A 228646-nucleotide genomic window follows, 5' to 3' on the forward strand; every position below is an offset into this window, starting at 1 on the left:
CCACTCACCGCAACCTCCGCCGATCGAAGTACACCGCCCGCATCGCCAGCAACCCATGCACCTGCCCCAGCACCCCTGCCAACACCCGCCGCGGATCGGTCTCCTCCTCATCCGTGACCCCGGCCTCCCGCGCCACGATTGCCGCGTCCCGACACCCCGTCCACAACTCCGGCGCCAACTGCGCCCACACCCAGACGTCGTACAGAGCACTGGACACCTGCGCCACCGGCTGATTCAGTACCCCGACGGTCTGCATCCCCGGCTCGCTCGGGTCCGGCCCCAACCCGTGCAGCAGCGGAAATAGCTGATGCTCCCGAGCGAACTCGACAGCTGCTTCGGTGGCCGGATCGACCGCCACCAGCTGGCCCTCACCGACGAACCTCTCGACCGTCGCATGCACATCGGAGGCCGCGAGCCCGAGCTTCTCCGCGATCGCGACCAGACCGCTTCGCGTGGGCCGGTCGTCGACGTCCGTCCCGTGCGCCAGCAACCAGACCGCGTACTCGCGGTCCGCCAACTCCGCGACCTCGACACCGACCCGAACCTGCTGCCGGTGCTCGGAACCACCGCCCGAGTACAGCACGCCCACGTCATGCCCTACCGGGATCAGCAGGTCTCCAACGGTCCCCACGAGTACTCCTTCAGCTAGCCGTCGACCCGAGGCTAGAGCGCTGCGCGCCGTCGTACCGGCGACGGCAGGAAGCTGTCGTGAACCACAAGCCTCGAGACCGCGCACGGATCCTGGCAGCAGACATCCCTGGAAGCGAGGAAGGTCGATGAACATCACAGGTCTGCTGCGGGTCACGATCGCCGCACCGCAGCGGCGACTGGACCTGGCCTTGCCGGAACAGGCCTCGGTCGCCGAGGTGTTGCCCGGCGTTCTGACCAAGGCAGGTGAGCATCTCGCCGACGAGGGCGTCCCGGTCGGTGGGTGGGTGCTGCGTCGCGCCGACGGCGCCGAGCTCACGCTCGGCCGGAGCCTCGGGTCGCACCGGATCCGGGACGGCGAGATCCTGCACCTGGTTCCGCGACGCCTCGACTGGCCGGAGCTGGAGTACGACGACCTGGTGGATGCGGTGGCCGCAGGCGCCGGCAAGCTCGGTGCTCGCTGGTCAGCCCGCCATACCAGGATCGCCGGCCTGACCGGTGCCGCACTCGCGCTCTTCGGGGTGATGGTCACTGTCCTCAGGCAGGGCGCTCCGTGGCCGGAGACCGCGACCTGGTTGCTGCTGAGCGCGGTACTGCTCACCGCGAGCGGCGTCACCCTGGCGCGCGTCGTCGGAGACGCGGGCGCTGGAGCCTTCCTCGGCGGTTCGGCGCTCCCGTTCGCCGCGCTCGGCGGCGCCCTGGTCTTCGCCGGAGAGTCGGGCCGGCCTGCGATCGGAGCGCCCCACGTCCTGGCCGCCGGCACGGCGCTCATGCTCGTCGGCATCGCCTGTTATCTGGGGATCGTCGACAGCGCGACGCTGTTCGCCGGTGCGACCGCTGCCGGACTACTCGGACTCGTCGCCGGCTGGGTCGGGACATCGGATTCGCTCGACGGTCCGGATGTCGCGGCCGTCGTCGGCTCGGCGGCGTTCGCGTTCTCCCCGTTGTTCGGTCAGCTCGCGCTCCGGATCGGGCGCCTGCCGATGCCGATCCTGCCGCGAACCACCGCGGACCTGGTCCGCGACGACCCGCAGCCACCCCGCCGGCAGGTGTACGGCGCCGTGGTGCGGGCGGACGGCCTGCTGACCGGAATGCTCGCCGGCATGTCCGTGGTGCTCTCGAGCTGCATGGTCCTGCTGACCACGGACCGGAGCACGTCCGGAACCATCCTGACATCGCTGCTCACCGCCGGATGTTTGCTGCGGGCAAGGATCTACCCGGTGGTGAAGCAGCGTCTCCTCCTTCTGGTGCCGGGGATGACGGGGCTTGGCTGCCTCGTCGTCGGCCCGCTCAGCTCGGCCTCGTCCGACCCCGTCCCCCTGGTGCTCCCGTTGATGGCCGTGCTGGCCGCGGCCACGATCTTCTTCGGCCTGCGCTACAGCACCCGGCTGCCGAGCCCGTACCTGAGCCGGTACGCCGAGATCCTCGAGGTACTGGTCGTCCTGGCCCTCGTCCCGCTCGCGTGCGCGGTGCTCGGTCTGTACGCCGTGGTCCGGGGCTGGGGAGGCTGACGTGGCGACCAAGAAGGACCAGCTTCAGTCCCACCAGTTCTCGATCCAGCGGATGGTGTCGGCGCTGGTCACCCGGGAGACCGATCCGGAGCAGCCGCCGTTCAGGCGAGTCACTGCCGCTGCCTTCGGAAGTGTAGCGATTATGGTGCTGGCGTTGACCGGCGTCTGGGTCTACGGCCTGGTGGTCCCGGGCGGCAACAAGGCCTGGAGCAAGGGCGACAAGGTGATCGTCGAGAAGGAGACCGGCACCCGCTTCGTCTACGTCGACGGCCACCTGCACCCCGTCACCAACTACGTCTCCGCCTTGCTTGCCCTGGGCAAGAAAGGTGACACCCAGCGGGTGTCGCAGCGTTCGTTGGCCGGAGTGCCGCGCGGACCGCGGATCGGCATCGAGGACGCACCGGACGCGTTGCCGCCGGCGAGCGAGCTGTTGAGTAGCGGCTGGACCCTGTGCTCACAGCCCGCCCTGGACCAGACCGGCGCACGGACCAGCGAGTCCGTCCTGATGATCGGCCGGCAGCCACTCGGGGGCACGGCGATGGCGGACGACGCCATGCTGGTCGAGGTGATCGAGACCGGCGACCAGTACCTGATCAGCAAGGGGTACCGCCATCGCATCACCAAGTCCGACACCGTCACGGTCGGTCTGGCCCTCTCGTCCGAGCCGTGGGCGCGGGTCGGTGCGGCGTTCGTCGCGGCGCTCCCCGACGGCGAGCCGATCGCACCGCTCAAACTGGCCGGGATCGGCCATCGGTCGACCGCCGTACCCGACCGGCCGAACACCTTGGTCGGCCAGCTCTTCGTGGTCCGCACCTCGGGCGGCGGCACCCAGCACTACCTCGCGACGAAGAGCGCGCTGCTGCCGATCTCGGAACTGCAGTTCGACATCCAGCGCGCCTACCGTCCGATGAAGGCGGCGTACGGCGGGAAGGCGCCGACCGCGATGGAGCTCAGCCTGCTGTCCGTCGGCCAGGCCGCTCCGCCGCTGCCCACGGACGAGGGCCGCGCGCCGCGGAGCCGGCCGGAGTTCGTGGCGCCCCGGAACGGCCTCGGCACGGTCTGCGCGACGTTCACCCCGGGCGACCAGTTGCCCGCGATCGCGATCGACCCGGGCATGCCGGCGCGGGACGCGATGACCGAGACGACCAGGCGCGGCACAGCGGGTACGGCGCTGGCCGACCGCATCGTGATCACGCCGGGTACCGCCGCCGTCGTCGAGGCGCGCCAGTCCGGCCAGGCGGAGTCCGGCACGATCTCGGTCGTCACCGACATGGGCCGGGCGTACCCGCTGGCTGAGCCCGAGGTGCTGAAGGCGCTGGGATACGACGGCGTACAGCCGGTCCCGATCCCGGCTTCCCTGATCGCCCGCATCCCGCAAGGGCCAGGCCTCGACCCCAGGACCGCTCGGCAACCGGTCAACTGATCCCGGACACAGTAGAGGCCCGGCTCGGAGAATCCGAGCCGGGCCTCTACCGGTTTCAGTTCGCGTAGCGCCGAGTGGAGCTGCCCGGAGCCGTCGCCTCTCGCTCCTCGACCTTCCACAGGTCCTCGTCGAGCAACTGCAGAGTGTCGGCCGGCGCCGTCTCCTGTCGCCGGCGAGTGCTCACCGGTACGGCGGGGAACGCGCCCGGCAGATCCTTGCCGGTCTTGCCCCGCAGCCCGGCCGGAACACCGGGTGTCTCGTCGTTCTGCCGGTCCCGCTTGCGGGCGATCGGACGGATCGTGCCGGCAGCACCGGACTTACCGGCCCGGCCGCCACCACCGGCGCCGGCCGTCCCGGCGCCGGGCGGCATCATCGGCGGCACACCGCCGCCACCCACTCCCGACGGTGTCGGGGAACCGGCGATGCCGGTGCCGGACAGTGACGCCGGGGCCTTTCCTCCGCTCAGCGGGGGTTGCTGCGACAACTGCTCGCCGGCCCGCGGGATCTGCTTGTCGCCCACACCCGGCAGGTTGCTCGCGATGTCACCAGCCTTGGGGATGTCGGCTTTGATCCCGCCAGGAGCACTCGGGATCCTGCCACCGCCCCCACCACCACCGCCCCCACCGCCACCACCACCAGCGCCCGGGCCGCGCGAGCTGCCCGCGATCGGAAGGCCGCCGATCGGCAGCGGCGTGAGCGGCAGACCGCCCGGTGGTGCGGTCGGGATGTTCGGCGGCTGCAGCGACGGTGTGGCGATGGGCGGCATCGGCGGCGCCTGCGGGATCGTCGGCATCCCGGCGAGTCCCGGACCCGTCGGCTCCGCACCCGGCATCTCACCGCCCTGTTGCCCTTGCTGACCCTGCTGGTCCTGACCGCCCTGCTGACCTTGCTGGTCCTGTCCGCCTTGCGGACCTTGCTGGTCCTGACCGCCCTGCGGACCTTGGTCGCCACCCTGTGGACCACCTTGATCGCCGCCCGGGCCGCCGGGGCTCTGCGGCAGCTGACTGCTCGGTCCGCCCCCCGGCGCGCTGCCCGGAACCGTGTTGCCGGCACCCGGGCCGTCCCACTTCATCCCCTGCGCGGCGCTGACGAGCTGTGGCCCCAGCTTCTCGTACTCGGCGGCCAGCGTGGAGAGCTGCCCACCGGCCTGGACCACGACCGGCCGCCACTCGTCACAGAACGCCTTCTCCATGGCTGCGCTCGGGCCTGCCGCCCTTCCGTTCTTCGCCGCGCCCACGGTGCTCATGAGGGAGTTCCTGAACTCCTCGACCGCGGCGTCCAACTCCTGCTTGGCCTTCGCCGTCGCGTCGGCCGTCGTCCGGATGAAGGCGCCCAGACCGTCCAGCGTGGCCGGGATCGAACCACCGCCCTGGCTGGGACCGCCGGCGTTGCCGCTTCCGGAGATCGTCGCGGAGGCGTTCGCCAGCGACCTGCTCGACGCGTCGGCGGCCTGGCTGTACAACGACGAGTCCGCCGGACTCTTCCAGCTGTGCAACAGCTTCTCGTTGGCCTGCGGGAAATGCTGGACCGCGCCGTCGATCGTCTTACCGGCCTGCGTCCACATCCGGGACGCGGCCTGCAGCGGGCCGATCAGTGCCGTGTCGGCCTGAGCCTTGGTGTCGATCTCGGTCATCGCCGCCTGCAGGGCAGCGATGGTCTGCGCCATGAAGGCAGCGGCCGCGTAGTCCGTCGCCATCAGCGACCTCCGTTCGGGTAGACCGAGTTCTGGTAGTCGACCGCGCGTCTCCAGTCGAACGCCGGATCGGTCTGCACCGGCCCGTCGCCCGGCTTGAGCAGGGCGCTCAAGCGCTGGTTGTTGAGGTGGACGAGTCCCTTGTGCTCCTCCCCGAGCCGGAGGATCGCGCTCTGGTATCCCTGGAGACCGTCGCTGGTCTTCGTCATGAACTGCGCCAGCAGGTCACGGGCCTGCCGCTCCTGCTGCATGAACATGCCGCTCTCGATCGTTCCGCCCTTGGCCGCCGGCGACGCGGACTCCTGTCCGGTCACTCCCATGCCGGTACTGAAGTCCGAGGCGACCTGTCCCATCTGGTTGTAGGCGTCGTCGAAGGCCGCGGCGTTCGTGACCCAGATGTTGCCTGGCATCCGTCCTCCTTTTGCGTGCGTTGGTGAATCTGGTCAGACGGCCGGTCGGTCGTCCGTCGGGGGGTGGGTGAGTTGGATCAGTTGATTCGTGCCCTGCCGGCTGACCAGCCGGCCACGGCCGGGTGGCATCGGCTGCGCGCGGAGGCCGCCGAGCAGCGGGCCTTCCTCACGGCTGCCGGACATCAACAGCCCCGGCGAGCCCACGTCCCGGATCCTGGCCAGCACCGGCTCGAACAGGCCGCGCATCGCGCCACCGGTCCGCCGCGCTACGAAGACGCGCAGGCCGAGATCGGACGCCTGCGGGATGAACGGCAACAGCGGCATCAGCGGATGGCTCTCCGATGACGCGACCAGGTCGTAGTCGTCGATCAGCACGAACACATCAGGCCCCTGCCACCAGGACCGGTCCCGCAGTTGCTGTGGAGTCACGTCGGGACCTGGGAGCCGCTCCTGCAGGATGTTCGCCAGCCCGGCGATCAGCTCGGCCGTCGCCTGGTGGTTGGTGCCGTAGCCGAGCAGGTGCTCGCTCTCGACTCCACCGATCAGGCTGCGCCGGTGGTCGATCACCAAGATCCGCGCCTCGTCCGGCGTGTGCGTCTCCCGGATCCGGGCCGCGAGGGTCCGCAGGAAGCCCGACTTCCCCGAACCGGTGTCGCCGAGCAGGATGAACGTCGGGTTGGCGAGCGGATCCAGGAGCACCGGTTCCAGCGTGCTCTCCGCGACCCCGACGGCCAGGCCGTGCTCGCGCGAGCTGGCGCCGTCGACGGTCTCGTACGCGACGTCGCCGGGTAGCAGCCGCACCTTCGGCGCGCCCTCACCCGGCCAGGCGTCCTTGACGGTCGCGACCAGCTCGGCCAGTCCGGCCGACACGCGGTCCTGGCTGTCGCGTAGTCGCGGCGCGGCGATCAGGAAGTGGTGCTTGCTGGTGGTCATGCCGCGACCGGGGGCGTGCTCGGGCACGAGGACCGCGGTCCGCCGGTCGATCAGCGAGTCGATCGGATCACCCAGCCGTAACTCGAGCTTGGTACCGCACAGGTCACGGATGTTGTTCCGCAGGTCGAACCAGCGCGCCACGCTGACGACCAGGTGCACGCCGTACGCGAGGCCGCGGGTGGCGATGTCGCCGAGCGCCTGCTCCAGGTCCTCGAAGTCGTTGCGGATCGTCTGCCATCCGTCGACCACCAAGAACACGTCGCCGTACGGCGAATCGCCGCCCGCGCCGCGCCGGCGGAGGTCGCGATAGGTCTGCATGCTGTCGATGCCGGCCGCGGCGAAGCTCTTCTCCCGCTCGGCGATGATTCCGAGCAGTTCGATGACGGTACGGCGGACCGCGTTGACGTCCTGCCGTCCGGCGACACCGCCGACATGCGGCAGATCGCGCAGCGCCGACAGCACACCCCCGCCGAAGTCCAGACAGTAGAACTGCACTTCCTCAGGGGTGTGGGTGAGTGCCAGACCGGCCAGGATACTGACCAGCGCGGTGCTCTTGCCGCTCTGCGGAGCACCTGCGATTGCGACATGACCGGCGCCCGCGGACAGGTCGAGCAGGAGCGGATCGCGGCGCTGGTCGAGCGGGCGGTCGACGACGCCGCCGATCGTGCACAGGCTGCCGGGCAGGACGGCTTGTCCCTGCCGGGAGTCGGCACCCGGATTCGACAACAACTCGCCGAGCGCTGGCGGCTCGTCCAGCGGCGGGAGCCAGATCTGGTGTGCCGGGCTGCCCTTCCCCTCGAAGCGGTCGACCAGGATGTCGAGCAGGGACTCGCCGACGCTTTCGTCGAAGGCGCCGTCCGGATCGGCCTGTTCCTCGTCCACTTCCTCGGTCATCGGCGGAGCGACATACCCGCTGGAGTAGTCGAGGAGCTCGACCGAGTCGTCCGGCGCGATCGGCAGCCCGTTCGCGGACGGCCGGCGGTGTACGCCGGACACGTACGCGGAGCGGAACCGGTCCATCGGGTCGGTTCCGACCCGGAGGAAGCCGTGACCAGGTGCCCTGGGCAACTGGAACGCGTCGTTGACGCCGAGCACGGTCCTGCTGTCGAGGTCGGAGAAGGTCCGCAGCCCGATCCGGTACGACAAGTGGGCCTCCAGCCCGCGCAGCCGGCCTTCCTCCAGCCGCTGGCTGGCCAGCAGCAGGTGGACGCCGAGGGACCGTCCGACCCGGCCGATCTGGACGAACATGTCGATGAAGTCGGGCCGGTGGGTGAGCAGCTCGCTGAACTCGTCACAGATCACCAGCAGCGACGGCACCTCGTCGAGCGGAGCCCCTGCGGCCCGGGCCTTCTCGTAGTCGCGCAACGAGGAGAAGTTGCCCGCGGCCCGGAGAAGCTCCTGGCGGCGCAGCAGTTCACCGTTGATGGCATCCGTCATCCGATCGACCAGGTGGAGCTCCTCGGCCAGGTTGGTGATCACCGCGCTGGTGTGCGGCAGCTTGTCCAGCCGGGTGAAGGTAGCGCCGCCCTTGAAGTCGACCAGGGCGAAGTTCAGCGACCGCGGTGGATGGGTAATGGCCAACGCGAGGACGAGGGTGCGGAGCAGCTCGCTCTTGCCGGAACCGGTCGCGCCGATGAGCAGGCCGTGTGGGCCCATTCCCTCCTGAGCGGACTCCTTCAGATCCAGCTCGATCGGTTGCCCGTCGGCCCGCAGCCCGAACCTGACCCGCAGCCGGTCGCGGCTGGGCCGCGGCAGCCAGGTGTCCTCGGGGTCGAAGTCGAACGGGTCGCCCAGGTCGAGCAGTTCCGCCAGGCCGAGGTCGGCGCTGAGCGGCTGGTCCCCCTGTGCGCCGGCGGTCAGCCGCAGTGGGGCGAGCTGGCGCGCCAGCCCTTCGAGCGTGACGACGTCCAGGCCGTCGGCCCGGCCGAGCCGCTCGTCGCCGTCCATGGTCTCGGCCGAGAGGTGGCCTTCGGCATCGACATCGAGGCTGATCGCGGTCGAGTCGATCGCCCGCGGCGGTGGCATGGTGAGATCGAGGACGGTCACGCCCTCGAGCCCCGGACCGGCGAGCAGATGATCGGAACCGTCGAGCTCGCCGCCGTCGAGCACGACCACCAGGTGGGGGCCGGCCACGCGGCCGGCCAGATCCGGGTCGAACCGCGGCCGATTGGTCAGCACGTCGTCGAGCATGGCCTCGATCGCGGTCACCGACGGCGCGATCAGCCGGAGCGGGCCGAGTGCGTCGGAGCGTTCCGGATGCAGGGCGTGTGGCAGCCACTTCGCCCAGTCCCAGTCCGCCCGGTTCCCGGCCGCCGTACAGATCGCGACGCGCAGGTTGTCGGGTGCGTGCAGGGTGGCCAGCTGGGCGAGCATCGCGCGGACCAGAGACATCGAGTTGTCCCGGTCACCCGGCAGGTAGATCCGGCCGAAGCCGGTCAGTGCGATGGCGAGCGGCAGCCCGGGCACCGCGGCGTACGTCGAGACGAAGCGGCGCAACGCCAACGCGGACAGCGGTTCCAGGCGCTCGAGTGGCTGGGTGTCCGGCGGGACGATCGTGGTCGCCGGGTGCTGCGGGCCGACGCCGACCCGGGTGACGCCGAAGTCGGGGTCGTCCTGACGGCGCTCCCACAGGCGGTAGCTGCCGGCGAGCGCCCAGAGGGACTCGGGCTCGGGATGCAGGTAGGCCAGCGCGTTGCGTTGCTGGTCGATCGAACGGCCGAGCCGGAGGCGCTGCTGGGCCAGGTGCCGCAGGTACGTCCGACGCGCCTGCCCCATCTCGGCCCTGCCGGCGCCGCCCCGGCTGAGCACCGAGACCAGGATCATGCCGATCATGGCCAGACCGAAGAGACCGAAGATCACGTAGCGCAGGCTGCTGACGATGCTGCCCGAGAACATCAGCATCATCGCGCCCATCATCGCCACCATCGGCAGCACCATCAGCATCTGGGCCCACTGCCGGCCACCGGGTTCCGGCACCTCCGGTGGTGCCTCCAGCAGCAGCTCGCCGCCGGGCAGCTCCGGAGCGGGTCGCCGCATCGGCCGCCGGACCATCATCGTCGCCATCGTCGACCACCTTCCTCGGGCCTGTCCGCTGCGATCTTCACGCGCGCCGAGCGCTCCTGGAGCCCGGTGGCAGGAAGGTGTCGCCGGGCCCGGCCGGCGGGCGGTGCTTCCTACCGTGTGGCTGGACACGTCCACACAGGAAGGAGACAGTGATGTCCGGGATGTTCATCCAGGGTCTCACCGACCCGATGGCACACCACGCCAACCAGATCTCGATGTACTCCGACGGGGTCGGCGAGAAGATCGGCCGGTCCGAGGCGAACACCGCGGATCTGTCGACCGCGTCGTTCCGCGGCGAGGCGTCGGTCACGAACCAGCAGGGCCACGAGAACTGGCGACAGGCGGCAGTGCTGAAGGGTCAGCACCAGGCGGCGATGCAGGCCGACGGTACGGCGCAGATCAGCAACCACTACGGACAGCTGAGCACGAACAACGTCCACTCGCTGACCTCCGTCAGCATGCCGACGGCCTGATCGGCACTCACCTCACCGAAAGGATCGCAGCGATGGCTGAAATCTTCCAGCAGTTCGGCGGCATGATGGATGCCGCACACAACTACAAGGGCATCGGTCAGACGTACATCACCGATGCCGCCGATCACCAGAGTCTCGCCGGCGCGATGCAGCCCCAGGGCGCCTGGTGCAGCTCGGACTTCGACGAGTACTTCATGAACGTCCAGAAGATGGTCAACGAGGCCCACGCGCACGGGACCGACCTGACCAACCGCGGCACCGTCGTCGACCAGTGCGCGGCCGACGGGCAGGCGACGCTCGCCACCACCACCAGCATCGCGTCCAGCCTGCGCGTCTGACCGCCGCGGGAGCACCGAGAGCCCCAGCCGCTCCGGCTGGGGCTCTTCCTGCGGTTGGTGCCGCTATTCGTGGTCCGCGGCAACGACTCGACGAGAGCCGGTGAACAGGAACTCCGGCGGGAGGTCGCGTTCCGCCGGCCGCGGGCGGGCGATCGCCGTACGGCCGGCGGCCCACCGGCGGCGGTGCCCGGCGATGATCAGCCAGCCGACCAGGATGACCGTTGTCATCCCGGCCGCTGCCAGCATCGCCGCGGTGCGAGCTTCAAGGCCGCGAGCGTCCCACCAGGCTGCGGTGGCCAGCTGCTGCTCGTCGGGTGGAGGCACAACCATCGCGGGCAGGTCCTGGGCCGCCGCGGCCAGCCCTTCGGTCACCGCGCGGTAGGGGTCGACGATGCCCGCGCCGTACTCGAGGCTGCTGCGTCCACCCCGTGCAGGAGTGGCGGTGGCGATCATCCGTTGCGCGACCTCGGCGGCCGTCAGCTTGGGCCAGGCGGCTCGGACGAGTGCGGCCGTACCGGCGACGAAGGGAGCGGCGAAGCTGGTTCCGTCCTGGTAGGCGTGGCCGGCAACCCGCGTCGTGGTGAGAACTGAGGCGCCGGGGGCGACGAGGTCGACGTACGAACCGATCTGGGAGGCCTGCACCCGCGCGCCGGTGTTGTCGATCGCCCCGACGCCGATCACGCCAGGGTACGACGCCGGGTAGGATGGGCGCCGTTCGCCGGCGGTCCCCTGCCGGTTGCCGGCCGCCGCGACCACGACAACGTCCTTTCTCACGGCGTACGCGACCGCTTGCCGGACCGGGGTCTGGTCCTGGTCGCCGGCCACCGACAGGTTGATCACCCGCGCGCCTGCGTCGACGGCGTACCGGATGCCCTTGGCCAGGAGGTTCGGGTCGATCAGCTCGGTGTTCCCGGTGTTGTCGGTCTCGCGTTCGCTGATCCGCACCGGCAGGATGCGAGCTCCGGGAGCGACCCCCTGGAAGCCGACGCCCGGCTTCGCATCCGCGCCGACGATGCCTGCGACACCGGTGCCGTGTGAGGCGCAGTCGTAGTTGCCGGGCAGCGTGCCGACCAGGTAGAAGTCGCGGCCGCGCAGCACCTTGCCGACGCGGCGCAGTTGCGGATGGTCGGCGTCGACGCCGGAGTCGACGACCGCGACCGTGACCCCGCTGCCGGTACTGAACGGCCAGGCGCGTTGCGGCATCAACAGTTGCTGGGCCCACGGCAGGCGGCGCTCGACCGGATGGGCCGGCTCGGCGTTCCGGCAGGCTCCCTTCGGTGGCGCCGCCACCGCGGGCTGCATCGCTGCCGGCCCGAGCAGGACGGTGGCGGCCACCAGGACGGCGGCGAAACTTCGCGTCTTCACGCCACGAGAGTCGGGCAGCTTGCCGTCACGTGACGAGGCGTGGCCGGAAGAGGTCAAGGCGGTCCGGGGAGGTTTTCGGCGCCCGAGACTGTCGTCGTCCCACCGAGCGAGGAGGCGTAATGAATCTCCGGGCAGGCAGCGACACCGGTGACCAGGCCCAGGTCGGGCGGCTCGCGGAGCTCGAGCGGGAGACGCACCGGATCCGTGACTCGGTCGCCGGTACGACGGGCTCCGCCGAATCCCCGGACGGTCTGGTCGAGGCGACCGTCGGGGTGTACGGCGAACTCGTCGAGCTGATCCTCGATCCGCGGGTCTTCCGCACCCCGGACGCCGATGCGCTGGCCGAGCAGATCCGTTCCGTCGTCAACGAGGCGCGGGCGGCGGCGCAGGACGGCGTACGGCGTGATCTGGCCAAATACCTGGCTGCCGACGCGGACGGACCGGCGGGTCTGGCGTTCCAGCCGTTCACCCGGTTGTTAGGAGGCGGGCGATGAGCGCCGGTTCCGGGCCGATCGACTTCGGTGGCACCGGTCACATCAACATGTTCCCGGCCGAGACCGACGAGGTCATGAGTCGGCTCTCCGTGGCCGGCAAGCCGATCGCGGACGCGTGGGCGAAGGCGAAGCCGGCGCTGGACGCGGACGAACAGGTGGTGGGTACCGGGCTCGACGACCTGAGCGCGGGCTTCCGCCGGCGGTACAACACCATGCGGCCGCCGCTGGAGAGGACCGCCTCCGAGGCCGGCGCGAACTTCCACGCGATGGGGGCCAACGGCCACAAGATCGTCAAGCAGTATGTGGATCTCGACCAGCAGCAGGCCGAGAGGTTGCGCAGGCTCCAGTGATTCCGGAGCCGAGCTGTGTGTTGTGGGAATGGTTGCAGAAGTTCTCCGACACCTACATCTGGCCGCGGGTCGACGAGGACGCCGCGATGCGGATGGGCGACAACTGGAACAATGTCAAGCTCGGCATGGTGGCTTCGACCGACCTGGCGAACGCGGCCAACGCACAGCTCCCCGCGGTCTGGAAGGACGCCACCGGCGGCATCTTTCACGGCAACATCCACGACGCCCTGAACGACGACGGGTACGGCTCCACCGTCGAGTCGTTCAACCAGATGGCACAGATGTGCTGGGACCTGGGCCGGACGGTCGGACAGGTCAAGAACCAGATCTACTCCGAGCTGATCGTGAACGCGATCTTCTTCGCCGCGACCTTCGCGATGCCGCCGGGCATCGGCGACTTCTTCCGCTGGCGGTTGGTGGCGAACCTGGCGACCAAGTTCTCCACCCTGATCCGTGGTGCGGCCGGCCTGCTCGAGCAGGCCGCTCCGCTGACGCTGCCGAGATCCATCGGCAGGCTCGCTGCCGAGGCTGCCTGGGAAGGACTCGAGGAGGTCGGCACCGACCTGATCGCCCAGAACCTCGACCGGCAGCGCGGTTTCCGGCCCGAGGGCATCGACTGGAAACAGGTCGGGGTCAGCGGGGGCGCCGGCATCCTCGGGATGCCGGTAAGCCGCGGCCTGAACCCCGTCGGCCGGCTCGGATCGGCGCCGGCGGGGCGGATCGCGGACGCCTTCCGGCTGGGCGACCGGGGCAAGACCGTCCTGCAGCAGACCGGTAGCGCGTTCGTGGTCAACGGGGTGTCGTCGCCGATCACCAGCACCGCGGCACAGTCAATTGCTGACGGCAACTTCTGGGAGACGCTGGCGAACCCGGGCGCCTACGCCCATGCGATCGTCACCGGCGGCCTGACCGCCGGTGTCCTCGGCTCCTCCCGGATCGCCGCTGTGCACGCCGGTGACTATCTGGGTCAGCAGTGGTCCAGCACTGTTCGCGAGATCCGCGGGATGCCGCCGTACATCCCACCCGCCGGTCCCGACGGACCGCCCGCCTCTCCCGCCACCAACCCGGCCGCCCCTACTCCAGCCACCCAGAATCCGGCTGGCCAGAGTCCGGCTGGCCCAAATCCAGTCGGTTCGAATCCGGCTGGTTCGAATCCGGCTGGTTCGAATCCGGCGACGACTCCCGCCGGCTCGAGTTCCCCGGCGACGAACCCGGCGGCCTCGAACCAGGGCGGCCCCGGCTCGGACTCCGGCAGCTCGACCGGCTCCGGCCGGCCCGGGACAGGGTCTGGCGGCCTGTCCGGCTCGCAGGCCTCCGGTACGTCGTCGGATACGTCGGCATCCCACCCGGCAAGCCAACGCACAGCATCCGCCGACGACGCAACCGAGCACCAGCGCCAACCGGGCCACCCGAGCGACGACGCCTCCCAGGACGAGCAGCAAGACACGGCAGCGGACTCCCCAGGCCGAAGCACGGATCCGTCGGACCCCTCCACGCAGTCCGACCCGGATGCGATCACGTCAACCGACCCGACCGCCCCTACGCCGACCGATCCGACGGCCTCGACAGACTCGACCGAGGTGACGAACCCCTCCGGCCCCACCGAGCCAGGCACCGCCGAGCACCAGATCGAACAGGAACAGACGACCGGCTCCGGAGCGCACCCGACGACCGCCGATCTCACACCCGGCAGCACCACCGTCGGCGCAGCCGCCCAGCCAGCGGCCGGCGCAGCTGCCCAGCCAACAGCCGGCCAGCCGGCCGCCGTTGAGTCAGCCGCCGGCCGGCCGACGGCCGCTCCACCCGACGCGGCAGCTCGCCCCACGACTCAGGCCCCGGCCAACGCCAAGCCCGCCAAGCGGGCAGAAGCGGAAGCCGCAACCGACGAAACCGAGGTGGACGCGAACCGGGCGAAGTTGCTGGCCCGCGGTGCGGAATTCGCCAAGCTCGAGACGACCGACTTCGTTCCGGTCGTCGACGGCTTCCATGGCCCGGACTCGATCGTTCCCCCCGGAGCCATTCCCAACAGCAGGCCCGCAGGTCCCAACGGTCCGCTCGTAGGTGCCGCCGTACAAGTAGCACCGACGGCACTCCCGCAGGCGGCCAACGCGGCCGCCCCACCGCCGAACCGCCAGGACGCAGGCTCGTCCGGCCCTGCCCACACCCTGTCGTCGCGGGCCTCCGAACCCACGACGCCCGAGTCCCGAACCGGACCGATCGACAACGACCCACCTGTCCCGACCGGCCCGCCAGGGGCACCTGATCCGACCGGTGAGCCGGAGCCGGAGCCGCAGGTGGTCGTGAGCGCGGCCGCGATCGCCGCGGCCGGTGGTTCGGTGCACTTGGCTGCGCAGCAGGAACTGGTGGCGCGGATGAACGACCGCGGTCCCGACGGTGAGCTCACCGAGGCGGCGGAGCGGCTCCGGTCGGAGTTCTACCGCACGGGCGCGGGGAAGAAGCGGGCAACCGGTGTGCTGGCTCGCCGGCCGCTCGACGCCGAGACCCCGGCGACCGGGCGGACCTTCGTCGCTGAGGTGGGGTCGGCACGGGTCAGCGTTCCACTGCCCTGGGTCAGCCAGGACAAGTCCGCGGTTCTGACCCTCGTCGCCGTCCACGAGGGCGAGAAGGTCAGGACGACGAAGGTCGGGTTCGACGATCCCGTCCTCCACATGACCGACGCGACGATGATTCACCTGCAGCAGGTCGTGAACGCCTGGAGCCGCTCCTTCGGCAAGCCCGAGGTCCCGATGCCCACGGCGGAGCACGGTGCGGAACAGGCCGGATCGGTGCCGGAGGCGGGCCGTGGCCACGTCGGTGAGGAGTTCGCCCGGCCGTTCGACCGCTGGCTGGCCGCGCGTCATCCCGGCGACCGGATCTTCCGGGTCTCTCTGCAGTTGGACGGCGCGGGCAGCTTCGACCAGGTCTATGTTCGGCTCGATGCCGACGGAGCTGTCACCGGGTTCGCGATCGTCGAGGCGAAGAACCCGAACGCCGACCTGAACACGCGCCTCGGAGTCGACGGCGAGACCCGTTACGCCCAAGGACATCGCGAGTACGTCAGGTCCATCCTCCAGGCGATGACGGTCCTCGACCGGAACGAGCGAGTCGCCGTCCTCGACGCGATGGACCCGGTCGAGGTCACGCTGTCCGCGGACGAGTACGCCGATGCCCAGGCGACGTACCACGCCGCGCAGCGGGCTCGGGCGGTGGACACTGCCCAGGTGCGGTACGCCGAGGCGGCCGCGGAGGCGGTCAGACAGGAACGCACGAGGCAGGCGCGCTCCGCGATCAAGGCCGCGACGGAGGCGGCGCGAGCGGCCGGCGCCGACAGGTTGGCGGCGAGGCGGGCCGGCGAGCAGGCGCTGGACCGGCAGTTCCCGACGTGGAAGACAGAGCGTGCGGCCGCGTTTCAGGCCGCGTTCGCCGACTTCGCGGCCGGTGAGCCGGCGCGGGTTGCCGCTGCCGAGGCCGCCGCACTCAAGGCCCAGGCCGACGCGGCGGCCGCTGCGGCCGGAGCGGACCCGTCCGACGCCGGCGCGGCCGAGGCCGCGATCAATGCCCGGGCCGAGGCCGAAGCGGCGGAGGAGCGGGCGCGGAGTGTCGCCGCGGACGTCGCCTTCGCGGCCGACCCCGAGGCGGCGTACCAGGCCGAGTACGAGGCGGCCTACCGCGCTGCCCGTCAGCGGTACGTGGCCGGTGGAGGACTGCCGCCCTGGATGGTGCCGGCCCGTCCGCTCACCAACCCCGAGATCAGCTCGAGCTTCGACCTCGCCGAGGCGATGGGCCGATTCCTCGACGACGGCACGCTCGAGTACTTCACGGTTCGGGCCGAGGTTGACGGCTCGACCGGGCTGGACCGGCCGAAGGGCATCGAGATCACGGAGTACTCGATGGGCGTCGACCCGGGCGGCAACGAATCCGGTCCGTCGACGCTCCCGCCGCCGCCTCCCGACCCCTCCGACCCACCGCCGCCACCGGCCGGCCCACCGGAGCACGGAGCGGCTCAGGGCGAACAGACTGGTACGGCGGAGGTCGCCACGACCACGCGGTCGTTCGCCGGGAACGAGGTCACGCGACCGCCGGGTGAACTCACGGTCGGGCAGTCGGTGGTCGTGGAGTTGCGATCGGTCCTCCCCGAACTGGATCCGGCAGTCGCCCAGCAGGTGGCGGAGGCGGCGGCACGCGAGGGGAAACCCTTGCGGGACGGGCGACTCGTCGGCGGGAGGTTCTTCGGGGACGCCGCTCTCGGGGCACTCGGCGTCCCGGTGGACGCGGCAGCGTTCGCCGTCCTCGAGAACCGGCTGGCGGAGCTCGTCCGCACGGGCCACCAGGCGACCCTGACCATCACCCGTGTCGCCCGGCCTGGGAGCGATTCCTCGCCGTACCGCTTCACCGTCGAGGTCCGCGCCGGACAACAGATCCTCGCGATCCACACCAGCCCGCATCTCGCTGAGCTCGCCGGCCGGCTGAACGGCGGGGAGCAGAGCCCGCCAGGGCGGCAGGCCTGGTTCCTGCCGGGATGGTTGTTGGTCAACCTCGAGCTTCCGCAGGTCATCCACCGCCCGGATGTCCTGGCGGCCGCGGGCATTCACGAGGTCGACGGCGGCCACGGTGAGTACCGGGTGACCAATCGCCACGGGACGTACCGGCTGTTCGTCCGGGTCCGGCCGTTGCCCGTCGAGATCACCCACGAGACCGTCTCCGTGCCGGGCGCGTCGCCGGTCGCCTGGGTGACGGTGTCCGATCAGGTGGCGACGACCGAACTGCCACGGATGATGGCCAGAATCCTCGCCCAGACGGCGGCCGCCACACTGGACCCGTCGCCCGCGCAGCTGGCCGAAGCCGCCGACAAGCCGGTGTTCACACCGGGCAGCGATCCCTGGGCCGACCCTCGGCTGGAGGACACCGACCACGGCGACGTTGCCGAGGTCAACCAACTCGCCGCCGAGTACCGGGATGCGGAGCTGGCGAGATCCTGGATCCGGCGGCGCGCCGCCGGCCGGGCGATGGCCGACCTGTTCGTCCGGATGGGCCTGACCAAGGAGCAACCGGACGCGGACCTGAGGCGGACCCTGGCGCCGGGAACCGTGCGCGACCTCGCGAGCCGGATCGAGCACCGGCGCTCGCTGACGGACAACCGGTTGACGAGACGCGCCTACCTCGTCCGCGCCGTGTGGACGTCGACCTGGTCGTCGGTGCTGGTCGGCGCCGCCGCGTGGACCGTGACGGGCGATCCGTTGCTGGCCCTCGGGATGTCGCTGCCGACCGCCGCGTTCGGCCTGGCCGGTGCACCGATGGAGCACTGGCTGGACGGGCACAAGAGTGCGCACAAGAAGCCCGCGTACGGCGCCGATCAGGCGCGGAGAGAGCAGACGTACCCCGGCCTGCGTGGTGCCGTCGACGGGCGGCGGCCGGTTCGCGAGCCGATCGGCAAGGTTCCCAGGACGACCGGTCGGCCACGGTACGCGGTTCGCTACGGCGTACCGCTGGCTGCAGCGACGCTGACGGCGGCCTCGCTGTGGGTGGCCGGCGTGCCTGCCTTCTCGACCCTGTGGGTGCTGGGCGCGACCGCGACCGTGCGAACAATCACCGAACGGTGGATCGACGCGAAGAAGCGTGACCAGCGCCGGGCCCGGGTCGACAGCAACGTCCTGACCGAGCTGTCGAATCCCGGCTCCGCACAGAACCAGCTGATCCGGGTTCTTCGGGAGCAGCAGGAGCGGCTGGACACGTTGCGTTCGACGCTCGGCCTGCCGGCCGCCACCACAGGCCGGATCACCACTCCGCGCACACCGGCCAGACACGAGATCCGGTCACCGGGCACGCCGCCGTACCGGGTCCATCTCGGCCAGCAGGTCTTCGACAACGATGCCGCGGCGTCCGCGCGCTCCCTGAATCCGCGGCTCGCCCCGAACGACTTCGATCCGACCGAGGTGGCCAGGCAACTGAGCGCGATGACGGAGGCCATCATCGCTCCGTTCGGCCCGGCGGCCGGTGGCGCCCTGCTGGGTTCGCTCGGCGACAAGCTCTTCATGAGCGTGGAGGAGCGCCTCCACGACCTGCAGAAGAACTGGGACTACGCGCACCGCGAGGCGATCCGTGGGCAGGCGCTGATCGACGCCATGGCACAACCTCTGGACCTGCTGCACGAGACGCTTCAGGACCTTGCTCGCCTGGCCGGTGCCGACCGGCCCGCTCCTGACCTGACCGACCGGACAGCCGATCGGCGGACTCTGCTGACGCCGCCCGAAGCGGCGCAGAGTTCCCGGCCGTACCGCGGGGTGTCCGTCTGGCTCTACGAGTTCCAGGTGTTCCTGGCCGCGGCGGGTACGGCGGGATCGGTGCTCGCGCTCGATGCGGTCCTCGGCCTCAATCCGCTGACGGTGTGGACGACCGTGGCGGCCGCGTTCGGTGCGTTCAGTACGTCGCCGGTGGCCCGGATGCTGTTCCGCCGGGCAGAGCTGGAGCGAAAGGACGCGAACGCCCGGGCGCTGAACAAGCAGGGCGTGGATCGGCCCCAGCTGACCGAACAGGTTGCGATCGGCAAATATCTCGTCGCGCAGTTGCTGGACCAGATCGATCAGATCCGGCAAGACCTGCGAACGGCCGGCGAGTCGCAGGTCGTGGTGTCACCGGCTGACGCCGACTACACCGACCGGGTGCGCGCCGCCGTCGAGCTCGCTCACCGGGACGAGGTCGTGGCCGGACCCGACGCGACCGTCGACGACCTCGAGGTGCGGCGACGCCGGCTGGCGGCCTTGACGTCGATCGACCGGATCGCAGCCGACGTGGACCGAGCTGACGCGACAGATCCGCGCGGCCCCGGGGCGGCGCGGCAGCGGGAACGACTCGCGGACGCGGTCAGCCGCTACGAGTCGGTCGCCGCCGTGGACGGTGCGACCAAGCCGTTTCCGGAGCTGGCGTCGGTATCCCCGGCTCGTGGCCGGCGCGTCACCGGGGGGCCGACCGACCAGATCCGGGCCGGAGCGGCGCGCGCACTCGGCCGGATGCTCGGTGAGCCGGGCGACAAGCCCTTGCTGGTCGAGCGGCTGGCGGCACTGGAAGCGATCGTCGCCGCCGCGGAGGCGCTGGACGTGCACGCGGAGTACGGAAGCACCCAGGTGGGGACCGAGGACTCGTACGCGTTCCTCTTCGAGCAGCTGACCACGCGGATCACGAAGTACAACGATCTGCTGGATCAGGCGAACATCATCGGCGGCTTCCCGCTGCCGGCGATCAGTCCGTCCGCACCACCGGCTGCCGTCGTGCACGCACCCGAGATTCGCCGTACCGGATTCGTCGCCGACGGGCGCACCGGCGTCGTGCTGACCGAGGCGGAGGCCCTTGCCGCAGTACGCGAGAGCAGGGTCGCCGACTTCGGCGGACTCGTCTCCGCGGACCCGGTGACAGTCACGGTCGCCGAAGGCCGTCACGGCGAGACCGAGCTCGTCATCGTGACCACCCCCACTGGCCGTCACCATTTCCGGGTGCAGATCGGAAGCATCCAGGAAGGCAGGATGGCTGCCACGCAGCTGCGGGCCGGAACGACGCGAGAGCCACACCTCGTCACCTTCCCGCCCGGAATCGCCGCCGATCAGCTCACCCGCGTCTGGGTGCACGAGATCAGTCACACGCTGCAAGAGCTCAACAGCCGGCGGGGCGGTCCGCTCCAACGGCTCCGACCCCGGCTCACCGGACCCGGCCACGATGCCTGCGTGGATGCCCAGCTCAACGAGTTCCGCTACCTCCTCCGTCAGCTGTCCCTCGCCGAGGCGCACGGCGAGCGCACCAGGCGGGACAGGCTGCGCGAAGACCTCGAAGGCCTGGCTGACGCGATCCGCCTGCGGGGCCGGACGCCGCCGGCACTGCCCTGGCACGCGCCGCCGACCGGCACGTCCGGATCGGATCCGAGGACGGCGATCACCACCCAGGTGCAAATGTTGACCGAGGCAACGGATCGGCTCCAGGCTCTGATTGATGCCAGGAACGCGAAGGCCGTCGAGGCCGATGTGGCGGGGCGGGAGGCTGAGGAGAAGGCTGCCAATTCCCGAGACGCCAGGGACGACGCCAGGCATGCGCGACGACTCGCGGCTCTGGCAGAGGTCAGGAAGCAGGCCGACCTGGCGGCCTGGAATCGTCAGCTCATTGCCGGCTACCAGCGGGCCTTGGCCGAGGCGGCAACCGCTCGGGACGGCTACACGCAACTGCTTGCCGACGTGGATTCGAGCACACCGGACCACGTGGCGGCCGAACTGAGCCGGCTTGCCGCCGGCGTCGCGGCGTACGAGCAATCCCTGAAGGCGCTGGCGCCGGCCGGTGTGCTGGCGGGCATGAAGCCGACCGGCAGCTTGCCGCATCTGGCCGCCTTGGCCGAGCGGATCAACGCCGCACTGGAGGAGCACGGCATCGACGAGCGCTTCAGCACCCGACGTCTGCAGCAGCGTCTGAACGCGGAGTTCGCAGGCCTCGGCACCTCCGAAGGTCTCGTCGTGCGCGTCGGTCGCCAGAAGACCGCGGACCTGCGGATCAGGCTGTCGGTCGAGGCGCTGACCGAGGTCGTCGACCCGCCGGCCAAGCACTCCGAGACCATCGACGGTCTCTTCCCGCAACCGGCTCGGCGGCTCGGCACCATGTCCACCGGACGTCTCGGTACGGCGTTCACGCTGCCGGCCAACGCCCTGCTCAGACAGGTCGCTGACGTCACCGGACACGGCTGGTTGGCCGATGTCACGGTCAAGCGAGCGTGGAACGTCGGCCGGAGCCGCGCGCTCACAGCGAATGCGGCCGAGTTCGCGAACTACGGCGCGGTCGAGGACATGCGTGGCGAGGGAGTCCTGTTCAGTGGGAAGGCCTCCTGGCAGATCGATGTCCGCACCGACCGGGCCACCGGCTGGAGCGAGGCGGACAAGATTGTGAGCGGCAACCAGCAGGACTCCGGCGAGCTCCATGCCTGGGTGTCGCATGCCTATACGGTCGGGGCCTCCGGCGAGCGGGTACAGCGGCCTGATCTGCGGACCGGCCGGTTGCCGGACCACGTGCTGACCTCGATCGATGGGCTGGAGAAGCTCACCGACGACGTGATCGCGACGAACGGGGAGAGGCTCGACCGGTTGGGCCGGGATCGCCGGCTGGTCGAGGATCAGATTCACGCCGTGCTGACCAAGGACCTGCCGGGCCGGCTCGCCGAGTCCACCGGCCACGCGATCGTGCGGCCGCTGATGGCCGGCGGACAGCCGATCGGCCATCTGGAAGTGGCGACCGAGATCCAGTACGAGGCGGTCGAGCTGGTCGGCACCTCGACCACCACCCACTGGCAGGAGTCCGTCCGTATCGGTTTCAGCAACGCAGCGGTGGTGCAGAACTTCGGCGCCGGCAGGGCGGAGTCGACCACACTCGGCTACGGCGGAGACCAGTTGACGGACCTCGACGACTCCGGAACGGACGCCGGTCCGTCCGTGTCCGCCGGCCGGTCCTTGTCGCGGGCCGAGTCGCTTTCGGGCGGCGGGACGGCGATCCATGTCGGCGTCCACCGGTTCACCGGGCCGACGCAGGGCTACCGAATGGTGCTGCAGCACACCGTGAAGGTGGTCCTCGACGGCGCGGCAGTACAGACCACCTCTGGCGAGAGCGAAATCCTTGCGCGTGTACGGGTGAACGACGCATACCGTCACGGCCTGCCGGTGCCCAGGTCGGAGGTGCTTGACGCCGGCAAAGCGGTCGTACGCGGCGACGTTCAGCCCACTGCCGCGGTGCCGGGGCGACGGCTGGCGCTGCCAGGCTGGTCGGTCGACGGGAACGGCCGCCTCCGAGCCGCCGGACCTTGGAACATCCAGGGCGTCACCGGCCGGGAGCAGGCACTGCGGGAGACCATCGCCCGGTTGGCTGAGCAGGGCTTCGTGCCGCCGCTGGACTCGAACGGCAACCCCGACCTGACCGAGCTGTCACCGGATCCGGTCGAGCGGCTCGGCCAGCTGCTCAATCTCGAAGAGCTGCGGGCGCAGTTCTCGGCGGAGCGGCTCGAGGCCGGCTACGACATCGCAGCACGCGGTGGGATCGTGGTCACCCTCACTCGCCCGCGGACGGGCCGGCAGACCGAGACAATCAGTCTCCGAATCGGTGTGGACCAGGGCAAGCCCGTCCCGGTCGGCGTGACGGACGACGAGGTCGTGGTGCTACTGAACATCGGCTCGGAAACGGCCGGGAGAGCCGGCGTCCGGTCCAAGGCGAAGCCATGGCGGGTCGATCCGTTCGCTCTGCGGTCCGGCGCTGTTCCGGACGACCAAGAGAGCATCGGGCTGTCGTACGGACGTCAGGCTCTCGGCCGTTCGCTGGCCTGGTTCACCGGCGGCACGATCAACGGAGTAACTCTCGTCGAGAGCACGTCCCCGGTCGCCGTCTTCACCGTCCCGATAACGCTCACCGTCACCGCGCTCACCCCGAGCGGACCGGAGTTGGTCCACGAAGGTACAGAGTCCGCCCGCCTGCTGATCGACTCCGACTTCCTGGAGTACGCCGATCCGACGGTGACCGTCCAGTTGTCGTCGGCACCGGGAACGGAACCGCTGCCGGATCAGGTGCTCGACCGGGCGACCCTGCTCGCACTCGGGGAGACAGACTTCGACGCCGCCGTACCTTCGGCGATCATGGCGGAGCCGACCGCCTGGCAGCAGCTGTCCGCGTTCCTCAACCCACGCAATCTGCTCGCCCATCCGGAGTGGGCGCGAGCGACGTACCGAACCACCCTGCTGGTGTCTGGCCCGGGTGGGATCGCGCGGAAGGTTCCGCTGGCCTTGACCGGGCGCATCCGGGATGCCGTGCTGGTCTCGGTCACCGAAGGCGTCGTGGGTGACATCAACTTCGCTCTCGGCAATCACGGGACGGCGTCCGGTCGATCGGCCGGCGGCAGCGTGGAGGGGTACGCCGGTGCGAAAGAGGACTCGGTCGGCGGCCGCGTCAAGGCGAGTCTGGGCAGGAACGCGGCCGACAGCCACCTCGGCCAGACCATCTGGGGTGTCGAGCGCCTGACCATCGAGACCGGCCGGCAGTACGTCTTCACGGCCACTGCCGAGCTCGACCTCGCCGTCGGCAACGACGGCCCGGCGAGGAGCGAGTCGGCCGCGGTGTTCCAGGTCCCTGAACGCGATGCCCTGGGGTTCTACGCGACGAACGAGCTCAGGCTGCCCTTGTACCAGGTCGCCGACGCGGTCGAGCGCCTGCTGCACGGAGATTTGTCGCTCGATCGCCGGACCGCGGCGGGCGTGATCAGGCGGTACCGTGCCGACGCGGCGGCCGCGGCCGCCGCCGGGGTCCCGATCCCGAGCCTCGCGTCCGCGCACACCGCGCAAGACCTGGTCGCGTGGTTGCCACCAGGCCCTGCCCGGATGCAGACCTCCGCGGAGGAACGGCTGGAGGCCGCCCTCGTGTCGACGGAGTCCGTGCGGAACATCGATCTCCCGGCCCACTACCAGGAGCACCTGGGCTCGAGCCTGGTGGAGAGCGTCGACCTCACCTCCGCCCGGATCGAGGACGAGGCCGGTGGCAACTCGCACCGCGGAGAAGGCATCCGCGTGCTCTCCGAAGTTCATGACGTCCTGCGGCGGCAACTCGGAACCGACCCCGAGCAGGATCCGGTGCTCGCCGCGAGCCTGTTCGCGGATCTGGCCGGCAAGCGATGGTGGGGCCGGCTCGAGGACATGCTCGGGCCGACCGGGTTCGTCCGCAGCTATCCGGTCGGGCGGCCGGGGGACCTCACCGCCCGGCAGGTGTCGGTACGGATCCATGCCGAATTCACCGGCCTGCCGGACGATCTGGGGGAGGTCAAGGATCTCGTCAGCATCATCCAGCGCTACCTCTACGAGGAACGCAGCCGTACTGTCGGCCGCGGCCGGTCCAGCGGTCTGGGTCTCGACGGGACGCCCGGCGCGGGCAGTCCGGCGGACGGCAACCCGGACACCGGATTCGACCCCGGACGGTCCGGCTCGGTCGGTACGGATCGCGCCGAGGGTACGTCGACCACCGAGGCCGAGCAGCTCACCCGGCTGGAACGCATGGCCACCTTCGACGGCCTCACCCGGATCGCCCGGAACCTCCGCCTGACGGTTCACGTCGGTGTCGACTCCGCGGCGCCGACTCGCGGCCTCGTGGCCCGTGGACTCGCTCCGGAAGGCAGCGTGGTCGAAGCACCCGCACGGATCATCGAAGGCACGCTGGTGCAGCTGATCCCGACAGACGTGATCCGCTCGGCCGCGGCACCCTCAGGTACGGCAAGTCAACCGGCAGCCACCGGTCAGGCCGCCGTTCCGGAAGCCGCCGTACCGGAAGCCGGGCCGGCTCTGGAGCTGCCGGCGACGTACACCGTGGAAGGGACCGGGCAGGGGCGGTTCCGGCGGCCGGACCTCCTGAGCGTCGTCGAGGCGGAGCTCGCCAGGAACGAGTTCCTCGGCCCGGTCGGCGTCCGGATGCACCACGCCACGTTGCAGAACAGGCTGTCGGCGTCAGCACGCAACGCGACCTTCAGCCGGATGGCCTCGGACGGCGGCTTCCGCCTCGACCCGCTCCAGGTCGCCGGCCACCGGCAACAGAACGTGCACGTCGGGGTGACGGCACGGGTGTCCGTGCTCGAGGTGGTCGCCGGACCGTTCGAGGGCGAACTCGGCGACATCAACCGCAGTCAGCACACGGTCTCGACCGGCACGACATCCGGACGACTGCTGCCGGTCGTCGGCTCCGAGACACTCACGGCTGCCGACGATATCGGCGGCACTGTCGACGTCGGCGAGCAACTGACCGACACGACGACGGACGTCCGAGGTTCGCGTCGCGAGCGAACCCGATCCGAGAAGGGCAGCTTGGTGACCGTGCGGGTGCGTGTCGACTACGACCTGGACCTCACCCGGACTCGGATCCGGCAGGACGGCAGCGAGCGTGTCGTCAAGCACCACGTCGTACCGGGCGCGACCACCGGCGAGGCCTTCCTGACCATGCACGAGCACGAATACCTGGTCCTGCTCGCGCAGGAACGTGGGATCGTACGGTCGCCGCAGATCCCTGGTACCCGCTACGTCGCCGACGGGCGGGAACCTGACCGGACTCCGTTCACCCGTGAGCAGGCCCTGGAACAGGCCCTGTACACCACGACGCTCGACTACGGCGGACTCCTCACCGAAGCGCCCGCGCTGTCCGCCGATGGTCGGCACCTCGTCGTCACCCAAGGCGACGTCGAGCAGCACTTCCGGGTCGAGATCGGGGATGCCGACCGTGGGATGGCCTTCACCGAGCTGCACGCGGGCACCGAGGCGGACCCGCACGTTGTCACGTTCGCCGCCGGGATGGCGAGCCACCAGCTGGCCAGGGTGTGGGTGCACGAGATCAGCCACACCCTGCAGGAGCTGGCCGCCGAAGGCGTAGCCGGACTCCGGCAGCTCACCGGCGCCTTGACCACGAACGGCGAGAACGCTTGCGTGGATGCCCAGTACAACGAGTTCCGCTTCCTCGTCCGGCTCTGGTACGAAGCGGTCGCCAGCGGCTGGGGATCGGTGCACGATGTCAAGCGCGACGCCGAGGGGCTCGCCCGAGCGATGGAGGGGCGGGGATACCCGCCGCCGGCGATCCCCTGGCTGACAGGTGAAGAGATCGATGCGCTCTACGACGTCCGAGCGGATCAGGTGACGGCGCGAGATCCCCTGCCACCTGACGGGCGTCGTCCGCGAGCCTTCCTGCTCTACGGGCCACCCGGTGCGGATCTGCGGACCACGCGGGAGCGGCTGTTCGCCGCCTCGAGGCCGGAGGACCTGGCGTCGTACCGGAGCGAGGACGACTTCGCGGCACACCCGCGGTTCGAAGCGATCATGCGCGAGTGGGGCGTCAACGCCACCGCGCTGATCGCCCAGGCCCTCCCGCCTGACCTGGCGTCCACCTGCCTGGAGCAGGTCATCGAGGGAGATCCCGGGTACGACGTCGTCGTCAGCGATCCGGTCGGTCTCCTGCCGGAGACGCTGGCCCGGCTGAGGATCCTCGAAGACCACGACTGCCGCGTCAGTGTCGTCTGCGTCGTGACCAACGGCGCGGACAGCTTGCTCGCCACGGCTGATGAATACCAGCACGCGCGGGACACCGGCGAGCGTGGCGGCCTCTGGTTCGGGACCGAGTTGCACGACCTCGTGGCAGCCGAACTGCCGAACACGCTGCTCGCGCTGCAGGCCGGCGAGTACCCGGTGGACGACCTCTACCTCGTGACCTCCGACGGTCACGTGCTGTACGAGAACCATCAGGACGGCGACGGCCACTGGGAGCACGACGCTGCGGTGTCCGAGGCGTATGTCGCCGAGCGCGATCGGCCGCCGACGCCGCTGGAGCGGGCGCGGGCCGAGGCGATCGCGGAATGGCTCCTTCACGGCCGGGAGGGCCTGGCACCGCTGGAGCGTGAAGTGGAGGAGACTGTGGCGACCGCGGTCGGTCGGGAGCGCAACCGCCCGGAGCCACAACCCCGCGGCGGCCAGTTCGGCGACGAGGACGACGAGGAAGACCTCGAAAACCGACTGCACGGCAACGGTGATCCCCGAGACCGGGACTACCGGAACGAACGGCGTCACCGACCGGATGACGACGACTTGGCATTCTCTGACGAATGAAAGGGGCGATAATGTTGCCGGTAGCAAGGACTCGGGACGAGGCGCGGCTGTACCTGGATCTCACCCCGTGTGCGTGTGGGTTCGTCGCGGTGGACTGGCGGCATGCGACGAGACTGGTCGACGGCGAGCTGGCCAGCTGCTACGACACGACCTGCCCCGGCTGCGATGCCGTCCGTGAGTATTCGTTCGGCTTGCCACCGAGGGAGAGCGGGGGCGACTACCCCAACTTCGGTGGTGCCGAGCCGTCGCAACTGCTCGACGCCGGGCGCTGGCTTGCGCTGGCCGACCAGCTCGCGAGCCGGCTCCCACCCGACGACCCCGCGACGAGGGCCGAGGCCTTGTCCGTCGCAGCCGCGGCGGTTGCCGAGGTGATCAAGTTCGTTCCGCCCGGTGAGGAAGTCGTGCCGGTGGAGGCGTTCTGGAGTGCGGAAGGGCGGCGGGTGTACGACGCGGAGCCGGGGCGGTTTCGGCGGGGGCGGTTGGAGGTTGTGCTCGAGACCTACCGGGCGGCGGCGGCCAGGTAGTGGGCTCGGGTGAGGAAGGCGAGTTGGGCGTCCTTGACGGTGCCGTCGGGGAGGGTGATCTTGACCTCGGGGCCGGGGGTGAAGCCCTGGCGGTGGAAGCGGTCGATGGCGCGGTCGTTGCGGACGTCGGGGTCGACGACGACGCGGGGGTGGCCGAGGTGGGCGAAGACGAACCCGCCGAGGACGGCGAGCAGGTTGCCGGTGAAGTTCGGGCGGGCTTCGCCGGGGGCGATCAGGAAGTGCAGGCCGAGGTCGCCGGCCTGGACGTCGTACGCCGCTCCGACCGGATCGGCCTGCGGGTCGTAGGTCTGCAGCAGCGCCATAGGTACGTCGTCCAGGTACACCAGGTACACGTGGTGCGTCGGCACCGAGTCGAGGAAGCGGTAGATGCCGGCGATCTCGTCCCGGGACAGGTGGCCCATGCCCCAGAACTGGGCCCGCTCGGCCGCCACCCAGGTGTGGATCAGGTCCAGGTCGCGGTCCGGGTGGGCCTCGACGATCCGCACCGCGCCGAACCCGTCGATCACCTGCTCGAACGACGTCTCGACTCGGTGGAGCTCGCCGAGGACCGGGGCGAGCCGGCCGCGGAGCCAGAGCGGAAGCTGGTCATGGTGATGCGGATCGCCGAGGACGCCGGACGCACCGAGCGGAACGGACCAGCCGCTGGCCGCACGATCGGCCAGGTCGAACGCGTACCGCGCCGCCGACCCGCGGATGCACACGTCGGTGAGGCCGGGCAGGCTCGACGTCGACATCACGCAGTGGTGGTCGCCGGACAGCCCGAGGTCGATCGGCTCCTCGCCGGGCGCGAACACCGGGAATCGCAGCTCGTGCAGCGGTGACAGTTGGTGGGTCTCACCCCACGGCGGCCGCGGCTTGCGCGCGGCGACTTCCTCGAGCGCCTCGCGTGCCAGCCAACTCAGGTTGACCTCGGGGAGGAGGTCGGTGGCGAGCAGATTCTCCAGCGCATACGACACGTGCGTCAGCGTGTCGACCCAGGGCAGGAACAGCTCGGGACACCCGGCATCGCCTTCCAGTACGCCGAAGTGGTCGACCAGCCGGGACACCAAGGCCTTCCGTACGGCGGCGAACGACGACGCGGTCGTGCTCGCGGCGTCCATGTGCCGGTCCCAGCCGAGCAGTTCGGTGCGCAGGGCAAGGGCTTCCGGCGAGAGCTCGACCAGGCCTTCGAGCAGGCCAAGGACGCTCCCGGCCGAACCCAGGAAGGTGTCCGTGTGGATCGACGGCATGTCCTCGACCGACCAGTCCGACCGCTCGGCCAGGAGCTCGCGGATCCGGCGGGAGCGGTGCGGTGCGGCGAACTCGACCCCGAGCGGCGCGGCCAGCTCCCGGGCGTTCGCCATGACCGCCGGACCGTCGACAGTTGCCCGAGGCATTGACTCGTGCCAGCCCTGCCACTGGTGACCCGGCTCCCATGCGGGTACGACGCGCAGCCGGTTGACGTGGTCGCGGGTCGGCACCAGGCCGGCGGTCCGGTGCAGCAGGCCACCGGACGTGTCGGCGGCGAGGACCACGTTGACCGGCTCCACCCAGTCCTCCAGGGCGGAGTCGAGGTCGGCGACGGTGGTTGCCTGGAGCAACCGAGGCATCACCTCGAAGCCGAGCCGTCCGGTCACGCGGGGCGGGTAGCGGAGGCTGACGGTCTGCTCGGCATTGTCGATGATCACCGGACCGCGCTCGGTCTCGATCACCTCGATCTCGATCGGGTCCGCGCCGGCCACCTCGACGACCTCGGTGTGCCGGGTCGCTGGTTTCCAGCCGTCCGGACCGAGTGCCTCGACCGTCGACCCGGTCCGCCGGAGTTGTTCGGCGTACAGGTCCTGATAGTCGGACATCGCGTTGGTGATCGCCCAGGCGACCGTTCCGGTGTGGCCGAAGTGCGCGATTCCCGGGACGCCCGGCACGGCGAGGCCGAGGACGTCGTACTCGGGGCAGGTCAGCTGGATCTGCTGGTAGACGCCCGGGCTCTCGATGTACCGGTGCGGGTCGCCGGCGATGATCGCCTGGCCCGTCGCCGTGTGCGAGCCGGGGATCAGCCAGCCGTTGCTGCCCGCGGTGTGCGGTCCTTCGGACGAGAACAGGTCGATCGCCTCGTCGCCGAGGTGCCGGGCGACGTGGGTCCGCCACAGCTTGGTCGGGAAGCCGGCGAACAGGATGTGGATCGACAGCCAGACTCCGAGCGGTGCCCACGGCTCCCACTCCTGCGGCGTCAGCCCGGTCTGCGCGAACTCGGGCGCGCGGAGGGCGCCGATCGGCATCGCGTGGTTGACGCCGGCGACGTAGGCCTCGATCCACTCGCGGGTGTCGTCGTCGAGCGACTCGAAGCACCGCCGAGCGGTGTCCGCGAGCCGGGCCTGCCGGGCGAACATGTCCCACGGCACGGCCTCCGGGCCGAGGAACTCGGCGCACGTGCCAAGGAACCGGCGGCGGTGGAGCTCCACCTGCCAGGCACGGTCCTGGGCGGCGTTCCGGCCCTGCAGGTAGGCCAGCGCCAACGGGTCTCCGGCATTCAGGTGCGGTACGCCGTACGCGTCCCGGAAGACCCGAGCGTTCACTGCAGTCCTCGCTTCAGTTAGGTTAGGCTGAGCTAACTTACAAGGCAACAAAGTGTGGCCGCAACGGCCATTCTCTGGTCTCGACGCCGGTGGAGGAAACGTGAGGCATGGCTGGGAAGGCGTGGTGCTCAAGCTGCTCCGCGGGAAGGACTTCACCTTCACCGTGACGGGTGCCGAACAGGTCACCGAGCGCTATCGCCGGGTCCACTTCACCGACGGCGGGCTGCTCGCGGCCACGGGCGTTCACCCGACGATGTGGGTGCGGCTGTGGTTCGACAACGCGGGCAAGCCGCACCAGCGGGCGTACACGCTGGTCGACCCGGACCCCGGGGCGGGCACCTTCAGCCTCGAGTTCGCGCTGCACGACGGGTGCGCGAGCGACTGGTCCGGCAAGGCGCAGCCCGGCGACACCATCGAGGCGACCGTGCAGGGGACCGGCTTCGAGGTGCCGGACCCGCTGCCCGAGCGGATGCTGGTGATCGGCGATCCGGCCTCGCTGCCGGCGATCAACTCGCTGCTCGCGGTCGCGCCCAAGGTGCCGGCGACGATCTGGTTCGAGACCACTCATGCGACCGACCGCGACCTGCCGTTCCGGATCGAGGACCATCACGACCTGCGGACCGTGCCCCGCCCGGAGCTGGTCGAGGGCGTGCAGGCGGAGCTGCCGAAACTCATCGACGACCCGGCCGCCGCGTACGTCTGGATCGCCTGCGACACCGTGACGACCCGGACGCTCACGGCGTACGTGCAGAAGGACCTCGCCGTACCGAAGGACCGGGTGAAGGCGCTGGGATACTGGCGGCCGTGATCGAGACCCTGGACGTCACCGACCGCACGCTCGCCGAACGACTGCTGCAGATCCAGCATCGCGCGTACGCCGTCGAGGCCGAGCTGATCGGGTTCGACGGCATCCCGCCGCTCCAGGAGGATCTCGACGCCCTGATGGCCTCGACCGAGCACTGGCTCGGCCGGTACGACGGCAGCGCGCTGGTCGGCGCGGTCGCGTACGGGTTGCCCGACGACGACACCGTCGACATCACCCGGTTGATCGTCGATCCCGCGCACGCCCGCCGTGGCCACGGACGGGCGCTGCTGGACCACCTCGACCAGCTCGAGCCGCGACGGACGAGCCTGGTGTCCACCGGAACGGCGAACACCCCGGCGGTCACTCTCTACACGTCCCGTGGCTACCACGAGGTCACGCGCATCGAGATCGCGCCGGGGGTCACCGTCACGCAGTTCAGCCGGCTCAGACTAGGAGCATCAGGCTGAGCGCTGTGGTGCTACAAGGAATCTTGCGACCTCGTCCGGTACGCGGAAGCCATCGACCCAACCGAATCCGCGGGTCATCTCGTCATAGACAGGACTTAGTGCGTCAGAGGCGTCCTCTGGGAGCTCTCCTGAATCACGAAGAGCTTGAACTACTCGGTTGACGGGGCGTGTGAAGCCTTTCAGTTGGCGATCAGGCTCGTACTCACCGAGCCGGTAGACCTCGTCACGATCGATGTATCCGCCTTGCTGTGCAGCGGCTCGGATGGTCGCCTCTTGTACCGGGGCGGTCCCCACCAGGCGATGCATCATCGTCTCAACTGCGTGCGCGGTCCATCCGGTGCCCTGAGCATCAGAGGTCGAGGAAGCGCGCTCGGGCAGGGTGGTACGCTCGACGTTCTTCACGGCCTCCGGCTCGACCGCGACGGAGAGTGCGTCGGCCAGGCCGAGCAATTGCTCGGGGCGCAGCATATAGAGCTGAGTTCCGCATCTGTCGGCAAGCTCCCGACACAGTTCGATGCGCGGTCCCCGTGGACTATTGCTCTCGTAGCGCCACCAGTCGCGTTTCACGTCGCCTGTCACGAACACAACCGCCAGTTGCCGTCTCTCCGCCTCGCTAAGGAGTTGCTCCCAGACGAGGTAGTCGCCGGTGGCATCCTCTGGCGTTCGCCCCGTCTTCTTGGCATCCGCGAATCCGGGAGGCTCCCCGGCTTCGACTCTGCGCTTGCCTTCTTTGATAGCGGCATTGCGCTTCTCGGTGGTCATCGGAGCCCCGATGCGTCCGCGCAATGCCGGCTCAAGTAGAGCGACCACCGGGTCGTAGTGCGTACTTCGTGCTCGGTTTACGTCATCTTCGTCAATCAGACCGTCCAGCAAACCCTGCGCGGACTCGAATGCTTCCGTCAGTCGCGCCTCGACAGGTGCGGCGGTCTCGGCGCTCAGCGCAGCCTTGTTAACCCATGCGCGTATCAATTCGCAAGCCTGGTCGCGATGCCTGCGGAGATCCTCGGAACTCTGTCGGACCTCACTGATCGGACTCGTCAGTGCACGCTCGCGATTGCGCCAGAACTCTTCGACGACCTGGTGCGGGATCCAAAGCCGGTCGCCAATCGCGGTCATCACCTCGGCGATTGACTGGCGTGTTTCATCTCTATATCTGTACAGATTGAGTAAAACGTTCGTGTCGAAGACGACTAGTGCATTCTTAAGAGCTTCCCGTAGCTCTTGATCTTGCCTGCTGAGGTACCCTTCGAACCCATCAAAAATCGTTCCACCAACCGCAACTTCTGTGTAATTCCGCCCCATTCGCTGCAGCCTACTCACGTCGTCGCTCGGGGTCTACAGTTCAAGCGCGTCCTACTTCCCGCTGCTGTCGCAGTCCATCCCGGGCCACTAGCTGCCTCGGATTCTCCGGGAGTCCACGCAAGCGGGCCTGTGGGGCCAGGCTCCCACAGGCCCGCCTTCATCAGCCGGTCAGGCTGACTGCGGCCCAGCTGACCGCCGGGAGGGAGACGGTCAGCCGGCCGTCGACCAGTTTGGCGTCGGCTGCCTGCGGGGTGACGCGGTCGGGGTGGTCGGCGGAGTTCGTCGCCAGCCCGTCCGCGTCGTGGATGCTCAAGGCCTCGGCAATGGTGTGCACGCCGGCACGGCCGACGTCCACGGTCACCTCGATCGGCCCCTCGGTCGAGCGGTTGACCAGGAACACGGCCAGCGTGCCGTCGTCGTACGTCGCCACCGCGTCGACCGCGGTGATGTCGCCGTACTTGGCGGTGCTGACGGTCGGCGAGTCGGTCTCCACCCGCAGCACCTGACCGGCCGCGAGCCGGGAGGTGATCGCGAACGGGTGGAACGTCGGCTGCCGCCAGGCCGGGCCGCCGCGTTCCGTCATGATCGGCGCGATTACGTTCGCCAGCTGGGCCAGGCAGGCGACGCCGACCCGGTCGCTGTGGCGGAGCAGCGAGATCAGCAGGTTGCCGACGACAACGGCGTCGGTGACGTTGTACTCGTCCTCGATCCGCCGCGGCGCGACCGCCCAGCCGTCGCTGTCCTCGTCGGTCCGGCGCGACCGCTCGCCGTACCAGACGTTCCACTCGTCGAACGAGATGTCGATCTTCTTCGAGCTCTTCCGCTCGGCGCCCACCGCGTCCGCGGTCGCGGTGACGGCGTCGATGAAGCGATCCATGTTGACCGCCGACCCCAGGAACGAGGCGGTGTCGCCGTCGTCGTTCCCGTAGTACGCATGGCAGGAGATGTAGTCGACGAAGTCGTACGTCTCCCGTAGGACGGTCTGCTCCCAGCTCCCGAAGGTCGGCATCCGGGACGACGACGAGCCGCACGCGACCAGCTCCAGGCCGGGCTCGATCATCCGCATCGCCCGCGCGGTCTCGGCCGCCACCCGGCCGTACTCCGCGGCCGTCTTGTGACCGATCTGCCAGGGCCCGTCCAGCTCGTTGCCCAGGCACCACAGTGTGATCCCGTACGGCGACGCGCCGTGCTGCTCGCGGAGGTCGGACAACGCCGTACCGCCGGGGTGGTTCGCGTACTCCTGCAGGTCGAGCGCCTCCTGGACCCCGCGGGTGCCGAGGTTGATCGCCATCATCGGCTCGACCCCGGCCTTGGCGCACCAGCGGGCGAACTCGTCCAGGCCGAACTCGTTCGTCTCGACGCTGTGCCAGGCCAGGTCGAGCCGGCGCGGACGCTCCGGCCGCGGACCGACGCCGTCCTCCCAGCGGTAGCCGGAGACGAAGTTGCCGCCGGGGTAGCGGACCACCGACACGCCGAGCTCGCGGGTCAGCTCGAGGACGTCCTTGCGGAAGCCGTCCTCGTCGGCGGTCGCGTGACCCGGCTCGTAGATACCGGTGTAGACACACCGACCCATGTGTTCGACGAACGTGCCGAAGGTCCGGCGGTTCACCGGCGCGACCGTGAACGCGGGGTCGAGGGTGATGGTGGCAGAAGGCACCAGGTTGCTCCTGTCGTGGTGGTTGGTGATCTATCCCTTGATGCCCGCGTCGCCGACACCCCGGACCATGTGCCGCTGGAACAGGGCGAAGACGACGAGCAACGGGAGTCCGCCCAGCACGGCCGAGGCCATGATCTGGGCGTAGCGCAGGCCGTACGAGCCCTGCACGTTGGCCAGGCCGACCGGGATCGTCATCATCGACGGGTCGGTGGTCACGATGAACGGCCAGAGGAAGTTGTTCCAGGCGCCGATGAAGGTGAAGATGCCGACCGCGACCAGGATCGGCCGGGACATCGGCACCATCACGCTCCAGACGATCCGCCACCGGGTCGCGCCGTCCACCCGGGCGGCGTCCTCGTAGTCGCGGGAGATGCCGTCGAAGAACTTCTTCAGCACGAACACCATCACCGGCGCGACCACCTGCGGCAGCACGATGCCCCAGTAGGTGTCGACCAGGCCGAGCCCGGTCATCTCCTGGAACAACGGCACGATCAGTACCTGCGGCGGCACCAGGATGCCCGCGATCATCAGCGCGAAAAGGGCCCGCCGGCCGGGGAACTCGGTTCGGGAGAAGCCGTACGCCGCCAGCACCGAGACCAGCAGGGTCACCGCGGTCACCAGCACCGCGACGATCGTGCTGTTGAAGAACCAGCGCAGCAGGTCACCCTGCTCGATCACGCCCTGGTAGGCCGCCGTGGTCGGTGCCTCTGGCAACCAAGTGATCGGTGTCCGGGTGGTCTCCGGTTCCGGTTTCAGTGACGTGTCCAGGGCCCACAGCAACGGCACCAGCCAGATCACGGCCAGGATCACCGCGCCGACGACGCTCGCCACCTTGGGGAAGGTCCAACGCGGTTCCACCGGTCCGGAATTCCGGGTTGTCGCAGGCAACGTCACGGCGGCCATCAGCGCACCTCCTTGCGGCCGGAGAACAGTTTGAACTGCAGCACCGAGACGATCACGATGATCACGAAGAACAGGTACGAGATCGCCGACGCGTAGCCGATCCGGTAGTTGGTGAAGCCGTTCTGGTAGATGTACTGCACGATCGGCCGGGTCGCGTAGTTCGGCCCGCCGTCGGTCATCAGGTAGATCTGGTCGAAGATCATCAGCGAGGCCACCAGTTGCAGGACGACGATCAGGCCGGTGGTGCGGCTGAGCAACGGCAGCGTGATCCGGAACAGCTTCTGCCGTCCGTTCGCGCCGTCGATCGCGGCCGCCTCGTAGATCTGGGCCGGGATCCCCTGCAGGGCGGCGAGGTAGAGCAGGAAGTTGAATCCGACCGTCCACCAGACGGTCGTGATCACCACCGCCAGCATCGCCCGGTTCTCGCTGTTCAGCCAGTCGATCTCGGCGAAACCGCCGGCCGTCAGCAGACCGTTCACCAGGCCGAAGCCGGGCTGGTAGATCCAGACCCAGATCAGTGACACGACGGTCGCGGGCAGCACGAACGGAGCGAAGTACGAGAATCGCAACAGCCAGCCCAGCAGGCCCTGGCGGTTCGCCAGCAGGGCCATCACGAGCGCGATGACCACCAGCGGCGGGGTGCTCATCACGGTGAAGACGAAGGTGTTCTTCAGCGACGACCAGACGGCCGGGTCGCCGAACATCTCCCGCCAGTTCTGCAAGCCGAGGAACTCACCCCTGACCCCGGCGAGACTGGTGTTGAAGAAGCTGTTCCAGAGGCCGGAGAAGGTCGGCCAGAGGAGGAAGAAGGCGAACAGCAGCAGGAACGGCGCGACGAAGAACAGCCCTGCCCAGCGTTCCTTCCACGGCTGCCCGGTCTCGGATCGCGCCGACCGCGTCGGCATACCGGATGCTTCCCGGGTTGGTGTCTGCACGGCCATGAGTGACCTCCTGTCAGACCGGGGACGGGGTGTCGAGCAGCGTCTGGGTGGCTGCCTTGAACTGCGCGAGCGCGGCCTTCGGCGTCGCCTGGCCGGAGAAGACGCCGCTGAAGGCGGCGCCGGCTTCCTCCTGCAGCTGCGCGCCGGATCCGCTGAACCACGCGTTCGGGTCGAGCAGCACGTCCGGCGCGACACCGCGGTACTCCGCCTGCGGCTTCAGGCTCAGGTACTCCTGGCTCTGTGCCACCGGCTGGTACGACGGAATGTGCCCACCGGCCGCCCAGGCCGCACTGTGCTTCAGCATCCAGGCGATGTACTCGACCGTCGCCTTGGTGTCGTCCTGGCTCCGGTTCGACTGGTGCGGCAACACGAAGGTGTGCGCGTCACCGGCGAACTTCGGTACGTCGTACACGACCGGGAACGGCGCCATGCTGAACGGCAGCTTCGCGGTCTGGTACGTCGTCACCTCCCACTCCCCGTTGAAACTCAGGCCGGCGTCGCCACTGGTGAACTGGGCGACCAGCGCCGGATAGTTGGCCGACCGCGGGACCAGGCCGTCGGCGGCGAGTTTCGCCATCAGCTCGAGGGCCTCCAGCGCCTTCGCGTCGTCGAGGACCAGCTCGGTGCCGTCCTCGTTGAAGAACTCGCCCTCGAGTTGGCCGTACAACGTCCACCACATCCGCCACGGGTTCGTGGTCTCGATCGAGGCGCCGTACTTGCCGGTCGTCTCCTTGACCGCGCGGATCATCTCGACGAACGCGTCCACACCCTTGACCGGCTTGATCTTCCCGTCAGGCCCGAGCAGTCCGGCCTTCGTGCAGATCTCGGTGTTGTAGTAGAGGACGAACGGGTGCTGGTCCAGCGGGACGGCGTACAACTGGCCGTCCACCACGCAGCGCTCCCAGGTGGCGGGCAGGAAGTCCTGCTCGCGGATGCCGGCGGCGTTCAGCATGTCGACCGGGATCGGGTCGAGCATCGTGCTCGGGCTGAACCCTTTGAGCCGGGACAGGTGCAGGGTCGCGATCTCGGGCGCCCGGCCGCCGGCCGCGGACATCGCCAGCTTGGTGTAGAACGGCGGTCCCCAGGCCAGCGTGTGCGCCTCGAACCGGACGTCGGGGTGCTCGGCCATGTACTGCTCGTGGATCTGCAGCAGCCGGGCGCCGTCACCGCCGCCGAACAGGTTCCACTGACGGATCCTGGGCGAGGCGCCGAGAGTGCCGCAGCCGCTCAGCGCGAACGCACCGCCGAGCAGGCCGGCGAGCACCGTCCGGCGGGCGAGGGGAGGGGGTTGATCGAGCATCCGCAGGACCTCCCGGACAGATTTACATCGGTGTACTACATCGGTGTAGAGGATGATGCCCGGACGGTTCGGGACCGTCAACCCTTCGGGGATGGTGGCTTTGCGTGACCGTCAGCCGACGGTGGACTCACGCACATGCAGCTCGTACGGCGCGACGATCTCCTGGTGCTCGGACTCGTCGCCGGCCATCCGGCGGACCAGCAGCTCGACCGCGGTGCGGGCGATGTGGATCCGGTTCGGGTCGACCGTGGTCAGGGTCGGGCTGCTGTAGCTGGCCTCGTCGATGTTGTCGAAGCCGGCGACCGCGACGTCGTCCGGGATCCGGATGCCGCGCGCGGTCAGGGCGCGGACCGCGCCGAGTGCCAGCGTGTCGTTCAGCGCGAACACGGCGTCGAACTCCAGCCCGGTGGCGAGCAGCTCCTCGAGTGAGTCCGCGCCGCTCGAGCGATGCCATTGGCCGCCTGACACGGCCAGCTTCTCCGGCACGGGTACGCCGTACTCCGCCAGCGTCTCGGCGTACGCGGCGTACCGGATGGCGGCGGTGCCGACCAGCTCGCCGGGGCGGATGCCGATGACCGCGATCCGGCGGCGGCCCTCATCGAGCAGGTGCCGGACGACGGCCTTGGTGCCCTCGACGTTGTCGATGATCACGTGGTCGACCGGGCCGTGGAAGATCCGCTCGCCGAGCAGCACCATCGGCGTCGGCGTCCGGAGCTGGTCGACGTCCTCGGGGCCGAGACCGAGCGGGCTGTAAAGGAGGCCGTCGACCAGGTGGCCGCGGGGCCGGGCCAGGGCGGTCAGCTCGCGGTCGCGGTCGGCGTTCGTGGTTTCGATCATCACGGTCAGGCCGTGCTCACCGGCCGCCGCGATCGCCGCGTCCGCGAGCTCGGCGAAGTACGGGTTGCTCAGCTCGGGGACGGCCAGCGCGATGATGCCGGTGCGGCCGGACTTGAGGTTCCTGGCGGAGATGTTCATCTGGTAGCCGAGGGCATCGATCGAGGCCAGCACCTTGGTGCGGGTCTCCTCGCGGATGTACGGGTAGCCGTTCATCACGTTCGACACCGTCTTCGGCGACACCCCGGCATGCCGGGCCACGTCCCGCATGGTCACTGCCACGGCATCACCCCCGACACACCGGATCTGGTCTCCCACACCGTAGTCCACCCGGCCGACACGCCCGGGCTGGCGCGAACGTATGCGTGAGTCATATGACTGAATCATGTCTGAGTCGAACCTGTGGGCCGCCTGGACGCTCCGCAGTCACGATGCGCTCACGGCAGCGGTGAGCGCGGCGGCGCCGCCGGGCCTCGCGTTGCGCGACCTCGCGGCGCTGACCCTGATCGCCAGCCACGCCGGCTGCTCGGCCGACTGGCTGTGGAGCCGGATCGGGCTCACCCAGTCCGGCACCGTCCGCCTGATCGACCGGCTGGAGAGACTCGGGTACGTCGACCGCGTACGCCGCGGCCGCGTCCTCGAGCTCAGCCTGACCGCCTCCGGCCAGGAGCTGTTGGCGACGTGGAACGCTGCCCGCGACCAGGCCGGCCGTGACGTGCTCGATGCGTTGACGCCGGAGGAGCGGCGACGGTTCAACGACCTACTGGCCACCGCGCTGCGGCGAACCTCCCGCGAGCGTTCCGAGGCCGACACAACCTGCCGCCTCTGCAACTGGCCCATCTGCACCAACTGCCCAGTCGACAAGTCAGTCACCCAGCCAACCGACGCCCCGGACGGGTCGGCTGGTGGGGTGGGTGGTGGGGGGCCGTGATGGGGCGGCCGCTGGTGGGGTTGGCGGCGGCGTGGACGTTGGCGTCGACGGCTGACAGCTTCCTGCTGTTCGTGCTGTTCTGGATCGCCGAGCCGCAGGGGTGGTCCGGCGCGCAGACGGCCTTGCTGATCGTCGCGATCCGGCTGCCGACAGTCCTCGGCGGCATCGTCGGTGGTCGCGCCGTGGACCGCTTCGGCCCCGTGCAGATGTTGCTGCTCGACGTCGCCGTACGTGCGGTCCTGATGGCCGTACTCGTCGTCGCCGGCTGGTCGCAACAGTTCTCGCTGGGGATCGTGCTCACGCTGTGTGCGGTGGCAGGGGCGACCACGCCACTCAGCTACGCGGCCGCGCGGACCCTGGTGCCTCGGCTGGTGGACGACGAGTTGCTGCCTCGCGCAAACGCATTGCTGGGCTTGGGTGATCAGCTGCCGATGCTCCTGGGCGCCGCGTTGGCCGGTCCTGCGCTGGCGCTTCTCGGACCGGGGCGCGCGTTCCTCGTGCCGCTGGTGATGTTGGCCGGCGTTGCCGCGATCGCCGTACGGCTGCCGCGTCGTACCGGCGTAGCTCGGCGGGCTGAGGCGCGGACCGGATGGGCGTCGGGACGCGTGGTCGGGTTGATCGGGTTGTCGGTGGCGTACTACTTCACGTATGGGCCGTTCGACACCGTGTTGCCCTACTTCACCCGAGAGCAGTTGGGAAGCGGGGTCGGTGGTTACACCTTGCTGTGGGTGCTGTTCGGAGCGGCCGCACTGGCCACGCTGCCCCTGGCATCGCGGCTCGCGGAGCGGCGCCCCGGTTTGGTCAACGCGCTCGGCGCGATGGTGTGGGGACTGGTCACGCTGCCGATCGTGCTGACCGACGACCTGCCGGCGGCCGCGGCGATCTTCCTGGTCTCCGGAGCGGTTTGGGGACCGTACTCCGCGATCGAGGCGACCGCTCTGCAACGGTGGGCCGACCCGGCGAGTCACGGCGCGATGTTCGGCACGCAGCGTGCGCTGCTGTCGATCGCGTTCCCTCTCGGTGCCGCGGCCGGTGCCGTCGCCGTCGACCACGTGACCCCCGCAGCGATCCTGGCCGTGTCGGCCCTGAGTTGCACCGTCGCCGGAGCGGTGGCAGTGATCCCGTTCCGTTGCGGCTAGGCGCCGTACGGCGGGCGGTTGAGCGGCATCAGCCTGATGCCGACCTGCAGCGCCTTGCTCAGGATCGCCGACTCCGGGCGGCCCAGGCGCATGCTGATCACTGAGGGTGGCAGGTTGTCGGCAGCCAGTTCCTTCAGTTGGTTCAGTTCCTTCGCTGTCCAGGGTTCCGCGGCGTTGCGGATGGACTGCGGCAATCCCATCGTCCTCACTTCTTTCGTTGCAGATCGGTTCCCCGGTGCCCGATCTGCAACGATTGAAAAGTCAGGCCGGCCGGCGCCTGCGCAGGGCCGGGTCGGTGAGCGAAGGCGGGCGCCACGCGCCGTCCGGCGGGTAGAGGTCCGTGCCCGGCGGGACGATCTCGTCGATCCGGTCGAGGGTGGCGTCGTCCAGAGTGAGGTCGGCGCTCTTCAGCAACCCGTCGAGCTGCTCCATCGTGCGCGGCCCGCTGATCACCGACGTCACGCCCGGGTGCGTGGTGACGAACGCGAGCGCGAGCTCAGGCAGCGTGCAACCGATACTCTCGGCGACCTCGATCAGCTGCTCGACCGCGTCGAACTTCGCCGCGTTCCCCGGAATCGACGGGTCGAACCGGAATGGCGTCAGCGCCGCGCGACCCGTCGTCAGGTCCACCGGCTGATCCTTGCGCACCTTGCCCGACAGGAATCCGGACGCGAGCGGGCTCCAGGTGAGCACCCCCATCCCCAGGCGCTGGGTGGTCGGCAGCAACGAGCGTTCGATCCCCCGGCTGATCAGCGAGTACGGCGGTTGCTCGGTCCGGAACTTCCCGTAACCACGCCGTTCCGCGACGTGGTACGCGTGCACGAGGTCCTCGGCCGGAAACGTCGACGACCCGAACGCGCGGATCTTCCCCTGGCTGACCAGGTCGGTCAGCACCCACAGGGTCTCCTCGATGTCCGTGCTGTAGTCGGGCCGGTGGATCTGGTACAGGTCGATCCAGTCGGTGCCGAGCCGGCGCAGGCTGTTCTCCACCTCCTGGACGATCCACCGTCGCGAGTTGCCGCTGCGGTTGCGGGTGCCGTCCTCGAGCGGGAAGTGCACCTTCGTGGCGAGGACCACGTCGTCGCGGCGGCCCTTTAGCGCCTTGCCGACGATCTCCTCGGACTCGCCGCGGGAGTACATGTCCGCGGTGTCGACGAAGTTGACGCCCTGGTCCAGCGCGGCGTCGACGATGCGGATGCAGTCGTCGTGGTCGGGGTTGCCGACCGCGCCGAACATCATCGCCCCGAGGCAGTGCGCGCTGACCTCGATCCCGGTCCCACCCAGCGTGCGGTAACGCATCTACGAGCTCCTCAATCTCTGCTGCCCGGAACGCTAGAAGCTAGAGCGCTGTCTAGGTCAAGCCCGCCACTTTGGGCACCTACTGAGCACCGCAGCGGCGATCGCGTGGGTGACCGGTGCACAAAGTCGGCGTTGGACGTGTGCATAGGCTGGGGATCGTGGAGTTCGCAGAGCTGTGGGATCCGGAGCCGGGCTGGCTGAACACGGCGTCGTACGGGCTGCCGCCGAGGCCGGCCTGGGAGGCGTTGCAGGCCGTGCTGTCCGACTGGCGAGTGGGCGCGACCAGTTGGGAGCCGTGGGACGAGTCGACGACCCGCAGCCGGGAGTCGTTCGCGCGGCTGATCGGTGTGGACGCGGCCCACGTGTTCGTCGGCAGCACCGTGTCCGCGGCACTCGCTCCGGTCGCCGCCGCGTTGCCGGACGGCGCGACGGTGCTGACCGACGACGTCGAGTTCACCTCGAACGTCTTCCCGTGGAAGGTGCACGAGGACCGTGGCGTCGAGGTGGTCGCCGTACCGGGGGACTCGGTGGTCGCGGCGATCCGGCCGGGGATCGACGTGGTCGCGGTGAGCGCGGTCCAGTCGTCGACCGGCGCCGTCCTCGACCTCGCCGCAGTCGTTGCCGCAAGCAAGGAAGTCGGCGCGCTCGTGGTGATCGACGCAAGTCAGGCCGTCGGCTGGCTGCCGCTGACCGTGGACGGGATCGACGTCCTCGTCGCCCACACCTACAAGTGGCTGATGTCACCGCGGGGCGCGACGCTCGGCTACCTCTCGCCGCGACTGCAGGAGCTCTGCCGCCCGTCGGCCGCCGGGTGGTACGCCGCTGCCGACGTCCACAGCTCGTACTACGGGACGCGGATGGAGCTCGCGGACGGTGCCCGGCGGTTCGACCAGTCGCCGGCCTGGTTCTGCTACGTCGGCGCCGCACCGGCGCTCGAGCTGGTCGAGCAGATCGGCGTCGAGACGATCAACCGCCACAACGTCGGGCTCGCGAACGAGTTCCGCGCCGGCCTCGGCATGCCGCCGTCCGACTCGGCGATCGTCAGCACCACGCTCGCCGGCGCCCAGGAGGCCTTCGCGGCTGCGGGCATCCGGGCCGCCGTCCGGGACGGGAAGCTGCGGGCGTCGTTCCACATCTACTCGACGCGGGTCGACGTACATCAAGCCCTCTCCGCCCTGAAACCGCTGCTGTAAGACCTGGAACCCGGTCTGGAAGACCTAGAGGCTGGTCTAGGGTGCCGCCTATGAGCACGGGACTGAGCATCGGGCAGGTGGCGGAGCGGACCGGGCTGAGCGTGCACGCCCTCCGGTTCTACGAGCGTGAGGGCCTGCTCGCGGATCCGGTCCGGCGGGAGTCGAACGGCCGCCGCGTGTACACCGAGGACGACATCGACTGGCTCGACCTGTGCATCAAGTTCCGCTCGTCCGGGATGCCGCTCGAGACCATCCGCAAGTACACCGATCTCGTCCGCCAGGGCCCCGGCAACGAACAAGCCCGCCTCGCCCTCCTCCGCAGCCACCAGGACCACGTCACCGCCCAGATCCAGCAACTCACCGACTGCCTGAACGTCATCACCCACAAAGTCACCACCTACCAACAACACCTCGCCACCGGCGAGCCCACGTGCACCTGGGAAACCCCCTAGGTGACGGTGATCCGGTCCGGGTGGGCGTAGACGTTCATGGTGCCGTTGCGGATGAAGCCGGTGAGGGTGAGGCCGGACTCCTGGGCCAGGTCGACGGCGAGGGAGGACGGGGCGGAGACCGCGCCGAGGATGGGGATGCCGGCCATCACTGCTTTCTGGGCGAGCTCGAAGGACGTGCGGCCGGACACGATCAGGATGCACGAGCGGGCCGGGACGTGACCGGCGAGGACCGCCCAGCCGATGACCTTGTCGACGGCGTTGTGGCGGCCGACGTCCTCGCGGACGACGAGCAACTCGCCGGTGGAGGTGAAGAGCCCGGCCGCGTGCAGACCGCCGGTGCGGTCGAATACCTGCTGTCGCTTCCGGAGCGCATCGGGCAGACCGGCGAGTACGTCGAAGCGCACTCGCACCGGGTCGTCGGCCGGCGAGTAGCGCGTCCTCAGCCGGACGGCGTCCAGCGACGCCTTCCCGCACACACCGCAGGAGGATGTCGTGTAGAAGTTCCGCTCGACCCCGGTGACCGGCGGCGGCACCCCCGGCGCCAGGCCGACGTCGAGGACGTTGTACGTGTTCCGCCCCTCGTCGTCGCGCGAGTCGCAATACCGGGCGTCGCGGATGTCGTCGACGCTGCCGATCACGCCCTCGGTGTGCAGGAAACCGTGGGCCAGCTCGACGTCGTGCCCTGGCGTCCGCATGGTGACCGCGAGCGGCTTGCCGTCCACGCGCAGCTCGAGTGGTTCCTCGACCGCGATCGAGTCCGGCCGGGAACGGTCGCCGGCCGGACCGAGCCGCAGTACCGGACGACGTGCGATCAGACGCCCCATGGTCGCGCTCCCGGGTCGAGTGGCAGCAGCCGCGCGGCGATGGCAGCCGCCGGACCCGGGTCGACCACGGCGAGCGCGTCCGCGGCCGCAACCCCACGCAACATCGCCGATCCGCCATGCCCGAGCGGTACCGCGCCTTGTGCGGTGACCCGCACATGGACGAGCCGAGTACTGCGTGGATGGCACGGCAGCCCACCCGGAACCGGCGCAACCGTCAACGCAGGAAGGGAAAGACCACGCATCCGCCGGATCACGGCCACGCCCAACGTCAGGAACGCGGCCAGCGCGGCGAACGGGTTGCCGGGCAGCCCGACGACCAGCCGCCCGTCGGCGAAACGTGCCAAGGCCTGTGGATGCCCGGGCCGGCACGCGACCCCGTCGATGATCAGCTGGGCCCCGATCGCGGACAACGCCGGCCGCAGGTGATCAGCCGGGCCCGACGCCGACGAGCCCGACACGAGAATGAGCTCCCCGTCCGCCGCCAGCAGCGCGTCGACCAACGCCGTACGGTCGTCGGGGAGATGCGTGACGGGCAACGCGACCGCACCGGCGCGGGTGATCAGGCCGGGCAGCATCGGCCCGATGGCATCCCGTACCCGTCCCGGGCCGGACGGGCCGCGGTGCACCAACTCGTCCCCGGTGACGATCGCGGCCACCCGCGGCTGGGGTACGACGGTGAGCCGGTTGAGGCCGACGGACGCCGCGACCCCGAGCACCGGCGGATCCACGAGCACGCCGGCAGGCAGCAACTGCTCGCCGGCCGCGCACTCCTCGCCGGCTCGTCTGATGTGCCGACCCGGCTCACCCGGACCGTGCAACAGCTGTCCGGTGAGCCGAGCGTCCTCGTCCCGCACCACCGAGGTCGCCCCGGCGGGCACCGCCGCCCCGGTCGTGATGCTGCACGCCTCGCCTTCGGCCAACTCCGGGGGAGTGCGTGACGTCGCAGCCACGTGACCCACCAGCCGCCACGGTCCGGGGCCGCGCACGGCGTACCCGTCCATCGCGGACCGATCCACCGGCGGCACCGCGACCGGGGAGACCAGCGGGGACGCGAGGACGGTGTGCTCGGCCTGGGCCAGCGGCCGGGAGACCGGTTTGCCCGCTACGGCGGTCGCGTACGCCAACTCCCGGGCAGTGTCCCAGGAACCGAAGGACAGGAGGTGCCCGGTTGGGTGGGCCGTTTGCCCAGGCGGCCGAGCGGGAAAGTAGTCGCCGCCGGCCGATACCTCCTGTCCTTCGGTACCCCGACTCACTTCGCGGCCACCTGCAGCTGCTGGGCGGCCAGCGCCGCGACCGGGTCGAGGTCCTCGGCGCCGGCCTCGACGTGGGCGATCAGGGCCTTCTTCATCCGCGGGTCCCAGGCCGCCTTCATGTGGTTCGCGATCGCGGTGGCCGCGTCCGCCGGCGGGCGGTGGGCGAACTGGACCGCGATCTCGTTCGCCAGTCGCACGTACGGCGGGAGCGTGCCGCTCATCGTGTACCTACCGCTTCGCGCTCGGACGTGGTCGCCGTCGGCTGGGTCAGCAGGTCGACCTGGACAGCGGTGACCTTGTACTCCGGGCAGTTCGTCGCCCAGTCGGAGTTGTCGGTGGTGACCACGTTCGCCCCGCTGACGGGATGGTGGAACGTGGTGTAGCAGACGCCGACCGGCATCCGGTCGGACAGCTTCGCACGCAACGTGGTCCGGCCGACCCGGCTCGACAGCGCGACCGTGTCGCCGTCCTCGATCCCGCGGACCTCGGCGTCGTGCGGGTGCAGCTCGAGGATGTCCTCGGGGTGCCAGGCGACGTTCGCCGTCCGCCGGGTCTGCGCGCCGACGTTGTACTGCGACAGGATCCGGCCGGTGGTCAGGATCAGCGGGAACTTCCGCGTCGACCGCTCGCTCGTCGGCACGTACACGGTCTCCATGAACCGGCCCTTGCCCCGGGTGAACTCGTCCTCGTGCATGATCGGCGTCCCGTCCGGGTGCTCGAGGTTGCACGGCCACTGGATCGAGCCCTGCTTGTCCAGCTTGTCGAACGAGACACCCATGAACGTCGGCGTGGTCAGCGCGATCTCGTCCATGATCTGCGCGGCCGAGTCGTAGTGCATCGGGTAGCCCATCTGCTGGGCGATCTCGCAGACGATCTCCCACTCCTGCTTGCGGGTCTTCGGCGCCATCACCGGCCGGACCCGGTTGATCCGGCGCTCGGCATTCGTGAACGTGCCGTCCTTCTCCAGGAACGACGTACCGGGCAGCAGTACGTGCGCGAACTTCGCGGTCTCGTTGACGAACAGGTCCTGGACGACGAGCAGGTCGAGGGCTCCGAGTGCGGCGAACACGTGCTGGGTGTTCGGGTCGGACTGGGCGATGTCCTCGCCCTGCACGAACAGGGCCTTGAAGGTGCCGTCGATCGCTGCGTCGAACATGTTCGGGATCCGCAGGCCGGGCTCGTTCAGCAGCGGCGTACCCCAGAGCTGCTCGTAGACCTCGCGGACGCCGTCGTCGGAGACGTGCCGGTAGCCGGGCAGCTCGTGCGGGAACGAACCCATGTCGCAGGAGCCCTGCACGTTGTTCTGACCGCGCAGCGGGTTCACGCCGACGCCGCGCCGGCCGATGTTGCCGGTGGCCATCGCGAGGTTCGCCATGCCCATCACCATGGTCGAGCCCTGGCTGTGCTCGGTGACGCCGAGGCCGTAGTAGATCGCCGCGTTGCCGCCGGTCGCGTACAGCCGGGCCGCCGCGCGGATCTCTTCCGCCGGTACGCCGGTGATCTCGGCGACCGCCTCCGGGCTGTGCTCCGGCCGGGCGATGAACGACGCCCAGGTCTCGAAGTCCTCACACCGACTGTCCACGAAAGGACGATCGACCAGGTCTTCGGTGACCACGACGTGCGCGAACGCGTTGATGATCGCAACGTTCGTGCCCGGTGCCAGTTGCAGGTGGTGCGCGGCCTCGATGTGCGGCGAGCGGACCAGGTCGATCCGGCGCGGGTCGGCGACGATCAGCTTCGCTCCCTGGCGCAGCCGCTTCTTCATCCGGGACGCGAACACCGGGTGCCCGTCGGTCGGGTTGGCGCCGATGACCAGGATCACGTCGGCCTCCTCGACCGACTTGAAGTCCTGCGTGCCGGCGGACTCGCCGAAGGTCTGCTTCAGGCCGTACCCGGTCGGCGAGTGGCAGACCCGGGCGCAGGTGTCGACGTTGTTGTTGCCGAACACCGCGCGGACCATCTTCTGTACGGCGTACACCTCTTCGTTCGTGGTCCGCGAGGACGTGATCGCGCCGATCGAGCCCTGGCCGTGCTCGGCCTGGATCTCCCGCAGCCGGCGGGCGGTGAAGCCGATCGCCTCATCCCACGCCACCGTCCGCCACTCGTCCGCGATGCTGTCGCGCACCATCGGCTCGAGCACGCGGTCCGGGTGGCTGGCGTACCCGAAGGCGAACCGGCCCTTCACACACGAGTGGCCCTCGTTCGCGCCGCCGTTCTTGTACGGCACCATCCGGACCAGCTCGTCACCGCGCAGCTCGGCCTTGAACGAGCAGCCGACCCCGCAGTACGCGCAGGTGGTGAGGACCGACCGCGTCGGCATGCCGAGCTCGACCACCGACTTCTCCTGCAGGGTCGCGGTCGGGCACGCCTGCACGCACGCGCCGCACGAGACGCAGTCGGACTCGAAGAACGACACCCCGGCACCCGCGGCCACCTTGGAGTCGAAGCCGCGGCCCTCGATCGTGAGCGCGAGCGTTCCCTGTACTTCGTCACAGGCCCGGACGCAGCGCGAACACGCGATGCACTTCGAGGCGTCGAAGTCGAAGTACGGATTGGAGGAGTCGGTCGGCAGGTCCAGGTGGTTCGCTCCGGCCTCGACGCCGGAGCCGTAGCGCACCTCGCGGAGACCGGTCACACCGGCCATGTCCTGCAGCTCGCAGTCGCCGTTGGCCGAGCAGGTCAGGCAGTCGAGCGGATGGTCGGAGATGTACAGCTCCATCACGCCGCGGCGGAGTTTGCCGAGGCGCTCGTTCTGGGTGCGGACCACCATGCCGTCCGCGACCGGCGTCGTACACGAGGCCGGCGTACCGCGGACGCCGTCGATCTCGACGATGCACAACCGGCAGGAACCGAAGGCCTCGAGACTGTCGGTCGCGCACAGCTTGGGGATGTCCAGGCCGGCCTCCTTGGCCGCGCGCATCACCGACGTCCCCAGTGGCACGGCGACGGTCACTCCGTCGACGGTCAGATTGATCGTGGCTGCACCGTCGCGGGCAGGAGTGCCATAGTCGGGTTCCTTGAGCAGCGTCATGCCTGGAAGTCCTCTCCGAAGTGGCGGACGGCGCTACGGACGGGCATGGGGGTCAACCCGCCCATCGCGCAGAGCGACCCGTCGGTCATCAACTCGCACAGGTCGTCGAGCAGCACGAGGTTCTTCTGCCGGTCGTCACCAGCCACGATACGGTCGATCGTCTCCACACCGCGGACCGCGCCGACCCGGCACGGCGTGCACTTGCCACACGACTCGGCCGCGCAGAACTCGAACGCGAACCGGGCCATCGCGGCCATGTCCACCGACTCGTCGAACACCACGATCCCGCCGTGCCCGACCATCGCCCCCGCGGCCGCGAACGTCTCGTAGTCCATCTGCAGGTCGAACTGCTCGACCGGCAGGTACGCACCGAGCGGGCCACCTACCTGGACGGCGCGGACCGGGCGGCCGGACGACGTACCGCCGCCGAAGTCGTTCACCAGCTCGCCGAGAGTGATGCCGAACGCGGTCTCCACGATCCCGCCGCGGGCGACGTTGCCGCCGAGCTGGAACACGCTGGTGCCGAGCGACCGGCCGACGCCGTACGCCGCGTAGACCTCGGCGCCGTGCGCGAGAATGGTCGGGACCGTGGCCAGCGACAGCACGTTGTTGACCACGGTCGGCCGGCCGAAAAGCCCTTCAAGCGCAGGGATCGGCGGCTTCGCGCGAACCGTCCCGCGCTTGCCCTCGAGGCTCTCCAGCATCGAGGTCTCCTCGCCGCAGATGTACGCGCCGGCACCGACCCGCACGTGCAGGTCGAAGCTGAGCCCCGAGCCGAGGATGTTCTCGCCCAGCCAGTTCTCGGCGCGGGCGAGCTCGATGGCGGCCTTCAGCGTCGCGACCGCGTCCGGGTACTCCGACCGCAGGTAGACGTAGCCCTCGGTCGCACCGACCGCGTACGCCGCGATCGTCATCCCCTCGATCAGCGTGAACGGATCGCCCTCGATCAGCATCCGGTCCGCGAACGTGCCCGAGTCGCCCTCGTCGGCGTTGCAGCAGACGAACTTGAGCTCCGACTGCGCGCCGAGCACGGTCCGCCACTTGATCCCGGTCGGGAACCCGGCACCCCCACGGCCCCGCAGCCCGGAATCGACGACCGTCTCGACCACCTCGGCCGGCGTCATCGACAGTGCTTGCCGCAGGCCCTTCATCCCGTCATGGGCCGTGTAGTCCTCGGCCGACAGCGGATCGATCACACCGACCCGGGCGAACGTGAGCCGCTGCTGCCGCTTCATCCACGGCAGCTCCTCGACGAGACCGAGGTACGCGCCGCTGCCTCGCCCTCCGCCGATGCCTCGCCCTTCGCCGAGGTCTTGCCCTTGGCTGACTTCGCGGCCTTGGCCGCCTTCGCCGCGGAGCATGCCGGCCGCGATCAGCCCGTCGACGTCCTCCGGAGCGACCGGCCCGTAGCCGACCCGGCCTTCGGGGGTCTCGACCTCGACCATCGGCTCCAGCCAGAGCATGCCGCGCGAGCCGGTCCGGACGACCTCCACGCCGGCCGTCGCGGTGATCCGCTCGGCGACCTCGTCGGCGCCGACCGACCGCGCCGCGGCGTCCCTCGGGACGTAGACCTTCGTCATCGAGCCTCCCCGAGGATCGCGTCGAGGCGGGCCGGCGTGACCCGTCCGTGCAGCTTGGCGCCGACCTGCACCGCCGGGCCGAGGGCGCAGTTGCCGAAGCAGAACACCTCGTCCAGCGTCAGCCGGCCGTCCGCGGTGCTCTCACCGAACCCGCAGCCGGTACTGCGTTTCGCGTGCTCGGCCAACGCGACCGCGCCGACCGACCGGCACGCCTCCGCCTGGCAGATCGCCACGGTGGTACGTCCGGCCGGCGTACGGCGGAAGTCCTTGTAGAACGTGACGACGCCGTGGACCTCGGCCACGGCGATGTTCAGTACGTCGGCGATCACCGGGATGTCGCCCTGGTCGACGTACTCGAGCTCCTCCTGGATCGCGTGCAGGATCGGGATCAGCGCGCCCCGGAGCCCACGTAGTTCGGTGGCTATCTCACGCACCCGCTGGGCACGCCCGGGGACCGGGACGGGGGCGGCGGCCACGACCTCGCTCGTCATGTATACAACATTCCGTCGCCAAGGCCGCAGGGTCAAAGCAATGCTGCCTATGAGGTGATAGACGGCTTCTATCAACCGGATCGCCGTCGTGCGGGGGTTCGCCGGCGACCGCAGGCTGAGCTGCTGCTCCATCGTGCCGGTGGGCCGCAGGCCGGGCTGCCGCACGGCCGTGACAGGAGGTCGCGGCCCGAGCTACGGCAAGGCCGTGACGGCAGGCCGCAGGCCGAGCCACTGCTCGGCGCCCCAGGCCTCGAACCGCTCCACCTCGGCGAACCCCAGCTTCGCCGCGAGCCGCATCGAGCCGGCGTTGGCGGACTGAGTGGTGAGCACCACCGGCTCACCCGGCAGGACACCGTCGAGCCAGTCGAGCGCGGCCGTACACGCCTCGGCGGCGTACCCGAATCCCCAAGCCCGCGGCAGGAACAGATAGCCGAGATCGGCCTTCCCACTGGCCGCGGGGCGACTGTGTCCGGTCGCCCGCCGGAGCAGGATCTGACCGATCATCGACCCGTCGAGCTCCACGACGAAGTTCCCCGGCCACCGCCGGGGCGTCTCCGGCAGATCGCGCTCGAGCTCGTCACGCGGGCGGGGGCCGCCGAGGTAGGCGTTCACCTCTGGCGAGGTGTGCAGTTCGATGAAGGCCACACGGTCCCGCGCCTCGGGCTCCCGCAGCACGAGCCGCTCGGTCCTGATCGGCGCAGGCGGCCAAACTACAGCTCCCAGATCCTCCATTCGCGCACGCTAACGCACGCTCGAGTCAGGTCGGGCGGGGCTCAAGGCCCCGCAGGGCGGTGTCAACGAGGTGGTCGACGTACTCGTCGGTGAGTGGGCCGGTGCGTTGCAGCCAGCGGTTGAGGACGGGTCCGAAGATCAGGTCCACCGCGACGTCCAGGTCCACGTCCTCGCCCAGTTGGCCGGCGGTCTGGGCCGAACGGAGACGGTCCTTCTTCAGCTCGCGCATCGGTCCGTCGAGGCGCTGCACGTAGTCGGCGGCGAGCGCAGGGTCGTGGACGATCTCGGTGTGCAGGGCGCGCATCGGCTGGTCGTACCGCGGATCCTCGAGCTCGATGACCGTGGCCTTGAGGACGAACTTGAGGTCGGCCGCGAGGTCACCGCTGTCCGGTAGCGGGTGAAGCTCGCCGTCCTCGCCGCCCGAGAGCCCCAGGAACGCGTCGAACATCAACGCGCCCTTCGACGGCCACCACCGGTAGATCGTCTGCTTCCCGACGCCGGCGGCGGTCGCGATGCGCTCGATGGCGACCTTCTGGTAGCCGACCTCGGCGACCAGATCCAGGGCGGCACCGAGGATCGCCTGCCGGGACGTCTCGCTGCGGCGGGTGGCGTTGGGCATGCGACTACCCTAGCACCTGATGAGACGAGACGGTCCGTCTTGACAACTGTTGTGAGCCCTGTAGTGTTTCGCTCATCAACGAGACGCAACGGTCCGTCTCGTGGTGACGAGAGGATCCGAAATGGAAACCACAGGCAAGCCGACGGCCGACGCGTCGGACGTGACGGGTGTCGAGAGCGGGCGGAGTGCGGCTGGGATGGCGCGGGTTGCGGGTGAGCGGGTCTGGTTCGTCACCGGGGCGAGTCGGGGGCTCGGGCGGGCGTTCACCGAGGCGGCGCTGGGGGTCGGCGATCGGGTCGTCGGTGTCGCGCGAGACGTCACGCCGCTGAAGGACCTCGCCGATCGGCACGAGGGCCGCTTGCTGGCCTTGCCGCTCGACGTGACCGATCGCTATGCCGTCTTCGACGTCGTCGACGAGGCCGTCCGGCAGTTCGGCCGCCTCGACATCGTCGTGAACAACGCCGGCGCGCTGTACGCCGGGATGGTCGAGGAGTTCACCGAAGCACAAGCCCGCGCCCAGTTCGACCTGAACTTCTTCGGCGCACTGTGGGTCAGCCAGGCCGTGATGCCGCACCTGCGAAGCCAGGGCAGCGGGCACCTCGTGCAGATCTCCAGCATCGGTGCGCTCGGTGGCTTCCCCAGCACCGGTCTCTACAGCGCCAGCAAGTTCGCCCTCGAAGGCATGAGCGAAGCCCTCGCAGCCGAGGCGGCCTCGTTCGGCGTCAAGCTCACCATCGTCCAACCCGGCGGCTACTGGACGGACCTGTACGCGAACACCACGGCGACCACGCCGAACCAGGTCTACGACCCGCTCCGCGCCGAGCTCGAGAAGCAATGGGCCGAAGGCTCGATCGACAGCGAACCGCGCTTGGCTGCCGAAGCCCTGCTGAAGCTCGTCGCGAGCGACGACCCGCCGCTCCGCCTCCTGCTCGGCAGCATGATCTACGACCTGGCCTTCGAGCTCTCCCGCCAACGCATGACCACCTGGTCAGCCTGGGAAGACGTCAGCCGAGCCGCCGAGAAGGCCGTCCCGGCGCCAGGAAGCTAGTGCCCAGAGTCAGAAGCTCGGCGGGGGGTTTCGGCGCCCACGACACTAGGCCCGGCTCGACACTGGTCCGTAGAGGGCGTGGTCCCGGTCCTCCACGAAGGCCCAGTAGCGGTCGCCGTAGGACCAATGCCACCACTCGGTCGGGTAGTTCACCAGGCCGGCGGCGGTGAGTACGTCGGCGAGCAGCGCGCGGTTCGTCCGGGCGTCCCGGCTGATGGTGGCCGCGTCGAAGAAACACGCGCCGTTGCTCTGCTCGGGGGTCGCGTCGATCGGCGTGCCGAGGTCGAGCGGGCCGTGCGCGCCGATCAGCGTCAGGTCGACGGCGGCCCCGGCGACATGCGGTGCGACGTCGACCGGGGCGACGAACCGGCTCGTGAGTGCGTCGAGGTCGTGGCCGGCGCTGCCCGGATGCAGTCGCTCAAGCTCGGCGCGGTAGTTCGCGTAGATGTCCTGCTGGATCTCGAGCGGGCGCAGGCCTTCCACAACGTGCAGACGTACGCCGGACGGCAGGAAGGCGTCGGCCGTGGCGAGCCGATCCGCGACGCCTTCACGGACGAACTGCTGATCCCGCGTCGAGATGCCGCGGGTGAAGAGGTCGACCAGCGGCTCACCGTTCTCGACCGCCGGGATCCGGCTGATCCGGTCGTCGCTCAGCAGCACGGTCATCCGCGCGCCACCGCGGTCCGGAGCAGGGTGTCGACCACCTCGGCGTAGCTCATCCCGGCCGCCGCCCACATCCGCGGAAACTGCGACGCCGGCGTGAATCCAGGAAAGGTGTTGATCTCATTGACCACCGGCACCCCGTCGGCCGGGACGAAGAAGTCGACCCGGGCCAAGCCTTCGCAGCCGAGCACCTCGAAGACCTCGATCGCGGTCCGCCGCAGTCGCTCGGCCAGCTCCGGCTCCAACGGCGCGGGTACGACGAACCGGGTGGCACTGCTGTCGTACTTCGCGGCCGCGGTGAAGAACGGCTCGCCCGGATCGCTGTGGATCTCCAACGCCGGCGCGGCCTCGACCCGCCCGTCCGGGAACTCCAGCACGGCCAGGTCGATCTCTCGGCCGACCATCTCCCGCTCCACCAGCACATGCGGATCGAGCACAGCGGCGTCGGCGATCGCGTGCGACAACGTCGGCAGGTCGGTCGCCCGGGCCACACCGAAGCTGGATCCGCCGTTGCCGGGTTTGACGAAGACCGGGAAGTCCAGGCCGGCCGCCTTGAGTTTCTGCATCACGGCCTCGGTGTCTGCGAGGTCCGGACCGGCCAACGTGATCCCGGGAGTAATGGCGATCCCGTGGGCTCTCAGCACCGACTTGGTGAGGTGCTTGTCGAGTCCGACCGCGCTGGCCGCCACGCCGCTGCCGACGTACGGGACCTTCAGTTGCTGGAGGAATCCTTGCAGCGTGCCGTCCTCACCGCCTTCACCGTGCAGAGCCGGGACGGTGACGTCGCAGGCCTGGAGGATCTCGATCGCCTCGTGCTGGCCGTCCACCCAGTTGCCTTCAGCATCGATCACCAACGGGATCGGCGTGTGGCCGAGCAGGCTGACCGCTTTGACGATGCCACGTCCGCTCGCCAGCGACACCTGGTGCTCCGGGCTCGCGCCGCCCATGACGACTGCCACCTTCATCGGGCCGTCTCCTCGTAGCGGCGAGGCACTCGGGCGCCGATGCCGCAGTAGATCTCGTGCGGGATGGTGCCGGCCCAGTCGGCCCAGTCCTTGCAGGTGGGTTCACCGCGGGAGCCGTCGCCGAAGACGGTGACCGGCTCGCCCGGTTCGACGGGCAGGTCGCCGGCGTCCACGACGAACTGGTCCATCGCGATCCGGCCGATCACCGGCATCCGGACTCCCCGGCACAGCACGCTCGCCTTGCCGGCTACGACCCGTGGGATGCCGTCGGCGTACCCGAGGGGGACCAGGGCAACGGTCGTGTCGTGGGACGCGACGAAGTCGTGTCCGTACGAAACGCCTTCGCCTGCGCGGATCCGGCGTACCTGGGCCAGCTTGGTCACCAGCCGCATCGCAGGTCGGAGCCCGATGCCCAGCTCGTCGATCCCGTACAGCCCGGCCCCGACTCGGACCAGGTTGCAATCGGACGCGTCCAGCGTGATCGCCCCGGCGGAGTTCGCCAGATGTACGACGGTGGGTTGCAGGCCGGCGCGTCGAGCGAGAGCCACACCGGTGCGGAGCAGGCGCAACTGTTTGCGACTCTGGAGCGCGTCCGGGGTGTCGCCGTGGGAGAGGTGGGACCAGATACCGCGGACCGTGAGCGCGCCGAGGGCTTCGTAGTGCGCGGCGGCGCGCGTGAGTTCGACCCAGTGGTCGGGTGCGCTGCCGGATCGGTGCAGGCCGGTGTCGAGTTTTAGGTGCACGTGGTGGATCGACGGGTTGGACACCACGCGCTGCAGTTCTGCAATCGTCGAGACGCTCACGTCCACGTCGAGACCGCCGAGCAGCATGAGTTCGGCGGCGTCGTACAGCCAGGTGAGGATCGGCACGGTCAGCCCGGCCGCCCGGAGTTGCAGGGCTTCCTCGGCCCGCGCGACGCCGAGCCAGGTCGCGCCGGCCTCGATGGCCGCGCGGGCCACGGGTACGGCGCCGTGCCCGAAGGCGTCCGCCTTGACCACAGCGAGAATCCCCTGTGGGACAAGGCGACGGAAGGTGCGGACGTTGTTGCGAACCGCCGAGAGGTCAACAACCGCCTCCGCCAGCCCAGCGAACGACCCGCCCCCGAGCGATCCGCGCGTCGACTCGCCGGCGAGGGAGCCACCGGGAAGGGAGCTGTCGGGGACGGAGCTGCCGGGGTTTGCCGTGCTGGTGAGGGTGTTGCTGGGGTTTGGCTTGCCGGTGGTCGGGGCGGCCGCCGGGTGTGGGCGGGACGGGTTTTGGACCGGATGCATGTCCGGTATTGTTGTTTCCGGCAATGATCAGCTTCATCGGTTCGAAGACCGATGTTTCCGGACCACTGCTACGACCCTGGTATGACCGGGCTCCTCCGGATGAATGAAATCGGCCGCTCCGGCGAACTTTCCCCGGCATACTGGACGCGTGGAAGCCACCGATCACCTGAAGGCGTCGCTGGTGGCGGCGATCGCGCTGGCCAACACCTTCGGTTCTCCGTGGCGCCAGGGCCGGGCCGCTCAGGAGCCGACCGTCACCGCCGTACAGGACGTCCTCAGGCTGACCACGAACCAGGCGGTCGAGGTGGACCTCGCGGCGTACGCACCCGGCGCCAAGCAGTTGTACGACGCCCTGGGCCGCCTGCCGGCCGGTGACGTCGACCCGGCGGTCGAGGTGGTGAACGAGTTGCTCAGGAGCACGAAGGCGGCGCCGCAACTGACGCGGCACGAGGATGCGCCCTGGCACCTGCACTTCGGTGATCCAGCCGAGGTGACCGGGTGGATCGCGGAGTTCGCCACCGCGACCGCGATGCTGCTCGGCAGTCAGGACGTCCATCGCCTCCGCCGGTGCGAGGCCACGCGGTGTGAGGACCTGTTCCTCGACGCGACCCGTAACCGGACCCAGCGCTTCTGCTCAACGGCCTGCCAGAACCGCACCAAGGTCGCCGCCCACCGCGCCCGCAGCGCCTGACCCCTTCGCCGTCACCATGGTTGCCTCCCGCAACCAGCCGAGCCGGCGGTACAGCTGCTCGCCGTCGGCTGTTGCCATCAGCAACCCGGTCGAAGCACCCCGCTCGACCGCCCGCCGGCTCAACACCCCCATCACCACGCTCCCCAGCCCACGGCGCCGATACGCCGGCTCGGTCTGAATGTCATGCATCACCGCAACATCGCCCGTCACCGCCACCATCCCTCGCGCAGCAACCCCACCATGCGCACCCACCACCCGCACCACTTCCAGCGCTCCGCGAGACTCCACCACCACCTCGCCACCAGCCACCACCCCGCGCACCACGACTTCACGATCCGACGCCAAGACTCCCGCGCGCCCCATCGCTCCTCGAGGCTCCACGAGTGCGTCTCCGCCCGCCGCCACGCCGCGCGCCACGACTTCGCGATCCGGCGCCAGGACTCCCGCGCGCCCCATCGCTTCCCGAGGCTCCATGCGCGCGTCTCCGCCCGCCGCCACGCCGCGCACGACTTCGCGATCCGACGCCGGGACTCCCGCGTGCCCCAGGGCTCCCTGAGGCTCCACCAGCACGTCCCCGCCCGCCGCCGTCCCGTGCGCGGGCTCCAGCGGTCCCCGCGATTCCAGTGCAACCTCGTCTGAAGGAGATGGCTGAGGATGGGTGCGTAGGTCGATCGACATCAGAGACTTGTGCTCCGCGAACGGCTCCAGTCCGGCGTCCGCCAGTCGGTGCGCGACATCGTCGCCGTGCTGCGTGGTCACGGTCAGCCAGGTGTCTCGGACCGTCGTGGCTGCCAGTCGGTCCACGACCGCCGGATCGTCAGTCAACGCGAACAGTTCGCGTTCACGTCCCGGCAATCCCAGTACGACGGCCAGCGCACCGTCGTACTCGACGGGCGGAGCCAGCCCCCGGCACAGTCGCCAGCCCTCGACCCAGCGCCTCAACAGCTCGTCCATGCCGTTGAGTGTAACTGCTTAGTACGGGATTAGTCAGTTACTGTTACCGAGGACGAAGGTCTGGATCGCGACCACCGCTGCGCCGCGGGCCCACTCGGTGAAGTCGGCGGGCTGCAGGACCATCGGCAGTTCGGCGCCGGAGGGATGGCGGTCGGCGTGCAGGCCGGCGAGCAGTTCGTCGTGGGCGACCTCGGCCAGGCGTACGCCCTCGCCGCCGAGGACGACCAGCTCGGGCATGGTGAAGTTCGCGGCCGCGGCGATCAGTCGGCCGAGGGCGCGGCCGGCCCGGCTGACGACCTGCGTCGCCGCGGCGTCGCCCTTGGCAGCCAGGTCGAGGCACTCCTCGTAGTCGATCGGGCGGCCGAGAGCGTTGCCGACCTGCTCGGTGATGGCGCCGACGGTCAGCAGGCTCATCGCACATCCGTGGTGACCGCGGTCGCACCGCGGCCCGTCCGTCACCAGGGGATGGTGGCCGATCAGACCGATACTCGTGTCCGGGCTGTCGACGGTCCGGTTATGGACGACCAGCCCGTACCCGATCCCGACTCCGATCGTCAGCAGGACGAAGCGTTCGGAGCCACGGCCGGCGCCGAACCAGTGCGTCGCCTCGGTCAACGCGTCGAGGTCGTTCGCGACGACGACCGGTACGTCGGTGCCGGTCGCGAGCAGGTCGCCGAGCGGCACGTCGACCCAGTCCAGGTACGGACCCCAACGGACCTCGGACGTGGCCGAGACCCGGCCGCCCACGGTCACGCCGAGACCGCTGATCGGTCGCTGCCCCGGTGTCTGTGCGGCGAGGTCGTCGGCGAGCTCCAGGACCAGCGCGGCAACCGCCGATGGAGTGTGGTCGGTCAGTGGTCGCTCGATGCTCGCGATCGTCTCGGCCCGCAAGGTCGTGAGTACGCCGATCGCGGAGTCTCCGGTGAGCTTGACGCCGACGAAATGATGGGCGGCCGGATCAAGGTCAAGCGGCTGCGACGGTCGACCGACCCGCGCATCTGTCGATCGGTCTGCTTGGCCCAGGTCGGCGGTTTGGCCGACGCCCGCGCCGGTTTGCCTGGTGCTCCGCGCATTCGTCGGCCGGCCCGGATGGCTTGGGGCGGCGGTTTGGCCGGCGGGGGTCTCGACGAGGAGGCCGGACTCGACCATCGGCTTGGTCAGCCGGGTCAGACTGCCCGGCGACAACCCCACCCGGCGGGACAGTTCGGCGCGCGACAACGGCCCGTCCAGCAGAATCTCCAGCGCCACCTGCCGAGACGGACCCGTCAACGGCCGCCACTCACCCACCCGCTCAGGGTAATCGGTACACCGACAGCACCCCCTCGGGATGCCGGTGAGCCGAACGGCCCGGCGATGGAGGTGGTGGTGGGTGGGGGAGGTTGGACGCCGGGACGTGACCCGGTCCGCGGTTCTGGCCGCACAAGCCCCGGCGTCGAGCTCAACCCCACGGTCCGCAGGTGACCACCAGTGGATGGAGGTGCGGACCAATAGCGGGCGAAGTACCCAATTCCTCTTGAAGTATGCACCCGTTTCACCGGGAAGGCGGCCGCCGTTTTCCTATATTTTCAGAACGTTTCAACGACTCCGGCCCGACGAGACCGCGGAAGACCAGCGTGAGCCACCGGGCCCGCGCCTCCGGCGGTTGGTCGATGGGCGCGGACGAGATCAGCAGGTAGAAGTCGTCGACGGTGACGTCCGGGTGCAGGTCGCCGTCCTTCTGCGCGGCCGCGATGAGTGGCTCGACCGCGGCCCGTGCCCGGCTCTCGGCAGCTTCGTCGACGGTGGCGGCGCCGAGCGCGCGGGCGGCGGCCTTGACCGCGTGGTCGACGGCGGACGTCTCCAGGACGCGCTCGACGAACGAGGTGATCTCGTCGATCGCGGTGGCGCCGGCCGCGAGCCGCGCGTTCGCCGCCTCGGCGTCGTCGGCGACATGGCCCAGGTACTCGGCGATGACCGCGGTGACCAGGTCGGTCTTGTTCGGAAAGTGCCGGTAGAGCGTGCCGACGGCCACGCCCGCCGCGGCGGCGATCTCGTCCATCCCGGCCTCGGGACCGGACCGGGTGATCTGCTCGCGGGCGGCGTCGAGGATCTTCTGCCGGTTGCGAACCGCGTCGGCGCGGGGACTCACAGGCGACTCCTTGCAATATCGTGAACCATGGTTCATGATCATCGTGAACCGGAGTTCATCTTACCTTGAGGGACGGCCATGACAGCCAAGATCATCCTCGTCACCGGCGCTTCGTCCGGGATCGGCGAGGCGACCGCCCGCAAGCTGCACACGCTCGGGCACACCGTGTACGGCGCCGCCCGCCGGGTCGACCGGATGGCCGCGCTGGCCGCCGACGGCATCCGGCCGATCGCCATGGACGTCACCGACGAGGACTCGACGAGGGCCGGAGTCGACCGGATCCTGGCCGAGTCCGGGCGGATCGACGTACTCGTGAACAACGCCGGCTACGGGTCGTACGGCGCGCTCGAGGACGTGCCGTTGTCCGAGGCGCGGTACCAGTTCGAGGTGAACGTGTTCGGCGCGGCGCGGTTGATCCAGCTCGTGCTGCCGGGGATGCGGGCGCAGGGCAGCGGCACGATCGTGAATCTCAGCTCGATGGGTGGGCGGATCCACACCCCGCTCGGCGGCTGGTACCACGGCACCAAGTTCGCCCTCGAGGCGCTCAGCGACTGCCTGCGGCTGGAGGTCGCGCGGTTCGGCGTCGACGTGGTCCTGATCGAGCCGGGCGGCATCCACACCGAATGGGGCGGGATCGCGGCCGACAACCTGCGGAAGGTCTCCGCCTCCGGTCCGTACGCCGGCCAGGCCGAGGCGATGGCCGACGCGATGGACTCGGAGCGCGCCGACCGCCGCAGCTCCCCGCCGACCGTGGTCGCCGACGCGATCGCCCGCGCCGTGACCGCCCGGCGGCCGCGGACCCGCTACCTGGTCGGCTTCGCCGCCAAACCGCTGGTCGCCGCCCGCCGCATCCTGCCCGACCGCGCCTTCGACCGGCTGATCAAACAGGCCAGCGGCGTCCGCGACTAGGGCACGTCCCCGGCCGACGTCCGTGCGGGAGCCCGCAGGCGCCGATCAGGTGCCGGCCGACCTCAGTGCGGGAGCCCGCGAGTGTCGATCAGGTGCCGGCCGACGTCCGTGCGAGAGCCGCACGCGTCGAACGGGTGCGGCCAGCCAGCGATCAGGTGCCGGCTGACGTGTCGACCTGAGGGCGAGCTCAGTGGGGGAGTTTGCGGGTGTCGATCAGTTGCTGGGCGACGTCGCGGAGCTTGGTGTTCGTGTCCTGCGAGTAGCGCTTGAGAATGGCGAAGGCGCGGTCGCCGTCGACGTCGAACCGCTCCATCAGGATCCCCATCGCCTGGCCGACCAGCTTGCGGGCGTCGACGGCCTGGGCCATCGTCTCCTCGTGCCGGGCGGAGGCGACCGCGACCGAGGCGTGCCGGGCCAGGATGTGGGCGATGGCCTCGTCGTCGTCACCGAAGGCGTCCGGGATCGGGCTGTACAGACCGAGTACGCCGACGGTCGAGCGGGACCCGTCGCCGGTGGCCAGCGGGACGTCGAGGACGCTGCGGACGCCGAGGGCCGCGACCTTCTCGGCCCACTCCGGCCAGCGGTCGTCGATGAGGGTGTCGCGGATCAGCACGGTCGACCGCTCCCGCAGCGCGGCGACGAGCGGGCCGTTCTGGCTGTTGAGCTGTAAGGAGTACACGTCGTCGACCACTGGGTCGGTGGTGGCGGCGATCTCGGGCTGGGAGCCACGGGTGTACAGCGCGACGCCGGCGTAGCTGCAGTTGAGCGCCTGCAGGGCGAACTGGACGACCGCGTCGATCGTCTCCTCCACCCCCGGTGCGTCATGCATCTCGATCGCCAGCCGGGCGAAGGCGTCGGCTGACGTCGCGGCGAGGTCGTGCTCGGTCAAGGGGACTCCAGTCGTGCTCGAGCCATCGGGCACCCCGTGGCTGGAGTGGTCCTCAGGAGACATCATGCAGCCCCTGCCCCCCAAACTGTTAGCCGGACCGCCCGGCGAATTTTCTGGGTCGTTGAACCCAGAACGATACAGTGAAGTTATGACCGACTTCCCGGCGCTGCTGAGCGGCCGGACCAGCTGGCGGCGGGAGATCGCGGCACCGGTGCGTGCCTTCCTGCGCACCGAGGCGGGCAGCTCCGGCGTGCTCGCCGCGGCGATCCTGGTCGCGCTGGTCTGGGCCAATCTCGCTCCCGGGACGTACGACGAGTTCTGGCACACCGAGCTGTCGATCGGGCTCGGCGGCGACGAGCTCTCGCTGGACCTGCGGGAGTGGATCAACAGCGGCCTGATGACACTGTTCTTCCTGGTGGTCGGGCTCGAGGCGCGGCGCGAGTTCGACCTTGGTGACCTGCGCGACCGAAGCCGGTTCGTGCTGCCCCTGGTGGCCGGAGTCGCCGCGATGATCGTGCCGGTCCTCATCTACCTGGCGTTCAACGCCGGTGGCGAGGGCGCCCACGGCTGGGGTGTGGCGATGTCGACCGACACCGCGCTCGCGCTCGGCCTGCTCGCGCTGGTCGGCCGCGGCGTACCGGACCGGGTCCGGGTCTTCCTGCTCACGGTCTTCGTCGTCGACGACGCGATCGCGCTGCTGGTCATCGCCGTCGTCTACAGCGAGGACATCGCCTTCATGCCGCTGATGGTGGCGCTGGCCGCCTTCGCCGCGGTGCTCGTGCTGGCGTTCCTGCGGGTCCGCAAGGCGTGGATGTACGTCGTCCTGGGCGTCGTCACCTGGGCGGCCCTGCTGACCAGCGGCGTCGATCCCGTGGTTGCGGGCCTCGCGATCGGGCTGACGGCGTCGGCGTACTCGCCGGGGCGGGAGGAGCTCGAGCAGGCGACCGGGCTGTTCCGGCTGTTCCGCGAGCAGCCGACGCCCGAGCTGGCCCGCTCCGCGACAGTCGGGCTGACCGCGACGATCTCGCCGAACGAGCGGCTGCAGTACCTCTACCACCCGTGGGTGAGCTTCCTGATCGTCCCGCTCTTCGGGCTGGCGAACGCCGGCATCCCGGTCCACCCGGACTTCCTCGGTGAGGCGTACACCTCGCCGATCACGCTCGGCATCCTGGTCGGGTACGTGGTCGGCAAGCCGCTCGCGGTCACGGTGGTGTCCTGGCTGCTGGCGCGGTTCTCGCACGGACGCTACCGGCCGCTCGTCGGCTGGGCGGCGGTCGTCGGCAGCGGCACGATCGCCGGCATGGGGTTCACCGTCTCCTTGCTGATAGCAACGATCGCGTTCGAGGGGCCGGCGCTCACGGAGGCCAAGCTCGGGCTGCTGTCGGCGGTGGTGGTGGCGTCGGTGCTGACCTGGCTGGTGTTCCGCGCGGCCAAACTGCTGTCGCCGCCGAAGAAGGCGATGGCGCTGCTCGGCGACGCGGAGCAACTGGTCGACCTGGCCGAGCCGGTGGATCCCGAGCGGGACCACATCCGCGGCCCGGAGACGGCCTCGGTGACGCTGGTCGAGTACGGCGACTTCGAGTGCCCGTACTGCGGCCGCGCGGAGACCGTCGTCCGGGACCTGCTGCAGGACGACGACCTGCGGTACGTGTGGCGACACCTGCCGCTGACCGACGTGCACCCGCGGGCGCAGATCGCGGCCGAGGTGTCGGAGGCGGCCGCCGCCCAGGGCGCGTTCTGGGAGATGCACGACCTGCTGCTCGCGAACCAGGAGAACCTGCAGCCCAAGGACCTCCTCCGGTACGCCGAGGAGCTCGGGCTGGACCTGGATCGCCTGCACGACGACGTGAAGCGGCACGTGGCCGCGGCCCGGGTCGCGCAGGACGTCGAGTCGGCCGACCTGAGCGGGGTCTCCGGGACGCCGACGTTCTTCGTGAACGGCGAGCGGCACTACGGCGCGTACGACGTCGACACGCTCAAGACCGCCATCAAGGTGGCCCGGGCCCGCGCGAAGCTGGTGAAAAGCTGACTGGATCTTGATGCACCAGGGCATTCCTGCCACTGTTGCCCGTCCTGGTGATGCCGGACGCTGGTGACTCCGCTGATCGAGAAGGAGCCCCGGATGTCCGTTGACCTGCAAACGTCGGCTGTTCTGCAGACCCCCGCCGCCGGGCGGGACGCCGCCGTCGCGCACTTCGCCGGCCGGTTGTCGTTCGAGGCCGACGTGTCCGACGTGGCCGCGGACATCGGTGCCGGTGTGGTCGGCTGGGTGCTGGTCGACAGCCGCAGCCAGGAGAGCTGGGACCAGGGTCACGTACCCGGGGCGATCCACCTGCCGACCCGGGAGATCGCGGCCCGCGCGGCGACCGTCGTACCTGCGGGCACGACGGTCGTGACGTACTGCTGGGGGCCGGGGTGCAACGGCGCGACCAAGGCCGCACTCGAGTTCGCCAAGCTCGGCTACCCGGTGAAGGAGATGATCGGCGGCTTCGAGTACTGGTACCGCGAGGGCCTGCCGGTGGAGACCGCCGACGGCGTCGAGCGCCGCGCGGCCGACCCGCTGACCGCTCCCCGCGGCGTCGCCTGCGCGTGCTGACGTCAGGCTGTTTCGAGCGCCCGGTCGGCCGGGCGGATGTTCTGGTTCAGGTGGAAGACGTTCTCGGGGTCGTACTTCGTCTTCAGCTCGGTCAGCCGGGTCAGCTTGCCGGGTGAGAACGCCCGGCTGATCGAGTCGCCGTTGAGGACGTTCAGGTAGGCGCCGCTCGCGTACGGCGCCAGCGTGGCGGCGTAGTCGCGGAGCTCGGCGATCCGGGTCGCGTCCTCGGCCGGGTCCTCCCAGCGGACGGCGGTGACGAACTCGAACAGGGTGTCCCGGTGGCTGAAGGCCGCGTCGTCGTCGGGTACGTCGGCGATCGCACCGCCGTACGCCTGCAGGCTCGCGGACACGCCGGGCGTGCGCAGCAGCGCCTGGATCGCGTCGTCGGGGAGGGCCTTGAAGTAGTGGCCCTTCCAGTAGCGGCGGTAGCGGTGGCCCTGCACGTTGTCGTCGCGGCTCTGCAGGGTCAGGTACGGCATCTCCTCGACGTACTCGCCGATCGGACCGAGCGCCCGGAAGGCGTCCAGCAGTTCGTCGCCGCCTTCACCGACCCACACGTAGCCGAGGGTGACCGCGTCGGCCGTGATGCTCGCGGTGAACGTCGCCTCTCGCGGCGCGGTGGCGTTGAGCTCGCGCCAGGCCCGCACAGCGTCGAAGCCGGCCTCCGGCGGATAGGTGAACTCGGCGACCAGCGCCCGCGTGCCGACGTGGTGCAGCCGGAACTCGAACGACGTGACAATCCCGAAGTTCCCGCCGCCGCCGCGCAGGCCCCAGTACAGCTCGGGGTTCTCGTCCGCGCTCGCCCGGACGACGTCGCCGTCGGCGGTCACCAGTTCGTATGACACGACGTTGTCGCAGGCCAGCCCGAACTGCCGGGCCAGCCAGCCCATCCCACCGCCGAGCGTCAGACCGCCGACCCCGGTGTGCGAGACGTTGCCCGCGGTCGTCGCCAGGCCGTAGCGCTGCGCGGCCTTGTCCAGCTCTCCCAGCAACGCACCACCCTGGACGTACGCTCGCTGCCGCTCCGGCACCACCTTGACCGCGTTCATCGGGGTGAGGTCGATCATCAGGCCGCCGTCGGGGACGGCGTGGCCGGCGATGCTGTGGCCGCCGCAGCGGACGCCGATCTCCAGACCGGCCTCCCGGGCGAAGCGGACCGCGGCGACGACGTCGGCGGTGTCGCGGCAGCGCGCGATCGCGGCCGGGTGCCGGTCGACCATCGCGTTCCACACCGACCGGGCCTCGTCGTAGCCGGCGTCCCCGGCCTGCAGCAGCTTGTTCATCGTCGCGCTCCTCGTCGTTCGGGCTCTCCATCACCCTGACAGCGCAGCGGCCCTCCGATAAGGTCCAGTTGCGTGAGCCGAATCAGGACCAGTTCCGGGGCCGGCGAGCTGCTGGTGGAGCTCCGCCGGGACGCCGGCGTGCCGCTGCACCAGCAGCTGGAGAAGGCGATCCGGGACCGGATCCGGCAGGGCCTGATGCGCGCCGACACCGTGATGCCGTCGACCCGCGCGCTCGCGCAGGACCTCGGCCTCTCCCGCGGGGTGGTCGTCGAGGCCTACCAGCAACTCGTCGCCGAGGGATATCTGGTCAGCCGGGGTGGCGGCTACACCCAGGTCGCGGACATCGCCGTGGTCGAAGCCTCCGCGACCGCACCCCGCACCGCATCCCCGCCGCGAATCGACTTCAAGTACAGCAAGCCGGACGTCACGCAGTTTCCGCGTGCGGCCTGGCTGCGGTCCCTGCGCAAGGTGCTGAACGAGATGCCGCACCTGAGCCTGGCCTACCTCGACGGCCGCGGGACGCTCGAGCTCCGGCACGCGCTGGCGGACTACCTCAACCGGGTCCGCGGTACGGCGGCGCGGCCGGAGAACATGCTGATCTGCAACGGCTTCGCCCAAGGATCGCGGTTGCTGCTGCAGGTCCTGGCCAAGCACGGCTACCGGCGGCTCGCGGTCGAGGACCCGTCGGACAACGAGTTGCGGGACGTCGCCACCACGGCCGGGCTCGAGGTGGTCGGCGTACCCGTGCTGGAGACCGGGATCGACGTCGACGTCCTCGAGCAGTCCGGGGCGGACGTCGTCCTGGTCACGGCCGCGCACCAGTTCCCGACCGGCGCGGTGGCGTCGGCCGAGACGCGGGCGGCGCTGGTGGCCTGGGCGGTACGGCGGGACGCGCTGGTGATCGAGGACGACTACGACGCGGAGTACCGGTACGACCGGGAGCCGATCGGCGCGATGCAGGGTCTGGCGCCCGACCGGGTCGCGTACGCCGGGACCGCGAGCAAGACCCTGGCTCCGGGGCTGCGGCTCGGCTGGCTGATCCTGCCGCCCCGGCTGGTCGGACCCATGTCCGACGCGAAGCTGGTGGACGACCGCGGGTCGCCGGTGCTGGAGCAGTTGGCGTTCGCGGACTTCGTCGCGCGCGGCGAGTTCGACCGGCACCTGCGCCGGATGCGGCCGCACTACCGGCTGCTCCGGGACACGCTGGTCGACCGGATGGCGGCCCGGCTGCCGGAGCTGGTGCCGGTCGGGGTGTCGGCCGGGTTGCACGTGCTGACGTGGCTGCCGCCGGGGATGTCCGAGAGTGCGGTGAGCGCGGCGGCGCTGGAGCGAGGTCTCGGGGTCTACGGGTTGGCGCCGTACTGGATGGACGAGGGCCGGCCGGGGCTGGTGTTCGGGTACGGCAGCCTGACGGTCAAGGCGGTTGCTGAGGGCATCGATCTGCTCGCGGACACGGTGGCCGGTCTGGGTAGGTAGCGCCCAGACCGGCTAGGTCTGTGGTCATAGCATGGTCAGAGCGTGAGCTTCTCCAGGTGGTCCAGGACGACGAACTCCGCGCCGGTCTTCTCGACCGAGGTGCGCAGCGGGGTCAGGTCGGTCCAGGGCACGCCGGGCTTGTCCAGCGGGAGGTCGAAGTCGTCCCAGTGGGTCGCGACGACCTTCCGCACCGGCTTGATCGTCCGCAGCAGCCGGTCGGTGATGCCGGGCTCGCCACCCGGGGCGGCGAGGACGACGTCCACCTGCAGGTCGCGCAGGGCGTTCGGGTCGAAATTCGCCGTACTTAGGCTGAGGATCCGGACGCCGCCGATGGTGATCACGTACGCGAGCGTGCCGCCCTCGAGCAGGTCCTCGATCACCCGCGGCCGCGGCGGTACGCCGTCCAGCCGGTAGCCCGGGTACGCGTAGGTGTGGTGGCGTCCGCCGCACGAGTGCAGGGACGGGAAGACCTCGACGGTGAACCCCTCGAACGGGAGGTACTCGCCGCCGCGGACGGGGGACAGGAGCTCGGCCGGGGTCCGCATCGCCGTCAGCATGTTGACGTGCGACTCGGTGCCGAGAACGGTCGCCTGCGTCTTCTTCGCGACGTACGGGACGTCGGCGATGTGGTCGTAGTGCCCGTGGTGCACGAGGATCGCGTCGGCCGTGGAGATGTAGCGGTCGACGACCTCCGGCTTGATCACCAGTTTCGTCTTCGGGTCCGCGCCCTCGGGGGCGAACGTGCCGGTCTTGAACCGGGTGATCCACGGATCGGTCAGCACGATGTGCTTCCCGGAGCGGATCTGCCACGCGTGCGTGCCGAGCCAGGTCAGCTCGACGGTCTGTCGTTCCTGGGCCGCCGTCGCCGTCGCCGTCGCCGGCTCCGCGGTCGCTGCCTCGCCGCGGGTCGCCACGCCGACGACTCCGGCGGCACCGGCCGCGGCCGCCCCCGTGATGATTCCTCTGCGACTCACCTTCACGCCGTCTCCTCTCGTCGTACCGGAGACCACAGTCAAGGCGAGCCGGACGTGGCGTGTCGAATATGCTCTCGGGCATGAAGCGATTGCCGGGACATATCGCCGCAGGTCAGCAGGGTCCATGCTGACCGAACGTCACCTGCAGATCTTCATCGCGCTGGCCGAGGAGCAGCACTTCGGGGACGCCGCGCGGGCGGTCGGCATCACCCAGCCGCCGCTGTCGCAGGGGCTGCGGCGGCTGGAGGCGCTCGTCGGCGCGAAGCTGTTCGAGCGCGGACAGGGCCGGGTGGAGCTGACCCCGGCCGGGGCGGCGCTGCTGCCGTACGCGCGGCGGGCGCTGACCTCGATCGAGGAGTTGCACCAGGCCGCCGTCGCCCGTGATCCGGAGGGCCCGGAGATCAGGCTCGGGCTGGCGCCGGAGGTCCCGCCGTCGGCCGGTGCCGCGGTGGCGGCGGCGTGCGGGGCGGCGATCCCGGGGAGCCGGGTGACGGTGGTGTCCGCGCCGACGAGTTCGCTGGTCGGTCAGGTGTCCGCGGGCCGGCTGACGCTGGCCGTCGTACTGCATCCCGCCGTGCTGGACGGGCTCGAGGCCGGGCCGGTGACGTTGCTGCCGACGTGCGCGCTGGTGCCGACGGCCGTCGTGCCGGACGACGGCGATGAGGTGAAGCTGCGGCAGTTGAGTGGCCTGCCGGTCGCGGTCCGGCCGCGGGCGGAGGCGCCGGCGGCCCGCGATCTGTTCCTGGACACGCTGGCGTTGCACCGGCCGGACGGCGGGACCGTCGTGGTCACCGACGAGCGGGCCGGGCTGGCGATGGCCGCGGCGGGCCAGGCGCTGGTGGTGACGGCGGATCCGTCGTTGACCGCGCCGGGCGTCGGCCGGCATCGCCTGGTCGACGATCCGTTGCCGGTGCGGTTGCGGTTGGTGTGGTCCCGGACGCGTACGCCGTTCCTGCGGCCGGCCGACGTGATGGCGGACCTGACGAACGCGCTGGTGGTGCCGTGAACGCGCGGATCAAGGCCGTCTTCGACGACGCCGGCGTCCGCGGTTGGCTGCACGCGGTCGCGCTGGAGTCGCCGGCGGACACGGTCGAGGTGGACGCGGACGGCGTCGTACCGATGGCGTCGGTGTACAAGCTGCCGTTGCTGGCCGGGTTCTGCCGGCTGGTGGATCTGGGGGAGCTCGATCCGGTGGCGCGACTGACGTTGGATCCGGCGGAGCGGACCGCCGGGCCGACCGGGCTCTCGGTGCTGGCGGATCCGGTGACGATGTCACTGCGGGACCTGGCGGTGTCGATGATGACGGTGTCGGACAACGCCTCGGCCGACGCGTTGCTGGAGTTGGTCGGGCTGCGCCGGTTGGCGGAGCTGCTCGAGTCGTTCGGCCTGCGACGGACCTGGGTACGGCGGGGGACCGCGGCGAACCTGCGTGACCTGCAGCGGCGGACGGGTCTGGACGACCCGAACGCGGCGCTCGCCGTGCTCGCCGACAACGACCGCACCGATCCGGCCGGTGTCTACGAGGCGGCCAACGGGTCGGCGAGCAGCCCGCGCGACATGACGTTCCTGCTGCGACGGTTGTGGGCGGGCGAGTTGCTGTCGGCCGAGCAGACGGACTTCGTGAAGACGACGATGCACCGGCAGATCTTCCAGCACCGGATGGCGTCCGGCTTCCCGCACGACGGCGTACGCGTCGCCGGGAAGACCGGCACCTTCGGAGCCCTGCGGCACGAGGTCGGGGTGGTCACGCTGCCGGGCGGGGCGGCGTTCGCGGTCGCCGTGTACACGTTGGCTGCTCGCGGTGACCTCCGCCAGCCGCGGGTCGACGCGGCGATCGGCGAAGCCGCCCGGGTGGCGGTGGATCTGTTGCGTTAGACGACGGCGTACGCCTCGATCTCGAGGAGGGCCTCGGGTTTGAACAGGGCGACGACCTGGACCGCGGTGCTCGCGGGTGGGTTGGCGGTGTCGACGTACTCGTCCCGCGCGGTCCGGATCGCCGGCAGGTGGGCGATGTCGGTGACGTAGAAGTTCAGCTTCACCACGTCGGCGAAGGTCGCACCGGCCGCTCGCAGGCAGCTGTCCAGGTTCGCGAACACCTGCCGCGCCTGCGCGTCGGGGTCGCCCACGCCGACAAAGTTGCCGTCGGCATCCAACGCGACCTGGCCGGCGATCGCCACCCACTGCCCCGGCCCGGTCACCACGTGGCTGTACCCGTTCCCCGCCGCGACGCCTTCGGGTGTGGGGTGAGAGAGCTTGCTCAAGAGTTCCTCCCGGCTGGTTGTGCGGCCATTCTTACTCCGCCGACAGCACTTCGGCGAAGAAGTTTCCGACCGCGTCCTGCATCTCGCGGTCGAAGCGGTGCGGGCCGGGGAGGACGAGGGACCGGTAGGAGCCCGGGCCGTGGCGGAAGCGTTCGGTGAGCTCGCGGTCGGCGGCACGCATGCCGTCGGGCAGGAAGAGGTGGTCGTCCTCGGCGTAGACGACGAGCTGATGGTGCCGGGCGCGACCGGCGGTCAGCGACGGAGGGTCGAGGTCGCGCAGCGGCCCGGGCGTGGTGAACAGCCAGGAATGAGCGTCGAGGTACGCCGGGACGAGTGACGCCCTGGTTGTCATCATGCAGACGATCGCCGAGGCGCGGATGCCGGGATCCAGGGCGGTCAGGTGGGCCGCGCGTCCACCACCGCCCGAGAACCCGAACACGCCGATCCGCCCCGCGTCGACGCCGTCGAGCTCGCGTAACACGCTCAGCGCGACGAGGTCGTCGTACGCGACCATGCCGGCGAACGACGTACCGAGGAGGCCTGCGGCCTTCGCGATCGTGTGCTCGTGATGGGCGGCGGCTGCGTCGTACCACTCGTCGGGATCGGGTGAGTGGCCCGCCGCTTGCCAGGCCCTCTCGTACGTCGTCATCACCTCGCGCAACCGGTGCGGCAACGGATCCAGGTCGAACCGGCGGGAGGCCCAGGCGAACGCGTCGTGGCACAGGACCACGAAGCCCGCGCGGGCCAGCGTGTTGGCGACGGCGCGGTCCTCGTAGTACTCGCGCCGGAGCTTGACCGCGCCGGCGCTCGGCTGGGGAGTCTCGACCATCCGCTCGGCGCCGACCGACTTCACGCCGCCATGGCTGTGCAGCCCGAGCAACGCCGGACTCGGGCTGCGGCTGTCGTGCGGACGCAGAAGCCAGGCGCGGGTCGCCGGGCCGAACCCGGTGCTCCACTCGAGCACCTGCCCGTGGACATCGTCCGATTGCCAACTGTCAACAATCCGCACCAAAGGCGGCGCGGGCGGTCCGGGTACGCCGAGGAGTCGGGCGGTCCGCGCGGTCAGCTCGTCCCCGGTCAGCGGAGCCGCGTCCCGGAGGAAGCCGGGCCAGTCGTCGTACCCGCCGAGCGTGGTCGGTCTCACGCCTGCCGAGCTGGGACCTGTCCGCTGAGCGTCGCCGGCACCTGTCGTCATGGCCGCAAGACAAGCACAGGCCGGGCGTGGACAGCAGTGCTCGGACTACGATGCGGAAGGCGGTTTCCCGATGGGAGTTGGATGGGCAGGACACCGAAGGGCTCGATCACGATCGCCGACGTCGCGCGGGCGGCGGCGGTGTCGCGGGCAACCGTGTCCCGGGTGATGAACGGGGCCGCCACGGTCGCGCCGGAGATCGCCGAACGCGTCCGGGCCGCCGCCGACCGGCTGAACTACCGGCCCAGCGACCTCGCCCGCAACTTGTCCCTCGGCCGGACGAACATGGTCGCGCTGGTGGTCCCGGATCTCGGCAACCCGCTGTTCCAGCAGATCATGCGCGGGATCACGAACGCCTCGGCCGCGGCCGGCTACCAGGTCCTGGTCGCCGAGACCGACGAGGACCCGCTGGCCGAGGCGGAGATCGCGGTGGAGGCCCGGCGCCGGTGCGACGCGCTCATCATGGTCTCGCCCCGGCTGGCCGAGAAGAGCCTGCTCGACCTGCTGCCGGAGGTGAAGCCGGTCGTCCTGGTCAACCGCCAGGGACCGCCCGACGTGCCCTCCGTCGGCGTCGACTTCGGCCGGGCCGTACGGATCGTCGTCGACCACCTGGTCGGGCACGGCCACCGGCGGCTCGCGTATCTGGCCGGCCCGGTCGGCAGCGCGTCGAACACGGACCGCCTGCGCTCGCTCGCGAAGGCCGAGCGACAGATCGCCGGGCTCGAGATCGTCCGCCTGGAGTGCGGTTCGTCGATCGAGGACGGGTACGCCGCGGTCGAGCGCGTCCTCGAGTCGCGGGTCACGGCAGTGGTCGCGTTCAACGATCTGGTCGCGTTCGGGCTGCTGGCCCGGCTCAACGAGGTCGGCGTCGCCGTACCGGCCGATCTGTCCGTGGCAGGGATGGACGACATCGGGTTGTCGCGGTTCGCCGTACCGTCGCTGACGACCGTGCGGGTGCCGCAGCAGGGGCTGGGAGAGCTGGCCTGGCGGGTGTTGTACTCGCAGATCGCGGGGTCCGAGGGTGCGCTGGACGACGTACCGGATCTGCGGTTCGCGTTGCGGGCGAGCACCGGGCCGGTGCCGCAGACGACCCGGTTGCCGGGTGGCGACGTACAGGGACGGCTAGGACCGGTCCGGTGGCAGCAGCAGGGCGACATCTTCGTACTGCGGTCGGAGGCCGCACTGCTCGCGCACTACGAGTTCGGTCAGCGGATGCCGCAGGTGCATTCGCCGCGTCCGTACCTGCATCCCGTGCGCACGCTCAACGGGACTCCACTGACCGAGGTGAGCCCGGTCGACCACCGCCACCACTACGGCGTCTCGCTCGCCGTCGCCGGGGTCAACGGGACCTCGCACTGGGGTGGCCGTACCTTCCTCCCGGACCGCGGTCCGACCCTGCTGGCGAACCACGGCCAGCAACGCAGCCGCAGCGTCACCGTCGACGCCGACCCCGGCAACACGCTCACCGACGACCTGACCTGGTACGACGAACAAGGCCGACCGCAACTGGTCGAACGCCGGCGCCTCAGCGGCTCACTGGCCGAAGGTGGTTGGCGCCTCGACTGGAACAGCGTACTCATCGCCTCCTACGGCCCGATCCACATCGACAGCCCGGCCACGGCGGGCCGACCCGGCGTGGGGTACGGCGGCATCTTCTGGCGACTCCCGTCCGCCGACAGCACCGTCGTCCTGAGCCAGGACGGCGAAGGAGTCGACGCCGCCTACGGCTCCCTCAGCCCCTGGCTGGCCTTCGTCCAGCACCACGCCGACACCGCCACCACCCTGCTCCTCGTCCAACCCGGCACCGTCCACCCCTGGTTCCTCCGCGCCACCCGCTACACCGGCGCCGGCCCCGCCCTGGCCTGGCAATCCCCGCTAACCCTCCACCCCGACCAGAAACTGTCCCTTTCCCTAACCGCCCTCCTCCTGGACCGCCCCCTCACCCCCACCGAACCCCCAACCCTGGCCGCCAGACTTCTGCAGTCCTAGCCTGTGCGTAGGGGGCCGGGATGGAGCACAACGGGGTCATCGCAGTGCTGGGGGCAACAGGACGTCAGGGCGGAGCGGTTGCCCGGCACCTGCTCGCTGACGGCTGGCGCGTGCGCGCCCTCACCCGGAAGCCGACGTCAGCGGCCAGCAACGCGCTCCGCGCGGCCGGTGCCGACGTCGCGCAGTGCGACATGGCGGACGCCGACTCGTTGCGCCGGGTGTTCGAGGGCGCGTACGGCGTGTACAGCGTGCAGAACTCCCTGACCGCCGGACACGAGGGCGAGATCCGACAGGGCAAGAACGTGGCCGACGCGGCGCGGGCGAGCGACGTACGGCACGTCGTCTACGGCTCGGCCGGCCCGGGCCTGCGCGGCACCGGGGTCGACTCGTGGGAGGCGAAGCTGATCATCGCCGACTACCTGCGGTCGTTGGACGTTCCGCTGACCGTGCTCCGGCCGATGGCCTTCATGGAACTCATGACCGACAAGGACTTCTACCCGCCGGTCTCGACCTGGCGGCTGATGCCCAAGCTGGCCGGTGAGCACACGCTGATCCCGTGGCTGGCCGTCGACGACCTCGGCGCGATCGCAGCCCGGGCCTTCGCCGAGCCTGCCGTGTACGTCGGCGCGGAGGTCCCGCTGGCGGCGGAGTTCCGGTCGATCGACGAGCTGCGCCGGGCCTGGTCCGCGGTCAAGGGACGGTCGCCGCGCGGCTTCCCGATGCCCGTCTGGCTGTTCGAGCGGTTCGTCGGCAAGGACCTCACCACGATGTGGCGCTGGCTGGCGGTCAACCCGGTGTCCGCGGATCCGGCCGCGACGGCGAAGGTCCTCGGCCGGGTCACCACGGCCGAGGAGTTCCTTGCCTGACTCAGAACGACGGCAGGCCGGTGATGGGGGAGGAGGGGAGGGCTGAGTGGTAGCGGCGGGGGACTCGGCCGGCTTGGCGGGCGGCTCGGCCGGCGGTGACCGCGTCGCGCATGGCGGCGGCCATCAGGGCGGGCTTCTCGGCCCGGGTGACCGGGGTGGCGAGCATGACGGCGGCGCAGCCGAGCTCCATCGCCAGCGCGGCGTCGCTCGCCGTACCGATGCCGGCGTCGACGATGACCGGGACGTTCGCGGCCTCGACGATCAGGGCGAGGTTGTGCGGGTTGCGGATGCCGAGCGCGGACCCGATCGGCGCCGCCAATGGCATCACCGCGGCGCACCCGGCCTGCTCGAGCCGGCGGGCCAGGATCGGGTCGTCGTTGGTGTACGGCAGCACGGTGAAGCCGTCCGCGACCAGCGCGTCCACGGCGTCCAGCAGCTCGACCGGATCCGGCATCAGTAGGTGGTCGTCGGCGACCACCTCGACCTTGATCAGGTCGGTCTCCAGCGCCTCCCGGGCCAGCTTCGCGGTCAGCACCGCCTCGGCCGCGGTGTGGCAACCGGCCGTGTTCGGCAGCACGTCGATCCCGTGCTTCTTCAGTACGTCGAGGATCGAGCCCTCGTGGCCGGTGCCGAGCCGGCGCATCGCGACCGTGGTGAGTTGGGTGCCGGAGGCAACCAACGCCTCCTCCATCACCTCGAGGTTCGCGGCGCCGCCCGTCCCCATGATGAGCCGGGAGGAGTACGTCCGGCCACCGAGCTCCAGTGGGTCGTCCATGTCGTCAGCCTCCCTGCACCGCGGAGACGATCTCGACCCGGTCGCCGTCCGTGAGCAGTGTGCCGGCCCACTCGGCCCGGGTGAGCACGGTCTGGTTGACCGCGACCGCGATACCGGTCTCGCGGTCGGAGTACTCGCGGACGAGCTCGGCCACCGACCGGTCCGGCGGGACACTCGTCGCGGTGCCGTTGACCCAGACGTCGTACATGCGCTTCCTCCCTACGCCGGAATTACCCGAGTCAGGTTCAGCGGTCGGCGACGCCGTCGTCAGTCGCCCTCTCAGCCCACTTGGCGTGAGCTCCCGCGGCTCATTCGACCTTAACCGATGGGATCAACCCCCGCGAGCGCGGTCCACGGACCGGCGGATCACCGAACCCCTGCCGGGGCGCCTGCCGAGGTGTCCGGCAGGGGTTCGGTGGGTACGTGCGCCTACTTGCCGAGCGCTTCCAGGATGGTCGCGGTGACCGCGGCCGGCTCGGAGACGCTGAGGGCGTGGGAGGCGCCGGCGATCTCCTTGCTGCCCTTCGCGCCGGCCCGCTCGGCCAGCCACCGGTGCAGCGCGACCGGGATGTTGCGGTCGGCGTCGCTGAACACGAACCAGGACGGCAGCAGCTTCCACGCCGCCGTCTCGGCCGCCAGCCCCTCGGTCAGCGCGGCCTCGGTGACCGGACGCTGGGTGACGGCCATCAGGGCGGCCTCGCCGGCCGGGACGTCGGCGCAGAACTGCTGCTGGAAGACGTCCTGGCGGATCGCGAGCTCGTTGCCGCCCGCGACCGGGTAGACGTTGAGCGTGTCGCCGAGCGTGCTGCCGGGGAACTTGCCCGAGAGCGCGAAGGCGGTCTCGCCGTGGTCCGGGGCGAAGGCGTCGACGTACACCAGGCCGACCACGTTCTCGTTGTCCGCCGCGGCCTCGGTGATCACCATGCCGCCGTACGAGTGACCGACCAGCAGCACGGGCCGGCCGATCCCCGCGACGACGTCCCGGACGTACGCCGCGTCGCCGGACAGGCTGCGCAGCGGGTTGGCGACGGCGACGACGTCGACCGAGCGCTCGAGCAGTCGCTGGACCACGCCGTTCCAGCTGCTCGCATCGGCGAACGCGCCGTGCACGAGGACGACGACAGGACCTTGGTCGTTCATTCGGAAACTCCTTAGGAAATGCGGATTGTCGCCTACACAGACCTGACAGCCCGTGCGTTTGTGACCGGCGGACCTGTCACAGGGCGCGATGCTGGTCTGTCTTAGCTGGCGAGTGGACGGCAGCGACGACGGGAGATTCGCCATGGGAACCAGGTCGACGGCGTGGCAGACAGCACTCACCGTGTTGCAGGAGGTGACGCCGCCCGAGGTCCCGGAGGGTGCGCACGCGATGACGGTGGTGGTCGAGTACCCGCCGGGTGACCCGGGTGCGCCTCCGCACCGGCACTCCGGGCCGGCGTTCGGCTACGTGCTGGAAGGCGAGATGGTCTTCGAGCTGGAGGGTGAGCCCGAACGGGTGATCAAGGCCGGTGAGGTCTTCTGGGAGCCCGGCGGCGACGTCATCCACTACCAGGACGGCAACAACCGCGACGACCAGCCGGTGCGTTTCACGGTGACCATGCTGTGTGCGCCGGACCAGGAGATGTTCGTCCTGGTGCCCGAGGAGGAACTTGCCCAGCGCAAGGATCGTCGCGCGCCGCGGTCCTGATCGACCGCCGGAGACGATGATGACGGCGGCGGCGATGGTCGCCGAGTTCGACGACGTGGCCGGGTGGACGGCGGACGCCGTACGGGACCTCGGTGACCGGTACGCGATCCCGGCGGCGTGCCGGGGCAGTGCCAGCCCGATCGCGCTCGCCTGGCTGGCCGAGGCGTGTGAACTGTCCCGGGGGATGCGGTTGCTCGACGTCGGTGCCGGCGTCGGCGGACCTGCCGCGTGGGCGGCCGAGCGGTTCGGTGTCAGGCCCGTCCTGCTGGAGCCGATGCCCGCCGCGTGCCGGGCCGCGTCGACGTTGTTCGGCCTGCCCGTCGTCCTCGCCGACGGCCGTTGGATTCCCTTGCGTACGGCGTCGGTCGATGCCGCGTGGTGTCTCGGCGTACTGTGCACGGTCGAGGAGAAGGCGTCGCTGCTGCGGGAGATCCACCGGGTCCTCGTTCCCGGCGGCGCGCTCGGCCTGATCGTGGTCGTTGCGCGTGGCAAACGTCTGCGCCGGCTCCCGGACGGCAACCACTTCCCGGCGCAGGCGGAGCTCGACGCGCTCCTCGGTGACGCGGGATTCGAGGTGGTGGAGCAGATCGACCGGCCCGCCGAGGTGCCGCGGTCGTGGACCCGGCGAGCGCAGGAGGTCGCCGCGATCGTCGAGGCCCGGCACAGCGCGAGCCAGGCGTACGCCCTCGCCGCCCGGCAGACCAGCAGGCTGGCCGACCTGCTCGACGACGGAGAGCTCTCGATGCAACTGATCCATGCCACCAACCTGGGGAGCACCGCATGAAGTGGACGATGGAGAGTCTCCGTGAGCACCTGCAGTGGGCGGTCGAGTTGGAGCACGCGACGCTGCCGCCGTACCTCTGCGCGCTCTACTCGCTTGACCCGGAGCGGAATCCGGAGGCTGTCCAGGTCGTCAGCAGCGTGTTCTCCGAGGAGATGCTGCACCTCGCGCTCGTGGCCAACATCCTGAACGCCGTCGGTGGCAGTCCGCGCGTGGACGCGCCTGAGCTGTTGCCGCCGCATCCGCGCCGGATGCCGCACGGAGCACTGGAGCTCTCGCTCGGTCCGTTCGGTCCGGAAGCGCTGGAGATGTTCCTCGCGATCGAGCGCCCGGCGCCCCCGAGCGCGCCGCCGGAGGACGACAACTACGAGACCATCGGACAGTTCTACGACGCGGTCGAGCACGGGCTGCGGTCGCTGTGCGCCTCGCTGGGGGAGGACGCGGTCTTCACCGGCGATCCGGCCCGGCAGGTGAGCGACGCCCACTTCCGGCACAGCGGCGGCCGGCTGATCGTGGTCGACAGCCTCGCGACCGCGCTCGAAGCGCTGGAGGAGATCGTCGAGCAGGGCGAGGGTACGGCGCGCGGCGAGGTCTGGGACGGGGATGCGGACATGTTCCACCCGGAGCGGGACGAGGTCGGTCACTTCTACCGCTTCCAGGAGCTCAAGCTCGGCCGCCGGTACCAGCGCGGTGACACCCCCACCTCCGGGCCGTCCGGCGAGGCGATCGGCTTCGACGTGGACGGCGTACTCCCGATGCGGCCGAACCCGCGGCTGACCGATCATCCCGAGGGCCATCCGATCCGGGTCGCACAGGAGGAGGTCAATCAGACGTACAGCCTGGTGCTGCACCTGCTCGAGCAGACCTTCAACGGCAGCCCGCGGATGCTGTCCGTTGCCATCGGCACCATGTTTGTGCTCAAGGAGCAGGCGTCGACTCTGATGCGGATGCCTGACGGCGACGGCTTCACGGCCGGGCCGACCTTCGACTACGTCCCGCCGGCGGCCCGGCCGTGGGCGATCGGTCCGTCCGAGCGGGTCGCCGTACTGCCGAACGGTCCGTACGTCGTCTACGGCGGCGTGCCCCTGCGACGCAAGCGCAAAATCGTCTCCGCGGACAACGACGCGCTGACCTGGCAGACCGGGCCGGCGCTCGAGACCGAGGCGACGTACGCGCTCTGCCGGTGTGGCCGGTCGGGTTCGAAGCCGTTCTGCGACGGGACGCACGGGGTGATCGGCTTCGACGGCAAGGAGGCCACACCGATGCCGCCGTACCGCGAGCTCCAGCACGTGCACGACGGGATCGGCATCTCCGCGCAGCGCGTCGGCGAGCTGTGCATCCACGCGGCGTTCTGCATCGGGCGGACGCGGCCGATCGCGAAGATGCTCGCCGACACCGGGGACAGCGACGTACGCTCCGAGGTCATGGGACGGATCGATCATTGCCCCTCGGGGTCGTACAGCTACGCGTTGAGCCGGGGCGGGGCGACGATCGAGCCGGATCTGCCGCGGGCGATCGCGGTCCTCGAGGAGGAGGACGGTCTGGCGAGTGCGCTGTGGATCACCGGCGGACTGCCGGTGCACCGGTCCGACGGGCAGGCGCAGGAGACCCGCAACCGGGTGACGCTCTGCCGCTGCGGTCACTCGTCGAACAAGCCGTTGTGCGACGGCACCCACCGCGAGATCGCGTTCCGCGAAGCATGACGTCGATGGATCTGGAGCAGGCCGCGGCCGTCTTCGGCGAGGTACGGCCGCGGCTGTTCGGCATCGCGTACCGGATGCTCGGCAGCGCGTCCGAGGCCGAGGACCTGGTCCAGGACGTGTGGCTGAAGTGGCAGACCGCGGACCGCGGGTCGGTGACGAACCCGGCGGCGTACCTGGCGACCGCGGTCACCCGGCTGGCGATCAACACGATGCAGTCGGCCCGGGTACGGCGGGAGACGTACGTCGGCCCGTGGCTGCCGGAGCCGGTCGACACGAGTGCCGATCCGACCTTGGGTGCCGAACGCAACGAGGCGCTGGAGTTCGCCGTACTGCTCATCCTGGAACGGCTGTCGCCGACCGAGCGGGCGGCGTACATCCTGCGGGAGGCGTTCGACTACCCGTACTGGCAGATCGCCGAGATCATCGGGTCCACCGAGACCGCGACCCGGCAGCTGGTCAGCCGGGCGCGCAAGCGGATCCAGGCCGAGCGGCACAATCCGGTCACCGGCCAGGAACAGCGGGAGCTGCTCAGTGCGTTCGTCACCGCGGCCCGTTCGGGTGACCTGGCCGCGCTCGAGCAGTTGCTCGCCGAGGACGCGATCAGCTACTCCGACGGCGGTGGCGTGGTCCGTGCGTCCCGGTTCCCGGTGGTGGGGATGGAGCGGGTGGCGAAGTACCACAAGGCCTTCGCGGACCGTTTCTGGGTGGACGCCGACGTCGAGCTGGCGACGGCGAACGGCCAGGCGATCGCGATCCTGCGCCGGGACGGCGTTCCGTTCGCCCTGCTCGGCGTGACCGCGTCGGCGGCCGGCATCGAACAGGTGCTGTGGCAGATGAACCCGGCGAAGCTCGCCGCCTTCGAAAACCCCGGGAATTGAGGCCGGCATGGAAGTCACCGCATCACTCGCCGAACTGCTCGAGGAGCGCGAACACCTACTCGAGATCGCGCAGTGGAGGTTCGGGTCGCGGGCGACCGCAGAGCAGGTCGTCCAGGAGACGTATCGCCGCTGGTACGCCCTCGCCCCGGCCGAACGCGACGTGGTCGAGCCACGCTCCTGGCTGACCCACCTCGCCAGCACGATCAACCCCGACGGCTTCGAGCCGGTGGACCCTTTGGTGCACCGCTTCGCGCTGGCCTGTACGACGGGCGACGTACCCGGAGTGCGTGCGACGCTGGCCTCCGACGCCACGCTCGTCACCGACACCGGCGGCCACCTGAGAACGACCCCGCATCCGGTGCGTGGCGCCGACGAGGTCGCCAGTTACGCAGCCAGATTGTTGACCCGCCACCCTGGCTGCCACCTGACCACCGAACCGGTCAACGGCCATCCCGGGCTGATCCTGCGCCAGACGACCCAGGCGATCGCCGTCATCAGCCTGACCACGACGCCGACCGAGATCGAGACCGTCTACATCGTGCTCAACCCGTCGAAGCTCACGCCCTGGCACCGGACGTAGCCGGCACCGGGAGCTGGAACACCGACCAGCGGTCCACGGGCTCGAAGCCGAGGGCCGCGTTGACCGCGCGCATGTGCGTGTTGTCCTCGGAGTTCCACGCCTCGACGACCTGCAGCGCCGGCTCCTGTGCCTTCGCGTACGCGTGGTTGGCCGACTTCACGGCCAGCCCCAGACGCCGGCCTCGGTGCGCCGGCTCGACGATCGTGATCCGCTGGCGCGCATGCGTGTCGTCGTCCGTCTCGAACGCCAGTTTGGTCCGCGCGACGATATGCCCGGTCGCGACGTGCCGGGCCGCGGTCGAGTACGAGCGGTGCCCGCGAGCGTGCTCCGATTTCTCTTGGCGGCGTACGCGTTCGGCGTCGTACACCTGCTGCTCGACGGTGAGATCGCCGCTGGGTGCGTCGACCATGAGCCGGCTCTGGAGTGCAGCGACATCGTCGACGATCTCCTCCGGCGCGAAGTCCCGCCACTGCACGAGCTCGTATCCGTCGGCGAGGCTCGCTGTTGCTCGTCCGCTGAGTTTGCAGATGGACCTGATGCTGGTCGCCCCGGGCTGATGCCCGCGCTTCGTCAGATACCGAAACCCGGCGGCATCCCTCTCCACCTGCACCTCGATCAGCGTCCGGTCGTGCCGCTGCGCAATCGCATCGACCTCGTTGAGCAACCTGGACCCGATCCCACGACACCTGAACTCGGGGTGCACCACCAGATCCAGAAACAGAACGGCGCGGTTCTCCGCCTGCGGCAACTGACAATCCGCAGCCCCCACCACCCGCTCGCCCTCCCAGACCAACGCCACCTCCCGCTCCACCCCCGGCAAGGCACCCCCAAACCCCCGCCGCCTAGCCACCGGAAACCCCGGCTGATCCGCCCCGCCTACCGCCACCACCAGCTCGTACCACCGCTGCAACGCCCCAGCGTCACCTGGATCAAGCCGCACAATCACCATCCCCGCATCGTCCTGGCGCCGTCGCCAACCGGCAAACGAATTCGTCCGCGGCGTACGCCGAGGTGTTTCCGCTCACGCTTACGCCGCGACGGTGGTGATCGCCGGTACGCTCGGACTGCGTGGTAGGTGTGGTGGACAAGAACAGAGTGGTCAACCTGCAAGGTCGTCAGCGCGAACGTGTGGAGCTCGACGAGCTGGTGAGGACGCTGCGAGCCGGCCAGAGCGGGAAGCTGGTCATTCGGGGTGAGGCCGGAATCGGCAAGACCGCCCTGCTCGACTATCTGCAGGATCACTCGCCGCGCTGTCGGGTACTGCGAGCTGCCGGAGTCGAGTCCGAGACGGAGCTGGCGTTCGGCGGCCTTCACCAGCTGTGCGGGCAACTGCGCGACCATTTGCCGCTTCCGCCGTACGGTCCTGTTCGGGCGGCCCTGGGCATGGGTGACGGAAGCCCGCCGGACCGTTTCTCGGTGGGACTCTCCGTGCTCAACCTGCTGGCGGAGGTAGCGGAGGACGCACCGCTGATCTGCCTCGTCGACGACGTTCAATGGCTGGACCTGGAGTCCGTCCAGACCCTGTCGTTCGTGGCTCGTCGCCTGCAGGCCGAGCGCGTGGCGCTGGTGTTCGCGGTCCGCGAGCCTGCGGACAGGGACGAGCTGATCAGGCTGCCCGAGCTCGTCGTACGCGGTCTGAGCTTCGGGGACGCCCGCGCCTTGCTGGACAAGTCACTGACCGGACGCATCGACCAGAACGTCCGCGACCGGTTCGTCGCCGAGACCCGAGGCAATCCGCGCGCTCTGACAGAGCTTCCGCGTCAGCTGTCTGCCCAGCTGGCGGGCGGCTTCGTCGTACCGGACCCGCGACCGCTTGTCACCCAGCTCGAGGACAGCTACCTACGGCGGCTCGACCTGCTCCCATCGCAGACCCGCCAGCTCTTGCTCGTGGCGTCGGCCGAGCCTGTCGGTGACAGCGCCCTGCTGTGGCGAGCCGCCGAACTGCTCGGCATCAAGGCCGACGCGGCGGCTCCGGCCGAGTCGGTCGGCCTGATCGAGATCGGCACCCGGGTGCGATTTCGCCACCCGCTGGTCCGCGCGGCCGTCTACCAGGCTGCTTCACCGGAGGACCGGCGCAGCGCCCATCAGGCGGTAGCGGACGCGATCGACGCGCACCGCGATTCCGATCGCCGCGCCTGGCATCGCGGCCAGGCGGCGGTCGGGCTCGATGCGTCGACCGCCGACGAGTTGGAGAGCATGGCGGGGCGGGCTCACACGCGCGGTGGAGCAGCGGCCGTCGCGGCGTTCCTGGAGCGGGCCGCGGAGCTGACTCCGGATCCTGGCCGGCGCGCCGAACGCGTGCTGTCCGCCGCCACCGCCAAGTTCAACGCCGGCCTTCCGGAGGCGGCGTACGACCTGCTCACCGCGGCGGAGATCGGCCCCATGGACGCCCTCGAGCGCGCCCGGCTCGCTCGGCTGCGGGCGCAGATCGTGTTCGCCCGCCATCGCAGTGAGGCCGCCCCCTTGCTCCTCGACGCGGCCGATCGCCTCGAAGCACTCGGCGATCCTGCCGCGCGTGAGACGTACCTCGAAGCGCTCGGGGCGACGATCTTCGCCGGCCGGCTCGGCAAGCCAAACGGGCTGCGCGAAGCCGCCGAAGCGGCCCGCTCGGCGCGGCCGGCGCCCCAGCCGCCGGGCCCGTTGGATCGCCTCCTCGACGCGATGGCGACTCGGTTCACCGACGGCTACGTGGCGGCCGTCCCCGCCCTGCGGGAAGCCGTGCGAGGCCTGCGGTGTGAGGCGGTCGTCGACGACGATCGCCTCTTGCGGTGGCTGTGGCTGTCCGCCCCGGTCGGCCCCGGCCCGCTGGCGGCCGATCTGTGGGACGACGACGAATGGCACCGGCTCGCCACCAACGCGGTCGGCCTGGCGCGCGAGGTCGGCTCCCTGTCGGTCCTCCCGGTTGCCCTGGGCTACCGCGTCGGGCTTCACCTCCTCGGCGGAGACTTCGGCTCGGCGGCGGCACTCGTCGACGAAGCCGACGCGATCGCCGAGGCGACCGGCAACGCGCCGACGCGGTACGCGCGGCTCCTGCTCGCCGCCTGGCGTGGCGAGGAGACCGCTCTGACGTTGATCGAGGCGGGCGCCGCGGACGCGGCCCTGCGGGGAGCGGGCAGGGCTGTCGGCCTGGCCGGCTACGCGGCCGCCGTACTCCATAACGGCCTCGGCAACTACCGCGAGGCCATCGATGCCGCGCGCCGGGCCTGCGAGCATGACGATCTGGGCCTCTATGGCTGGTCGCTGGCCGAGCTGGTCGAGGCTGCCGTCCGCGGCGACTCTCCTGAGCTGGCGGCGGAGGCCTTGGCAAAACTCGAGGAACGCACGCTTGCCGCAGGCACCGACTGGGCGTTGGGTGTGCTGGCCCGGTCACGAGCGCTGTTGTCCGAAGGACCGCCCGCGGAAGCTCTGTACCAGGAGGCGATCGAACGCCTCGGACGTACCAGGATCGCGGTCGAGCTGACCCGGACGCACCTGCTGTACGGCGAATGGCTGCGCCGCGAGCATCGGCGGCAAGACGCCCGTGAGCAGCTCCACCTCGCCCACGACCGCGCCGGCCGGATCGGGGCCGAGGCCTTCGCCGAGCGCGCCCGCCGCGAACTCGCCGCCACCGGCGAGACCATCCGTCCGCGCGCCGGGCGCTCCGTCGACCTGCTGACTGCTCAAGAAGCGCAGATCGCCAGGCTGGCGGCCGACGGGCTGACCAACGCGCAGATCGCGTCCCAACTGTTCCTCAGTCCGCACACCGTCGAATGGCACCTGCGCAAGGTGTTCAGCAAGCTCGGCGTGACCTCCCGTCGCCACCTCGGAAAGCCCCTGGCCGAGGCCACCGCTACCCGCCGAGCCTGACTCCTGCGTGGTGGAGCTGTCACAGACGGCATGGTCGTGCTGTCTGAGGGTTGGACAGTCTCTCTGCTGTGGAGGAACATGAATGCTGAGCACCTGCCCCCGGGCGTCGAAGTGATCACGACCCTGCCGGACGCGGCAGCCCGGATCCCCGCCGGAGCCGAGGCCCGGACCATCCGGGTCACCCTGCCGCCCGGAGATCCCGGCGCGCCGCCGCACCGGCACCCCGGACCCCTCTTCGGCTACGTCACGCAGGGCGAGATCCTCTTCGAGTTGGAGGGTCAGCCGCCCAGGGTGCTCAAGGCCGGCGACGCCCTCTTCGAACCCGGCGGCGACGTGATCCACATTCAGGGCGCGAACAACCTTCCTGACGCGCAGTCGCAGCTCGTCGTGACCATGTTCGCCCCTCCAGGCACCCCGGTCCTCACCGTGGTCAGCGCCGAGGAACTGGCCCAACGGCAGCACCTCCGGGTCGCCCGGTAGAGGTAGGCGTGGCCCGAGCGGTCTCGCGGACAAGACGCCGTACGTGCGGCACCGCTCGGCTCCACTCGGTTCGCTGTGTTCCCGGCGGCGCGGTGCCTGTCATCGCGCCGCCGGACCGACCGCTCTGGTCAGGCCGCGTCTCGGCGTCGCGACCGCTGCGGTGCCCCAGGCAACGATCGGCGCGTCAGGACCTTTGCGGCGTCAAGTTGTCGCAGCAGATGTGCCTGCACGGTACGTCGGGCGTCTTCGACCTGTTGTCTCGTGCGCGGCCAGGAGGCACGGTCGACGGCGAGCGGCTCGCCGAACACGACGTCGACTTCAGTCCCGGAAGGCGGAAGAGTACTTCGCCCGCTGCCGGGTTCACGCGTTCCGAAGAACGCGACCGGCACGATCGGGGCGCCGGTGACCAGGGCGAAGTACGCCGCTCCTGGGCGAACCGTCAGCAGTTCGCCGTCCCCGCGAACACCTTCCGGGAAGATGCCGACCGCATGTCCCTGACTGAGCACGCGCAGACCCGCCTTGACCGCCGCGGGGTCGTACTGGAAGCGATCCACAGAGATCTGGCCGGCCGCCCGCAGCAGTGCGCCCAGCGGTCCCACGAACATCTCGACCTTCGTCAGCACGTGCACCGGTCGTGGCGCGAACGCGGTCAGAATCGGCCCGTCGAGAAGACTGAGATGGTTGCCCGCAAAGATCACCGGCCCTTCGAGCGGTAAGCCTTCAGGCCCGTGAAGCGTGACGGAGTAACGCAACTTGATGAAGGCCCTCAACCACCCGCGCCCATGATCCAACAACCAGATAGGCGGATGCGGAACGTCCCGCACGAATCGATGCGGCTCGCTGGTGAGCCTCACCGGCGGACGCCCTGCTCGTCGCTCAGCCATGTCATCTCCTTAAGTACGTCTAGTGAAGACCGTCCGACCAGCCGCCGCGTGACAACCGCTTCGCCCCCGATACTTAGGAAATGGAGTCATTGCCTGAGCTCGACCGCGCGCAGTTGCATGCGATCGACGTGCTCCGAGCGGGCGGGGCAGTCGTCGCGACCACCCCCAGTCCCATGACGTACGGCGTGGTGGCGCGCGATCCCCGCGCGGTAAATCTCCTGATGGGCCGTCCCGCCGACCAGCCGGTCGGAATCTCGGTCCACTCGGAGGCCGCCCACGACCAGCTGTTCCGGTACCTCGCCCTCGGGACCGACACCCTCGCCGCGATCGACTACGCCCTCGCCGAGCGAATCGCCGTACTGGCGCCGATCCGGTCGGATCCGTCGATGCCCGAGTGGCTCACGCCGGCCATTGAGGACTCACGCCGGCCATTGAGGACGGCTGGGTGCTGTTCTTCGACGGATCCTGGGGCGCGCTGGCGCTGCTGTGGGAGAGCTTCCCCTTCCTGTACGGAAGCAGCGCAGCTCCGGCGGCCTCCGCCGAGGAGGCCCGCGGGCTGTTTCCGGCCGGCACCGTGATCATCGACGCCGACCACCTTCGTACACCGGCCGCCGCCTACGCGCCCGGCACGACGATCCGCGTCGAGCCGGACGGCCGACTGGGCGTGCATCGATCGGGTTTCCAGGATCAGGCCGACGTACTTCTGGATCGACTGCGCGAGTTCAGGTCCGCGATTGCGGTTCTGGACGGATCGACCAGCACGCCGCTGGGTACGGCGTACCTATCCACCGCGGTCACTGAGGACGGCGAACCCACGCAGCTGCTGCCGGAGACGCGGATCTGGCTCGAGTTCGCGCGGGTGCCCAACAAGAACGAGGACGGGCCACGGGTGTACGACGTACTGCGAGCGAACGTCGGCTGCAACAGACTCGGCGCAGCCGTGGCAGCCGGCGAACTGCTGACCGACGGGCGCATCCGGATCGATGGGCTCGGCGGCACCCAGATCGGCTGTCAGCCGCCGCTTCGGGGCCAGGAGGAATGGTTCAAGACGTTCCTGACAAGCCAACCCTCCTGGCGGCTGAACGGTGACGAGCTGACCCTGACCTCAGGCAGTACGACGATCACGCTGCTGGACCGGTCAATCGCCGAACCCGACTTCCCGCTCGACGGCACCAGGTGGAAGGTCGTCGCCACCATCACCAACGCCGACCTGCGCCAGCGCGACCATCAACCCATGCAAGCGTGGCTCAGCGTCGACGGGCATCGCCTGACCGGCTGGACCGGCTGCAACGAACTCTCCGGCACCGTCACCCGCAACAACACCGAACTGACCTTCACCAACGTCGCCATCACCGACCACCCCTGCCCACCCGAAACCGCCGCCCTGCAAACCGCAGTCCTGACCACCCTCGGCCCCGCAGTCACCTACACCATCGACCACAACCACCTAACCCTCCAGAACCCCACCGGCACCGGCCTCGACCTCAAGGCAATTTAGAGCGGCTATCGTCGCCGCCGTCGTCGCAACGAGGCCTAAGCAACTTCACGCTCCCGACGAGACGGCGCGTCCCGGCCACCGCGGTCGTTCATCGACCCTGCGGATCTTCTGGGCTGACGCAACTCCAGTTGAAGAACAGTTCTCCGCGCCTCTGCATCGCACCTGACATGATCAGTCCGTGCCGCTGCCCTACGTCTACAAGGTGACGAAGTACGACCCGACCGACTGGAACGAGGAAGGTCGTTACGTCGGTCTCGAGGTCGAAACGAGCGATCACGGGCCGAGGGAGGCCGCGTACCTCGCGGCGGTTGTGGCTTTCGCCGAGGAGAGTGGGGTTGCCGAGGTCAGCGTCCGGGAGCCCGCAGTCGCCGGCCTGGTGAACTTCGGGCTCGAGACGTCCGTCGACGGGCATGGACTGGCCGGGCTGTTCGCTCCAGATCTGAGCGACTACTACGACGGGGCCGTTGTACCGATCAGCGTCGCCGTCGAACTCGTCCGCGCGATGTTGCGGGACAACGGGGCGTGGTGTCGGCTCGAGGTCGAGGGGCGGTTCCTGATACACGTCGGCTTCGACCAGTACATGTACATCGGAAGTCACCTCCCATGCGAGCGCGCAGTCACTACAGCAGCCAGCCTGGGGCTGTTCCCAGTCCGGCTGGAACGCTCGCCGTACGAGGACAACGACGAGACACCCGGTCCTCCGGCCGACGCCGCGTTCTGGGCGAACGTCGCCGACCTCGCGACCCGACACGGCACGATCCTGCTCCGGGAATCCGCGGTTCGGAATTCGTCTCGCTGGCATCGGCTCACGCCAGGAACGGTCGACAATGTCCAGCTCGCGCCACGCGCCATGCTGAGCGTCTGGCCCGACCTCTCGACCGACGTGGCTGCCGTCCAGGCGAAAGCCAACGGCCTTTGTGAGTACGTCTGGGAGAACCGGGCCGGGGCCATCCAGAGTGCGACGCTCGTCGACCCGAAGCCCCAGGACTTTCCCAACGACGCGGTGTCGGCAACCGTCATCTCCCTCATCGAGGACGAGTACAACCCGCTGCTCGAGGCAGTCCTGCCCGATCCCGACGGCGTACTAAGAGCCCGCTGGTCAGCCAGCTGAGGAACGCACTCTGCCTCAAGCTCGACGACGAAGCTCAGCAATGACCTCTTTCTCACGTGTGGTCATGTCGCCATCCACGGTGGCCACGCGCTCGGCGGCCTCAAGTAGCTCAGTCAGATCACCGTCCTCGGCGTTCAGACGGTTCCACACGTCGCTGGATTCGATGTCCACAACGTTTGCGAGCTGCTCATCCACCACTTGATGCTCATCGCGGACGACCCGCACCAGGTGCTTCATCAGCAGCGTCTCGTCGTCGCTGATCTGCTTGTCCGCTGTAATCACGAGCCAAGCGACCCACAGCATCAGCCGCGGGTATCGGCTCGACGTACTCAGCTTCTCAGCCACCTCGATCACCCGCGCCTCGTTGCGGAAGACAGCTCGCGCGTGCCGACCCGCGACCAACGTCGTGTAGCGGTTCAGCACGGCAGAGAGGGGGATACCGACCAGGGGGATGCCGACCTTGATGACGTTGCGTTGCAACAGGTACTTCCCGACGACGGGGAGCGCCTTGGCCGCGGTGAGCACGTTCTTGGAGTAGAACTGCTTGATCAGCGGACGAACCACGAATGGGACCGACTTGGTAACGCCCTCCCGCGCCAGTTCCCCTCCCTTGATCGTGAGTGCTACCCGAATGAGCTTCCACAGGTCGTCCGGATCGTTTAGGTCGAGCGGGATCCGATAGAGCACGGCGATGTCATAGGCCAAGCGCAGCTGAAGCTGGGTGATGTAGGCGAGGTCTACCATGAGCGTCACCGCGGCGGCAGGCACAGTCAGGGGTGACGCGCTGCCACCGCTGCCGATAGTGGCAGCGACAGCCGCCGAGTACGCCCCGGCGGACAGCCCACCTTCGAGCGCGGCGTACCGCGCTGCCATCGCGATCCGCTGTTCGACGATGCCGTCCGCCGGAACGCCCTCGTACTTCTCCTGAAAGTACTTCCAGTCGACTTTGTTCGTGTACGAGTTCAACGCATGCGCGACGAGCTTCGAGAACCAGTCGCCCGACTTGACGTCGCTCGGGTTCAGCCCCTTGACGAACTCCCGCAACTCGGCCCTATCCCGCTCAACAGCCGCCCGGTCACCATCGTCGCCAGAGTCAATCGAAGCTTCGGTCATGGTGAAACTCCCCCGGAAGGTCCAACAGGTACCAACCCGGGTTCGGTTGAACCCGGTAGCGTCTCAATACAGTGAAGCGTCAATCAACACGAGTCGACGCATGTCGAGCAGAGCCGCCATGCTAGGCCCACCCTTGCAACTTCCGCCACCACACCCGTCCAACGCGGCCGGGAGCTCCGCCCAAGCGCCCAGTGCCGCGCCCCCAACGGGCTCGTGCCCCGGGGATTTGTAGCCCTCGTGGGACTCGAACCCGCAACCCGCGGACTCTGGCTGGCATGCACTCGTTCTTTGTCATCGACTAGCGAATCTACCTTTGACCTGCGGATTCACTCAGCGGGGCTTCGCATCGGTGACCATGCACAGCCATCGCCTTCCGGTGATTCTGCTGAGTAAGGACGGACAGCTGGCGGCTGAAGACCTCACTGGTTGGTCCGCAGGCAGATTGGGCCAGGTTGCGTAGTCAGCGCCAACACAGCCTCACGTGGAGCCGTCCTCCGGTCCGCCGTCGGACACCGTCCTGCCCCACCAACTGCGGCGCTCGGCAGCCGCGGTGGTCACGTGACAATCATGGCGCAGCTCGCTGAGAGCCCTCTGGCAGCAAACCTCGTCTGCGTCCGATTGCAGAGCAAACGCAGGTAACAACGGCGACGCAGCCGCTCGCGAACATGACGATAAGTTGAATTTCGGAGTGATGAAGCGAAGTGGCTGATGGTGTGCTAGGCGTGGGCCGTCCGCACTAGTAGGTGGCCCATGCTCCGCGGGTTATCGCCGCGCGGCCACAGTCTCGGCCCGTAGTGCCGCGAGTGCCACGACCTTCGAATGCAGGTGCCGTAGCTCGGAGATCGTTGGCGAGAGCTCATACGCGTGGTGGTGGCAGGCCCGACTCAGGGCATTCCACGCGTATTCCGCCGACCGGTTGAACCCCGTCCGATCAAGCGCATGCAGTACCGCGAGCCTCGATCGCATCCGGACCGGGAAGGGCATCGCGGCGACGAGGAGTTCGCAGTAGGCGTCGATCTCGGCCTCGAGCGCCTGCCTGAGGAGGAAGGCCGCGATCCTGATTCGTCGTGGTGTCACCGCCTCCTCGCCGTCCAGGATTGCCCGGGCGTACTCCATTTCGCCGGTCACTTCCGCTGCCCCAAGATGTCGTCGACCGTCCGGCGAAGATCGTCAAGTGCACCGTCGGCCAGGCCGGTCAACCCTTCGTGCACACCTCTGCGGCAGATCCCCAGGGTCCGGCTGCGATGAGCGGCCCGCTGCCAGCTGCCCAGGCTGAATGACTTGCCGCCGAGCATGGCGAGCGCAACTTTGTTGCTCGTCGTCGACGCCGACTCCCACGTGGCCTCGACCTTGTCTCTAGGCGTGCCCTTGCCGAGTTGGCTGGCGAAGTGGACCTCATGTGCGGCGGCTTCGACCGCCAGCCTGACGTACCCCGGGACCGCCTTGGCGAGCACCGTGGGAGGCACGTTCTCGTCTGCCAGCAGTTCCTCGACGTCCTTGATGTAACGCCGCGCTGGCGACTGACACGCGACAACCTGAACCTTGGAGCCGGCGCCCCGCCCGACCTGGACGATCCTGGCGTCCGGCGCGGTACGGCGTACCGACTCGGTCAGTCGGTCATCGTGCGAGAACACGATCACCTGGCGACTCCTGGCGTACTCGACCAGGACCTCGGTGAGCCCATCGACCTTTTCCGGATCCATCGCCTGCACCGGGTCGTCCAGCACGACGAACCGAAGGGGACTCGCCGGCATCGTCGCGCGCGGCAAGAACAACGCCATGGCGATGGCGTTGAGTTCTCCTTGGCTCATCACCGGCAACCCTTCAGTCGGCTCACCGTCGATAAGGGCCGCAAGGTTCACCGTGCCGCGGGTTCGCTGACCCGAGAGCGTGATCGCGTCGAGGTCGATGTTGCTTTCCTTACGGAGGTGACCCCAGATCCACTTGGCCTTCTCAGCGAGCGGCTCAAGCCGCTGGTTCCGCAGCTTCTCGGCGTTCGCCTTCAGCCAAGTGTGCGATGCCTTGGCGTCCCGCCAGTCGTGATCGCTCGCCTCGGCGGCGCGCCGAAGCTTGACCCACTCCAACACGTCCCCGGCAACTTCCCGCCAGCTGTCGTCCCGTTCGCTCAGCTTGGCCGTGGCTTCCTCCTGGAGCCGCGTGACGACGTCGACGACTGTTGCGAAGTTCGTCGCGAGGTGTCGAGCCAGCTCGGCGTCTGACTGTGGCGCGTCCCGCCAGGCTTTCAGTGCGGCCCGAGCCTCTCCGAGCGTTGTGAGCTCCAGCTCGTCGTCGGGCGCAGGCAGTTCCGGTACGTCGATCAGACGACGAGCGGCTGCCCGTCGTACAGCGAGCTCATCGCGAGCGGAGCGAAGGGCAACGACAGACGCGCGGTCCGCGGCTACCTCAGCCTGAGCCAACCGGTGCCACTCGTCGTCCAGCAGGTTGCCGCTGCAGACCGGGCAGGTCTGATCGCCGTGCTGGCTGTGGAACTGCAAAGCCAGTTCGATCAGCTGGCTACGGGCGTCCGTGCGGGTAGAGGCGTCGCTTGCGAGTTCCGCCAACTGCTGCACGGCCTTGAGGAGTCCGTCAGATGCAGACTCGACGGCCTGCCGGTCCGGTGCCGTCAGCTCGCTGAGAGTACGAAGTTGCTCGCCGATCCCATCAATTGCGGCGGAGCTGAGCGCAGTGCTCGTCACCAGATTCAGGTTCGGCTTCTGCTTGCCAAGCTGGACGAGGACGGTCCGGGCCCGGTCGTCGTCGACGTTCACCAGCCTGCTCTTGAGCGCACTCTTGGCTGCGCTGGCGTCGTCGGCTGTGATCTTCAGGCGCTTGATCTGAGTGTTGAGCCGGTTGATGCCGTCTGCGATCTGATCGAGCCCCAGGATGCTCTCCAGAGACCGGTACAGATCGGTCTGTGTGCCTTCGAGACGCTGACTGAGTTCTTCGTACGAGAGGATCGGACGGTACAACTCCAGGGCCTGCTGCCAACCGAGTACGCCGACGCCGGGAGTGCGGGGTTGGCCGTGCCGCTGGGTCCAGGTCTGTGCGTCGTCGAGACCGGCGCCGTCGGCCCATTCGACACCGATCTCGGTGCGACCGTACCCCTCCTCGGCGAGGGCAATCCGGACACGCGCACTCTGTGTCTGGTGCAAGTTGCGCCAGGAGTTCGTCCAGAACGGCTTCTTCCCCTTCCAGCGATAGCTCTCACCGGTCAGTGCGAACTCGAGAGCCTCGGAGAAGCTCGACTTTCCGGAACCATTGCGCCCGGCGACGACGGTCAGGCCCGGGCCGGGGTGCAGGTCAAGGCGGGCTTCCGTACCGATCCCGCGGAAGCCTGACACGGTGATGGACATCAGGAACGCCCCAACCGGTCCAGTCTCCGGAGCGGTCGTCTGTGCCGGCTCGTCCGTGATGCTCGACTCGCCAGTGGCGTGGAACTCATCCGCGAGAGTCTCCTCGCTCTCCAGCGCCGCCAGGACCACCATCTCCTGGCGCGCGGTCAGCGCGGGATCCTGATCGGCCAGCGCAACCACCGTCTCGACGACCGATCCGTCCTGGCGCGGAGCCGGCAGCTCGTCGGTCAGCTCGTCCCTCATCCCATCCCCCCTCGTCTCCGTGAACAAGATCAGGACAGCAGGGTCTGTGAACTATGTCAACAGAGATCTGTCTCGATCCTGTGTACACGAACGGTTCGATCGGCTAGGGTCATCGTCGGAAGCAGGACCAAGGAGGTGGCGATGGATCGGCCGGACATTCAAGGCGCTGAGGGCGCCGCAGGCACTGTGTCCTCGATCGGCATTGCGCGTCTGGCAGGCGTCGGCCGGGCCGCGGTCAGCAACTGGCGTCGGCGGTATGCCGACTTCCCGGAGCCCGTCGGGGGAACGCCGACCAGCCCGTCGTTCGATCTCGCGGCGGTCGAGCATTGGCTGACGGCGCAGGGCAAGTTGCCGGAGGTGAGCGCTCCCGATCGCGCGTGGCGGGAGATCGCAGCCGCCTCCGGTGGGCAAGACCTGGGTGAGGCGCTGTGGCTGGCCGGTCTGATGCTGTTCCATCGATCAGTCACCGGCGAGGCGTCGAAGGCCGTTCCCTCGCCCAATTCGCTCGCTGCGTCTGTCGGCAGGGCGAGCCGTAGTGCCGAAGAACTATTCCGTGAGCAGCTGCCAGACACCTGGTTGCCTCGGCACCTGGTCGCGCTCTCCGCCGCTGCCGGAGTGGCCGGTGATCCCGCCCAGATCTTCGAGCGCTTCTACGGCTTGTATCTCAGGGCCAGGGGCGCGACGTCTGACTATGTGACGCCATTACGCGTTGCGCGGCTGATGCTGTCCTTGACCGACGCCGCGACCAGCACTTCGAGGTCGGACCGCCCGGTTGCCGACGTGATGGACCTCGCCTGTGGGACTGGATCGCTGCTGGTGGAGGCGGCTCGTGGCGGTCGCGACGTACGGATCCTCGGTCAGGACCTCGACCCGACCGCAGCCTGCATTTCCCAGGTCAGACTCATGCTCACCTCAGCGGGACCGTCCGCCGTCATTCGGGTCGGGGATTCGTTAAGGGCGGACGCATTCCCGGGCGAGCGTGTCGATCTCGTAGTCTCCAATCCGCCGTTCGGTCTACACGACTGGGCCGATGATCAGCTGGCCTTCGACCCACGCTGGGAGTACGGCGGTCTTCCGCCACGTACCGAACCCGAATTGGCGTGGGTCCAGGACGCGCTGGCGCACCTGCGCCCCGGTGGTCAGGCAGTTCTGCTGATGCCGCCGGTGGCCGCGTGGCGGTCAGCCGGTCGACGGATTCGGGGCGAGTTGCTGCGTCGTGGCGTTGTACGAGCTGTAGTTGCCTTGCCGGTGGGACTTCTTCCAACGACATCTGTCGGCCTGCACCTGTGGGTACTGCGACGCCCGACCGACGAGAAGGTCGCCGATCGAGTGCTGATGGTCGATGCGTCACGGACCGAGCAGGTGACAGCGGAGGCAGTGATCGAGCTTGCGGTGCCAGCTTGGCGGTCCTTCGAGTCTGATCCGGCGTCGGTAGCTGAGCAGACCGGACTGGTCAAGCTCGTGCCGGTGATCGACTTGCTGGACGAGGAGGTCGACCTCACGCCTTCTCGACACCTAGCGATGCCTGAGGGCGAAGTACGTGATCCAACAGAGCTGCTGGCCTCGGGTGAACAGGTTCTCAAGAGTCTGCGCGAAGTCACGCAGAGCCTGCCGGCCCTTGTGCCTGCGGATCAGCCCAAACTGCCGGAGGTCCGTGGCCTGTCATTGGACGAGATCGTGCGCACCGGCGCGATTGAGATCTTCCGCGGGTACTCCCGAGTCAGCGTTGATGCCGAAGGTGCATCCGAGCCCGGTGTCACAGGCGGAGACGTTGTCCGTGGTACTGGAGCGAGTGGCCGAGCGCCGCGGACCGCAGTACGCATCGAGGCCGGCGACGTCCTCGTGCCTACAGTCGGGTCGTCCGTCCTCGCGCGGGTGGCGACGCCGAAGCAGGTCGGTGAACGGCTTGGCCAGAATGTCGGTCTCGTCCGAGCTGACCCGGTGCACGTCGACCCGTGGTTCCTCGCTGGAATGCTGACCGCGCCGACCAACCGCCGGGAGGCGACGCGCCAGTCGTCAGGCACGCGCGACACCGTCCGGGTGAACCTCAAGCGGCTGCAGGTGCCGCTGCTCCCGATAGCCGAGCAACGGCGGTACGGCGAAGCCTTCAGGCGACTGGTCGAGTTCGACGCGATGGTCGACGAGGCGGCCGCGGAGACCCACCGATTGGTGCAGGACCTGACCACGGCGCTGACCCGCGGAAGCCTTGTGCCAGAGAGCAGTGCATGAGATGACATTGTGTAGTCGCTGGCGGCGCTGTAGTAACAGTGCGAAGCGTGCGGGCGATCGAGTCGATGAGACGAAAGACCGGGGAGAGGGAATCCGTTGAGCGACACGCCGAAGAATCTGGCGAACTTCATCTGGCAGGTCGCAGACCTGCTGCGGGGGGACTACAAGCGTGCGGACTACGGCAAGGTCATCCTTCCGTTCACCGTCCTCCGCCGCCTCGAATGCGTCCTGGAGCCGACGCGCGAGGCCGTGCTGAAAGAGGCTCAAAAGTGGGCGGATCGTAATGTCGATCTGGCTAGGTTCCTGACGCGGCAGTCTGGTCAGAGCTTCTACAACCTCACAAGGCTGTCCCTGGGAAAGGTCGCGAACGCACCCGACGATGCTGTCGCTAACCTGAACGCCTATGTGAACGGCTTCTCCCCGAACGCACAGGCGGTCTTCGAGAAGTTCAGGTTCGCTGAGCAGGTTGCCTATCTGTCTGATGCCGGCCTTCTCCACCTGGTTGTGGCGCGCTTCGCGGACGTCGATCTGCACCCGAACCGCGTGTCGAACCACGAGATGGGCTACGCCTTCGAGGAACTGATCCGAAAGTTCGCTGAAGCCTCGAACGAGACCGCTGGTGAGCACTTCACGCCCCGCGAGGTCATCAAGCTGATGGCCGGCCTCCTCATCGCTCCTGACCTCGCTGACCTGCAGGTACCCGGCACGAGCCGCCGGGTTTACGACCCGGCATGCGGGACCGGCGGCATGCTGACGGCGGCCGAGGAGTTCATCCTCTCGCATAACACGCAGGGGCAGGTCTTCTCCTTCGGGCAGGAGCTGAACCCGGAATCCTGGGCGATCTGCCGGTCCGACCTGATGATCAAGAACCAGGACCCGGACAACATCAAGCTCGGCAACTCGTTCACCAACGACCAACTGCAGCACGAGAAGTTCGACTACATGCTCTCCAACCCGCCCTTCGGCGTGGAGTGGAAGAAGGCACAAGCCGAGATCGTCGACGAGGCCAACGAACTCGGCATGCGCGGTCGCTTCGGCGCCGGCCTTCCGCGTATCAACGACGGTTCCTTGCTCTTCCTGCAACACATGATCTCGAAGATGCGCCCCGTCGGCGAAGGCGGCAGCCGCCTCGCCATTGTCTTCAACGGCTCACCGCTCTTCACCGGCGCCGCGGAGTCCGGCGAGTCGAAGATCCGCCAGTGGATCCTCGAGAACGACTGGCTCGAGGCGATCGTCGCGCTGCCGGACCAACTCTTCTACAACACTGGCATCTCGACCTACTTCTGGCTCATCACCAACCGCAAGGCGCCCGCCCACCGCGGCAAGGTCGTGCTCCTGGACGCTCGCGAGTACTGGGCGAAGATGCGGAAGTCGCTCGGCGACAAGCGCAAGTACATCACCGACGAGCAGATCGAGGAGATCCACCGCCTGTACGCCGACGCGCTCTCTGTAGCGGAGAACCCAGAACACGAACTCCACGGCAAGGTCAAGGTCTTTCGCAACGAGGACTTCGGCTACCGCCGCATCACCGTCGAGCGCCCCCTAAAACTCCGCTTCGAGGTCACCGACGACGCACTCACCGACCTGGAGTTGACACTCAAGTCCGGTAAGACCACCTCGAAGTACGAGGACCGCGACGCGCTGCTCGCCGCACTCAAGACGCTGGTAGGCAAGGAGCCGTCCTTCAAGAAGACCGAGTTCGCCTCCTCGCTCCGATCTGCCTTATCCGACCTGAACAAACTGCCGGCCCCCGTCGATAAGGCCGTATGGAACGCAGTGTCAGTCCGCGACCCAGATGGCCAGGTCCAACTCAAGAAGGCCGAACCCGAACCAGACCCAGAACTCCGCGACTCCGAGAACGTGCCGCTGGATGAGGACATCAACGCCTACCTCGAACGCGAAGTCCTCCCACATGTCCCCGACGCCTGGATCGACCACACCAAAACCAAGATCGGCTACGAAATCCCCTTCACCCGCCACTTCTACGTCTACACCCCACCCCGCCCTCTCGCCGAAATTGACGCCGAACTCCGCCAACTCGAGGCCGAGATCCAAGAGCTCCTTGTCGAGGTAGCGGAATGACAGACGTCCCCTGGGCCGGGCAGGTCCGCTTCCCCGTCGTTGCTGTCAAACGCAAGTATGACATTCTTCTCGGAAAGATGTTGCAGCCGGCGCCATTGCAGCCACTGGACGAAGAGATCCCCTACTTCAAATCGGCCTCGGTACAGTGGACCGGAGTGAAAGCTGACCCGGATGTGCGAATGTGGGCATCGAAGCGCGATGTAGTCAAATTCCGCGTTACCACTGGCGATCTGTTGGTGTGCGAGGGGGGCGACGTCGGTCGTGCAGCAATGTATTCGGGCGAGGGTGGCTTCATTTTCCAAAACTCTATCCATCGTATTCGAGCGGGCAGCGATGGCGACCTGCGCTATCTCAGCTACGTATTGCAGGCTGTTCACGGCAGCGAATGGTGGGACGTAGTTTGCAACAAGGCGACGATCCGCCATCTGACCGGCGAAAAGCTCGGCGCCTTGGAGATTCCATTTCCGTCCGTCGCGGAGCAGCGGCGCATCGCCGACTTCCTCGACTCGGTGACGGCGCGGATCGACGCTCTCGTAGCTCACACTGAGCAGCAGATCCGCCTAGTGACCGAGCGACTTCAGGAGGTAATGCGCCTGGCAACGACCTGCGAACCGCCACGTGAGACAAAGCCGACGGGAATCGCTTGGATGCCAGATATAAGCGCAGATTGGTCGCTGCGCCGGATCAGTCGGACGTTCACCGTCGGGAGTGGGACGACTCCGCCAGCAGACCGTCCCGAGTATTATCTGGATGGTGATCAATACTGGGTTACCAGTACAGACGTCCGTGACCGGTCCATCTCAGAGACGCGCAGCAAGGTGACCCGGCAGGCGATCTCAGATATATCGTCCCTGATCGTGCATCCCCCTGGATCTCTCGTGATCGCAATGTACGGTGCGGGTGCGACGAAGGGGCGCGTTGGCCTGCTCGAGATTGGTGCTGTCGTGAACCAAGCGTGCTGCGTTCTGTCAAATCCGCTCGAGATTCGTCCAGCATTCGCTTTTTACTGGTTCCGTGCACACAAGGAAGGCATCATTCAGCTCGCGAGCGGCGCCGGGCAGCCGAACTTGAGTGCCGAATTAATTAAATCGCTTGCGATCCCAACACCGTCGCGGCGCAAGCAGGACTCGATCATTCGGCAATTGGAGGTCGAGGAGAGGGCAGCCCACCACGCGACAAGTCTGTTGCGCGAGCGCGTGGCGTTACTTAGAGAGCGGCGGCAAACGCTACTTACCGCGGTCGTGACTGGGCGAATTGATGTGACGACGGCGAGGGGAGTTGGGGTGTCGTGAGTCGGGGGCATTCGGAGTTGGCGTTTGAGGAGGCTGTGGAGGGGGCGCTTCTTGCGTCCGGGTGGGTGAAGGGGTGGGCCGATACGTACGACCCGGAGGTCGGACTTGATCCGGGGCAGTTGATGCCGTTTGTTCAGACAGTGCAGCCCGAAGCGTGGGGGAAGCTAGTTCAGTTTGCTGGGGGCAACCTCGACGTTGCTGAGCGAGATTTCGTCAAGGTTTTGGCGAAGGAGCTTGACCGGCGCGGTGTTCTTGATGTGCTGCGGAACGGGATCAAGGATCGTGGGATCCGCATCCGCCTTGCGTACTTTCGGCCGGCGCACACTGTTGCGGAGGATGCGCTTGCGGAGTATCAGCAGAACCGTCTCTCGGTCACTCGTCAGCTGCGGTACGGCGCCGACTCGACCAAGTCGCTCGACCTGGCGCTGTTTGTCAACGGGATTCCGGTTGCTACGGCTGAGCTGAAGAACCCGCTGACCAACCAGACCGTCGAGGACGCCAAGGAGCAGTACCGGAACGACCGGGACCCGAAGGAGTTGCTGTTCGCGCGGCGTGCGTTGGTGCACTTCGCCGTCGATCCCGAGTTGGTGTTCGTCACGACCCGACTGCGGGGCAAAGACACGGTGTTCCTGCCGTTCAACCAGGGTACTGGCGGGCCTGGGAACGTCGGCGGTGCGGGGAATCCGGTTGTTGAGGACAACGGCTCCGGCTACCGGACGGCGTACCTCTGGGAGGAGACGTGGCAGTTCGACAACTGGCTCGATCTGCTGAAGCGGTTCCTGCACGTTGAAGACCCGACGACGTCGCGCTCACGCCGAGCGAACGGGCGGACCAGCGTTCACGACCGGCCACTGATCTTCCCGCGGTACCACCAGTGGCACGCCGTTCGGCGGCTTACCGAGCATGCCGCCCGTCACGGCTCCGGCAACAACTACCTGGTCATGCACTCGGCCGGCTCGGGCAAGTCGAACACGATCGGCTGGCTGGCGCATCGGCTGTCGACGCTGCACGGTTCGGCGGAGCCCGGCTCTCTTGATGATGACGCTGTGCGCGATGGCCGGATCGCGGCGAACGAGCCGGCTTTTCACAAGGTTGTCGTGGTCACCGACCGGTCGGTGCTGGACAAGCAATTGCAGGACACGATCTATCAGTTCGATCACACGCCGGGAGTCGTTGAACGCATCACCGGGATCGGCGGGTCGAAGTCAAGCGAGGTCGCCAAGGCTCTGGCCAACACAGCAACGAAGGTCGTCATCGTCACGGTGCAGACCTTTCCTTACGTACTTGAAGGCGTGTCCAGCTTGGCTGACAAGCGCATCGCGGTGATCGTCGACGAGGCTCACTCGGGTCAGTCTGGTGACTCGGTGACGAAGCTGAAGAAAGTGCTGCGAGGTCTCGGCGCCGAGGAGTCTGGCGACGACGAAGACCCGCTGACCTCGTCGGCGATGGCCCGCGGCCGTCATCCGAACCTGTCGTACTTCGCGTTTACGGCGACCCCGAAGAGCAAGACGCTCCAGCTGTTCGGGGTCGATGATGCTGTAAGCAACAAGCGCGCGTTCCACATCTACTCGATGCGGCAGGCGATCGAGGAGGGCTTCATCCTCGATGTCCTGCGGAACTACACGACGTACAAGACGTACTGGCGAATCGCGAAGGACGGCGCCGACGACATCGAGGTCAATCCCGATAAGGCCGGCAGCGAGCTGGCCCGTCTCGTGTACCTGGACCCGGCTACGATGCTGGCCCACGCCGAGGTGATCCTGCGGCACTTCCAGGCGAACACCCGTGGGCAGATGGGCGGCCGGGCCAAAGCGATGGTCGTTACGCGTTCGCGGGAAAGTGCTGTACGGATGTACCAGGCACTGCGACAGAAGCTCGATGACCTGAGCCTCGTGGATCCTGGGGTGCTCGTCGCGTTCTCCGGAAATCTGACGGTTGATGGCGTCGAGTTCACCGAGCCGGGGATCAACGGGCTGTCCGAGAGTGAGCTGCCGGACGCGTTTGCCTACACCCGCGCTGACGATCCGAACGCCAGAGCGCGGACCGGCGGCAAAGGCGGTGCCACGGAACGCACGGAGTACCGGATCCTCGTTGTCGCCGACAAGTACCAGACTGGGTTCGATCAGCCGCTCCTGACCACGATGTACGTCGAGAAGCCGCTGGCCAGCGTTGCCGCCGTACAGACGTTGTCGCGGCTGAACCGCACACATCCGTTGAAGAGCCAGGAGGATCTCTTCGTTCTGGACTTCGCCAACGAGGCGGAGGACATCCAGACGGCGTTCAAGCCGTACTACGAGGAGGCGGTGACCACACCAGTCGATCCGAACCTGCTGTACCAGAAGCAGCGGGCTGTCATGGATCATCAACTCATCCTCGAGTCGGAGCTGGAGTCGTTTGCCGGGGCGTACCTCGCGTCGCAGCCCGGCTCGGTCATCGAGGACGGCGGCCGGAGCTGGGAACGCAAGCATGCCGATCTTTATCGACACATCGACCCGGCAGCCGAGCGGTTCGAACGGCTGAGCTCGGAGGATCGAGAGGCGGCAGAACTCTTCCGAAGCGACCTGTCTGACTACGTTCGCAAGTACGGGTTCCTGGCCCAGGTGATGCAATTCACCGACGCTGATCTCGAGCGGCTGTACCTGTTTGGCAAGCACTTGCTCAATCGCCTACCGGCACGGCGGAACCCGAGTCTGGACATCGGCGACATCGATCTCACGCACCTACGGGTGAGCAAGACCGGCGAGCATAATGTCGGTCTCGAACCCGAGGGTGAGCATCTGTTGCCCGGGTTCGATGAAGGCGGAGCCGGCATCGCACGGGCTCCCAGGACAGCCCTCTTATCTGAGCTAATCGAGGACTTCAACAACCGTTACGGGCTTGGCCTCAGTGATGCCGACAAACTCATGTACGAGGAGCGCGTCACCGCCGCGATCGAAGACCCTGACCTTCAGCAGGCTGCGCTTGCAAGCCGCAACGAGGGTGACTTCGAGATGCCATTCAACAAGCGCTTCCAGGACATCATGGTTGAGCGGGCCGACGCGGACACCAAGTTCACTGAGAAGTACTTCTCCGACAGCGAGTTCCAGAGCCGCCTCACTCGCGAGGCCCGCAAGGCCGCGTATCGGATGATTCGCCACCGCCACAACCTGTCAACTTCTGAGAGATGAGGACCTCGGATTGAACCGCCAATCATTCGTAGGCCTATTGTGACCGACGACATCAAAAGGCAGATTCGCCACGTTTGCGATGCGCTCATTGCAGAATTTGAAGGGTCTATCGACATGGCGGACGTCGCGAGCAAGCGTCCGGAGGAGATTCAGAACGCTTTCTTGTCGCGGGCCTTGGCTGCGAAGGCTGTGCGCATCGTCACAGGCTGCAGTTCTTCGGCGGCCGCGCAATCAGTGATTGATGGCCGAGATGACTACGGTGTCGACGCTGTGGCGGTGTCTGAGACTGAGCCGGAACTGTGGCTTGTCCAGGCAAAATGGAGCGACAAATACCGGGCAGGATTTGATACGGAGGCTGCAAACAAGCTCGTGCGCGGCTTTCGTCAAATGGACGAACAGCAGTTCGAGCGGTTCAATGCGCGATTTGAGCCTCTTGCTGATCAAGTAAAGGAGGTGCTCGCTGATCCTAGAAGCCGCGTTACATTTGTTATCGCCGTAATGGGGCCAGGTGATCTCTCGCCGGAAGTTGTGGAGATCCTGGAGGATGCCGATAGGGACTTCGGCATTCTTGGTCGGGCCTTATCGCATCGAGTCATTGATGGTGGCCGCTTCCATCAAGCCATCCGTGATGATATCGCGCCCGAAGCGATCGACTTGATGGCGTCGATGTCCAACGGCTGGCATCGGGTGGAATTGCCTTACGAGGCAATATATGGCCTGGTGGCGGCGTCGGAGCTAGCTGGCTGGTACTCAGATCACGGAGAGCGCCTATTCGGGCGAAATTTGCGCACGACGCTTAGCCGGACCGGAGTAAACGACTCTTTGGCCAAATCCTTCGTTGGAAATCCACAGGATTTCTGGTATTACCATAATGGAATCACCGTCCTGTGCGACGGTATTGAGCGTAGGTTCCTTGGGAAGCGAGGGATCGGGGAGCCCGTCCGTCTTGTCCTGTCGGATTGCAGTGTAGTCAACGGCGCTCAGACTGTCGCGTCCGCGCATGCGGCGTACGTCGTGAATGCTGATGCGCTTGACGATGCATACGTCAGTGTTCGCGTAATCTCGATTCGAGACAGCCACCCGGGTTTCGCAAATGCCGTGACGATGAATACGAACACGCAAAACAGCATTGAGCCCCGCGACTACGTAGCCTTGGATCCGACGCAGATCGCGATACGTGAAGACTTCAAGCTGTCACTGGGTAAGGAGTACGTTCTTCGGCGCGGGGAGTTGGATCCGTCGCCGGACGGTGGGTGCTCGGTTGTCGAAGCTGCAACAGCACTTGCGTGTGCGCACAGCAACCCAGCACTTGCTGTGCGTGCCAAGCGATCGACGAATCTCCTTTGGGAGCGAGGGGGGCGCGGCGCGTACGAACTGCTGTTCGGACAACAGCCGGCAGCCGACGAAATCTGGCGACTTGTGCTGATTTTAAGACGGGTACGGAATACTCTTTCGAACCTCCGAAAATCTCTGGAGCCCAGACCGGCGGCTATCGCAGAGCGAGCCGATCTGCTGGTCGTTCATGCTTTTTTGAAGACGGTGGATCGCTCTGATTTTGACCAACCCTTTTCAGATCCCGACTTTGATGAGATTCTGCTTGAAGCTGAGCAGAGGAGTGTGCTTCTGCTGGCCTTGTTGAGTCAGTCCATGGATCGGCTCTTCGGTACAGGTTCCTATGTCAGTGCGACGTTTAGCAATGAGGAGCGATGCGCCGAGTTGGTTGCGGCTCTTATGCTTGCGCTCGACGCCGGGAGTGGTGCAGAGGAGGCAGTCGAGCGTATTCGGTCCGGTCGCTCGTCGAAGCAGGCAAGGCGGCCGAATTCTGTTGCTCTCCTCGTCGATGCCGAGCGGATCGCGGATGGCGCCAAGGTAGCCTTCGTTTTCGGCAGTGAGGTCGAGCGCCAAGCAATCCGGGGCTGGATGAGCGAGAATCCTGCTCGATCCATTGCAACCTGGGTGAATGACCGATCTAGGCCGCTTCTATGGGAATTCGATGGACGGCAGTATAGCCCGACAGGACTCGTGAGACAGATTTGGGAGCTTGCCGGATGGGCGGACGCGTGGGTATCTGTGCAAGGACCTAGGCAATGGGTCTTGTCCGGCGAGGACAGCTTGGCTGATCTTGCGGACAGAGTGTGGCGGGAGCAACAGGAAGGCGGCGGTGACTGGCGGGCGGACACAACTGAGGTTGATTGAGGCTTGCCTGGCATATTGACCGATTGGAACTGGTCACTCCCCGGCGCGAAGGAGCGGCGTGGCTGAGCAACTGAAGGTCATCGCAGGTCGGTACGAGCTGACTGCGCCGATCAGCCGCGGCGGAATGGGGGAGATCTGGCGCGGATACGACTCGGTGCTTGACCGCGATATCGCGGTCAAGCTGATTCGCCCGCAGATCGTCGCGTCGGACGAGGACCGCGAGGAACTGGTCGGGCGCTTTCGGCGCGAGGCGCGGGTAACGGCCAAGGTCGAGCATCCTGGTGTGCCCGCCGTGTACGACGCTGCGTTCGACGGGAGCACCGATCAGCTGTTCATCGTCATGCAGTTGGTGCATGGCGTCTCCGTCTCCGACGTACTCGCGGAGCAAGGTGCCATGTCTGCCGACTGGGCCGCCTCGATCGGCGCCCAGATCTGCTCGGTGCTGAGCTACGCCCACGCGGTGCCGATCGTGCATCGGGACCTGAAGCCTGGCAACGTCATGATCGCGCGAGGTGGGGTCGTGAAGGTGCTGGACTTCGGTATCGCCGCTTTGCTCCGCAACGACGTCACCAAACTCACCTCGACCGGACGCGTGGTAGGCACGAAGCCGTACATGTCTCCGGAGCAGATCCGGAACCTGCCGGTAACGCCACAGACCGACCTTTACGCGCTCGGATGCCTCCTTCACGAGATGTTGAGCGGCCGGCGGGCTTTCGACGCCGACGACGAGATCGCACTGATGTATCAGCACCTCGAAGAAGATCCGAAGCCTCTGCGCGAGTTGGATCCCGAGATCCCGAGCGAGCTTGAGCGACTGGTACTCGATCTCCTTGCCAAACATCCCGCGGATCGTCCGGAGAACGCGTGGATCGTGTACGAGAGGCTTGCTCCGCTGCTACCTGCGATCGATAGGAGCTCGGCTGATGGCGAACAGCCGGCCGGTGTGATCCCGGATCCGACGCGGCCTTATCGACGCCCGGCGGCACCCCGGCCGCGACCCACCGACCGGCCGGAACCGTCGGCGCCGGTGCCGTCAGCGGCCGAGGTCGATCATGCCAAGGTCGAAGAGGTACTGGCCGAGGCGGAGTCACTGATCGACGACGAGCGCTTCACCCAGGCGTCCGATCTGCTGGGCGAGCTATTGCCGAGCGCATCGTCGACGTTCGGGTCCGAGAGCGCGGCAGTCTTGGACCTCAGAGTCAGATTCGCCGCAGCGTTGTTCTTGGGTGGCGACTACCGCAAGGCCGCACCAGAATTCGAGGCTCTGGCCGGCATGGTAGCCAAGCTCGACAGCCCTGACAGCGAGGTAGCGCTCGACTATCGCCGGCAAGCGGTCGTGTGTCGGATCGCCCTTGGCGAATCAACTCGTGCGTTGGCTGAGGTCGAATCGATCCTGGCCAACTACGAGCGTGCTCGTTCGAACGGACGGGAATACCTCGAACTGAGGCTCAGTCTCGCTCGCCTACGACTGGGTGTCGGGCAGGAACAGTTCGCGCGTCAGGAGTTGCGCGAACTGTTCCGGGACGCACGCGATCGCCTGGGGGATACGGACGATCTAAGCATCGAGATCGCGGCCTTGATGGCGCGCTTGCAGAATGAGTCCGACGAGTTAGCCTAGACACCCCGCGGACCTCGAATCCAGCACCCTCATCTACACGGTGACGGGGCAGACTTGCGGCTCGGTCAAGCAGTTCGTCGAGCTCGGCCTGGCTGCCGATGCGCTGCTGTCCCGCGTCATCGCCGTCGCATTGCCCTCCGCGTGTTCTCGTGCAGAGTCGAGGCTGGCGGTTCGGCCGCCGGCACGTGGCGCCGTACCTCCGGGACCTCGCGTCCCGCTGCTCACATGAATCAGGCCTCCACCGTCCAGCCTGGTCAGAATTCCGGATGTCGGCCTGACGTCCCCCGGCCGCTCGGGTAGTCGCCGAAAAGCTGCTCGACGACGGAGCGGGCTCGGGCCTCTCTCCAAATCATCACTGGAGCAACTTTCCTGCGGCCGATCGTCGATGGTGCCCCCGCGACGGTGGTCCACCTCCCTCCCAACTCGTCTCATCGGCCGCCCGCACGGGCTTATCCGGCTTGTTGGCTTCCCGTTCGTCGTCATGGTCGTCAGGGCGACGTCCGTGGGGGGCGTACCGTTACGTTACCTGGCCCTTGCGACCGTCCGCGCCTCTAGCCGCCCCTTGGGTCAGCAGTTCGAATGCCGCTCATCGTCTGCTCGACCCACTGGCTCGCGAACCTCAGCCTGAGAGATGTCAACGGGCTGTCTTCGGAACGCCTGGCCGATTGACCAGACGCGGCGTCGAGAGGTGCCTGCTCTGACGGCGATCGCGAGGCTGAACCCATTCCAAGCTGCCCGATCTGCTTAGATCGCTAACGACGGGGGCCTTCTCGAACCAGCACGTCTTTGGCCTCAGCTCAGGGGCTTCCAGTCGGGCCACGGTCTCGGTCCGCGTAGGCCGCGAATACCGGCGACTCGCAGATCGGCCTGCGCACGGAGTGAAGGCTCTTCGCTCGCACGCTGGGCCGCGTAGCAGGTGACGCGCAACTCACGGATGTCGCGCAGCACATCGAATCCGTCCCACTTGAGCACGTCATGTCCGTATGCCTGTGCGAAGGCTTGGTACTCCTCGGCCGTCATAGTGCCGAACGTGCTCAACCGAACCGCGGTGCTGACCAGATCCCACTCGGGCGGTCCGAGCGAGAAACGTTCGAGGTCCAGGAGCACCGGGCCATCGACTGTTACCACGACGTTGCCAGCCCAGGCGTCGCCGTGGATCGCGCTCCGTGGCAGGCCGGCGGGAAGGTCATCGAACGCCTCCCCGAGTCGGGCAAGCTGCCCACGCAGCCAGTCCCGATCGTCTTCGCTCAAGGTCGTCGCTCCGTCGATACGTTCGGCCAAGCGAACGAACGGGGCAAGCGGTGGAAGATCGAAGTCGTTCGGTAGCGGACTGGCGTGTAGGTGTTTGAGTACGGCGGCGACCTCGGGCGGGGTGCCATGACGATGCTCGGGGAGCTCACGCCAGAAGGTCACCGGCGAGGAATCGATGACGACCGGCTGGTCAATGTCGGCGACGGTCTCAACTGCTCGCACTTTCACAGACGCGAGCCATCGTGCGACGGCGACCTCCTTCCTAGCGGCGTCAAGCTGCCCGCTTCGTCCGATGCGCACCACCACCTGGCCCGGGAGACGATAGATGGCGTTCTCGCCCAGCCGAACTGGCTCGGCGCCCGACGAGGACAGGCCAACCTGAGTGCACGCCCGCTCGAGCAGCACCTGTGAAGGTGACACTGTCACGAGGCGGCCAGCACACTACGGATGTCGTGGCGCAGTTCGTCGACTTCATCGATTCGCTCGAACACCGTCGCCCGGTGCGCCAGGTCACGCAGGTCGTCAGCTGCCCGACGTGAACGCAAGGACCGAGCGTCCTTCAGTGCCTGCGCGCCGATGACAGCCGCCTCCCGGGGATCGCCGACCGTCATGGTCAGCGATGCCAGCTTGATGCCGCTCATGGCGCGCGAACGCACGTAGGTCTCGGTGTGGCCGGCGACGGCGCTAGCCAGCCTGGCAGCTGCTTCCTGTTCAGCTTCGCCCTGACGAACGGCGAGATCCCACAAGGCATGTCCGGTGTCGCCAAGGTGCTGTGCCTGGTCGTAGTAGTGCATCCAGTCGGGATCGTTAGCGGGATCGGCTTGGGCAAACTGCTCATCCGCCAGGCCAACTGTCCGCAGCGTCTCCTGCACATGGCCAAGCTTGGCCAACGCCCGAGCTCGCGCAGCCAGCAGCATGGCTCGCTCCGTTGCCGTCAGGCGGTCGGCACGCACCAGCGCCATCTCAGTGAGCGTCAAGCCCTGGTCCGGGTCGCCGCACCAGATGGCTTGCCGCGCCATCGAGGAGAGGGTCTTCGCGCGCAGATTCCAGTCGGCGGCTTCGTCGGCGCAGGCCTGCGTGAAGCGGAACATCCGCCGTGCGTCGTCGTGGGCGTAGGCGTCGAAGGCCATCATGGCGCAGACGTGACCGAGGAAACCGACCGATGAGAACAGCTCGGCGCGTAGGTTCTCGGGGCAACGAGAGTCCAACATCTCGGCCGAGTGACGGAGCTGGGCGATGACTGCTTCGCGTGCCAGCCCGCCGCCGTAGTGGTTGTCCCACGAGCCGAAGACTCGCGCCGCCGTACGGACGCCATCGATGTCGGCCTGCGTGACGATGTTCGGTACCGGTGTTGCCTGATCAGGCGCTAACAATTCCAAGAGTGGTGCCGAGGACACTGCGGCGGCACCTACGCCGATGACTGCTCGGAGGAACTCTTTTCGATCCACGTTCTCCACCGGTGGGGATGAGTGGCGGCGCACTCGGAACCCCAGGTCAGGATCAGTGCGTACGCCAGTGATAGCCCTCAAGGCCGCCCGATAGTCGGCCTGAGGGCTTCGAATTAGTCCCCGTTCGAGCTTGCCGATGTAGTTGGCGTCGATGTCGGTCCGGCGGCCACGGTGCTGCCAGATCCATTCATTGACCATTTCAGCGAGATCCTGGCGGGAGGCCGGCTGACCCGGAGCGTGAGGCGACTCCACACGCTCGCGCGCGTGGCGAAGCTGATCATTCGCCTCCGTCACTCATCGATCGTGCCACAGGCTGTGACCGCTGGGCATCTAACGGCGACGATTCCTCCCCCATTCCTCCCTCTGGCATCCCTTCCAACCTCCCTTCCCGGGATCCCTCCCGAACGGGAAGGTGGTCGCCATGACAGCGAGTACATGGATCCTCACGCTCATCGCAGCAGTGCTCTACGGCTTCATGATCCGCGACATCATCGAGGAGGTACGCGGCGAATGACGATGCTTGCTGATGTCCCGCAACCAACCGAACGCCGCGTCCGCGTCTGGTTCGGTGACCATGTCATCGCGGACTACACCGCCGAGCCAGCAACGGCCATGAAGTACCAGGCGGGTATGTCGCGGCGCTTCGCGAGCCTTCGCGTGACTATCGAGCCGGCGACTGCGGCGGTGAGACCGAGTGCTGCTGACTCGTGAACGGCCAGCACCGACGTGGCTGGTGGTCCCGGCTCTGGGAGCGCTTGGTCGCGACCTTCCGTCGCTGGATGGACGAGGACCGGTGACCGACTACAGCCGGCCATTGCTGCTCGGATACGCCCGGCGTGACCTGTACTTGTCCGGCCGACACGTCGACGACATGAAGCGCGACCTCGGAGCGTTCGCACACGTCGAAGGCTTTCTCATGGGCTCGGTGTACGTCGAAGACCCCGACACCGCCCCGGCCGCCTTCGAGGCGCTGGTTGCTTCAAGCAATCGCTACAAGATCACGGCAGTGGTGCTGCCGAGTCTGCGGCACCTGGCACTGGTGGGAGATCCGGCCGAGTTACGTGCGCAGTTCGAGCGGGTCACGGGGGTTCGCATCATGCTGCACGAGGTCACCCCATGAACTGGCGGAGTCGGTGGGGAGTCGCCGTCCTCAGCCCCTCACGTGCAGAAGATCGCTGCACACCCATCGACTCCGTCGTCCCGCGGTCCTTGTCCGAGTCCTCTTTCCCTGTGGACAACTTGGCCAGGGTCCGCTCAGATGCCGGCTGGCACGGGACGTGAATGCGAGTCCGCTCCGTGTCAGCCGCTCAGGCACCGAGGCCCGGACGGGTGCCTCGGTCACAGCTGGCTGGGTGGTTGGGCACCCCGTGCCCGAGGCGAGCGACCACTCGGCCAGCGCCGTTCAAGACCAGCGGGTGGGCGCACAGCCTGCAGAGCGGACGCCCGCCCGCTGTTCCACCTCGATGATAGGAGCGCAGTGGATACGCCCTTAATCCCGCTAGATCGGCCGAGCGTCGATCCAGAGATCGAGAGACACTATTCGAGCCGCTGGGACGAGTCCGCCCGGTTGAACTCGACCGTCAAAGGCCGACTGGAGCAAGCCCGGCTCTACGACTTCCTCGGCCGGTGGTTCCCGTCGGCTCCGGCCCGCATCGCCGATATCGGCGGCGGTCCCGGGGTGCACGCTGGCTGGCTCCGCGACCAAGGGCACGTCGTTGTGCTGCTCGATCCTGTCCAGCGTCACGTCGATCAGGCCAACGCAGCAGGCATCACTGCCGAGCTCGGCGACGGGCGCCGGCTGCCGTGGCCTAACGAGTCATTCGATGCCGTGCTGATGGCGGGGCCGCTATATCATCTGCCTGACGCCAGCGATCGGCGCTTGGCGCTTCGTGAGGCGCTGCGGGTGTTGCGACCGGGCGGCGTACTCGCAGCCGTAGCTATCAACCGGGCTGCGAACCTGATCGGCTCGACGCTCGCCAACACGCTCCTGACGCGGCACGGCATCGTGCGCGACATCCTGGAGACGGGCCACAGCGCCAACAACGAGCGCATGGCGCACTGTTACTACCACCGCGAGAGCGAGCTACGCAGCGAACTCGTCAGCGCCGGGCTGCGGCCGGTCAACATCTTCGGCCTCACTGGTCCCGGTGGCTGGCTGACCGTCATGATCGACGCCCACTTCAAGAACCAGCCCTACACCGACACGCTGGCCGAGCATGACCCGCTCGACACGGCACTGGAGTGCTCCCGCCTGGCCGACCGCTTGCCGGAGCTGGTGGCGGCAAGCTCGCTGTTCCTGGCCGTGGGTCAAAAGAGCTGAATCGTGGCGCACTGCACGGCTGGTCAGACCTCAGCCGGGCCGGCCGTGCAGCTCGACGTACTCCTCTTCGGCACGGAGCACCTTGGACAACACAGCCGCTGCGCGCGGGAGTGGATGCAGCGGGAACTTCGACCCGTCCCACCGCAGCCGGCCATCCAGGGTCGTCGAAGGCGGGATGACCACGGGCGTACTGGGCTCGATGTACTCGACACCGGTCGCCAGTGGGCCGAGGTCGGTGTCGGGCTGCAACGTGCAGGTGATCCAGTCGCCGTTCGGCAGCTGCATCGTCGGCGGCCAGATGCCAGGTCGCTCCTGCTCGTAGAGGCGCTTGCCATAAGCGCCGGCGATCCGCGGCAGGTGCCAGATCGCGACGGTCGGACACGACGTGATCGCCAAGTTCGGCGGCTCGTCGACGCCCCAGGCCGCGCGGGCTACGTCGGCATCCGTGATCCAGTCGCCGTCCGGCGTACCGGAAATGGTTGCTGCCTGCACCGGAATGCCGCGCTCCACACAAGCGAGAGCCGTGTCCAACAAGGCGTTCTTGCGTCGAATCATCTGCCTGATCGTCCTCCCGTATCGGGAACATCATTGCCGCGCTACCGCGCGGCTTGTCAATCCGGACCCCAGCAGATCACTGAAGTCCAACTAAGTGAGGAGCTTTCGATGTCCCCGAGTGGAACAGATATAAAGATGCAGCTGCACGGCCTGGCCGATCAGTCAGGCCAAGGTGCCGCCACCTTGGCCGGGTTCAAGCAGCGCTTCGAACAGTCCAGACCTGTGCAGTTGGCGAACCGATGATCGAAACGGAGTACTCGTGACAGATGACGCGACCGACCAGGACACAGTGGGAGTCGTCGCCTTCGCCTACGAGATGGGCGTACTCAAGCGGCTCCGTCGGGCCGGATGGTGGCATGTCGGCGTCCGCGACCCTGAGTCTGTCGCAGAGCACAGCCTGCGCGTTGCACAGCTTGCCGCGCTGATTGCCAGCGAGGAGGGCGGCGATCCGGCGCGGGCGGCGTACCTCGGGATGTGGCACGACTCGCAGGAGACCCGCATCGGGGACATCCCGCACAGCGCCAAGCCGTACATGGATGTCGCGAGCAATGAACGCATCACTGAGGACCAGGTCGCGATCCTTCCGGAGGCGGCCGCCAAGAGCATCACGGAGGCCGTCACCGAGTACGAGGCCGCCGAGACAATCGAGGCTCGCTGCGCGAAGGACGCCGATCGCCTCGAGTGCCTCATGCAGGCCGTCGAGTACGGCGAAGCCGGCTACAAGCGAGTCTCTGGCTGGATCGAATCGTCCCGCGCCCGAACCCAGACCGATTTCGGTCGACGCCTGGCCGAAGCAGCTCTTCAAACCTCACCACTCGCCTGGCGAGACCGCTGAGACTCCCCAGCCATCGGCGGGTGACCGCGCAACTTCATGCCAGCCGTCGACCGCCGCTCGTGCTGCCCGCGGGCCGCGCTGATTCGTCACGTCTCTGCGAATGAGTAATGCACTGACTCGACCAGCCGGACCTCGACCTCGGCCGGCATCTGGTGCGGACACGACACCGGCCGGTGCGACCGGTCGGCCAGCGCCTCCAGGCCGCCGTCGGCGTACCGGCGCAACCAGGTGTGCAGCGTCTGCCGCGACACCCCGACCTTCGCGGCCGCCTCGGTGACCGGCAACCGGTCCTCGACGACGGCCAGAACTGCCTGATACCGCTGCTCGACCACGCTGAGCTCCCGAAGCATCAGCCCACCCCTTCCCTGCTTCACGGCACCAGCCGAGAACCGGGAACGAGTGGGTGTCAAGCATCAACCGAGACGCCGTAAGGCATCAACCGAGACGGTGGAAAGCGTCAACCGAGACCCATCTGTCCAGCATCAACCGAGATCGGACAGAAACTTGTAGGCCCCGTGGGACTCGAACCCACAACCCGCGGATTAAAAGTCCGCTGCTCTGCCAGTTGAGCTAGAGGCCCTCTCACGAGGGGTGAGGGGAACAGTGTGTCAGGTTTGTCCAGGGGGTTTGGTGGTGGGGGTGAGGTGGGCGTGGTGGGTGGTGACTGTTCGTGAGCGGCGGGGCGGCGTACTCTCGGGGTGGGGAGTCGGTCGCGCGGGGGTGGCGTGGGCGGCGGTTAGGGGGCGCTATGAGTGTCGTGGAGCGGGCGGAGATCGCGCCGTCGCATGACGAGGTGGTCGGGGCCTGGCGGGAGATCATGGATCAGGCGAGTGCGCTGGATCTCGCCGATCGGATCGTGATCGGGGTCAAGTTGAGAGCCCGGGCCGATGCGTTGGCGGCGTACGAGGGGCTGGCTCGGGACGCGGGGGACCTGGCCAGGGACGTACGGGCGTTCGCGGTGGCGGTCCGGGTGCAGAATCCGTTGGCGAAGGTGTTCCTGGCGGTCGGGGTCGCGTCCGGGATGTTCGGGTTCTTCGGGTTGTGGTCGTTCTCGGTGGTTGCGAGTACGGCGGAGATGGCGCAGACGACGGCGGCGTTGGTCGGCGTACTGACGGTGGCGTCCGGGGTCGTCGTGGTCGGCGTCGTACGGGGTGCGGTCGAGGCGGCTCGGGCGGCGGTCGAGGAGTTCTCGACGCATCCGTCGACGGTGTTGCTGGCGGAGGTACGGCCGGCGGAGGAGCACCTGTTCGGGATCTTCGGGCAGCGGGTTCCGGAACCGCCGATCAGCGCGGCGCCGTTGATCGTGCTGGGGGTCGTCGGGGTTGTCGGTGGGCTCGTGCTCGCAGCGCTCGCCGGTGTCGGCAGCCTTGGCTGAGGCGGTTGATGTCGGAGGCAACCATTTGTTTCCGGCAAGTGTTTGATGTCGGGTCGTTACGAATGTGAGTCGGTCGGGAGTGGGGTGGAGGTGAGGTCTCGACCGCGTACGACGTGGGGTGGTAAGGATCGGTACTGATCTCGGGGCGTCCGAAGGGCGAGTCCTGCCGCGGGGGGAACTGCGGTGGGGGTGGGGGGAATTGTGCGTTTGATCTGTGGTGCGGTCGTGTTGGTGGTCTTGGGTGGGTGCGGCGTCGAGAGTACGGCGGAGGGCGCGGAGCCGGTCGCGGTCGTGGGGAGCGAGGCGCCGGTCGCTGCGGTGCCGACGCCGAGTGTGACGAAGGTGCCGGTGCGTACGCCGGTTACCGCGTCGACGAAGCCGGGACCGGCGAGCAAGTCGGCGACCGTCACGCCGAGGGCGGTCAAGAAAACGGTGAAGTCGACGGTGGTCGAGTACGCGACGATCGCGTTCAAGAAGAAGACGGTGACGGACGACCAGCTGGCCAAGGGGATGAAGGTCGTCACGACCGAGGGGGCCAACGGGACGCGGCGGCTGACGTACGAGGTGACGTACGTGGGGAGCGTGCAGACGGCCAAGAAGTTGGTGAAGCAGGAGGTCTCCAAGCAGCCGCGGACGCAGGTGACCACGGTCGGTACGAAGACCGAGGAGGAGTCGGGCTGCGATCCGAACTACAGCGGGGGATGCGTGCCGGTCGCGAGTGATGTGGATTGTGCCGGCGGGAGTGGGAACGGGCCGGAGTACGTGAGCGGTCCGGTCACCGTTGCCGGCAACGACATCTACCGGTTGGACAGCGACAACGACGGCCTCGGCTGCGAGGACTGACCGGCGCTGAGGCGTTCGGCGAGGCTGGATCTTCGGCGCTGGCCGGCCGGACCCGTGGTGCTGGCTGACGGGATCCACGGCGCTGGCTGACGGGATACACGGCGCTGGCTGAGCGGCTGAGTGGCCTCCGTGCGTTGGTGGTGAGTCTGAGGGCCGCTCGCTTGCGGACTCATGATGAGGCTGAGTGGCTGGCGCAGGTCGGTGGTGAGGTGAGTGGCTGCCGCGGGTGGTGGTGAAGCTGAGTGGACGCGGTGGTTGGTTGTCCGGGGTTGAGCGGAGCCGCGGCCTGGCCGGCTAGGGAAGTGGTGGGACGCTCGCGGATTGGCTGTGGTGAGCGGGGGCTTCCGTTTGTCGTGGGGTTGAGTGGCTCGGGTGTTGGAGGCGGCCGCGGCGTGCTGGCTCAGTTCCTGGATGGGCGGGCGAGCTGTTTCTGGCGACCCTTGGGGTCGGTAGTTTCTTGGCATGGTGCGTGGTGTGGTGGGTGGGTTGGAGCCCTCGGGTGTGGGGTGGTTGCAGCGGGTTGCGTACGAGGTGGCGGTCGAGGGCGCGGGGCAGGCGATCGGGTACTACGCGGAGCTGATTGCCAACGAGGAAGCCGGCGATGCGCCTGATCTTGAGGCGATTGCGGGCTGGCGGAAGGAGCAGCTGGCCTGGGCGGTACGGCGGCGGGGGTTGCGGCCGGAGGACCGGGTGGAGATCAACGCCATGTACTCCGAAGGCGAGGCCCTGCTGGCCGAGCCTGAGGCCGGCAAGACCGTCAGTGGAGAGCTGAGCGAGGACGAGAACGAGCGGATCTTCCGCGAACGCATCGTCCCCGACGAGCTGACAATCTCGCACGACTCGCCTGGCGGCAATCGATCCCCCGTTTCGGACGAGCTAACTGTCTCGCAGGAGTCGCCCGGCGCCAGTGGTTCCCCTGTTGCGGACGAGCTGACCGCCTCGCAAGAGTCGCCGGGCGCCGGTGATTCACTCATGCCCGATGCATCCCCTGTGCCGGATGAACTTCCTGTTCCCGATGGGGTGGGTGTCGGCGGCGGGGTGGCTGTTGACGAGGTGTCGGTGGCTGGTGGGGGGATCGGGGCTGGGGAGGCGGCCGCGGTTGACGCGGAGACGCTTGCGCAGGAGGGGCCGGTGGTTGTGGTTGTTACTGGGCCGCCGGGGGATGGGAAGGGGGCGGTGGGGGCGTTGGTGGAGGAGGTGCTGGTTGGGCGTGGTCGGCGGCCGGTTCGTGTTGCTGTGGATCTTTATCAACCGCACTGGCCTGTGCTGCGTACGTCGCTTGCGAGCGAGCCCGCCGAGGACAGCTACTACACCGCGGACGGCCTTCGCTGGACAGCCAAGGCTCTCGCGTACGCGCGGGAACACCGGTACGACGTGATCCTGGAGACCCCGCTGCTCGAGGCGAACGACGTGGTCGAGTTCACCGCGGCCGGGTATCGCGTCGAGGTCGCGATTGTCGCCGTACCTGAGGCCGTGAGTCGGCTTGGTGTGCTGGATCGGCATCTTCGGGAGCTGGAGGTCTACGGGTACGGCCGGCTTGCTGATCCGGCGTTGCACGATGCCGCGTGTCAGCGAGTGCTCGACGTGGCCGAGGCGGTCGATCGGGAGCGGATTGTTGACGACGTCGCAGTACTGCGTCCGGACGGGGAGCTGCTCGATGCGCCGACGTCAGTCAAGGCGACGGTCGAGGAGGAGCGCGGCCGGTCGTGGACGGCTGCGGAGTCGCGGCAGTTCCTCGACCGGCTTGCGGAGGTTCAGCGGATCGGGATGTCGGCGCCGATCGAGTGGATCCAGCGGGAGGCGGTCGAGGGGGCGAGAGCAGTACGCAAGCTCGCCGCGCCGCACCTGCACCCGGACGCCGTCACCATGCACATCGCCACCGCAGGAGTACTACCGCCGGACGCCTGAGACTACAGGCGTCCGGCGGCGCGCCGTTTCGGTGGGTCAGACGCCGTGTTCGTTGGGCTGGCGTGGGGTCCGCTTGGAGTAGTCGCCGGTTACCCGGCCCTTCGTGTCGCGGACCTTTCCGTCGTCGCCCAGCCCGCCGCGCTTGGCGAGTTTCTTGGCTTCGCGTCCTGACATCCAGCCCTGTTCCTTGGGCTTCTTACCGAATGCCATGGTCTCTCCTCTGAGTCACCCCCGCGACCGTTGTTACGTCGATGGTAGTGACGTGCCGGGCCAACCGGGGTTGCGTCCCAGATGCGCGACGATCCGGTCCAGCGGGTCGTCGCCCGACCACGGTACGGCGGGGCCGAACGGAGAGCCCGGGGTCAGCCGGAAGTCGCCGGCCGGGACCAGGTCCGCGACCGCCTTGGCGGCCTCCAGGACGTCGGGACCGAAGGAGACTGTGCTCCCCAGGGTCTTGGCGACGTCCCAGGAGTGCACGACGTAGTCGATGAAGTGGAAGCTGATCGCCTGCTGGCCCGGGAACGACGTGCCGAACTCCACCAACGGGAAGGTGCGCTCGGCGACGCCGTCCTCGGCGAAGGCGGCCAGGACATGCTCGGCGGACTCGACGTACGCCTTGACCGGGTCGTCGCCGAGGTCGCGGAGCTTCCATGCGGCCTCGTCCTCCTCCCCGCGGGAGGCGGACGCGAATCCGTAGTGCTGGGTCGCCATGTGGGCGAGCAGGCCGTAGAGGGTCCAGGACCGGCACGGCGTCGGCTTGGTGAGGTCGTCGGCGGTGACGGGCGTGACCAGGTCGATGCTGGCCCGGACCGCTTGAGCGTCGAGGGATACGTGGTCAACAGTAGGCATGCGTAGATCATATGCGTTAGCTTATGATTGCGCCAGTGTTATCTTTTCGACCGTGAGCGACGAGCGTCCCGACCTCGCCGCGATGCTGCATCCGTTGCTGCGGGCACTCATCGCGGCGGAGTTGCCTGTGCTCGCCGAGCACGACGTCTCGATGTGGGGGTACGCCGTCCTGACCGCCCTCGACGACACCCCGGTGCGGACGCAGGCCGCCCTCGCCGAGGCGATCGGCGCGGACAAGTCGCGCATCATCGGCACGCTCGACGAGCTGCAGGACGCCGGCCTGATCGAGCGGACGCCCGATCCGAGCGACCGCCGGGTCCGGCTGCTGTCGATCACCCCCAAGGGCCGGCGGGTACGGCGTGCCGTCCGCAAGGACATCCGGGTCCACGAGGACCGCATCCTCGCCCCGCTCCCCGCCGCCGACCGCCAGGCCTTCCTCCGCGCGATCCGCCACTTCTACGACACCCGCTGACTCCAGCCCCGCGACCCGCGACCCGCGATCCGATGCCCGCGATCCGCCCCCGCGATCCGCCTCGCGATCCGCCCCCGCGATCCGCGACCCGCCGACCGCCTCCAGGAGACGAGTGACTTCAGCCCTGCGATGGAGGCGGTTCCCCCAAGCGAGTGATCCGGACGGCCACCACCCAGGACGAAGCTGATGGCATGACGATCGTCGCCACACTCACCTGGGCCGTGCTGTACGGCTGCCTCCGCGTGTGGTTCGCCCTGGGCAACGCCCCCGACTGGAAGCTCCCCGGCAACGACCTCCTCGTCCCCAACTGGATTGCGGTCGCGGGATGCGCAGCCAGCGCCGCGGCCGTGCTCGCCGTACGCCGCCACCCAGCCTCACGCCCGCTGATCCGGACACTGTGGGCGCTCGCAGCCGGCTGGGTAGCCGCCGCCGGTTTCGCACTCCTCGACCTGGTCGGCGGCGTCCTACCGGGCCTAGGGATCCCCTTCGACCTCCCCGGCATGCTGAGCAGATTGGCCGCGCTCACAGGCGCCGCCCTGCTCGCAAGGACCGCGCTCGTCCATCAACGCCGCCTAGGCCCGGGCCGCTCGCTGACCGCGATCCCCTGGTGGGCCGTCGCCGGTGCCGGCGCCGCCGTGGCCGGCTGCCTGATCCGGGTCGGCGCCCAAGCGGTCGTCGGGTTCGGCAGTACGCCGTACGGCGCGAACCTCTCGATGATCGTGTTCGAGGGCGGCTTCCTGCTGACCGGGATCGTGTTGCCGTTCCTGCTCGTCCACCGTCTCGGCCGGTTCTTCCCGCGGTGGATGCTGCTCGTGCCCGGCGCCGGGCTGGGCGGCGGCATCACGGCGTACTTCGGTGTCGGATTGCTCCAGATGATCGCCGCCACGGTCCAGGGTGAGGCCGTGTACGGCGACGTCGGTCTGCCGGCCGCCTTCTTCTGGGTCGCCGTGCCCGCGTACGTCGTCTGGGGTGCAGGTCTCGCGGTGGCGACGTACGGCTACTACCTGACCCGGTCACCGGCTGTGGCTGAGTAGGCCGAGCTCGCCTGCCCGGCGTACGGCTGCCCGGCGGTTGTTCACGCCGAGCTTGAGGTAGATGTTCTTCGTGTGCGTCCGCAGGGTGTTCAGGGACACCGTGAGTTCGCGGGCGATGTCCGGTCCGCCGAGTTCGCTGCCGAGCAGTCGCAGTACTTCGAGCTCGCGCTCGCTCAACGGATCCGCCCCGCGCGACTCGAAGCCGGTCAGCCGGCTGATGTACGACTGGGCGATCCCGCGCTTCGCAGCGGCCTTCAACAGCGACTCCATCGCCGGACCCTCGTCCACGAAGATCCGCGCGTAACCCTCCGGTGCGGCCAGCGCGAGCGCGCGCTCCAACGGAACCAACGCACTGGGTACGTCGTCCCGCCGGGCCAGCGCCTGCAGCACGAGGATCTCGATCACGGTCCCCATCCGGCCACCCGTCTCGGCTTCGTGCAGCAACCGCTCCAGCAACTCCCGCGCCTCGTCGACCGATCCCTCGTCCACCGATCCCTGGGCGAGCAGCGCCCGGGCGAACGTGATGTGCTCGAACTCCCGCAGATAACTGAGCTCGGACGGCAGCTCGCGGGCCCAGGCGAGTACGTCGTCCACCTTGCCCTGACGGATCCACACCCGCGCGCGCATCGCCGCGACCGGACGGACCTCAGGCGAGAAGTCCCCGAAATACAGGCGTTCCGCGTCGTCGAGCAGCGCGACGGCCTGGTCGAGATCGCCTTCCGCCTCACGGATCCGGGCCATCGCCACCCGCGAGCGCCAGGGGTTCTGCGGCAGGCCCATCGCCTCTCCCAGCCGCTCGCTGCGCTGCAGGAACTCCAACGCCAGCGGCAGGTCGTTCCGCTCGCGGTGCAGCCCACTCAGACCGACGTACATGTCGGCCGTCCCGCGCAGGTGCGTGCCGAGCTCGAGGGCGCGTTCGTAGACACGCATCGCCTCGCGGAGGCGTCCCTGGGTGATGCTGAGGTCCGCGAGCGTGATCGAGCAACCGAGGGCGTCGGGCAGGAACCCGACCCGGACCAGGCTCGCCATGCAGTCCGTGTACGCCGTGTGTGCGGCCTCGAGATCGCCTTGCGCCCAGGACGCGAGCCCGAGCAGGCCGGTCGCCGCACCGTGGCCGAGCTGGTCGTCGTCCGGCAGCAGTTCGAGAGCCTGCCGCCCGTAGGCGACGGTCGCGGCGGTGTCGCCGTGGATCAGCGCGAGTGCGGCCCGATAGACGGCGATCCAGTCGCCCAGCTCCGGATCGCGTGCGGCGTTCTCCAGCAGCGCCGCGACGTTCTCCACCGATCCGGTCGCCATCAGCGCGCCGGCGTACCCGATGCTCAGGGTTGGTCGGGCGCGGACTACGTCGTCGGGCAGGCGTGCGAACCAGCCGAGCATCGCCGCCTCCTGGCGGTCCCGTCGACTGGCCGGGATCGCCAGCTCGACCAGGTCGCCCGCCCGCTCGAAGTCCTCGGCGGCCAGGGCGTGGTGGATCGCCGCGGGCAGCTCGCCGTACTGCTCGTACCAGGCGCTCGCGCGGCGGTGCAGGACCGGCACCTGGTCGGGATGCTCGTCGAGCAGGCGTGCGTGCATCACGTCGGCGAAGAGGTGGTGGTACCGGTACCACTGCCGGCGGTCGTCGAGCGGGACGAGGAAGAGGTTCCCGCGTTCGAGCTCGGCCAGCGCGGTCTTCCCGTCGACCCGGCCCGTCACCGCGTCGCACAACGATCCGTTCATCCGGCTCAGGATCGACGTCTGCAGCAGGAACGACTGGATGTCGTCGGACTGGCGATGAACGACCTCTTCGACCAGGTAGTCGACGACGAACCGGTCGGTGCCCGCGAACCCGTCGATGAAGGCGGTCACGTCGTCGCGGCCCTGCATCGACAAGGCCGCCAGTTGCAGCGCGGCAATCCACCCCTCGGTACGCGCCTCCAGCGCCGCCACGTCCCCCGCCGTCAGCCGCAGGCCCATCGTCTCGTTCAGGTACGTCGCCGCTTCGTCCGGAGTGAACCGCAGGTCGGCGGCCCGGAGTTCGACGAGGTCGCCGCGCGCCCGCAACCGGGCGAGCGGGAGCAGTGGATCGGACCGGCCGGCGATCACCAGCCGGAGGTTCGGCGGCAGGTGGTCCAGCAGGAAGACCATGCCGTCCTGGATCTCGCGCGCGTCGATGTGGTGGTAGTCGTCGAGCACCAGGACGACGTCGGCCGGGATCGCGCCCAGGTCGTTGAGCAACGGGGTGAGCAGCACAGCCGGCGGCACGGGCTGCGAGGACTCCGGCAGGTCGCCGACGTCGGGTGCGACCGTGCGCAGCGCCGCGACGACGTACGTCCAGAAGGTCGTCGGATCGTTGTCGCTCGCATCGAGTGAGACCCAGGCGACCGACTGGTCCCCGAAGGCCGTGAGCAGTGTGGTCTTCCCGAAGCCTGCCGGCGCGGAGATCAGCGTGAGCGCCGCCCGCACCCCCAGCCGCTTGCTCAACCGCGGCCGCGGCACCACACCTGCCCGCGGCCGGGGAACGTACAGCTTCGTCTCGAGTACCTGCGTCAGCGCCCCCACCCCCTCCCGCTCTCAGCGTGCCACAAGCGGGTGGCGGTGGGGGCGCCTCAGCGGCGGACGAGATTACATTCCGCGCTTGTAGTAGTCGCCGTAGTAGTTGCCGAGCCGGTCCCGGTACTCCTGCTCGTCGTAGTCGGCCACGTCCGGGTCGTACTCCGGCGAGTCCTTGATCTGGTCCTTGGTCCGGTCGACGTAGATCTTCTCCTCGTCGGCGTCGACGCGCTGGACCACGCCGGCCGGGAGCAGAACCTTGCGGCCGAGGATCCACGGCCCGGTGTCGACCACGATCGACGCGGACCCGACCTCGTCCGTCGCCTTGTCCACCTTGCCGATGTCACCGTCCACCGCGGCGATCTTGTAGCCGACGATGTCGGTGCCTTGCGCGTACCCGGACTCCTCGCGGTAGTTCCACGGGTCGAAGGTGCTCATCGTGCCACTCCTTGTCTGCAGGGGGTGGTACGGCGGTACCCCGGCAGCGCCGGTGAATGCGCGCCGACATCGTCCGGAACTTCGCTTCCTGTGCAGAATGGTTGCGAGCAGGCAGCAGCGGCAGCGGGGTCCACCCGCTGCATGACACCGCAGGAGCGCCGATGGCCGATGACCGCGCGGCGCTGCTCCGCGAGTTGCACGACGTGCACGCGCCCGCGTTGTGGCGGTTCGTGGTCCGGCTGACCGGCGACGACCGGCTGGCCGAGGACGTCGTCCAGGAGACCCTGCTGCGGGCGTGGCGCCGGCCGCAGATCCTCACCGAGGACGAGGCGGGCGCCCGGGCCTGGCTGTTCACGGTCGCGCGCAACCTCGTGATCGACGACCGGCGCAGCGCCCGGGTCAGTCGGGAGGTGGCCAGCGGCGACCTGCCGGAGAACCCGAGCGCCGACCACGCCAACGCCGTACTCGATGCCTGGCTGGTGGCGGAGTCGCTGGCACAGTTGTCCGAGGAACACCGGCAGGTGATCGTTCGTGCGTACTACGGGCGTCGTACCGTCACCGACATCGCCGAGGAGCTGGACATCCCGTCAGGCACCGTGAAGTCGCGGCTGCACTACGGGCTGCGAGCCTTGAAGCTCGCGCTGCAGGAGAGGGGGGTGACGAGCCAGTGAGCGATCCGTACAAGGAGTGGGACGCGGCCTACCTGCTCGGGGCGCTGTCGGCGAAGGACCGGCGGGCGTACGAGGAGCATCTGCGGACGTGCGACGAGTGCTCGGCCGGGGTCGCGTCGCTGGCCGACGTACCCCGGAGCCTGGCGGCGCTGCCCGACGACCGGGCGCTCGCGACCATCACCGCCAATCCGCCGAACCTGCTGCCCGGGCTGGTTCGCGCGGTCCAGCAGGACACCCGCAAGCGGCGCCTCCGGATCGGTCTGGTGATGGCCGCGGTGGCCACCGCGGCCGCGGTCGTCGGTGCGGTGGTGGCGATCCCGCTCAGTCGCGAGGAGCCGCAGGGGGACTACGTCGTCCTGGCGCAGACCGTGGCCAGCAAGCTCTCCGCGGACGCCCGCCTGGTGCCGGAACGCTGGGGTACGACGATCGAGATCAGCTGCCGGTACGACGAATTGGCGACGCCGAGTGAGCGAGCCCGTGGTTACGAGCTGTACGTGACGGACACGTCCGGTAAGGCGCAACTGATCGCGAGCTGGACCGCGGCGCCGGGGACGACGGTCAAGCCGGCCGCGACCACGAAGCTGCAGCGCCACGAGATCCGCGCGCTGGACATCCGCAGCTCGGAGAGCGGCCGGATCCTGCTCGCGGTGCACTTCTGACCACTGTCCGGTGCCGCTGCGTACGGCGCCGGCCACCGTCCGCACGGATCCGGTTGCATTCGGCACGAATGACTGGTGACGACTGGGGCACCTGAACAACAGGAGCGACAGTCGCTCGAGAGGCTGTCTCTCCAGGCCCCGGTGTTCAGGGACGTGCACCGGGGTCGCTCCCTGTCACCGTGTCGATCGGCTGGCTCTGCGTCAACGACGACCGGCCGCGGCCGCCGAAGATTTTTCCTGCGATCGTGTAACGCTCAGGCCGTTACCACCGATACACCGTGTGTAACGCCACAGAGCATCCCGTCCCAGGTCAACCGCCCGAAGGGCCTGGGGCGGGGTTCTCGTTTCGCCGCCAGGCGCCCCGGCCGCGTTACGCACGAAGGCCCCCGGTGATCCACCGGGGGCCTTCGCGCGTCGATCCCTCCCTACGTCATGACGCCTGTTCGCTCGGATGGTGCGACTCCGGCAGCGCGATCCGGTCCGCCGGGAGGCGTTCCGTGTGCTCGGTGCCGTCGACGCCCTCGTACTGCACCAGACCGGTCCATCCCGTCTCCTCGTGCTCACGGCCGATCAGCCAGCCGGGCCGCCACTCGCCGTCGACGAGGACGATCACATGGCTGGGCAACGGCAGACGGGACACCAGTTCGGTGCCGGGCTCGAACTCAGTCATGGCCGAAGGTTAAGTGCATTCCGCGCTCGGCGCCTCCCGGCAGGCGTTTCGTCACGGACTTCTCAGACTCCGGGCAGCAGCTCCCGGACGACTCCGGCGGGCAGTCCGAGCCGGCGGACCGAGCCGGTCACCTTCAGTGCGCGACCACCGGAGATGTGGCTCACCCAGCCCTCGTGCAAGGCATGTGCACACAAAGCCGCGCCGACCGCGCCGGCCAGATGCGGCCGGCGTTCGGTCACGTCCAGACATGACCGCACCGCGGGCCGGCCGGGCCGACGCTCGAGCACGATGCCGAGATCCGTCAGCCAGGCGGTGCCTTCGGGCGTCAGCGTGACACCGTCCGACCAGTCGATCAGACCGCGCTCGGTCATCGCGTCCGCGAGCGCAACGCCGAGCTTGCCGGCCAGGTGGTCGTAGCACGTGCGCGCCCGCGCGAACGCGTCCCGCTTGCTCACCGCCGCCAAGCTGTTCAGTACTTCGGTACGACGAGGTGCGAGCGCCGCGAGCCCTTCGATCAACTCGGCCGTTTCCGGGCCGGCGAGCTTCAGATACCGGTGCCGCCCCTGCCGGACCTCGGTCAGCAACCCGCCGTCGACCAGCAGGTTCAGGTGCTCGCTGATCGTCGGCCGGGAGACCTTCGCCAGCCGCGCCAGCTCGGTCGCGGTCCACGCCCGCCCGTCCAGCAGGGCCAGGCAGACCGTCGCCCGGGTGGCGTCGGCCAGCATCCTGGCCCACGCCGCCAACTCCTGCCCCTCGGCCTGCGTACTCACGCTCCCATCATGCCGCCCGCACACTTCGGCCAACACCGAAGCGACCGCAACCTACCGTCAGCCCCATGACGCACCTGACGATCGAACCGTCCATCCTGTACGTCGGTACGCCGGTCGCGGTGCTCTCCACCGAGAACGCCGACGGCACGATCAACCTCGCCCCGATGTCGTCCGCGTGGGCGCTCGGCGACCTCGTCGTCCTCGGTCTCGGCGCGACCGGTCAGACCGCGCACAACCTCCAACACCGGCCGGAGCTCGTGATCAACTTCCCGTCACCGGAGCTGTGGGAGGCGGTCGAGCGGCTCGCACCGCTGACCGGTCGTGACCCGCTGCCTCCAGAGAAGCGGGCGCGCTTCCGCTTCGAGCGCGAGAAGTTCAAGGCGGCCGGCCTGACGCCGGTCCCGTCCGAGCTGGTCGGGCCGCCACGGGTGGCCGAGTGCCCGTTGCAGTTCGAGGCGTCCGCCGTACGCGTCGAGATGGGCGCCGATGGCAACTTCCTGGTCGTGCAGGCGAAGGTGCTGCGAGTGCACGCCGACGCGCGGATCGTCGTACCGGGAACGTCGTACGTCGATCCGCGCGCCTGGTCGCCGCTGGTCTACAACTTCCGCCACTACTTCGGCCTGGGCGCGGAACTCGGCGAGTCCTTCCGCACCGAGACGCCTAAAGAAGCCGCAGGCGGTCGACCTCTTCGTCGCTGAGGTGGACGTCGAGGGTCGCGAGGGCGGCGGGCAGTTCCTCGGCCGGTACGACGCGGTGCGTGCTGCGACCGTCGGCGTACTCGGTGGTGAGCTCGTCTCCGATCAAGCGGCGGATGACGCCGTCGGCGACCCGCATGACCACCGGGCGGCCGGTGAACGGTGAGTCCGGGTGGGTCGAGACGTAGTGGTGGTAGACCTCGTAGTCGATCGGGCGCACCGGCTCGTCGTTCGACGCGTGTTGCGGGATCCACCCGTCCGGCGTCCGCTTCGACAGCGTCCACACGTCGCCGTCGACCGTGAGCCGGTGGTCCCAGCCGCCCTGGTCGACGACCACGCCGTCCTTCAGCGGGGTCGGGTACAACTGACCGGCGCCGAATCCGACGTCGGCCAGGAACTCCTGCCCGTCGACGCCTACCTTCAGCAACGCGTGCGTCCGCGGTCCCGACTTGTGCGGCTGGACCCGGGCGACCCGGCGTTCGACCTGGAACCCCAGCCGTTCGAGCGCGGCGCCGAACAGCAGCGCGTGCTCGTAGCAGTAGCCGCCGCGTTGCCGCCGGACGAGCTTGGCCTGGATGGCGTCCAGGCCGATCCCCGGATGCGTCCCGAGGACCACGTCGAGATTCTCGAACGGGATCGCCAGCACATGCGCCCGGTGCAGGCTGCGCAGCCCGTCCGCCGAAGGCGTCACCCAAGAGTGCCGAATCCGCTCGAGGTAGGCGTCAAGATCAAGCTCATCGATCTCCCACATGACGCCCACCCCAACACCTCCAGTCCACTTGAAGTCGAGCGCTGATCAGAGCTTGGAAACCTGGTAGTGGGCGATCTGCCAGGAGTCGCCGACGTGCCGGACGATCAGGCTGAGGTACACGGACAGAGGCGGGCGGTCGGTGAAGGTGAAGTCGACGGCGAGGTAGCCGAGGACGAGGTCGTCCGCGAGTCGCCGGGTCTCCAAGACGCCGTACGACGCTCGCAGGCCGCGCGGCTGTGAGTCGTAGTACGCGGCGACGTCGTCCGGGCCGACGCCGTACAGGTGCAGGCCCTGGAAGATCGCGTCGTCGGCGAACAACGCGGCCACTTGCTTCGGCTCGTGCGCGTCGACGCCGGCCTTCCACTCGTCGAGGACGCTCTGCAGGATCTCGAGCTCGGTCATCTCAGTGCCCCGCCAACTGGCCGCCGTCGACATGCAGTATCTCGCCGGTGACGAACGCGGCACCTTCGAGATACACGACCGCGTCGACGATCTCCTCGATCTCGCCGAGCCGGCCGACCGGGTGCAGTGCGGCGAGGAACTCGTGCGTTTCCGCCGGATGCATCGGCGTACGGACGACGCCCGGAGCGACGGCGTTGACCCGGATCCCGCGGGCGGCGTACTCGGTGGCCAGGGAGAGGGTGGCCGAGTTGAGACCGCCCTTCGTCAGCGAGGCCAGCACGGACGGCATGTTGCTGTTGGCGTGATCTGCCAACGTGGTGGTGATCGTGACGACGTGGCCGGTGCCCTGGGCAAGCATTGCCGCGACGGCCTGCTGGGTGAGCTCGAAGAAGCCGCGAGAGTTCACGCCGGTGACGAGGTCGTAGTCCTCGGCGGTGTATTCGGTGAACGGCTTGGCGACGAACACGCCTGCGTTGTTCACCAAGGTGTCGATCCGGCCGAACTGCTCGACGGCGGCCCGGACGATCGTGCGGCCGACACCCGGTTCCGCGACGTCGCCGGGGACGGTCAGCACCAGCGGGTCGTCCGACGGCTCGATGGTGCGGGAGTTGGCGACGACGGCGTACCCGAGTTTCCGGTACGCCTGGACGAGGGCCGCGCCGATGCCCTGGGACGCACCGGTGACGACGGCGACTTTCTGGGGACTCATGGGGTTGTCTCCTTGTCGATGGTTGCTGTAGTTCGATAGTTGTCGAACGATCGGTGGTTTTCCACGACCGGTTCGCTCCCAGCTGAGAGGCCCCGCCTACTACGATCGGCGGGTGGAACTGCGGCAGTTGCGGTACTTCGTCGCCGTGGCCGAAGAGCTCAACTTCGGTCGCGCCGCGGCCCGCCTGCACATCGCGGGGCCGTCGCTCTCGCAGCAGATCAAATCGCTGGAGCGGGATCTCGGCGTGCGGTTGTTCGACCGCGACCGGCGTACGGTCACGCTGACCGCGCACGGCGAGTCGTTGCTGCCGCAGACCCGGGCGCTGCTCGAGCAGGCCGACGAGCTACGGCGTACGGCGGCCGGCTTCTCGGCGACCGAACCGGTCCGGCTCGGCTACGTGAGCTGGCGGCCGCCCGATCTGGTCGAGCGGACGTCGGGTGTCGCGCAACTGCTCGTGGACGCCTGGGTGATGCCGTCACACACGCAGGCCGGCCGGGTCGCGGACGGCAGCGTCGACCTGGCGATCTGCTGGGTGCGGGCGACCGATCTGGCCGAGCAGCAGCTGGAGGGCCGGCTGATCGGGGCGGACCGGTTGTCCGCGATCTCGTGGGGTCGCGACGAATCCGCCGTCCGCGCCAAGGACACCGTCGTACTGGTCGACGCGGACACCGCGACCTGGGCGTCGTGGAACATCTACGCGGTCGAGCTCGCCCGCGAGACCGGGGCCGAGCTCGTCCGGATCGACGACCACGGCATCACCGGCCCGGCGCTCTTCGAGCACGTACGGCGCCTGCGCCGGCCGGTCGTCAGTTCGCCGAAACGGGACGCGACCCCGGTGCCGCCGGATCTCGTCCGCCGCCCGATCATCGAGCCGACGCCGATCTGGACGTGGGCTCTGGTGGCCCGGAGGGACGAGCCGGGTCGCGCCGTACTGGCCGCCGTCGAGGCGCTCACACGTGGCGTCGCCGTCGAGCTGTCCGACGGCTGGCTGCCGGCGGACGATCCGTTCCGTCAGACGCAGGCCTGAGTCGTGTCAGGTGCCCGCGTGGGTGACTGCGGCTGTGGTGAGGCGGTAGCCGGTGTTGGCGGAGAATTCGGCGGACAGGGCGAAGCGGTCGGCGCGGACGAGGGTGTGCCGCCACTCGACCGGGCGGTTCTGTGAGCTGCCCTGGCGGTTGATCGAGAAGGCGGCGGCCTCCGGCGGGCAGCGGAGGAGGGCACGTTCGGCCGGCGTGGGTACGACGGCCCGGATGTCCTCGCGGCCGTGGTCGAGGCGGAGGCCGGTGCTCGCGGCCAGCTCGTTGTAGAGGCTGGTGTGCGTGAAGTCGGCGTCCAGGAGCGGCTCGGCGATGGACGCGGGCAGCCACACGCGATCCAGCGCGAGCGGCTCGTCGCCCGCGAAGCGAAGACGCTCGAGGTAGAGCAGCGGAATGGACTCCTCGAGGTCGAGGCGGGCCGCGATCACCCCGTCGGCCCGGATGTCCAACGCCCGTACGACGCTGTGCTGCGTCAGGCCGGACGCCTCGACCGAGGAGAACAGGCTGTAGAGCGCACCCATCGGCTGCCGGATCTCCGGGGCGGTCGCGACCCGGGGCTGGCGGCCGCGTTCGGCGACGATCAGACCGTCCGCGCGCAGCTTGGTGAGCGCCTGCCGGACCGTGTGCCGGCTGACCTGGTAGTCCTCGACCAGCGCGAGCTCGCCGGGGAAGACGTCGTCGAATTCGCCCGCCCGCAGTCGCCGGACCAGGTCCTGCTGGAGCTGCTTCCAGAGCGGCTGGCCGCCGGAGCGGTCGAGCCTGCGCTCGGTCATCGGGTGGTGCGCCTCCATCCGGCTTGCGAAATGTCCGGTCATCTCCTAGCGTAAATGTGCGTACATTTCTGCTGAAGGGGTCCGGGTTCATGGTGCAGGTCGAGGTTAGGCCACTGGCCGTCCCTCGGTTCACCAGATTGCCCGGGCTGGTCGTCGTACTGCTCCTGACCGGGATCGCCGTTCCGCTCGGGCGCCTGGTGCCGGTCGTCGGCGGACCGGTGTTCGGGATCGTGCTCGGTGTGCTGGCCGGCCTGCTCGTGCCCGCGTTGCGCTCGGAGTTGTGTCGGCCCGGATACGCCTTCGCCTCGAAGACGCTGCTCCAACTGTCGATCGTCGTCCTGGGGACCGGGCTGTCGCTCCAGCAGGTCGTCCAGGTCGGCGGCTCGTCGCTGCCGGTGATGCTCGGCACGCTGGCGATCGCGCTCGGCGGCGCGTGGCTGTTCGGCCGGTTGCTCGGGGTCCGCGGGGACACGCAGACGTTGATCGGGGTTGGTACGGCGATCTGCGGCGCGTCGGCGATCGCGGCGACCACGGCGGCGATCAACCCGAAGCGCTCATCGGTCGCCTACGCGCTGGCGACGATCTTCACCTTCAACATCATCGCGGTGCTGGCGTTCCCGCCGCTCGGGCATCTGCTCGGGCTGAGTCCGGAGGCCTTCGGGCTGTGGGCGGGTACGGCGATCAACGACACGTCCTCCGTCGTCGCCGCCGGGTATGCGTACAGTCAAGCGGCCGGCGACCAGGCCCTGGTGGTCAAGCTGACCCGGTCGCTGATGCTCGTCCCGATCGTGATCGCGCTCGTCGTACTCAAGTCTCGCCGGGACACGTCGCGCCGGGACCCGCGGACCATGTCGGATGCGCGGGCCACGGCGGACCCGCGGGCCACGTCGGACTCACAGACCAGGTCGGACGCGCAGACCGCGACCCGTCTGCCGTGGCGGAAGCTCGTTCCGTTGTTCCTCATCGGCTTCCTCGCCGCGGCCGCTCTCCGGACCGCCGGGCTCGTGCCGGTCGCGTGGCTGCCGGGGCTGAGCTTGCTCGGGACCTGCCTGATCACGGCCGCGCTGGTCGCGATCGGCCTGTCGTTGCGACCGCGGGAGCTGCGCGACACAGGACCCAGGCCGCTCCTGCTCGGAGCGGTGCTCTGGGTCCTGGTCGCGGCGGGCAGCCTGGCGATTCAGTCCTTCTCGTAGGCCGCCTGGCGCTCCTGCACGGCCTTGATCCGCGGCACGTCGAGCTTGTTGCTGCGGTCGAAGTTGTAAATCCCGTTCTCTTCCTGGAAGACGTCGGTCAGCTGCGTGTAGCAGTAGCCGAACATCAGCTCGTTGTCGAGCAGTGCGTCGATCAGGCCGGTGAAGCGGGTGTAGAACTCCTCCTCGTCCGCGACCCGCTGACCGTAGCCCCAGGAGTCCGCGCTGCGACCGTCCTTGCCGGCGGCCGCGGCTTCCGCGTTCCACCAGATGCCGCCGAACTCGCTGCAGAAGTACGGCTGGCCGTCGTACGCCAGGGAGATCGGCTTGCCGTCGCGGGTGTTGCCGTACGGCTCGTCGTTCACCAGATCCGCCATCTGCTTCGCGAACTCGGCCGGGTCCTGCTCGTAGTTGTGCGAGTCCCAGACGTCCGTCTCCGGCACCCGGTGGCTGTAGCCGGAGGCGTCCAGCACCGGGCGGCTGGTGTCCGCGGCCTTGGTGGCCAGGAACATCGCGCGGGTGACGTCGTCCAGCTGGGTGATCCGGTCGTGGATCAGCTGGTGCGTCTCGTTCAACGGGCACCAGCCGACGATGCTCGGGTGGCTGTAGTCTCGCTCGACCGCCTCGAGCCACTGGGCGACGTACGACGCCGTCGGCTGCTGGTTGTCGTTGCCGGTGTCGCCGACCCCCGAACCCCAGTCGCCGAACTCGCCCCAGACCAGGTAGCCGAGCCGGTCCGCGTGGTACAGGAACCGCTCCTCGAACACCTTCTGGTGCAGCCGCGCGCCGTTGAACCCGGCCGCCAGGCCGAGCTCGATGTCGCGGACCAGCGCCTCCTCGGACGGCGCGGTCATCAGGCTCTCCGGCCAGTACCCCTGGTCCAGCACGAGCCGCTGGAACACGTGCTTGCCGTTGATCAGGATCGCCTTGCCGTTGATGCTCACCGACCGCAGGCCGGCGTAGCTGTCGGCCGCGTCCACGACGTTGCCATCAGCATCGATCAGCTCGAGGCGTACGTCGTACAGGTGCGGATCGGTGGTGTCCCACAACCGGACCCGGTCGGCCGGGACCTGCAGGGTGAGCCGCGGCGCCAGGTCGAGGTCGGCGCGCACCTGGGCGGTGGCGACCTCGCCGTCGGCGTCCTTCAGGGTGGCCTTGATCGTGTGGCCCGGCTTGTTGGCCGAGACCGGTACTTCGAGGTGGAAGGCGGAGCCGGCGACGTCCGGGGTGATCCGCGGACGGTCGAGGTGCACCGACGGGACCGCCTCGAGCCAGACGGTCTGCCAGATGCCGGTGGTGCGCGTGTAGAGGCAGCTGTGGTTGTGGTACAGCTGGCTCTGCTTGCCGCGCGCCTGCGGACCCTTGTGCGGGTCGCGTGCCCGGACGACGATCGTGGCCTCCTCGCCCGGCCGGGCGACGTTCTTGAGGTTGGCGCTGAACGGCGTGAACCCGCCGCGGTGCCGGACCACCTCGACGCCGTTCACCCACACGGTCGCGTCGTGGTCGACGGCCTGGAAGTGCAGCACCGCGTCGTTCCCGGACCACTCGGCCGGGATCGTCACGGTCGTCCGGTACCAAACCGCTTCGAGGAAGTCGACGTTCTCGATCCCGGACAGCTTCGACTCCGGGGCGAACGGTACGGCGATCCGCTGCAGCAACTCGCGGTCCCGGACCCCACGCTCCAAGCCGGAGTCGCTCCGGTCGATCTCGAACTGCCACTCACCGTTCAGGTTCAGCCAGTCCGGCCGGACGAACTGCGGGCGCGGGTGCTCAGGGCGGGGTTGGGTCATCGGGACTCCCGGAAGGTGGAGAAGTGGGCGAGCACCGACACTACAACGTTGAAATAGCCTCAGCAACAGCGTTTTCCGCGGGCTGAGAACCTGCCTTGTGAGGGGACGGTCTGGTCCGGCGGGAAATGTGTCAGGCTGGGGGTTCGACGGTGGGAGGGTGACGGTGGGGATCGAGCGGGTCGCGGCGGTTCGGCGGCTTCGGCTGCGGGTGGATCCTGGCGGGCTGTACGAGCGGATCCGGGCCTGCGCGGACGCCGAGGACGTCGGGGCCGGGATCGTGCCGCCGGAGTCCGTGGATCAACTGGTCGACTACTGGGTCGGTGAGTACGACTGGCCTGCTTACGAGAAGCGGCTGAACGCCTTCGAACACTTCGCGACCGAGGTCGGCGGGCAGTTCGTGCACTTCATGCAGTCGCGCTCGGCGGCGGACGTCGTACTGCTGACGCATCTGTGGCCGAGCGGGGTCCTGGAAGTGCTCGAGACGGCCGAAGTGCTGCAGGAGCAGCACCGCCTGGTGATCCCGTCGATCCCGTGGACGGCGATGCAGGAGCCGACGGGCTGGGACGAGTTGATGGGCCGGCTCGGGTACGACGAGTACGTGGTGCGCGACGACCAAGGCGCGACCCCTCCGGCGATGCACGCGGTGAAGGGCGAGCGGCGGGGATTGGCGCCGGAGGAGCTCGCCGAGGTCCGGTGGTTCAATGAGAGCCTCAACGCCGTCAACGACGACCAGCAGGTGCGCGCGCTGGTGTCGAGTACGGCGATGCTCGCCTTGAGCCTGCCGGCCGAGAAGCGGGACTCGGTGCTGACCGGGGTGATGGTGGCGTGGTTCGCGCCGCGCTCAGAGGTCGAGTAGACGGGCGCCATTCGTCCAGCAGACGGCGCGGAGCCAGTCGTCCCCGAGGTCCAGCGCCTCCAGTGACGACAGTTGAACGGCGTAGTCGTACGGGATGTTCGGGAAGTCGGAGCCGAGGACGATCCGGTCCTGCAACTCCCCGAGCCGTGCGGTCAACGAGCGCGGGAACGGCATCAGTGCCTCAGTGAACGGCGTCAACGCCATGGTCGTGTCCAGGTGCACGTTCGGGTACGACGTCAGCGCGAGATGCTCGGCGTACTCCGGCATGCCCAGGTGCGCGATCACCGCGGTCAGTCGAGGATGCTTCCGCAGTACGTCGCCGAACGGGCCGGGACCCGTGTGCCGGCCGGGGATCGGCCCGGATCCGCAGTGGACGACGACCGGTACGCCGGCCTCGGCGAGCTGGCCCCAGACGTCGTCGAGTACGTCGTCGCGCGGGTCGTAGTCGCCCACCTGCAGATGGACTTTGAAGACTCGCGTGCCCTGTTCCAACGCCTCGCGGACGTAGTCGCCGGCGCCCGGCTCCGGGTAGAACGTCCCGCTCGGCACGCAGCCCGGAGTCGCGGCCGCGAACTCGCGGGCCCACGTGTTGAGCCACGCCGCCATGCCCGGCTTGTGTGGATAGACGAGCGCCGGAAACGCCCGTACCCCTAACGCATCAAGGGTTTTCAGCCGCTCCTCGACCGAGGTGCGGTAGTTGATCGGCCACGCCGTGCCGTAGTGCTCCGACGCCTGGTCGAAGTACGACCAGATCGCGTTCATCACCTGGTCGGGCAGGAAGTGCACGTGCACGTCCACCAGCCCGTCCAACCCCAACCGCTGCCACCACGTCGGCACATCCTCGTCGCGCACGAGCCCCAGCCTAGACACCCGCCGCGGTTGCGCGTTTGTTGTCTAACAACTCATGATGCTGTTTGGGTGTTAGAGAGGTGGTGGCATGGACTACCGACCCGAGCTGGTCGGCGGGCAACTGGCGGTCGACCTCGTCAACACCGTCGCCTGGCGGCTGGACGAACGGCGCCGCGTCGACCGGATCGCCGATCCGGCGAATCTGCGGAAGTGGCTGACGGCTGCCGGACTTGGGCCGTCGAAGCGGCTCACCGCACGAGAGCTGGGCGAGGTCGTGCGCTGCCGCGAGGCGGCCTATGCAGTACTCCGTCCGCTCGCCGTCGGCGTGGAGCCGGCCGCTGCCGACCTCGTCGTACTGCGGGCCGAGATCGAGCTCGCCGTACGCAAGGCGTCGCTGGTCAGTGCGCACCCACTGACCTGGCAGGCCGCGACCGTTGTGGACGAACTGCGCTTGGCGGTCTGGCGGTTGTTCGAGGACGAGGACCTGGGGCGACTGCGGCAGTGCGATGACGACGACTGCGGCTGGCTCTTCCTGGACCGCAGCCGGAACGGGTCGCGCCGGTGGTGCAGCTCCGCCGACTGCGGCAACCGCGCCCGAGCCCGCCGCCACTACCACCGCCACCAGACGGGAACGACGGCATGAAGCATCCGCAGACGGGAGCGCCGGCATGAGGCATCCGCAGACGGGAGCGACGGCATGAGGCATCGGCAGACGGGGGCGACGGCATGGAGGCATCCGCAGACGGGAGCGACGGCATGAGGCGTCGGCTGACCGGGGCGACGGCATGAGGCATCGGCAGGCGGGGAGCGGTGGGCGGTGATCGAGATCCGGCGGGACGGGGTGGCCGAGGGCATCCGGTTGGGGCTGGGGCCGGCGGGTGCGGCGTTCGTGCTCGCGCTCAGCTTCGGGGCCGAGGCGGAGGCGCGTGGATGGGGATTCGGTCTGCCGGTGTTGTTCTCGGCGTTGGCGTTCTCGGGCTCGGCGCAGTTCACCTTGTTGACGGCGCTGTCGGGCGGGACCGTCGCGGCCGCGATCGCCTCCGCGGCGTTGATCAACGGGCGCTACCTCGTGATGAGCGTCGCTCTCAACGACAGCCTGCACGGCAGCCGGTTGTCCCGCGCACTCCAGGCGCAGGCCCTCGTCGACGCATCGTTCGTCTTTGCCCACCGCAACGATGGTCGGTACGACGTCTCGCGCTTGATCGGCGCCAGCCTGCCGCAATGGGTCCTGTGGGTCCTCGGGACCGCGGTCGGAGCGTTGACCTCGCCGTCACCGGATCTGATGCATCGCCTCGGGCTCGACGTGGTCTTCCCCGCGTTCTTCCTGGTGCTCGCGCTGGAAGAGGTACGCCGTTCCCGCCGAGCCCTCACCGCCTCGTTGATCGGCGCCGTCGTCGCCGCCTTCCTCCTGCTGGTGACGGACCCCGGCTACGCCCTCCTCGGAGCCACCGCAGCCGCACTCATAGGCCTCCTCCCGCAACGCGCCCCGAACCCCCAGCAAGATCGCGCCAATCCCGGCGCCGATCCCGAGTCAGAGCGGGCTGAGGCCGGAGCCGATCCCGCGCGCGAGCCGGTGGAGTCCCGCGTGGAGCCCGAGGCCAGGCGGGCTGAGTCCGGAGAGGAGACGTCGTGAAGGTGTGGCTGGCGGCGTTGGCCGTGACCGTTGTCAACTGGTTGATGAAGGCCGGCGGTCCGCTGCTGATGGGTGAACGCAAGCTGCCGCCGGCAGCCGTCCGGGTCGTCGGCCTGATCGCCCCGGTGCTCCTCGCAGGTCTCATCGTCACCGAGCTGGGCGGGAAACGCCTGGACTGGACCCAGCTCACCGGCGTCGCGGTCGCGGGGATCCTCTCCGTCCTGAGAGTCCCACTCCTGCTGGCGGTCGCCGCGGGTATAGCTCTCACCGCCGGGATCCGCCTCTTCGGCTGACCGCGTCACGCTTCCCAATAGTTACGTAACTACGTACTATCCACAGTGTGGAAGACCCTGTGGATAACCGGCTCGCCGAGCTGGAGCGGCGCATCGCCGCCCTGGAATCCACAGCCACGCACTCCCAGCAGCAGCGCGGGCGTGGTGCGAAGGGGCAGGGTGAAGCGGCCCGGGCGCTCAGGGAGCTCCGGGCGCGTGATGACTGGTCAGGTGTTGCGCCGACGCTGGCGGCGTTGGGTAGTCCGATTCGGCTCACGCTGCTGCGAGAGATCGTCCACGGGCGCACGACCGTGAGCGCCCTCAGCCAGGTCGACGGCCTCGGCACCAGCGGCCAGATCTATCACCACCTGCGCCACCTCACCGCCGAAGGCTGGCTCCACAACCCCAGCCGCGGCGTCTTCGAGATCCCGGCCGCGAGGATCGCCGCCTTGCACGCGATCCTCGCCGCACTCGACGACTGACCACTGGCACGCGCCGCACTACCTGCCGCCCTGCCGGTCGCCCGCTACCCGGCCTGCTGAGCGGCTTGGTCGGAGAGCCACAGGTCGATCAACCCGCGGAAGTGGTCGAGGAACTGGTCGTGCTCGTGCGCCGGGTACGTCGTCGTGACCGTCTGCCGGAGCAGCCGGTCGAAGTCCGGGCCGGCGAACCAGTCGCGCACCCGCAGGTCGAACTCGCCCAGGTGCTCCGCACACCACTCGTGGTACTTCGCGGTCTCGAAGTGCTCGTCCGCCAGCGCCAGGTACGCGTCGACCTTCGCGTCGTAGTCGAGCGACTCGTCGTCGGCGATCTCGAAGTACCGCTCGGTGTGCAGGTCGACGCTGCTGCGCCGGCCGGTCGCGAGTGAGAACACCGACCATTTCACCAGCGCGCTGATCGCCCACGGGAAGTAGTAGTGCAGCGAGGTGACCGCGACGTCCGGGCAGGCGTTCGCGTAGTCGATCGGGTGGACCGAGTCGCCCTTGACCAGCATCTCGCAGGAGTTGAACTCCCAGCCGAAGAACGCGTTCACGATCCGGCTGATCGCCACCGCCTGGTGCCCGGCGGACGGGCTGAGGAAGTCGTGCGAGACGGCGTACCGGTTGTGCATCGGCTCGTCCGGGCGGAAGTCCATCACCATCGTCTCGGCGCCGATCGACAGTGCGCGGGCGAACACGTCGTACTCGATCGTCGCCTGCAGGTGCATCAGCATCTCGCCGGACTGGTCGTACGCGCGGTGCAGGTCGACCTTGTCGTTGATCCGGGACACGCCCCGCCAGCCGCCGCCGTCGAACGGCTTCATGTAGAGCGGGTAGCCGAGGTCCTCGGCGATCGCGTCGAGGTCGAACTCCTTGTTGTACTTCGCCGACGTGTACGCCCACCGCACATTGTCGACCGGGTTCTTGTACGGCACCAGCACGGTCTTCGGGATCTTCAGGCCGAGGCGGAGCATCGCGCAGTACGCGCTGTGCTTCTCCATCGACTGGAAGGTGAACGGCGAGTTCAGCAGGTAGGTGCCGTTCATCAGCGCGGCCTTCTTCAGCCACTCGCGCGGGTGGTAGTACCAGTACGCCAGCCGGTCGATCACCAGCCCGACGCGGACCGGATCGGTCAGGTCGAACGGCTCGATCGTCAGCCGCCGGGAGCCGAACTCGTGCTCGGTCCCGTTCAGCGCGACCGGCCCGACCCGTTGCAGCAACGCCTCGAACGCCTGCGGCCAGTCCTCCTCGGCCCCGAGCAACAACCCGATCAAATGCCGTGAACGATCACCCATGGTGCTCCTTGAGGTCAGAGGAGGAAAGGAAGGGGACTCCTAGCAGAATCGGGGCAGATGGTGAGCGAGCTGCCGTCGCCACCAGGGCCAGTCGTGTGCTACGTCGTACCCCCACAGGTCCAGCTCATGCGGGATGCCCTTCTTCTCCAGTACGGCGGCGGTCGCGCGGGCGGACGGCAACGACCCGGTCGGGTGCGTCTCCCAGTCGCCCTGACCGACCGTGAGCAGGATGAAGACCCGGCTGCGCAGCCAGTCCAGGTGGTCGCCGTCCAGGTTCGGCAGGTAGTCGGCCGGGTTGTTGAAGTACGTCGCGCCGCCGCGCTCACCCCACGCGTGCCAGCTGGACGCGTCGTAGTTGCCGGACTGGCAGATGGCGACCGGGAACAGATCCGCGCGCTTGAACGCGAAGTTGAGCGCGTGGAAGGCGCCCAGACTGCAGCCGGTCGTGATGATGTCGGCGACGCCGGGCGAGTCGGCGCCGATCGCCGGCACCACCTTGTCGACAATCCAACGTTCGTACAATCCGTGCCGTCGGGCGCGGTCCTCGAGCTGGATACTGCGGTCGGACCAGCTGACGTGGTCGTAGGAGTCGACGCAGTACAGCTTCGCCCGGCCGGCCTCGATCAGGTCCGCGACCGCGTCGACCATGCCGTTGTTCTCGTAGTCCCAGGCGCGGCCCTGCTCACTCGGGAACACCAGCACCGGGCGGCCGTAGTGGCCGTAACGGATCACCGTGCCGGGGCGGTCAAGCCCCGGCGCCTCCAGCTCGACCTGTTCCCGCTCCATCAGCCTCACTCCAGGCGCTGCGCAGTAGATCCGTCAGATCAGGATCCAGCACATCACGCCACGCTGTGAAGTTGTGCATGTCCGGCGTTTCGCGGAACGCCACCCGCAGCCCGAGGTCGGCCAGTTTCGCCGCCATCACCCGGTTGTTGTGGACGTTCTCCTCCGGTGTCCCGGCCGTCATCCCGACCACCGGCGTACTCGGCGCCGTGGTTGCCGTCAGCACCTGCTTCACGAACGCGGTGACCTCGGCGTAGTACTCGAACTTCGACTCCTGCGGATCCGTCTCCGGCGTGAAGAACGACCCGGACTGCAGGAACAGCCCGTCGAACGTGCCCGGGTGGTTCCACTCCGCGTGCAGCGCCGCGAGCGCGCCCAGGCTCGCGCCCATCATCACGGGTCGACGGCTCCGGTACTGCGCTTGGATCGCGGGCAGCACGTGCTGCGTCAGGGCGTCGGCGTACTGCGGGTTGGCGGCGTACCAGAGGTTCCTGGAGGTCGGCCGGACGAGGGCGAGGCGGAACGGCGGGAGAGTGGAGTCGGCGATCATCGCGCCGGCGTAGTGCGTCAGGCCGGCGTACGCGGCGAACTCGGGTCCGTCGTGGGACAGCAGCAGCGGCAGCTCGAACGTCGGCGCGATCCCGTCCGGCGCCCAGACCTGGACCTCGACCTCGTCGAGCGGTGTCGTCACGGAGAGTGGAGTGAGCGTCGACGCGATTGGCTCGATCTCGATCCAGGCCGGCTCGACGTACCCGGGCAGCGGCAGCCAGGAGTGCTCGCCGAACGCGCCGCCGACCACCCGCGGGTTGGTCGGATCGGTCTGCATGCCGACGTCGGCGATGTCGAACAGGTACTCCATCCGGTGCACCGACGGCCGGGGGAGACGCAGCTCCCAGCCGTACTCGACCGGCTTGAACTCGAGCAGCTCGGCCGCGAGACCGAGCTCCTGCCACAGCTTGACGCCGGTGTACGCATGCTTACTGTCGGCGAGGCGGAACACCACCTCGGCCCCTTCGACTGCACTCACCACGTCGGCCATTCGATCCACGGTACAGGCGCAATCGCTGACGTCCATTGTCAGCTTTGGCTGGTTATCGTGAGAGCGTGGTCGATCTCACGGACATCAGGGCGGTGACGGCGGACCTGCCGCGCAGTTACGAGGTGCTGGTCCGGGACTCGATCAAGTTCCGGGTCGGTCAGATCGTGTACCTGGCGGTGGCGCCGGACGAGCAGACGATCGGCATCGGCTTCCCCCGGGAGGAGCGCGAGGCCGCCTTGGCCGCCGAGCCGCACAAGTTCCTCCCGCCGCGCCCGTCGGACGAGCGCTTTCGCTGGATCCAGGTCCGCCTCGACGCCCTCGAGTACGACGAACTCCGCGAACTGATCCTGGACGCCTGGTCCATGTGCGTCCCGAAGAAGGTCCGCGCCGAGTACTTCAGCCGCAACGAGTAGGGGCTGACGGCAACCACCTCATCCTCAGGTAGTAGTCCAGAACCGTCCCGAGGACCGATGGGCAACGCCCTCCCGCGACGCACGCTGGAACCATGACCGAAGACCTCTTACCCCGACGCCGCAAAGCCTCAGCCAAAGCCCAAGTCCTCACCGTCCTCCTCCTACCAGCCGCCGCAGCCCTCACCTGGTACCTGATGAGGTAGCCGTCCCCACGCCGGCTCGTGGTGCTGATGTGGTCGCCCCACGCGCCCGGCTACGCGCGCTCCTGCGTCGCGTGCTCGCAGCCGCTCCCACCCGCCCGTCTCGGGTCTGCGGGCTGCCGCCCGCGATCAACCGCCCCGCGGATTCGCCTGCTCGTGCTAGTTGACGTCGGGCGCCCACGTCGCCACGGCGGTGCGACCAGGTAACATGGGGTACCTTGGTACTTGACCACCGGGCCGGTGAGGCAGGGAGCACTGAGATGGCAAACGCACCGATCAAGGTCGATTCGCGCACTGACCAGCTGATCACCCAAGCGGCGCACTTCCTCGGCACGTCCAAGAAGGATGTCGTGGATGAGGCTGTTCGCGAATACGTGGAGAATCATCGCGCGCAGATTCAGCGCGGGGTGCGCGAGGCGCTGGAGCAGCTTGACGGCACGACTGCGAGTTCCGTGCGTCTCCTTGCCGACCTGACGCCCGGCGAGCTTGATGAGATCGGTGGGGTGGACGAGCCGAAGTAGCTGAATTGCGCGACGGGGAAGAACAGATGCGGCGAGATTCAGCTACGAGAGGTGCGTGTCCATGACCGCCGGCGAGGTCGAAGGCGTTCGCCCGACGAAACGATGTTTGAGCGACGTCGGCCTGACATTTCCGCCAGTTAATCAGCCGCTGGCTTCGATCAGCCACTCCCTCATCGAGAAAGCTCAGCAGTTACCGGCAGAGGTTGCGGCCGGCGGCGCTGAGCCCATTCTGTCCTTGAACGATCGTCCGTGGTTCAAGGTGAAGATTTCGTGGCATCGTGGTGCGGCGACGAAGCTCAGGCCAGAAGACACCGAGTTCTCGCAGCTCGTGCGCGAGGAGAATGCATGGTGGTGGATCTGTGCTGGTGGCGAGCGGAAGTCGGACAGCAAGACCGACTTCTACAAGCAGATCGAGGCAGAGGCTGTACGCGCCGGGTCAGGCACTGGAAAAGTCAGTACGCACCACTTGCTGCCGCAGGACATCGACTACAAGCGCCTCCGCGGTGAGACTGCCCACCAGGTGACAGAGGGCATCCGACGCCTGACCCGTCGGCTGATTTATCTGTCGCTGACCACCGGAGGTGTGGCGAGCGCGGAACTCACCGGGCATGTCCTGAAGGCGTGTGTTCGGGCAGAGGCGCAAGAGGCCTACCTCGCGATTGTCGCCGAAGGCTTCATTGACCCCAAGATCCTCGCCGTCATTCTGGCGTCGGTACCGCACGTGAACGCTGCGGACTGGCAAGTCGAGCCGGACGGAGCGATGGGCGTCATCCCGGCCTACGGTCAAATTGTCTATTCGACAATCATTCCGCCGGAAGCGCAGGCAATGATCATCGAGCTCTGCGCTGACGAAGACAACTAGGACGTGTCCTGGTCCACCCCTCCGCGGTTAATGCGCGGCTCCACGGGTGGTCGTTCGCGGGGCGTGGGGGTCAGGTGGTCCAGTGGGTGTTGGGTTCGCCGGGGCGGACTACGCCGGCTTCGTAGGCGACTACTACTGCTTGGACTCGGCTGGAGAGGCCTAGTTTGGAGAGGACGCTGCTGACGTGGGTTTTGACGGTGGTTTCGCTGACGAAGAGTTTGGTGGCGAGGTCGCGGTTGGAGAGGCCCCGGGCCATCCAGACCAGGATTTCGCGTTCGCGGTCGCTGAGTTGGCTCAGGGGGCCTGCCCAGCGGGCGTCGGCGGGCAGGGCCGCGGGTTCTGACGGGCCGGTGCCGACCTGGCGTTCGAGTTCCATGCAGCGCTCGAGCAGGACCCGGGTGGACGCGGGGTCGACCAGTGAGTCGCCGCGGTGGACCGCGCGGACCGCGGACACCAGCAGGTCCGGGTCGGTGTCCTTCAGCAGGAAGCCGGACGCGCCGGCGCGGACGGCGCTCAGCACGTAGGCCTCGTCGTCGAACGTCGTCAGGACCAGGACGGCGGGCCGCGAGCGTCCGGCGGCCTTGTTGGCGGAAGTGATGCGTTCGGTCGCGACCAGGCCGTCCATCACCGGCATCCGGATGTCCATCAGGACGACGTCCGGGTCGTACCGCTCGATCAGCCGGAGGGCCTCCTCGCCGTTCTCGGCCTGGGCGATCGTGGTCAGGTCGGGCTCGTGGTCGAGGATCATCGCCAGGCCCATCCGGATCACGCCCTGGTCGTCGGCGACCAGCACCTTGATCTCGTCGGTCAGCTCTGCGGCGGCAGCCATGCCTGTACTCTCCATCCACCCAGTGGGCCGGCCGCGACGGCCAGGGTGCCGCCGACCGCCGTGGCCCGTTCCCGCATCCCGGTCAGTCCGTTGCCGCGGCCGCTCTCGCTCCGCCGGGCGGTCTCCAGCACGTTCACCGGCGGCGGTCCGCCGCTGCCGTTGTCGTCGATCGTCAGGAGCTCGCCCTGCGGTCCACTCTGCCAGGTGACCTGCGCCGCGGTCGCCTTCGCGTGCACCATCACGTTGGTCAGCGCCTCCTGGATGATCCGTACGGCGGTCAGATCGGTGGCCGAGGTCAGTTGCCGCTGCCGCGACGGAAGCTGCATGGTGACGTCGACGCCGACCGCCTTGAGCCGGTCGCCCATCCGGGCGACGTCGGCCAGGTCGGGGACCGGCGCGGTCCCGCCGCCGGAGCCGGCCGCGGTCTCGCCGGTCGCCGGTGACGCGGTGTTGAGCACCCGGACCGTCTCCCGCATCGCGGTGAGCGCCTCCTTGCCGCTGGCAATGATCCAGCGGATCGCCTCCCGCAGCACTTCGGGCCGCTGGTCGGCCACCCGGTCGGCGGCCTGGGCCCGGATCACCACCGCACTGACGTGGTGGGAGATGACGTCGTGCAGGTCGCGGGCGATGCGGGTCCGCTCGGCGACGGCGGCCCGCTCGGCCTCGACCGCGCGCAGCCGGACCAGTTCGGCGTTCCGCTGCTCGAGCAGGGCGACGTTCTTGCGCCGCCGGAGGGCGTCCGCGCCGAGCAGCACCATGCCGCAGATGAGCGCCTCGGCGAACACGAACAGGGAGACGTCGATGTAGCTGTAGAGGCTGGGGACGTCGCTGGGCAGCTTCTGGTAGCGGTCGCCGCGCAGGATGTCCCGATTCGCGTGACCAAGCACGATCGCGACCACAGTAGGGAGGCCGATCATCAGTCCGGCCAGGCTGCCCATGGTGAAGAACAGACAGGTGAAGCGCCGTACGCCGCTGGAGGCCGCCAGGTAGCCGACGACGAGCAGGGGGACGAGGTGGATCTCCGACTGCAGCGCGGCGTCGCTGATCTCGGGCTGGCCGAAGATTGTGAGGCCGAGCTGGGCGGCGAGTCCGGTGCCGACGGCGGCGTACAGGAACGGGTAGAGCACCGAGACGGCCACGAGCAGCGTCCGCGGGAACCGGCGGGCGAAGGCGACCGTGACGACCAGGAAGATCCCCGTCACGACGGACACCGTCGGGTTCTGCGGGCGCAGAGCGCTGTCGTTGATCATGCTCAGCGCGGTGAACCAGCCCAGGCCGATCAGGGCCGCGAGCAGCACGTCCTGCTGCGTCTGCGGCAACCGTCGCCAGGAACTCCACATGTCGCCCAGCGTAGTCAGCTGCTGTTGGCCCAGGCTTCATCTGCACGGACGGGCAGGCGCTCCAACTTTTGAAGGAGGCTGGGCGTCCGACCTGATACCCAGGGCCGACTTCCGGGTTCTGACGACGGTCCCTGAGGCCGATGTGCCCGCCGCCGTGATCCGAAAGGCTGTACCCCATGAGGAACGACCAACCACCGCGCCGCAGAGGCCCGGTACGGACGCGGTTGCTGTCCGTGACGGGTGCGGGGGTGCTGGTGCTGGCCGTCGGATCGCTGGTGCTGTGGCACGCGCAACTGGGGGAACTGTTCGGTCTCAGTGCCGACAAGGAGCCAGTGGTGTCGAGCCAGAACGCGCCGGCGGTCTCGGAACCGCCGGCCACCCTCCCCGCCGTACCGCCGAAGCCCAAGCCGACGCGCACGCCCCAGAAGACGCCCCGGAAGACCCCCAAGCCCACCAAGACCCCGACGAAGAGCCAGAGCACGACCCGGTACGACGAGGAGAGCATCGACGGACTCTCGCCGACGCTGAAGGCCCGGCTGAAGAAGGCGATGACGGCCGCGAAGCGGGACGGCGTGACGCTCGAGATCACCTCCGGCCGCCGCAGCGCCGCCAAGCAGCAGCGGCTGTTCAACGACGCGATCAAGGAGTACGGCTCCTACGAAGCGGCCACCCGGTGGGTGCTGCCGCCCGAGTACTCCGCACACGTGCACGGCAAGGCCGTGGACATCGGTCCGGCGGCCGCCATGCAGTGGCTGAACCGGAACGGCTACCGCTTCGGCATCTGCCGCCGGTACGACAACGAACCCTGGCACTTCGAGGCCCTCGTCACCCCCGGCAAGAAGTGCCCGCCGCGTGAACCGTACTCGCGGCCCGTCCCCGACTGATCCCACCACAGATGAGGAGCCGACCATGACCATGACCTACGCCCAGCCCATTCCCCGGCGGTACAACCGCTCGCGGCTCACGGTGCCGTCACTGTGGCGGCAGGTGATCCGTGGCGACGAGAGGCCGGCCGCGCCCGAGCCGGACCGGTCGGCGGTCGTGCAGTTGGACATCTACGACGGCGTACTGGCCGCGTTCGAGCGCCGGGACGAGGTGGCGGAGGTGCTGGCCGGTTCCGCCGACCGTGCGACCGCCGTACGGCGCCTGCGCGAGCAGCTCGGGCTCGGACAGCTGCAGGCGAGCACTCTGGTCGACCTGCCGTTGACTACCGAGTGCCGCGACCGGATCGCTCAACGTGCTGCCGAGCTGCGTGCTGCCATGAACCGCTGACGTACGGCGCTCGGCGCCGTGGACCGTGATCGGACCCGGGCGGCTCGCGCGGACCTGCGAGGTTTGTGCGGCCTGGGGAGGATGGAGGGGTGATCACGATCGAGCAGGCCGGGCGACTGCGGAAGGCCGGGGTGCTGTGGGCGCCCGCGGCGGGGGATCGTTTCGTCGTACCGGACCGGGACATGGACGACGACGTGTTCGTGGTGAGCGACATGACCGTCGAGGTGCACGACTACCAGGGCAGCAAGGTGATCGGCTTCAACGGCACCACCGAGTGGGCCCTGGACAGCATCGAGCAGCGCGAGGTGGTCTGGCTCCCGCGCGAGGAGCAGCTGCGCGCCCTCCTCGGTGAGCACTTCCGCACCCTCGAGGCCGTCCCGGGCGGCTACCGCGTCGAGCTCACCGACAGCCGGCACACCGCCCCGGACGCCGAGCAGGCGTACGCCGAAGCAGTCATCCACCTCCTCGGCGCCTGACCCCGCAGCCGGTCGCCCAGGCCGCACAAAGGGCGACCGATCACCGGGGAGTCGTCGGACGCCAGTACTGCTTCTTCTCCTTGTCCTTCACCGTGTAGCCGAGCTTCCCGACCTCGTCGCGGAGCTCGCGCAGATCCGCCTTGCCCTTGTCACCGTCGGCGAACGCCTTCGACCGTGCCTTCAGCAACGCGTTCACGGTCGGCGGCAGCTCCGGCTCGTCCTCCACCCACCGGCGGAACCGGTCGGCGTGCGGGTCACCGCCGTCCGCCCACGGGTACCCGTGCGCCCGGAACGCCGCCGGGATCTGCTTGGCCTCGGACTTCAGCTGGTCGTGCTTCTCCCGCGCGAGCTCCCGCGACATCGGGTCCTGCAGCACGATCTCCTTGCCGTCCAGGAACGCGACCGCCACCTTCTCCCGCGGCACCGTGAGCGTCTTCTGGTTCTTCAGGAACTCCACCGACTGCCCGGTGATCGTCACCTTGAGGGTTTCCTCGAGCGCGATCGCCGCGAGCAGTACGCCGGCCAGCAGTCCGATCACCACGCAGATCACGCTGACCCACCACTGGTCCCAGCCCGCGATCAACTCCAGCGGTCCCTGGAAGGGGAACCAGTCGAGGCCGGCCGCCCAGTCCGTGATCCGGGGCAGGAGGTACCCGAGGACCAGGCCGACCAGCGGCAGGCCGCCGTACAGGACGACCTTGTCGGTGGTCGAGTGCCCGATCACGGTGCGCGTCTGTGTCGTCGGACCCATGAGGCGAACATAGCGTGACGGAGAGAAACTTTAGTATCGAATCACGACGACCGGAGGACCCGCGTGACCGACCGAACCGGACCGCGAATGCTGATCACCGAGCCGTCCGACCTCGATCCGGCAAGCCCCGCACCGATCACCATCGCCGCACGTCTGCTGGATCGGCTCGCCGCCGTCCGCGCCGAGGTCCTCGACGCGCTGGCCACCGGCGAGCCGATCTACGGTGTCACCACCGGAATGGGTGCCCTGAGCAAGCATCGGCTGAGCGAGGACGAGCAGCGCGCGCACCAACGCAACCTGCTGCTGGGCCGGGCGGTCGGCGGTCCACCGTGGCTGCCGGCCGACGAGGCCCGGGCCGTGCTGATCGGCCGGCTCCGCACCTTCCTCACCGGCGACGCGGGTGTCAGCGTCGAGCTGATCCAGCAGCTGGTCGCCGTGATCAACAGTGGGCGGACGCCCGAGATCCCGGCCGGCGGCGCGGGGTCGGCCGGCGAGATCATCCCGCTCGCGCACGCCTTCGGATCACTCGACCTCGAGCTCGGACCGAAGGAGGGCATCGCCCTGCTCGCCGGCATTCCGGGAGCGACCGGCCGAGCCGCGCTGCACGGATCCCGGACCCGGCGACTCGCGGACCACCTGACCGCGGTCGCCGCCGGCGCGATCGCCGTGATCGGCGCCAACCGCGACCCGTACCATCCACGCGCCGCCCGAGCCGACGACGTACTGGCGGCGGAACACACCCGCATCCGCGACCTGGCCGGGCCCGAACCCGCGCCGAGAAGCCTGCAGGCGCCGGTCTCGTTCCGCGTTGCCGGTCACGTGGTCGCCCACGTACGGCGGTCCCTCGCGGACCTGGACGCCGCAGTCGATCGGGCGTTCGACGGCGTGACCGACTCCCCGGCGTACCTCGACGGCCGGTTCGTCGGTACGGCGGGATTCCACGGCGTCGACCTGGTCGCGCACTGCGATCACCTGACCGCGGCCCTCGCGCACGCCGCCGAGGTCTCGACCGCCCGGCTCCACCGGCTGCTCGATCCCGCCGTCACCGGCCTGCCCGCGCAACTCGCCCACGACCCCGGACCGCAGGCCGGCCTGGTCGCCGTCCACAAGCGAGCCGTCGCCACCAGCCACGCCCTCCGGCGCCTGACGTTGCCATCAGCAACCAGTACGGCGGAGACGTCGAACGGCCAGGAGGACGTCCAGAGCTTCTCCTGGGAGGCGGTCGGCGTGCTCGCCGAGGCGATCCGCCTGACCCGTGAGGTGACCGCCTGCGAACTTCTCGCGGTCCACCAGGCCTTCGCACTCTCCAAGCGCCCGGTCCCACCGGGTCTCCAGGAGTTGCTGGGCGCCGTGGCGAACGTCGTACCGCCGATCGGGGCCGACCGGCCGTTCGGCGCCGACCTGACCCGGCTGCTGGACTCGATCCTCTAGGCCTGCCCGGCCACAGCCTTCTTCAGTTGGGGTATCAGCAGCGGCAGGACGTACTTGATCCCGAGCGGACCGCCGATGGAGAAGGCGCTGGAGAACTCACCGCTCGGCGTCGAGGTGTTGATCACCGGCGCACCGCCGAAGTAGGCGACGTGCTTGCCCTTGACCGCGGGCAGGGCGTTGAACAGCTTGTCCTTCGCGACCGCCGGGTCGAGTTTGCCCCCGCCGTCGAGCGCGGCCAGGTAGATGACGTCGGCGTCCATCGTGCCGGTCAGCTCCGGAGTGATCTTGACGTAGAAGTCGCCGTTCTCCATCGCGACGATCTGCGGGTTCGGCTCGAAACCGAGCGAGGTCAGCAGGTGCATCCGCGGGTCCGACGGGAGCCAGGCGCTCAGGCTGTCCGCCGAGTAGACGCCGGCCGTGATGGTCTTGCCGGCGAACTCCGGGTTGGCCTTCGCGGCGGCGGCGATCAGGGCCTCGGTGTCCTTGATCACCTGCTCGCCGCGGGCCGTCGTCCCGGTGGCCTTGGCGATCTCGGAGACCTGGTCCTGCCAGGTGACGCCGTACACGTTCTTGGTGCCGGCCGGGGCGGCGATGGTCGGCGCGATCGCGTTGAACGTGTCGAACTGCTTCCGGTCGTTCTGCGAGTTCACATACAGGATCAGGTCAGGCTTCAGCGCGGCGATCTCCTCGAACTTCGGCTCGAACGCCTGCAGCGGCTTCGGCGCCGGCCGGTCGCCCAGCGCGGTCTTCACCCAACCGCGGGTCCCGGTGAACCCGAACCAGTCCGCGCCGCCGACCGGGATCACCTCGAGCGCGATCGCGGCCTCCATGTCGCCGCCGCCGATCGCCACCACCCGCTGCGGCCTGGCCTCGATCGTGGTCGAGCCGAAGACGTGGTCGATCGTCACCGGGAAGCCCGCGTCGCCGGACACGGTGGCCGCCTCGTCGGCGTCGCCTTGCCCGCAGGCGGCGAGCGTCAGCGCGGCGACGACGAGCAGGGCGGCGGATCGGAGCCGGGACAGGACCATGGCGGCGCTTCCTCCTCATCGTCGAGCTGACGAAGGGTAGCCTAACCTGACTCGCCGATCCGCAGGCACGGGTCGAACGAAAAAGCCAGGACGACACGCGGGCGGGCCGAAGTCGCAAGTGACCTGCGGCGGGTCTGTGTCGTTGGCCAGGGTGCGGGCGCGTGGAGCTGACCGAAGACCTGACCCGGCACGGGTGTCCGGGCTTCCGGCACCATCCACTAGCCTGGGCAGTCGCCGGCGGAGATGGAGGAGATCCTTGAAGCGGTTCGTGGTCCCGCCGACCTGGCCGTCGCCGCCCCGCCGCAGTTGGGTCCCGCCGAAGACCTGGCGTCCCGATCCGTCCTGGCCGCCGCCGCCGGAAGGCTGGCGATTCTGGGTCGACGGCCACGGCAACGCCGTCCGCGGCCCGGTCGGCCGGTACGGCGGCACGTCCCGCAAGGCGATGTCCGCCGGGATCGGCGGCCTCGTGCTCCTGCTCGGGGTGAACTTCTGGGCGTTGTCCGCGATCGGCCTGTTCGGCGGCGACTCGGGCGACCCGGCGGCCGTCCACGTCGTCGATGACAGTACGCCGACCCCGTCCGCGACGCCGACCGTCGTACCGCCGAAGGTCACGCAGCCGACGTCCGCGCCGCCGCCGGTGCAGAAGACGACGGTGACGCCGACCACGAAGCCGAAACCGTCGCCGAAGCCGACGAAGACGCGGACCACCGAACGCGAGTCGCAGGAGCGGACCGAGCCGACGCCGACGCCGACCAGGACGTCGACGACGACGAGGACCACCCGCCCACCGCGCACGACCACCACGCCGCTCACCCGCGACGAGATCCTCCGGCAGTACTGCATCCAGCGCGGCTGGGACCCGGAATGGTGCGACCCGGACAACTGGCCGCAGGACCCCGCCGACGACCCCCGCAACGAAGAGCCCTGACGATCAGCCCGCCGGTCAGCCCTGACGATCAGCCGTGACGGTCAGCCCTGATGGTCAGCTCGAGAAGTCGACCGAGCGGTCGTGTCCGGCAGCGGTCGCGGCCTGGTAGAGCGGCCAGGCGATCGCCAGATCCTGCCACGGCAGTCCGACCGGCGCGTAGACGGTGACTTGATCGGCCGTCTCCCGGCCCGGCCTCGCCCCGGTGAGTACGTGCGTCAGGGTGGCCGCGGCCGCCTCCGCTCTCAGCCCGACGTTGCCTAGGGCACCCATCTGCGCGGCTAGCCCGGGGTCGTCCACCACGACCCGTGCCTGCAGCAGCAGATTTCGCGCCAACTCCACCTTGCCCGGTTCATCCGCACCCAAGGCGGTGAAGTGCATCCCAGCCCGGGTGTCCGGCGCCGACAGCAGCGGTGCCCGCGACCAGGTCGCCAGTACGACGACGTCGGCGCGATCGGCAACCTCGGCCGGACTGCTGACGGCCTGACCGGGGATCCCATGGCCGGCCAGGAAAGCGGCCGCACGGGACGGGTCGAGGTCGTGGACGACCAGGCTGGTCAGCCGACGGAGCTCGGCGAGTCCCCGGACCACCATGTCGGCCTGGGCGCCCGCACCGACGACGCCGACGGTCGATGCGGCTTCGGCCGCCAGGACGTCGGTCGCAAGTGCGGCGGCGAGGCCGGTGCGCCAGGCGGTGATCGTGGCCGAGTCCATCAACGCCAGCAGTGAACCGTCGGCGAGATCGTGCAGGCAGACGACGCCGCGCAGGGCCGGGTTCGCCGCTGGGAACTTGGCGTTGACCTTGACCGTGTACGCGGGCACCCCCGGGATCACGCCGGGCAGCAGGGCGGTCGCCGTACCAGGGCCGGGGAGGTCGGTGCGGATGCGGAGCGGTTCGGTTCCTGCGGGATTCCGGAAGCCGGTGCGCAGGGCCTTGAGGATCGCGGGCGGATCGAGCAGGGCGAGGATGTCCGTGCGGGTGAGGAGGAGGGCCATCAGACGACGTTCTGCTCGATGCGGTGGGAGTTGGTGGTGAAGCGGCGGGCGTGGAGTGGGGTGATGTCGACGAAGGGCTCGCGGTCGAGGTAGAGGTCGCGGACGACCTCGCCGACGGCCGGGCCCTGGAGGAATCCGTGGCCGGAGAAGCCGGTGGCGTAGAGGAAGCGGGAGAGCTCGTCGGCCTCGCCGATCAGGGCGTTGTGGTCGGGCGTGTCCTCGTACAGGCCGGCCCAGCCGCCGGTCAGGCCGACGTCCAGCAGCGCGGGTGCGCGGCGCTCCATCGCCTCGGTGAGGTGTGGCAGCCAGGTGTCGGTGCGGTCCAGGTGGAAGCCCGGTTGCTCCTCGGGATCCGACATGCCGACGAGCAGGCCGGGACCCTCGCGGTGGAAGTAGAACGTGCTGCTGAAGTCGATCGTCATCGGCAGCCCGGACGGCAGACCGGCGACCGGCTCGGTGACCACGATCTGCCGCCGCAACGGCGTCACCGGAAGGTCGACGCCCACCAGGTCACCCACCGACCGGGACCAGGCGCCGGCCGCACAGATCACCGTGCTGGTCCGGACCGGCCCGCGACTGGTCCGGACCGCCCGAATCTGGTTGCCCTCGACATCAATTTCGGTGAGCTCGCAGCCGGTCACCAGTTGAGCGCCGAGCCGGCGGGCGGCGGTCGCGTATCCGAGGACGACGGACTCCGGCGTACAGTGCCCGTCGCTCGGTGAGAAGCAGGCGCCGGCCAGGCCGTCCGGGGAGATGATCGGCGCGAGCGCGACGGCCTCGGCGACGTCGAGCATCCGCGTCGGCTGCCCGGCCGCGTTCTGCAGGCGGGTGCTCTCGTGGAACGCCTCGACCTGGTCCGCGGAGTCGAGCAGGAACAGGTAGCCGACCCGGTGCAGGTCGATCTCCTGACCGGGCCGTACGCCGAAGCGGGCGAAGGCCTCCAGGCTGCGGGCGCCGAGGGCGATGTTCAGCTCGTCGGAGAAGTTCGCCCGGACACCGCCGGCCGCTTTCGAGGTCGAGCCGGCGCCGAGCTCGTCGCGTTCGAGCAGCAGGACGCGCTCGACTCCCGCCTCGGCGAGGTGGAAGGCGATGCTGGTGCCCATCACCCCGCCGCCGACGATCACCACGTCGGCTGCCTCCGGCAGGGGCGCCGCCATCAGGGCAGCTGGAACGAGAGGTCGGCCTCGACCGTCGCGGTGTCCATCTGAGCCTTCTGCAGCCTGCCCGAGTAGTCCCAGTTCATCGACTGCCAGCGGGTGAACTGGTCGAGCACCCAGACCCCGCTCTGCCGGGAGCCGTTGCCGGACCGGCCGTTGCCGCCGAACGGGAGGTGCGCCTCGGCGCCGGACGTCGAGTTGTTCACACTGACCATCCCGGCCGAGATCTCCTGGGCGAAGCGGAACGCCTTGTTCGGGTCGGTGGTGTAGATCGAGCTCGACAGCCCGTACCCCGGCTTGTTGCCGAGAGCAATCGCCTCGTCCAGGTCGCGGTACGTCGCCACGCCGACGATCGGACCGAAGGTCTCGTTCAGGAACAACTCGTCGTCCGGGCGGACACCGGCCACGATCACCGGGTGGTAGAACAACCCGGCCGCGGGATCGCCGACGAACCCCTTCCGCGGGTTCTCTCCGGTGACCCGGCCGGTCGCGCTGATCACCCGGTGGTGCGGCTCGATCCACCGCAGCGCCTGCTCGAATCCGGCGGCGAACTTCTCGTCCAGCAACGGCCCGAACAGCACGTCCTGCGTCGGGTCTCCCATCGCGGCGTCCGCGACCGCCCGGCCGAACCGGTCCAGGAACTCGTCGTGCACCGACCGGTGGACGATCGCCGTACCGAGAGAGGTACAGCGCTGTCCCGCGGTCCCGAACCCGGAGAACAGGGCGCCCTCGACGGCCAGGTCGAGGTCGGCGTCCTCGGTGATGATCATCGGATTCTTGCCGCCGAGCTCCAGGCACGGTGTCTGCAGGTGCCGTCCGCACAACTCGCCGATCCGCGTGCCGACCGCGCTCGACCCGGTGAAGCCGACCTTGTCGACCAGGCCGGCCCCGAGCGCCTGCTCGAGCCCGGTGAACGTGTCCGGCCCGTCGGCGTACACGAGGTTGAAGACCCCGGCCGGTACGCCGGAGTGCGCGAAGATCTCGTAGAACGCCTCGGACACCACGGCCGAGTACTCCGCCGGCTTCCAGACGACCGTGTTCCCGCAGAGCAGCGCCGGGACGATGTACCAGGACGGTACGGCGACCGGGAAGTTGCCGGCCGTGATCACCGCGACCGTGCCGACCGGCCGGCGGAACGTGAACAGCTGCTTGTCCGGCATCTCCGACGGAACGGTCTGCCCGTACAGCCGGCGGCCCTCGCCAACGAAGAAGTCGCAGGTGTCGATGATCTCCTGGACCTCGCCGCGGGCCTCGGCGATCGGCTTGCCGATCTCGCGGGTGACCAGGGCGGCGAGGCGCTCCTTGTTGGCCGTCATCAGGCGGCCGACGTTCGCGATCACCTGCCCGCGCTGCGGGGCCGGGGTCGCCGCCCACGCCGGCTGCGCCGCGTGCGCCGCCTCCGCGGCCCGGACGAACACGTCCGGCCCGGCGCTGCCGACCGTCCCGACGATGTCGCTCAGCTGCGACGGGTTGGTCGACGGCCTCCGTCGTACCGCATCCGCCACCCGCTCACCGGCCACCACCGACGACACCTCGACCGCCATCGCGCATCCCTCCCTGGTCGGGCCAACCCTAGTGCCCCGCATTCTCCCGGCTGCGGTAGGTCAGCAGTCCTTCGACCCCGCGCAGGAAGGTCTCGCCGACCGGCTTCGGGTCGGTCAGGCAGCCGGCGGCCATCGCGCCGTCGCGCAGCATCACGAAATGCCGGGCGGCGGGCTCCGGGTCGATCTTCCCGATCCCGGAGAAGAGCTCGGTGAGCGTCGCCAGGAACCATTCCCGGTGCTCGACCACCGCGCGGTGCACCGGGTGCGCCGGGTCCGGGTATTCGGCGGCGGCGTTGAGGAACGCGCACCCCCGGAAGCCGGGCCGCTGGAGCTCGTCGGCGATGAACTGCGCGACATCCCGGATGAGTTCGTCCGGGTGCGCGTCCCGCGACCGGCCGGCGTCCAGCCGGGCCCGGATCGCCTCGTCGATCCCGGTCAGGTACGCGACGATGAGGTCGTCCTTGCTCGGGAAGTGCCGGTACAGCGTGGCCCGGGTCACCTGCGCCTCGGCGATCACCCGATCGACGCCCACCGCGTGCAGGCCCTCGGCGTAGAAGAGCCCGGTGGCGGTATCGAGCAACCGGGACCGTGCCTGGGACATCAGGTTCACCTCCGTACGGACGAACGCCGTCGAGCCTAGCAGATAGAACGATCGGTCTTGACAAGACCGAATCCACCCGGAAAGCTCAGGTGTACCGATCGTTCTATCTATGTGGAAGAGGGAGCAGATGTCCAGCTCATTGCGAGACGCCGGGGCCACTGGCACTGCCGCCGACGCAGGCGGAAGTGCCAGAGCGCTGCGACGCCTGTACTACGTCCGGTTCGGCTTCGCCGTCGTCTGGGCGATCCTGGTGGCGGCGATCGCCGGCACGATCAACCCGGGCGCGGTGGTGCTGCTCGTGCTCTACCCGCTGTTCGACGTCGCCGCGGCCGTGGTCGACGTCCGGTCGTCCGGTGCGGCCCGCTCCAAGACACCGCTGTACGTCAACGTGGGATTGAGTTTGCTGGCCGCCGTCGGGTTGGGCGTCGCGGCCGCCTCCGGGATCCCGAGCGTGTTGCGGGTGTGGGGCGTCTGGGCGATCACGGCCGGCATCGTCCAGCTGATCGTCGCCCTCCTGCGGTACCGGCTCGGCGGTCAGTGGCCGATGATCCTGAGCGGCGCACTCTCCGTCTTCGCCGGCGGAGGTTTCCTCGCGATGGCGGGCGGCCCGAAGGCCTCGCTCATGGTCGTCGCCGGCTACGCGACGCTGGGTGGGATCTTTTTCCTGCTCTCCGCGATCCGCCTGCACCGCCTGACGGCGAAGGAGCGGTGAGATGACGGACACGCACTCGGCCTTCGACGTGGTGATCGTCGGCGCGGGACCGGTCGGGGAGAACGTCGCCGACCGCGCGGTGCAGGGCGGACTGACCGCAGCGATCGTCGAACGCGAGCTCGTCGGCGGGGAATGCTCGTACTGGGCGTGCATGCCGACCAAGGCCCTGCTCCGCGACGCCGCCGCGATCCGCGCCGCCCGCGCGCTGCCGGCCGCCGGCGGGGCCGTGACCGGCGAGCTGGACCCGGCCGCTGTGCTCGCCCGCCGGGACCGGTTCGCGTCCGGCTGGGACGACGCCGGTCAGGTCGAATGGCTGAACCACGCGGGGATCACGCTGGTCCGTGGGCACGGACGCATCACCGGAACTCGCACTGTCACCGTCAGCCACGCCGACGGGACGACCACGACGCTTCAGGCCCGCCACGCGGTCGTGATCGCCACCGGAAGCAGCGCCAACGTGCCGCCGATTCGCGGACTGGCCGAAGTTGCGCCGTGGACGAGCAGGGAGGCTGCCGCCGTCCAGGCTGTCCCGCGTCGGCTCGCCGTCATCGGCGGCGGGGTTGTCGGTGCCGAGATGGCCACCGCGTTCAGCGCCCTCGGTTCGCAGGTGACCCTCGTCTCGCAGACGCGGCTGCTGCCGGGGGTGGAACCTTTCGCCGGCGAACAGGTCACGGCCGCTCTCCGCGCGGGTGGGGTGTCGATCCATCTCGGGGTGGATGCCGTCGAGGCTCGGCGCGACGACTCGGGCACGGTGCAGCTCACCCTGTCGGACGGTGCGATTGTCGAAGCCGATGAGGTTCTCGTCGCGACCGGACGCACACCCAACACGAAGGACCTCGGCCTGGATCACCTCGGTCTCACCCCGGGCGAGTGGCTGTCCGTCGACGATGCCCTCGCTGTCGTCGACGAGTCCGGCCAGCCTGTGGACGGTGGCTGGCTCTACGCCGCGGGTGATGTGAACAAGCGGGCCTTGCTCACACACCACGGTAAGTATCAGGGTCGTGCGCTCGGTGACGCGATCGCAGCCCGGGCGCGCGGCGAGAATCTCGACCTCGGTCCCTGGGGCCGCCACGCGGTCACGGCCGACGAGCGCGCCACCACGCAGGTGATCTTCACCGATCCCGAGGTGGCTGCCGTCGGGCTGTCGGCCGACGCCGCGGCCACCGCCGGCCGCAAGGTCCGCGTCGTGGACTACGACCTGGGATCGGTCGCCGGCGCGGCACTGCACGCCGACGGCTACCGCGGCCAGGCCCGGATGGTCGTCGACGACGAGCGGAACGTCTTGATCGGCTTCACCGCGGTCGGGCCCGACGTCGCCGAGCTCCTGCACGCGGCCACGATCGCCATTGCCGGCGAGGTCCCGCTGGACCGGCTCTGGCACGCCGTACCTGCCTATCCCACCATCAGCGAGCTCTGGCTGCGCCTCCTCGAGACCGACGGCCGCGACCGCTGACCCTTCGCACCAACGCACACCTCTACACCAGGAAGAGAGCACGTCATGTCTGAATCCGTCTACACCGCCGTCGCCACCTCCACCGGGGACGGCCGCGCCGGCGGACGCACCGCCAGCGACGACGGCCTCGTCGACCTCACCCTCGCGATCCCGCGGGAGATGGGTGGGCCTGGGGGCGCGACCAACCCCGAGCAGCTCTTCGCCGCCGGCTGGGCGGCTTGCTTCCACTCGGCGCTGAAGGCCGTCGCCGCCGGCGATCGGATCACCATCAGCGACTCGGCAGTGGTCGCCGAGATCAGCATCAACCGGACCGAGGACGGCGGCTTCGGGCTCTCCGCCGCGCTGCACGCCGAGTTCGGTGGCATCGACCAGGCCACCGCCGACTCGCTGGTGGAGGCCGCCCACAAGGTGTGCCCTTACTCGAACGCGACCCGCGGCAACATTCCCGTCGTGGTCGACGCCACCGTGGCCTGACCGGGCGGCCGCTTCCCGCAGCCCACGCCTTGTGAGCGCATTCACAAGCCGGTAGACTGCGGGGAGCAACTGTCGCTGAGGACAGACGAGGTGCAGTCGTGACCGAGCGGAAGCCACCGGGCATGAGGACCCAGGACTGGGTCGAGGCCCAGATCCAGCAGGCGCAGAAGGCCGGCGAGTTCGACGACCTGGCCGGGGCCGGGAAGCCGTTGCGGCTGGCCGACCAGCATGATCCCGACTGGTGGGTGAAGGACTTCATCCGCCGCGAGCAGGTCGACACCGAGGCGCTGCTGCCGGCCGCGGTCCAGTTGCGCAAGGAGAAGCAGCAGGTCCGCGAGAAGGTCGCCGGGATGCGCCGGGAGTCCGAGGTGCGCGACTACCTAGCCGACCTGAACCAGCGGATCCTGGTCAGCATCCGCGACACCACCGGCCCGGTCGTCCCGGTCGGCACCGTGAACGAGGAGGAGATCCTCGAGCACTGGCGTGCGCACCGCCCTGAGCCCGCTCAGGCCGATGCGGCGACGCCGGACGAGGCGCCGCGGAAGAAGTCCTTCTGGCAGAAGCTGTTCAGCTGAGCAGCTCGCGGGCGGCGGTCTCGATCTCCCGCTCGCTGACCAGGACGTGGTGCGCGGCCGCCCCCAGCGGTACGTAGGAGTCGTGGCTGGCCACCCGCGCCAGCCGGCCGGCGTACCCGTAGTCGATCAGCGTCGCCAGCACACCTTCGGAGACCCCGCCCGAGCGGCGGGTCTCGTCGACCACCAGGACCTTGCCGGTGGCGGTTGCCTCCCGCAACAGATCGTCGACCGGCAGCGGGGCCAGCCAGCGCAGGTCGAGCACGCGGACGCCGGGCACGCGCGCGGCCACCCGCAGACTCATCGGTACGCCGTTGCCGAACGTCACGATGGTCAGCCCGTCCCCGTCGCCGTACGTCCGGCCGCGCCCGATCGGCACCGGATCGCCGTCCGAGGGGTACGGCGCGAGCCAGGCGTCGTCGCCGTCGTCGTACAGGTCCCGCCGGTGGTAGAGCGCGATCGGCTCGAGGAACACGCTGACCGTGCCGGACGAACGGGCCGCGGCCGCGCACGTGTGCAGCATCGCGGCCGCGTCGTCAGGCCGGGACGGGGACGCGATCACGATGCCGGGGATGTCGCGCAGGACGCCGATCGCGTCGTCGTTGTGGAAGTGGCCGCCGAACCCCTTCTGGTAGCCGTAGCCGGCGATCCGCAGCACCATCGGGTTCGCGTACTGCTCCTGGGAGAAGAACTTGAGCGACGCCGCCTCGCCGCGCAACTGGTCCTCGGCGTTGTGCAGGTAGGCGAGGTACTGGATCTCGGGGACCGGCAGCAGCCCGGACACCCCGGCGCCGAGGGCCAGGCCGAGGATCGACTGCTCGTCCAGCAACGTGTCGAACACCCGCGCCGGCCCGAACGCCTTCTGCAGTCCGCGGGTCACGCCGTACACGCCGCCCTTGCGGCCGACGTCCTCGCCGAAGACCATCGCTTCCGGGTACGACGCGAGCACGTCGGCCAGCGCCCGGTTGATCGACTGGCTCAGCGTGAGCGGCTCCGGCGTACCACTGAGGCGGGGCATCGATCCGGCCACCGTCTCCGGCTCCGGGAACCGCAGCGGCGCGGACACCGCCTGGGCGGTGGACAACTGCGGCAACCCGGCGACCTCGGCCGCGATCCGCATCACCTCCGACCGCTTGTCCTCGTACAGTTCGATCACCTCGTCGGCCGTGTAACCGGCGCCGAGCAGCAGGCGCGCCGTACCGAGCAGGGGGTCGAGCTCCTCGTCCGCGGTCAGCTCGGCCGGCGAGCGGTACGCCGCTTCCACGTCCGAGCCGGCGTGGCCGAGCAGCCGGACGGTCCGCAGCCGGAGGAACGCGGGCCGCCGGTTCCGCCGGACGAAGGTCGCCGCCTCGGTCGCCATCGACAGCGCCGCGGCGAGATCGGTGCCGTCGGCATCGAAGTATCGCAGGCCGGGCCGCTGCCCGTACGCCTGCCGGATCCAGCCCTCCGGCGTGCGCACGCTGATCCCGATCCCGTTGTCCTCGCAGACCAGCAGCAACGGCATCGGCAGCCCCTGGTACGACGCGTGCAGGGCGGCGTTGATCGCACCGGTCGCGGTCGAGTGGTTCGCCGAGGCGTCGCCGAAGCTGGTCACCACGACCGCGTCGTGCGGCCACGGCGACGGTACGCCGAGCTTCGCCGACCGCGAGATCGAGAACGCGACCCCCATCGCCCGCGGCAGGTGCGACGCGATCGTGGAGGTCTGCGGGATGATCGCCAGGTCGTGCCGGCCGAAGACCTTGTGCCGGCCGCCGGCGATCGGCTCGGCGGTGGCGGCCGCGACGCCGAGCAGGATGTCGCGCAAGCCCTCCTTCGAGCCGCACTGCTCGGCCCGGGCCAGGTAGAACGCGCCGGACCGGTAGTGCAGCAGGGCCGGGTCGGTGGGTTGCAGGGCGGCGGCGACCGCGGCGTTCCCCTCGTGGCCGGCCGACCCGATCGTGTAGAAGCCGTGCCCCTGCGACTGCATCCAGCGGGCCGCGAGGTCCGCGTGCCGGCTGCCGAGCTGAGCGTCGTACAGGCTGCGCAGCTGGTCGGTCGAGAGGTCGCCCGGCGTCGGCTCGAGGCCCCGGACGCGGTCCGCGAACCGCTCGTCGACGCCGGTCACGGCCGGGCGTCCCGAAGGTCAGAGGCCGCAGTCGAACCCGTCGTCGTTCGGGTTCGCGTCGGCCAGGACGTCCAGGATTCTGCTCGCGCGGCGAAGGTCCTCATCTGATACATGATCGGCGAAGAACGTCGACACCACAGCCTCGACCACGGGTTGAGCAGCCTCGAGCGCCTCCCGTCCGGCGGGCGTGAGCTCGGCCCAGGTGGCCCGGCGGTCCTCGGGCGTGTTCCGGCGGACGACCCAGCCGTCCTTGTCCTCGAGCTTCCCGACCAGCCGGGTGCAGCCACTGCGGGACATCATCAGCTGCTCCGCTAGCGGCGCCATCCGCAGCCGGCCGCCGGCCAGGTCCAGGGTCCGCAGCACCTCGTGCTCGAAGTACCCCATCTTCAGCCGGGTGCGCAGCGTGTTGTCGAGATGCGTGAACAGCAGGGAGTCCGCGCGGTACATGGCCCGCCACGCACCCAGCTGTTCGGCGCTCATCGTCGTCGGCATGGAGAGAGTGTACGCCGTTCAGTGCGCAGATAAACAGTTGACACACGAACTGTTTCCCTGTGTATGCTCGCCGGACAACGACCAGGGGAGGACGACGTGAGCTGGAAGGCGGTTCAGCCGCTGAGGCACCGGGACTACCGGCTGCTGTGGACCGGACTGGCGGTCGCGCTGCTCGGCAGCGGGCTGTGGCTGGTCGCGCTCGCCTGGCAGGTGATCGAGCTGGGTGGCGGGCCGGTCCAGCTGTCGGTGGTGACCACGGCGTACAGCATCGGCCTGGTGGTCTGCGTGCTGTTCGGCGGGATCGCGGCCGACCGGTTGTCGCAGCGCAGCGTGATTATCGCCGCGGACAGCGTCCGGGGCGTAGTCCTGCTGGTCGTGGCTGGGCTCGCGCTGAGCGACTTGCTCGAGATCTGGCAGCTGGCCGCCGCCGCGGTGCTGATCGGCGCCGGGGAGGCGTTCCTCATCCCGGCGTACACAGCGCTCGTCCCGAAGCTGCTTCCAGCCGACGAATTGCTGGCCGCGAACGGTCTGGAGGGCACGCTGCGACCACTCGCCCAGCAGGCGACGGGTCCGGCGATCGGAGGTCTGGCGATCGCGGCGCTCTCGCCCGGGGTCGCGATCCTGGTGACCTCGTTGACGTACTTCTTCTCCGCCGGGTGCGTGCTCGCGATGCGGGTGCCGTCGAGCGGGTTCGAGCCGGTCGAGCCCGGCGACGTCGAGGACTCCGGCGAGAAGCCCGAAGCGCGGACCATCTTCGGCGACCTGCGCGAAGGGTGGAGCTACGTACGGCGGACCCGCTGGCTGCTCGCCTCGCTGCTGTTCGGCACCGTGTTCGTGCTGCTGATCCTCGGGCCGCTCGAGGTGCTGCTGCCGTTCGCCATCCGGGACCAGCTCGGTGGCGGACCGACGGAGTTCGGGCTGGTGCTGGCCGCGTTCGGCATCGGCGGGGCCGCCGGCGCGTTGCTGATCTCGTCGCGCAGCCTGCCCCGGCGGTACCTGACCGTGATGACGCTGCTGTGGGGTGTCGGGTCGCTGCCGTTCGCGGTGCTCGGGTTCGCCCGCGACCTGTGGATGATGATGGCCGGTGCGGCCGTCGTCGGCCTGACCAGCTCGGCGGCGATGGTGATCTGGGGGACGCTGCTGCAGCGCCGGGTGCCGGACCACCTGCGCGGCCGGATCGCCAGCCTGGACTTCTTCGTCTCGCTGCTGCTGATGCCGCTGTCGATGGCGCTGGCCGGCCCGGCGGGCGCCGTACTGGGCCTGACGGCGGTGTTCCTGATCGCCGGGATCGGGCCCGCGCTGATCTCCTTCGCGGTCGTGTACTTCGGCCGGATGCCGTCGGACGAGCTCGCCCACCCGCTCGACCACGCGGAGCCGGAGCCGGCGTCCAGCGCGGCCTGACCCGTTTCGCGCCGGTCGTCCGGTACGAAGGAAACATGCGATGGATCCGACTGCGTTCGCTGCTCCTGATCAACCTGGCGCTGTTCTTCGTGTTCCTGCTCGGCCTGCTGTTCACCGGGCACGCCCAGGAGAACTCCGAGCTCGCCGATCACGGACAGCCGCCGCAGAGCCTCGGGCGGTACGTCGTCTCGTCGTCGTTCGGCGAGGCGGTGTTCGAGAACTGGGAGTCCGAGTTCCTGCAGATGGGGATGTACGTCCTGCTGACGGCGTACCTGGTGCAGAAGGGGTCGGCGGAGTCGCGGCCGCTCGAGGGGTCGGCCCCACAGGACGAGGATCCGCGTAAGCACCGCAACGACACGTCGGCGCCCTGGCCGGTCCGGCATGGTTCGGCCGGGGTGCTGTGGTTGTACGAGAACTCGCTCGCGATCGCCTTCGGGCTCGTGTTCCTGCTGTCGTTCTGGTTGCACGCGGTGACCGGCGCCGCGGCGTTCAGCGAGGAGCAGGCGCAGCACGGCGGTGAGACGGTGACCGCCTGGCAGTACGTGCAGACCTCGCAGTTCTGGTACGAGTCGTTCCAGAACTGGCAGAGCGAGTTCCTCGCGGTCGCCGCGATCGTCGGCGGGTCCGTCTACCTGCGGCAACGCCGGTCGGCGCAGTCGAAGCCCGTGCACGCGCCGCACTCGGAGACCGGCGCCTGATCGACCTCACCCGGTGGGAACGGTGCGGAGCAGCCGTTCGTTCTGACGGGTAGGTGTGTGGGGCGGGTTCAGGTGAGGTGTGTCGTGGGTGAGTTCCGGTGATGCGTCCTTCCCCGCTGATGCGTCGGACGGCGGTCGCGGGTGCTCTGGGGGTCGGTACGACGGGCGTGCTCGCCGGCGTACTGCTGCTCGGTCCGCTCGCCGCCTCGATCCTGCTCGCCGTCGTCTTCGCGCTGGTGTGGCCGCTGGCCGCGGTGATCCGGCACGTTGCCGACGACGCGCCGTACCAGTCCGCGGTGGTCGTGGCCGGAGCCGCGGCCGCCGGGGTGCTGTGCATGCCGGGTCTGGTGCGGCTGCTCGCGTGGGGTGCGGTCGGCCTGGCGGTGGCGTTGCTCATGGCCGGTCTGTTCATCCTGATCGATCTCGTGACCCCGGAGCGCCGCCCGCGGCCGTCGCGGCGTCAGCGCCGGCTCGAGCGCTTGACCGAGGCGGAGTTGCAGGAGGACGAGCAGTTGATCGCCTCGCTCAAGTGCCCGCTCAGCATCGAGGAGCTCTGCGGGGTGTAGACGGAGACGGCGACCACGCTCGCTCAGGGCGCCGGGCCGCGCGACCGCCAGGCGGTCGCCGAGGTGCGGCGGATCTGCCTGGACGAGTTCGAGCGCCGCAATCCCGACGGCTTCCACCGCTGGCTGGACGCGGGCGCGCCAGCCAACCCGGGCAGGTACCTGCTGGGCGAGTGAGCCCGTCAGGCCGCCTTCTTCCGCGCCGACGTCTTCTTCGCGGTGCTCTTCTTCTTGGTCGTCGCCTTCTTCGCTGTCGACTTTCCAGCGGTCGACTTCCTCGCGGTCGTCTTCTTCGCGGTCGACTTCTTGGCGCCGGAGCCGGTCTTCTTCGCGGCACCGCCGGAGGTACGGCGGCTGCGCGCGGCCTCGACGCTGGCGCGCAGGGCGGAGACGAGGTCGGTCGGGGTGGTGGCCTCCGGCTCCTCCTCGTTGAAGACGACCTCCTGACCCTTGCGCTTGGTCTCGACCAGGTCCTTCACCCGCTCGGTGTAGGTGTCCTTGTAGGCGCTCGGCTTCCAGTCGCCGCTCATCGCCTCGATCAGGTCGGCCGCCATCGTCAACTGCTTGCCGGCACTCGACTTGGCCGGCAGGTCGTCGAGCTCCTTGGCCGGGTCGCGGATCTCGTCGGCGAAGTACATCGTGTTCAGCACCAGCACCTTGTCCTGGGCCCGGATGGTGGCCAGGTACTCCTTGCCGCGCATGACGAACTTCGCGATCCCGGCTCGGTTGGTCTTCTTCAGCGCGTCCCGGAGCAGCGCGTACGACCCCTTGTTGTCGGAGTCCTTCGGGCCCAGGTAGTAGCTCTTCTGGTAGTAGATCGGGTCGATGTCGTCCAGGTCGACGAAGGTGGAGATCTCCAGCGACCGGGACTTGCCGGGCGCGATGTTGTCCAGCTCCTCGGGCTCGACGATCACGTATTTGCCGTCACCGAGGTCGTGACCCTTGACGATCTTCTCGTAGTCGACCTCGCGTCCGGTGCGCTCGTTCACCCGCTTGTACCGGATCCGGTCGGACGTGCCCTTCTGGAACTGGTGGAAGTCGACCTCGTGCTCCTGGGTCGCGCTGTACAGCCCGACCGGCACCGAGACCAGTCCGAAGTTGATGTACCCGCTCCAGATCGACCGCGCCATCGCCCGGCTCCTCTCGTCGTTCGCGCCGGTACCCAGGTCAGAGACGGTTGTACCGCTTCCGCGCCTCCCGGCTCTCCTTCTGTGCGTCCCGGGCGGCCCGGCGCGCGTCGTCCAGCTCCGCGCCCAGCCGTCGTACCAGTTCCTGGGCCTCGGCCAGCGCCTCGCGGGCCTCGTCCAGCTGGTTGTCCAGGTCCTCGACCGTCGCCTCGGCCTCCTGGGCCGCGGTGACCGCGGCCTCGAACGCCTTCTTCGCCTCGGCCTTCGCGGCGGCCTCGCGTTCCTCCTGCTCCTGCTCGGCCTTCTCCCGCTTGCGGCGCTCGGCCGCCGACTCCTCCTTCTCCTCCTCCGCCGCGGTCTCGGCCTTGCGCCGTTCCCGCGCCTTCTGCCGGCGCTCGTCGGTCAGCGGCGTGACGTTCGTGGGCTCGCCGCTCTCGTCCACCACACCGAACCCGACGTGCCGCAGCGCGCTGCTCAGCCGGCCCTCCCGTACGGCGTCGCCCGCGGCCGGATCCACCAGCGCCGCGTCGAGCGTCTCGCGGAGCTTCTGGGCGACGTCGGCGCTGACCTTCTGGCCCTCCTTCGCGGCCAGCTCGGCGGCCGACTTGGCCAGCTTGTCCAGCAGTTTGTGCCGTTTCGGCGTCAGCTCGCGCAGCCGCTCGCCGTCCAGGTCCGCGGTCGCCTCGCGGAACTCGTCGCCCAGCGCCAGCAGGTCGTCCAGGTCGTCGGGCCGCTGCCGGGCGACCAGATTGGTCACCCAGGCGGCGACGGTCGGCTTCCGCATCGCCTTCAACCGGGTCGATCCCAGCTGGTCGCCGTCCGCCTTCAGCTGCTTCGCGAGCTCGTTGCGGGTAGCAATGAAGTCGGCAGCCGGCGCGGCGTAGAGCGCATCGGCCGCCTCCTCGAAGTCCACCCGACCGACGCTACCGGAACTCGTCCGCGCACAGAACCACCCCGGCGCGCGGGGGATGGGCGCCGGGGTGGCCGGTTCGGGGCGGTGACTACTTCTTGAAGGCGTCCTTCGCCTTCTCGCCGGCCTGCTTCAGGGCCGCCACGGACTCCTCGGTCTCGCCCTCGGCCTGCAGGTCGCGGTTGTCGGTCGCGTCGCCGGTCTTCGCCTTCGCCTTGCCCTTGGCTTCCTCGGCGGCGTTCTTCATCTTGTCTCCGATACCCATCGTTCTTCTCCTTCGTGGGCTGTTGTCCCTCGGGTGCCCGCCGGGTGGGAGTTCATGCATGCGAATACCGGGGTCGGCACGGGGAACCGGCGGGGGCCTACCCAGAGGAGACGTGATGCGGGCACTGGTCCTGAACTGCACCCTGAAGGCGTCGCCGAGCGAGTCGAACACCGATCTGCTGGCCGACGTGGTGGTCGAGGCCCTCCAGCAGGAGAAGGTCGACGTCGACCGCGTCCGGCTGGCGGACCTGACCATCAAGCCGGGCGTGAGCAGCGACGAGGGCACCGGGGACGACTGGCCGGGGATCCACCAGCAGCTGCTGGACAGCGACATCCTGATCTTCGCCACCCCGACCTGGCTCGGCCGGCCGTCGTCGATCGCGCAGCGGGCGCTGGAGCGGATGGACGCGATGCTGAGCGAGACCGACGACGAGGAGCGCCCGGTCGCCTACAACCGGGTCGCCGGGGTCGTGGTCACCGGCAACGAGGACGGCGCGCACCACGTGATCTCGGAGATCTGCGGTGGGCTGGCCGACATCGGCTACACCATCCCGGGGCAGGCCTGGACGTACTGGAACAGGGGTCCCGGGCCGGGCCCGAGCTACTCCGAGACCGACGAGGGGCACGACTGGTCGGCGAAGACCGGCCGCGCGATGGCGAGCAATCTGGTGGCGGTCGCGCGGGCGCTGGCGGCGAACCCGGTGCCGGCGCCGCCGAGCTGAATGTTCCGCAGGGTGACGGGTACCGGGCGAGCGGCGTGAAAGGAGCACACAATGCCTGCAGGATCGAGCCCGAAACGTGAGCGGCAGTACGAGCACATCAAGGCCGGCCTGAAGAAGCGCGGCCGGAGCGAGGACACCGCGGAGGAGATCGCGGCCCGCACGGTGAACAAGGAACGCGCGCGGTCCGGCGAGGCCAAGCAGAAGAGCCGCTCCTCGACGCAGGACATCTCGTCGAGCCGGCGCGGCGGACTGCGGTCGCACAGCGGCTCGCAGGGGCGGACGAAGGCGCAGCTGTACAACGAGGCCAAGCAGAAGAACGTGAAGGGGCGGTCGAAGATGTCGAAGGCCCAGCTCGAGAAGGCTGTGGGTCGCTAGTGAAGGCCCTCACCTGGCAGGGCAAGCGTTCCGTGGACGTCATCGACGTGCCGGACCCGCGGATCCAGGAGCCGACCGATGCGGTCGTCCGGGTGACGACCACCGGGATCTGCGGGTCCGACCTTCACCTGTACGAGGTGATGGCGCCGTTCCTGGACCCCGGTGACGTTCTCGGCCACGAGGCGATGGGGATCGTCGAGGAGGTCGGTTCCGAGGTCACCAACCTGAAGCCCGGCGACCGCGTCGTCGTACCGTTCCAGATTGCCTGCGGTTCGTGCTTCATGTGCACGCAGGACCTGCAGACGCAGTGCGAGACGACACAGGTCCGCGAGCAGGGCATGGGTGCCGCGCTGTTCGGCTACACCAAGCTCTACGGGCAGATCCCCGGCGGCCAGGCGGAGTACCTGCGGGTCCCGCAGGCGCAGTACGGGCCGATCAAGGTGCCCGAGGGGCCGCCGGACGAGCGCTTCGTCTACCTGTCCGACGTCCTCCCGACGGCCTGGCAGGCGGTCGAGTACGCCGCGATCCCGGACGGCGGCACCGTCGTCGTCCTGGGCCTCGGCCCGATCGGGGACATGTGCTGCCGGATCGCGCTCCACCGCGGGCATCGCGTGATCGGTGTCGACCTGGTGCCCGAGCGGCTCAAGCGCGCCGAGCTCCAGGGTGTGGAGGTGCTCACCTACAGCGACGAGGTCGCGGACGAGATCAAGGACCGTACCGAGGGCCGCGGGCCGGACTCGGTGATCGATGCCGTCGGCATGGAGGCGCACGGCTCGCCGGTGGCGAAGGTCAGCCAGCAGCTCGCCGGCTACCTGCCGGATCCCATCCAGCGCAAGATGATGCAGACCGTCGGGGTCGACCGGCTGGCCGCGCTCTACCTGGCGGTCGACGCGGTCCGGCGGGGCGGCACGATCTCGCTCATCGGGGTGTACGGCGGGATGGCCGACCCACTGCCGATGCTGACGATCTTCGACAAGCAGTTGCAGCTCCGGATGGGCCAGGCCAACGTGCACCGCTGGTCCGACCAGATCCTGAAGCTGCTCGGTGACGAGGATCCGCTGAAGGTGGACGGCTTCGCGACCCACCACCTACCGTTGGCCGAGGGACCGGCCGCCTACGAGATGTTCCAGCAGAAACGCGATGGTGCGGTGAAAGTGTTGCTGATGCCCTGACGGAGGAGCCCGTGCAACAGATCGACGCCACCCCGCTGAGCGACGAGGAGTTGCAGGGCCTCGATGCCTACTGGCGGGCCGCCAACTACCTGTCCGTCGGGCAGATCTACCTGCTGGACAACCCGCTGCTGCGGCAGCCGCTCCGGGCCGAGCACATCAAGCCCCGGCTGCTCGGCCACTGGGGTACGACGCCCGGCCTGAACCTGGTGTACGTGCATCTGAACCGGGTGATCCGGGAGCGGCAGCGCCAGTTGATGTACGTCATCGGCCCCGGTCACGGTGGCCCGGCGATCGTGGCCAACACCTGGCTCGAGGGCAGCTGGACGGCGGCGTACCCGAACACCACCCAGGACGAGCTTGGGATGGGCCGGCTGTTCAAGCAGTTCTCGTTCCCCGGCGGCATCCCGAGCCACGTGGCGGCCGACGTACCGGGCTCGATCAACGAGGGCGGCGAGCTCGGCTACTCGCTGAGCCACGCGTACGGCGCCGCCGCCGACAACCCGGACCTGGTGGTCGCCTGCGTGGTCGGTGACGGCGAGGCCGAGACCGGGCCGCTCGCGACCTCGTGGCACTCGAACAAGTTCGTCGACCCGGTCCGCGACGGGGCGGTGCTGCCGATCCTGCACCTCAACGGCTACAAGATCGCCAACCCGACCCTGCTGGCGCGGATCGGCGACGAGGAGCTGACCGCGCTCCTGCAGGGGTACGGTCACGAGCCCTACCTGGTCGAGGGGTCCGACCCGGCCACCGTGCACCAGGCGATGGCCGCCGCCCTCGACCGGTGCCTGGACCGGATCGACGAGATCCAGCACGACGCGCGCTCGTCCCGTGAGCGGCCGGCGCGGGCCGCCTGGCCGATGATCGTGCTGAGGACGCCGAAGGGCTGGACGGGTCCGCACACGGTCGACGACCTGCCGGTGGAGGACACCTGGCGATCACATCAGGTGCCGCTGTCCGGCGTACGGACGAACGAGGAGCACCTGCGGCAGCTGGAGTCCTGGCTGCGGAGCTACCGGCCGGAGGAGCTGTTCGACGAGGCAGGCCGGCCGGTCGAGCGGCTGCTGGAGCTCGCGCCCGGACCGGAGCTGCGGATGGGGTCGAGCCCGCACGCGAACGGCGGCGTGCTGACACGTGACCTGGAGCTCCCACCGGTCGAGGAGTACGCCGTACCCGTGAAGCGCCCCGGTGCCGACGACGGCGAGCCGACCAAGGTGTTCGGGGCGTACCTGCGGGACGCCTTCCGGCTGAACGCGGAGTACAACAACCTCCGGCTGTTCGGCCCGGACGAGACCGAGTCGAACCGGCTGAACGCGGTCTACGAGGCGACCGGCAAGGCCTGGCTGGCGGACCGGCGGGCGACCGACGAGAACCTCGCCCCGGACGGCCGGGTGCTCGAGATCCTCAGCGAGCACACCTGCCAGGGCTGGCTGGAGGGATACCTGCTCACCGGCCGGCACGGGCTGTTCTCGTCGTACGAGGCGTTCGTGCACATTGTCGACTCGATGGTCAACCAGCACGCGAAGTGGCTGAAGACGATCAACCGGCTCGACTGGCGGCGGCCGGTGCCGTCGCTGAACTACCTGCTCACCTCGCACGTGTGGCGGCAGGACCACAACGGCTTCTCCCATCAGGATCCAGGCTTCATCGACCACGTGGTGAACAAGAAGGCCGAGGTCGTCCGGGTCTACCTGCCCCCGGACGCGAACACGCTGCTGTCGACCATGGACCACTGCCTGCGGACCCGGAACTACATCAATGTCGTTGTCGCCGGCAAGCAACCGCAGCCCAGCTGGCTGGACTGGGAGTCCGCCGCGCTGCACTGCGCCCGCGGCATCGGCGTCTGGGACTTCGCCAGCAACGACGAGGGTGACCCGGACGTGGTGATGGCCTGCGCCGGCGACGTACCCACGCTGGAGACCATGGCCGCGGTCGACCTGCTGCGGGAACGCCTGCCCGGGTTGAAGATCCGGGTCGTCAACGTGGTCGACCTGATGCGGCTGCAGGACTCGACCGAGCATCCGCACGGTCTGTCGGACGCCGAGTTCGACGCGTTGTTCACCACCGACAAGCCGATCATCTTCGCGTACCACGGCTACCCGTGGCTGATCCACCGCCTCACCTACCGCCGGCGCGGGCACGACAACCTGCACGTCCGCGGCTACATCGAGGAGGGTACGACGACCACGCCGTTCGACATGGTCGTGCTGAACAACCTGGACCGCTACCACCTGGCGATGGACGTCATCGACCGCGTGCCGTCGCTGGGGACGCGGGCCGTCGCGACCCGGCAGTACTTCGCCGATCAGCGCGTACGCCACCGCGCGCACGTCACGAAGTACGGCGAGGACCTGCCCGAGGTCCGCGAGTGGCGCTGGACCTCGTGACCGCTACCGGACCGCGGGATCGGCGAGGTCCGCGCGGAGCCGGTCGAGGATGCCGCGGAGCAGCCGGGAGACCTGCATCTGGCTGACGCCGAGCTCGTTGCCGATCTCCTCCTGGGTCAGCCCGTTGCGGAACCGCAGCTCGAGGATCTGCTTGTCCCGGTCGCCGAGCGACGCGACCGCGGGCGTCAGGGTGTGCACGTTCTCGACCAGCTCGTAGCCGTCCTCGGCGTCGGCGACGGTGTCCAGCAGGCTGGTGCCGCCGTCGACCGTGCCGGGCGCGTCCAGCGACAGCGTGCTGAAGCAGCCGCGCACCGACGTGGCCTCGACCACTTCGCCGGCCTCGGTGCCGAGTGCTTCGGCTGTCTCCTCGTCGGTCGGGACGTGCCCGAGGCGCTGGGTGAGCTCGGACTCGGCGGCCGCGATCGAGCCCTGCATCTCCTGAACCCGGCGCGGCGGCCGGACGGTCCAGGCGCAGTCGCGGAAGTACCGTTTCAGCTCGCCTCTGATCGTCGGTACGGCGTACGACAGGAAGGCTGTGGACGCGTCCAGCCGGTAGCCGTTGGCCGCCTTGACCAGGCCGAGGTACGCGACCTGCTCGAGGTCGTCCGGGTCCACGCCCTTGCTGCGGTAGCGCGAGGCGATCGACCGGGCGACGGGAGCGTTCAGGATGACGACCTCGTCCAGCAGCTCCTGGTGGCGCGGGTCGGGAGTGCCGTCGGCCTGGATCAGCAGTTCCTGGGTGGTGTCGGCGATGCTCTGCTTGGAGTCGGCAGTACTGACAGGTGCGATCGTCACGGGAGGAACCTCGTCGTGGTCGTCCTGCAGGCGTGGCATCAAAGGCTGAACCACTCACTCCCCACCAGATCAAACTCGGCGGCCGCTTTCAACCCCTGAGGTGTTACAGGTGTTTGAACGGGGAACCTGCCGACCGTGGAGAAGTTCACCGGGGCGTCACCATGGGTGCCGCACGACGGCGGCCTGAAGAAGCTCACCGCCGCCCTACCGGAGTGCCGCGGTTGCGACCTTTACGAGAACGCCGAACAGGTCGTCCCCGGAGAAGGGCCGGCGCGGGCGCGGATGATGTTGATCGGTGAACAACCCGGGGATGTCGAGGACAAGGAAGGACATGTCTTCGTCGGGCCGGCCGGGCGCCTGCTGGACAAGGCGCTGGCGGAGGCCGGGATCGACCGGTCGGACGTGTTCCTGACCAACGCTGTCAAGCACTTCCGATACGAACGCCAGGGCAAGCGCCGGATCCACAAGACGCCGGGCGCCGGCCACATCGGCGCCTGCCATCCCTGGCTGGACCGCGAGCTCGAGATCGTGAAGCCGTCACTGGTCGTGGTGCTCGGCGCGGTCGCCGCCCGGGCCGTTTTCGGAACCGGGTTCAAGGTCACGGAACAACGCGGCCGGCCGCAGGAACTTCCCGACGGCACGGCCGCGGTCGCGACGGTCCACCCGTCGTCTGTCGTCCGGTCCCGGGAGTACCGCCGCGACTTCGGCCTGTTCGTCGACGACCTCCGCGCCGCCCTTGCCCACCTGAAGTAGCAGCGCGGAGGCCGGTCTTCAGAGCCGGCGCAGTTCCGGCAGGACCTCGGTGCGGTAGAGGTTCAGCATGTCGACCGAGTGCGGGCCCATGTTCGCCACGTAGATCTCGTCGAAACCCGCCTCGATGTACGGCTTGAAGGCCTGCACGTGCGCGTCCGCCTTCGGCCCGGCGGTCACCGACTGCGCGGTCGACTCCTTGGTCACCAGCTCGCTCGCCTGCTCGAAGTGCCGCGGCGACGGCAGCACCTGGGCCAGCTCGCCGGGGAGCCCCGAGTTCCGCCAGATCCGGTGCGCCTGCTCGATCCCTTCCTCCTCGGTCGGCGCGTAGCTGACCTTGAACCCCACCTGGGCCGGCTTGTCACCGCCGCCGTTGTCCCGGAACCGCTTCAGCAACTCGCCGTCCGGCGAGGTGGTGATGTAGCCGTCCGCGATCCGCGCGGCGACGTCGGTCGCCTCCGGGCCGAACCCGGACATGTAGATCGGCAGCGGCGTGTCCGGGCGGGTGTAGATCCGCGCGGTGTCGACTGTGTAGTGCTTGCCGTGGTGGCTGACGAACCCGTCCTCGGTCCACAGCCGGCGCATGATCTCGACCGCTTCCTCGAGCATCTCCAGGCGTACGTCGACCGTCGGCCAGACGCTGCCGAGGATGTGCTCGTTGAGCGCCTCGCCGCTGCCGATGCCGAGTGTGAACCGCCCGTTCAGCAGCACCGCGCTGGTGGCGGCCGCCTGGGCGATGATCGCCGGGTGGATCCGCACCGTCGGGCAGGTGACCGCGGTGGTCACCGGCAGTTCGCAGACCTGGGAGATCGCCCCGATGGCCGACCAGACGAACGCGCTCTCACCCTGCTCGTCGTTCCACGGGTGGAAGTGGTCGCTGATCCACAGGCCGTCGAACCCGGCCTCCTCCGCGAGCCGGGCCTGCTCGATCAGCTGGGCCGGCGTGTATTCCTCACTGGACAGGAAGTATCCGATCTTCACGTCGTCTCCCGAGTGCATCGACTGCAGTGCCCGCCCGGTGCCCCACAGTGCCCGCCCTATGCACCCCGCGTCGTGACCTCGCTTCAGGCCGTCCTGAGCGCCTTGCCCAGCCTGCCGTCCGCGGTCACCCGCACGCCGTCCAGCTCCAGCCACGAAGCCATCAGCGTGAGCTCGGCCGCCAACGGCTCGACGATGCCTGCCTCGGGTACGCCGGGCTCGGCGGTGACGGTCGGGACGACCAGGACCGAGTTCTTCCGGTCGGCCTTCAGATCGACCCGGGCCACGAGCCGGTCGCCGAGCAGGAAGGGCAGCACGTAGTAGCCGTGCACTCGCTGCGCCTCCGGCGTGTAGATGCTGATCCGGTAGAAGAAGTCGAACAGCCGATGAATCCGGTCCCGGTTCCAGAGCAGCGTGTCGAACGGCGACAGCAGCGCCCGCGCGTCGACCGGCCGGTCCTCGGCCCCCGACCACAGATAGCACTGCTGGCGTACGCCGTCGACGCGCACCGGCACCAGGTCGCCGGCCTCCACCAGCTCTCCGATCACCTGCCGAGCGGTTGCTGTCGGCAACGGAAAGTGTGCCGTGCCGCCGCGGCCGCAAAGCTCCCGGGCGGTGGCGACGCCGAGACCACGGGCGGCGATCCGGACCAGCTCCCGCCGGGCCTCGTCGGCCTCGACCTCCGGCTGCGGCGGCAGCACGCGTTCGGTGAGGTCGTACAGCCGCTCGAAGTTGCGGCGCCCGGCGATCGTCACCCGGCCGGCGCAGTACAGGTACTCGAGCGCGATCTTCGCGTCCTGCCAGTTCCACATCTCGCCGGTGGACGGATCCGGGTCCGGGTCGGTCCGCTTCCGTCGTACGCCGTCCGGACTCGCCTGGCCGGCGGTGACCGGTCCGCGTTCGGTGACCAGGGCGAGGACGTCGTCGACGTACCCGGGCCGTTCGATGCTCAGGCGCCGCATACCGGCGACGACCGCCCACGGCACGCTGATGTCCGGGTCGAGATCGTCGGCGGTCCAGTCCTGCTGTTCGGCGGCCCGCATCCGCCAGCGCAACAAGGGATAGCTGCTGAGCGGGATCAGGCTCGCCTTGACTCCCCAGAAGTACTCGAACAGGTCCCGGTCGCGGCCTCCCCAGCACATCCGGTCCAGCGTCGTCCGCGAGTACGGCCCGAGCCGGGCGAACAGCGGGAGGTAATGCGATCGGCAGACCACGTTCACCGTGTCAACCTGCAGGAGGCCGAGCCGCTGGACGACCCGGCGAAGGTGTCTGGCGTCGACGCGGCCTGGAGGGCGTGGGTCGGCGAAGCCCTGCGCGGTCAGCGCGATCCGGCGGGCCGCGTCGAGCGGGACGGTCTCACCGGTCGCAGCCATGAATCGAAACTACCGTGCCCGTTGTGTCACCACGATGCAGAGCAGGACGACGACCGCCGTGATCGGTGCGGCCGCGGGTAGGTGCTCGCCCATCAGCAGCACCGACCAGACCAGCGTCAGCAACGGCTGGGCCAGCTGGAGTTGGCTGGCGCGGGCGACCCCGATGATCCCCATCCCGCGGTACCAGACGACGAACCCACCCAGCTGCGAGATCCCCGCGATGTAGGCCAGTCCCAGCAGACTGAGCGGACCCGGATCCAGCGGCTCGCGTGGTACGGCGATCACAGTGATCGCGAGGCTGACCGGCAGGGCGAGGACTACTGCCCAGGCGATCACGTGCCAGCCGGGCAGGTGTCCGGCGAGCCGGCCGCCCTCGGCGTACCCGAGCGCACAGACGATCAGCGCGGCGACCAGGTAGAGGTCGGCGAGCGACACCGCGCCGTGGTGCCTGGTCAGGGTGAACACGACGACCGCGGCGGCACCGGCGGTGGCCGCGGCCCAGAACTTCCACGACAGCGTTCGCCGGGTCAGCAGCGCCGCCGCCGAAGCCGTTGCTATTGGCAAGAGACCGGTCACGACCGCCGAGTGGGCGGTGGTCGAGGTCTGCAGCGCGAGAGTGGTCAGCAGCGGGAAGCCGATCACACAGCCGCCGGCGACGACCAGCAGACCGGGAAGGTCCTCGCGCCGTGGCCGCGGGACCTTCGAAGCGGCCAGGAGCGCGATGGCGAGTAGTCCGGCGAGCAATCCGCGGGCGCCGGTCGCTGTCCACGGACCCATGCCCGTGGTCGCCCAGACGGTGGCCGGAAAGCTGAGCGAGAACGACGCGACACCGAGCAGTGCCGCGATCGTCCCGGTGCGGGGCGCTGATACCGCTTCTCGCCTCGAAGCGATAGCGCTATTCTGCTCTGTCATGAATGACGATAGCAGTTTGGCTGTTGTCGTTGAACGGCTCCGGGCCGAGGCGACCGTCCGCGGCCCGGGCGGCAGGTTGCCGGCGAGTCGGCAACTGGTGAAGCGCTGGGGGATCAGTCCGGTCACGCTCTCGCGGGCGGTGACCGTCTTGACGGCGGAGGGTCTCGTCGTCTCGCGTCCGGGGTCCGGCGTGTTCGTCAGCGAGCGGGGACCCGGCCCCAGCCAGGTCGCGGCCGACCTCTCGTGGCAGGAGCAGGCACTGGCGGGCGAGCGTCCGGACACCACCGCGATGATGCGGATGCTCGCCGCACCGGTCGACGAGGTGGTCGACCTGTCGACCGGCTACCTGCACGAGTCGCTGCAGCCGAGCAAGGCGCTGGCCGAGGCGATGGGCCGGGCGGGCCGCCGGCCGGGGACCTGGACGCGTCCGCCGGCCGAGGGGATTCCCGAACTGCGCGCCTGGTTCGCCGCCGACATCGGTGGCCGTGAAGGACCGCTCGGTGCGAGCGACGTACTGATCACCGCGGGCGGACAGACCGCGCTGGTCACCACACTCAGGGCGCTGACCGATCCCGGCGACGCGGTCCTGGTCGAGTCGCCGACCTACCCGGGAACGCTCGCTGCCGCGGGTGCCGCCGCGCTTCGGTGTGTGCCCGTTCCGGTCGACGCGAACGGCGTGCGTGTGGAGGTGCTCGACGAAACGTTCGCAACCTCCGGGGCGCGCGTGCTCGTGTGCCAGCCGCTGTTCCAGAACCCGACCGGTGCCGTCCTCGCACCGGACCGGCGGGCGCGGTTGATGGCGGCGGCCCGAGCGGCCGGAGCGTTCGTGATCGAGGACGACTGCACTCGCCGGCTCGTGCACGACGATGCGCCCGACCTGCCGCGGCCACTCGCCGCCGACGATCCCGACGGTCAGGTCGTCCACATCCGGTCCGTGACCAAGCCGACCTCGCCGAGTCTCAGGATCGCGGCCCTGACCGCGCGGGGTACGGCGTTCACGCGGCTGCGGGACACGCATGTCGTCAACAGCTTCTTCGTCCCGCGACCGATGCAGGAGGCGGCACTCGAGTTGATGACGGCGCCGTCGTACGCGACGCATCTGCGCCGGCTGGCGACCGCGCTCCGGGAGCGGCGGGAGACGACGACGCGAAGTCTGGCGGAGCGGTGTCCGCACCTGACGGTCCACACCGCCGCGCCGGGCGGGTATCACGTCTGGACCACGCTGCCCGAAGGAGTACGCGACGACGAGGTCGCGGCGGAGGCTTTGCGTGAGGCGGTTTCGATCAGTCCTGGCAGCGCCTTCTATCTCCCGGGCGGGCCGAGCCGCCATCTCCGGCTCAGCTACGTGGCGGCCGCGTCGCCGGACGAGATCGTCCGCGGGGCCGAGCGGCTCGACGCGGCATTGCGCCGGCTCCGTTGACGCGGCCGGATCCACGGGGCGTCGCCCCACGCGGGAGCTGCGTGGGGCGACGACGTGCGTGGGTTCGATCAGGTGAAGATGCTGACGCCGCCAGGACCGACCAGCAGGCCGATCACGATCAAAGCAGCGCCCCACAGCAGCTGACCGCGGACGAGCGAGACGATTCCCGCGATGACGAGGATCGCCGCGATGATCCACAGGATGAGACCCATGGTCCTTCCAATCTCTCAGGCCGGGCGGGGGTGCCCGGCGGCCGTTCTCCCCGTGCTGCACCTCCAGTGCCCACCGCGCAAACCCTGTTTCGCTGACAGCCACTGTCAGGTTTCGCTGCTTGACTGAGTGTCGCCGAAACGCCGAGGAGGACTGTGATGGACGAGTGCTGCGCAGTCGTGGACCTGCGCCAGTACACGCTGCACCCGGCGCAGCGTGACACCTTGGTCGAGGTGTTCGACACGTACTTCGTCGAAGGCCAGGAAGCCACCGGGATGCACATCGTGGGCCAGTTCCGCGACCTCGACGACCCCGATCGGTTCGTCTGGCTCCGCGGCTTCGCCGACCTGCCGTCCCGGGCGGACGCGCTGACCGCCTTCTACGGCGGCCCGGTCTGGCGGGCACACTCGGCCACGGCGAACCGGACGATGATCGACTCCGACAACGCCCTGCTCCTCACACCGATCGACCTCCGCGAGGGTTACCCACGCCGCGACTCCCCGCGGGCCCCGATCGGTACGACGGACGCCCCGGCCTCGGTGATCGCCGGAGCCGTGTACCACCGGCCTGGTCCGGACGACGGGTTCGCCGAGTTCTTCACCGATCACGTCGCCCCGGTGCTCACCGCGACCGGCGCCGGGCCGGTGGCCGTGTTCGAGACATTGGTTGCCGCGAACAACTTTCCCGCCCTGCCGCTGCGGGACGAGGTCGTGCTGGCGTGGTTCGCCCGCTTCCCGGACGACGCGTCGTACGACGACCATCGCCGCCGCCTCGCGGGGTCGGAGGTCTGGCAGCAGAAGGTGCGGCCGGAGCTCGTCCGCCGCTCGGTCGCCCCGGCCCAGGAGCTGCGGCTGCGGCCGACCGCGCGCTCGCAGCTTAAATAGCTTGCGCGGCCGGGGGAGCGCCCGGCATCCTGAGTCGACCCGTGCGGCGACGAGCGCTGCCTGGACCTAAGGAGGGCTGACGGATGGCCATCACTGTGCTGCGGCATGTCCGCATCAGTCCCACCTCACCGTTCAGGAGCACTCCGGATGTCTTCCGACGTCTTTCGTACCGATTCACACCTCTCTGATTCACCGCCGTCCGACCTCGACTCCCGCTGGGCCGACCTCACCGGCGACGAGTCCCAACCCGATCCGGCCGACGCCTTCGTCTTCCGCTTCCAGGCGGTGGACGAGAATCTCGGTCCGGATCAGCGCTGGTCCACCTGGCTGGACGTCGAGCGCGGCTCTCGCGGGCCTGATCCCCGCCCGGACTGGGTGGTGACGGAACAGGCCGCGATCGACACCGAGCTCGGCGTCCTCAAAACCGGCAAGGAAGCCGACGTCTTCCTGATCGAGCGGGCCGTCGAAGCCATCGGCGACAACCCGGCCCGGTCCTCGCTGCTGGCCGCGAAGCGGTACCGCACCGAGGAACACCGGTCCTTCCACCGCAGTACGTCGTACGTCGAAGGGCGGCGGACCCGGAACAGCCGGGACAGCCGCGCGATGGCGAAGAAGACCGCGCACGGCCGCAGCGTCGCCGCGGGCCAGTGGGCGTACGCCGAGTGGGGCGCGTTGTGCCGGCTGTGGAAGGCCGGCGTCCCGGTGCCGTACCCGGTCCAGGTGGACGGCACCGAGCTGCTGATGGAGTTCATCGACGACGGTGAGGGTGGGGCCGCGCCACGGCTCGCCCAGGTCCGGCCGCCGAAGGACCTGCTCGAGCGGTACTTCGAGCAGTTGCGCGACGGGATGCGGGAGTTGGCCAGGGCGGGGTTGGCCCACGGCGACCTGTCGCCGTACAACGTCCTTGCCCAGACCGACCGGATCGTGATGATCGACCTCCCGCAGGTGGTCGACATCGTCGGCAATCCGAAGGGCATGGACTTCCTGCTGCGCGACTGTCACAACATGGCGACCTGGTTCACCAGCCGCGGGCTGGAGGTCGACGAGCAGGAGCTGTTCGCCGACCTGCTCACGATGGTGTTCTGATCGCCCGCTGCAGCAGGGGTACGAGCGGGACCAGCCGGTCGGGGTAGGCGTCGACGAGCCCGTCGACATGGTTGCCTGCCTCGACCCGCTGGTACGAGTGCAGACCGGTCCGGCGCGCCATCGCCGCGTAGACGTCGGAGTCCTGCGTGATCGGGAGCAGGCTGTCGTACGTCCCATGGATCGTCACGAGCGGCCGGCGGATCTTGCCGGTCAGTGCGATCCGCTGGATCGCCCGCCGCGCCTGCGGACGCTGCGCGAGGTCGTAGTCGGCCTCGCTGCCCACGTACGTCGGGTCGAGCTCAGCCGCGTAGATCCGCTGCGTCAGCTTCCAGTAGACCGCGTAGTGGTAGTCCCAGAGGAAGTCCGACCGGGGATCGAATCCCGCCGCCGTGATCAGCGCCGGGGATTGTTGCTCATAGCCCCTGATCGCCGGCGGCAGGAACGTGAAGAGGTTCTTGGTCGCCGTCCACAAGGTGCCTTCGAGGTCGACGCCGCGGGTGTAGAGCTCGGGGTGGTTCTCGAGTTGCCAACGGACCAGGTAGCCGCCGTTGGAGATCCCGGCCGCGACCACTTCGCGCGGCGGACGCCCGTAGTACTGCGCGACTGTCGCCCGGGCGGCCCGGGTCAGCTGAGTGGTTCGCAGGTTCCACTCGACGATCGCGTCGCCCGGCCGCACGCCGTCCTTGAAGAACTCGGCGCCGGTGTTGCCCTTGTCGGTCGCGGCGTACGCGTAGCCCAGCGAGAGCACATAGTCCGAGATGGCCCGGTCGTTCGCGTACTGCGCCCGGACGCCGGGCGATCCGGCGACGACCAGCCCGCCGTTCCACTTCCTCGGCAGCCGGATGACGAACTGCGAGTCGTGGTTCCAGCCGTGGTTGGTGTTCGTCCGCGAGCTGTCCGGGAAGTACCCGTCGATCTGCACACCCGGTACGCCGGACTGCTGCGGCAGACCCGAGTGCGTGAGACCGGCGTAGTCGGCCGGGTTGGTGTGTCCGGATGCGACGGTCCCGGTCGTGGTCAGGTCGTCGAGGTACGCGAGTTGTTGGTACTCGGCACCCGGAACCCGGACCTGTCGATGGGCTTCGGCCGGCACGGTCAGACCGGTCAGGAGCAGGACGGCTGAGAACAGAGCGAGGCGGCGCATGGCGTCACGCTAGGAGCCGGTGGTGCGCCCAGACAGAGGGTCGGGACACACATCAACCGCCGCCCGTGTGTCCTCCTACGACACCGCCTGGGCTGCCGCGCGTCCCGCCGTACGGCCGCTGAAGAGGCAGCCGCCGAGGAACGTGCCCTCGAGCGAGCGGTAGCCGTGGACACCACCGCCGCCGAAGCCGGCCACCTCGCCGGCCGCGTAGACCCCGGGCAACGGCGTACCGTCCGCCCGCAGCACCCGCGACTCCAGATCGGTCTGCAGACCGCCGAGCGACTTGCGGGTCAGGATGTTCAGCCGGACGGCGATCAGCGGGCCCGCCTTCGGGTCGAGGATCCGGTGCGGCGTCGCCACCCGGATGAGCTTGTCGCCACGGTAGTTGCGCGCGCCCCGCAGGGCGGTGATCTGCAGGTCCTTGGTGAAGGTGTTCGACAGCTCGCGGTCCCGGGCGAGGATCTGCCGCTCGAGGTCGTCCAGGTCGATCAGGTTGTCGCCGGTCAGGTCGTTCATCCCGCGGACCAGGTCGGGCAGGTTGGCCCGGACGACGAAGTCCGCGCCCTTGTCCATGAACGCGCGGACCGGCGCGGTCGCACCGCCGCGGGCCCGGCCGAGCACGCCGCGGACGTCCTTGCCGGTGAGGTCCGGGTTCTGCTCCTGGCCGGAGAGGGCGAACTCCTTCTCGATGATCTTCTGGGTGAGCACGAACCAGGTGTAGTCGTACCCGGTCCGCATGATGTGCTCCAGCGTGCCCAGGGTGTCGAAGCCCGGGAACAGCGGCACCGGCAGACGCTTGCCGGTGGCATCGAACCACAGCGACGACGGGCCGGGCAGGATCCGGATCCCGTGCATCGGCCAGATCGGGTCCCAGTTCTGGATGCCCTCGGTGTAGTGCCACATCCGGTCCCGGTTCACGTACCGGCCGCCGGCCTTCTCGGTGATCGCCAGCATCCGGCCGTCGACGTGCGCCGGCACCCCGGAGATCATCCGCCGCGGCGGCTCGCCCATCCGCCGCGGCCACTGCGACCGGACCAGGTCGTGGTTGCCGCCGATCCCGCCGGAGGTCACGATCACCGCCTGCGCGGTCAGGGTGAAGTCGTCCACCTCGGTCCGCGAGCTCGGCATCCCCCGCTCGACGTCACTCGCCTCGAGCACCTTGCCCGCGACGCCGTCGACGACCCCGCCGGTCACGGTCAGCTCGTCCACCCGGTGCCGGAACCGGAACTCCACCAGGCCCTTCGCGGCCGCCTCCCGGACCCGTCGCTCGAACGGCGCGACCAGGCCGGGGCCTGTGCCCCAGGTGATGTGGAACCTCGGCACCGAGTTGCCGTGGCCGTCGGCGGTGTAGCCGCCGCGCTCGGCCCAGCCGACCACCGGGAAGAACCGGACGCCCTGCGCGTGCAGCCACGACCGCTTCTCGCCGGCCGCGAAGTCGACGTACGCCTCGGCCCACTGCCGGGCCCACCGGTCCTCGTCGTCCAGCCGGTCGAAACCGGCCGAGCCGAGCCAGTCCTGCAGCGCGAGGTCGCGCGAGTCCTTGATGCCCATCCGGCGCTGCTCGGGGGAGTCGACGAACAGCAGCCCGCCGAACGACCAGAACGCCTGCCCGCCGAGCGAGGCCTCCGGCTCCTGGTCGAGCAGCAGCACCTTCCGGCCCGCGTCGGCCAGCTCCGCGGTCGCGGCCAATCCGGCCAAGCCCGCCCCGACGACGATCACATCCGCGTCCATGAGGTCCATGTATAGCGGACAACCGGCACCGATAGACGCCCCTGCGCGAAGTTGCGAGGATGGAGCCTGTGACGACCCTTTCCGCGCAAAACCTGGTCCTGCCGTCCGCGTCCCTCGGAGCCGAGAACCCGCTCGCGCCACTGCGCAGCCAGCAGGAGCTCCACCAGGTCCAGAACCTCGACGAGCTCCCGTCCGACCTGCGCGAGAACATCGGGTACGGCCGGTTGCACAGCCCCTTGCCGTGTCTGAACCAGGACGGCTACGACCGTACGCTGACCGACCGGACCTTCACCGCTCTGGTGCTGGAGAACGACCACCTCCGTGCGACCGTGCTGCCCGGCGTCGGCGGACGCCTCTACTCCCTCGTCCACAAGGCGAGCGGCGACGAACTGCTCTACCGCAACCCCGTCTTCCAGCCCGCCAACCTCGCCCTGCGCAACGCCTGGTGGGCCGGCGGCGTCGAGTGGAACGTCGGCAGCACCGGCCATTGGACCGGCACCTGCGAGCCGATGCACGCCGCCCGCCTCGACGGCCCGGACGGTACGCCGGTGCTCCGCCTCTGGGAGCTGGAACGCACCCGGAATCTCGTCACCCAACTCGACTTCTGGCTCCCGGCTGACTCCGAGGTCCTGTACGTCGGCGTCCGGCTGCAGAACCCGTCCGACACCGACGTCCCGGCGTACTGGTGGTCGAACATCGCCGTCGAGCAGTCCCCGTCGACGCGCGTGCTGGTGCCGGCCGACCAGGCATGGCGGTTCGGGTACGGGAAGCGGCTCGACCTGGTCGACGTACCGCTGTACGAGGACACCGACCTGACCTACCCGATGCGGCACGGCCGGGCGGTCGACTTCTTCTTCGAGCCGCTCGCCGGTGAACGGCCCTGGATCGCCTCGGTCGACGCCGACGGCCACGGGCTCGTTCAGGCCTCGACCGAGCGGCTGCGGGGCCGGAAGCTGTTCGTCTGGGGTGAAGGCGCCGGCGGCCGACGCTGGCAGGAATGGCTGTCGCCGGGCCTGCAGGGACACGGGTACGCCGAGATCCAGGCCGGGCTCGCGCGAACCCAGATGGAGCACCTAAAGTTGCCGGCAGCAACTAGCTGGCACTGGCTCGAGGCGTACGGCCGGATCTCGGTCGACCCCGCTGCCGCACACGCCGACGACTGGACCACGGCCCGCACCGCCGGCACTGAAGCCCTTCGCCCGGTGCTGGACCAGCTCGGAGACCGCAAGAAGGAATGGCTGACCGTCGCGGACGCCGCTCCGGCCGAGCGGCTCGCGGTCGGCTCCGGCTGGGGTTCGCTGGAGCTCACCCGCACCGGCTGGACGGTCTCAGCCGGTACGCCGTTCGCCGAGGACACCATGACGTCGCGCGAGCGGGCATGGCTGCCGCTGCTCGACGGACGGTTGCCGGCCGCGGACGCCGTACCGGACGGGACCCTGGTGAGCTGGCAGGACCTGCTGGAGAAGGCCGAGGACAACTGGCTCGTCTGGTACCACCGCGGGGTCGCCCGGCATCACACCGGCGACGTCGACGGCGCCGTACACGCGTGGCTCCAGTCCGGCGACAACCCTTGGGCTCTGCGGAACCTCGGTCTGGTCACCGGCGACCTGTCGTACTACGAACGGGCGGTCGGACTGCGGCCCGACCTGGTGGAACTCGTGGTCGAGGCCGTGGACGCGGCACTGGCCGCAGATGTCGACCGCGCCGGCCGGCTGCTCGCGAACAGCCCCGACGACCCGCGTGTCCGGCTGCTGCGGATCCGCCACGCCCTGCGGACCGGCGACCCGGAGACGGCTCGCGATCTGCTGGCCGACGTCCTGCAGTTGCCGACCGTGCGCGAAGGCGCCAACCCGCTGGCGGACCTGTGGGTGGAGACCGAGGAGGCGCTCGGCACGCGGCGGCCGGTGCCCGCGCAGTACCAGTTCGGCATGGGCGGCTGACGCGGCAGAAAGTTTGTCAGGACCTGGGAACCGAGTGCCCCCGGCTGGCGTCTCACCGATGTGCGGCAAGGGCCGCGCAACGCAGTATCGACCACGACGACCGCGTCGCCCGCGGGCGGCGCGTCGGGGGTGAGTGCCATGTTGACGATCCTTGTACTCGGTGGGTTCGGCCTGGTGCTGCTGGTCACGGCATGCATCGTGCTGGACGTCCTCGCCGGGGTGCGGCGGGACGAGATCCCCACGGGTACCGAAGAGAAGACGGCCGGCCAGGTGATCCGGGTGCGTGGCCCGGTCCGCGGTCAGCTGGAGGGCGGCGAGCCGACGGAGTACACCGAGGTCACCGTCGAGTACTGCACCCGCCGGGGTGAGGGACCGTACGAGGTCTCCCGCCGGCTTCCGGTGGGCAGCAGGATTACCTACACCAAGGGTGACCGGGTCATCGTGAGCTACGACGTCCGGGCTCCGCGCCGGGCTCGCATCGCCGGCCGGGTCAGCCACTGGCCGCAGCTGGGTCCGCGCAACGCGGACCCGGTCCCACAGCCCTGACCCAGAAAGCTCGGTGTGATCGTCCCTCGCCTGGTGCGAGGGCTTTCCGCTTTTACGCGGGCAAGTGCGGGGCCAGGAGGTTGTAGAGCACCGGACGGCCCTGGGACAGGACGTACTCCGCCTCCGCCGGGGCGAGGCGGTCGGCCAGGTGGGCGAGCGCCTCGCCCATGGTGATGCTCAACGTGACCGCCAATCGGAACTCCCGGCTGTCGCGGGCGCCGAAGCGGGCCGTCAGCAGCTCGGCGAACTCACCCGCGTGCTGGTCGTCGAACTCACCCGGCTTGCTCTCCAGGTCCGGGTCGCCGAGGCCGCTCAACACGACCGCCCTGAAGCCGGGGTCGGTCCGGTGCATCTCCCGGAACGTGTCCAGCGTGACGTCCACCGCCTGCCGCCACGACGTCACCGATCCCAGCCGCTCCCGGACGGCCTCGGTGTAGCGCGCCTGGTTCCGGCGCTCGATCGCCTGGATCAGGCTCCGCTTGTCCGGGAAGTACCGGTACACGCTGCCGACCGCGATCTCCGCGCGTTTCGCGATCCCGCTGGTCGACGCGGCGTCGTACCCCCGCTCGACGACCTCCGCGCAGGCCGCGTCCAGGATCCGCTCGACCTGCCGGCTGGCCCGGTCCTGGGTCGGCGTCCGGCGCAGTGGATACGCCCCCGATGTCACCATGTCGCTCATTGTCCATGTTCCGGGGGGACAACGTTGCCACCTTCCTGTGACAGATTGCCGTCAGATCGGCGTCTCCGCGCCGAGGTCCGTCCACAGGAGGGGTATTTCCGCCATGCGCTTCAGCAGAACGGTGGTCGCCGGCCTGGCGTCCGCCGCGATCGCGGCATCCGGACTCGCCGGTACGGCGATCGGCACGCAGCAGACTCCGCGGGCCGAGCAGGGCCGCGACCACAACTCCGGTCACGGCAACGGGGTGCGGTTCAACCAGCTCCAGATGATCGGTTCGCACAACTCGTACCACCGTGAGCTCAGCCCGGACGAGCAGAAGGTCCAGCAGGCGCAGAACCCGGGCTCCGTCGACCTCTGGTACTCGCACGCGGCGATCCCGGCCCAGCTGGAGGACCAGAACATCCGGACCCTCGAGCTCGACCTCCTCCCGGACCCGGACGGCGGGCTCTATACCTACCCGCTGATCCGCAAGCTGACCGGGCAGGGACCGCTGACCGACCCGGTGATGGCCCAGCCCGGCATCAAGGTCATGCACATCCCGGACTTCGACTACAACGGCACCTGCAAGTCGCTCGTCGTCTGCCTGCGGCAGGTGAAGGCCTGGTCCGACAAGAACCCGGACCACACTCCGATCACCATCAGCCTCGAGCTCAAGCAGTCCGACCCGAAGATCGTCGCGGCCGGCGGGGTGCAGTCGCCGCCGTGGGACGCGGCCAACCTGGAGCGGATCGACACCGAGATCCGGTCGGTGTTCGGCGAGAAGGAGATCCTCACGCCGGACGACGTCCGCAAGCCCGGCCTGACGCTGGAGCAGTCGGTGCTGACCAAGGGCTGGCCGAAGGTCGACTCGGTCCGCGGCCAGGTGCTGTTCTACTTCGACAACGGCGGCGCGGGCACGATCCGCGACCTGTACCGGACCGGCCGGCCGAACCTCGAGGGCCGGGCGGTCTTCACCCGCGGTCCGGAAGGCCAGCCGGACGCCGCGATCACCCAGATCAACGACCCGCGCGGCGCGAACCAGGCCGAGATCCAGCGGCTGGTGTCGAAGGGCTACCTGATCCGCACCCGGTCCGACGAGCCGATGGCGACGATCCGGGAGAAGGACTTCAGCCGGGTCGGGATCGCGCTGGCCAGCGGCGCCCAGGTGGTCACCACCGACTTCCCGGTGGCCGGCATGGCGGCCCGCTACGACAGCGACTTCGTCGCCAGGCTGCCGGGCGACACTCCCGTACGATGCAATCCGGTGTCGGCGCCGACGTGGTGCCGGGGGAACGTCTCGGGAAGGTGAGCTGAGCATGTCGGAGCACGTGGTCGATGTCAGCTGGAGTCGCGGTGAGCACGAGTTCACCTACGACACCTACAACCGCGACCACGAGTGGCGCTTCGACGGCGGCATCACCGTGCCCGGGTCCGCCAATCCGGCGTACCGGGGCAACCCGGGGCCGGTCGACCCGGAGGAGGCGTTCGTGGCGGCGCTGTCGTCCTGCCACATGCTCACGTTCCTGTCGATCGCGGCCCGCAAGCGGCTGGTCGTCGACGCGTACGACGACCACGCGGTCGGCGTGATGGCGAAGAACGCGGCGGGCCGGCTGGCGATCACCCAGGTGACGCTGCATCCGAAGATTGTTTGGGGCGGTCCGGAGCCGGACGCGGAGGTGCTCGAGCGGATGCACCACCTGGCCCACCAGGAGTGCTTCATCGCGAACTCGGTGACCACCGAGATCACGGTGGCCTAGGGCAACTGCTTCGGAACGGAACCACCCGCCGGGACGGCCTGAGCCTCGCGCAAACGGCGTCAGGACATCCGGCGGGTGGTTCGCGGTGCACTTCTGTGGCAGTGCACCTGGCACGGATCCGGCGGCGCCTCGCACTGGGCGCCTCTGGGTTCGGGTGCGACCTCCGTGCGGTCCGGCTCGGTGGGCTGGACCGTACGGGCGCGCCGCCGGGATCCGTTCGTCCGGTACGCGCCTACTGCTCGGCGGCGGCGTCGCTCCGGTCGTCGGTGGTCTGGGTGTCGGCCAGCAGGTCCTCGAGTTGGCGAACCTGCTCGTTGGCCATCGCGGACATCAGTCGGTGTATCGTCATGCCGGTGAGACGCACGGGGTGCGGGGGTATGACGGGAATCCGGCCGATATTTCGGTGTGACCTATTTCTCATCCAGCCCGTCGGCGCGCAGCGGCACCAGCGTGCGGGCTTCGTCGTATGTCGTACCCGTCAACTCCAGCAGGTCGATCACGGTGGAGCGGATCTGGCCGAGGACGACGACCGCCGAGAGACCGGTCGGCAGCGGCATGACCGCCGTACGGCGGCCGAGCTCACCGAGCACGCGGTGCGCGGCGACATCGGCGGCCGGCTCGAACAGCGACTCGGCGATCAGGCGGGTGCCGTCGGCGAGGCGGTCCAGCAGCTGCGGGTACTCGGCCGGCATCTGCTCGTCCCGCCAGACCGACACCGCGCAGCGGCGTACCAGGACCCGGACGTTGCGGATCGCGCGATCCGCGGGGACGACGAGGTCGGCGATCTCCTGGACCCGGCCGCGCTGCCGGCGGCGGAACGGCGACAGCCGGACCACCGCGACGCCCTCGTCGGCCGCGCTGCGCAGGTCGTCCAGCATCGACTCGCTGGCCCGCGCCCGGCGGAGGGCATCGGTGACCTGCTGCTCGTCGTGGTTCCGGAGACCGTCGGCGGTCTCCTGCAGGATCTCGGACAGCTCGTTCAGCACGCTGGAGGCCTGCTGCCGCGGGCGCCGGATCGCCGTCGCCGGGGCGATCGTCGCGGCGGCCAGCGCGACCACGCCGCCGAGCACCGCGTCGAGCCAGCGGCTGAACCCGGCGCCCGGGTCCGGCAGCAGGGTGGTGACGATGACGGCCTGGACGCCCGCCTGCGTGGTCATCAGCGTACCGGCGCCGAGGAGGACCGCGACGCTCATCGCCAGCGCGACCACGAACACGATCTGCGGTACGCCGGTGCCGAAGAAGCGGACGAACAGGTCGCCGACCCCGACCCCGACCGCCACGCCGACCATGACCTCGGCCACCCGGCGCAGCCGCTGACCGAAGCTGAAGCCGAGACACACCATCGCGGCCACCGGCGCGAAGAACGGTTGCGGGTGGCCGACGGCGTACCGGGCCAGGGCCCACGACACCCCGGCGGCGAGCGCACACTGGGTGATGAAGAACAGCCGGTCCCACCAGCGGTCCACCCGGCGGCGGACCGACGCGCGCGACCGGCGGGCGGCCTGCGGCGCGATGTCGTCCCGCAGCTCCCGCAACTGGTCCAACGTCAGTCTGACCGGATCCACGGACCCATTGTCGCGTGCGCGCGCTCCGGCTTGATTCACCCGCGCCCGGCGGACAGGGTGGTGCCATGACCGAGAACAACCGCGAGGACTACGGCAGCTACAGCGTCGACGACGAGGACCAGCTGCAGCCGGAGGACACCCTCAACGACCGGGGTGTGGACGACCTGCTCGACGAGGGCTACTCGCCGCCGGAGAAGTGGTCCGCGGGCGAAGGCTTCGGTACGACGGCCGACGAGGCCCTCCAGGGGGAGTCGCTGGACCAGCGGATCGCGCAGGAGGAGCCGGACGTCGACCCGTACGCCGAGGACGGCGAGGACGTCGGCGGGCCCGAGGTCGGCGTCGCCCGCTCCGGCCGCCTGGTCGCGCCCGACGAGGGCGCCCACGGGGACGACGAGGACGAGCTGGTCGCCGAGGACGTGGGGTTCGACGGCGCCGCCGCCTCGGCCGAGGAAGCCGCCGTCCACGTGGTCGACGACGAGGACAACTTCGAGCTCGCCGACGACGACGAGCAGGACCTCCCCGCCTACCAGGACGTAGACCTCGGCGACGCCACCGACCCCGAGAACTGACCTGGTGTGATGGTGGCTGCCGTCGACCTGGCAGCCACCAGCTGGGTCAGCGCGGGGTGACGGTGATCTCTGCGCCTCGGGCGGGGACGAGGGTGACGTTCTTGGGTTTGGCCGGCTCGGGGGTGGCGCGGGGGGCCTGGAAGTTGTAGGCCGCGAGGGCGGCGCGGAGGATCTCGGTGCCTTCCATCAGGGAGAAGCCGGCGCCGATGCAGCGGCGGGCACCGCCGCCGAAGGGGATCCAGGTGCCGGGAGCCGGCGGGTCGTCGAGGAACCGCTGCGGGCGGAAGTCCTGCGGCTGCGGGAAGTGCTCGGGGTCGCGGTGGGCCAAGCCGATCGCGGCCATGATCGTCGTCCCCCGCGGCAAGCGGTAGCCCGCCACGTCCGCGGTCTCGGTGAGCCGCCGGCCGACCTGGTACACGACCGGGTGCAGCCGCATCGCCTCCTTCACGATCGCCTCGAGCTCGTCGTCGGCACCCGCGTCCGCGGCCCGTTGCCCGAACGCCAGGTCCTCCGGCCGCCGCGCCAGCTCGTGGAACGCCCACGCCATCGCGGTCGCGGTCGTCTCGTGCCCGGCCAGCAGCAACGTCACCAGCTGGTCCCGCAGCTCCACGTCCGTCCAGTTGCCCGCAGCAAGCAGTCGGGAGAGTACGTCGGTGCGTCCGGCAAGATTCCCGCGCCGCCCGGCGATCTCGTCGTACAGGATCTCGTCGACCTGCTGCTGCACGGTCAGGTACGTCCGCCACGGCGGCACCCGGAGCAGCGACGGGTAGAATCCGCCGAGCATGATCACCGGTGAGACCGAGACGATCTTGTCCAGCAGCGGGCGGAGCTGGTTCAGCCGGTCGGAGTCGGTGACGCCGAAGATGACCTGCAGGATGATCTCCAGGGTCAGGTTCCGCATCCGCTGGTGTACCCGGAACGGCTTGCCGGCCGGCCAGGTCGCGACCTCCGCGCGGGCGAGCTCGTGCACCATCCCGGCGTACCCGCGCAACGCCTGCCCGGAGAACGCCGGCATCAGCTGCCGCCGCATCCGCACGTGGTCGTCGTCGTCGAGGAGCAGCAGGGAGTGCGAACCCATGATCGGCTCCAGCACGGTGTTGCCCTCACCCGCGTGCATCACCGACGGGGAGGCGCCGAACACCTCCCGGAAGTGCTCCGGCCTGCTCAGTACGACGACCACGCGGCTGGACGGCACCAGGCGGATCGTGAACACGTCGCCGTACCGCTCGCGCATCCGCGGGAAGAACGTCTTGCGGTGACTCGCGAACAGCACGGTCTGCGCCAGCGTGGGCAACCGCGGACCCGGCGGCAGGGTCCGGGCGGTCTGCCGGTCGAGGGTCCGGGAACCGAGCAAGGGTGTCGGGGCCATGCCACCTCCTAGCTGGGCCTCCCACGCTACGTCAGCCGGGTGAACTGCCGCCGATGTCCCGGCATCGAATGTGCCAAGCGCCGAAACCAGGCGGGCGTCCCGGCCGGCTCGCGGGGGTCGACACAGGAACCGGGGGCCGTGCACACGAAATAACGTGTGCACGGCCCCCGGTTGGTGTCCGAGCTACCGGCTTGTGGCCGGGGTCAGGAGCGCTTGAACCTCAAGGTGAGGATCTGGAACGGGCGGAGATCCAGGGCGACGGCGCCGTCCTGGAGGTCGCGGTCGGCCAGGTGACGCTCCAGGAGGTCCACCTCGGCGACCGACGCCACCCCGAAGGACGGGGTGAGAGTGGCCCGGGAGCGGCCGCCGGAGGACTCGTACAGGCGGACGACCACGTCGCCGGACTCGTCGTCGGCCAGCTTCAGCGCCTCGACGATCACGTTGCCGTTGTCGACGGCAACGAGCGGCTCGACGCCCTCGGCACCGGTGACGACCCGCTCGGGCAGGTTGATCCGGTAGCCCTCCTCGACCGCCTCCGGGATGCCGGCGCCGACCACCAGCGCGTGGTTCACGGTGTGCACGCCCTGGTCGGTCTGCGGGTCGGGGAACCGCGGCGCCCGGATCAGCGACGTCCGGATGACGGTGGTGGTGCCGCCGTCCTCGCGGGCGGTCCGGTTGATGTCGTGGCCGTACGTCGAGTCGTTGACCACGGCGACGCCGTACCCGGGCTCGCCGACGTGCACCCAGCGGTGCGCCGCGATCTCGAACTTCGCCGCGTCCCACGAGGTGTTCTGGTGGGTCGGCCGGAAGATGTGCCCGAACTGGGTCTCCGACGCCGACCGGTCGGCGTGCACGTCCACCGGGTACGCCGCCTTGAGGAACTTCTCCGCCTCGTGCCAATCGACCGTGGTCTCGATGTCGACCCGCTTCGCGCCCGGCCGCAGCCGCAGCGTCTGGGTGACCGACGACCGGTTGAACGACCGCTTCACGACGACCGTCGCGACCCCCTCGACGGTGCTGAAGTCGACGCTGTCGACCTCGGTCACGTCCCGGACGTTGTTCTTGTAGAACGAGTCGACGTCCCAGGCGTCCCACTGGTTCGGGGTGTCCACGTGCAGCTGCAGAAGGTTGCCCGCGGCACCTGGCGCGATCACCTCGCGGCTCGCCTCGACGTCGTACAGCGAGGTGATCAGGCCGCGCTCGTCGACGGTGACCCGGATCCGGCCGTTGTCGAGTACGCCGTTCTCGACCGTGACGGACTGGCCTTCGCCGGCAGCGACACCCGCACCGAGCCCGGCCACGCCGTTGCGCACGTGCGGCGCGGCGTTGAAGACGATCTGCGCATCGCCGGAGCCGGCCAGCGCCTGCTGGGCCGTGGCGATGATCGCCTCGAGCTCCTCGGCCAGCTTCGCGTACGTCGCCTCGGCCTCGCGGTGCACCCAGGAGATCGACGAGCCCGGCAGGATGTCGTGGAACTGGTTCAGCAGCACGGCCTTCCAGATCCGGTCCAGGTCCTCGTACGGGTACGCGTCCAGCTTGCCCGCGACCACGGCGGCCGCGGACCACAGCTCGGCCTCGCGGAGCAGGTGCTCGCTGCGCCGGTTGCCCTGCTTGGTCTTGGCCTGCGAGGTGTACGTCGCCCGGTGGATCTCGAGGTACAGCTCACCCGACCAGACCGGCGCGTGCTCGCGGTACTCCTCCTCGGCCGCGGCGAAGAACTCGGTCGGGGACTCGATCGTCACCCGCGGCGAGGACTCCAGGTTCGCCACCCGGCGCGCGGTCGCGACGAACTCGCGGGTGGGGCCGCCACCGCCGTCGCCGTACCCGAACGGGACGAGCGAACGGGTGGCCGCGCCGTTCTCGGCGAAGTTACGCTGCGCGTGCGCGAGCTCGCGGCCGGACAGGTCGGAGTTGTAGGTGTCGATCGGCGGGAAGTGGGTGAACACCCGGGTGCCGTCGAGGCCCTCCCACCAGAAGGTGTGGTGCGGGAACCGGTTCTCCTTGTTCCAGGAGATCTTCTGGGTCAGGAACCACTTCGACCCGGACAACTTCACCAGCTGCGGCAGGGCCGCGGTGTAGCCGAAGGAGTCCGGCAGCCAGACCTCCTGGGTGTCGATGCCGTACTCGTCCAGGAAGAACCTCTTGCCGTGCGCGAACTGCCGGGCCAGCGCCTCGCCGCCGGGCAGGTTGGTGTCGGACTCGACCCACATGCCGCCCACCGGCACGATGGTGCCGTCGGCAACGGCCTTCTTCAGCCGCTCCCACACCTCCGGGTAGTTCTCCTTCACCCAGGCGTGCTGCTGCGCCTGCGAGAACGCGAAGACGAGCTCCGGGTACTCCTGGGCCAGGGTGGCCACGTTCGAGACGGTCCGGGCCACCTTGCGGCGGGTCTCCCGCAGCGGCCAGAGCCACGCGGAGTCGATGTGCGCGTGCCCGACCGCGGACAGTTGGTGGGCGCTGGCGTGCGCCGGCCGGCTCAGTACGTCGGTCAGCTGCGCGCGGGCGTCGGCCGCCGTACCCGCGACGTTCTCGTAGTCCAGCGCGTCCAGCGCGCGGCTGAGGGCGCGCAGGATCTCGCGGCGCCGCGGCTCCTGCGGGGTCAGCTGCTGCTGCAGGCCGTCGAGCGCCTCGAGGTCGAGGATCAGGTCCCACACCTCGGCGTTGAACACGGCCAGGTCCGCGCGGGTGAGCTTGTAGATCGGCGCACCGCCCGGCTCGGGCTTGCTGCCGACGTCGGTCGGGGCGAACGCGTTCGACCCGAGCACCTCGGGGTTGGCGGCCGCTTCGACGTAGAACTCGATCCGGTCGCCGGGCGAGGCCGCCGTACCGTCGGGCCCGAGGATCGACAGCGGCGCGTACGTCTGCCGCGGGTGCAGACCCTTCAGCGGTACGCCGGACGTCGTGTGGACCAGGCCCTCCGCGGAGAACCCGGGGCCACCGCTGAAGCCGAGGTCGATGACCGCCTCGACCTCGCTCCCGGCCCACTCGGCCGGAACCTGGCCGCTGAACCGGAACCACGCCGTACCCCAGGCGGCACCCCACGGCAGACCGATCTCGGCCGGCTCGTACGTCGCCTTGAGCGCCTCGGCAGGGGACACCGGCTCACCGGGGGCGTGCCACACCTGGATGTCCAGCGGGACCGCCGCGCCGTAGATCGCGGGGCGGATCCGCTCCCGCAGGGCGCGCCTGAGCCGCTCCTCGATGAGTTGACGGTCGTCGTGCACGAAATCATCCTCCGGGGTTGGGCCGTGCCTTGGGGCGGCGGCCACACGGCCGCTGCGATGACAACGCTGTCACACGCACCCCGGGCCCGTCCAGATCCAGTTCATCGTTGCACTGGCGGTAGCCGGCGGGTTGCGGTCCGGGAGCGTGGCTACCGATTCGGACCCGTTGGCGTCTAGGTTGTCCTGCATGGATCGCCCCCGCCTCCTGACCCCTGCCGGGAACGGCCTCGTCCAGTCGGCCGGTCTGACCCGGCGCAGCGTGCTCGGCCTCGGCGCCGCCGCGGCGGCCGCACTGGTCACCCCCGGCTGCTCGCGCGGCCGCTCGGACGAGCCGGCGCCGGCCGGCCCGGCCACGCTGGCCACGGGGAACCAAGGTGGCGTCTACAACGCCTTCGGCAGCGGGCTCGCCAAGCTGGTCAGCGAGGTGACCGGCATGGAGATGAGGACGCTGATCACCAACGGCTCGGTCGACAACCTGCGGCAGGTGGCCGCGATGAAGGCCGACCTGGGCTTCACCACCTCCGACTCCGCGCTGAACGCGTACGAGGGCACCGGGATGTTCAGCTCCGGCGGGCTCAAGTTCACCGCGCTGGCCCGGACGTACGACAACTACGTGCATGTGGTGGTGCCGACCGCGTCGGACGTCACCGCGCTCAAGGACCTGGAGGGCCTGACCGTCAACGTCGGTCCGGAGAACTCCGGGACCAAGGTGGTGGCGGACCTGATCCTGACCACCTCCAAGCTCCGGAGGGTGGCCACCACCAACCTGTCGCTCAAGGACGCGGTGGAGTCGCTGCGGAAGAAAGCCGATGCCCAAGGCAAGGGACCGGGGATCGACGCGCTGATCTGGAGCGGCGGCCTGCCGACCTCCCCGATCGCGGAGCTGCAGAAGTCCGTCGGCTTCCGGCTGGTCGACATCGGCGTGGTCGCGGAGCAGATCTCGCTCAAGCGGTTCGGCGGCTACGTCGTCTCCTCGATCCCGCCGTCGGTGTACGGGCTGGCCAACTCCGTGCCGACCCTCGCGGTGCCGAACTACCTGATCGCCCGGCCGAACCTGTCCGACTCGTGGGCCTGGTGGACGGTCAACACCATGTTCCGCCGGCAGAACGACCTGCTGGCGGCCCACCCGGAAGCCGGCTCCCTCGACCCCCGCTCCGCGATCGCCACCATGCCCATCCCCCTCCACCCCGCCGCCGAACGCTGGTTCCGCGCCAACCACATCTGACCGACACCCCGCCGTACCCCGCGCACCGGCCCACGGGGGTGGCGCGGGTCAGATGTCGTAGTCGTCGATCAGGGGGACCCGGACTTCGATGACGAGGCCGCCGCCGATCGGGGGGCGGGCGACGACGCGGCCGCCGACGCGGGCGGCCTCGGAGCGGACGATCGCCAGCCCCAGGCCGGTGCCCGGCATCTCCCGGTGGTGCGCGCTGCGCCAGAACCGTTCGCCGACCTTCTTCAGGTCCCGGGACCCGAGCCCGAGGCCGTGGTCGCGGACCGACAGCACCACCTCGGTGCCGTCCCGGGTGACCGACACCTCCACCGGCGGGGCGCCGTACTTGGAAGCGTTGTCGAGCAGTACGTCGAGGATGTCGTCCACCTCGAGCTCCGGGGCGACGCCGCCCGGCACCATGTCGCCGATGATGAGCTCCATGTCGTCGGCGGCGTACACGGCCTTCCAGCCGACCAGCCGCTCCTTCACCGCCTGGGCCAGGTCCAGCGGCGCCTCGTTGCCCTCGGCATCGGCCCCGGGGCGGTCCGAGCCGGCCAGCCGGGACAGCCGCTGGACGATCCGGCCGAGCCGGTCGATGTCGCTGAGCGCGAACCGGGCGGTCGGCGACAGCCGGGACAGGCCCTCGATGTGGATCCGGGCCGAGGTCAGCGGCGTCCGCAGCTGATGGGAGGCGTCGGCAACGAACTCGCGCTCGCGCTGGCGGGCCTGGTGCAGGCTGAGCGCCATCGAGTTGAAGCTGTCGCCGAGCCGGCGGAGCTCGGGTGCGCGGCCGTCGGTGGACACGCGCGTGTCCAGGGCGCCACGGGTGATCTGGTGGGTCGCGTTGTCCAGGTCGTTCAGCGGCCGCAGCACCCAGCGGGTGATCGGCCGGACGATACCGATGACGATCGCGCCGATGCTGATCAGCAGTCCGCCGAGGAGCAGCAGCAGCCCGTTCTGCACCTGGTCGCGGGCCTTCTCCGTCGGCACCCGCAGTACGGCGGCGCCGAGCACGCGACCGTTGTTGACGACGGGGCGGGCCACGACCATCTCGCCGGTGCGCCACGGGAACAGCGCCGGCGGCTCGGCGGGCAGCCGGCCGGCCAGGGTGCTGTCGAGCGCGGCGGCCACCTCCGGCTCGTGGACGTTGACACCCGACCGCGAGGTGGCGACCACCCGGCGGTATTCGACGTCCACGACGAACACCGGGGTGTCGTAGAGCTCGTGGTAGCGGACGGTGAGCTCGCGCAGGCTGGCGATGTCACCCGACTGCAGCGGCGACTCCGCCATGGCGGCGATCCAGTCCGCGTCGTTGCTGCGGGACAGGAACAGCGTCCGCGACGTACTGGTGGCGATGTAGTTGGCCAGCGGTACGGCGGCGACGACGGCCAGCAGGATGACCATCGGTACGAGTGACTGCAGCAGGCGACGGCGCAACGGTCAGTCCGAACCCAGGCGGTAACCGACGCCGCGGATGGTCTGCACCAGTTCGGGGCGGCCGAGCTTGGCCCGCAGGCTGGCCACGTGCACGTCCATCGTCCGCGACGAGGCCTCGAACACGGACTGCCAGGCGTACAGGGCGACCTGTTCGCGGGGGACCACCCGGCCGTGGTGAGCGGCCAGCACAGCTAGCACGTCGAACTCCTTGCGGGTCAGGCTGATGGGCTTGTCCGCGACCTGGACGGTCCGGGCCTCGATGTCCACGGTCAGGTCGCCGACGGTCACCCGGGGGCGGGGCTGCAAGAGGCCGGTGCGACGTAGTACAGCATCGATGCGGGCCAGGAGCTCGGATATCGCGAACGGTTTCACCACATAGTCGTCCGCGCCGCTGCGCAACCCGCGGACCCGGTCGGCCGCCTCGCCGCGCGCGGTCACCGCGATCACCGGCACGTCGGACACCGTGCGGATCTGCCGGCACACGTTGATCCCGTCCCCGTCCGGCAGCCCGAGGTCCAGCAGGACCAGGTCGCCGGGGTCCGCCGCGAGGGCGTCCGCGGCCGTCCGGACGTGTGTGACCATCAGACCGTAGCGCCGCAACGCAGGTATCAAGGCATTCGCGATATCGAGATCGTCCTCGACCAACAAGATCCTGACCGCGCCACTCATGCGGTGATCGTAGGCCAGGAGACGCTCATGTGTGTCAGATCTTGGTAAAGACGTAATCACGCGACTCCACGCAGTGTTCGGCAACATTAGCCTTCCGGGCACAGGAAGGAACCGGTGGATGACTGTCGGTATCGGTACGGGGGGCGGCTCGACCGCGCCCTCCGACGAAGAGCTCGCCGAGTACGAGCAGGAACGGCCCGCTCGGCGGCTCAGGCCTGTCCTGGACACGGCGATTGCGGTCTGGTGCGCAATCGTCAGCGTCGGCGTACTGCTGCAGGTGTTCTTCCCTCTACCACAAGGCACCCAGTTCTACCTGGTGATCTTTCTCGCAGGCGTCCTGCCGATCACGCTGCTCTGTTACCGGGGCTGGAAGGTGCCGGCCTTCCTCAACCCGTTCAAGAACCGGCCCCATGACGACCCCGGCATCACGGACTGGATCCTCGCCGTCGTCGCGTTCGCGGTCTGCGTCTACCCCCTGTTCGACTTCGACGGGTACCTGGAACGGCGGCAGGCTCCGACGACTCTCGACGTACTGGTCGGTGCTCTGCTGCTTCTCCTGTTGCTCGAGGCCTGCCGGCGGACGACGGGGTGGGTGCTGCCGGCCTTCAGTCTGTTGTTCATCGCCTACGCGTACTACGGCGGCTTCCTGCCCTACACGTGGTCGCTGGCGCACCAGGGCTTCAACTTCGACGCGATCATCGCGCAGTTCACCATGGGCACGGCCGGGTTCTACGGGACGCCGTTGGCCGTTGCCGCGAGCTACATCGTGCTGTTCACGATCTACGGCGCCGTACTCGACTACTCCGGCGCCGGGAAGTTCTTCATCGACCTGTCCTTCGCGGCCTTCAAGCGCAGTCGTACGGCGCCCGGACGCACCGTCACCCTGGCCGGCTTCCTGCTCGGCAGCGTCTCCGGATCGGGGACCGCGACCGCGGTCTCGCTCGGCACGGTGTCATGGCCCATCCTGCGCCGGGCCGGCTACCCGCCCGAACCGGCCGGCGGCATGCTGGCCGCCGCCGGCATCGGCGCGATCCTCTCGCCGCCGACCCTGGGCGCGGCCGCGTTCATCATCGCCGAGTTCCTGCAGGTCTCGTACCTGACCGTCCTCGGGTACGCCGTCATCCCGACCATCCTGTACTACCTGGGCATCCTGCTCGCGATCGAGATCGACGCCCGCCGGCACGGCACGACGTCGACCGAGACCTCCACCGACTCGGCGCTGCGCTTGCTGCTGCGGTTCGGGTACCACTTCCTGTCGTTGTTCGTGATCATCGGCTTCATGGCGGTCGACGTCCCGCCGTTCAAGGCCGTGGTGTACGCCGTCATCGTCCAGTTCGCGCTGTCGTTCCTGGACCGCGAGCACCGGCTGACCGCCGGGCGCCTGTTCAAAGCGCTTGCCCAGGGCACCCGTTCGGTGCTGCCGGTGGCGGCGACCTGTGCGACCGCCGGCGTGATCGTCGCGGTCACCACGCAGACCGGACTCGGGCTCAACCTGGCCGAGATCATCGTCAGCGCGGCCCGTGGCCTGACCGACAACCAGACCGTCGTCCTGATCCTGACCGTGGTGCTGTCTGCGTTCGCCGTACTGATCCTCGGCCTGGCGGTGCCGGTGACCGCGTCGTTCATCATCGCGGCCGTGATCATCGCGCCGGCGCTCGTGCAGCTCGGGGTGACGCAGGCCGAGGCGTACATGTTCATCTTCTACTACGCCGTCCTGTCCGAGGTGTCGCCGCCGACCGCGCTGGCCGCGGTGGCCACGTCCGCGATCACCGGCGGCCGGGTGATGCCGACGATGTGGCAGGCGTGGAAGTACACGCTGCCGGCGTTCCTGGTGCCGTTCGCGTTCGTGCTGACCGACAACGGCGCGCACCTGCTGGGGCAGGGAGCGTTCGTCGGCATGCTGTGGACGCTCGCGGTCTCGATCCTGGCGGTGGCCGCGCTCGCGGTGGTGACCGGCGGGTGGATCGCGGTGGCCACCAGTTGGATCGAGCGGTCGCTGTGCGTCCCGGCCGCGTTGCTGCTGCTCTACCTGGCGCCCGTAACCATCGCGGCCGGAATCGGTTTGCTACTTGTTGCCGTCGTCATCAACCTGATCCGGCGCTCGCGCAGTACGAGTGCCGGACCTACGGAAGGATCCGTCGCGTCATGAGAATCCGTCGCCTCCCCGCCACGCTGGTGGCGCTCGCCGCGGCCACCTCGCTCGTCGCCTGCGGCGGCCAGCGGGAACCCTCCGAGTCCGATTCGGCCGAGGGCGGCCGGCTGACCATTGCCACCGGCAACACCACCGGCGTCTACTACCAGCTCGGCGGCGCGCTGGCATCGCTGATCTCGCAGAAGGTGTCCGGCTACCGCGCGACCGCGAGCGAGACCGGCGCCTCGGTGCAGAACATTCAGGGCCTGGTGGCTGGCAACTACGACGTCGCGTTCTCGCTCGGCGACACCGCGGCCGACGCGGTCAAGGGTGAGAACAGCTTCACGGCGCCGCAGGACGTGGTCGCGCTGACCCGGCTGTACAACAACTACACGCAGGTCGCCGTCCGCGCGTCCGCCGGGATCAACACGATCGCGGACCTGAAGGGCAAGCGGGTCTCGACCGGCTCACCGAACTCCGGCACCGAGGTGATCGCCCGGCGGCTGCTCGAGGCGGCCGGTCTGGACCCCGCCAAGGACGTCACCGCGCAGCGGCTCGGCCTGCCCGAGTCGGTGGACGCGATGAAGTCCGGGTCGATCGACGCGCTGGTCTGGTCGGGCGGTCTGCCGACGGGCGGCATCACCGACCTGACCACGAGCATGGGCAAGAACGTGAAGCTCATCCCGATCGTCGACCTGCTGCCGAAGATGCAGGACAAGTACGGCCCGGTCTACTCCCAGGCGCCGATCCCGGCGGCGACGTACAAGCAGCCGGCCGACGTGGCGACCATCGTCGTACCGAACGTGCTGCTGGTCCGGAAGAACATGAAGGACGACCTGGCCGAGCAGCTGACCAAGGTCATCTACGAGAACAAGGACGCCCTGGTCGCGGTGAACGCGGCCGCCAAGGGCATCGAGCTGGCGAACGCCGACAAGACCGACCCGGTCGAGGTCCACCCGGGCGCGAAGAAGGCGATCGACGCGCTGAGATAACCAGGACCGTCCTCCCCCGCACACCAGGCGCAGCGGGGGAGGACGTCAAGGTCCCACCTCCGCACACCAGGCGCAGCGGAGGCGGGACCAGCCGGCTCTCACAACCAGGCGCAGTGAGAGCCGGCGGCCGGGCCCGGCCCTCCGGAGGCATCCAGAGGCCCCGGGCCCGGCCTTCGCCCACCTACCGCCGTCCCCGGTCTCCGGCATCCGCCTACTAGGCGCCGCCCTCGGTCTCCCTCGTCTGCGGGCCGTGCGGTTCTTCCTCGGTCTCTGGCATTGGGGTGCCGTAGAGGTAGTGCGACAAGGCGGAGTCGCGTTTCGGGTGGGCGTGGTACTTCGTCGGTACGACGCGGCCCTCGGCGCTGTCCCACGCGGTGTCGGCCACCCGCCACATCCGGTGTGCCAGCCTGCCCGCCATCCCGGTGTGCGGCGAGTACGGATGTGCTCGCGTCGGGGCGACTTCCTCGGCCTCCAGCAGTTCCTCGGTCAGCGTGTTGACGTCGGCGTCGTCCAACTGCTCGCTGAGGCGCTGGCTGTACGTCGTCTCGAGCTCCTCGTGCTCGGCGAGCAGCCGGTCGATCGACAACCACACCTCGCGCGACGTCAGGTCCTGCATGCGACTGTCGCCGTACTGCCGTCCCTTGAGGAATCGCAGCGACCGCTCCAGCTCCTTCGCGTTGCCGACGTACGTGGTGACCAGGTCATCCCCGTCGGGGAGGCGGCGTACGTGCGGGAGGAGAACGTCCTCGGCGGCTGCGAGGTGCTGCGCGGCGATGGCGTAGAACCAGTCAGTCTGATGCCGGCGCTCCGGGTGCGCGGCGGCCGGATGCTGAGCCGGCTCGGCCAGCTCGCGGATCCGGGCGTGTTCGTAGGTCAGGGCCAGTTCGAGCGTCGAAGCGGTCATGACAACCACCTCCAGGTGTCTACCTTCAGCCTGTGCCCATCACCCCACACCCGCAACCGTCGCCTGTGACCGTGTGGTGAACCAAGCGTCCGTGGAGTGGACCACGCGTCAAAGCTCGAGCTCGCGTAGTGGGTTGCCGCCGTCTATGAAGAAGCGGCCGCCGGGGACAAGCGCGGCCTTGATTCGCCGTCGAGCCTCCTCCTCCAGCTCGGGATGCCTCCCGTCCAACGCCCCCACCCGCGCTGCGAACGCCAGCTCGAACGGTTCCTCACCCGGCCCCAACTCGAACTCCTCGACCGCCACCTGCCGAAACCCCAAAGCGCCGGCCGCGATCAACTCACCTGACCCAGCCGTCGCCTGCTCAACCGCCTTCGCCGACCGATCAAGCCCCAACACGAACCCACCGGCGGCCGGCCCCACTCGGCGGGCTACCTCGCGAGCTGCTGCGCCCGGACCGGACCCGATCTCCAGGACCCGCATCCCCGGCCTCAGCGGTAGCGCGTCCACCACCTGCAGCAGCCGCCCCGACAACCGTTCACCCACAACACCACCTCCCAGCCACCATCCTGCTCCCGCCAAGGCGCACCGACGGGTCAATCGACTCGCCGACGGTCCGGCTGGGGAGCGAGGGCTCAGGCGGGCGTGGGTGGAGAGCGAGGCTCAGGCGGGCGCGGCCGGGCGGGGGCTCGGGAGGGCGCCGCCGGGAGGAAGGCTCGGGAGGGGGTGGCCGCGGGAGCGGGGGACGGGAAGGTGCGGCCGGGAAGGGAACGCCCGGGGCGACCGTTAGTGGGTCGGCCCGGGCGGGGGGTGGTGGAGGTGGGGATCAGGCGTCTGAGCTCTTCTTCCAGAGGTTGATGCCGGCTTCTACGGCGTCGGCGTCGATGGCTTCGAGCTCTTCCGGGCTGAACTTGAGGTTCTTGACCGCGGCCAGGTTGTTCTCGAGCTGGGCGACGCTCGAGGCACCGATCAACGCGCTGGTGACTCGGTCGTCGCGCAGGGTCCACGCGAGCGCGAGTTGCGCGACCGACTGGCCGCGCTCCTTGGCGATCTCGTTGAGCGCGCGGACGTGCTTCAGCGTGTCCTCGGTCAGCGATTCCGGGTTGAGCGACTTGCCCTGCGCCGCCCGCGAGTCCGCCGGCACGCCGTCCAGGTAGCGGTCGGTGAGCACTCCCTGCGCCAGCGGCGAGAACGCGATCACGCCGACACCCAGCTCGCCGACGGTGTCCAGCAGGTCCTCCTCGATCCAGCGGTTGAGCATCGAGTACGACGGCTGGTGGATCAGCAGCGGCGTCCCGAGCTCCTGCAGGATCCGCGCCGCCTCGCGGGTCCGGTCCGCCGAGTACGACGAGATGCCCGCGTACAGCGCCTTGCCCGAGCGGACCGCGGCGTCGAGCGCGCCCATCGTCTCCTCGAGCGGCGTGTCCGGGTCGAAGCGGTGCGAGTAGAAGATGTCGACGTAGTCGAGGCCCATCCGGCTCAGCGACTGGTCCAGCGAGGCGAGCAGGTACTTCCGCGAGCCGCCGCCCTGACCGTACGGTCCCGGCCACATGTCGTACCCGGCCTTGGTCGACAGGATCAGCTCGTCGCGGTACGGCGTGAAGTCGCGGGCGAAGTGCGTACCGAAGTTCGTCTCCGCCGAGCCGTACGGCGGACCGTAGTTGTTCGCCAGGTCGAAGTGCGTGACGCCGAGGTCGAAGGCTCGCCGCAGGATGTCGCGCTGGGTGGCGAACGGCTTGTCGTCGCCGAAGTTGTGCCACAGCCCCAGCGAGATCGCGGGCAGCTGCAACCCGCTGCGCCCCGTCCGGCGGTAGGCCATCTGGTCGTCGTACCGGTCCTGAGCGGCTACGTAGTCAGTCACGGGAACCCAGTCTGCCTCATGTCGTGACAAGTGCAAACCCCCTTGTTTTACAGCAGAAACGCGATCTCTGACTGCCAGAAGCCGGCCTTCTTGATAGGCCGGGTCAGGTGAGGGTGGACCACGGCGCGGGCGGGTCGGCGGCGAAGAACCGCAGGAGGCCCAGGATCCGGCTCCCCGGAGGTGCCGTCCAATGGCGTTGGCCGGGCCACGGCTTGGCGGCCAGCTTGCCGAGCCCCCAGTCCAGGTGGAACCACAGCGCGGCCGCAGCAACCTCATCCTCCCGCGGTCCACGCTCGGCCGCGGACTGGAACGTTCGGATGTAGGTGGGGAGGATGCTGGCGACGTGGTCGAGGGGGAGTTTGGCGAAGTCCATGCCTCGGTGGGCCCACGCGGCGTCACCCCAGTCGATGAGGCCGCGGAGGTGGCCGTCGGCGTCGGCGAGAAGGTTGTGGGCAGCAACGTCTCCGTGAATCAGGACCTTCGGTTCGTTGCGATCGAAGCGGCCTGCGAGGCGGGTGAACCAGCCACTTAGCCACTTCGCCGTGTCGGCGTCCAGGTAGCCACGCTCCGCGAGGTCGTCGACGGTCCGCCACGGATCGTCCCGGTCGTCCTGCGGGACCCCGGGCAACTCGATCCGGTCGGCCCGGTGGAGGCGAGCCAACTGCTCAGCCAGCCCCAGGGGTACGCCGGTCGGCTCGACCCCGTGGACGCGCTCCATCACGACGTACGGCGCGTCGATCAGCCGGCGACTGTCGTCGTACTCGACGATCGCCGGTGTGCGGACGCCCAGCGACCGGGCCATGGGGACGACGGCAGCCTCCTTCCGGAGGTCGTCCTCGAATCCAGGTCGGGCCACCCGCACGAACAACGATTCCCCGAGCACGAAGCCCCGATTCGCGACGCCGCCGGCGACCTCGGCCACGCCCTCCGGTGGTACGCCGTACCGCCGGCCGATCGCGGTGACGCCGCTCAGGATCTCGTCCTGGTCGCCCACCCACACCTCCCTGGTCGTCGGGTGATCCGTCCCACGATCCTTGTGTCGGGGCGTGGTGACGTCCACCGGATTTGATGTACTGCGGGCGTGCGTGTGGATCTGGATCCGGAGGAGCTCGGGCGGCGGCAGTTCTACGCCGCGCTGAACTCGGTGGTGGTGCCGCGGCCGATCGCGTGGGTGTCGAGCCGATCCGCCGGCGGAGTGCTGAACCTCGCGCCGCACTCGTTCTTCACCGTCTCGTGTGTGCAGCCGCCGATGGTGCAGTTCACCTCGGTCGGGCGGAAGGACAGCCTGAACAACGTCGAGGCGACCGGTGAGTTCGTGGTCAACTTCGCTACGGAGTCCTTGTTCGAGCAGGTCAACGCGACCGCGACCAACTTCCCGGCGGAGGTCTCCGAGTTCGAGGCGGTCGGCCTGACCACCGAACCGTCCCGCACCGTCGCGGTGCCGCGGGTCGCCGAGTCGCCGGTGGCGATCGAGTGCACCCTGCACACCACGCTCGAACTCGGCGACTGCACCGTGGTGATCGGCCGGGTCCGTCACCTTGCGGTCGACGAGGCGGTCATGGTCGACGGGCACCCGGAGATCCAGCGGCTCCGGCCGCTGGCCCGGCTGGGCAAGGACGAGTGGTCGACGATCGGTGAGGTGCGCTCGACCACGCGCATCCGCCACTCCGACTGGCCTGGTCACTACACACCTCCAGATAGTTGAGACGGTCACGGTTCTTCGGTGGCGAGGACCCTGGTGAGCTCGTCCAGTTGAGGTGACAGCCGGAGCGGCGTGCTGTCGGGGGACAGCGTGGTGGCGGGATGCCACTCGAGGGTCGGCGTGACCAGGTGGACGTCGGGCGACAGGGGACCGGGGTCGTGGGTGTAGGCACGGGACGTCAGGTTGAGCATCAGGCCCAGCGCCGGGATGACGGACAGATCGCGGATCACGTGCACGAGCAGGAGGTCGCGGGCGGGGAGGGCGGCGAGCACGCCGTACCTCGGGAGCTCGAGGTGGAGGGACTCGCGGAGGACCGTGTCCAGGACGAGGGCACGGGAGGCGGCGAAGATCGTGCCGGTGACGACGGCGACCTCGAGGCCGTCGTGTTCGACGTAGTCGACGTGATCGGTGATCCGGCGGAGGTTGGCCAGGCCGAACCGCTCGGCGGCGGACCAGGTCAGGCCCAGGTCGCCCGGATCGAGGTACATCGTGACGACGCCGTCCTGCGAGGTCGCGGGGATCGAGACCAGGCCGGGAAGGAAGTCGGGGCGGTCCGCGGTCCAGCCCGGGGAGAGCGCGTGCCGTGGAGCAAGGCGCTGGATGAGCTCTCGCTCCGGGTCGTCCGGCGGCTCCGGTGGACCTAGGCGTAGCCGTCGCAGGAGTTGGGTGAAGTGCTGCTCGACCATGGCCGGCCAGCGATGCTCCTCGTGGTGCGAGACCGCGCGGGCCAGGTTGCTCAGCCCGAGCAGCGGGCCGTCCGAGCCCGGCTCGGCCGGGACGAGGACGCCGCCACCCTCGTAGGTCACGTGGAGTCCGAGGCGGGTCGCGGCGGCGAGGCCGAGGCGCACGAGTCGTGCGGCCTGGGCCCGGGTCAACGGGATCAGGATGGGGCCGGGCCGGTCGGAGTGGTTGCCTTGGGCACGTTCGGTGGAGCTGTCGATGGTCATCGTGGCCACCTCCTCGCCAGAGAAAGTACGAGGATCGGGTGCTGTTCCCACCGGTCGTTCCGAACCTGTGGACAACCGCCCGGGATAGTCTGCGGGCACAGCTGTCCGGTGTTCAGGAGGAGTGGAACAGGATGTCCAGCACGCCGTCGTCGCGGCCCACGTCGGTGACCCGGCTGTCGCTGTCGCACATCACCGCGCAGAACGAGACCAACCTGTTGGGCACGGTGCACGGCGGCGTGGTCATGACGCTCGTCGACTCGGTCGCGGGTGTGGTGGCGGCGCGGCACTCGGGCGGGCCGGCGGTCACGGCGTCGATGGACGAGATGACGTTCCTCGTGCCGGTGCGCGTCGGCGACGTGGTGCACTTCAGCGGTCAGGTGAACTGGACCGGGCGCAGTTCGATGGAGGTCGGCGTACGGATCACGGCCGATCGGTGGGACTCCGTCGGGCCGGAGGTGCACGTCGCGTCGGCGTACCTGGTGTTCGTCGCGGTCGACGCGGACGGGAAGCCGCGGGAGGTGCCGCAGGTGGTGCCGGAGACGGACGAGGACCGGCGGCGGCTGCGTGAGGCCGAGATCCGGCGGAGTCACCGGCTCGCCCGCCGCGCGGCCATCGTCGCCTCCCGCGAGGAAGAATCCCGCGAGCGGGCGGCAAGCGAGAAGGACGCCAGCGAGCCAGGGGTAGGCGAGGAGGAGGCCCGCGAGCGGGAAGTGGGTGGGGAGGCAGGGCGCGGAGGGGGAGGCGTGCTGGCGGATGGTGGAGAGGGGGCGTCGTGAGGTGGTTTGCCAGTGCGCGGCGGCATCCGTCGGCCGTGCTGCTGCTGGTGCAGCTGCTCGGGGTCCTCGTCTACCCCGCGATGGAGGGTTCCCGGGGCGGGCGGGTCGCGTTCGAGATCCTCGGCATCGTCGTACTCGTCCTGGCCGTCTTCTCCGTCCGCGCGACCCCGGGTCTGACCTGGGTCAGCATCGGACTCGGCATCCCGGCCGTCGTCCTCTCGCTGGTCGACGCGTTCAACCCGACCGCGCCGGTGGCGGCCGTCTCCGCCGTACTGCACGCGGCCTTCTACTTCTACGCGGCCTACAGCCTGCTGCGGTACATGCTGTCGGACCACGACGTCAGCACGGACGAGCTCTACGCCACCGGCGCGACGTTCACCTTGGTGGCGTGGGGTTTCGCGTACGTCTACTCGTTCGTCCAGGTGCTCGTGCCGGGCAGCTTCACGGCTGCGGTCAACGCAACCGCCGACCGGACCTGGATGGAACTGCTGTTCCTGAGCTTCACCACACTGTCCAGCACCGGGCTGAGTGACATCGTGCCGGTGACGCCGTGGGGAAGGTCGGTCGTGATGCTCGAGCAGCTCGCAGGGCTCGGGTACGTCGCGATGGTCGTCTCCCGCCTCGTCGGCCTCACCATCCTTCGACGTACTAAGACCTAGCCTCGGGGCCAGCCCGCCAGCAGGTCGGCCGCAGCGCGGTAGGCCACCTCCGGGGCGTGCTCCATCGCCGCCACCCGGAAGCTGACCAGGGCACCCTCGTGCAGCAGGAGCAACCGATCGGCCAGCTCACCAGGGTCGGGTAGGCCGGCCAGCCTCGCCTGAGCCTCGAACTCGGACCGCATCCACTGCTTCTGCCCCACGATCACCGGCATCGCCGGATGGTCCGGGGCGGCCAGCTCCACGCTCGCGTTGATGAACCCGCAACCGTTCCGCGACCCCGCGACCCAGTCGGTCAGCGCCGCGAACAGCGCGAGGATCACCTCCTCCGGCGTCGACGGATCCCGGGCCGCCAACTGCTCGTCGAGGAACTCGTGCCAGATCTGGTCGCGCCGCTCCAGGTACGCCGCGATCAGCCGGTCCTTCGACCCGAACCGGTCGTACAGCGTCTTCTTGGTCACTTCGGCAGCGTCGGCGATGGCATCCACGCCGACCGCACGGATGCCCTGCTCGTAGAAGAGCGTCGAGGCCGCGGTCAGGATCCGCTCGCCGGCGGGCGTCAAGGTGGTGGCCTCCGGCACCCGGGGGTCCACCAGCAGTCTCATCTGCTGATTGAGCATACTGACAGTATACCGACCGGTGTGGTTACTCTCACCGCCATGAGAACAGCTCTCCCTCTGGCCGCGGGCGCCGGGTTCGTCGTGTTCTGGAGTTGCGGATTCATCGGCGCGCGGTGGGGGACGGAGTACACGAATGCCTTCGACCTGCTCGCCTGGCGGTTCCTGGTGGCGGGTGCCCTGGCGGCGGTGATTCTCGCCGTACGACGGCCGTCGATCACCCGCCGCGACCTGAGTACCCAGGTGTGGATGGCGTTCCTGACCCAATGCGTCTACCTCGGCCTGATCTTCACCGGGATCGATCACGGGATCTCGGCCGGCCTGACCGCGCTCGTCGGATCGTTGCAGCCGCTGCTGATCGCCACTGTCGCCGGACCGCTGCTCGGGGAACGTGTAAGTCGCCCTCAGTGGATCGGACTCGCCACAGGGGTCGTTGGCGTCGGTCTGGTCGTGCTCGACGACCTGCACGGCTCGCCACTGCTGTTCCTGCTGCCGTTCGGCGGTCTGCTCGGTCTCGTCGTCGGCACCTGCCTCGATCGTCGGCGCAAGTCCGCTACGAACTCCCTCGATGCACTCTGCCTGCAGAGCCTGATCTCTGCGGTCTTCTTCGTCGCACTGGCCGCATCGACCGATCAGCTGACAGTCCCGAGCGAGCCTGGCTTCTACGGCGCTGTCGTCTGGCTGGTGCTCCTGGCAACAGGCGGCGGCTGGGGCCTGTACCTGGTGAACCTCAAGCTCTCCGGCGCCACCCGCATCAGCAGCCTGCTCTACCTGGTGCCGCCCACCACGATGGTGTTCGCCTACCTCCTCTTCCACGAGACGATCGGACCGGTCGCCGTGATCGGCGTGCTGGTGTGCGCGGTCGCCGTACTGCTGGTCAGGTTGGACGAGCGGGTCGGACGTGCACTGGCTACGCTGCGGGGATGGCGGAACCCCGATGGCTGGACGAGAAGGAACAGATGGCCTGGCGCGCGTTCATCGCGGCCCAGCGGGTGGTGAACACCCGGATCGAGCAGCAGTTGCAACGCGAGGCGGGAATCCCGCATACGTACTACGAGATCCTCGTCCGGCTGTCCGAGGCCAAGGACGGCCGGCTGCGGATGAGTCACCTGGCCGTGGCCACGCAGGGATCGCGCAGCCGGCTCTCGCACGCGGTGAACCGGCTGGAGCAGGCAGGCTGGGTACGCCGCGAGGGCATCGAGTCGGACCGTCGCGGTCAGGTCGCGATCATCACCGAGGCGGGCCGGGAGAAGCTGGTGGAGTCCGCGCCCGGTCACGTCGAAGAGGTCCGCAAGTCGATCTTCGACGCCCTCACCGAGGACCAGGTCGAGGCCTTGTACGACGTCTGCGCGACCCTCGCCCGGCATTCCGGGGACACGGTCGACCGGGCCGCCTGGGAGCGCCGCTGACATGAAGCGCCACACAGTGGCGGTCGTGCTGACAGCACTACTGCTGGCCGGGTGCAGCGACTCCGACGCACCCACCGCTGGTCCGAGCACCGTGCCGTCGTCATCGGTACCGCGACCCACGACACCGTCACCGACCCAGAGCCCGACACCGCCCCAAAGCTCGACTCCTACACCGACGCCCACCCCGACGCAGACCAGCTGCGTCGACCAGAAGCTCCAGGCACTCACCCTCCGGGAGCAGGCGGCGCAGCTGATCATGACCGGCATCAGCGCCAACGGCATGACCTCGTCCCAGCGGCCGATCGTGCAGCAGCAGAAGCCCGGTGGCATCCTCCTGCTCGGCAGCGGCGGCAGCCGCTCGCACACGCGGACGGCGATGGCCGCCGTGAACACCGCGGCCACGGTGAAGGGGATCCGCCCGCTGATCGCCGCGGACCAGGAGGGCGGTCAGATCCAGCGCCTCAAGGGCTCGGGCTTCGACCGCATCCCGGCGGCGACAGTGCAGGGGACCTGGTCGAGCTCCAAGCTGACCGCCGAGGCCGAGGGCTGGGGTGAGCAGCTGAAGCAGGCCGGCGTGAACGTCGACCTGGCACCGGTGGCCGACGTCGTACCGAGCTCGCAGAAGAACCAGAACGCTCCGATCGGCGAGCTGGACCGTGAGTTCGGCAACACGCCGGCGGAGGTCGGTCCACCGGTGCAGGACTTCGTGAAGGGCATGCAGGCGGCCGGAGTGATGACGTCGGTCAAACACTTCCCCGGGCTGGGCCGTGTGCGTGGCAACACCGACTTCTCGTCCGGCGTGGTCGACAACGTGACCGTGCGCGGTGACGACGACCTGCAGCCGTTCGCCGACGGCATCGAGGCCGGTGCGGACATGGTGATGATCGCCACCGCGACGTACACGAAGATCGACGCCAAGAACCGGGCGGTGTTCTCGCCCACCGTGATCCGGGGCATGGTCCGCGGCGACCTGGGCTGGGACGGCGTGGTGATCACCGACGACGTCGGCGCGGCCGCCGAGGTGGCGTCGGTACCGGCGGGGCAGCGGGCGACGCGGTTCGTTGCGGCCGGCGGGGACATAGTGATCAACGCCACTGCCGGGCTGACGGCCACCATGGTGAACGCCCTGGTTACGAAGGCGGAGCAGGACAAGGCCTTCGCCGGGCAGGTGGCGAGTAGCGTGAGGCGTGTGCTGACACTGAAGGAGAGCCACGGCCTGGTGAGCTGCGGATGACGGACGAGCAGGAACCCGACTACCGCTTCACCCTGGCCAACGAGCGGACCTATCTGGCCTACCTGCGGACCTCACTGGCCTGCTACGCGGGCGGCCTGTCCGCGGTGCAGTTCCTCGACCTCGGCCCCGACCGACTGCCTGCCAAGATCATCGGTGTGGTCCTGGTCACGGCCGGCATCGTCACCACCGCGGGCGCGTTCCGCCGCTGGCAGCAGAACCAGGCCGCCATGCGGAACGGCGGCAGCCTCCCGGTCACCTACCTCCCGTTGATGCTGGCGGCAACCATCGGCGTGGTCGGCCTGATCGGCCTGCTGTTCTCCCTCTGGCGCTGACCGGGCGATGACCGGACGATGACGCAGAACGACCCCGGCCTGCAGCCCGAACGCACCCTGCTCGCCTGGCGGCGGACCGCGCTGGGCCTGATCGCGAACGGCATCCTCCTGCTTGCCTCCGGCCACGGTACGTCGGACGTCCGCACCGGGCTCGGCATCGTCGTACTCGTGCTGTCGCTGGCCTGCTGGGCCGCGGTCAGCGCCGTCTACCGTCGTACCAAGGGGGCTCCGATCCATGCCCTCGGCCACGAACGCGTGCTGCGGGCGGCCGCCGGCCTCGTGCTCGTGGTGGGGCTTTTCGACCTCTACGCGGTGATCACGCGCTGAGTCCGGCCGGTTACTCACCGATCGTGTCCAGGCTGCCGAGTTCACCGTGACGCGGTACGTTGACCAGGCGGATGCCGCGTCAACGGTCCGTTCCCCCTAGCATGTTCACGGTTTGTCCCTCGTTCACCCGGAGATTGAAGTGCCGTTACGTCTGCGTCCGAACGACCCGACGTTCTACGACCTTTTCGCCGAGTCCGCCAACCACCTCGTGGACGGATCCCGAATCCTGGCCGAGCTCCTCGGCAGCACGGCGGGCACCGGACTGTCCTCGAGTCACCAGATCGCCGCTGAGATGAAGGACGCCGAGCACGCCGCGGACGAGACCACCCACTCGATCATCCGCCGGGTCAACTCGACCTTCGTCACGCCGTTCGACCGCGAGGACATCTACCGGCTGGCCTCCGACCTGGACGACGTCATGGACTACATGGAGGAGGCGGTCGACTCTGTCCACCTGTTCTCCCTGGACAAGCTGCCGGAGGAGATCGCCGAGCAGATCGAGGTCCTCCAGCGGGCCGCCCAGCTGACCGCGGAGACCATGCCCCGGCTGCGCACGATGAAGGACCTGGCCGAGTACTGGATCGAGATCAACCGGCTGGAGAACACCGGTGACGCGGTCCATCGGCGGCTGATCGCCAAGCTCTTCAGCGGCGAGTACGACGCACTGACGGTGATGAAGGTGAAGACGGTGGTCGACCTGCTGGAGGCCGCGATCGACGCCTTCGAGCACGTCGCGAACACGGTCGAGCAGATCGCCGTCAAGGAGAGCTGAGTGGAGCTCGCGCTCGTCGTCGCGGTCGTCGTGATCGCGCTCGTGTTCGACTACACCAACGGGTTCCACGACGCGGCGAACGCGATCGCGACCTCGGTATCCACCCGGGCGCTGACACCGAGGGTCGCGCTGATCATGGCCGCGGTCTGCAACTTCCTCGGCGCGCTGCTCGGCACCGAGGTCGCCGAGACCGTCGGCAAGGGCATCATCAGTACGCCGGCCGGCCAGCACGGACTGGTGATCGTCCTCAGCGCCTTGATCGGCGCGATCACCTGGAACCTGATCACCTGGTACTTCGGGCTGCCGAGCTCCTCGTCGCACGCGCTGATCGGCGGTCTGGTCGGCGCCGGGATCGCCTCCGCCAGCACGGTGCTGTGGTCCGGGATCCTGGACAAGGTCGTCATCCCGATGGTGCTGTCACCGTCGATCGGCTTCGTCGGCGCGTTCCTGGTGATGACGGCGATCCTGTGGCTGTTCCGGCGCAGCAATCCCGGCCGGGTCACCCGCGGCTTCCGGCTGGCCCAGTCGCTGTCGGCGGCCGCGATGGCGCTCGGGCACGGCCTGCAGGACGCGCAGAAGACGATGGGGGTGATCTTCCTCGCCCTGCTCACCACCGGGCACGTGCAGCAGGGCGACGGCATCCCGTTGTGGGTCAAGCTGGCCGCCGCGACCGCGATCTCGCTCGGCACCTACTCCGGCGGCTGGCGGATCATGCGGACGCTCGGCCGCCGGATCATCGCCCTGGACCCGGCCCGCGGCTTCGCCTCCGAGGCGGTCGCCGCGACCGTCCTCTACGTGATGGCGATCGGCCTGCACGCGCCGGTCTCGACCACCCACACGATCACCTCGGCGGTCATGGGCGCGGGCGCGACCAAGCGCCTGTCCGCGGTCCGCTGGGGCGTTGCCAAGGGCATCATCACGGCCTGGATCCTGACCATCCCGGCCGCCGGTGCGGTCGCCGCCGCCTGCTACGCGGTGGCCCACCTGGTCCTCGAGTGAGTCGTCAGCGGTTCCAGCGCCGTACGGCCTTGGCGACGTCCTTGGGGCGGATCGAGCCGAGGTTGCGCTTCCAGGCCGCGGCCAGGCGGTCGCCCAGCTCCGTCAGGTCGAGGTAGGCCTGCGGGCGGACGGCCATCACCCAGGTGGCCGCGGCCGCGTGGCCCTGCTGGAAGAGCAGATGGTCGGCGGTCGCCTCGATCCGGCGGCGCGGCTCCCCGTCCAGCCGGCTGGACGCCCAGTCCTGGACGATCGCGCCGTCCTCCGCGGTCATCCGGGCCAGGTACGTCAGCGGGCCGCGCCAGAAGCCGCGGCTGCCGATGGTGTCCAGGCTCTCCAGCGGGAACCAGCCGTTCTGGCAGCGCCGGCCGTTGATCGCGGCCTCGACCTCCCGGATCTGGCCCGGGTTCAGGCCGCGGACGGCCCAGTCGAGGAAGTACACGCCGACATCGGGGATCTCCTCCGCGACGTGCGGCGCCACGGTCATCGTTCCCGGCTCGAAGAGATGCAGCTCTTCGGGTCTCTCCAACACCAAATCCCCCGCCCACCCGAGTACGACGGCCGCGCGGTCCACCGCACGGCCGGCACCACAGGGACCCCCCAGGTTCCTGCGCGTTCAACAACAGATGCTCTTCGTACCGTCACGCCGTTTCCGGGTCAAGATGTCGTCCGATAGCCGACGACCGGACAGCCAAGCGTTTACTTGCCGCGTGTGGCCCTGCGGGCCAGCTCCTCGCGGTCCAGCCGGTCGGCTTCCGCGGGCGTCGGCGCGCTCCCGCCGTACGACGCCGGCAGCCACCAGGCGCCGGCCGGCTGCTCGGGATAGGCGCGGATCGTGCGGTCGAGCATGCCGGCCATCGTCGAGCGCAGGTGCGCGGTCGCCTCGGCCGGGTCGTCGGCCGGCGTGACCGTGATCGGCTCGCCGACGGTGATCGCGATCGTCCGGTGCCGGGAGAAGTCGCGCGGGTGGTCCTTGGTCAGCATCCGCTGCGTCCCCCACAGGATCAGCGGGATCACCGGTACGGCGGCCTCCGCGGCCATCCGGACCGTGCCGGACTTGAACTCCTTCAACTCGAACGACCGGCTGATCGTCGCCTCCGGGAAGACACCCACGACCTCACCGGCGTTCAGATACTCGATCGCCTGCCGGTACGACGCCGTCCCCGCGGACCGGTCGACCGGGATGTGGTGCATCCCGCGCATCAGCGGACCCGAGACCCGGCTGCGGAACAGCACCTCCTTGGCCATGAACCGGACCAGCCGTTTGCTCGGCAGCGCGCCGAACCCGCCGAGCACGAAGTCGACGTAGGAGATGTGGTTCATCGCGATCACCGCGCCACCCGTCCGCGGCACATTCTCCGTCCCGGTCAGCTGGAACTTCAGGTCCAGCACCTTGAACGCCGTCTTCGCGAAGCCGATCACCGGCGGGTACACGAGGTCTCGCATCCCCCGACGCTACCGGCCCGGTCAAGACGGCAGGTTAGAGTGGCGGCGACAACTGGAGATCGCGGGAGCTCGCACCGTAGCGGGCTGAGAGGGCGGCTGGGACGATCCGGCGCCGCCGACCGCCGAACCTGTCCGGGTAATTCCGGCGTAGGGAGCAGCACTGTGACAACCATCGGAAATTCTGTCCGTCCGTCTGTCACCACCGGCCCGATCTCGGGCTCGGAGAAGATCTACCGCGGCGAGCTGGGGGTCCCGGCCCGCCGCGTCCACCTCACCAACGGCGAGCACTTCGACCTCTACGACACGTCCGGGCCGTACACCGACGCGTCCGCGACGATCGACGTACAGGCCGGTCTGCCCGCCCTGCGGCGCGATTGGATCGACGGCCGCGAGCCGCTGACCCAGCTCGCGCATGCGCGGGCCGGGACCGTCACCGAGGAGATGAGGTACGTCGCCGTCCGGGAGGGCGTCGACCCGGAGTTCGTCCGGGACGAGGTCGCCCGCGGCCGGGCGGTGATCCCGGCGAACCGGCGGCATCCCGAGTCCGAGCCGATGATCATCGGGAAGAAGTTCCTGGTGAAGGTGAACGCGAACATCGGCAACTCGGCCGTCACCAGCTCGATCGAGGAAGAGGTCGAGAAGCTGGTCTGGGCGACCCGGTGGGGCGCCGACACCGTGATGGACCTGTCCACCGGCAAGAATATCCACGAGACCCGGGAGTGGATCCTGCGGAACTCGCCCGTGCCGATCGGGACGGTCCCGCTGTACCAGGCGCTCGAGAAGGTGAAGGGCGACCCGGCGGCGCTGTCGTGGGAGGTCTACCGCGACACGGTGATCGAGCAGTGCGAGCAGGGCGTCGACTACATGACCGTGCACGCCGGCGTACTGCTGCGGTACGTCCCGCTGACCGCGCGGCGGATCACCGGCATCGTGTCCCGGGGCGGCTCGATCATGGCCGCGTGGTGCCTCGCGCACCACCAGGAGTCCTTCCTGTACACGCATTTCGCCGAGCTGTGCGAGATCCTGCGGGCGTACGACGTGACGTTCTCGCTCGGCGACGGGCTCCGGCCGGGATGCATCGCGGACGCCAACGACGCGGCCCAGTTCGCCGAGCTGCGGACGTTGGGCGAGCTGACGAAGATCGCCTGGGAGCACGACGTCCAGGTGATGATCGAAGGGCCGGGCCACGTGCCGATGCACAAGATCGCCGAGAACGTCCGGCTCGAGGAGGAGCTCTGCGGTCAGGCGCCGTTCTACACCTTGGGGCCGTTGGCAACCGATGTCGCGCCGGCGTACGACCACATCACCTCGGCGATCGGCGCGGCCCAGATCGGCTGGCTCGGTACGGCGATGCTCTGCTACGTCACGCCGAAGGAACACCTCGGGCTGCCGGACCGCGACGACGTGAAGACCGGCGTGATCACCTACAAGATCGCTGCCCACGCGGCCGATCTGGCCAAGGGGCACCCGGGTGCGCAGGCCTGGGACGACACGTTGTCCAAGGCAAGGTTCGAGTTCCGCTGGGAGGACCAGTTCAACCTCTCCCTCGATCCGGACACCGCCCGGTCGTACCACGACGAGACGCTGCCCGCGGAGCCGGCGAAGACCGCGCACTTCTGCTCGATGTGCGGTCCGAAGTTCTGCTCGATGCGGATCACCGCCGACATCCGCGCGTACGCGGAGGAGAAGGGGCTGACCTCGACCGAGGCGATCGAGGCCGGCTTCGCGGAGATGTCGGAGACCTTCCGGTCGCACGACCAGAAGCTGTACCTGCCGCTGGCCGACTGAGGTAACGGACCGCCAGGCCATCACAATCCACGCGCGTTCGCGGGCGCCCGCGTGGAGTGCGCCGGAGACGGCGATTGTGGTGGCCTGGCGGTCCGCTTCGTGTTGACGGGGAGTGAAGTCGCGGGGCGAGTCGAGGTGCCGAGCAGGCCGGATCCAGCGGAGAATTGGGTCATCGGCGGGCCTGCGGGGCGGTCACTGGGAGTGATCGGGTGAACCGATTCAGGTTTTTTCCTTCACTCTACGTGAATAAGACTGTAGCCTTAATGCGTTGGGAAGGAGGTGCAGGGCGGTGGTCTTCGTTCTCACGGTAGATCAGCGGGGCTCCCGAAGCATGACCGATCTCGTACCCGAGCTGCTGAACAGCCTGAACCGGCGGCCGAGGCGGCCCGGACTGCTCCGCAAGTTCGAGCGGACGGCCGGCGACGAGGTGCAAGGGGTGCTCTCGGAGGCACGCGCGACCGTCGACGTGATCGTCGACCTGTTGCGCTCGGACACGTGGTACGTCGGTCTCGGCATCGGCGACGTCGCCCAGCCCCTGCCCCGCAGTACCAGGGCAGGCAGCGGCGAGGCGTTCGTGAACGCGCGCGAGGCGGTGAACCGGGCGAAGTCGAGTCCGCACCACGTCAACGTGGTCGGCACCGACGTACGCGTCGCCGAGCAGGTGGAGACGGTGCTGTGGCTGATGGCGTCCGTACTGCGGCGCCGGAGTGAGCGTGGCTGGGCTGTGGCGGACCTGCTGTCCGAAGGACTCACCAGGCGGGAGATCGGCGTGAAGCTGGGGATCAGCCAGTCGGCGGTGACGCAACGGGCCCAGGCGGCCGGGGTCGCCGAGGAACAACGCGGACGAGTGCTCGCAGCCGAGCTGCTGGGCGCTGGGGCGGCCGCGTGACGGCACTGATCCTGTCGTTGACCGCGGCCGGTCTGATCCTCGCTGTCCTCGCATGGGTGCCCAAGGCCGGCTCCGTGGTGCAGATCGTGTTCAGCGGAGTCATGCTGGTCTGCCTGGTTGCGGTCGGCCTCCTGCTGTTGGCCGGGGACGGTGTCGAGGACTGGTCCGAGCGCTGGTGGAACGTCCTGCTCCTGCTGGCCGGAGGCCTCGCGGTCACCGGTGGCGGGCCGCTGACGACCTCTGTGCTGGCTCTGGTCGACCGCGGCAACACGCGAGCGCAGTCCACCCAGAAGGCCGGTGAGGTACTGCGTGGTGGCGCGCTCATCGGTTCACTCGAGCGCGGCGCCATCTACGCGGCCCTGGTCGCGGGCTGGCCGGAGGGCCTGGCGATCGTGCTGGCCATCAAGGGACTTGCCCGGTATCCCGAGCTGCGCAGTCCGGACCAGCCGGCCTCCGTCACGCCGCAGGCGGTCGCCGAGCGCTTCATCATCGGTACGTTCACCAGTGTCCTCTGGTCCGTCACCTGCGCCGGCTTCCTGCTGTCGCGCTAGTTCCTGATCACGTAGGTCGACATCACCTTGTCGTGCCAGGTCTGCTTCTGGTCGTCCCACAACGGCCACAGCAGGTTCAGGAAGCAGGCGTTGTTGAACAGGCCGCTCAGGAACTCGCGGAGGAACGCCTTGCCGGCTCCGATCGGCTGGAAGGTCTTCGAGTCCACCAGCTTCAGGTTCACGACGCTCTTGCCGACACTCTGACCGGTCCGGCCCTGGCGGAAGACCCGGTTCCACAGGCCCAGGCCGAAGCTGATCGCGATACTCAGCAGGAAGACGAGGATCGCCCACGTCTCCGGGTCGTCGTCCGGGTAGGTGTTGTCGGCGCGGGACGCGATGTTCGCGATGAAGACGCCGTACCCGATGAGGACCGGGACCGAGGTGATCAGGGTGTCGAGCAGGAATGCGCCGACCCGTGGGCCCCAGTCGGCGAGCGGCGGCTGCGGGGCGCCGTAGCCGTAGCCGTACTGCGGCTGGCCGTACGGGGTGTAGCCCTGCTGACCGTACTGCGGTTGTCCGTACTGCGGTTGGCCGTACGGCTGGCCGGGCTGCGGCTGACCGTACGGCGGTTGACCGTACCGGGGTTGGCCGGGCTGAGGCTGGCCGGGCTGGGGTTGACCGGGCTGGGGCGCGCCGTAGGGTGGGCGGTCCTGTGGTGGTGGGGTCGGTGTGCTCACGGCTGTTTCGGCTCTCCAGGATCAGAGGCGGATGACCACGTCGTTGACGACCTTGTCGTGCCAGGTCTGCTGCTTGGCGTCCCACAGCGGCCAGAGCACGTTGAGAGTACAGATGTTGTTGAACAGTACCGCGCACAACTCGCGGCCGATCGTCGGGCCGGTGCCGATCAGCTGACCGGTGTCCGCGTGCACGACCTTCAGTCCGGTGACCTTCTTGCCGAAGGACTGGCCGGTGCGGCCCTGTTGGACGACTCGGTTCCACAGCCAGACCAGGAGCGCGACGACGAAGCCGCCGACCATGGCGAGCGCGCCACCGGTGCCCAGCTGCTCCTGATCGCCGTCGATCGCCAGCGACACGATGATCCCGGTGATGGTCGGGATGAACTGGAGCAGTGAGTCCAGCAACGAGGCGCCGACGCGGATCGGCCAGCCGGCGAGCTGCCCGGGCGGCGCGTAGCCGTAGCCGTAGCCCGGGCCGGATGGGCCTTGCCCGTAAGGGTTGTAGCCCTGCGGCTGGTACTGGCCGCCGGGTTGACCGGGCGGAACCTGCGGCTGGTACTGGCCGCCGGGCTGGCCGGGCGGGAGCTGATTGCCGTACGGAGGATTGCTCACCGGACGAGTATCCCGGACCGGGGTCGCAACGCCGGACGCCGCGACCTCAATAGGCCACGGCGTCCGGAGTACGGCGACTACGTCAGAGCTTGATGACGTAGGTGTTGTTGATCTTGTCCGCGAAGGTCTGCTTCTTCTCGTCCCACAGCGGCCACAGGTAGCCGATGTAGCAGGCGGCGCTGTCCAGGATGTGGGTCAGCTGGCGCAGGAACGCCTTGCCCGGGCCGACCGGCTGGCCGGTGTTCGCGTCCACGAGCTTGAGGCCGAGGACCTGCTTGCCGACGGTCTGGCCGGTGTTGCCCTGGCGGATCACGACGTTCCAGATCGCCAGGCCGATGCCGATCAGGTAGAAGACGATCGCCACGATGGCCAGGTTCTCGTTCGCCGAGAGCGCGCTGCCGATGCCGTACGGGACACCGACGATCAGACCGTCGATCAGCGCACCGCCGACCCGGTTCGGCCAGGCGGCCAGGTTGCCGGGAACGGCACCGAAGCCCGGCTGGCCGTACGGCTGGTACCCCTGGCCGTACTGACCCGGCTGCTGCCCGTACTGCCCGGGCTGCTGGGGATAACCCGGCTGCTGCTGCCCGTACTGACCAGACTGACCGTAGCCCGGCTGCTGCTGAGCGCTGTAGCCGGACTGCTGCGGGGCGCCGTAGCCGGGCTGCTGCTGCCCGTACTGACCCGGCTGACCCGGCTGACCGGGTTGCCCGTACTGACCAGGCTGCTGGCCGTACTGCCCGGACTGCTGCTGGTCCTGCGGGCCGTAACCCGGCGGTGGCGTCGGATTGCTCACGACGATCCCTTCTACTGATTGCTGTTGAGAGGTGAGTTGCAGGCTAATCGTCCGACGGCTCAGATCCGGCTACGGATCCCACGTGATGAGAGTTACCGTTGTCCGGTGAGCCATACGCCGAGCGTCGTACTGCGGCCGACCGGGCCGGTCCAGCCTGTGGACAGACGGGTGCTGGGGCTGGCCGCCACCGGCGTCGGCGGGTTCGGTCTCGCGGTGGTCTACCAGCTGTCCGGCGGCCGGATCGGGATCCCGTGCCTGCTGCACGCGACCACCGGTCTGGACTGCCCGCTGTGCGGCTCGACCCGGATGGCGGCCGCCCTGCTCCACGGCGATCTGAGCGCCGCCTGGCACTTCAACTCCGTCGTGCTGGTCCTCGGCCCGCTCATCGGTGTTGCCGTCGGCTACCAATTGCTTGCCTGGTCGCTCGAATCGCTGCGGCTGGTCCGGCTGCCCCGGCTCCGGATGAGTCCGCGCGCGGTCGACTGGACCGTAAAGGCGCTGATCGCGCTCCTGCTCGTGTACGGCGTCGCCCGCAACCTGAACTGAATCGACCTGGGCCACCGTCCGGGCGGCCCAGGTCGTGTAAGCCTTGCTCAGCTCAGTAGTTGACCCATCCCAGCGAGTAGGACAGGATCCCGAGCACCAGGGCGACGATGCCGCCGATCCAGGCCACCTTGGCCAGCGTGTCCGGCCGGCCCTGCTCCCGGAACTTGCTCTGGGCAATCAGACCGAGCACGATCGCGGCCGGGCTGCAGCAGAACCAGCAGACGATGCCGATGATGGCCAGCGTCTGCGGGGTGTTGTTCTGCGGCGTTCCGGTGCCGTAGCCGTAGCCACCGCCGTACTGTCCGGGCTGCCCTGCCTGACCGTACTGTCCGGGCTGGCCGTAGGAGCCCTGCTGTCCGTACTGCTGCCCGTAGGCGCCTGGCTGCTGCTGACCGTACGACCCCTGCTGGCCATACCCCGGCTGTCCCGGCTGACCGTACTGCCCAGGCTGACCGGGGTACTGCGGCTGGCCGTACTGCCCACCCTGCTGCTGCCCGTACCCGGGCTGCCCGTACTGCCCAGGCTGCCCGTACTGACCCGGCTGCCCCTGCCCGTACTGACCCGGCTGATCCTGGCCGTACTGACCGGGCTGGCCGTACGTCCCCGGCTGACCGTACTGACCTGGTTGACCGGATTGACCGGGTTGACCGTACTCACCGGGTTGTTGCTGTCCGTACTGGCCCGGCCGGTCGTCGTCGGGCTGATCCGGTGCCGCGCCGTACTGACTCGGCTGGTCCGGCTGCTCGCCGTACTGACTCGGCTGTTCTCCCGGGGTCTCGTCAGGCGTGTCCTGCGGCCTGTCAGGGTCGTTCCGGTCGTCGCCGGGAGGCGTCGGAGTGCTCACCGCGGTCCCTTCTGAGAACGTCGAGGATCCTCGCAGGCTATCTTTTCCACAGGCTCCTGGTCACGCGCCCACACCGGATCCCGGAACACTTAAGGTTGCCCGGTGACTCAACCCGCTCAGCCGCCGCCGTACGAACCGTCACCGGACACCCGCCACCTTCCGGTGCAGTACGAGCCGCCCACACCGACGTTCGAGGCGGCCCCATCACCCCAGCACGGACCGCCTCCGGGGCCGTACCAGCCGCCGGTCGGCGGGCCCTACCAGCCGGCGCGATCGCTGCCCCTGCAGGCGTTGCCGGCCGGGCCGGTGCTGGTCACGGTGGGCGACATCTCGGTCGAGCAGCACCGGATCGTCACCCCGGCCGGTGTGCTGCCGACCCAGGGCGCGAACTGGTCGGCGATGGACATGTCCCGCACCGAGGAGAAGATCCCTGCCTGGGCGATCATCCTCGCCATCGTGTTCGCGCTCGCCTGCCTGCTCGGGCTGCTCTTCCTGCTCTGCAAGGAGCGCAAGACCACCGGCTTTGTCCAGGTCACGGTCCAGAACGGCAACCGCACGCACAACACCCACGTCGGCGTGAGCTCGCCGCGCGAGGTCGCCGACACCCTCGCCCGCGTCAACTTCGCCCGCACGCTCTGCGTCTGAAAGCAGTCGGCCCCCGCGAGCATCGCGGGGGCCGAGCTGTGGGTGCGACGGATCAGCCGAAGCGGCCGGTGATGTAGTCCTCGGTCGCCTTCTCGTTCGGGTTCGAGAAGATCTGCTTGGTCGGGCCCATCTCGATCAGCCGGCCGGGCTTGCCGGTCGCGGCCAGGTTGAAGAACGCGGTCTGGTCCGAGACCCGGGCCGCCTGCTGCATGTTGTGGGTGACGATGACGACGGTGAACCGGTCCTTCAGCTTCTCGATCAGGTCCTCGATCGCCAGCGTCGAGATCGGGTCGAGGGCCGAGCACGGCTCGTCCATCAGGATCACCTCGGGCTCGACCGCGATCGCCCGGGCGATGCACAGCCGCTGCTGCTGACCGCCGGACAGGCCCGCGCCGGGCTTGTCCAGCCGGTCCTTCACCTCGTTCCAGAGGTTGGCGCCCTTGAGCGACTGCTCGACCACCTGGGTGAGCTTCTTGCGGTCCTTGACCCCGTTCAGCTTCAGCCCGGACGCGACGTTGTCGAAGATCGACATCGTCGGAAACGGGTTCGGCCGCTGGAACACCATGCCGACCACCCGGCGGACCGCCACCGGGTCGATCCCGGTCGCGTACAGGTCCTGCTGGTCCAGCATGACCTTGCCCTCGACCCGAGCGCCGGGGATCACCTCGTGCATCCGGTTCAGGGTGCGCAGGTAGGTGGATTTGCCGCAGCCGGACGGGCCGATGAACGCCGTGACCGAGCGGGGCTCGATCGTCATCGACACATCCTCGACCGCCTTGAAATCGCCGTAGTAGACGTTGAGGCCGCTGACCTCGATGCGCTTCGCCATATCGACTCAGAACCTCTCGTGACTATTTCGACTTGATGGCGCTGAACCGGGCGACCAGCCGGGCCAGCAGGTTGAGGGTAAGGACCAGCAGGATCAGCGTCAGTGCCGCCGCCCAGACTCGGTCCGCGGCCGGCTCCAGCGCCAGCTCGGTCCGGTCCTGGTTGATCATCGTCGGCAGCGCGCCCATGAACCCTTCGAACGGGTTCAGGTTGATGTTCTTGGAGTAGCCCACCAGGATCAGCAGCGGCGCGGTCTCGCCCATCACCCGGGCCAGACCGAGCATCACGCCGGTGACGATGCCGCCGAACGCGGTCGGCACGACCACCTTCAGGATCGTCTTCCACTTCGGCACCCCGAGCGCGTACGACGCTTCCCGCAACTCGTCCGGGACCAGTTTCAGCATCTCCTCGGTGGAGCGCAGTACGACCGGGAGCATCAGCAGCACCAGCGACAGCGAGACGGCGAAGCCGACCCGGTTGAAGCCGAACACCGTGATCCAGACCGCGTAGATGAACAGCGCGGCGACGATCGACGGGACACCGGTGAGGATGTCGATCATGAAGCTGACCGCGCGGGCCAGCTTGGTGCCCTTGCCGTACTCGACCAGGTAGATCGCGCCGAGGATGGCGATCGGGACCGCGATCAGCGCGGTGATCAGGCCCATGATGAGCGTGCCCATGATCGCGTGGTACGCGCCGCCGCCCTCACGCCGGACGGTGACGCCGCGCTGCGACTCGCCCCACCAGCCCGCGTCGAACAGCAGGCTGTAGCCCTTGCTGATCACGGTCCAGAGGATCCACAGCAGCGGGATCAGGGCGAGGATGAAGGCGAACGTGATCAGGACGGTGGCGAGCGTGTTCCGGAAGGCCCGGGCGCCCGACTTCCCGGTCAGGTCCAGCGCCTGACCGTCGTACGCCGGCTTGTTGGCTGCGAGGGTCGTCACGCGACGGCTCCTTCCTTGGCGGCGGCTGCGCCCGCGCTGCGGTTGCGGCGGGTGCGCTTACCGCCCGGGCCGCTGCGGGCCACGATGATCCGGGCCGCGGAGTTGACCAGGAAGGTCACCACGAACAGCACCAGGCCGGCGGCGATGTAGGCGCCGGTCTTCTCCGGCGAGTCGAACTCGGCGGCGTTGTTGGCGATCTTCGACGCGAACGTCTCGCCACCGGCGAAGATCGATGAGTTCCACGGGTCATTGGCGTTCGGCACCGACAGGATGATCAGAACGGCGACGGTCTCACCGAGCGCCCGGCCGAGACCGAGCATCGAGGCGCTGACCACGCCGGAACGCCCGTACGGGAGCACGGACATCTGGATCATCTCCCACTTGGTCGCGCCGAGAGCGAGCGCGCCCTCGCGGTGTTCGATCGGCGTCTGGGCGAAGATCTCCCGGCTGATCGCGGTCACCACCGGCAGGATCATGATCGCCAGCACCACGGACGCGGTGAACACCACGCCGACGTTGTCGCCCGGCGGCTTCTCGAACACCGGGAGCCAGCCGAGTGCGCTGGACAGCCCGTCGATCACCGGCCGCAGGATCGGCGCGAAGAACAGGATGCCCCACAGGCCGTAGATGATCGACGGCACCGCGGCCAGCAGGTCGACCGCGTGCGCGACCGGGGTGGCCAGCCGCTTCGGGGCGTAGTACGTGATGTAGAGCGCGACGCCGACCGCGATCGGGACCGCGATCAGCATCGCGATGATCGAGCTGACCACGGTGGTGTAGAACAGCGCGGCGATGCCGAACCGGGGCTCCTCGCCGCCCGGCTCCCAGACCCGGGAGAACAGGAAGTTCGCCTGGTCGTCGGCCAGGGAGGGGATCGCGAGCGCCAGCAGGAAGATACCGACGAACGCGACGATGGCGATCACCAGGCCGCCGGAGGTGTTGGCCAGGCCGGCGAACAGCCGGTCACCGAGGTGACCGACCGGGCCGAGGTCGAGCTTCGGTCCGGGCGCGGTGGCCGTTGCCGTCGCGGTGGCGGTCTGGGGCTGACCGTCGGCGTGCGCCTCGGCCAGTCCGTCGAAGTGCGGTGCCGGCCCGCTGGGCTCTCCCACCACCAGATCCTCGGTCTGGGGATCGGCCTGGGGTGGCGGCGTGGCGGCGGGCTCGCCGGCCGGCCGGTCGGGCGGTGCCGTGCCGTCTGGACTACTCATCGATGGTGCTCCAAGCGCCTGGATCGTGGGCTCTGACTTCTGCGGGTCCGACGAGGCGAAGCCCCGGCCGCCTCCGATGACTCGGACCGGCCGGGGCTCGCATCACTGCTGTGTCGTCGTCAGCTGATCGACTGGATCGCGGCGTCGACCTTGGTCCGGACCTCGTCCGGGAGCGGCGCGTAGTTCAGTTCGGTCAGAGAGGCCTGGCCGTCCGTGCTGGCGAAGTAGCTGAGGAAGCTCTTCACCAGAGCGGTCTTCTCCGCCGGCAGGCCCTTGCTGCAGGCGATCTCGTAGGTGACCAGGATGATCGGGTACGCGCCCGCCTCCTTGGTCCCGTAGTCCAGCGTCATCGACAGGTCGTTGCCGGTGCCGGTCACCTTCGCGGCGGCCAGCGCCTTACCGGCGGACTCGGCGGTCAGCTCGACCGGGGTGCCCGATCCGTTGTCGACCTGCGCGACCCCGAGCTTGTTGTCGACGGCGTACGACCACTCGACGTAGGTGATCGAGTTCTTGGAGCTCTTCACGCCCTCGGCGACACCGGCGGACTTCTCCTTGCCCGAACCCGTGCCGGTCCACTTCTTCGCCGGCTTGCCGGTCCAGGCGCCACCGCCGGCGGCGGCCAGGTACTTGGTGAAGTTCTCGGTGGTGCCGGACTCGTCGGACCGGAAGAAGACCGAGATCGGGGCGGACGGCAGCGTGGCGTCCGGGTTGAGCTTCTTGATCTCCGGCGCGTTCCAGGTCTTCACCGTGCCCTGGAAGATCTTCGCGGCGGTGGCGCCGTCGAGGACCAGCTTGTCCAGGCCGTCCACGTTGTAGGCGATCGCGACCGGGCCGATGACCATCGGCAGGTTCAGCGCGGCGTTGTTCTGGCAGCGCTTGGCCGCGGCGGCGGCCTCGGAGTCACCGTCGGCGGCCTCGGTCTTGAGCGCGGAGTCCGACCCGGCGAAGTCGACCTGGGCCGCGTTGAACTGCTTGATGCCCGCACCGGAACCGGTCGGGTTGTAGTTCACCGTGACGTCGGCGCACTTCTCGTTGTACTTGGCGATGACTTCCTCGATGGCGTTCTTCTGCGCCGAGGAGCCCTCTGCGTTCAGGGTGCCCTGCGGGCAGTCGGCGGTCGACGCCGAGCCCTCCGGGCTGGAGGAACCGGACGGCTCCGGGTCACTGCCACAGGCGCTCAGAGCGAGGACGCCGAGGGATGCCACGGCGACGGAGCCGACGCGGAGCAGGCGATTGACGGACACGAGAGTGTTGCCCTTCTGCGGGAATCAGACTTCTGAACTTCCACAGACGGTAGGGAGACGAGGTGACCGACCGGCCCGTCGCCGGTGAACGAGCGGTGAACGATTCCGAGCGTGTGGACGACGCTTGGCGTGCCGTCAGGCGGCCAATAGGTGAACTGAGTTAAGAGCCGTGACTCTGCGTCGAGGCAAACGACCGTTGGTTCACGTTTCGGTAACGCTCAGCACATCATCGACGTGAACGCCGGGCGTCCGGCGTCAGCTGGAGAAGTCCTCCGGCGCCACCCCGTCGAGGAACTGCCGGAAGCGCTCGAGCTCGGCCTGTTCCTCCTCCGGCGTCGCCACGCCGGCCTCCCGCAGTACCTGCTCCGTACAGCGAATCGGCGTTCCAAGTCTGACCGCGAGCGCGACCGAGTCGCTCGGCCGTGCCGACACACGGGCGCCGTTGGCCAGCACCAGCTCGGCGTAGAAGACGGCGTCCCGCAACTCGACGATCTCGACCGCCTCGATGTGCACCCCGAACGCCTGGATCAGGTCGCGCATCAGGTCGTGGGTGAGCGGCCGCGACGGCCGCAGGCCCTGTTCCTCGTAGGCGATCGCGGTCGCCTCGACCGAGCCGATGGAGATCGGCAGGTAGCGGTAGCCCTCGGTCTCCCGCAGCATCATCACCGGGGCCCGGTTGGGCGATTCCATCCGGATCCCGATCAGTGTCAGTTCTCGCATCATCGTCATGGTGCGCCCCGAACCTCTCCTCAGACCCGGGCCCGGTGGGGCGCCAGGTTCCTCGGTAGGAACATACCCGCCGGTCCCGGCGTCATCCGGACACCCCCGCGGCTGTGCCTGGATCGTCACCGAGCCGTGCTGCTCGTGCGTCCTACGGCGCGCTGAACCGCTCGTGGACGAGACGTCCGTCACCCAACCGGTGCGCCACCACGAACGCACCCGGCGAGAACTTCCCCACCCGCAGCCCCAGCTCGCGGGCCAGCGCCGGCAGCACCGGGCGGTGCGAGCAGACGACCGTGACCTTGCCCGGCCTCCACGCCTTCTCGGCCAACCCGGCCAGCGCATCCGGGTCGGCGTCGTACCCCCGCTCGGAGATCTCCGGCCAGAGGTGGATGTGCCGGTCGATCGAGGCGGCGTACGGCGTGATCGTGGCCACGCACCGCTCCGCGTCGCTGCTGATCAGCCGGTCGGCACCGAGTGCACCGAGTACGGCGGTCAGTCGCTCGGCCTGCCCGGTCCCGGTCGAACTGAGCGGGCGACTCGTGTCCTTGCTGTCCCAGTCTTTCCGCTTCACCGCCTCGGTGTGCCGCAGCAGGATCAGCGTGGAGGCCACCGGGATCACGCGGTCGAGGTTGTTGAGGATGTCGACGTCGCGGGGGTAGCTGAGCTTGTCCCGGGCCTTGTCCACCGGGAGCCAGGCGACCTCGTCGACCTCGCTGTTCGGCTGGAAGTCGGTGTCGTCGAGCGGTGTCGCCGACCAGTAGTGCACGAGCTTCGCCACGATGGCGCCGTTCTTGCGGACCGGGTAGCGCTGGACGCCGAGGGGTGGACCGAGGACGACCTGCAGCCCGGTCTCCTCCTCGATCTCGCGCCGCGCGCCCTGCAGCACGTGCTCGTTCGCGGTCAGCTTGCCCTTCGGCAGGGACCAGTCGTCGTACCGGGGCCGGTGCACGAGCAGCACCTGCCGGGTGCCGCGGCTGTCCCGCCAGACGACACCACCGGCGGCGATGACGGTCGCCGGGTCAGTCATGGAATCAACCCTAGGTAATGGGATCAGCGGTTCTGCGGCGGCCACGCGTGGCGATGAGTCTCTCCTGCAGGTCGCGCAGCGGCGCACCGTCCGGGCCGGACAGCTTGGCCTGCCAGGTGTCGTCCGGCTGCAGCCACCACGAGCCGGTGTCGTCGTCGAGGGCCAGGTCGAACATCTCCCGCAGCTCGCTGACGTGGTCGAGCTCCTTCAGCTGGACCAGCACCTCGACCCGTCGGTCCAGGTTCCGGTGCATCAGGTCGGCCGACCCGATCCACACCTCCGGCTCACCGCCGTTCTCGAACCAGAACACCCGGCTGTGCTCGAGGAACCGGCCGAGGATGCTGCGGACCTGGATGTTCTCCGACAACCCGGGTACGCCGGGCCGGAGCGTGCAGATGCCGCGGATCCACAGCTCCACCGGTACGCCGGCCTGGGACGCCCGGTACAACGCGTCGCACAGGGCCTCGTCGACGAGGCTGTTCACCTTGATACGGACCCGCGCCGGGCGGCCGGCCAGGTGGTGCTGCACCTCGCGGTCGATCCGCTCGACGAGACCTCGGCGTACCGACTGGGGAGCGACCAGGATCCGCCGGTAGCCGGCGCTGCGGCCGAACCCGGACAGGTGGTTGAACAGGTGGGCGATGTCCTCGGTGACCACCTTGTCGCTGGTGAGCAGGCCGAGGTCCTCGTACAGCCGCGCGGTCTTGGGGTGGTAGTTCCCGGTGCCGATGTGGGCGTACCGGCGCAGGCCGTCCGGCTCCTCGCGGACCACCATCGACAGCTTGCAGTGCGTCTTCAGGCCGATGACGCCGTACACCACGTGACAGCCGGCGTGCTCGAGCTGACGGGCCCACTTGATGTTCGCCTGCTCGTCGAAACGGGCCTGAATCTCCACCAGCACCAGCACCTGCTTGCCGGCCTCGGCGGCGTCGATCAACGCGTCCACGATCGGCGAGTCGCCGCTGGTCCGGTACAGCGTCTGCTTGATCGCCAGCACGTGCGGATCGGCGGCCGCCTGCTCGATGAACCGCTGCACGCTGGTCGAGAACGAGTCGTACGGGTGGTGGACGAGGACGTCGCGCTGCTTCAGCGCGTGGAACATGTCCGCCGGGTTCGACGTCTCCACCTCGGCCAGGTGCGGGTGCGTGGACGGGACGAAGCCCGGGTACTTCAGCTCGGCGCGGTCCAGGCTCGCGATCGCGAATAGGCCGCGGAGATCCAGCGGGCCGGGCAGCTCGAACACCTCGGCCTCGGTGACCCCGAGCTCCGACAGCAGCAGCGCCCGCACCTGCGGGTCGATCGACTCCTCCACCTCGAGCCGGACCGGCGGACCGAACCGGCGGCGCAGCAGCTCCTTCTCGAGCGCGGCCAGCAGGTTCTCGGCGTCGTCCTCCTCGACCTCCAGGTCCTCGTTGCGGGTGACCCGGAAGGTGTGGTGCTGGGTGACCTCCATGCCCGGGAACAGCTGCCCCAGGTGGGTCGCGATCACGTCCTCCAGCGGCACGAACCGGCCCTCGGACACCTGGATGAACCGCGGCAGCAGCGGCGGCACCTTGACCCGGGCGAAGTGCTCGCCGCCGGTGTCGGGGTTGCGGACCACGACGGCCAGGTTGAGGCTCAGGCCGGAGATGTACGGGAACGGGTGCGACGGGTCGACCGCCAGCGGGGTCAGCACCGGGAAGACGCGGTCGCGGAAGAACCGGGTCATGTCCTCGCGCTCGTCGTGGCTCAGCTCGTCCCAGCGCAGGATGTCGATGCCCTGCTCGACCAGCGCGGGCTGCACCGACTTCCGCCAGGTCTCGGCGTGCCGGTCCATCAGCTCGCGGCTCTTGGCCAGGCTGCGGTCCAGGACCTCGCGGGGGAGCAGGCCGCTGGCCGCCCGGACCGCGACCCCGGCCGCGATCCGGCGCTTCAGGCCGGCGATCCGGACCATGTAGAACTCGTCCAGGTTGCTGGCGAAGATGGCCAGGAACTTTGCCCGCTCGAGCAGCGGGATCCGGTCGTCCTCGGCCAGCTCGAGCACCCGCTGGTTGAACGCCAGCCAGCTCAGCTCGCGATCCGAGAACCGGTCCGCCGGAAGGTCCCCGGCCGCGGCGATGTCGTACGGCGGTTCGACGTCGTACTCCCGGTTGTGAGACGCCAGCAAATCTCCTGCCACGTTGACCAGCATCCCACCCTTTGGTGAACGAGAGGTTGCCGAGGGCATGTCGATTCCGGTTGCCGGGCGCGCCGTACCAGTTGCTAGCGTCACTCCTCGTGAACCCACGACTGGACTCGCTCCTGCGCGGCACGGTCTCCGCCGTCCAGGCGAACGCCCTGACGCCGCTGTACGCGCTGCCCACGGCGGTACGGCGGCGACTGGCCGGCGCTCCGATCCAGATCGACGGCAACACCCTCGACCCCGAGCTGCAGATGCTCCTGCGGATCGAGGGATTGTTGCCGAGCGCACCCAAGTCGAGCGTGGCGACCGCCCGGTCGCACCTGCGGACCGTGTGCAAACTGGTCGCGGGCACACCGCGTGAACTACAGCGTGTGACCGAACTCACCGTCCGCGGTGCCGACGGCCAACTGGGCGCCCGCCTCTACGTCCCGCGCCAGGCCGGACGCGGCCTGCTGGTCTTCCTGCACGGCGGCGGCTGGGTCATCGGAGACCTCGACACCCACGACTCGCTGTGCCGTTCGATGGCCGACGACGCCGGGATCCGGGTGCTGTCCGTCGACTACCGCCTCGCTCCGGAGGCACCGGCCCCGACCGCGGCCGAGGACGCGATCGCCGCGTTCACCTGGGCCGTCGACCACGCCGAGGACCTCGGCGTCGACCCGTCACTGGTCGCCGTCGGCGGCGACAGCGCCGGCGGCAACCTGGCCGCCGTGGTCGCCCAGCAGTGCGTACGCCGCGACCTCCTGCGACCCGCCCTCCAGGTCCTGCTCTATCCCGCCCTCGACCTGGTCAACCGCCGGCCGAGCCGGGACCTGTTCGGCGACGGCGGCTTCATCCTCACCGAGCACGACATCATCTGGTACCGCGACCACTACACCCCGGACCCCACCCTCCGCCCCGACCCGATCGTCTCCCCACTCCTCGCCGACGACCTCACCGGCCTGGCCCCCGCCTACATCACCACCGCCGGCTTCGACCCCCTCCGAGACGAAGGCACCGAGTACGCCGAAGCCCTCCGCCAGGCCGGCGT

At 69.2% G+C, this 228646-nt stretch carries 210 protein-coding genes, 1 tRNA gene and 1 pseudogene (2 of these 212 running past the window's edge); 105 read left to right on the top strand and 107 right to left on the bottom strand.

The window, feature by feature from the left end; all coding sequences use genetic code 11:
* Together ACQPYZ_RS03780 and ACQPYZ_RS03785 are read right to left on the bottom strand one after the other, a co-directional pair.
* On the bottom strand, nt 1-8 hold the beginning of the coding sequence (locus ACQPYZ_RS03780; RefSeq protein ID WP_433165228.1) for a hypothetical protein. 565 nt of this gene lie to the left of the window's left edge; only the first 8 of its 573 coding nucleotides appear in the window; the start codon lies at nt 6-8; its stop codon lies beyond the left edge, outside the window.
* Nucleotides 5-631, bottom strand: a complete 627-nt coding sequence (locus ACQPYZ_RS03785) for a hypothetical protein (protein ID WP_433165231.1) — start codon at nt 629-631, stop codon at nt 5-7. Before ACQPYZ_RS03785 ends, ACQPYZ_RS03780 begins: the two co-directional genes overlap by 4 nt.
* Nucleotides 632-776: 145 nt before the next feature.
* Between ACQPYZ_RS03785 and eccD the strand changes: the two genes are divergently transcribed.
* Nucleotides 777-2159: a type VII secretion integral membrane protein EccD gene (gene eccD, locus ACQPYZ_RS03790; RefSeq protein ID WP_433165232.1), complete on the top strand. Its 1383-nt coding sequence runs from the start codon at nt 777-779 to the stop codon at nt 2157-2159.
* A gap of 1 nt (nt 2160) precedes the next feature.
* The gene (gene eccB / locus ACQPYZ_RS03795) at nt 2161-3582 is read left to right on the top strand and encodes a type VII secretion protein EccB (protein ID WP_433165233.1); all 1422 of its coding nucleotides are present in this window, start codon (nt 2161-2163) and stop codon (nt 3580-3582) included.
* Nucleotides 3583-3637: 55 nt separating this feature from the next.
* Here the strand turns inward: eccB and ACQPYZ_RS03800 are convergent, their stop codons facing one another.
* From ACQPYZ_RS03800 to eccCa, 3 genes are read right to left on the bottom strand one after another with little or no spacing between them, the layout of a single operon-like run.
* Nucleotides 3638-5278, bottom strand: a complete 1641-nt coding sequence (locus ACQPYZ_RS03800) for a hypothetical protein (protein ID WP_433165234.1) — start codon at nt 5276-5278, stop codon at nt 3638-3640.
* A complete protein-coding gene (locus tag ACQPYZ_RS03805; RefSeq protein ID WP_433165236.1) occupies nt 5278-5685 on the bottom strand; it encodes a hypothetical protein in 408 nt (135 codons plus the stop codon). The genes ACQPYZ_RS03800 and ACQPYZ_RS03805 overlap by 1 nt, the downstream gene beginning before the upstream one ends.
* Before the next feature lie 33 nt (nt 5686-5718).
* Nucleotides 5719-9681, bottom strand: coding sequence for a type VII secretion protein EccCa (gene eccCa / locus ACQPYZ_RS03810; protein WP_433165238.1), 3963 nt, complete (start codon nt 9679-9681; stop codon nt 5719-5721).
* Between the two features lie 152 nt (nt 9682-9833).
* On the opposite strand from eccCa, the gene ACQPYZ_RS03815 reads away from it, so the two are divergent.
* Nucleotides 9834-10154, top strand: coding sequence for a hypothetical protein (locus ACQPYZ_RS03815; RefSeq protein ID WP_433165240.1), 321 nt, complete (start codon nt 9834-9836; stop codon nt 10152-10154).
* 32 nt (nt 10155-10186) lie between these two features.
* On the top strand, nt 10187-10492 hold the full coding sequence (locus ACQPYZ_RS03820; protein ID WP_433165242.1) for a hypothetical protein: 306 nt from the start codon (nt 10187-10189) through the stop codon (nt 10490-10492).
* A 63-nt stretch (nt 10493-10555) separates the two neighbouring features.
* Here ACQPYZ_RS03820 and mycP read toward each other — a convergent pair whose 3' ends face one another.
* Complete coding sequence (mycP, locus tag ACQPYZ_RS03825; RefSeq protein WP_433165244.1) at nt 10556-11857, bottom strand: type VII secretion-associated serine protease mycosin; 1302 nt, start codon at nt 11855-11857, stop codon at nt 10556-10558.
* A 119-nt stretch (nt 11858-11976) separates the two neighbouring features.
* On the opposite strand from mycP, the gene ACQPYZ_RS03830 reads away from it, so the two are divergent.
* Genes ACQPYZ_RS03830 through ACQPYZ_RS03845 form a run of 4 tightly spaced genes read left to right on the top strand, consistent with a single transcriptional unit; the run spans nt 11977 to nt 27855 of the window.
* On the top strand, nt 11977-12351 hold the full coding sequence (locus tag ACQPYZ_RS03830) for a YbaB/EbfC family nucleoid-associated protein (protein ID WP_433165246.1): 375 nt from the start codon (nt 11977-11979) through the stop codon (nt 12349-12351).
* A complete protein-coding gene (locus ACQPYZ_RS03835; protein ID WP_433165248.1) occupies nt 12348-12701 on the top strand; it encodes a hypothetical protein in 354 nt (117 codons plus the stop codon). Before ACQPYZ_RS03830 ends, ACQPYZ_RS03835 begins: the two co-directional genes overlap by 4 nt.
* Nucleotides 12702-12718: 17 nt before the next feature.
* The gene (locus ACQPYZ_RS03840) at nt 12719-27331 is read left to right on the top strand and encodes a hypothetical protein (RefSeq protein WP_433165250.1); all 14613 of its coding nucleotides are present in this window, start codon (nt 12719-12721) and stop codon (nt 27329-27331) included.
* 11 nt (nt 27332-27342) lie between these two features.
* The gene (locus ACQPYZ_RS03845; RefSeq protein ID WP_433165252.1) at nt 27343-27855 is read left to right on the top strand and encodes a hypothetical protein; all 513 of its coding nucleotides are present in this window, start codon (nt 27343-27345) and stop codon (nt 27853-27855) included.
* Here the strand turns inward: ACQPYZ_RS03845 and ACQPYZ_RS03850 are convergent.
* The gene (locus ACQPYZ_RS03850; RefSeq protein WP_433165254.1) at nt 27831-30431 is read right to left on the bottom strand and encodes a GNAT family N-acetyltransferase; all 2601 of its coding nucleotides are present in this window, start codon (nt 30429-30431) and stop codon (nt 27831-27833) included. The genes ACQPYZ_RS03845 and ACQPYZ_RS03850 overlap by 25 nt on opposite strands.
* A gap of 100 nt (nt 30432-30531) precedes the next feature.
* On the opposite strand from ACQPYZ_RS03850, the gene ACQPYZ_RS03855 reads away from it, so the two are divergent.
* Both ACQPYZ_RS03855 and ACQPYZ_RS03860 read left to right on the top strand, forming a co-directional pair.
* Nucleotides 30532-31239: a siderophore-interacting protein gene (locus tag ACQPYZ_RS03855; RefSeq protein WP_433165256.1), complete on the top strand. Its 708-nt coding sequence runs from the start codon at nt 30532-30534 to the stop codon at nt 31237-31239.
* Entirely contained in the window at nt 31236-31703 is a 468-nt protein-coding gene (locus ACQPYZ_RS03860; RefSeq protein ID WP_433165257.1) for a GNAT family N-acetyltransferase, read from the top strand. Before ACQPYZ_RS03855 ends, ACQPYZ_RS03860 begins: the two co-directional genes overlap by 4 nt.
* Here ACQPYZ_RS03860 and ACQPYZ_RS03865 read toward each other — a convergent pair.
* From ACQPYZ_RS03865 to ACQPYZ_RS03890, 6 genes are all read right to left on the bottom strand, one after another.
* Nucleotides 31695-33005: a PIN-like domain-containing protein gene (locus tag ACQPYZ_RS03865; RefSeq protein WP_433165260.1), complete on the bottom strand. Its 1311-nt coding sequence runs from the start codon at nt 33003-33005 to the stop codon at nt 31695-31697. The genes ACQPYZ_RS03860 and ACQPYZ_RS03865 overlap by 9 nt on opposite strands.
* 160 nt (nt 33006-33165) lie before the next feature.
* Entirely contained in the window at nt 33166-34662 is a 1497-nt protein-coding gene (locus ACQPYZ_RS03870) for an alpha-N-arabinofuranosidase (protein WP_433165262.1), read from the bottom strand.
* A gap of 30 nt (nt 34663-34692) precedes the next feature.
* Nucleotides 34693-35493 carry a carbohydrate ABC transporter permease gene (locus tag ACQPYZ_RS03875; protein ID WP_433165263.1) on the bottom strand — a complete coding sequence of 267 codons (801 nt, stop codon included), beginning with the start codon at nt 35491-35493 and terminating at the stop codon, nt 34693-34695.
* Between the two features lie 71 nt (nt 35494-35564).
* Nucleotides 35565-36470, bottom strand: coding sequence for a carbohydrate ABC transporter permease (locus tag ACQPYZ_RS03880; protein WP_433165265.1), 906 nt, complete (start codon nt 36468-36470; stop codon nt 35565-35567).
* A 49-nt stretch (nt 36471-36519) separates the two neighbouring features.
* Nucleotides 36520-37806, bottom strand: coding sequence for an extracellular solute-binding protein (locus ACQPYZ_RS03885; protein WP_433165267.1), 1287 nt, complete (start codon nt 37804-37806; stop codon nt 36520-36522).
* 111 nt (nt 37807-37917) lie between these two features.
* Entirely contained in the window at nt 37918-38922 is a 1005-nt protein-coding gene (locus ACQPYZ_RS03890) for a LacI family DNA-binding transcriptional regulator (RefSeq protein ID WP_433165269.1), read from the bottom strand.
* 103 nt (nt 38923-39025) lie between these two features.
* On the opposite strand from ACQPYZ_RS03890, the gene ACQPYZ_RS03895 reads away from it, so the two are divergent.
* Entirely contained in the window at nt 39026-39571 is a 546-nt protein-coding gene (locus ACQPYZ_RS03895; protein WP_433165271.1) for a MarR family winged helix-turn-helix transcriptional regulator, read from the top strand.
* Nucleotides 39571-40710: an MFS transporter gene (locus ACQPYZ_RS03900; RefSeq protein ID WP_433165273.1), complete on the top strand. Its 1140-nt coding sequence runs from the start codon at nt 39571-39573 to the stop codon at nt 40708-40710. The genes ACQPYZ_RS03895 and ACQPYZ_RS03900 overlap by 1 nt, the downstream gene beginning before the upstream one ends.
* On the opposite strand, the gene ACQPYZ_RS03905 is transcribed toward ACQPYZ_RS03900, so the two are convergent.
* Nucleotides 40707-40910: a hypothetical protein gene (locus tag ACQPYZ_RS03905; RefSeq protein ID WP_433165275.1), complete on the bottom strand. Its 204-nt coding sequence runs from the start codon at nt 40908-40910 to the stop codon at nt 40707-40709. The two genes, ACQPYZ_RS03900 and ACQPYZ_RS03905, sit on opposite strands and share 4 nt — an antisense overlap.
* Nucleotides 40911-40971: 61 nt before the next feature.
* Nucleotides 40972-42009: an aldo/keto reductase gene (locus ACQPYZ_RS03910; RefSeq protein WP_433165277.1), complete on the bottom strand. Its 1038-nt coding sequence runs from the start codon at nt 42007-42009 to the stop codon at nt 40972-40974.
* Nucleotides 42010-42167: 158 nt separating this feature from the next.
* Here ACQPYZ_RS03910 and ACQPYZ_RS03915 point away from each other — a divergent pair, with 158 nt between their 5' ends.
* Together ACQPYZ_RS03915 and ACQPYZ_RS03920 are read left to right on the top strand one after the other, a co-directional pair.
* A complete protein-coding gene (locus ACQPYZ_RS03915; protein WP_433165279.1) occupies nt 42168-43202 on the top strand; it encodes an aminotransferase class V-fold PLP-dependent enzyme in 1035 nt (344 codons plus the stop codon).
* 50 nt (nt 43203-43252) lie between these two features.
* Nucleotides 43253-43654: a MerR family transcriptional regulator gene (locus ACQPYZ_RS03920; protein WP_433165281.1), complete on the top strand. Its 402-nt coding sequence runs from the start codon at nt 43253-43255 to the stop codon at nt 43652-43654.
* Here ACQPYZ_RS03920 and fdhD read toward each other — a convergent pair.
* From fdhD to ACQPYZ_RS03960, 8 genes are all read right to left on the bottom strand, one after another.
* Entirely contained in the window at nt 43651-44478 is an 828-nt protein-coding gene (gene fdhD / locus ACQPYZ_RS03925) for a formate dehydrogenase accessory sulfurtransferase FdhD (RefSeq protein ID WP_433165282.1), read from the bottom strand. The two genes, ACQPYZ_RS03920 and fdhD, sit on opposite strands and share 4 nt — an antisense overlap.
* Nucleotides 44466-45602 carry a molybdopterin molybdotransferase MoeA gene (locus tag ACQPYZ_RS03930; RefSeq protein ID WP_433165284.1) on the bottom strand — a complete coding sequence of 379 codons (1137 nt, stop codon included), beginning with the start codon at nt 45600-45602 and terminating at the stop codon, nt 44466-44468. Before ACQPYZ_RS03930 ends, fdhD begins: the two co-directional genes overlap by 13 nt.
* A 125-nt stretch (nt 45603-45727) precedes the next feature.
* The gene (locus tag ACQPYZ_RS03935; RefSeq protein ID WP_433165286.1) at nt 45728-45952 is read right to left on the bottom strand and encodes a formate dehydrogenase subunit delta; all 225 of its coding nucleotides are present in this window, start codon (nt 45950-45952) and stop codon (nt 45728-45730) included.
* The gene (gene fdhF, locus ACQPYZ_RS03940; protein WP_433165288.1) at nt 45949-48762 is read right to left on the bottom strand and encodes a formate dehydrogenase subunit alpha; all 2814 of its coding nucleotides are present in this window, start codon (nt 48760-48762) and stop codon (nt 45949-45951) included. Before fdhF ends, ACQPYZ_RS03935 begins: the two co-directional genes overlap by 4 nt.
* A complete protein-coding gene (locus ACQPYZ_RS03945; RefSeq protein ID WP_433165289.1) occupies nt 48759-50342 on the bottom strand; it encodes a formate dehydrogenase beta subunit in 1584 nt (527 codons plus the stop codon). The genes fdhF and ACQPYZ_RS03945 overlap by 4 nt, the downstream gene beginning before the upstream one ends.
* On the bottom strand, nt 50339-50833 hold the full coding sequence (locus ACQPYZ_RS03950; RefSeq protein ID WP_433165291.1) for an NAD(P)H-dependent oxidoreductase subunit E: 495 nt from the start codon (nt 50831-50833) through the stop codon (nt 50339-50341). Before ACQPYZ_RS03950 ends, ACQPYZ_RS03945 begins: the two co-directional genes overlap by 4 nt.
* Nucleotides 50834-51025: 192 nt before the next feature.
* The gene (locus tag ACQPYZ_RS03955; RefSeq protein ID WP_433165293.1) at nt 51026-51565 is read right to left on the bottom strand and encodes a GNAT family N-acetyltransferase; all 540 of its coding nucleotides are present in this window, start codon (nt 51563-51565) and stop codon (nt 51026-51028) included.
* A gap of 25 nt (nt 51566-51590) precedes the next feature.
* On the bottom strand, nt 51591-52184 hold the full coding sequence (locus ACQPYZ_RS03960; protein ID WP_433165295.1) for a TetR/AcrR family transcriptional regulator: 594 nt from the start codon (nt 52182-52184) through the stop codon (nt 51591-51593).
* A 121-nt stretch (nt 52185-52305) separates the two neighbouring features.
* On the opposite strand from ACQPYZ_RS03960, the gene ACQPYZ_RS03965 reads away from it, so the two are divergent.
* Entirely contained in the window at nt 52306-53232 is a 927-nt protein-coding gene (locus ACQPYZ_RS03965; protein ID WP_433165297.1) for an SDR family NAD(P)-dependent oxidoreductase, read from the top strand.
* Nucleotides 53233-53277: 45 nt separating this feature from the next.
* Here the strand turns inward: ACQPYZ_RS03965 and ACQPYZ_RS03970 are convergent, their stop codons facing one another.
* The 3 genes from ACQPYZ_RS03970 to alr are packed head-to-tail and all read right to left on the bottom strand — an operon-like array spanning nt 53278 to nt 55942.
* Nucleotides 53278-53898: a M15 family metallopeptidase gene (locus ACQPYZ_RS03970; RefSeq protein WP_433165299.1), complete on the bottom strand. Its 621-nt coding sequence runs from the start codon at nt 53896-53898 to the stop codon at nt 53278-53280.
* Entirely contained in the window at nt 53895-54860 is a 966-nt protein-coding gene (locus ACQPYZ_RS03975; RefSeq protein ID WP_433165301.1) for a D-alanine--D-alanine ligase family protein, read from the bottom strand. The genes ACQPYZ_RS03970 and ACQPYZ_RS03975 overlap by 4 nt, the downstream gene beginning before the upstream one ends.
* Entirely contained in the window at nt 54857-55942 is a 1086-nt protein-coding gene (gene alr / locus ACQPYZ_RS03980; RefSeq protein WP_433169621.1) for an alanine racemase, read from the bottom strand. The genes ACQPYZ_RS03975 and alr overlap by 4 nt, the downstream gene beginning before the upstream one ends.
* A 337-nt stretch (nt 55943-56279) precedes the next feature.
* On the opposite strand from alr, the gene ACQPYZ_RS03985 reads away from it, so the two are divergent.
* A complete protein-coding gene (locus tag ACQPYZ_RS03985) occupies nt 56280-56822 on the top strand; it encodes a CGNR zinc finger domain-containing protein (protein ID WP_433165303.1) in 543 nt (180 codons plus the stop codon).
* Here ACQPYZ_RS03985 and ACQPYZ_RS03990 read toward each other — a convergent pair.
* From ACQPYZ_RS03990 to ACQPYZ_RS04000, 3 genes are all read right to left on the bottom strand, one after another.
* The gene (locus ACQPYZ_RS03990) at nt 56766-57776 is read right to left on the bottom strand and encodes a GNAT family N-acetyltransferase (protein WP_433165305.1); all 1011 of its coding nucleotides are present in this window, start codon (nt 57774-57776) and stop codon (nt 56766-56768) included. The two genes, ACQPYZ_RS03985 and ACQPYZ_RS03990, sit on opposite strands and share 57 nt — an antisense overlap.
* Before the next feature lie 33 nt (nt 57777-57809).
* On the bottom strand, nt 57810-59063 hold the full coding sequence (locus ACQPYZ_RS03995; protein WP_433165307.1) for an ROK family transcriptional regulator: 1254 nt from the start codon (nt 59061-59063) through the stop codon (nt 57810-57812).
* A gap of 244 nt (nt 59064-59307) precedes the next feature.
* Nucleotides 59308-59904, bottom strand: a complete 597-nt coding sequence (locus ACQPYZ_RS04000) for a TetR/AcrR family transcriptional regulator (RefSeq protein WP_433165309.1) — start codon at nt 59902-59904, stop codon at nt 59308-59310.
* 78 nt (nt 59905-59982) lie between these two features.
* Here ACQPYZ_RS04000 and ACQPYZ_RS04005 point away from each other — a divergent pair, with 78 nt between their 5' ends.
* A complete protein-coding gene (locus tag ACQPYZ_RS04005; protein ID WP_433165311.1) occupies nt 59983-60813 on the top strand; it encodes an oxidoreductase in 831 nt (276 codons plus the stop codon).
* 187 nt (nt 60814-61000) lie between these two features.
* On the opposite strand, the gene ACQPYZ_RS04010 is transcribed toward ACQPYZ_RS04005, so the two are convergent.
* Nucleotides 61001-61702, bottom strand: a complete 702-nt coding sequence (locus tag ACQPYZ_RS04010) for a GAF and ANTAR domain-containing protein (RefSeq protein WP_433165313.1) — start codon at nt 61700-61702, stop codon at nt 61001-61003.
* Between the two features lie 148 nt (nt 61703-61850).
* Here ACQPYZ_RS04010 and nhaA point away from each other — a divergent pair, with 148 nt between their 5' ends.
* Nucleotides 61851-63731: a Na+/H+ antiporter NhaA gene (gene nhaA, locus ACQPYZ_RS04015; RefSeq protein WP_433165315.1), complete on the top strand. Its 1881-nt coding sequence runs from the start codon at nt 61851-61853 to the stop codon at nt 63729-63731.
* A 93-nt stretch (nt 63732-63824) separates the two neighbouring features.
* Nucleotides 63825-64298, top strand: coding sequence for a rhodanese-like domain-containing protein (locus tag ACQPYZ_RS04020; RefSeq protein ID WP_433165317.1), 474 nt, complete (start codon nt 63825-63827; stop codon nt 64296-64298).
* Nucleotides 64299-64300: 2 nt separating this feature from the next.
* On the opposite strand, the gene ACQPYZ_RS04025 is transcribed toward ACQPYZ_RS04020, so the two are convergent.
* A complete protein-coding gene (locus ACQPYZ_RS04025; protein ID WP_433165319.1) occupies nt 64301-65581 on the bottom strand; it encodes an FAD-binding oxidoreductase in 1281 nt (426 codons plus the stop codon).
* A gap of 72 nt (nt 65582-65653) precedes the next feature.
* Here ACQPYZ_RS04025 and ACQPYZ_RS04030 point away from each other — a divergent pair, with 72 nt between their 5' ends.
* Nucleotides 65654-67057 (top strand): PLP-dependent aminotransferase family protein, encoded by a 1404-nt coding sequence (locus ACQPYZ_RS04030; protein WP_433165321.1) that lies wholly within the window; start codon nt 65654-65656, stop codon nt 67055-67057.
* A gap of 35 nt (nt 67058-67092) precedes the next feature.
* Here ACQPYZ_RS04030 and ACQPYZ_RS04035 read toward each other — a convergent pair whose 3' ends face one another.
* Complete coding sequence (locus ACQPYZ_RS04035; RefSeq protein WP_433165323.1) at nt 67093-68031, bottom strand: MBL fold metallo-hydrolase; 939 nt, start codon at nt 68029-68031, stop codon at nt 67093-67095.
* A 124-nt stretch (nt 68032-68155) separates the two neighbouring features.
* Between ACQPYZ_RS04035 and ACQPYZ_RS04040 the strand changes: the two genes are divergently transcribed.
* Both ACQPYZ_RS04040 and ACQPYZ_RS04045 read left to right on the top strand, forming a co-directional pair.
* On the top strand, nt 68156-69037 hold the full coding sequence (locus tag ACQPYZ_RS04040; RefSeq protein ID WP_433165324.1) for a LysR family transcriptional regulator: 882 nt from the start codon (nt 68156-68158) through the stop codon (nt 69035-69037).
* Nucleotides 69034-69906: a serine hydrolase gene (locus ACQPYZ_RS04045; RefSeq protein WP_433165326.1), complete on the top strand. Its 873-nt coding sequence runs from the start codon at nt 69034-69036 to the stop codon at nt 69904-69906. Before ACQPYZ_RS04040 ends, ACQPYZ_RS04045 begins: the two co-directional genes overlap by 4 nt.
* Here ACQPYZ_RS04045 and ACQPYZ_RS04050 read toward each other — a convergent pair.
* Both ACQPYZ_RS04050 and ACQPYZ_RS04055 read right to left on the bottom strand, forming a co-directional pair.
* Nucleotides 69903-70292: a RidA family protein gene (locus ACQPYZ_RS04050; protein ID WP_433165329.1), complete on the bottom strand. Its 390-nt coding sequence runs from the start codon at nt 70290-70292 to the stop codon at nt 69903-69905. The two genes, ACQPYZ_RS04045 and ACQPYZ_RS04050, sit on opposite strands and share 4 nt — an antisense overlap.
* A 31-nt stretch (nt 70293-70323) precedes the next feature.
* Nucleotides 70324-71436: a hypothetical protein gene (locus ACQPYZ_RS04055; RefSeq protein WP_433165330.1), complete on the bottom strand. Its 1113-nt coding sequence runs from the start codon at nt 71434-71436 to the stop codon at nt 70324-70326.
* A 132-nt stretch (nt 71437-71568) separates the two neighbouring features.
* Here ACQPYZ_RS04055 and ACQPYZ_RS04060 point away from each other — a divergent pair, with 132 nt between their 5' ends.
* Together ACQPYZ_RS04060 and ACQPYZ_RS04065 are read left to right on the top strand one after the other, a co-directional pair.
* The gene (locus ACQPYZ_RS04060) at nt 71569-73473 is read left to right on the top strand and encodes a DUF6807 family protein (protein WP_433165332.1); all 1905 of its coding nucleotides are present in this window, start codon (nt 71569-71571) and stop codon (nt 73471-73473) included.
* Nucleotides 73474-73493: 20 nt separating this feature from the next.
* Nucleotides 73494-74339, top strand: coding sequence for an NmrA/HSCARG family protein (locus tag ACQPYZ_RS04065; RefSeq protein ID WP_433165334.1), 846 nt, complete (start codon nt 73494-73496; stop codon nt 74337-74339).
* A 1-nt stretch (nt 74340) separates the two neighbouring features.
* On the opposite strand, the gene ACQPYZ_RS04070 is transcribed toward ACQPYZ_RS04065, so the two are convergent.
* From ACQPYZ_RS04070 to ACQPYZ_RS04080, 3 genes are all read right to left on the bottom strand, one after another.
* Nucleotides 74341-75114, bottom strand: a complete 774-nt coding sequence (locus ACQPYZ_RS04070; protein WP_433165336.1) for a thiazole synthase — start codon at nt 75112-75114, stop codon at nt 74341-74343.
* A gap of 4 nt (nt 75115-75118) precedes the next feature.
* Nucleotides 75119-75322 (bottom strand): sulfur carrier protein ThiS, encoded by a 204-nt coding sequence (gene thiS, locus ACQPYZ_RS04075; protein ID WP_433165338.1) that lies wholly within the window; start codon nt 75320-75322, stop codon nt 75119-75121.
* A 221-nt stretch (nt 75323-75543) separates the two neighbouring features.
* A complete protein-coding gene (locus ACQPYZ_RS04080; RefSeq protein ID WP_433165340.1) occupies nt 75544-76254 on the bottom strand; it encodes an alpha/beta fold hydrolase in 711 nt (236 codons plus the stop codon).
* Between the two features lie 142 nt (nt 76255-76396).
* Between ACQPYZ_RS04080 and ACQPYZ_RS04085 the strand changes: the two genes are divergently transcribed.
* Genes ACQPYZ_RS04085 through ACQPYZ_RS04105 form a run of 5 tightly spaced genes read left to right on the top strand, consistent with a single transcriptional unit; the run spans nt 76397 to nt 80743 of the window.
* On the top strand, nt 76397-76801 hold the full coding sequence (locus ACQPYZ_RS04085) for a cupin domain-containing protein (RefSeq protein ID WP_433165341.1): 405 nt from the start codon (nt 76397-76399) through the stop codon (nt 76799-76801).
* Nucleotides 76764-77585, top strand: a complete 822-nt coding sequence (locus ACQPYZ_RS04090) for a class I SAM-dependent methyltransferase (protein WP_433165343.1) — start codon at nt 76764-76766, stop codon at nt 77583-77585. The genes ACQPYZ_RS04085 and ACQPYZ_RS04090 overlap by 38 nt, the downstream gene beginning before the upstream one ends.
* Nucleotides 77582-79285 (top strand): ferritin-like domain-containing protein, encoded by a 1704-nt coding sequence (locus ACQPYZ_RS04095; RefSeq protein WP_433165345.1) that lies wholly within the window; start codon nt 77582-77584, stop codon nt 79283-79285. Before ACQPYZ_RS04090 ends, ACQPYZ_RS04095 begins: the two co-directional genes overlap by 4 nt.
* 5 nt (nt 79286-79290) lie before the next feature.
* Nucleotides 79291-80163: an RNA polymerase sigma-70 factor gene (locus tag ACQPYZ_RS04100; protein WP_433165347.1), complete on the top strand. Its 873-nt coding sequence runs from the start codon at nt 79291-79293 to the stop codon at nt 80161-80163.
* A gap of 7 nt (nt 80164-80170) precedes the next feature.
* Nucleotides 80171-80743: a hypothetical protein gene (locus ACQPYZ_RS04105; RefSeq protein ID WP_433165349.1), complete on the top strand. Its 573-nt coding sequence runs from the start codon at nt 80171-80173 to the stop codon at nt 80741-80743.
* Here ACQPYZ_RS04105 and ACQPYZ_RS04110 read toward each other — a convergent pair.
* Nucleotides 80721-81542 carry a GNAT family N-acetyltransferase gene (locus ACQPYZ_RS04110; RefSeq protein WP_433165351.1) on the bottom strand — a complete coding sequence of 274 codons (822 nt, stop codon included), beginning with the start codon at nt 81540-81542 and terminating at the stop codon, nt 80721-80723. The two genes, ACQPYZ_RS04105 and ACQPYZ_RS04110, sit on opposite strands and share 23 nt — an antisense overlap.
* 281 nt (nt 81543-81823) lie before the next feature.
* Between ACQPYZ_RS04110 and ACQPYZ_RS04115 the strand changes: the two genes are divergently transcribed.
* Entirely contained in the window at nt 81824-84589 is a 2766-nt protein-coding gene (locus tag ACQPYZ_RS04115) for an ATP-binding protein (RefSeq protein WP_433165353.1), read from the top strand.
* A gap of 78 nt (nt 84590-84667) precedes the next feature.
* Nucleotides 84668-85069 carry a cupin domain-containing protein gene (locus ACQPYZ_RS04120; protein ID WP_433165355.1) on the top strand — a complete coding sequence of 134 codons (402 nt, stop codon included), beginning with the start codon at nt 84668-84670 and terminating at the stop codon, nt 85067-85069.
* A 128-nt stretch (nt 85070-85197) separates the two neighbouring features.
* Here the strand turns inward: ACQPYZ_RS04120 and ACQPYZ_RS04125 are convergent, their stop codons facing one another.
* A complete protein-coding gene (locus ACQPYZ_RS04125) occupies nt 85198-85953 on the bottom strand; it encodes a lysophospholipid acyltransferase family protein (RefSeq protein ID WP_433165357.1) in 756 nt (251 codons plus the stop codon).
* 445 nt (nt 85954-86398) lie between these two features.
* Here ACQPYZ_RS04125 and ACQPYZ_RS04130 point away from each other — a divergent pair, with 445 nt between their 5' ends.
* Both ACQPYZ_RS04130 and ACQPYZ_RS04135 read left to right on the top strand, forming a co-directional pair.
* Nucleotides 86399-87451, top strand: coding sequence for an META domain-containing protein (locus ACQPYZ_RS04130; RefSeq protein WP_433165359.1), 1053 nt, complete (start codon nt 86399-86401; stop codon nt 87449-87451).
* Between the two features lie 178 nt (nt 87452-87629).
* Complete coding sequence (locus tag ACQPYZ_RS04135) at nt 87630-88562, top strand: hypothetical protein (RefSeq protein ID WP_433165361.1); 933 nt, start codon at nt 87630-87632, stop codon at nt 88560-88562.
* 15 nt (nt 88563-88577) lie between these two features.
* Here ACQPYZ_RS04135 and ACQPYZ_RS04140 read toward each other — a convergent pair whose 3' ends face one another.
* The 3 genes from ACQPYZ_RS04140 to ACQPYZ_RS04150 form a co-directional block, all read right to left on the bottom strand.
* Nucleotides 88578-89675: a hypothetical protein gene (locus ACQPYZ_RS04140; RefSeq protein ID WP_433165363.1), complete on the bottom strand. Its 1098-nt coding sequence runs from the start codon at nt 89673-89675 to the stop codon at nt 88578-88580.
* A 762-nt stretch (nt 89676-90437) separates the two neighbouring features.
* Entirely contained in the window at nt 90438-90803 is a 366-nt protein-coding gene (locus ACQPYZ_RS04145; protein ID WP_433165365.1) for a hypothetical protein, read from the bottom strand.
* A complete protein-coding gene (locus ACQPYZ_RS04150; RefSeq protein ID WP_433165366.1) occupies nt 90800-93271 on the bottom strand; it encodes an AAA family ATPase in 2472 nt (823 codons plus the stop codon). The genes ACQPYZ_RS04145 and ACQPYZ_RS04150 overlap by 4 nt, the downstream gene beginning before the upstream one ends.
* Before the next feature lie 141 nt (nt 93272-93412).
* Here ACQPYZ_RS04150 and ACQPYZ_RS04155 point away from each other — a divergent pair, with 141 nt between their 5' ends.
* The 6 genes from ACQPYZ_RS04155 (at nt 93413) to ACQPYZ_RS04180 (ending at nt 105855) form a co-directional block, all read left to right on the top strand.
* Complete coding sequence (locus ACQPYZ_RS04155; protein WP_433165368.1) at nt 93413-95500, top strand: N-6 DNA methylase; 2088 nt, start codon at nt 93413-93415, stop codon at nt 95498-95500.
* 96 nt (nt 95501-95596) lie between these two features.
* A complete protein-coding gene (locus tag ACQPYZ_RS04160) occupies nt 95597-97582 on the top strand; it encodes a type I restriction-modification system subunit M (protein WP_433165370.1) in 1986 nt (661 codons plus the stop codon).
* The gene (locus tag ACQPYZ_RS04165) at nt 97579-98874 is read left to right on the top strand and encodes a restriction endonuclease subunit S (RefSeq protein WP_433165372.1); all 1296 of its coding nucleotides are present in this window, start codon (nt 97579-97581) and stop codon (nt 98872-98874) included. The genes ACQPYZ_RS04160 and ACQPYZ_RS04165 overlap by 4 nt, the downstream gene beginning before the upstream one ends.
* Before the next feature lie 17 nt (nt 98875-98891).
* Complete coding sequence (locus ACQPYZ_RS04170) at nt 98892-102041, top strand: type I restriction endonuclease subunit R (RefSeq protein ID WP_433165374.1); 3150 nt, start codon at nt 98892-98894, stop codon at nt 102039-102041.
* A 39-nt stretch (nt 102042-102080) separates the two neighbouring features.
* Entirely contained in the window at nt 102081-104237 is a 2157-nt protein-coding gene (locus ACQPYZ_RS04175; protein ID WP_433165376.1) for an AIPR family protein, read from the top strand.
* 58 nt (nt 104238-104295) lie between these two features.
* On the top strand, nt 104296-105855 hold the full coding sequence (locus tag ACQPYZ_RS04180) for a serine/threonine-protein kinase (RefSeq protein ID WP_433165378.1): 1560 nt from the start codon (nt 104296-104298) through the stop codon (nt 105853-105855).
* A 792-nt stretch (nt 105856-106647) separates the two neighbouring features.
* On the opposite strand, the gene ACQPYZ_RS04185 is transcribed toward ACQPYZ_RS04180, so the two are convergent.
* Together ACQPYZ_RS04185 and ACQPYZ_RS04190 are read right to left on the bottom strand one after the other, a co-directional pair.
* Nucleotides 106648-107511: a phosphotransferase family protein gene (locus ACQPYZ_RS04185; RefSeq protein WP_433165380.1), complete on the bottom strand. Its 864-nt coding sequence runs from the start codon at nt 107509-107511 to the stop codon at nt 106648-106650.
* 17 nt (nt 107512-107528) lie between these two features.
* On the bottom strand, nt 107529-108848 hold the full coding sequence (locus ACQPYZ_RS04190) for an XRE family transcriptional regulator (protein ID WP_433165382.1): 1320 nt from the start codon (nt 108846-108848) through the stop codon (nt 107529-107531).
* Between the two features lie 216 nt (nt 108849-109064).
* Between ACQPYZ_RS04190 and ACQPYZ_RS04195 the strand changes: the two genes are divergently transcribed.
* The 3 genes from ACQPYZ_RS04195 to ACQPYZ_RS04205 all read left to right on the top strand — a co-directional run bounded on the left by ACQPYZ_RS04195 (nt 109065) and on the right by ACQPYZ_RS04205 (nt 110874).
* The gene (locus ACQPYZ_RS04195; protein ID WP_433165384.1) at nt 109065-109265 is read left to right on the top strand and encodes a hypothetical protein; all 201 of its coding nucleotides are present in this window, start codon (nt 109065-109067) and stop codon (nt 109263-109265) included.
* An 82-nt stretch (nt 109266-109347) separates the two neighbouring features.
* The gene (locus ACQPYZ_RS04200) at nt 109348-109674 is read left to right on the top strand and encodes a hypothetical protein (RefSeq protein WP_433165386.1); all 327 of its coding nucleotides are present in this window, start codon (nt 109348-109350) and stop codon (nt 109672-109674) included.
* A 447-nt stretch (nt 109675-110121) separates the two neighbouring features.
* A complete protein-coding gene (locus ACQPYZ_RS04205) occupies nt 110122-110874 on the top strand; it encodes a class I SAM-dependent methyltransferase (RefSeq protein ID WP_433165388.1) in 753 nt (250 codons plus the stop codon).
* A 30-nt stretch (nt 110875-110904) separates the two neighbouring features.
* Here the strand turns inward: ACQPYZ_RS04205 and ACQPYZ_RS04210 are convergent, their stop codons facing one another.
* Entirely contained in the window at nt 110905-111429 is a 525-nt protein-coding gene (locus tag ACQPYZ_RS04210) for a hypothetical protein (RefSeq protein WP_433165390.1), read from the bottom strand.
* A 289-nt stretch (nt 111430-111718) separates the two neighbouring features.
* On the opposite strand from ACQPYZ_RS04210, the gene ACQPYZ_RS04215 reads away from it, so the two are divergent.
* On the top strand, nt 111719-112264 hold the full coding sequence (locus tag ACQPYZ_RS04215; protein WP_433165392.1) for an HD domain-containing protein: 546 nt from the start codon (nt 111719-111721) through the stop codon (nt 112262-112264).
* 116 nt (nt 112265-112380) lie between these two features.
* On the opposite strand, the pseudogene ACQPYZ_RS04220 reads toward ACQPYZ_RS04215, so the two are convergent.
* Together ACQPYZ_RS04220 and ACQPYZ_RS04225 are read right to left on the bottom strand one after the other, a co-directional pair.
* Nucleotides 112381-112614 (bottom strand): annotated as a pseudogene (locus ACQPYZ_RS04220) (helix-turn-helix domain-containing protein); the annotation flags it as partial.
* 157 nt (nt 112615-112771) lie between these two features.
* Nucleotides 112772-112844 (bottom strand) — tRNA-Lys (locus ACQPYZ_RS04225).
* Between the two features lie 168 nt (nt 112845-113012).
* On the opposite strand from ACQPYZ_RS04225, the gene ACQPYZ_RS04230 reads away from it, so the two are divergent.
* The 3 genes from ACQPYZ_RS04230 to ACQPYZ_RS04240 all read left to right on the top strand — a co-directional run bounded on the left by ACQPYZ_RS04230 (nt 113013) and on the right by ACQPYZ_RS04240 (nt 116390).
* Complete coding sequence (locus ACQPYZ_RS04230; protein ID WP_433165394.1) at nt 113013-113639, top strand: hypothetical protein; 627 nt, start codon at nt 113013-113015, stop codon at nt 113637-113639.
* Between the two features lie 225 nt (nt 113640-113864).
* Nucleotides 113865-114482, top strand: a complete 618-nt coding sequence (locus tag ACQPYZ_RS04235) for a G5 domain-containing protein (protein WP_433165396.1) — start codon at nt 113865-113867, stop codon at nt 114480-114482.
* 462 nt (nt 114483-114944) lie between these two features.
* Complete coding sequence (locus ACQPYZ_RS04240; protein ID WP_433165399.1) at nt 114945-116390, top strand: zeta toxin family protein; 1446 nt, start codon at nt 114945-114947, stop codon at nt 116388-116390.
* 36 nt (nt 116391-116426) lie between these two features.
* On the opposite strand, the gene ACQPYZ_RS04245 is transcribed toward ACQPYZ_RS04240, so the two are convergent.
* Both ACQPYZ_RS04245 and ACQPYZ_RS04250 read right to left on the bottom strand, forming a co-directional pair.
* Nucleotides 116427-116600, bottom strand: coding sequence for a hypothetical protein (locus tag ACQPYZ_RS04245; RefSeq protein ID WP_433165401.1), 174 nt, complete (start codon nt 116598-116600; stop codon nt 116427-116429).
* 33 nt (nt 116601-116633) lie between these two features.
* Nucleotides 116634-117239: a TIGR03086 family metal-binding protein gene (locus tag ACQPYZ_RS04250; RefSeq protein ID WP_433165403.1), complete on the bottom strand. Its 606-nt coding sequence runs from the start codon at nt 117237-117239 to the stop codon at nt 116634-116636.
* A gap of 52 nt (nt 117240-117291) precedes the next feature.
* Here ACQPYZ_RS04250 and ACQPYZ_RS04255 point away from each other — a divergent pair, with 52 nt between their 5' ends.
* Both ACQPYZ_RS04255 and ACQPYZ_RS04260 read left to right on the top strand, forming a co-directional pair.
* Nucleotides 117292-117711, top strand: a complete 420-nt coding sequence (locus ACQPYZ_RS04255; protein WP_433165405.1) for a MarR family winged helix-turn-helix transcriptional regulator — start codon at nt 117292-117294, stop codon at nt 117709-117711.
* A 191-nt stretch (nt 117712-117902) separates the two neighbouring features.
* Nucleotides 117903-118745, top strand: a complete 843-nt coding sequence (locus ACQPYZ_RS04260; RefSeq protein ID WP_433165407.1) for a hypothetical protein — start codon at nt 117903-117905, stop codon at nt 118743-118745.
* Here ACQPYZ_RS04260 and ACQPYZ_RS04265 read toward each other — a convergent pair.
* Nucleotides 118725-121283: a LuxR C-terminal-related transcriptional regulator gene (locus ACQPYZ_RS04265; RefSeq protein ID WP_433165410.1), complete on the bottom strand. Its 2559-nt coding sequence runs from the start codon at nt 121281-121283 to the stop codon at nt 118725-118727. The two genes, ACQPYZ_RS04260 and ACQPYZ_RS04265, sit on opposite strands and share 21 nt — an antisense overlap.
* A 63-nt stretch (nt 121284-121346) precedes the next feature.
* Nucleotides 121347-121712: a PRC-barrel domain-containing protein gene (locus ACQPYZ_RS04270; protein WP_433165412.1), complete on the bottom strand. Its 366-nt coding sequence runs from the start codon at nt 121710-121712 to the stop codon at nt 121347-121349.
* Between the two features lie 161 nt (nt 121713-121873).
* Between ACQPYZ_RS04270 and ACQPYZ_RS04275 the strand changes: the two genes are divergently transcribed.
* Both ACQPYZ_RS04275 and ACQPYZ_RS04280 read left to right on the top strand, forming a co-directional pair.
* Nucleotides 121874-122383, top strand: a complete 510-nt coding sequence (locus ACQPYZ_RS04275; RefSeq protein WP_132208601.1) for a sigma-70 family RNA polymerase sigma factor — start codon at nt 121874-121876, stop codon at nt 122381-122383.
* On the top strand, nt 122380-123042 hold the full coding sequence (locus tag ACQPYZ_RS04280; RefSeq protein ID WP_433165415.1) for an anti-sigma factor family protein: 663 nt from the start codon (nt 122380-122382) through the stop codon (nt 123040-123042). The genes ACQPYZ_RS04275 and ACQPYZ_RS04280 overlap by 4 nt, the downstream gene beginning before the upstream one ends.
* A 430-nt stretch (nt 123043-123472) precedes the next feature.
* Here ACQPYZ_RS04280 and ACQPYZ_RS04285 read toward each other — a convergent pair whose 3' ends face one another.
* Together ACQPYZ_RS04285 and ACQPYZ_RS04290 are read right to left on the bottom strand one after the other, a co-directional pair.
* Nucleotides 123473-123712, bottom strand: a complete 240-nt coding sequence (locus ACQPYZ_RS04285) for a hypothetical protein (RefSeq protein WP_433165417.1) — start codon at nt 123710-123712, stop codon at nt 123473-123475.
* A gap of 62 nt (nt 123713-123774) precedes the next feature.
* Nucleotides 123775-124482 carry an ArsR/SmtB family transcription factor gene (locus ACQPYZ_RS04290; RefSeq protein WP_433165420.1) on the bottom strand — a complete coding sequence of 236 codons (708 nt, stop codon included), beginning with the start codon at nt 124480-124482 and terminating at the stop codon, nt 123775-123777.
* A gap of 65 nt (nt 124483-124547) precedes the next feature.
* Here ACQPYZ_RS04290 and ACQPYZ_RS04295 point away from each other — a divergent pair, with 65 nt between their 5' ends.
* Entirely contained in the window at nt 124548-125180 is a 633-nt protein-coding gene (locus ACQPYZ_RS04295) for a flavin reductase family protein (protein ID WP_433165422.1), read from the top strand.
* Here ACQPYZ_RS04295 and ACQPYZ_RS04300 read toward each other — a convergent pair.
* Genes ACQPYZ_RS04300 through ACQPYZ_RS04310 form a run of 3 tightly spaced genes read right to left on the bottom strand, consistent with a single transcriptional unit; the run spans nt 125143 to nt 127039 of the window.
* The gene (locus ACQPYZ_RS04300; RefSeq protein WP_433165424.1) at nt 125143-125928 is read right to left on the bottom strand and encodes an arylamine N-acetyltransferase family protein; all 786 of its coding nucleotides are present in this window, start codon (nt 125926-125928) and stop codon (nt 125143-125145) included. The genes ACQPYZ_RS04295 and ACQPYZ_RS04300 overlap by 38 nt on opposite strands.
* Before the next feature lie 45 nt (nt 125929-125973).
* Entirely contained in the window at nt 125974-126330 is a 357-nt protein-coding gene (locus ACQPYZ_RS04305) for a hypothetical protein (protein WP_433165426.1), read from the bottom strand.
* Between the two features lies 1 nt (nt 126331).
* Nucleotides 126332-127039 (bottom strand): SDR family NAD(P)-dependent oxidoreductase, encoded by a 708-nt coding sequence (locus ACQPYZ_RS04310; RefSeq protein WP_433165428.1) that lies wholly within the window; start codon nt 127037-127039, stop codon nt 126332-126334.
* 112 nt (nt 127040-127151) lie between these two features.
* Here ACQPYZ_RS04310 and ACQPYZ_RS04315 point away from each other — a divergent pair, with 112 nt between their 5' ends.
* Nucleotides 127152-128066, top strand: a complete 915-nt coding sequence (locus tag ACQPYZ_RS04315) for a LysR family transcriptional regulator (protein WP_433165430.1) — start codon at nt 127152-127154, stop codon at nt 128064-128066.
* Between the two features lie 6 nt (nt 128067-128072).
* Here the strand turns inward: ACQPYZ_RS04315 and ACQPYZ_RS04320 are convergent, their stop codons facing one another.
* Nucleotides 128073-128891: a GntR family transcriptional regulator gene (locus ACQPYZ_RS04320; protein WP_433165432.1), complete on the bottom strand. Its 819-nt coding sequence runs from the start codon at nt 128889-128891 to the stop codon at nt 128073-128075.
* A 14-nt stretch (nt 128892-128905) separates the two neighbouring features.
* Here ACQPYZ_RS04320 and ACQPYZ_RS04325 point away from each other — a divergent pair, with 14 nt between their 5' ends.
* Nucleotides 128906-130042: a YeiH family protein gene (locus tag ACQPYZ_RS04325; RefSeq protein WP_433165434.1), complete on the top strand. Its 1137-nt coding sequence runs from the start codon at nt 128906-128908 to the stop codon at nt 130040-130042.
* Here the strand turns inward: ACQPYZ_RS04325 and ACQPYZ_RS04330 are convergent.
* Nucleotides 130027-131829 (bottom strand): glycoside hydrolase family 2 protein, encoded by a 1803-nt coding sequence (locus ACQPYZ_RS04330; protein WP_433165436.1) that lies wholly within the window; start codon nt 131827-131829, stop codon nt 130027-130029. The two genes, ACQPYZ_RS04325 and ACQPYZ_RS04330, sit on opposite strands and share 16 nt — an antisense overlap.
* A 157-nt stretch (nt 131830-131986) precedes the next feature.
* Between ACQPYZ_RS04330 and ACQPYZ_RS04335 the strand changes: the two genes are divergently transcribed.
* Nucleotides 131987-132685 carry an epoxide hydrolase N-terminal domain-containing protein gene (locus ACQPYZ_RS04335; RefSeq protein ID WP_433165438.1) on the top strand — a complete coding sequence of 233 codons (699 nt, stop codon included), beginning with the start codon at nt 131987-131989 and terminating at the stop codon, nt 132683-132685.
* On the opposite strand, the gene ACQPYZ_RS04340 is transcribed toward ACQPYZ_RS04335, so the two are convergent.
* Nucleotides 132671-133537, bottom strand: coding sequence for an amidohydrolase family protein (locus tag ACQPYZ_RS04340; protein WP_433165440.1), 867 nt, complete (start codon nt 133535-133537; stop codon nt 132671-132673). The two genes, ACQPYZ_RS04335 and ACQPYZ_RS04340, sit on opposite strands and share 15 nt — an antisense overlap.
* 85 nt (nt 133538-133622) lie before the next feature.
* On the opposite strand from ACQPYZ_RS04340, the gene ACQPYZ_RS04345 reads away from it, so the two are divergent.
* The 4 genes from ACQPYZ_RS04345 (at nt 133623) to ACQPYZ_RS04360 (ending at nt 135921) form a co-directional block, all read left to right on the top strand.
* A complete protein-coding gene (locus ACQPYZ_RS04345) occupies nt 133623-134177 on the top strand; it encodes a CGNR zinc finger domain-containing protein (RefSeq protein ID WP_433165442.1) in 555 nt (184 codons plus the stop codon).
* Between the two features lie 174 nt (nt 134178-134351).
* Nucleotides 134352-135167 carry an AzlC family ABC transporter permease gene (locus tag ACQPYZ_RS04350; RefSeq protein ID WP_433165444.1) on the top strand — a complete coding sequence of 272 codons (816 nt, stop codon included), beginning with the start codon at nt 134352-134354 and terminating at the stop codon, nt 135165-135167.
* A complete protein-coding gene (locus ACQPYZ_RS04355; RefSeq protein ID WP_433165446.1) occupies nt 135164-135460 on the top strand; it encodes an AzlD domain-containing protein in 297 nt (98 codons plus the stop codon). The genes ACQPYZ_RS04350 and ACQPYZ_RS04355 overlap by 4 nt, the downstream gene beginning before the upstream one ends.
* 47 nt (nt 135461-135507) lie before the next feature.
* The gene (locus ACQPYZ_RS04360; RefSeq protein WP_433165448.1) at nt 135508-135921 is read left to right on the top strand and encodes an ArsR family transcriptional regulator; all 414 of its coding nucleotides are present in this window, start codon (nt 135508-135510) and stop codon (nt 135919-135921) included.
* A gap of 44 nt (nt 135922-135965) precedes the next feature.
* Here ACQPYZ_RS04360 and ACQPYZ_RS04365 read toward each other — a convergent pair whose 3' ends face one another.
* From ACQPYZ_RS04365 to ACQPYZ_RS04375, 3 genes are read right to left on the bottom strand one after another with little or no spacing between them, the layout of a single operon-like run.
* Nucleotides 135966-137213, bottom strand: a complete 1248-nt coding sequence (locus ACQPYZ_RS04365; protein WP_433165450.1) for an ATP-grasp domain-containing protein — start codon at nt 137211-137213, stop codon at nt 135966-135968.
* A 39-nt stretch (nt 137214-137252) separates the two neighbouring features.
* The gene (locus ACQPYZ_RS04370; RefSeq protein ID WP_433165453.1) at nt 137253-137999 is read right to left on the bottom strand and encodes an esterase family protein; all 747 of its coding nucleotides are present in this window, start codon (nt 137997-137999) and stop codon (nt 137253-137255) included.
* Complete coding sequence (locus ACQPYZ_RS04375) at nt 137959-139035, bottom strand: alpha/beta hydrolase (protein ID WP_433165455.1); 1077 nt, start codon at nt 139033-139035, stop codon at nt 137959-137961. The genes ACQPYZ_RS04370 and ACQPYZ_RS04375 overlap by 41 nt, the downstream gene beginning before the upstream one ends.
* Before the next feature lie 65 nt (nt 139036-139100).
* Between ACQPYZ_RS04375 and ACQPYZ_RS04380 the strand changes: the two genes are divergently transcribed.
* The 3 genes from ACQPYZ_RS04380 (at nt 139101) to ACQPYZ_RS04390 (ending at nt 141031) form a co-directional block, all read left to right on the top strand.
* Nucleotides 139101-139448, top strand: coding sequence for an MmcQ/YjbR family DNA-binding protein (locus ACQPYZ_RS04380; protein ID WP_433165457.1), 348 nt, complete (start codon nt 139101-139103; stop codon nt 139446-139448).
* A 460-nt stretch (nt 139449-139908) separates the two neighbouring features.
* Nucleotides 139909-140169, top strand: a complete 261-nt coding sequence (locus tag ACQPYZ_RS04385) for a type II toxin-antitoxin system VapB family antitoxin (protein WP_433165459.1) — start codon at nt 139909-139911, stop codon at nt 140167-140169.
* Nucleotides 140170-140230: 61 nt separating this feature from the next.
* Nucleotides 140231-141031, top strand: a complete 801-nt coding sequence (locus ACQPYZ_RS04390) for a hypothetical protein (RefSeq protein ID WP_433165461.1) — start codon at nt 140231-140233, stop codon at nt 141029-141031.
* Between the two features lie 70 nt (nt 141032-141101).
* Here the strand turns inward: ACQPYZ_RS04390 and ACQPYZ_RS04395 are convergent, their stop codons facing one another.
* A complete protein-coding gene (locus tag ACQPYZ_RS04395; RefSeq protein WP_433169623.1) occupies nt 141102-141842 on the bottom strand; it encodes a response regulator in 741 nt (246 codons plus the stop codon).
* Nucleotides 141839-143200 carry a sensor histidine kinase gene (locus tag ACQPYZ_RS04400; protein ID WP_433165463.1) on the bottom strand — a complete coding sequence of 454 codons (1362 nt, stop codon included), beginning with the start codon at nt 143198-143200 and terminating at the stop codon, nt 141839-141841. The genes ACQPYZ_RS04395 and ACQPYZ_RS04400 overlap by 4 nt, the downstream gene beginning before the upstream one ends.
* A gap of 176 nt (nt 143201-143376) precedes the next feature.
* On the opposite strand from ACQPYZ_RS04400, the gene ACQPYZ_RS04405 reads away from it, so the two are divergent.
* The 3 genes from ACQPYZ_RS04405 to ACQPYZ_RS04415 all read left to right on the top strand — a co-directional run bounded on the left by ACQPYZ_RS04405 (nt 143377) and on the right by ACQPYZ_RS04415 (nt 144948).
* A complete protein-coding gene (locus tag ACQPYZ_RS04405) occupies nt 143377-144084 on the top strand; it encodes a M15 family metallopeptidase (RefSeq protein ID WP_433165465.1) in 708 nt (235 codons plus the stop codon).
* A gap of 25 nt (nt 144085-144109) precedes the next feature.
* Nucleotides 144110-144472, top strand: coding sequence for a hypothetical protein (locus tag ACQPYZ_RS04410; protein ID WP_433165467.1), 363 nt, complete (start codon nt 144110-144112; stop codon nt 144470-144472).
* Between the two features lie 89 nt (nt 144473-144561).
* Complete coding sequence (locus ACQPYZ_RS04415; RefSeq protein WP_433165469.1) at nt 144562-144948, top strand: pilus assembly protein CpaE; 387 nt, start codon at nt 144562-144564, stop codon at nt 144946-144948.
* Between the two features lie 40 nt (nt 144949-144988).
* Here ACQPYZ_RS04415 and ACQPYZ_RS04420 read toward each other — a convergent pair whose 3' ends face one another.
* Nucleotides 144989-145699, bottom strand: a complete 711-nt coding sequence (locus tag ACQPYZ_RS04420; protein WP_433165471.1) for a YqeB family protein — start codon at nt 145697-145699, stop codon at nt 144989-144991.
* Nucleotides 145700-145762: 63 nt separating this feature from the next.
* Between ACQPYZ_RS04420 and ACQPYZ_RS04425 the strand changes: the two genes are divergently transcribed.
* Nucleotides 145763-147130 (top strand): aromatic amino acid lyase, encoded by a 1368-nt coding sequence (locus tag ACQPYZ_RS04425; protein ID WP_433165473.1) that lies wholly within the window; start codon nt 145763-145765, stop codon nt 147128-147130.
* Here the strand turns inward: ACQPYZ_RS04425 and ACQPYZ_RS04430 are convergent.
* On the bottom strand, nt 147127-148158 hold the full coding sequence (locus ACQPYZ_RS04430) for an ABC transporter substrate-binding protein (RefSeq protein WP_433165476.1): 1032 nt from the start codon (nt 148156-148158) through the stop codon (nt 147127-147129). The genes ACQPYZ_RS04425 and ACQPYZ_RS04430 overlap by 4 nt on opposite strands.
* A 256-nt stretch (nt 148159-148414) precedes the next feature.
* Here ACQPYZ_RS04430 and ACQPYZ_RS04435 point away from each other — a divergent pair, with 256 nt between their 5' ends.
* Entirely contained in the window at nt 148415-149086 is a 672-nt protein-coding gene (locus tag ACQPYZ_RS04435; protein ID WP_433165478.1) for a hypothetical protein, read from the top strand.
* Between the two features lie 54 nt (nt 149087-149140).
* On the opposite strand, the gene ACQPYZ_RS04440 is transcribed toward ACQPYZ_RS04435, so the two are convergent.
* The 4 genes from ACQPYZ_RS04440 to ACQPYZ_RS04455 are packed head-to-tail and all read right to left on the bottom strand — an operon-like array spanning nt 149141 to nt 153381.
* Complete coding sequence (locus ACQPYZ_RS04440; protein ID WP_433165480.1) at nt 149141-150079, bottom strand: ornithine cyclodeaminase family protein; 939 nt, start codon at nt 150077-150079, stop codon at nt 149141-149143.
* The gene (locus tag ACQPYZ_RS04445; RefSeq protein WP_433165482.1) at nt 150079-151236 is read right to left on the bottom strand and encodes an NAD(P)/FAD-dependent oxidoreductase; all 1158 of its coding nucleotides are present in this window, start codon (nt 151234-151236) and stop codon (nt 150079-150081) included. The genes ACQPYZ_RS04440 and ACQPYZ_RS04445 overlap by 1 nt, the downstream gene beginning before the upstream one ends.
* Nucleotides 151236-152780 (bottom strand): aldehyde dehydrogenase family protein, encoded by a 1545-nt coding sequence (locus tag ACQPYZ_RS04450; protein WP_433165484.1) that lies wholly within the window; start codon nt 152778-152780, stop codon nt 151236-151238. Before ACQPYZ_RS04450 ends, ACQPYZ_RS04445 begins: the two co-directional genes overlap by 1 nt.
* Nucleotides 152781-152808: 28 nt before the next feature.
* The gene (locus ACQPYZ_RS04455; protein WP_433165486.1) at nt 152809-153381 is read right to left on the bottom strand and encodes a TetR/AcrR family transcriptional regulator; all 573 of its coding nucleotides are present in this window, start codon (nt 153379-153381) and stop codon (nt 152809-152811) included.
* Between the two features lie 127 nt (nt 153382-153508).
* Here ACQPYZ_RS04455 and ACQPYZ_RS04460 point away from each other — a divergent pair, with 127 nt between their 5' ends.
* The 4 genes from ACQPYZ_RS04460 (at nt 153509) to ACQPYZ_RS04475 (ending at nt 156595) form a co-directional block, all read left to right on the top strand.
* Nucleotides 153509-154093 (top strand): hypothetical protein, encoded by a 585-nt coding sequence (locus ACQPYZ_RS04460; RefSeq protein WP_433165489.1) that lies wholly within the window; start codon nt 153509-153511, stop codon nt 154091-154093.
* Nucleotide 154094: 1 nt separating this feature from the next.
* A complete protein-coding gene (locus tag ACQPYZ_RS04465; protein ID WP_433165492.1) occupies nt 154095-155546 on the top strand; it encodes a dihydrolipoyl dehydrogenase family protein in 1452 nt (483 codons plus the stop codon).
* Between the two features lie 45 nt (nt 155547-155591).
* On the top strand, nt 155592-156020 hold the full coding sequence (locus ACQPYZ_RS04470; protein WP_433165495.1) for an organic hydroperoxide resistance protein: 429 nt from the start codon (nt 155592-155594) through the stop codon (nt 156018-156020).
* 98 nt (nt 156021-156118) lie between these two features.
* Complete coding sequence (locus tag ACQPYZ_RS04475) at nt 156119-156595, top strand: DUF1992 domain-containing protein (RefSeq protein ID WP_433165497.1); 477 nt, start codon at nt 156119-156121, stop codon at nt 156593-156595.
* On the opposite strand, the gene ACQPYZ_RS04480 is transcribed toward ACQPYZ_RS04475, so the two are convergent.
* On the bottom strand, nt 156588-158696 hold the full coding sequence (locus ACQPYZ_RS04480) for a thiamine pyrophosphate-dependent enzyme (RefSeq protein ID WP_433165499.1): 2109 nt from the start codon (nt 158694-158696) through the stop codon (nt 156588-156590). The two genes, ACQPYZ_RS04475 and ACQPYZ_RS04480, sit on opposite strands and share 8 nt — an antisense overlap.
* An 18-nt stretch (nt 158697-158714) precedes the next feature.
* Nucleotides 158715-159188: a MarR family winged helix-turn-helix transcriptional regulator gene (locus ACQPYZ_RS04485; protein ID WP_433165501.1), complete on the bottom strand. Its 474-nt coding sequence runs from the start codon at nt 159186-159188 to the stop codon at nt 158715-158717.
* A gap of 96 nt (nt 159189-159284) precedes the next feature.
* On the opposite strand from ACQPYZ_RS04485, the gene ACQPYZ_RS04490 reads away from it, so the two are divergent.
* The 3 genes from ACQPYZ_RS04490 (at nt 159285) to ACQPYZ_RS04500 (ending at nt 161853) form a co-directional block, all read left to right on the top strand.
* Entirely contained in the window at nt 159285-160589 is a 1305-nt protein-coding gene (locus ACQPYZ_RS04490; protein WP_433165503.1) for an MFS transporter, read from the top strand.
* 35 nt (nt 160590-160624) lie between these two features.
* A complete protein-coding gene (locus ACQPYZ_RS04495) occupies nt 160625-161287 on the top strand; it encodes a DUF6766 family protein (RefSeq protein WP_433165505.1) in 663 nt (220 codons plus the stop codon).
* Nucleotides 161288-161385: 98 nt separating this feature from the next.
* Nucleotides 161386-161853 (top strand): hypothetical protein, encoded by a 468-nt coding sequence (locus ACQPYZ_RS04500; RefSeq protein ID WP_433165507.1) that lies wholly within the window; start codon nt 161386-161388, stop codon nt 161851-161853.
* A 179-nt stretch (nt 161854-162032) separates the two neighbouring features.
* Here the strand turns inward: ACQPYZ_RS04500 and ACQPYZ_RS04505 are convergent, their stop codons facing one another.
* The 3 genes from ACQPYZ_RS04505 to ACQPYZ_RS04515 all read right to left on the bottom strand — a co-directional run bounded on the left by ACQPYZ_RS04505 (nt 162033) and on the right by ACQPYZ_RS04515 (nt 164152).
* The gene (locus tag ACQPYZ_RS04505) at nt 162033-162980 is read right to left on the bottom strand and encodes a Ku protein (protein WP_433165509.1); all 948 of its coding nucleotides are present in this window, start codon (nt 162978-162980) and stop codon (nt 162033-162035) included.
* A gap of 37 nt (nt 162981-163017) precedes the next feature.
* A complete protein-coding gene (locus tag ACQPYZ_RS04510; RefSeq protein WP_433165511.1) occupies nt 163018-163890 on the bottom strand; it encodes a hypothetical protein in 873 nt (290 codons plus the stop codon).
* A gap of 88 nt (nt 163891-163978) precedes the next feature.
* Nucleotides 163979-164152, bottom strand: coding sequence for a CsbD family protein (locus ACQPYZ_RS04515; RefSeq protein WP_433165513.1), 174 nt, complete (start codon nt 164150-164152; stop codon nt 163979-163981).
* A 115-nt stretch (nt 164153-164267) separates the two neighbouring features.
* On the opposite strand from ACQPYZ_RS04515, the gene ACQPYZ_RS04520 reads away from it, so the two are divergent.
* Genes ACQPYZ_RS04520 through ACQPYZ_RS04535 form a run of 4 tightly spaced genes read left to right on the top strand, consistent with a single transcriptional unit; the run spans nt 164268 to nt 168804 of the window.
* Nucleotides 164268-164873: a flavodoxin family protein gene (locus ACQPYZ_RS04520; RefSeq protein ID WP_433165515.1), complete on the top strand. Its 606-nt coding sequence runs from the start codon at nt 164268-164270 to the stop codon at nt 164871-164873.
* A 51-nt stretch (nt 164874-164924) separates the two neighbouring features.
* Entirely contained in the window at nt 164925-165248 is a 324-nt protein-coding gene (locus ACQPYZ_RS04525; RefSeq protein WP_433165517.1) for a plasmid stabilization protein, read from the top strand.
* Nucleotides 165248-166420 carry a zinc-dependent alcohol dehydrogenase gene (locus tag ACQPYZ_RS04530; protein ID WP_433165518.1) on the top strand — a complete coding sequence of 391 codons (1173 nt, stop codon included), beginning with the start codon at nt 165248-165250 and terminating at the stop codon, nt 166418-166420. Before ACQPYZ_RS04525 ends, ACQPYZ_RS04530 begins: the two co-directional genes overlap by 1 nt.
* An 11-nt stretch (nt 166421-166431) precedes the next feature.
* Nucleotides 166432-168804, top strand: a complete 2373-nt coding sequence (locus ACQPYZ_RS04535) for a phosphoketolase family protein (protein WP_433165520.1) — start codon at nt 166432-166434, stop codon at nt 168802-168804.
* A gap of 3 nt (nt 168805-168807) precedes the next feature.
* Here ACQPYZ_RS04535 and ACQPYZ_RS04540 read toward each other — a convergent pair whose 3' ends face one another.
* Nucleotides 168808-169599, bottom strand: coding sequence for a sigma-70 family RNA polymerase sigma factor (locus tag ACQPYZ_RS04540; protein ID WP_433165522.1), 792 nt, complete (start codon nt 169597-169599; stop codon nt 168808-168810).
* A gap of 135 nt (nt 169600-169734) precedes the next feature.
* Between ACQPYZ_RS04540 and ACQPYZ_RS04545 the strand changes: the two genes are divergently transcribed.
* Nucleotides 169735-170352, top strand: a complete 618-nt coding sequence (locus tag ACQPYZ_RS04545) for a UdgX family uracil-DNA binding protein (RefSeq protein WP_433165524.1) — start codon at nt 169735-169737, stop codon at nt 170350-170352.
* 18 nt (nt 170353-170370) lie between these two features.
* On the opposite strand, the gene ACQPYZ_RS04550 is transcribed toward ACQPYZ_RS04545, so the two are convergent.
* The 3 genes from ACQPYZ_RS04550 to ACQPYZ_RS04560 all read right to left on the bottom strand — a co-directional run bounded on the left by ACQPYZ_RS04550 (nt 170371) and on the right by ACQPYZ_RS04560 (nt 173612).
* Nucleotides 170371-171330 carry a TIGR03557 family F420-dependent LLM class oxidoreductase gene (locus tag ACQPYZ_RS04550; RefSeq protein WP_433165526.1) on the bottom strand — a complete coding sequence of 320 codons (960 nt, stop codon included), beginning with the start codon at nt 171328-171330 and terminating at the stop codon, nt 170371-170373.
* 83 nt (nt 171331-171413) lie between these two features.
* Complete coding sequence (locus tag ACQPYZ_RS04555) at nt 171414-172700, bottom strand: winged helix-turn-helix domain-containing protein (protein ID WP_433165529.1); 1287 nt, start codon at nt 172698-172700, stop codon at nt 171414-171416.
* A 9-nt stretch (nt 172701-172709) separates the two neighbouring features.
* Entirely contained in the window at nt 172710-173612 is a 903-nt protein-coding gene (locus ACQPYZ_RS04560; RefSeq protein WP_433165531.1) for a DMT family transporter, read from the bottom strand.
* Nucleotides 173613-173628: 16 nt separating this feature from the next.
* Between ACQPYZ_RS04560 and ACQPYZ_RS04565 the strand changes: the two genes are divergently transcribed.
* Nucleotides 173629-175032, top strand: a complete 1404-nt coding sequence (locus ACQPYZ_RS04565) for a PLP-dependent aminotransferase family protein (protein ID WP_433165533.1) — start codon at nt 173629-173631, stop codon at nt 175030-175032.
* Between the two features lie 68 nt (nt 175033-175100).
* Here ACQPYZ_RS04565 and ACQPYZ_RS04570 read toward each other — a convergent pair whose 3' ends face one another.
* Entirely contained in the window at nt 175101-175244 is a 144-nt protein-coding gene (locus ACQPYZ_RS04570) for a GPGG-motif small membrane protein (RefSeq protein ID WP_165949278.1), read from the bottom strand.
* 156 nt (nt 175245-175400) lie between these two features.
* Between ACQPYZ_RS04570 and ACQPYZ_RS04575 the strand changes: the two genes are divergently transcribed.
* The gene (locus ACQPYZ_RS04575) at nt 175401-176126 is read left to right on the top strand and encodes an NIPSNAP family protein (protein WP_433165535.1); all 726 of its coding nucleotides are present in this window, start codon (nt 175401-175403) and stop codon (nt 176124-176126) included.
* A 147-nt stretch (nt 176127-176273) separates the two neighbouring features.
* Nucleotides 176274-177212: a serine protein kinase RIO gene (locus tag ACQPYZ_RS04580; protein ID WP_433165537.1), complete on the top strand. Its 939-nt coding sequence runs from the start codon at nt 176274-176276 to the stop codon at nt 177210-177212.
* Here the strand turns inward: ACQPYZ_RS04580 and ACQPYZ_RS04585 are convergent.
* On the bottom strand, nt 177196-178356 hold the full coding sequence (locus ACQPYZ_RS04585; RefSeq protein WP_433165539.1) for an alpha/beta hydrolase family protein: 1161 nt from the start codon (nt 178354-178356) through the stop codon (nt 177196-177198). The genes ACQPYZ_RS04580 and ACQPYZ_RS04585 overlap by 17 nt on opposite strands.
* A gap of 75 nt (nt 178357-178431) precedes the next feature.
* Entirely contained in the window at nt 178432-180087 is a 1656-nt protein-coding gene (locus ACQPYZ_RS04590; RefSeq protein WP_433165541.1) for an FAD-binding dehydrogenase, read from the bottom strand.
* A 68-nt stretch (nt 180088-180155) separates the two neighbouring features.
* On the opposite strand from ACQPYZ_RS04590, the gene ACQPYZ_RS04595 reads away from it, so the two are divergent.
* Nucleotides 180156-182027, top strand: a complete 1872-nt coding sequence (locus ACQPYZ_RS04595) for a DUF5107 domain-containing protein (RefSeq protein WP_433165543.1) — start codon at nt 180156-180158, stop codon at nt 182025-182027.
* 138 nt (nt 182028-182165) lie between these two features.
* Complete coding sequence (locus ACQPYZ_RS04600) at nt 182166-182573, top strand: hypothetical protein (protein WP_433165544.1); 408 nt, start codon at nt 182166-182168, stop codon at nt 182571-182573.
* 52 nt (nt 182574-182625) lie between these two features.
* Here the strand turns inward: ACQPYZ_RS04600 and ACQPYZ_RS04605 are convergent, their stop codons facing one another.
* Complete coding sequence (locus ACQPYZ_RS04605) at nt 182626-183243, bottom strand: TetR/AcrR family transcriptional regulator (protein WP_433165545.1); 618 nt, start codon at nt 183241-183243, stop codon at nt 182626-182628.
* Nucleotides 183244-183355: 112 nt separating this feature from the next.
* Between ACQPYZ_RS04605 and ACQPYZ_RS04610 the strand changes: the two genes are divergently transcribed.
* Both ACQPYZ_RS04610 and ACQPYZ_RS04615 read left to right on the top strand, forming a co-directional pair.
* Complete coding sequence (locus tag ACQPYZ_RS04610; protein ID WP_433165547.1) at nt 183356-184540, top strand: phosphatidylinositol-specific phospholipase C1-like protein; 1185 nt, start codon at nt 183356-183358, stop codon at nt 184538-184540.
* 7 nt (nt 184541-184547) lie between these two features.
* On the top strand, nt 184548-184988 hold the full coding sequence (locus ACQPYZ_RS04615; RefSeq protein WP_433165549.1) for an OsmC family protein: 441 nt from the start codon (nt 184548-184550) through the stop codon (nt 184986-184988).
* A gap of 410 nt (nt 184989-185398) precedes the next feature.
* On the opposite strand, the gene ACQPYZ_RS04620 is transcribed toward ACQPYZ_RS04615, so the two are convergent.
* Nucleotides 185399-186553 (bottom strand): FUSC family protein, encoded by a 1155-nt coding sequence (locus ACQPYZ_RS04620; RefSeq protein WP_433165551.1) that lies wholly within the window; start codon nt 186551-186553, stop codon nt 185399-185401.
* 65 nt (nt 186554-186618) lie between these two features.
* Between ACQPYZ_RS04620 and ACQPYZ_RS04625 the strand changes: the two genes are divergently transcribed.
* Nucleotides 186619-187122: a DUF5709 domain-containing protein gene (locus ACQPYZ_RS04625; protein ID WP_433165554.1), complete on the top strand. Its 504-nt coding sequence runs from the start codon at nt 186619-186621 to the stop codon at nt 187120-187122.
* 46 nt (nt 187123-187168) lie between these two features.
* On the opposite strand, the gene ACQPYZ_RS04630 is transcribed toward ACQPYZ_RS04625, so the two are convergent.
* Together ACQPYZ_RS04630 and ACQPYZ_RS04635 are read right to left on the bottom strand one after the other, a co-directional pair.
* On the bottom strand, nt 187169-188491 hold the full coding sequence (locus ACQPYZ_RS04630; RefSeq protein ID WP_433165556.1) for a cytochrome P450: 1323 nt from the start codon (nt 188489-188491) through the stop codon (nt 187169-187171).
* A 203-nt stretch (nt 188492-188694) separates the two neighbouring features.
* Nucleotides 188695-191715, bottom strand: coding sequence for an alpha-mannosidase (locus ACQPYZ_RS04635; RefSeq protein WP_433165558.1), 3021 nt, complete (start codon nt 191713-191715; stop codon nt 188695-188697).
* Nucleotides 191716-191902: 187 nt separating this feature from the next.
* On the opposite strand from ACQPYZ_RS04635, the gene ACQPYZ_RS04640 reads away from it, so the two are divergent.
* Complete coding sequence (locus ACQPYZ_RS04640; RefSeq protein ID WP_433165560.1) at nt 191903-192940, top strand: TAXI family TRAP transporter solute-binding subunit; 1038 nt, start codon at nt 191903-191905, stop codon at nt 192938-192940.
* A 48-nt stretch (nt 192941-192988) separates the two neighbouring features.
* Here the strand turns inward: ACQPYZ_RS04640 and ACQPYZ_RS04645 are convergent, their stop codons facing one another.
* Entirely contained in the window at nt 192989-194332 is a 1344-nt protein-coding gene (locus ACQPYZ_RS04645; protein ID WP_433165562.1) for a sensor histidine kinase, read from the bottom strand.
* A 36-nt stretch (nt 194333-194368) separates the two neighbouring features.
* Nucleotides 194369-195121, bottom strand: coding sequence for a response regulator transcription factor (locus ACQPYZ_RS04650; RefSeq protein ID WP_433165564.1), 753 nt, complete (start codon nt 195119-195121; stop codon nt 194369-194371).
* 31 nt (nt 195122-195152) lie between these two features.
* Here ACQPYZ_RS04650 and ACQPYZ_RS04655 point away from each other — a divergent pair, with 31 nt between their 5' ends.
* The gene (locus tag ACQPYZ_RS04655) at nt 195153-197183 is read left to right on the top strand and encodes a TRAP transporter permease (RefSeq protein WP_433165566.1); all 2031 of its coding nucleotides are present in this window, start codon (nt 195153-195155) and stop codon (nt 197181-197183) included.
* Entirely contained in the window at nt 197180-198157 is a 978-nt protein-coding gene (locus ACQPYZ_RS04660) for a TAXI family TRAP transporter solute-binding subunit (RefSeq protein ID WP_433165568.1), read from the top strand. Before ACQPYZ_RS04655 ends, ACQPYZ_RS04660 begins: the two co-directional genes overlap by 4 nt.
* Nucleotides 198158-198371: 214 nt before the next feature.
* On the opposite strand, the gene ACQPYZ_RS04665 is transcribed toward ACQPYZ_RS04660, so the two are convergent.
* The 4 genes from ACQPYZ_RS04665 to ACQPYZ_RS04680 form a co-directional block, all read right to left on the bottom strand.
* Nucleotides 198372-199061 (bottom strand): hypothetical protein, encoded by a 690-nt coding sequence (locus ACQPYZ_RS04665; RefSeq protein ID WP_433165570.1) that lies wholly within the window; start codon nt 199059-199061, stop codon nt 198372-198374.
* 108 nt (nt 199062-199169) lie between these two features.
* Nucleotides 199170-199604: an SAM-dependent methyltransferase gene (locus ACQPYZ_RS04670; RefSeq protein ID WP_433165572.1), complete on the bottom strand. Its 435-nt coding sequence runs from the start codon at nt 199602-199604 to the stop codon at nt 199170-199172.
* Nucleotides 199605-199884: 280 nt separating this feature from the next.
* On the bottom strand, nt 199885-200919 hold the full coding sequence (gene mgrA / locus ACQPYZ_RS04675) for an L-glyceraldehyde 3-phosphate reductase (protein ID WP_433165574.1): 1035 nt from the start codon (nt 200917-200919) through the stop codon (nt 199885-199887).
* Nucleotides 200920-201022: 103 nt separating this feature from the next.
* Nucleotides 201023-201913, bottom strand: coding sequence for a phosphotransferase family protein (locus tag ACQPYZ_RS04680; protein WP_433165576.1), 891 nt, complete (start codon nt 201911-201913; stop codon nt 201023-201025).
* Nucleotides 201914-202000: 87 nt separating this feature from the next.
* Between ACQPYZ_RS04680 and ACQPYZ_RS04685 the strand changes: the two genes are divergently transcribed.
* On the top strand, nt 202001-202624 hold the full coding sequence (locus tag ACQPYZ_RS04685; RefSeq protein WP_433165578.1) for a flavin reductase family protein: 624 nt from the start codon (nt 202001-202003) through the stop codon (nt 202622-202624).
* A 5-nt stretch (nt 202625-202629) separates the two neighbouring features.
* On the opposite strand, the gene ACQPYZ_RS04690 is transcribed toward ACQPYZ_RS04685, so the two are convergent.
* Entirely contained in the window at nt 202630-203568 is a 939-nt protein-coding gene (locus tag ACQPYZ_RS04690) for a hypothetical protein (RefSeq protein WP_433165580.1), read from the bottom strand.
* 131 nt (nt 203569-203699) lie between these two features.
* Here ACQPYZ_RS04690 and ACQPYZ_RS04695 point away from each other — a divergent pair, with 131 nt between their 5' ends.
* Complete coding sequence (locus tag ACQPYZ_RS04695; protein ID WP_433165582.1) at nt 203700-204344, top strand: acyl-CoA thioesterase; 645 nt, start codon at nt 203700-203702, stop codon at nt 204342-204344.
* The gene (locus ACQPYZ_RS04700; protein ID WP_433165584.1) at nt 204341-205003 is read left to right on the top strand and encodes a potassium channel family protein; all 663 of its coding nucleotides are present in this window, start codon (nt 204341-204343) and stop codon (nt 205001-205003) included. The genes ACQPYZ_RS04695 and ACQPYZ_RS04700 overlap by 4 nt, the downstream gene beginning before the upstream one ends.
* Here ACQPYZ_RS04700 and ACQPYZ_RS04705 read toward each other — a convergent pair.
* Nucleotides 205000-205620 carry a TetR/AcrR family transcriptional regulator gene (locus tag ACQPYZ_RS04705; RefSeq protein ID WP_433165586.1) on the bottom strand — a complete coding sequence of 207 codons (621 nt, stop codon included), beginning with the start codon at nt 205618-205620 and terminating at the stop codon, nt 205000-205002. The two genes, ACQPYZ_RS04700 and ACQPYZ_RS04705, sit on opposite strands and share 4 nt — an antisense overlap.
* Nucleotides 205621-205659: 39 nt before the next feature.
* Here ACQPYZ_RS04705 and ACQPYZ_RS04710 point away from each other — a divergent pair, with 39 nt between their 5' ends.
* The 7 genes from ACQPYZ_RS04710 to ACQPYZ_RS04740 all read left to right on the top strand — a co-directional run bounded on the left by ACQPYZ_RS04710 (nt 205660) and on the right by ACQPYZ_RS04740 (nt 210690).
* On the top strand, nt 205660-206616 hold the full coding sequence (locus ACQPYZ_RS04710; protein WP_433165588.1) for a DMT family transporter: 957 nt from the start codon (nt 205660-205662) through the stop codon (nt 206614-206616).
* Nucleotides 206541-207026 (top strand): MarR family winged helix-turn-helix transcriptional regulator, encoded by a 486-nt coding sequence (locus tag ACQPYZ_RS04715; protein WP_433165590.1) that lies wholly within the window; start codon nt 206541-206543, stop codon nt 207024-207026. Before ACQPYZ_RS04710 ends, ACQPYZ_RS04715 begins: the two co-directional genes overlap by 76 nt.
* Before the next feature lie 256 nt (nt 207027-207282).
* Nucleotides 207283-208260 carry a glycoside hydrolase family 3 N-terminal domain-containing protein gene (locus ACQPYZ_RS04720; RefSeq protein ID WP_433165592.1) on the top strand — a complete coding sequence of 326 codons (978 nt, stop codon included), beginning with the start codon at nt 207283-207285 and terminating at the stop codon, nt 208258-208260.
* A complete protein-coding gene (locus ACQPYZ_RS04725; protein ID WP_433165593.1) occupies nt 208257-208592 on the top strand; it encodes a YidH family protein in 336 nt (111 codons plus the stop codon). Before ACQPYZ_RS04720 ends, ACQPYZ_RS04725 begins: the two co-directional genes overlap by 4 nt.
* 18 nt (nt 208593-208610) lie before the next feature.
* On the top strand, nt 208611-208919 hold the full coding sequence (locus ACQPYZ_RS04730) for a DUF202 domain-containing protein (RefSeq protein ID WP_433165595.1): 309 nt from the start codon (nt 208611-208613) through the stop codon (nt 208917-208919).
* Nucleotides 208920-209058: 139 nt separating this feature from the next.
* Nucleotides 209059-209691 (top strand): DUF47 domain-containing protein, encoded by a 633-nt coding sequence (locus ACQPYZ_RS04735; RefSeq protein WP_433165597.1) that lies wholly within the window; start codon nt 209059-209061, stop codon nt 209689-209691.
* Complete coding sequence (locus ACQPYZ_RS04740) at nt 209692-210690, top strand: anion permease (RefSeq protein WP_433165599.1); 999 nt, start codon at nt 209692-209694, stop codon at nt 210688-210690.
* A gap of 4 nt (nt 210691-210694) precedes the next feature.
* Here the strand turns inward: ACQPYZ_RS04740 and ACQPYZ_RS04745 are convergent, their stop codons facing one another.
* Both ACQPYZ_RS04745 and ACQPYZ_RS04750 read right to left on the bottom strand, forming a co-directional pair.
* Nucleotides 210695-211219, bottom strand: a complete 525-nt coding sequence (locus ACQPYZ_RS04745; protein WP_433165601.1) for a hypothetical protein — start codon at nt 211217-211219, stop codon at nt 210695-210697.
* Nucleotides 211220-211386: 167 nt separating this feature from the next.
* Nucleotides 211387-212133, bottom strand: coding sequence for a lysophospholipid acyltransferase family protein (locus ACQPYZ_RS04750; protein WP_433165603.1), 747 nt, complete (start codon nt 212131-212133; stop codon nt 211387-211389).
* 162 nt (nt 212134-212295) lie between these two features.
* On the opposite strand from ACQPYZ_RS04750, the gene thiC reads away from it, so the two are divergent.
* The 3 genes from thiC to ACQPYZ_RS04765 all read left to right on the top strand — a co-directional run bounded on the left by thiC (nt 212296) and on the right by ACQPYZ_RS04765 (nt 215361).
* Nucleotides 212296-213921 carry a phosphomethylpyrimidine synthase ThiC gene (gene thiC / locus ACQPYZ_RS04755; protein WP_433165605.1) on the top strand — a complete coding sequence of 542 codons (1626 nt, stop codon included), beginning with the start codon at nt 212296-212298 and terminating at the stop codon, nt 213919-213921.
* A 331-nt stretch (nt 213922-214252) separates the two neighbouring features.
* Nucleotides 214253-214810 (top strand): transposase, encoded by a 558-nt coding sequence (locus tag ACQPYZ_RS04760; RefSeq protein ID WP_433165607.1) that lies wholly within the window; start codon nt 214253-214255, stop codon nt 214808-214810.
* A complete protein-coding gene (locus tag ACQPYZ_RS04765) occupies nt 214807-215361 on the top strand; it encodes a hypothetical protein (protein WP_433165609.1) in 555 nt (184 codons plus the stop codon). The genes ACQPYZ_RS04760 and ACQPYZ_RS04765 overlap by 4 nt, the downstream gene beginning before the upstream one ends.
* Here the strand turns inward: ACQPYZ_RS04765 and ACQPYZ_RS04770 are convergent.
* The 3 genes from ACQPYZ_RS04770 to ACQPYZ_RS04780 all read right to left on the bottom strand — a co-directional run bounded on the left by ACQPYZ_RS04770 (nt 215358) and on the right by ACQPYZ_RS04780 (nt 217446).
* Nucleotides 215358-216038 (bottom strand): RDD family protein, encoded by a 681-nt coding sequence (locus ACQPYZ_RS04770; protein ID WP_433165610.1) that lies wholly within the window; start codon nt 216036-216038, stop codon nt 215358-215360. The two genes, ACQPYZ_RS04765 and ACQPYZ_RS04770, sit on opposite strands and share 4 nt — an antisense overlap.
* Nucleotides 216039-216059: 21 nt before the next feature.
* Nucleotides 216060-216650 (bottom strand): RDD family protein, encoded by a 591-nt coding sequence (locus ACQPYZ_RS04775; protein ID WP_433165612.1) that lies wholly within the window; start codon nt 216648-216650, stop codon nt 216060-216062.
* Between the two features lie 82 nt (nt 216651-216732).
* Entirely contained in the window at nt 216733-217446 is a 714-nt protein-coding gene (locus tag ACQPYZ_RS04780) for an RDD family protein (protein ID WP_433165614.1), read from the bottom strand.
* 105 nt (nt 217447-217551) lie between these two features.
* Between ACQPYZ_RS04780 and ACQPYZ_RS04785 the strand changes: the two genes are divergently transcribed.
* Nucleotides 217552-217992, top strand: coding sequence for a DUF2752 domain-containing protein (locus tag ACQPYZ_RS04785; protein ID WP_433165616.1), 441 nt, complete (start codon nt 217552-217554; stop codon nt 217990-217992).
* A gap of 52 nt (nt 217993-218044) precedes the next feature.
* Here the strand turns inward: ACQPYZ_RS04785 and ACQPYZ_RS04790 are convergent, their stop codons facing one another.
* Nucleotides 218045-218836 carry a hypothetical protein gene (locus ACQPYZ_RS04790; RefSeq protein WP_433165618.1) on the bottom strand — a complete coding sequence of 264 codons (792 nt, stop codon included), beginning with the start codon at nt 218834-218836 and terminating at the stop codon, nt 218045-218047.
* Between the two features lie 102 nt (nt 218837-218938).
* On the opposite strand from ACQPYZ_RS04790, the gene ACQPYZ_RS04795 reads away from it, so the two are divergent.
* Nucleotides 218939-219481 (top strand): hypothetical protein, encoded by a 543-nt coding sequence (locus ACQPYZ_RS04795; protein WP_433165620.1) that lies wholly within the window; start codon nt 218939-218941, stop codon nt 219479-219481.
* A 52-nt stretch (nt 219482-219533) separates the two neighbouring features.
* On the opposite strand, the gene pstB is transcribed toward ACQPYZ_RS04795, so the two are convergent.
* The 7 genes from pstB to ACQPYZ_RS04830 form a co-directional block, all read right to left on the bottom strand.
* Complete coding sequence (gene pstB / locus ACQPYZ_RS04800) at nt 219534-220310, bottom strand: phosphate ABC transporter ATP-binding protein PstB (RefSeq protein ID WP_433165622.1); 777 nt, start codon at nt 220308-220310, stop codon at nt 219534-219536.
* Between the two features lie 22 nt (nt 220311-220332).
* On the bottom strand, nt 220333-221253 hold the full coding sequence (gene pstA / locus ACQPYZ_RS04805) for a phosphate ABC transporter permease PstA (protein ID WP_433165624.1): 921 nt from the start codon (nt 221251-221253) through the stop codon (nt 220333-220335).
* Nucleotides 221250-222323, bottom strand: a complete 1074-nt coding sequence (gene pstC, locus ACQPYZ_RS04810) for a phosphate ABC transporter permease subunit PstC (RefSeq protein WP_433169625.1) — start codon at nt 222321-222323, stop codon at nt 221250-221252. The genes pstA and pstC overlap by 4 nt, the downstream gene beginning before the upstream one ends.
* A gap of 257 nt (nt 222324-222580) precedes the next feature.
* Complete coding sequence (gene pstS / locus ACQPYZ_RS04815; protein WP_433165626.1) at nt 222581-223705, bottom strand: phosphate ABC transporter substrate-binding protein PstS; 1125 nt, start codon at nt 223703-223705, stop codon at nt 222581-222583.
* A 255-nt stretch (nt 223706-223960) separates the two neighbouring features.
* Complete coding sequence (locus ACQPYZ_RS04820) at nt 223961-224434, bottom strand: bifunctional nuclease family protein (protein ID WP_433165628.1); 474 nt, start codon at nt 224432-224434, stop codon at nt 223961-223963.
* A gap of 142 nt (nt 224435-224576) precedes the next feature.
* The gene (locus ACQPYZ_RS04825; protein WP_433165630.1) at nt 224577-225455 is read right to left on the bottom strand and encodes an NUDIX hydrolase; all 879 of its coding nucleotides are present in this window, start codon (nt 225453-225455) and stop codon (nt 224577-224579) included.
* A 10-nt stretch (nt 225456-225465) separates the two neighbouring features.
* Nucleotides 225466-227625: an RNA degradosome polyphosphate kinase gene (locus ACQPYZ_RS04830; RefSeq protein ID WP_433165632.1), complete on the bottom strand. Its 2160-nt coding sequence runs from the start codon at nt 227623-227625 to the stop codon at nt 225466-225468.
* An 86-nt stretch (nt 227626-227711) separates the two neighbouring features.
* Here ACQPYZ_RS04830 and ACQPYZ_RS04835 point away from each other — a divergent pair, with 86 nt between their 5' ends.
* On the top strand, nt 227712-228646 hold the 5' portion of the coding sequence (locus tag ACQPYZ_RS04835) for an alpha/beta hydrolase (RefSeq protein ID WP_433165634.1). The gene runs 127 nt beyond the window's last position; only the first 935 of its 1062 coding nucleotides appear in the window; it begins with the start codon at nt 227712-227714; its stop codon lies off the right edge, out of view.

It is taken from the genome of Kribbella sp. CA-247076 (assembly GCF_050942445.1).
In the GTDB taxonomy this organism is placed as follows: domain Bacteria; phylum Actinomycetota; class Actinomycetes; order Propionibacteriales; family Kribbellaceae; genus Kribbella.

Coding starts and splice junctions, on each gene's coding strand:
- eccCa (WP_433165238.1), bottom strand. CDS start 9,681: ATGGCGACGATGATGGTCCGGCGGCCGATGCGGCGACCCGCTCCGGAG.
- fdhF (WP_433165288.1), bottom strand. CDS start 48,762: ATGACGCTGCTCAAGGAACCCGACTATGGCACTCCTGCCCGCGACGGT.
- ACQPYZ_RS03990 (WP_433165305.1), bottom strand. CDS start 57,776: ATGGACGAGCTGTTGAGGCGCTGGGTCGAGGGCTGGCGACTGTGCCGG.
- ACQPYZ_RS04275 (WP_132208601.1), top strand. CDS start 121,874: ATGGCCGATGACCGCGCGGCGCTGCTCCGCGAGTTGCACGACGTGCAC.
- ACQPYZ_RS04060 (WP_433165332.1), top strand. CDS start 71,569: ATGGGCAGGACACCGAAGGGCTCGATCACGATCGCCGACGTCGCGCGG.
- ACQPYZ_RS04320 (WP_433165432.1), bottom strand. CDS start 128,891: ATGACCGGACATTTCGCAAGCCGGATGGAGGCGCACCACCCGATGACC.
- ACQPYZ_RS04520 (WP_433165515.1), top strand. CDS start 164,268: ATGCGGGCACTGGTCCTGAACTGCACCCTGAAGGCGTCGCCGAGCGAG.
- ACQPYZ_RS04695 (WP_433165582.1), top strand. CDS start 203,700: ATGTCCAGCACGCCGTCGTCGCGGCCCACGTCGGTGACCCGGCTGTCG.
- ACQPYZ_RS03830 (WP_433165246.1), top strand. CDS start 11,977: ATGAATCTCCGGGCAGGCAGCGACACCGGTGACCAGGCCCAGGTCGGG.
- ACQPYZ_RS04730 (WP_433165595.1), top strand. CDS start 208,611: ATGACGCAGAACGACCCCGGCCTGCAGCCCGAACGCACCCTGCTCGCC.
- ACQPYZ_RS03835 (WP_433165248.1), top strand. CDS start 12,348: ATGAGCGCCGGTTCCGGGCCGATCGACTTCGGTGGCACCGGTCACATC.
- ACQPYZ_RS03820 (WP_433165242.1), top strand. CDS start 10,187: ATGGCTGAAATCTTCCAGCAGTTCGGCGGCATGATGGATGCCGCACAC.
- ACQPYZ_RS04460 (WP_433165489.1), top strand. CDS start 153,509: ATGTCCAGCTCATTGCGAGACGCCGGGGCCACTGGCACTGCCGCCGAC.
- ACQPYZ_RS04645 (WP_433165562.1), bottom strand. CDS start 194,332: ATGGTCATCCTGCTGGCCGTCGTCGCCGCCGTACCGCTGGCCAACTAC.
- eccD (WP_433165232.1), top strand. CDS start 777: ATGAACATCACAGGTCTGCTGCGGGTCACGATCGCCGCACCGCAGCGG.
- ACQPYZ_RS03880 (WP_433165265.1), bottom strand. CDS start 36,470: ATGCCGACGCGGTCGGCGCGATCCGAGACCGGGCAGCCGTGGAAGGAA.
- ACQPYZ_RS04165 (WP_433165372.1), top strand. CDS start 97,579: ATGACAGACGTCCCCTGGGCCGGGCAGGTCCGCTTCCCCGTCGTTGCT.
- ACQPYZ_RS04025 (WP_433165319.1), bottom strand. CDS start 65,581: ATGAACAAGCTGCTGCAGGCCGGGGACGCCGGCTACGACGAGGCCCGG.
- ACQPYZ_RS04470 (WP_433165495.1), top strand. CDS start 155,592: ATGTCTGAATCCGTCTACACCGCCGTCGCCACCTCCACCGGGGACGGC.
- ACQPYZ_RS03975 (WP_433165301.1), bottom strand. CDS start 54,860: ATGAAGGTGGCAGTCGTCATGGGCGGCGCGAGCCCGGAGCACCAGGTG.
- ACQPYZ_RS04725 (WP_433165593.1), top strand. CDS start 208,257: ATGACGGACGAGCAGGAACCCGACTACCGCTTCACCCTGGCCAACGAG.
- ACQPYZ_RS04660 (WP_433165568.1), top strand. CDS start 197,180: ATGAGAATCCGTCGCCTCCCCGCCACGCTGGTGGCGCTCGCCGCGGCC.
- ACQPYZ_RS04310 (WP_433165428.1), bottom strand. CDS start 127,039: ATGAGTCCCCAGAAAGTCGCCGTCGTCACCGGTGCGTCCCAGGGCATC.
- ACQPYZ_RS04040 (WP_433165324.1), top strand. CDS start 68,156: ATGCTGACCGAACGTCACCTGCAGATCTTCATCGCGCTGGCCGAGGAG.
- ACQPYZ_RS04420 (WP_433165471.1), bottom strand. CDS start 145,699: ATGGGTCCGACGACACAGACGCGCACCGTGATCGGGCACTCGACCACC.
- ACQPYZ_RS04070 (WP_433165336.1), bottom strand. CDS start 75,114: ATGGACGACCCACTGGAGCTCGGTGGCCGGACGTACTCCTCCCGGCTC.
- ACQPYZ_RS04720 (WP_433165592.1), top strand. CDS start 207,283: ATGACCGGCATCAGCGCCAACGGCATGACCTCGTCCCAGCGGCCGATC.
- ACQPYZ_RS04240 (WP_433165399.1), top strand. CDS start 114,945: ATGGTGCGTGGTGTGGTGGGTGGGTTGGAGCCCTCGGGTGTGGGGTGG.
- ACQPYZ_RS04580 (WP_433165537.1), top strand. CDS start 176,274: ATGTCTTCCGACGTCTTTCGTACCGATTCACACCTCTCTGATTCACCG.
- ACQPYZ_RS04285 (WP_433165417.1), bottom strand. CDS start 123,712: ATGACTGAGTTCGAGCCCGGCACCGAACTGGTGTCCCGTCTGCCGTTG.
- ACQPYZ_RS04485 (WP_433165501.1), bottom strand. CDS start 159,188: ATGCCGACGACGATGAGCGCCGAACAGCTGGGTGCGTGGCGGGCCATG.
- ACQPYZ_RS04230 (WP_433165394.1), top strand. CDS start 113,013: ATGAGTGTCGTGGAGCGGGCGGAGATCGCGCCGTCGCATGACGAGGTG.
- ACQPYZ_RS03905 (WP_433165275.1), bottom strand. CDS start 40,910: ATGGGATTGCCGCAGTCCATCCGCAACGCCGCGGAACCCTGGACAGCG.
- ACQPYZ_RS04465 (WP_433165492.1), top strand. CDS start 154,095: ATGACGGACACGCACTCGGCCTTCGACGTGGTGATCGTCGGCGCGGGA.
- ACQPYZ_RS04625 (WP_433165554.1), top strand. CDS start 186,619: ATGACCGAGAACAACCGCGAGGACTACGGCAGCTACAGCGTCGACGAC.
- ACQPYZ_RS03920 (WP_433165281.1), top strand. CDS start 43,253: ATGAGCACGGGACTGAGCATCGGGCAGGTGGCGGAGCGGACCGGGCTG.
- ACQPYZ_RS04710 (WP_433165588.1), top strand. CDS start 205,660: ATGAGAACAGCTCTCCCTCTGGCCGCGGGCGCCGGGTTCGTCGTGTTC.
- ACQPYZ_RS04630 (WP_433165556.1), bottom strand. CDS start 188,491: ATGGCCCCGACACCCTTGCTCGGTTCCCGGACCCTCGACCGGCAGACC.
- ACQPYZ_RS03960 (WP_433165295.1), bottom strand. CDS start 52,184: ATGCCCAACGCCACCCGCCGCAGCGAGACGTCCCGGCAGGCGATCCTC.
- ACQPYZ_RS04210 (WP_433165390.1), bottom strand. CDS start 111,429: ATGATTCGACGCAAGAACGCCTTGTTGGACACGGCTCTCGCTTGTGTG.
- ACQPYZ_RS04020 (WP_433165317.1), top strand. CDS start 63,825: ATGTCCGTTGACCTGCAAACGTCGGCTGTTCTGCAGACCCCCGCCGCC.
- ACQPYZ_RS03815 (WP_433165240.1), top strand. CDS start 9,834: ATGTCCGGGATGTTCATCCAGGGTCTCACCGACCCGATGGCACACCAC.
- ACQPYZ_RS04640 (WP_433165560.1), top strand. CDS start 191,903: ATGGATCGCCCCCGCCTCCTGACCCCTGCCGGGAACGGCCTCGTCCAG.
- ACQPYZ_RS03955 (WP_433165293.1), bottom strand. CDS start 51,565: ATGGAGGATCTGGGAGCTGTAGTTTGGCCGCCTGCGCCGATCAGGACC.
- ACQPYZ_RS04690 (WP_433165580.1), bottom strand. CDS start 203,568: ATGACCATCGACAGCTCCACCGAACGTGCCCAAGGCAACCACTCCGAC.
- ACQPYZ_RS04430 (WP_433165476.1), bottom strand. CDS start 148,158: ATGGTCCTGTCCCGGCTCCGATCCGCCGCCCTGCTCGTCGTCGCCGCG.
- ACQPYZ_RS04125 (WP_433165357.1), bottom strand. CDS start 85,953: ATGGCTGAGCGACGAGCAGGGCGTCCGCCGGTGAGGCTCACCAGCGAG.
- ACQPYZ_RS04155 (WP_433165368.1), top strand. CDS start 93,413: ATGGATCGGCCGGACATTCAAGGCGCTGAGGGCGCCGCAGGCACTGTG.
- ACQPYZ_RS04560 (WP_433165531.1), bottom strand. CDS start 173,612: ATGACAGAGCAGAATAGCGCTATCGCTTCGAGGCGAGAAGCGGTATCA.
- ACQPYZ_RS04750 (WP_433165603.1), bottom strand. CDS start 212,133: ATGCGAGACCTCGTGTACCCGCCGGTGATCGGCTTCGCGAAGACGGCG.
- ACQPYZ_RS04405 (WP_433165465.1), top strand. CDS start 143,377: ATGAGGAACGACCAACCACCGCGCCGCAGAGGCCCGGTACGGACGCGG.
- ACQPYZ_RS04570 (WP_165949278.1), bottom strand. CDS start 175,244: ATGGGTCTCATCCTGTGGATCATCGCGGCGATCCTCGTCATCGCGGGA.
- ACQPYZ_RS04390 (WP_433165461.1), top strand. CDS start 140,231: ATGACCGCCGGCGAGGTCGAAGGCGTTCGCCCGACGAAACGATGTTTG.
- ACQPYZ_RS04455 (WP_433165486.1), bottom strand. CDS start 153,381: ATGTCCCAGGCACGGTCCCGGTTGCTCGATACCGCCACCGGGCTCTTC.
- ACQPYZ_RS04120 (WP_433165355.1), top strand. CDS start 84,668: ATGAATGCTGAGCACCTGCCCCCGGGCGTCGAAGTGATCACGACCCTG.
- ACQPYZ_RS04450 (WP_433165484.1), bottom strand. CDS start 152,780: ATGGCGGTCGAGGTGTCGTCGGTGGTGGCCGGTGAGCGGGTGGCGGAT.
- ACQPYZ_RS04440 (WP_433165480.1), bottom strand. CDS start 150,079: ATGGCCCTCCTCCTCACCCGCACGGACATCCTCGCCCTGCTCGATCCG.
- ACQPYZ_RS04300 (WP_433165424.1), bottom strand. CDS start 125,928: ATGTGGGAGATCGATGAGCTTGATCTTGACGCCTACCTCGAGCGGATT.
- ACQPYZ_RS04585 (WP_433165539.1), bottom strand. CDS start 178,356: ATGCGCCGCCTCGCTCTGTTCTCAGCCGTCCTGCTCCTGACCGGTCTG.
- ACQPYZ_RS04345 (WP_433165442.1), top strand. CDS start 133,623: ATGGACTACCGACCCGAGCTGGTCGGCGGGCAACTGGCGGTCGACCTC.
- pstB (WP_433165622.1), bottom strand. CDS start 220,310: ATGGCGAAGCGCATCGAGGTCAGCGGCCTCAACGTCTACTACGGCGAT.
- ACQPYZ_RS03900 (WP_433165273.1), top strand. CDS start 39,571: ATGGGGCGGCCGCTGGTGGGGTTGGCGGCGGCGTGGACGTTGGCGTCG.
- ACQPYZ_RS04270 (WP_433165412.1), bottom strand. CDS start 121,712: ATGAGCACCTTCGACCCGTGGAACTACCGCGAGGAGTCCGGGTACGCG.
- ACQPYZ_RS04615 (WP_433165549.1), top strand. CDS start 184,548: ATGTCGGAGCACGTGGTCGATGTCAGCTGGAGTCGCGGTGAGCACGAG.
- ACQPYZ_RS04575 (WP_433165535.1), top strand. CDS start 175,401: ATGGACGAGTGCTGCGCAGTCGTGGACCTGCGCCAGTACACGCTGCAC.
- ACQPYZ_RS04005 (WP_433165311.1), top strand. CDS start 59,983: ATGACAGCCAAGATCATCCTCGTCACCGGCGCTTCGTCCGGGATCGGC.
- ACQPYZ_RS04260 (WP_433165407.1), top strand. CDS start 117,903: ATGACGATCGTCGCCACACTCACCTGGGCCGTGCTGTACGGCTGCCTC.
- ACQPYZ_RS03965 (WP_433165297.1), top strand. CDS start 52,306: ATGGAAACCACAGGCAAGCCGACGGCCGACGCGTCGGACGTGACGGGT.
- ACQPYZ_RS04195 (WP_433165384.1), top strand. CDS start 109,065: ATGACGATGCTTGCTGATGTCCCGCAACCAACCGAACGCCGCGTCCGC.
- ACQPYZ_RS04555 (WP_433165529.1), bottom strand. CDS start 172,700: ATGGCTGCGACCGGTGAGACCGTCCCGCTCGACGCGGCCCGCCGGATC.
- ACQPYZ_RS03935 (WP_433165286.1), bottom strand. CDS start 45,952: ATGAGCGGCACGCTCCCGCCGTACGTGCGACTGGCGAACGAGATCGCG.
- ACQPYZ_RS04830 (WP_433165632.1), bottom strand. CDS start 227,625: ATGCTGGTCAACGTGGCAGGAGATTTGCTGGCGTCTCACAACCGGGAG.
- ACQPYZ_RS04250 (WP_433165403.1), bottom strand. CDS start 117,239: ATGCCTACTGTTGACCACGTATCCCTCGACGCTCAAGCGGTCCGGGCC.
- nhaA (WP_433165315.1), top strand. CDS start 61,851: ATGACCGACTTCCCGGCGCTGCTGAGCGGCCGGACCAGCTGGCGGCGG.
- ACQPYZ_RS03805 (WP_433165236.1), bottom strand. CDS start 5,685: ATGCCAGGCAACATCTGGGTCACGAACGCCGCGGCCTTCGACGACGCC.
- ACQPYZ_RS03800 (WP_433165234.1), bottom strand. CDS start 5,278: ATGGCGACGGACTACGCGGCCGCTGCCTTCATGGCGCAGACCATCGCT.
- ACQPYZ_RS04400 (WP_433165463.1), bottom strand. CDS start 143,200: ATGTGGAGTTCCTGGCGACGGTTGCCGCAGACGCAGCAGGACGTGCTG.
- ACQPYZ_RS04150 (WP_433165366.1), bottom strand. CDS start 93,271: ATGAGGGACGAGCTGACCGACGAGCTGCCGGCTCCGCGCCAGGACGGA.
- ACQPYZ_RS03970 (WP_433165299.1), bottom strand. CDS start 53,898: ATGACCGTGCTGCTGAGCGACGACCGGATCAGCCGGATCCCGGCGGTC.
- ACQPYZ_RS04600 (WP_433165544.1), top strand. CDS start 182,166: ATGTTGACGATCCTTGTACTCGGTGGGTTCGGCCTGGTGCTGCTGGTC.
- ACQPYZ_RS04410 (WP_433165467.1), top strand. CDS start 144,110: ATGACCATGACCTACGCCCAGCCCATTCCCCGGCGGTACAACCGCTCG.
- ACQPYZ_RS04080 (WP_433165340.1), bottom strand. CDS start 76,254: ATGAACGACCAAGGTCCTGTCGTCGTCCTCGTGCACGGCGCGTTCGCC.
- ACQPYZ_RS04370 (WP_433165453.1), bottom strand. CDS start 137,999: ATGGAGCGGGAACAGGTCGAGCTGGAGGCGCCGGGGCTTGACCGCCCC.
- ACQPYZ_RS03910 (WP_433165277.1), bottom strand. CDS start 42,009: ATGCGTTACCGCACGCTGGGTGGGACCGGGATCGAGGTCAGCGCGCAC.
- ACQPYZ_RS04100 (WP_433165347.1), top strand. CDS start 79,291: ATGGATCTGGAGCAGGCCGCGGCCGTCTTCGGCGAGGTACGGCCGCGG.
- ACQPYZ_RS04705 (WP_433165586.1), bottom strand. CDS start 205,620: ATGCTCAATCAGCAGATGAGACTGCTGGTGGACCCCCGGGTGCCGGAG.
- ACQPYZ_RS04105 (WP_433165349.1), top strand. CDS start 80,171: ATGGAAGTCACCGCATCACTCGCCGAACTGCTCGAGGAGCGCGAACAC.
- ACQPYZ_RS04445 (WP_433165482.1), bottom strand. CDS start 151,236: ATGGCGGCGCCCCTGCCGGAGGCAGCCGACGTGGTGATCGTCGGCGGC.
- ACQPYZ_RS04715 (WP_433165590.1), top strand. CDS start 206,541: ATGGCGGAACCCCGATGGCTGGACGAGAAGGAACAGATGGCCTGGCGC.
- ACQPYZ_RS03885 (WP_433165267.1), bottom strand. CDS start 37,806: ATGCTCGATCAACCCCCTCCCCTCGCCCGCCGGACGGTGCTCGCCGGC.
- ACQPYZ_RS04365 (WP_433165450.1), bottom strand. CDS start 137,213: ATGGGTGATCGTTCACGGCATTTGATCGGGTTGTTGCTCGGGGCCGAG.
- ACQPYZ_RS04525 (WP_433165517.1), top strand. CDS start 164,925: ATGCCTGCAGGATCGAGCCCGAAACGTGAGCGGCAGTACGAGCACATC.
- ACQPYZ_RS04065 (WP_433165334.1), top strand. CDS start 73,494: ATGGAGCACAACGGGGTCATCGCAGTGCTGGGGGCAACAGGACGTCAG.
- ACQPYZ_RS04515 (WP_433165513.1), bottom strand. CDS start 164,152: ATGGGTATCGGAGACAAGATGAAGAACGCCGCCGAGGAAGCCAAGGGC.
- thiS (WP_433165338.1), bottom strand. CDS start 75,322: ATGTACGACGTCTGGGTCAACGGCACCGCGACGAGTGTCCCGCCGGAC.
- ACQPYZ_RS04650 (WP_433165564.1), bottom strand. CDS start 195,121: ATGTTGCCGAACACTGCGTGGAGTCGCGTGATTACGTCTTTACCAAGA.
- ACQPYZ_RS04610 (WP_433165547.1), top strand. CDS start 183,356: ATGCGCTTCAGCAGAACGGTGGTCGCCGGCCTGGCGTCCGCCGCGATC.
- ACQPYZ_RS03865 (WP_433165260.1), bottom strand. CDS start 33,005: ATGGGGCGGAATTACACAGAAGTTGCGGTTGGTGGAACGATTTTTGAT.
- ACQPYZ_RS04140 (WP_433165363.1), bottom strand. CDS start 89,675: ATGACCGAAGCTTCGATTGACTCTGGCGACGATGGTGACCGGGCGGCT.
- ACQPYZ_RS04665 (WP_433165570.1), bottom strand. CDS start 199,061: ATGACCGCTTCGACGCTCGAACTGGCCCTGACCTACGAACACGCCCGG.
- ACQPYZ_RS03950 (WP_433165291.1), bottom strand. CDS start 50,833: ATGACGAGCGAGGTCGTGGCCGCCGCCCCCGTCCCGGTCCCCGGGCGT.
- ACQPYZ_RS04655 (WP_433165566.1), top strand. CDS start 195,153: ATGACTGTCGGTATCGGTACGGGGGGCGGCTCGACCGCGCCCTCCGAC.
- ACQPYZ_RS03845 (WP_433165252.1), top strand. CDS start 27,343: ATGTTGCCGGTAGCAAGGACTCGGGACGAGGCGCGGCTGTACCTGGAT.
- ACQPYZ_RS04605 (WP_433165545.1), bottom strand. CDS start 183,243: ATGGTGACATCGGGGGCGTATCCACTGCGCCGGACGCCGACCCAGGAC.
- ACQPYZ_RS04820 (WP_433165628.1), bottom strand. CDS start 224,434: ATGACGATGATGCGAGAACTGACACTGATCGGGATCCGGATGGAATCG.
- ACQPYZ_RS04330 (WP_433165436.1), bottom strand. CDS start 131,829: ATGACCCAACCCCGCCCTGAGCACCCGCGCCCGCAGTTCGTCCGGCCG.
- ACQPYZ_RS04305 (WP_433165426.1), bottom strand. CDS start 126,330: ATGACCGAGCTCGAGATCCTGCAGAGCGTCCTCGACGAGTGGAAGGCC.
- ACQPYZ_RS04495 (WP_433165505.1), top strand. CDS start 160,625: ATGCGATGGATCCGACTGCGTTCGCTGCTCCTGATCAACCTGGCGCTG.
- ACQPYZ_RS04385 (WP_433165459.1), top strand. CDS start 139,909: ATGGCAAACGCACCGATCAAGGTCGATTCGCGCACTGACCAGCTGATC.
- ACQPYZ_RS04245 (WP_433165401.1), bottom strand. CDS start 116,600: ATGGCATTCGGTAAGAAGCCCAAGGAACAGGGCTGGATGTCAGGACGC.
- ACQPYZ_RS04760 (WP_433165607.1), top strand. CDS start 214,253: ATGACCGATCTCGTACCCGAGCTGCTGAACAGCCTGAACCGGCGGCCG.
- ACQPYZ_RS04085 (WP_433165341.1), top strand. CDS start 76,397: ATGGGAACCAGGTCGACGGCGTGGCAGACAGCACTCACCGTGTTGCAG.
- fdhD (WP_433165282.1), bottom strand. CDS start 44,478: ATGGGGCGTCTGATCGCACGTCGTCCGGTACTGCGGCTCGGTCCGGCC.
- ACQPYZ_RS04095 (WP_433165345.1), top strand. CDS start 77,582: ATGAAGTGGACGATGGAGAGTCTCCGTGAGCACCTGCAGTGGGCGGTC.
- ACQPYZ_RS04375 (WP_433165455.1), bottom strand. CDS start 139,035: ATGGCCGACGTGGTGAGTGCAGTCGAAGGGGCCGAGGTGGTGTTCCGC.
- ACQPYZ_RS03895 (WP_433165271.1), top strand. CDS start 39,026: ATGTCTGAGTCGAACCTGTGGGCCGCCTGGACGCTCCGCAGTCACGAT.
- ACQPYZ_RS04825 (WP_433165630.1), bottom strand. CDS start 225,455: ATGACTGACCCGGCGACCGTCATCGCCGCCGGTGGTGTCGTCTGGCGG.
- ACQPYZ_RS04590 (WP_433165541.1), bottom strand. CDS start 180,087: ATGGACGCGGATGTGATCGTCGTCGGGGCGGGCTTGGCCGGATTGGCC.
- ACQPYZ_RS04505 (WP_433165509.1), bottom strand. CDS start 162,980: ATGGCGCGGTCGATCTGGAGCGGGTACATCAACTTCGGACTGGTCTCG.
- ACQPYZ_RS03945 (WP_433165289.1), bottom strand. CDS start 50,342: ATGACGAAGGTCTACGTCCCGAGGGACGCCGCGGCGCGGTCGGTCGGC.
- ACQPYZ_RS04295 (WP_433165422.1), top strand. CDS start 124,548: ATGACGCACCTGACGATCGAACCGTCCATCCTGTACGTCGGTACGCCG.